This window comes from Bacillus sp. MMSF_3328 (genome assembly GCF_030733525.1).
Classification (GTDB): domain Bacteria; phylum Bacillota; class Bacilli; order Bacillales; family Cytobacillaceae; genus Bacillus_AB; species Bacillus_AB infantis.
Window position 1 is genome coordinate 171,876 of sequence record NZ_JASHIV010000003.1, and the last position, 228,135, is coordinate 400,010.

At 45.8% G+C, this 228,135-nt stretch carries 237 protein-coding genes, 2 pseudogenes, 3 riboswitches and 1 other annotated feature (2 of these 243 running past the window's edge); of the genes and pseudogenes, 68 read left to right on the plus strand and 171 right to left on the minus strand.

All coding sequences use genetic code 11. From position 1 onward, the window contains the following. Positions 1-8 carry the end of a YhjD family protein gene (locus RBB45_RS07040; RefSeq protein WP_009793991.1) on the plus strand. The gene continues 400 nt to the left of window position 1, outside the view, so only the last 8 of its 408 coding nucleotides appear in the window; its start codon lies beyond the left edge, outside the window; it ends in the stop codon at positions 6-8. Positions 9-34: 26 nt separating this feature from the next. Here the strand turns inward: RBB45_RS07040 and RBB45_RS07045 are convergent, their stop codons facing one another. Next, complete coding sequence (locus RBB45_RS07045) at positions 35-616, minus strand: competence protein ComK (protein ID WP_306009432.1); 582 nt, start codon at positions 614-616, stop codon at positions 35-37. A 178-nt stretch (positions 617-794) separates the two neighbouring features. Here RBB45_RS07045 and RBB45_RS07050 point away from each other — a divergent pair, with 178 nt between their 5' ends. Continuing rightward, positions 795-1,031: an IDEAL domain-containing protein gene (locus RBB45_RS07050; RefSeq protein WP_306009318.1), complete on the plus strand. Its 237-nt coding sequence runs from the start codon at positions 795-797 to the stop codon at positions 1,029-1,031. A gap of 56 nt (positions 1,032-1,087) precedes the next feature. On the opposite strand, the gene RBB45_RS07055 is transcribed toward RBB45_RS07050, so the two are convergent. The 4 genes from RBB45_RS07055 to RBB45_RS07070 all read right to left on the minus strand — a co-directional run bounded on the left by RBB45_RS07055 (position 1,088) and on the right by RBB45_RS07070 (position 4,656). After that, on the minus strand, positions 1,088-2,017 hold the full coding sequence (locus RBB45_RS07055; protein WP_306009319.1) for a coiled-coil domain-containing protein: 930 nt from the start codon (positions 2,015-2,017) through the stop codon (positions 1,088-1,090). Positions 2,018-2,129: 112 nt separating this feature from the next. Continuing rightward, a complete protein-coding gene (locus RBB45_RS07060; RefSeq protein WP_009793987.1) occupies positions 2,130-3,413 on the minus strand; it encodes a M48 family metallopeptidase in 1,284 nt (427 codons plus the stop codon). Between the two features lie 216 nt (positions 3,414-3,629). Further along, positions 3,630-3,935 carry an AzlD domain-containing protein gene (locus RBB45_RS07065; protein ID WP_009793986.1) on the minus strand — a complete coding sequence of 102 codons (306 nt, stop codon included), beginning with the start codon at positions 3,933-3,935 and terminating at the stop codon, positions 3,630-3,632. After that, entirely contained in the window at positions 3,928-4,656 is a 729-nt protein-coding gene (locus RBB45_RS07070) for an AzlC family ABC transporter permease (RefSeq protein WP_148950119.1), read from the minus strand. Before RBB45_RS07070 ends, RBB45_RS07065 begins: the two co-directional genes overlap by 8 nt. A gap of 120 nt (positions 4,657-4,776) precedes the next feature. Here RBB45_RS07070 and RBB45_RS07075 point away from each other — a divergent pair, with 120 nt between their 5' ends. Continuing rightward, positions 4,777-5,328, plus strand: a complete 552-nt coding sequence (locus RBB45_RS07075; protein WP_094768293.1) for a helix-turn-helix domain-containing protein — start codon at positions 4,777-4,779, stop codon at positions 5,326-5,328. Between the two features lie 43 nt (positions 5,329-5,371). Here RBB45_RS07075 and RBB45_RS07080 read toward each other — a convergent pair whose 3' ends face one another. From RBB45_RS07080 to RBB45_RS07095, 4 genes are all read right to left on the minus strand, one after another. After that, positions 5,372-6,166, minus strand: a complete 795-nt coding sequence (locus tag RBB45_RS07080; protein ID WP_094768294.1) for an ABC transporter ATP-binding protein — start codon at positions 6,164-6,166, stop codon at positions 5,372-5,374. After that, the gene (locus RBB45_RS07085) at positions 6,141-7,169 is read right to left on the minus strand and encodes an ABC transporter permease (RefSeq protein ID WP_306009320.1); all 1,029 of its coding nucleotides are present in this window, start codon (positions 7,167-7,169) and stop codon (positions 6,141-6,143) included. The genes RBB45_RS07080 and RBB45_RS07085 overlap by 26 nt, the downstream gene beginning before the upstream one ends. Before the next feature lie 36 nt (positions 7,170-7,205). After that, positions 7,206-8,198: an ABC transporter substrate-binding protein gene (locus tag RBB45_RS07090; protein ID WP_009793981.1), complete on the minus strand. Its 993-nt coding sequence runs from the start codon at positions 8,196-8,198 to the stop codon at positions 7,206-7,208. 190 nt (positions 8,199-8,388) lie between these two features. Further along, on the minus strand, positions 8,389-9,165 hold the full coding sequence (locus RBB45_RS07095) for an enoyl-CoA hydratase-related protein (RefSeq protein WP_306009321.1): 777 nt from the start codon (positions 9,163-9,165) through the stop codon (positions 8,389-8,391). A 120-nt stretch (positions 9,166-9,285) separates the two neighbouring features. Between RBB45_RS07095 and RBB45_RS07100 the strand changes: the two genes are divergently transcribed. Next, positions 9,286-9,417: a hypothetical protein gene (locus RBB45_RS07100; RefSeq protein ID WP_263625378.1), complete on the plus strand. Its 132-nt coding sequence runs from the start codon at positions 9,286-9,288 to the stop codon at positions 9,415-9,417. Between the two features lie 2 nt (positions 9,418-9,419). Here RBB45_RS07100 and RBB45_RS07105 read toward each other — a convergent pair whose 3' ends face one another. From RBB45_RS07105 to RBB45_RS07115, 3 genes are all read right to left on the minus strand, one after another. Continuing rightward, positions 9,420-10,976, minus strand: coding sequence for a fatty acid--CoA ligase family protein (locus RBB45_RS07105; protein ID WP_041825242.1), 1,557 nt, complete (start codon positions 10,974-10,976; stop codon positions 9,420-9,422). 176 nt (positions 10,977-11,152) lie between these two features. Further along, positions 11,153-12,145 carry a lipoate--protein ligase gene (gene lplA, locus RBB45_RS07110; protein WP_009793939.1) on the minus strand — a complete coding sequence of 331 codons (993 nt, stop codon included), beginning with the start codon at positions 12,143-12,145 and terminating at the stop codon, positions 11,153-11,155. 17 nt (positions 12,146-12,162) lie between these two features. Beyond that, positions 12,163-12,897 (minus strand): MBL fold metallo-hydrolase, encoded by a 735-nt coding sequence (locus tag RBB45_RS07115; RefSeq protein ID WP_306009322.1) that lies wholly within the window; start codon positions 12,895-12,897, stop codon positions 12,163-12,165. A 163-nt stretch (positions 12,898-13,060) separates the two neighbouring features. Between RBB45_RS07115 and yhfH the strand changes: the two genes are divergently transcribed. Next, on the plus strand, positions 13,061-13,189 hold the full coding sequence (yhfH, locus tag RBB45_RS07120) for a protein YhfH (protein WP_009793941.1): 129 nt from the start codon (positions 13,061-13,063) through the stop codon (positions 13,187-13,189). Between the two features lie 280 nt (positions 13,190-13,469). Here the strand turns inward: yhfH and RBB45_RS07125 are convergent, their stop codons facing one another. From RBB45_RS07125 to RBB45_RS07145, 5 genes are all read right to left on the minus strand, one after another. Next, the gene (locus tag RBB45_RS07125; RefSeq protein WP_306009323.1) at positions 13,470-15,629 is read right to left on the minus strand and encodes a YhgE/Pip domain-containing protein; all 2,160 of its coding nucleotides are present in this window, start codon (positions 15,627-15,629) and stop codon (positions 13,470-13,472) included. Between the two features lie 77 nt (positions 15,630-15,706). Beyond that, entirely contained in the window at positions 15,707-16,279 is a 573-nt protein-coding gene (locus RBB45_RS07130) for a TetR/AcrR family transcriptional regulator (RefSeq protein WP_009793943.1), read from the minus strand. A gap of 196 nt (positions 16,280-16,475) precedes the next feature. Next, positions 16,476-17,408: a ferrochelatase gene (hemH, locus tag RBB45_RS07135; protein WP_094768301.1), complete on the minus strand. Its 933-nt coding sequence runs from the start codon at positions 17,406-17,408 to the stop codon at positions 16,476-16,478. Between the two features lie 84 nt (positions 17,409-17,492). Continuing rightward, complete coding sequence (hemE, locus tag RBB45_RS07140; protein ID WP_009793945.1) at positions 17,493-18,539, minus strand: uroporphyrinogen decarboxylase; 1,047 nt, start codon at positions 18,537-18,539, stop codon at positions 17,493-17,495. A 633-nt stretch (positions 18,540-19,172) separates the two neighbouring features. Next, on the minus strand, positions 19,173-20,429 hold the full coding sequence (locus RBB45_RS07145) for a DUF5068 domain-containing protein (protein ID WP_022543581.1): 1,257 nt from the start codon (positions 20,427-20,429) through the stop codon (positions 19,173-19,175). 313 nt (positions 20,430-20,742) lie between these two features. On the opposite strand from RBB45_RS07145, the gene RBB45_RS07150 reads away from it, so the two are divergent. Further along, positions 20,743-21,255, plus strand: coding sequence for an antibiotic biosynthesis monooxygenase family protein (locus RBB45_RS07150; RefSeq protein WP_009793948.1), 513 nt, complete (start codon positions 20,743-20,745; stop codon positions 21,253-21,255). Between the two features lie 132 nt (positions 21,256-21,387). Here RBB45_RS07150 and RBB45_RS07155 read toward each other — a convergent pair whose 3' ends face one another. Genes RBB45_RS07155 through liaF form a run of 3 tightly spaced genes read right to left on the minus strand, consistent with a single transcriptional unit; the run spans position 21,388 to position 23,917 of the window. Next, on the minus strand, positions 21,388-22,032 hold the full coding sequence (locus tag RBB45_RS07155; protein ID WP_009793950.1) for a response regulator transcription factor: 645 nt from the start codon (positions 22,030-22,032) through the stop codon (positions 21,388-21,390). A gap of 1 nt (position 22,033) precedes the next feature. Continuing rightward, positions 22,034-23,071, minus strand: coding sequence for a sensor histidine kinase (locus RBB45_RS07160; protein WP_306009324.1), 1,038 nt, complete (start codon positions 23,069-23,071; stop codon positions 22,034-22,036). Positions 23,072-23,083: 12 nt separating this feature from the next. After that, a complete protein-coding gene (gene liaF, locus RBB45_RS07165) occupies positions 23,084-23,917 on the minus strand; it encodes a cell wall-active antibiotics response protein LiaF (protein WP_035402726.1) in 834 nt (277 codons plus the stop codon). 218 nt (positions 23,918-24,135) lie between these two features. Between liaF and RBB45_RS07170 the strand changes: the two genes are divergently transcribed. Then, positions 24,136-25,422 carry a hypothetical protein gene (locus RBB45_RS07170; RefSeq protein WP_306009325.1) on the plus strand — a complete coding sequence of 429 codons (1,287 nt, stop codon included), beginning with the start codon at positions 24,136-24,138 and terminating at the stop codon, positions 25,420-25,422. Between the two features lie 194 nt (positions 25,423-25,616). Beyond that, positions 25,617-26,432, plus strand: coding sequence for a helix-turn-helix domain-containing protein (locus RBB45_RS07175; protein ID WP_306009326.1), 816 nt, complete (start codon positions 25,617-25,619; stop codon positions 26,430-26,432). Positions 26,433-26,569: 137 nt separating this feature from the next. Here RBB45_RS07175 and RBB45_RS07180 read toward each other — a convergent pair whose 3' ends face one another. Then, on the minus strand, positions 26,570-27,628 hold the full coding sequence (locus RBB45_RS07180) for an S-layer homology domain-containing protein (protein WP_306009327.1): 1,059 nt from the start codon (positions 27,626-27,628) through the stop codon (positions 26,570-26,572). Positions 27,629-27,868: 240 nt separating this feature from the next. Here RBB45_RS07180 and RBB45_RS07185 point away from each other — a divergent pair, with 240 nt between their 5' ends. From RBB45_RS07185 to RBB45_RS07195, 3 genes are all read left to right on the plus strand, one after another. Continuing rightward, a complete protein-coding gene (locus RBB45_RS07185; protein ID WP_371931559.1) occupies positions 27,869-28,582 on the plus strand; it encodes an Ltp family lipoprotein in 714 nt (237 codons plus the stop codon). 55 nt (positions 28,583-28,637) lie between these two features. After that, on the plus strand, positions 28,638-28,838 hold the full coding sequence (locus tag RBB45_RS07190; protein ID WP_306009328.1) for a DUF6199 family natural product biosynthesis protein: 201 nt from the start codon (positions 28,638-28,640) through the stop codon (positions 28,836-28,838). 418 nt (positions 28,839-29,256) lie between these two features. Next, the gene (locus tag RBB45_RS07195; protein ID WP_306009329.1) at positions 29,257-30,099 is read left to right on the plus strand and encodes a hypothetical protein; all 843 of its coding nucleotides are present in this window, start codon (positions 29,257-29,259) and stop codon (positions 30,097-30,099) included. Between the two features lie 122 nt (positions 30,100-30,221). Here RBB45_RS07195 and RBB45_RS07200 read toward each other — a convergent pair whose 3' ends face one another. From RBB45_RS07200 to RBB45_RS07315, 24 genes are all read right to left on the minus strand, one after another. Continuing rightward, a complete protein-coding gene (locus RBB45_RS07200; RefSeq protein ID WP_306009330.1) occupies positions 30,222-30,911 on the minus strand; it encodes an N-acetylmuramoyl-L-alanine amidase in 690 nt (229 codons plus the stop codon). A 123-nt stretch (positions 30,912-31,034) separates the two neighbouring features. Continuing rightward, positions 31,035-31,286: a hypothetical protein gene (locus tag RBB45_RS07205; RefSeq protein WP_306009331.1), complete on the minus strand. Its 252-nt coding sequence runs from the start codon at positions 31,284-31,286 to the stop codon at positions 31,035-31,037. 13 nt (positions 31,287-31,299) lie between these two features. Further along, positions 31,300-31,563, minus strand: a complete 264-nt coding sequence (locus tag RBB45_RS07210; protein WP_306009332.1) for a hemolysin XhlA family protein — start codon at positions 31,561-31,563, stop codon at positions 31,300-31,302. 34 nt (positions 31,564-31,597) lie between these two features. Continuing rightward, on the minus strand, positions 31,598-31,738 hold the full coding sequence (locus tag RBB45_RS07215) for an XkdX family protein (protein WP_306009333.1): 141 nt from the start codon (positions 31,736-31,738) through the stop codon (positions 31,598-31,600). Continuing rightward, on the minus strand, positions 31,738-32,118 hold the full coding sequence (locus RBB45_RS07220; RefSeq protein ID WP_306009334.1) for a hypothetical protein: 381 nt from the start codon (positions 32,116-32,118) through the stop codon (positions 31,738-31,740). Before RBB45_RS07220 ends, RBB45_RS07215 begins: the two co-directional genes overlap by 1 nt. 13 nt (positions 32,119-32,131) lie before the next feature. Beyond that, positions 32,132-33,235: a hypothetical protein gene (locus tag RBB45_RS07225; protein ID WP_306009335.1), complete on the minus strand. Its 1,104-nt coding sequence runs from the start codon at positions 33,233-33,235 to the stop codon at positions 32,132-32,134. Between the two features lie 3 nt (positions 33,236-33,238). Continuing rightward, positions 33,239-33,619: a cupin domain-containing protein gene (locus RBB45_RS07230; RefSeq protein WP_306009336.1), complete on the minus strand. Its 381-nt coding sequence runs from the start codon at positions 33,617-33,619 to the stop codon at positions 33,239-33,241. Between the two features lie 12 nt (positions 33,620-33,631). Continuing rightward, positions 33,632-36,667 carry a Gp37-like protein gene (locus RBB45_RS07235; protein WP_306009337.1) on the minus strand — a complete coding sequence of 1,012 codons (3,036 nt, stop codon included), beginning with the start codon at positions 36,665-36,667 and terminating at the stop codon, positions 33,632-33,634. Continuing rightward, positions 36,664-37,362, minus strand: coding sequence for a hypothetical protein (locus RBB45_RS07240; protein WP_306009338.1), 699 nt, complete (start codon positions 37,360-37,362; stop codon positions 36,664-36,666). The genes RBB45_RS07235 and RBB45_RS07240 overlap by 4 nt, the downstream gene beginning before the upstream one ends. Before the next feature lie 12 nt (positions 37,363-37,374). Further along, on the minus strand, positions 37,375-38,244 hold the full coding sequence (locus RBB45_RS07245; RefSeq protein WP_306009339.1) for a phage tail family protein: 870 nt from the start codon (positions 38,242-38,244) through the stop codon (positions 37,375-37,377). Positions 38,245-38,246: 2 nt separating this feature from the next. Then, positions 38,247-41,921 carry a phage tail tape measure protein gene (locus RBB45_RS07250; protein WP_306009340.1) on the minus strand — a complete coding sequence of 1,225 codons (3,675 nt, stop codon included), beginning with the start codon at positions 41,919-41,921 and terminating at the stop codon, positions 38,247-38,249. Positions 41,922-42,091: 170 nt separating this feature from the next. Then, complete coding sequence (gene gpG / locus RBB45_RS07255; protein ID WP_306009341.1) at positions 42,092-42,391, minus strand: phage tail assembly chaperone G; 300 nt, start codon at positions 42,389-42,391, stop codon at positions 42,092-42,094. A 55-nt stretch (positions 42,392-42,446) separates the two neighbouring features. Beyond that, positions 42,447-43,028 (minus strand): major tail protein, encoded by a 582-nt coding sequence (locus tag RBB45_RS07260; protein WP_306009342.1) that lies wholly within the window; start codon positions 43,026-43,028, stop codon positions 42,447-42,449. 14 nt (positions 43,029-43,042) lie between these two features. Then, a complete protein-coding gene (locus tag RBB45_RS07265; protein WP_306009343.1) occupies positions 43,043-43,366 on the minus strand; it encodes a hypothetical protein in 324 nt (107 codons plus the stop codon). Further along, positions 43,363-43,728, minus strand: coding sequence for an HK97-gp10 family putative phage morphogenesis protein (locus RBB45_RS07270; RefSeq protein WP_306009344.1), 366 nt, complete (start codon positions 43,726-43,728; stop codon positions 43,363-43,365). Before RBB45_RS07270 ends, RBB45_RS07265 begins: the two co-directional genes overlap by 4 nt. Beyond that, positions 43,729-44,088, minus strand: coding sequence for a phage head closure protein (locus tag RBB45_RS07275; RefSeq protein ID WP_306009345.1), 360 nt, complete (start codon positions 44,086-44,088; stop codon positions 43,729-43,731). Continuing rightward, positions 44,075-44,377, minus strand: coding sequence for a hypothetical protein (locus tag RBB45_RS07280; RefSeq protein ID WP_306009346.1), 303 nt, complete (start codon positions 44,375-44,377; stop codon positions 44,075-44,077). The genes RBB45_RS07275 and RBB45_RS07280 overlap by 14 nt, the downstream gene beginning before the upstream one ends. 5 nt (positions 44,378-44,382) lie before the next feature. Next, positions 44,383-44,571: a hypothetical protein gene (locus RBB45_RS07285; protein ID WP_306009347.1), complete on the minus strand. Its 189-nt coding sequence runs from the start codon at positions 44,569-44,571 to the stop codon at positions 44,383-44,385. Positions 44,572-44,598: 27 nt separating this feature from the next. After that, positions 44,599-45,771, minus strand: coding sequence for a phage major capsid protein (locus tag RBB45_RS07290; RefSeq protein WP_306009348.1), 1,173 nt, complete (start codon positions 45,769-45,771; stop codon positions 44,599-44,601). A 16-nt stretch (positions 45,772-45,787) separates the two neighbouring features. Next, complete coding sequence (locus tag RBB45_RS07295; protein ID WP_306009349.1) at positions 45,788-46,582, minus strand: head maturation protease, ClpP-related; 795 nt, start codon at positions 46,580-46,582, stop codon at positions 45,788-45,790. Next, positions 46,579-47,727 (minus strand): phage portal protein, encoded by a 1,149-nt coding sequence (locus tag RBB45_RS07300; protein WP_306009350.1) that lies wholly within the window; start codon positions 47,725-47,727, stop codon positions 46,579-46,581. The genes RBB45_RS07295 and RBB45_RS07300 overlap by 4 nt, the downstream gene beginning before the upstream one ends. 6 nt (positions 47,728-47,733) lie before the next feature. Further along, on the minus strand, positions 47,734-49,368 hold the full coding sequence (locus tag RBB45_RS07305; protein WP_306009351.1) for a terminase TerL endonuclease subunit: 1,635 nt from the start codon (positions 49,366-49,368) through the stop codon (positions 47,734-47,736). Beyond that, positions 49,365-49,736 (minus strand): hypothetical protein, encoded by a 372-nt coding sequence (locus RBB45_RS07310; RefSeq protein WP_306009352.1) that lies wholly within the window; start codon positions 49,734-49,736, stop codon positions 49,365-49,367. Before RBB45_RS07310 ends, RBB45_RS07305 begins: the two co-directional genes overlap by 4 nt. Before the next feature lie 116 nt (positions 49,737-49,852). After that, the gene (locus RBB45_RS07315; protein ID WP_306009353.1) at positions 49,853-50,185 is read right to left on the minus strand and encodes an HNH endonuclease; all 333 of its coding nucleotides are present in this window, start codon (positions 50,183-50,185) and stop codon (positions 49,853-49,855) included. Positions 50,186-50,303: 118 nt separating this feature from the next. Between RBB45_RS07315 and RBB45_RS07320 the strand changes: the two genes are divergently transcribed. Then, the gene (locus RBB45_RS07320; RefSeq protein ID WP_306009354.1) at positions 50,304-50,489 is read left to right on the plus strand and encodes an aspartyl-phosphate phosphatase Spo0E family protein; all 186 of its coding nucleotides are present in this window, start codon (positions 50,304-50,306) and stop codon (positions 50,487-50,489) included. Between the two features lie 373 nt (positions 50,490-50,862). Here the strand turns inward: RBB45_RS07320 and RBB45_RS07325 are convergent, their stop codons facing one another. From RBB45_RS07325 to RBB45_RS07335, 3 genes are all read right to left on the minus strand, one after another. Continuing rightward, a complete protein-coding gene (locus RBB45_RS07325; protein ID WP_306009355.1) occupies positions 50,863-51,168 on the minus strand; it encodes a hypothetical protein in 306 nt (101 codons plus the stop codon). A gap of 137 nt (positions 51,169-51,305) precedes the next feature. Then, positions 51,306-51,605: a hypothetical protein gene (locus RBB45_RS07330; RefSeq protein WP_306009356.1), complete on the minus strand. Its 300-nt coding sequence runs from the start codon at positions 51,603-51,605 to the stop codon at positions 51,306-51,308. Between the two features lie 80 nt (positions 51,606-51,685). Beyond that, a complete protein-coding gene (locus RBB45_RS07335) occupies positions 51,686-52,225 on the minus strand; it encodes a BA5345 family protein (RefSeq protein WP_306009357.1) in 540 nt (179 codons plus the stop codon). Positions 52,226-52,652: 427 nt separating this feature from the next. On the opposite strand from RBB45_RS07335, the gene RBB45_RS07340 reads away from it, so the two are divergent. Continuing rightward, the gene (locus RBB45_RS07340) at positions 52,653-53,042 is read left to right on the plus strand and encodes a GIY-YIG nuclease family protein (protein WP_306009358.1); all 390 of its coding nucleotides are present in this window, start codon (positions 52,653-52,655) and stop codon (positions 53,040-53,042) included. A 30-nt stretch (positions 53,043-53,072) separates the two neighbouring features. Here RBB45_RS07340 and RBB45_RS07345 read toward each other — a convergent pair whose 3' ends face one another. After that, positions 53,073-53,525 carry an ArpU family phage packaging/lysis transcriptional regulator gene (locus RBB45_RS07345; protein ID WP_306009359.1) on the minus strand — a complete coding sequence of 151 codons (453 nt, stop codon included), beginning with the start codon at positions 53,523-53,525 and terminating at the stop codon, positions 53,073-53,075. A gap of 535 nt (positions 53,526-54,060) precedes the next feature. Here RBB45_RS07345 and RBB45_RS07350 point away from each other — a divergent pair. Further along, a complete protein-coding gene (locus RBB45_RS07350) occupies positions 54,061-54,540 on the plus strand; it encodes a CBO0543 family protein (protein WP_306009360.1) in 480 nt (159 codons plus the stop codon). Between the two features lie 590 nt (positions 54,541-55,130). On the opposite strand, the gene RBB45_RS07355 is transcribed toward RBB45_RS07350, so the two are convergent. The 16 genes from RBB45_RS07355 to RBB45_RS07425 form a co-directional block, all read right to left on the minus strand. Next, complete coding sequence (locus RBB45_RS07355; protein WP_306009361.1) at positions 55,131-55,613, minus strand: hypothetical protein; 483 nt, start codon at positions 55,611-55,613, stop codon at positions 55,131-55,133. 125 nt (positions 55,614-55,738) lie between these two features. Beyond that, complete coding sequence (locus RBB45_RS07360; protein ID WP_306009362.1) at positions 55,739-55,906, minus strand: hypothetical protein; 168 nt, start codon at positions 55,904-55,906, stop codon at positions 55,739-55,741. Continuing rightward, complete coding sequence (locus tag RBB45_RS07365; RefSeq protein ID WP_306009363.1) at positions 55,903-56,448, minus strand: crossover junction endodeoxyribonuclease RuvC; 546 nt, start codon at positions 56,446-56,448, stop codon at positions 55,903-55,905. The genes RBB45_RS07360 and RBB45_RS07365 overlap by 4 nt, the downstream gene beginning before the upstream one ends. A gap of 424 nt (positions 56,449-56,872) precedes the next feature. Beyond that, positions 56,873-58,159, minus strand: a complete 1,287-nt coding sequence (locus RBB45_RS07370; protein WP_306009364.1) for a replicative DNA helicase — start codon at positions 58,157-58,159, stop codon at positions 56,873-56,875. Next, positions 58,137-58,934: a replication protein gene (locus RBB45_RS07375; protein ID WP_306009365.1), complete on the minus strand. Its 798-nt coding sequence runs from the start codon at positions 58,932-58,934 to the stop codon at positions 58,137-58,139. Before RBB45_RS07375 ends, RBB45_RS07370 begins: the two co-directional genes overlap by 23 nt. Positions 58,935-58,948: 14 nt before the next feature. Further along, a complete protein-coding gene (locus RBB45_RS07380) occupies positions 58,949-59,347 on the minus strand; it encodes a hypothetical protein (protein WP_306009366.1) in 399 nt (132 codons plus the stop codon). Beyond that, positions 59,347-60,090, minus strand: coding sequence for an MBL fold metallo-hydrolase (locus RBB45_RS07385; protein WP_306009367.1), 744 nt, complete (start codon positions 60,088-60,090; stop codon positions 59,347-59,349). Before RBB45_RS07385 ends, RBB45_RS07380 begins: the two co-directional genes overlap by 1 nt. 3 nt (positions 60,091-60,093) lie before the next feature. Continuing rightward, on the minus strand, positions 60,094-61,023 hold the full coding sequence (locus tag RBB45_RS07390; protein WP_306009368.1) for a RecT family recombinase: 930 nt from the start codon (positions 61,021-61,023) through the stop codon (positions 60,094-60,096). 14 nt (positions 61,024-61,037) lie between these two features. Beyond that, positions 61,038-61,259 carry a YqaI family protein gene (locus tag RBB45_RS07395; protein ID WP_306009369.1) on the minus strand — a complete coding sequence of 74 codons (222 nt, stop codon included), beginning with the start codon at positions 61,257-61,259 and terminating at the stop codon, positions 61,038-61,040. Between the two features lie 15 nt (positions 61,260-61,274). After that, positions 61,275-61,427, minus strand: coding sequence for a DUF6906 family protein (locus tag RBB45_RS26270; protein ID WP_371931560.1), 153 nt, complete (start codon positions 61,425-61,427; stop codon positions 61,275-61,277). Continuing rightward, complete coding sequence (locus tag RBB45_RS07400) at positions 61,424-62,938, minus strand: AAA family ATPase (RefSeq protein WP_306009370.1); 1,515 nt, start codon at positions 62,936-62,938, stop codon at positions 61,424-61,426. The genes RBB45_RS26270 and RBB45_RS07400 overlap by 4 nt, the downstream gene beginning before the upstream one ends. A 66-nt stretch (positions 62,939-63,004) precedes the next feature. Beyond that, positions 63,005-63,133, minus strand: coding sequence for a hypothetical protein (locus RBB45_RS07405; protein WP_306009371.1), 129 nt, complete (start codon positions 63,131-63,133; stop codon positions 63,005-63,007). Between the two features lie 49 nt (positions 63,134-63,182). Then, positions 63,183-64,190 carry a DNA cytosine methyltransferase gene (locus tag RBB45_RS07410; RefSeq protein WP_306009372.1) on the minus strand — a complete coding sequence of 336 codons (1,008 nt, stop codon included), beginning with the start codon at positions 64,188-64,190 and terminating at the stop codon, positions 63,183-63,185. Further along, entirely contained in the window at positions 64,187-64,363 is a 177-nt protein-coding gene (locus RBB45_RS07415) for a hypothetical protein (protein WP_306009373.1), read from the minus strand. Before RBB45_RS07415 ends, RBB45_RS07410 begins: the two co-directional genes overlap by 4 nt. Position 64,364: 1 nt before the next feature. Beyond that, a complete protein-coding gene (locus RBB45_RS07420; protein WP_306009374.1) occupies positions 64,365-64,520 on the minus strand; it encodes a hypothetical protein in 156 nt (51 codons plus the stop codon). A 55-nt stretch (positions 64,521-64,575) separates the two neighbouring features. Beyond that, positions 64,576-64,818 carry a helix-turn-helix transcriptional regulator gene (locus RBB45_RS07425; RefSeq protein WP_306009375.1) on the minus strand — a complete coding sequence of 81 codons (243 nt, stop codon included), beginning with the start codon at positions 64,816-64,818 and terminating at the stop codon, positions 64,576-64,578. Between the two features lie 176 nt (positions 64,819-64,994). Here RBB45_RS07425 and RBB45_RS07430 point away from each other — a divergent pair, with 176 nt between their 5' ends. The 4 genes and pseudogenes from RBB45_RS07430 to RBB45_RS07445 all read left to right on the plus strand — a co-directional run. After that, positions 64,995-65,351 (plus strand): helix-turn-helix domain-containing protein, encoded by a 357-nt coding sequence (locus tag RBB45_RS07430; RefSeq protein WP_306009376.1) that lies wholly within the window; start codon positions 64,995-64,997, stop codon positions 65,349-65,351. 18 nt (positions 65,352-65,369) lie between these two features. Further along, positions 65,370-65,837 (plus strand): ImmA/IrrE family metallo-endopeptidase, encoded by a 468-nt coding sequence (locus RBB45_RS07435; protein ID WP_306009377.1) that lies wholly within the window; start codon positions 65,370-65,372, stop codon positions 65,835-65,837. A gap of 12 nt (positions 65,838-65,849) precedes the next feature. After that, positions 65,850-67,274: a recombinase family protein gene (locus tag RBB45_RS07440; protein WP_306009378.1), complete on the plus strand. Its 1,425-nt coding sequence runs from the start codon at positions 65,850-65,852 to the stop codon at positions 67,272-67,274. A gap of 25 nt (positions 67,275-67,299) precedes the next feature. Next, positions 67,300-67,434 (plus strand): annotated as a pseudogene (locus tag RBB45_RS07445) (MFS transporter); the annotation flags it as partial. Between the two features lie 49 nt (positions 67,435-67,483). Here RBB45_RS07445 and RBB45_RS07450 read toward each other — a convergent pair. Further along, the gene (locus RBB45_RS07450) at positions 67,484-67,687 is read right to left on the minus strand and encodes a YwbE family protein (protein ID WP_009793955.1); all 204 of its coding nucleotides are present in this window, start codon (positions 67,685-67,687) and stop codon (positions 67,484-67,486) included. Between the two features lie 108 nt (positions 67,688-67,795). Here RBB45_RS07450 and RBB45_RS07455 point away from each other — a divergent pair, with 108 nt between their 5' ends. Next, positions 67,796-68,263: a hypothetical protein gene (locus tag RBB45_RS07455; protein ID WP_101550961.1), complete on the plus strand. Its 468-nt coding sequence runs from the start codon at positions 67,796-67,798 to the stop codon at positions 68,261-68,263. Positions 68,264-68,302: 39 nt separating this feature from the next. On the opposite strand, the gene RBB45_RS07460 is transcribed toward RBB45_RS07455, so the two are convergent. The 4 genes from RBB45_RS07460 to RBB45_RS07475 all read right to left on the minus strand — a co-directional run bounded on the left by RBB45_RS07460 (position 68,303) and on the right by RBB45_RS07475 (position 70,813). Beyond that, a complete protein-coding gene (locus RBB45_RS07460) occupies positions 68,303-68,491 on the minus strand; it encodes a hypothetical protein (RefSeq protein WP_022543577.1) in 189 nt (62 codons plus the stop codon). 42 nt (positions 68,492-68,533) lie between these two features. After that, positions 68,534-69,313, minus strand: coding sequence for a divergent polysaccharide deacetylase family protein (locus tag RBB45_RS07465; protein WP_009793958.1), 780 nt, complete (start codon positions 69,311-69,313; stop codon positions 68,534-68,536). Between the two features lie 164 nt (positions 69,314-69,477). Continuing rightward, positions 69,478-70,143: a vWA domain-containing protein gene (locus tag RBB45_RS07470; RefSeq protein WP_306009379.1), complete on the minus strand. Its 666-nt coding sequence runs from the start codon at positions 70,141-70,143 to the stop codon at positions 69,478-69,480. A gap of 52 nt (positions 70,144-70,195) precedes the next feature. Beyond that, positions 70,196-70,813 carry a PH domain-containing protein gene (locus RBB45_RS07475; protein ID WP_009793960.1) on the minus strand — a complete coding sequence of 206 codons (618 nt, stop codon included), beginning with the start codon at positions 70,811-70,813 and terminating at the stop codon, positions 70,196-70,198. Positions 70,814-70,963: 150 nt separating this feature from the next. Between RBB45_RS07475 and RBB45_RS07480 the strand changes: the two genes are divergently transcribed. After that, positions 70,964-71,875, plus strand: a complete 912-nt coding sequence (locus RBB45_RS07480) for a VanW family protein (RefSeq protein ID WP_009793961.1) — start codon at positions 70,964-70,966, stop codon at positions 71,873-71,875. Between the two features lie 28 nt (positions 71,876-71,903). Here RBB45_RS07480 and cls read toward each other — a convergent pair whose 3' ends face one another. From cls to RBB45_RS07510, 6 genes are all read right to left on the minus strand, one after another. Next, complete coding sequence (gene cls / locus RBB45_RS07485) at positions 71,904-73,415, minus strand: cardiolipin synthase (RefSeq protein WP_022543574.1); 1,512 nt, start codon at positions 73,413-73,415, stop codon at positions 71,904-71,906. A 141-nt stretch (positions 73,416-73,556) separates the two neighbouring features. Next, positions 73,557-73,712: a hypothetical protein gene (locus tag RBB45_RS07490; RefSeq protein ID WP_306009380.1), complete on the minus strand. Its 156-nt coding sequence runs from the start codon at positions 73,710-73,712 to the stop codon at positions 73,557-73,559. A 73-nt stretch (positions 73,713-73,785) separates the two neighbouring features. Continuing rightward, entirely contained in the window at positions 73,786-75,024 is a 1,239-nt protein-coding gene (locus RBB45_RS07495; RefSeq protein WP_009793964.1) for an ATP-binding protein, read from the minus strand. 143 nt (positions 75,025-75,167) lie between these two features. Continuing rightward, positions 75,168-76,598, minus strand: coding sequence for a proline--tRNA ligase (gene proS, locus RBB45_RS07500; protein ID WP_306009381.1), 1,431 nt, complete (start codon positions 76,596-76,598; stop codon positions 75,168-75,170). A 143-nt stretch (positions 76,599-76,741) separates the two neighbouring features. Beyond that, positions 76,742-76,951: a binding site (T-box leader), on the minus strand. 345 nt (positions 76,952-77,296) lie between these two features. Further along, on the minus strand, positions 77,297-78,337 hold the full coding sequence (locus RBB45_RS07505; protein WP_306009382.1) for a threonine aldolase family protein: 1,041 nt from the start codon (positions 78,335-78,337) through the stop codon (positions 77,297-77,299). A 16-nt stretch (positions 78,338-78,353) separates the two neighbouring features. Further along, complete coding sequence (locus tag RBB45_RS07510) at positions 78,354-79,007, minus strand: phosphatase PAP2 family protein (protein WP_094769669.1); 654 nt, start codon at positions 79,005-79,007, stop codon at positions 78,354-78,356. 144 nt (positions 79,008-79,151) lie between these two features. Between RBB45_RS07510 and RBB45_RS07515 the strand changes: the two genes are divergently transcribed. Continuing rightward, positions 79,152-80,351: a M20 family metallopeptidase gene (locus tag RBB45_RS07515; protein ID WP_101550973.1), complete on the plus strand. Its 1,200-nt coding sequence runs from the start codon at positions 79,152-79,154 to the stop codon at positions 80,349-80,351. A gap of 43 nt (positions 80,352-80,394) precedes the next feature. Here the strand turns inward: RBB45_RS07515 and RBB45_RS07520 are convergent, their stop codons facing one another. The 4 genes from RBB45_RS07520 to RBB45_RS07535 form a co-directional block, all read right to left on the minus strand. Next, entirely contained in the window at positions 80,395-81,105 is a 711-nt protein-coding gene (locus RBB45_RS07520) for an EcsC family protein (RefSeq protein ID WP_306009383.1), read from the minus strand. A 116-nt stretch (positions 81,106-81,221) separates the two neighbouring features. After that, entirely contained in the window at positions 81,222-82,433 is a 1,212-nt protein-coding gene (locus RBB45_RS07525) for an ABC transporter permease (RefSeq protein ID WP_253616513.1), read from the minus strand. After that, positions 82,426-83,166, minus strand: coding sequence for an ABC transporter ATP-binding protein (locus RBB45_RS07530; protein ID WP_094769683.1), 741 nt, complete (start codon positions 83,164-83,166; stop codon positions 82,426-82,428). Before RBB45_RS07530 ends, RBB45_RS07525 begins: the two co-directional genes overlap by 8 nt. Before the next feature lie 558 nt (positions 83,167-83,724). Next, positions 83,725-84,336, minus strand: a complete 612-nt coding sequence (locus tag RBB45_RS07535) for a zinc dependent phospholipase C family protein (RefSeq protein WP_224949933.1) — start codon at positions 84,334-84,336, stop codon at positions 83,725-83,727. Positions 84,337-84,491: 155 nt separating this feature from the next. On the opposite strand from RBB45_RS07535, the gene RBB45_RS07540 reads away from it, so the two are divergent. The 3 genes from RBB45_RS07540 to RBB45_RS07550 all read left to right on the plus strand — a co-directional run bounded on the left by RBB45_RS07540 (position 84,492) and on the right by RBB45_RS07550 (position 86,929). Continuing rightward, a complete protein-coding gene (locus tag RBB45_RS07540) occupies positions 84,492-84,911 on the plus strand; it encodes an HIT family protein (protein WP_009793974.1) in 420 nt (139 codons plus the stop codon). Positions 84,912-85,201: 290 nt separating this feature from the next. After that, positions 85,202-86,281: a 3-phosphoserine/phosphohydroxythreonine transaminase gene (serC, locus tag RBB45_RS07545; RefSeq protein WP_224949985.1), complete on the plus strand. Its 1,080-nt coding sequence runs from the start codon at positions 85,202-85,204 to the stop codon at positions 86,279-86,281. 126 nt (positions 86,282-86,407) lie between these two features. Beyond that, on the plus strand, positions 86,408-86,929 hold the full coding sequence (locus tag RBB45_RS07550) for a tryptophan transporter (protein ID WP_009793976.1): 522 nt from the start codon (positions 86,408-86,410) through the stop codon (positions 86,927-86,929). A gap of 347 nt (positions 86,930-87,276) precedes the next feature. Here the strand turns inward: RBB45_RS07550 and yhzF are convergent, their stop codons facing one another. Next, positions 87,277-87,468 (minus strand): membrane protein YhzF, encoded by a 192-nt coding sequence (yhzF, locus tag RBB45_RS07555; protein WP_009793977.1) that lies wholly within the window; start codon positions 87,466-87,468, stop codon positions 87,277-87,279. Positions 87,469-87,663: 195 nt separating this feature from the next. Between yhzF and RBB45_RS07560 the strand changes: the two genes are divergently transcribed. After that, positions 87,664-88,035 carry a YtxH domain-containing protein gene (locus RBB45_RS07560; RefSeq protein ID WP_101550979.1) on the plus strand — a complete coding sequence of 124 codons (372 nt, stop codon included), beginning with the start codon at positions 87,664-87,666 and terminating at the stop codon, positions 88,033-88,035. A 261-nt stretch (positions 88,036-88,296) separates the two neighbouring features. Further along, positions 88,297-88,872 (plus strand): HTH-type transcriptional regulator Hpr, encoded by a 576-nt coding sequence (locus tag RBB45_RS07565; protein WP_009793979.1) that lies wholly within the window; start codon positions 88,297-88,299, stop codon positions 88,870-88,872. A 1-nt stretch (position 88,873) separates the two neighbouring features. Here RBB45_RS07565 and RBB45_RS07570 read toward each other — a convergent pair whose 3' ends face one another. Beyond that, positions 88,874-89,209 (minus strand): YhaI family protein, encoded by a 336-nt coding sequence (locus tag RBB45_RS07570; protein ID WP_022543568.1) that lies wholly within the window; start codon positions 89,207-89,209, stop codon positions 88,874-88,876. Between the two features lie 183 nt (positions 89,210-89,392). Here RBB45_RS07570 and RBB45_RS07575 point away from each other — a divergent pair, with 183 nt between their 5' ends. Continuing rightward, complete coding sequence (locus RBB45_RS07575) at positions 89,393-89,935, plus strand: DUF3267 domain-containing protein (protein WP_224949931.1); 543 nt, start codon at positions 89,393-89,395, stop codon at positions 89,933-89,935. A gap of 260 nt (positions 89,936-90,195) precedes the next feature. Continuing rightward, on the plus strand, positions 90,196-90,375 hold the full coding sequence (locus RBB45_RS07580; protein ID WP_009793914.1) for a hypothetical protein: 180 nt from the start codon (positions 90,196-90,198) through the stop codon (positions 90,373-90,375). Between the two features lie 153 nt (positions 90,376-90,528). On the opposite strand, the gene RBB45_RS07585 is transcribed toward RBB45_RS07580, so the two are convergent. Beyond that, the gene (locus tag RBB45_RS07585; RefSeq protein ID WP_022543565.1) at positions 90,529-90,618 is read right to left on the minus strand and encodes a YjcZ family sporulation protein; all 90 of its coding nucleotides are present in this window, start codon (positions 90,616-90,618) and stop codon (positions 90,529-90,531) included. A 69-nt stretch (positions 90,619-90,687) separates the two neighbouring features. Continuing rightward, positions 90,688-90,771 carry a YjcZ family sporulation protein gene (locus RBB45_RS07590; protein ID WP_022543564.1) on the minus strand — a complete coding sequence of 28 codons (84 nt, stop codon included), beginning with the start codon at positions 90,769-90,771 and terminating at the stop codon, positions 90,688-90,690. Between the two features lie 303 nt (positions 90,772-91,074). On the opposite strand from RBB45_RS07590, the gene RBB45_RS07595 reads away from it, so the two are divergent. After that, on the plus strand, positions 91,075-91,944 hold the full coding sequence (locus tag RBB45_RS07595) for a peptidylprolyl isomerase (RefSeq protein ID WP_224949928.1): 870 nt from the start codon (positions 91,075-91,077) through the stop codon (positions 91,942-91,944). Positions 91,945-91,986: 42 nt separating this feature from the next. Here RBB45_RS07595 and RBB45_RS07600 read toward each other — a convergent pair whose 3' ends face one another. The 5 genes from RBB45_RS07600 to RBB45_RS07620 form a co-directional block, all read right to left on the minus strand. After that, entirely contained in the window at positions 91,987-92,172 is a 186-nt protein-coding gene (locus RBB45_RS07600; protein WP_009793916.1) for a sporulation YhaL family protein, read from the minus strand. Between the two features lie 240 nt (positions 92,173-92,412). Further along, positions 92,413-92,625 (minus strand): hypothetical protein, encoded by a 213-nt coding sequence (locus RBB45_RS07605; RefSeq protein ID WP_009793917.1) that lies wholly within the window; start codon positions 92,623-92,625, stop codon positions 92,413-92,415. Between the two features lie 211 nt (positions 92,626-92,836). After that, positions 92,837-93,781: a 3'-5' exoribonuclease YhaM gene (yhaM, locus tag RBB45_RS07610; RefSeq protein WP_009793918.1), complete on the minus strand. Its 945-nt coding sequence runs from the start codon at positions 93,779-93,781 to the stop codon at positions 92,837-92,839. A gap of 215 nt (positions 93,782-93,996) precedes the next feature. Then, the gene (locus RBB45_RS07615) at positions 93,997-97,002 is read right to left on the minus strand and encodes an AAA family ATPase (protein WP_129613582.1); all 3,006 of its coding nucleotides are present in this window, start codon (positions 97,000-97,002) and stop codon (positions 93,997-93,999) included. A 29-nt stretch (positions 97,003-97,031) separates the two neighbouring features. Then, positions 97,032-98,252, minus strand: coding sequence for a metallophosphoesterase family protein (locus tag RBB45_RS07620; protein WP_009793922.1), 1,221 nt, complete (start codon positions 98,250-98,252; stop codon positions 97,032-97,034). A 141-nt stretch (positions 98,253-98,393) separates the two neighbouring features. Here RBB45_RS07620 and RBB45_RS07625 point away from each other — a divergent pair, with 141 nt between their 5' ends. Then, positions 98,394-98,588 carry a hypothetical protein gene (locus tag RBB45_RS07625; protein WP_009793923.1) on the plus strand — a complete coding sequence of 65 codons (195 nt, stop codon included), beginning with the start codon at positions 98,394-98,396 and terminating at the stop codon, positions 98,586-98,588. Positions 98,589-98,810: 222 nt separating this feature from the next. Here RBB45_RS07625 and thiC read toward each other — a convergent pair whose 3' ends face one another. Then, complete coding sequence (gene thiC / locus RBB45_RS07630; RefSeq protein ID WP_306009384.1) at positions 98,811-100,574, minus strand: phosphomethylpyrimidine synthase ThiC; 1,764 nt, start codon at positions 100,572-100,574, stop codon at positions 98,811-98,813. A gap of 52 nt (positions 100,575-100,626) precedes the next feature. Further along, positions 100,627-100,727, minus strand: a riboswitch (TPP riboswitch). A 218-nt stretch (positions 100,728-100,945) separates the two neighbouring features. Then, positions 100,946-101,061, minus strand: a riboswitch (TPP riboswitch). Positions 101,062-101,240: 179 nt separating this feature from the next. Here thiC and RBB45_RS07635 point away from each other — a divergent pair. After that, the gene (locus tag RBB45_RS07635) at positions 101,241-101,873 is read left to right on the plus strand and encodes a LysE family transporter (protein WP_009793928.1); all 633 of its coding nucleotides are present in this window, start codon (positions 101,241-101,243) and stop codon (positions 101,871-101,873) included. Between the two features lie 272 nt (positions 101,874-102,145). Here the strand turns inward: RBB45_RS07635 and RBB45_RS07640 are convergent, their stop codons facing one another. Beyond that, positions 102,146-103,399 (minus strand): ABC transporter permease, encoded by a 1,254-nt coding sequence (locus tag RBB45_RS07640; RefSeq protein ID WP_148950100.1) that lies wholly within the window; start codon positions 103,397-103,399, stop codon positions 102,146-102,148. Beyond that, positions 103,392-104,291, minus strand: coding sequence for an ABC transporter ATP-binding protein (locus RBB45_RS07645; RefSeq protein ID WP_009793930.1), 900 nt, complete (start codon positions 104,289-104,291; stop codon positions 103,392-103,394). The genes RBB45_RS07640 and RBB45_RS07645 overlap by 8 nt, the downstream gene beginning before the upstream one ends. Positions 104,292-104,431: 140 nt before the next feature. Between RBB45_RS07645 and RBB45_RS07650 the strand changes: the two genes are divergently transcribed. Beyond that, positions 104,432-104,617: a YhzD family protein gene (locus RBB45_RS07650; protein ID WP_306009385.1), complete on the plus strand. Its 186-nt coding sequence runs from the start codon at positions 104,432-104,434 to the stop codon at positions 104,615-104,617. 157 nt (positions 104,618-104,774) lie between these two features. Here the strand turns inward: RBB45_RS07650 and RBB45_RS07655 are convergent, their stop codons facing one another. The 6 genes from RBB45_RS07655 to RBB45_RS07680 form a co-directional block, all read right to left on the minus strand. Next, the gene (locus RBB45_RS07655; protein WP_022543562.1) at positions 104,775-105,566 is read right to left on the minus strand and encodes an enoyl-CoA hydratase; all 792 of its coding nucleotides are present in this window, start codon (positions 105,564-105,566) and stop codon (positions 104,775-104,777) included. 139 nt (positions 105,567-105,705) lie between these two features. Next, positions 105,706-107,319: a long-chain fatty acid--CoA ligase gene (locus RBB45_RS07660; RefSeq protein ID WP_306009434.1), complete on the minus strand. Its 1,614-nt coding sequence runs from the start codon at positions 107,317-107,319 to the stop codon at positions 105,706-105,708. Between the two features lie 172 nt (positions 107,320-107,491). Then, positions 107,492-108,877, minus strand: coding sequence for a protoporphyrinogen oxidase (locus RBB45_RS07665; RefSeq protein WP_306009386.1), 1,386 nt, complete (start codon positions 108,875-108,877; stop codon positions 107,492-107,494). A gap of 283 nt (positions 108,878-109,160) precedes the next feature. Continuing rightward, on the minus strand, positions 109,161-110,666 hold the full coding sequence (locus RBB45_RS07670) for a coproporphyrinogen III oxidase (protein ID WP_022543559.1): 1,506 nt from the start codon (positions 110,664-110,666) through the stop codon (positions 109,161-109,163). Between the two features lie 158 nt (positions 110,667-110,824). Beyond that, positions 110,825-111,691, minus strand: coding sequence for a Cof-type HAD-IIB family hydrolase (locus tag RBB45_RS07675; protein ID WP_101550994.1), 867 nt, complete (start codon positions 111,689-111,691; stop codon positions 110,825-110,827). 118 nt (positions 111,692-111,809) lie between these two features. After that, the gene (locus RBB45_RS07680; protein ID WP_224949921.1) at positions 111,810-112,724 is read right to left on the minus strand and encodes a TIGR01777 family oxidoreductase; all 915 of its coding nucleotides are present in this window, start codon (positions 112,722-112,724) and stop codon (positions 111,810-111,812) included. A 170-nt stretch (positions 112,725-112,894) separates the two neighbouring features. Between RBB45_RS07680 and RBB45_RS07685 the strand changes: the two genes are divergently transcribed. Then, positions 112,895-113,098: an alpha/beta-type small acid-soluble spore protein gene (locus RBB45_RS07685; protein ID WP_009795163.1), complete on the plus strand. Its 204-nt coding sequence runs from the start codon at positions 112,895-112,897 to the stop codon at positions 113,096-113,098. Positions 113,099-113,132: 34 nt separating this feature from the next. On the opposite strand, the gene RBB45_RS07690 is transcribed toward RBB45_RS07685, so the two are convergent. The 3 genes from RBB45_RS07690 to RBB45_RS07700 all read right to left on the minus strand — a co-directional run bounded on the left by RBB45_RS07690 (position 113,133) and on the right by RBB45_RS07700 (position 116,024). Continuing rightward, positions 113,133-113,654, minus strand: a complete 522-nt coding sequence (locus RBB45_RS07690) for a D-glycero-alpha-D-manno-heptose-1,7-bisphosphate 7-phosphatase (RefSeq protein WP_009795162.1) — start codon at positions 113,652-113,654, stop codon at positions 113,133-113,135. A 788-nt stretch (positions 113,655-114,442) separates the two neighbouring features. After that, on the minus strand, positions 114,443-114,799 hold the full coding sequence (locus RBB45_RS07695; protein WP_009795160.1) for a YlbF/YmcA family competence regulator: 357 nt from the start codon (positions 114,797-114,799) through the stop codon (positions 114,443-114,445). An 88-nt stretch (positions 114,800-114,887) separates the two neighbouring features. Further along, the gene (locus RBB45_RS07700) at positions 114,888-116,024 is read right to left on the minus strand and encodes a DUF445 domain-containing protein (protein ID WP_035403132.1); all 1,137 of its coding nucleotides are present in this window, start codon (positions 116,022-116,024) and stop codon (positions 114,888-114,890) included. Positions 116,025-116,308: 284 nt separating this feature from the next. On the opposite strand from RBB45_RS07700, the gene RBB45_RS07705 reads away from it, so the two are divergent. The 6 genes from RBB45_RS07705 (at position 116,309) to RBB45_RS07730 (ending at position 121,826) form a co-directional block, all read left to right on the plus strand. Next, a complete protein-coding gene (locus tag RBB45_RS07705) occupies positions 116,309-117,676 on the plus strand; it encodes a YheC/YheD family endospore coat-associated protein (protein WP_306009387.1) in 1,368 nt (455 codons plus the stop codon). A 12-nt stretch (positions 117,677-117,688) separates the two neighbouring features. Then, on the plus strand, positions 117,689-118,792 hold the full coding sequence (locus tag RBB45_RS07710; protein WP_101551000.1) for a YheC/YheD family endospore coat-associated protein: 1,104 nt from the start codon (positions 117,689-117,691) through the stop codon (positions 118,790-118,792). Beyond that, a complete protein-coding gene (locus tag RBB45_RS07715; protein ID WP_253616507.1) occupies positions 118,770-120,137 on the plus strand; it encodes a YheC/YheD family endospore coat-associated protein in 1,368 nt (455 codons plus the stop codon). The genes RBB45_RS07710 and RBB45_RS07715 overlap by 23 nt, the downstream gene beginning before the upstream one ends. Beyond that, positions 120,134-121,252, plus strand: coding sequence for a YheC/YheD family protein (locus RBB45_RS07720; protein WP_306009388.1), 1,119 nt, complete (start codon positions 120,134-120,136; stop codon positions 121,250-121,252). Before RBB45_RS07715 ends, RBB45_RS07720 begins: the two co-directional genes overlap by 4 nt. A gap of 84 nt (positions 121,253-121,336) precedes the next feature. Then, on the plus strand, positions 121,337-121,552 hold the full coding sequence (locus RBB45_RS07725) for a YheE family protein (protein WP_009795154.1): 216 nt from the start codon (positions 121,337-121,339) through the stop codon (positions 121,550-121,552). A 70-nt stretch (positions 121,553-121,622) separates the two neighbouring features. Next, entirely contained in the window at positions 121,623-121,826 is a 204-nt protein-coding gene (locus RBB45_RS07730) for a hypothetical protein (RefSeq protein ID WP_094768314.1), read from the plus strand. A 40-nt stretch (positions 121,827-121,866) separates the two neighbouring features. Here the strand turns inward: RBB45_RS07730 and RBB45_RS07735 are convergent, their stop codons facing one another. Continuing rightward, positions 121,867-122,127, minus strand: coding sequence for a metal-sensitive transcriptional regulator (locus tag RBB45_RS07735; RefSeq protein WP_009795152.1), 261 nt, complete (start codon positions 122,125-122,127; stop codon positions 121,867-121,869). Positions 122,128-122,332: 205 nt separating this feature from the next. Between RBB45_RS07735 and RBB45_RS07740 the strand changes: the two genes are divergently transcribed. Next, on the plus strand, positions 122,333-123,229 hold the full coding sequence (locus tag RBB45_RS07740; protein ID WP_253616506.1) for a PucR family transcriptional regulator: 897 nt from the start codon (positions 122,333-122,335) through the stop codon (positions 123,227-123,229). 121 nt (positions 123,230-123,350) lie between these two features. Continuing rightward, a complete protein-coding gene (locus RBB45_RS07745; protein ID WP_009795150.1) occupies positions 123,351-124,460 on the plus strand; it encodes an ABC transporter ATP-binding protein in 1,110 nt (369 codons plus the stop codon). 20 nt (positions 124,461-124,480) lie between these two features. On the opposite strand, the gene RBB45_RS07750 is transcribed toward RBB45_RS07745, so the two are convergent. After that, a complete protein-coding gene (locus RBB45_RS07750; RefSeq protein ID WP_009795149.1) occupies positions 124,481-124,738 on the minus strand; it encodes a hypothetical protein in 258 nt (85 codons plus the stop codon). A 288-nt stretch (positions 124,739-125,026) separates the two neighbouring features. Between RBB45_RS07750 and RBB45_RS07755 the strand changes: the two genes are divergently transcribed. Beyond that, positions 125,027-125,230 carry an alpha/beta-type small acid-soluble spore protein gene (locus RBB45_RS07755; protein ID WP_009795148.1) on the plus strand — a complete coding sequence of 68 codons (204 nt, stop codon included), beginning with the start codon at positions 125,027-125,029 and terminating at the stop codon, positions 125,228-125,230. 75 nt (positions 125,231-125,305) lie between these two features. Here the strand turns inward: RBB45_RS07755 and fumC are convergent, their stop codons facing one another. The 18 genes and pseudogenes from fumC to iadA all read right to left on the minus strand — a co-directional run bounded on the left by fumC (position 125,306) and on the right by iadA (position 145,699). Beyond that, on the minus strand, positions 125,306-126,685 hold the full coding sequence (gene fumC / locus RBB45_RS07760) for a class II fumarate hydratase (protein ID WP_101551004.1): 1,380 nt from the start codon (positions 126,683-126,685) through the stop codon (positions 125,306-125,308). A gap of 424 nt (positions 126,686-127,109) precedes the next feature. Beyond that, the gene (locus RBB45_RS07765; protein WP_306009389.1) at positions 127,110-129,119 is read right to left on the minus strand and encodes an ABC transporter ATP-binding protein; all 2,010 of its coding nucleotides are present in this window, start codon (positions 129,117-129,119) and stop codon (positions 127,110-127,112) included. Then, positions 129,116-130,873, minus strand: a complete 1,758-nt coding sequence (locus tag RBB45_RS07770) for an ABC transporter ATP-binding protein (protein WP_306009390.1) — start codon at positions 130,871-130,873, stop codon at positions 129,116-129,118. Before RBB45_RS07770 ends, RBB45_RS07765 begins: the two co-directional genes overlap by 4 nt. Positions 130,874-131,313: 440 nt before the next feature. Then, on the minus strand, positions 131,314-131,628 hold the full coding sequence (locus RBB45_RS07775; RefSeq protein WP_009795141.1) for a YbjQ family protein: 315 nt from the start codon (positions 131,626-131,628) through the stop codon (positions 131,314-131,316). Next, positions 131,609-131,812, minus strand: coding sequence for a hypothetical protein (locus RBB45_RS07780; protein ID WP_009795140.1), 204 nt, complete (start codon positions 131,810-131,812; stop codon positions 131,609-131,611). The genes RBB45_RS07775 and RBB45_RS07780 overlap by 20 nt, the downstream gene beginning before the upstream one ends. Continuing rightward, positions 131,800-132,018 carry a hypothetical protein gene (locus tag RBB45_RS07785; RefSeq protein ID WP_009795139.1) on the minus strand — a complete coding sequence of 73 codons (219 nt, stop codon included), beginning with the start codon at positions 132,016-132,018 and terminating at the stop codon, positions 131,800-131,802. The genes RBB45_RS07780 and RBB45_RS07785 overlap by 13 nt, the downstream gene beginning before the upstream one ends. Continuing rightward, complete coding sequence (locus tag RBB45_RS07790) at positions 132,015-132,371, minus strand: YxlC family protein (protein WP_306009391.1); 357 nt, start codon at positions 132,369-132,371, stop codon at positions 132,015-132,017. Before RBB45_RS07790 ends, RBB45_RS07785 begins: the two co-directional genes overlap by 4 nt. Beyond that, positions 132,334-132,888 carry an RNA polymerase sigma factor SigY gene (sigY, locus tag RBB45_RS07795; protein ID WP_180827383.1) on the minus strand — a complete coding sequence of 185 codons (555 nt, stop codon included), beginning with the start codon at positions 132,886-132,888 and terminating at the stop codon, positions 132,334-132,336. Before sigY ends, RBB45_RS07790 begins: the two co-directional genes overlap by 38 nt. A gap of 214 nt (positions 132,889-133,102) precedes the next feature. Further along, complete coding sequence (locus RBB45_RS07800; RefSeq protein WP_306009392.1) at positions 133,103-134,296, minus strand: MFS transporter; 1,194 nt, start codon at positions 134,294-134,296, stop codon at positions 133,103-133,105. Positions 134,297-134,457: 161 nt separating this feature from the next. Next, a complete protein-coding gene (locus RBB45_RS07805) occupies positions 134,458-135,009 on the minus strand; it encodes a GNAT family N-acetyltransferase (protein ID WP_306009393.1) in 552 nt (183 codons plus the stop codon). 28 nt (positions 135,010-135,037) lie between these two features. Beyond that, the gene (locus tag RBB45_RS07810; protein ID WP_306009394.1) at positions 135,038-135,658 is read right to left on the minus strand and encodes an HAD family hydrolase; all 621 of its coding nucleotides are present in this window, start codon (positions 135,656-135,658) and stop codon (positions 135,038-135,040) included. Positions 135,659-135,696: 38 nt separating this feature from the next. Continuing rightward, complete coding sequence (locus tag RBB45_RS07815; protein ID WP_306009395.1) at positions 135,697-136,584, minus strand: S16 family serine protease; 888 nt, start codon at positions 136,582-136,584, stop codon at positions 135,697-135,699. Between the two features lie 88 nt (positions 136,585-136,672). Further along, positions 136,673-137,039: pseudogene (locus tag RBB45_RS07820) on the minus strand (cupin domain-containing protein). A 584-nt stretch (positions 137,040-137,623) separates the two neighbouring features. Then, positions 137,624-138,901 (minus strand): MFS transporter, encoded by a 1,278-nt coding sequence (locus RBB45_RS07825; protein WP_306009396.1) that lies wholly within the window; start codon positions 138,899-138,901, stop codon positions 137,624-137,626. A gap of 163 nt (positions 138,902-139,064) precedes the next feature. Then, a complete protein-coding gene (locus RBB45_RS07830) occupies positions 139,065-140,207 on the minus strand; it encodes a mannitol-1-phosphate 5-dehydrogenase (RefSeq protein ID WP_306009397.1) in 1,143 nt (380 codons plus the stop codon). 5 nt (positions 140,208-140,212) lie between these two features. Further along, positions 140,213-142,291: a BglG family transcription antiterminator gene (locus tag RBB45_RS07835; RefSeq protein ID WP_253616504.1), complete on the minus strand. Its 2,079-nt coding sequence runs from the start codon at positions 142,289-142,291 to the stop codon at positions 140,213-140,215. Positions 142,292-142,386: 95 nt separating this feature from the next. Then, positions 142,387-144,327, minus strand: coding sequence for a PTS mannitol transporter subunit IICBA (locus RBB45_RS07840; protein ID WP_306009398.1), 1,941 nt, complete (start codon positions 144,325-144,327; stop codon positions 142,387-142,389). A 199-nt stretch (positions 144,328-144,526) separates the two neighbouring features. Continuing rightward, positions 144,527-145,699 carry a beta-aspartyl-peptidase gene (gene iadA, locus RBB45_RS07845; RefSeq protein WP_306009399.1) on the minus strand — a complete coding sequence of 391 codons (1,173 nt, stop codon included), beginning with the start codon at positions 145,697-145,699 and terminating at the stop codon, positions 144,527-144,529. 245 nt (positions 145,700-145,944) lie between these two features. Here iadA and RBB45_RS07850 point away from each other — a divergent pair, with 245 nt between their 5' ends. Continuing rightward, complete coding sequence (locus RBB45_RS07850; RefSeq protein ID WP_009795126.1) at positions 145,945-146,256, plus strand: HPr family phosphocarrier protein; 312 nt, start codon at positions 145,945-145,947, stop codon at positions 146,254-146,256. Between the two features lie 135 nt (positions 146,257-146,391). Here the strand turns inward: RBB45_RS07850 and RBB45_RS07855 are convergent, their stop codons facing one another. Continuing rightward, entirely contained in the window at positions 146,392-148,494 is a 2,103-nt protein-coding gene (locus RBB45_RS07855; RefSeq protein WP_306009400.1) for a transglycosylase domain-containing protein, read from the minus strand. 265 nt (positions 148,495-148,759) lie between these two features. Here RBB45_RS07855 and RBB45_RS07860 point away from each other — a divergent pair, with 265 nt between their 5' ends. After that, positions 148,760-149,275 (plus strand): universal stress protein, encoded by a 516-nt coding sequence (locus RBB45_RS07860; protein ID WP_306009401.1) that lies wholly within the window; start codon positions 148,760-148,762, stop codon positions 149,273-149,275. 83 nt (positions 149,276-149,358) lie between these two features. Here RBB45_RS07860 and RBB45_RS07865 read toward each other — a convergent pair whose 3' ends face one another. Beyond that, positions 149,359-149,826 carry a helix-turn-helix transcriptional regulator gene (locus RBB45_RS07865; RefSeq protein ID WP_035403123.1) on the minus strand — a complete coding sequence of 156 codons (468 nt, stop codon included), beginning with the start codon at positions 149,824-149,826 and terminating at the stop codon, positions 149,359-149,361. A gap of 326 nt (positions 149,827-150,152) precedes the next feature. Here RBB45_RS07865 and RBB45_RS07870 point away from each other — a divergent pair, with 326 nt between their 5' ends. Both RBB45_RS07870 and RBB45_RS07875 read left to right on the plus strand, forming a co-directional pair. Next, complete coding sequence (locus RBB45_RS07870) at positions 150,153-151,304, plus strand: histidine kinase N-terminal domain-containing protein (protein WP_009795121.1); 1,152 nt, start codon at positions 150,153-150,155, stop codon at positions 151,302-151,304. Positions 151,305-151,404: 100 nt separating this feature from the next. Beyond that, positions 151,405-151,947 (plus strand): GNAT family N-acetyltransferase, encoded by a 543-nt coding sequence (locus RBB45_RS07875; RefSeq protein ID WP_224949899.1) that lies wholly within the window; start codon positions 151,405-151,407, stop codon positions 151,945-151,947. Between the two features lie 41 nt (positions 151,948-151,988). On the opposite strand, the gene RBB45_RS07880 is transcribed toward RBB45_RS07875, so the two are convergent. Then, complete coding sequence (locus RBB45_RS07880; RefSeq protein WP_224949896.1) at positions 151,989-153,026, minus strand: STAS domain-containing protein; 1,038 nt, start codon at positions 153,024-153,026, stop codon at positions 151,989-151,991. A 197-nt stretch (positions 153,027-153,223) separates the two neighbouring features. On the opposite strand from RBB45_RS07880, the gene RBB45_RS07885 reads away from it, so the two are divergent. From RBB45_RS07885 to RBB45_RS07895, 3 genes are all read left to right on the plus strand, one after another. Next, a complete protein-coding gene (locus RBB45_RS07885) occupies positions 153,224-153,391 on the plus strand; it encodes a YwzD family small protein (RefSeq protein WP_022543547.1) in 168 nt (55 codons plus the stop codon). A gap of 490 nt (positions 153,392-153,881) precedes the next feature. After that, positions 153,882-154,283 carry a MerR family transcriptional regulator gene (locus RBB45_RS07890; RefSeq protein WP_083783130.1) on the plus strand — a complete coding sequence of 134 codons (402 nt, stop codon included), beginning with the start codon at positions 153,882-153,884 and terminating at the stop codon, positions 154,281-154,283. A 60-nt stretch (positions 154,284-154,343) separates the two neighbouring features. After that, positions 154,344-155,705, plus strand: a complete 1,362-nt coding sequence (locus RBB45_RS07895; protein ID WP_022543546.1) for a hemolysin family protein — start codon at positions 154,344-154,346, stop codon at positions 155,703-155,705. A gap of 819 nt (positions 155,706-156,524) precedes the next feature. Here RBB45_RS07895 and RBB45_RS07900 read toward each other — a convergent pair. Both RBB45_RS07900 and RBB45_RS07905 read right to left on the minus strand, forming a co-directional pair. Then, positions 156,525-157,925 (minus strand): HAMP domain-containing sensor histidine kinase, encoded by a 1,401-nt coding sequence (locus RBB45_RS07900; protein WP_306009402.1) that lies wholly within the window; start codon positions 157,923-157,925, stop codon positions 156,525-156,527. Then, entirely contained in the window at positions 157,915-158,616 is a 702-nt protein-coding gene (locus RBB45_RS07905; RefSeq protein WP_009795111.1) for a response regulator transcription factor, read from the minus strand. The genes RBB45_RS07900 and RBB45_RS07905 overlap by 11 nt, the downstream gene beginning before the upstream one ends. Positions 158,617-159,152: 536 nt before the next feature. Here RBB45_RS07905 and RBB45_RS07910 point away from each other — a divergent pair. From RBB45_RS07910 to RBB45_RS07920, 3 genes are all read left to right on the plus strand, one after another. Then, a complete protein-coding gene (locus RBB45_RS07910) occupies positions 159,153-159,812 on the plus strand; it encodes a cobalamin B12-binding domain-containing protein (RefSeq protein WP_306009403.1) in 660 nt (219 codons plus the stop codon). Then, on the plus strand, positions 159,802-160,545 hold the full coding sequence (locus tag RBB45_RS07915; RefSeq protein ID WP_101551032.1) for an STAS domain-containing protein: 744 nt from the start codon (positions 159,802-159,804) through the stop codon (positions 160,543-160,545). Before RBB45_RS07910 ends, RBB45_RS07915 begins: the two co-directional genes overlap by 11 nt. Positions 160,546-160,621: 76 nt before the next feature. Continuing rightward, on the plus strand, positions 160,622-161,182 hold the full coding sequence (locus RBB45_RS07920) for a helix-turn-helix domain-containing protein (RefSeq protein ID WP_129613563.1): 561 nt from the start codon (positions 160,622-160,624) through the stop codon (positions 161,180-161,182). Between the two features lie 43 nt (positions 161,183-161,225). On the opposite strand, the gene RBB45_RS07925 is transcribed toward RBB45_RS07920, so the two are convergent. Together RBB45_RS07925 and RBB45_RS07930 are read right to left on the minus strand one after the other, a co-directional pair. Continuing rightward, a complete protein-coding gene (locus RBB45_RS07925) occupies positions 161,226-161,846 on the minus strand; it encodes a nitroreductase family protein (RefSeq protein ID WP_148950886.1) in 621 nt (206 codons plus the stop codon). Positions 161,847-162,011: 165 nt separating this feature from the next. After that, positions 162,012-163,307, minus strand: a complete 1,296-nt coding sequence (locus RBB45_RS07930; RefSeq protein WP_094768335.1) for an NCS2 family permease — start codon at positions 163,305-163,307, stop codon at positions 162,012-162,014. 135 nt (positions 163,308-163,442) lie between these two features. Continuing rightward, a riboswitch (purine riboswitch) is annotated at positions 163,443-163,544 on the minus strand. A 199-nt stretch (positions 163,545-163,743) separates the two neighbouring features. Between RBB45_RS07930 and RBB45_RS07935 the strand changes: the two genes are divergently transcribed. Further along, positions 163,744-164,058, plus strand: coding sequence for a DUF948 domain-containing protein (locus tag RBB45_RS07935; protein WP_022543543.1), 315 nt, complete (start codon positions 163,744-163,746; stop codon positions 164,056-164,058). Between the two features lie 42 nt (positions 164,059-164,100). On the opposite strand, the gene RBB45_RS07940 is transcribed toward RBB45_RS07935, so the two are convergent. The 5 genes from RBB45_RS07940 to RBB45_RS07960 all read right to left on the minus strand — a co-directional run bounded on the left by RBB45_RS07940 (position 164,101) and on the right by RBB45_RS07960 (position 171,140). Next, positions 164,101-164,961: a YihY/virulence factor BrkB family protein gene (locus RBB45_RS07940; protein ID WP_094768457.1), complete on the minus strand. Its 861-nt coding sequence runs from the start codon at positions 164,959-164,961 to the stop codon at positions 164,101-164,103. A gap of 283 nt (positions 164,962-165,244) precedes the next feature. Continuing rightward, positions 165,245-167,575, minus strand: coding sequence for an immune inhibitor A domain-containing protein (locus RBB45_RS07945; RefSeq protein ID WP_371931561.1), 2,331 nt, complete (start codon positions 167,573-167,575; stop codon positions 165,245-165,247). Between the two features lie 291 nt (positions 167,576-167,866). Further along, entirely contained in the window at positions 167,867-169,078 is a 1,212-nt protein-coding gene (locus tag RBB45_RS07950) for an MFS transporter (RefSeq protein WP_306009404.1), read from the minus strand. 156 nt (positions 169,079-169,234) lie between these two features. Beyond that, the gene (locus RBB45_RS07955; protein WP_009795099.1) at positions 169,235-170,401 is read right to left on the minus strand and encodes an ABC transporter permease; all 1,167 of its coding nucleotides are present in this window, start codon (positions 170,399-170,401) and stop codon (positions 169,235-169,237) included. After that, positions 170,391-171,140: an ATP-binding cassette domain-containing protein gene (locus RBB45_RS07960; RefSeq protein ID WP_022543542.1), complete on the minus strand. Its 750-nt coding sequence runs from the start codon at positions 171,138-171,140 to the stop codon at positions 170,391-170,393. Before RBB45_RS07960 ends, RBB45_RS07955 begins: the two co-directional genes overlap by 11 nt. Before the next feature lie 165 nt (positions 171,141-171,305). On the opposite strand from RBB45_RS07960, the gene RBB45_RS07965 reads away from it, so the two are divergent. Further along, positions 171,306-172,007: a LytR/AlgR family response regulator transcription factor gene (locus RBB45_RS07965; protein WP_009795097.1), complete on the plus strand. Its 702-nt coding sequence runs from the start codon at positions 171,306-171,308 to the stop codon at positions 172,005-172,007. Positions 172,008-172,049: 42 nt separating this feature from the next. Next, on the plus strand, positions 172,050-173,042 hold the full coding sequence (locus RBB45_RS07970) for a sensor histidine kinase (RefSeq protein ID WP_022543541.1): 993 nt from the start codon (positions 172,050-172,052) through the stop codon (positions 173,040-173,042). A 176-nt stretch (positions 173,043-173,218) separates the two neighbouring features. On the opposite strand, the gene RBB45_RS07975 is transcribed toward RBB45_RS07970, so the two are convergent. The 5 genes from RBB45_RS07975 to RBB45_RS07995 all read right to left on the minus strand — a co-directional run bounded on the left by RBB45_RS07975 (position 173,219) and on the right by RBB45_RS07995 (position 175,986). Then, positions 173,219-173,587: a rhodanese-like domain-containing protein gene (locus tag RBB45_RS07975; protein ID WP_009795094.1), complete on the minus strand. Its 369-nt coding sequence runs from the start codon at positions 173,585-173,587 to the stop codon at positions 173,219-173,221. Positions 173,588-173,850: 263 nt separating this feature from the next. Continuing rightward, positions 173,851-174,180 carry a four-helix bundle copper-binding protein gene (locus RBB45_RS07980; protein ID WP_009795092.1) on the minus strand — a complete coding sequence of 110 codons (330 nt, stop codon included), beginning with the start codon at positions 174,178-174,180 and terminating at the stop codon, positions 173,851-173,853. Between the two features lie 90 nt (positions 174,181-174,270). Further along, positions 174,271-174,609, minus strand: coding sequence for a hypothetical protein (locus tag RBB45_RS07985; RefSeq protein ID WP_009795091.1), 339 nt, complete (start codon positions 174,607-174,609; stop codon positions 174,271-174,273). A 71-nt stretch (positions 174,610-174,680) separates the two neighbouring features. Beyond that, complete coding sequence (locus tag RBB45_RS07990) at positions 174,681-175,295, minus strand: serine/threonine protein kinase (RefSeq protein ID WP_009795090.1); 615 nt, start codon at positions 175,293-175,295, stop codon at positions 174,681-174,683. Positions 175,296-175,668: 373 nt separating this feature from the next. Beyond that, positions 175,669-175,986: a YckD family protein gene (locus RBB45_RS07995; protein WP_306009405.1), complete on the minus strand. Its 318-nt coding sequence runs from the start codon at positions 175,984-175,986 to the stop codon at positions 175,669-175,671. A gap of 202 nt (positions 175,987-176,188) precedes the next feature. Between RBB45_RS07995 and RBB45_RS08000 the strand changes: the two genes are divergently transcribed. Then, the gene (locus RBB45_RS08000) at positions 176,189-176,497 is read left to right on the plus strand and encodes a PadR family transcriptional regulator (RefSeq protein ID WP_009795088.1); all 309 of its coding nucleotides are present in this window, start codon (positions 176,189-176,191) and stop codon (positions 176,495-176,497) included. Between the two features lie 23 nt (positions 176,498-176,520). Further along, positions 176,521-177,711, plus strand: coding sequence for a chromate transporter (locus tag RBB45_RS08005; protein ID WP_094768341.1), 1,191 nt, complete (start codon positions 176,521-176,523; stop codon positions 177,709-177,711). Between the two features lie 65 nt (positions 177,712-177,776). Here RBB45_RS08005 and RBB45_RS08010 read toward each other — a convergent pair whose 3' ends face one another. Then, entirely contained in the window at positions 177,777-180,959 is a 3,183-nt protein-coding gene (locus RBB45_RS08010; protein ID WP_101551045.1) for an efflux RND transporter permease subunit, read from the minus strand. Positions 180,960-181,167: 208 nt separating this feature from the next. On the opposite strand from RBB45_RS08010, the gene RBB45_RS08015 reads away from it, so the two are divergent. After that, positions 181,168-182,034 (plus strand): TetR/AcrR family transcriptional regulator, encoded by an 867-nt coding sequence (locus RBB45_RS08015; protein WP_101551047.1) that lies wholly within the window; start codon positions 181,168-181,170, stop codon positions 182,032-182,034. A 98-nt stretch (positions 182,035-182,132) separates the two neighbouring features. On the opposite strand, the gene RBB45_RS08020 is transcribed toward RBB45_RS08015, so the two are convergent. The 5 genes from RBB45_RS08020 to RBB45_RS08040 form a co-directional block, all read right to left on the minus strand. Continuing rightward, positions 182,133-182,537 (minus strand): hypothetical protein, encoded by a 405-nt coding sequence (locus RBB45_RS08020; RefSeq protein ID WP_306009406.1) that lies wholly within the window; start codon positions 182,535-182,537, stop codon positions 182,133-182,135. A gap of 385 nt (positions 182,538-182,922) precedes the next feature. Beyond that, positions 182,923-183,117, minus strand: a complete 195-nt coding sequence (locus tag RBB45_RS08025) for a hypothetical protein (RefSeq protein ID WP_009795082.1) — start codon at positions 183,115-183,117, stop codon at positions 182,923-182,925. Positions 183,118-183,246: 129 nt separating this feature from the next. Then, the gene (gene trxB, locus RBB45_RS08030; protein ID WP_306009407.1) at positions 183,247-184,206 is read right to left on the minus strand and encodes a thioredoxin-disulfide reductase; all 960 of its coding nucleotides are present in this window, start codon (positions 184,204-184,206) and stop codon (positions 183,247-183,249) included. A 140-nt stretch (positions 184,207-184,346) separates the two neighbouring features. Continuing rightward, positions 184,347-186,482, minus strand: a complete 2,136-nt coding sequence (locus RBB45_RS08035; RefSeq protein WP_148950893.1) for a heavy metal translocating P-type ATPase — start codon at positions 186,480-186,482, stop codon at positions 184,347-184,349. Continuing rightward, positions 186,479-186,844, minus strand: a complete 366-nt coding sequence (locus RBB45_RS08040; protein WP_009795078.1) for an ArsR/SmtB family transcription factor — start codon at positions 186,842-186,844, stop codon at positions 186,479-186,481. Before RBB45_RS08040 ends, RBB45_RS08035 begins: the two co-directional genes overlap by 4 nt. Before the next feature lie 228 nt (positions 186,845-187,072). Here RBB45_RS08040 and RBB45_RS08045 point away from each other — a divergent pair, with 228 nt between their 5' ends. Beyond that, positions 187,073-187,564 carry a PCYCGC motif-containing (lipo)protein gene (locus RBB45_RS08045; RefSeq protein ID WP_269147780.1) on the plus strand — a complete coding sequence of 164 codons (492 nt, stop codon included), beginning with the start codon at positions 187,073-187,075 and terminating at the stop codon, positions 187,562-187,564. A gap of 206 nt (positions 187,565-187,770) precedes the next feature. Here RBB45_RS08045 and RBB45_RS08050 read toward each other — a convergent pair whose 3' ends face one another. The 7 genes from RBB45_RS08050 to RBB45_RS08080 all read right to left on the minus strand — a co-directional run bounded on the left by RBB45_RS08050 (position 187,771) and on the right by RBB45_RS08080 (position 194,587). Then, a complete protein-coding gene (locus RBB45_RS08050) occupies positions 187,771-188,988 on the minus strand; it encodes an MFS transporter (RefSeq protein ID WP_306009408.1) in 1,218 nt (405 codons plus the stop codon). A 55-nt stretch (positions 188,989-189,043) separates the two neighbouring features. Further along, positions 189,044-190,408, minus strand: a complete 1,365-nt coding sequence (locus RBB45_RS08055; RefSeq protein WP_224949887.1) for an NAD(P)-binding domain-containing protein — start codon at positions 190,406-190,408, stop codon at positions 189,044-189,046. A gap of 27 nt (positions 190,409-190,435) precedes the next feature. Then, positions 190,436-190,888, minus strand: a complete 453-nt coding sequence (locus RBB45_RS08060; protein WP_009795074.1) for a MarR family winged helix-turn-helix transcriptional regulator — start codon at positions 190,886-190,888, stop codon at positions 190,436-190,438. A 12-nt stretch (positions 190,889-190,900) separates the two neighbouring features. Further along, entirely contained in the window at positions 190,901-192,031 is a 1,131-nt protein-coding gene (locus RBB45_RS08065; protein ID WP_306009409.1) for an NAD(P)-binding domain-containing protein, read from the minus strand. 301 nt (positions 192,032-192,332) lie between these two features. Then, complete coding sequence (locus tag RBB45_RS08070; RefSeq protein ID WP_224949885.1) at positions 192,333-192,629, minus strand: hypothetical protein; 297 nt, start codon at positions 192,627-192,629, stop codon at positions 192,333-192,335. A 124-nt stretch (positions 192,630-192,753) separates the two neighbouring features. Then, positions 192,754-194,169 (minus strand): SpoVR family protein, encoded by a 1,416-nt coding sequence (locus RBB45_RS08075; RefSeq protein ID WP_009795070.1) that lies wholly within the window; start codon positions 194,167-194,169, stop codon positions 192,754-192,756. A 97-nt stretch (positions 194,170-194,266) separates the two neighbouring features. After that, entirely contained in the window at positions 194,267-194,587 is a 321-nt protein-coding gene (locus tag RBB45_RS08080) for a DUF3889 domain-containing protein (RefSeq protein WP_009795069.1), read from the minus strand. 211 nt (positions 194,588-194,798) lie between these two features. On the opposite strand from RBB45_RS08080, the gene RBB45_RS08085 reads away from it, so the two are divergent. Continuing rightward, positions 194,799-195,047, plus strand: a complete 249-nt coding sequence (locus RBB45_RS08085; RefSeq protein WP_022543534.1) for a YhdB family protein — start codon at positions 194,799-194,801, stop codon at positions 195,045-195,047. A gap of 32 nt (positions 195,048-195,079) precedes the next feature. On the opposite strand, the gene RBB45_RS08090 is transcribed toward RBB45_RS08085, so the two are convergent. The 7 genes from RBB45_RS08090 to RBB45_RS08120 form a co-directional block, all read right to left on the minus strand. Beyond that, entirely contained in the window at positions 195,080-196,318 is a 1,239-nt protein-coding gene (locus RBB45_RS08090; RefSeq protein ID WP_101551058.1) for an MFS transporter, read from the minus strand. A gap of 9 nt (positions 196,319-196,327) precedes the next feature. Further along, positions 196,328-196,858 (minus strand): NADPH-dependent FMN reductase, encoded by a 531-nt coding sequence (locus tag RBB45_RS08095; protein WP_306009410.1) that lies wholly within the window; start codon positions 196,856-196,858, stop codon positions 196,328-196,330. Positions 196,859-197,005: 147 nt separating this feature from the next. Continuing rightward, positions 197,006-197,641 carry a response regulator gene (locus tag RBB45_RS08100; protein ID WP_148950897.1) on the minus strand — a complete coding sequence of 212 codons (636 nt, stop codon included), beginning with the start codon at positions 197,639-197,641 and terminating at the stop codon, positions 197,006-197,008. Positions 197,642-197,652: 11 nt separating this feature from the next. Next, the gene (locus RBB45_RS08105) at positions 197,653-198,771 is read right to left on the minus strand and encodes a GAF domain-containing sensor histidine kinase (RefSeq protein ID WP_022543533.1); all 1,119 of its coding nucleotides are present in this window, start codon (positions 198,769-198,771) and stop codon (positions 197,653-197,655) included. Between the two features lie 165 nt (positions 198,772-198,936). Then, positions 198,937-200,691: a phospho-sugar mutase gene (locus RBB45_RS08110; protein WP_035403176.1), complete on the minus strand. Its 1,755-nt coding sequence runs from the start codon at positions 200,689-200,691 to the stop codon at positions 198,937-198,939. Positions 200,692-200,918: 227 nt separating this feature from the next. Beyond that, the gene (locus RBB45_RS08115; protein ID WP_009795062.1) at positions 200,919-202,457 is read right to left on the minus strand and encodes a carbon-nitrogen hydrolase family protein; all 1,539 of its coding nucleotides are present in this window, start codon (positions 202,455-202,457) and stop codon (positions 200,919-200,921) included. 48 nt (positions 202,458-202,505) lie between these two features. Then, a complete protein-coding gene (locus tag RBB45_RS08120; protein WP_306009411.1) occupies positions 202,506-203,054 on the minus strand; it encodes a Rossmann-fold NAD(P)-binding domain-containing protein in 549 nt (182 codons plus the stop codon). Between the two features lie 236 nt (positions 203,055-203,290). Between RBB45_RS08120 and RBB45_RS08125 the strand changes: the two genes are divergently transcribed. Then, positions 203,291-203,728, plus strand: coding sequence for a disulfide oxidoreductase (locus RBB45_RS08125; RefSeq protein ID WP_009795060.1), 438 nt, complete (start codon positions 203,291-203,293; stop codon positions 203,726-203,728). 1 nt (position 203,729) lies between these two features. Continuing rightward, positions 203,730-204,200, plus strand: coding sequence for a thioredoxin family protein (locus RBB45_RS08130; protein ID WP_009795059.1), 471 nt, complete (start codon positions 203,730-203,732; stop codon positions 204,198-204,200). A gap of 1,092 nt (positions 204,201-205,292) precedes the next feature. On the opposite strand, the gene RBB45_RS08135 is transcribed toward RBB45_RS08130, so the two are convergent. Then, complete coding sequence (locus RBB45_RS08135) at positions 205,293-205,691, minus strand: YhcU family protein (protein ID WP_022543532.1); 399 nt, start codon at positions 205,689-205,691, stop codon at positions 205,293-205,295. A gap of 336 nt (positions 205,692-206,027) precedes the next feature. On the opposite strand from RBB45_RS08135, the gene RBB45_RS08140 reads away from it, so the two are divergent. Next, entirely contained in the window at positions 206,028-206,939 is a 912-nt protein-coding gene (locus RBB45_RS08140) for an RluA family pseudouridine synthase (protein ID WP_101551064.1), read from the plus strand. Between the two features lie 311 nt (positions 206,940-207,250). Here the strand turns inward: RBB45_RS08140 and RBB45_RS08145 are convergent, their stop codons facing one another. The 3 genes from RBB45_RS08145 to helD form a co-directional block, all read right to left on the minus strand. Further along, positions 207,251-207,508, minus strand: coding sequence for a GlsB/YeaQ/YmgE family stress response membrane protein (locus RBB45_RS08145; protein WP_009795056.1), 258 nt, complete (start codon positions 207,506-207,508; stop codon positions 207,251-207,253). A gap of 54 nt (positions 207,509-207,562) precedes the next feature. Then, entirely contained in the window at positions 207,563-208,084 is a 522-nt protein-coding gene (locus RBB45_RS08150; protein WP_009795055.1) for a YtxH domain-containing protein, read from the minus strand. A gap of 368 nt (positions 208,085-208,452) precedes the next feature. Further along, a complete protein-coding gene (gene helD, locus RBB45_RS08155; protein WP_306009412.1) occupies positions 208,453-210,711 on the minus strand; it encodes an RNA polymerase recycling motor HelD in 2,259 nt (752 codons plus the stop codon). A gap of 412 nt (positions 210,712-211,123) precedes the next feature. On the opposite strand from helD, the gene RBB45_RS08160 reads away from it, so the two are divergent. Both RBB45_RS08160 and RBB45_RS08165 read left to right on the plus strand, forming a co-directional pair. Beyond that, positions 211,124-211,741: a DUF47 domain-containing protein gene (locus tag RBB45_RS08160; protein ID WP_009795051.1), complete on the plus strand. Its 618-nt coding sequence runs from the start codon at positions 211,124-211,126 to the stop codon at positions 211,739-211,741. Positions 211,742-211,754: 13 nt separating this feature from the next. Beyond that, positions 211,755-212,753, plus strand: a complete 999-nt coding sequence (locus tag RBB45_RS08165) for an inorganic phosphate transporter (RefSeq protein WP_009795050.1) — start codon at positions 211,755-211,757, stop codon at positions 212,751-212,753. A gap of 47 nt (positions 212,754-212,800) precedes the next feature. On the opposite strand, the gene gntK is transcribed toward RBB45_RS08165, so the two are convergent. Together gntK and RBB45_RS08175 are read right to left on the minus strand one after the other, a co-directional pair. Beyond that, positions 212,801-214,345, minus strand: coding sequence for a gluconokinase (gene gntK, locus RBB45_RS08170; protein WP_101551066.1), 1,545 nt, complete (start codon positions 214,343-214,345; stop codon positions 212,801-212,803). 157 nt (positions 214,346-214,502) lie between these two features. Beyond that, the gene (locus RBB45_RS08175) at positions 214,503-215,846 is read right to left on the minus strand and encodes a GntP family permease (RefSeq protein ID WP_022543531.1); all 1,344 of its coding nucleotides are present in this window, start codon (positions 215,844-215,846) and stop codon (positions 214,503-214,505) included. Between the two features lie 213 nt (positions 215,847-216,059). On the opposite strand from RBB45_RS08175, the gene RBB45_RS08180 reads away from it, so the two are divergent. After that, entirely contained in the window at positions 216,060-216,908 is an 849-nt protein-coding gene (locus tag RBB45_RS08180; protein ID WP_009795046.1) for a MurR/RpiR family transcriptional regulator, read from the plus strand. Between the two features lie 159 nt (positions 216,909-217,067). Here the strand turns inward: RBB45_RS08180 and gnd are convergent, their stop codons facing one another. The 6 genes from gnd to RBB45_RS08210 all read right to left on the minus strand — a co-directional run bounded on the left by gnd (position 217,068) and on the right by RBB45_RS08210 (position 223,787). Then, the gene (gnd, locus tag RBB45_RS08185) at positions 217,068-217,994 is read right to left on the minus strand and encodes a phosphogluconate dehydrogenase (NAD(+)-dependent, decarboxylating) (protein WP_263625375.1); all 927 of its coding nucleotides are present in this window, start codon (positions 217,992-217,994) and stop codon (positions 217,068-217,070) included. Positions 217,995-218,113: 119 nt separating this feature from the next. Further along, positions 218,114-218,680, minus strand: a complete 567-nt coding sequence (locus tag RBB45_RS08190; RefSeq protein ID WP_306009413.1) for a nucleotidyltransferase family protein — start codon at positions 218,678-218,680, stop codon at positions 218,114-218,116. Between the two features lie 27 nt (positions 218,681-218,707). Then, a complete protein-coding gene (locus RBB45_RS08195; protein ID WP_022543530.1) occupies positions 218,708-219,679 on the minus strand; it encodes a LacI family DNA-binding transcriptional regulator in 972 nt (323 codons plus the stop codon). Between the two features lie 278 nt (positions 219,680-219,957). Next, positions 219,958-221,658: an IseA DL-endopeptidase inhibitor family protein gene (locus tag RBB45_RS08200; RefSeq protein WP_306009414.1), complete on the minus strand. Its 1,701-nt coding sequence runs from the start codon at positions 221,656-221,658 to the stop codon at positions 219,958-219,960. 51 nt (positions 221,659-221,709) lie between these two features. Continuing rightward, entirely contained in the window at positions 221,710-223,083 is a 1,374-nt protein-coding gene (locus tag RBB45_RS08205; protein ID WP_148950904.1) for a sensor histidine kinase, read from the minus strand. Next, complete coding sequence (locus tag RBB45_RS08210) at positions 223,080-223,787, minus strand: response regulator transcription factor (protein ID WP_009795038.1); 708 nt, start codon at positions 223,785-223,787, stop codon at positions 223,080-223,082. Before RBB45_RS08210 ends, RBB45_RS08205 begins: the two co-directional genes overlap by 4 nt. Before the next feature lie 183 nt (positions 223,788-223,970). On the opposite strand from RBB45_RS08210, the gene RBB45_RS08215 reads away from it, so the two are divergent. Next, positions 223,971-225,851, plus strand: a complete 1,881-nt coding sequence (locus tag RBB45_RS08215; RefSeq protein ID WP_129613547.1) for a beta/alpha barrel domain-containing protein — start codon at positions 223,971-223,973, stop codon at positions 225,849-225,851. 29 nt (positions 225,852-225,880) lie between these two features. On the opposite strand, the gene RBB45_RS08220 is transcribed toward RBB45_RS08215, so the two are convergent. Beyond that, the gene (locus RBB45_RS08220) at positions 225,881-227,524 is read right to left on the minus strand and encodes a M20/M25/M40 family metallo-hydrolase (protein WP_022543527.1); all 1,644 of its coding nucleotides are present in this window, start codon (positions 227,522-227,524) and stop codon (positions 225,881-225,883) included. Positions 227,525-227,761: 237 nt separating this feature from the next. Between RBB45_RS08220 and RBB45_RS08225 the strand changes: the two genes are divergently transcribed. Then, positions 227,762-228,135, plus strand: the beginning of a protein-coding gene (locus RBB45_RS08225; RefSeq protein WP_009795035.1) for an NCS2 family permease. The gene runs 928 nt beyond the window's last position; the window shows 374 of its 1,302 coding nt (coding positions 1-374); the start codon lies at positions 227,762-227,764; its stop codon lies off the right edge, out of view.

Here is a 228,135-nt window from a genome sequence, read left to right on the forward strand (position 1 = left end):
ATCTCTAATTTACCGCATAGGTGCATGCCGGAGGTCACTCGAGCTTCCTGTTCCGGTAGCTCCCGACGGGTTCTGAAGCCCTGTTGAGCCTCTGATTATCTGTGAAATAGAACATCTTCCTGCCATGCCCTTCGATCCGCTGATGAAGCTTTGTCCTTAGATGAGCTGTCCGGAGGAGCTGATTTTCAAATGAGCTGGATGATACAGGGAGGATCAGTGTATGCTTGTTTCCGAATACGACCTTGGTATGTGAGGGATCTGTACGATGGTGGGCTGCAATATGCTCATAAGAGATCCAGATGCAGTCGGGGTTGTTCGGGGAAGTTGTCGGAAAAAAATACAGCAGGTTTGTCGGGTCGATGACAATTGGGACTTTATGCGTCACGCCAATGATATCCTTGGTCGCATCCTTCCGTCCCTCATAAGAGGAGCCAAAGTAGCCGCAGCTTTTTTTGACGATATCAAACGGTTTGAACGGGGACAGGAATTCATCTTCCACCTCAAAGATCCGCGAATAAATTTTTTTGCCGTATATCTGCGGCAGGATGATCATCGTAGAAGGATTTATTTCGTACTCCTCCACCAATCTTTTTTTATGTATATCCAAGTGATTCATCTCCTTTGCTCTTCGTTTCATTTCATTATACCATCTTTATTCCAGATAATTGCAAATTTTTAGTCAATTATTGTCAAATGCCACTGTCACGGAATTAATTTTCTAAAAATTTAAATAATTTAGTTGAATTTTCCCCTGCTCCTCCATATAATATTAAAAAGCAGCAGGGGTGATTTTCATGAAAGAGAAGTCATATGCAGAGTCGATGAAAAAGAACACGATGAACCGCAACCAGCTTAAGGACACGTACGTCTTACACCTCTACATTGAAATGCTCTTGTCGGAAGTCCAGCTGATATCCGAAAAAGAAAAATTGGCCCAAAAAATCGATCAAGCCCTCGATGATCGCAACAAGGCCCTATTCACCCAGCTATCAAAAGAGTACCAAGAATTGAACGAACGATTTGGAAACTAGAAAACTGGAAACCCTCCGGTCCGGCCGGAGGGTCTTCTTTATTATCCACGGACCGTTCAGTGGCCCAAATACTCTACCCTTTTCTCTTTTAAGACCTCAATCTCCCGTTCTGCAGCATCTTTCTCCGTTCTGAGTTCGATTTCGAGGTCCTCAAGCACATTCAGGCATTCCTTCACTTTATCAGCAGAGGCATTGATTTTCTCCTGGACCATCCAATCGGAAAAAATATTATCAAAGAAAAGATCGGCAATGCCCAAAAAGCTTCCCACCTCAAGCTCGGCGGAAATGGAGCGGCCAAGGTCATCAAGCTCCTTCTGCAGCTTTTTCAAGTTGTGCTGTGCGTCATGCAAGGACTCTTTTGCCTTGTCCATATATGACCTTTTCGCCATGGTCGAGAGGAAGTCGCCTCCCGCAAGGTCGAGGAAACCCCAATTTTTCGCGCTCGAAAGCTCGCCATCAGCTTTGCGCAAGGCTTCCCTTGCCTCCACCAAAGCACTCTCAGCTTCCCGTATTTCCTGAATTATCGCTTTCCTTTCCTCCAGCCGGTCTGATAAATGAAAAAGCATATCGCTGACAGCTCCGCCTTCCTGCAGGATCAGACGTTCTTTTTCCAATAGCAGCTCTTTGTACACCGCCCCAGCCGTTTCCAATCCGGCAGCTTTTTCACTGAGCGCGCTGATGTCAGCTTCGTAATCCTTTATTTTCTTCAGGGACTCATCATACAGAATCCTTGCTTTATACGCTTCCTCTTTTTCTTTTTGCAGCCTTTCTTCCTTCTTGCCGCTGAGCATCAGAAAGAATCCTGACAATGATGGGCCTTCTAGCTTATCCGCTTCCTTCAGTTCCTTCTCCCAAGTTTTCTTCAGCCTTTCTGATGAAGCCTTTTCCTGATCATTTTCAGCCATCAGCGCCTCAAGGCGCCTTTTATATTTTTCATACTGCTGTTCCCGCTGTCTTGCTTCAGCAATTCTTTGATCCAGATTCATTACCAGGTCCCCTTTTTTGGTTCGTATAATAATCATACGGATTCGACTGTGAAAAAGATTCAACAAACAAAGAGGCCCCGGCTCGGCCGGGTGCCCCTCTGCTTAACAGCTGTTATTCGCTGCCGGATCCAGTTCTATTTTTCATTTCATACTCTTCCAGCATGGAAATACGCTCCAGCATGGTGGGATGGCCGTACCGGAAAATCTTCACAAGCAGCGGCGGCTTTACCTGGCTCAAGCCTGCCTTCGTCAATTCCTGGAATGTCCCTATTGCCGCTTCCGGATCATCCGTCATTTCAATGGCATACCGGTCAGCTCTCATTTCCTGATATCTTGAGACAAGGTTGGTAACCGGACTGGCAGCAAAAAGCAGTATCGAAAGGAGCGCAAGGAACAGAGGGAGTGAGCGGATGTCGGAAACCTCCTGCAGCTTAAAGGCTCTCCCCCATCTTGCAATCACCAGCTTCATCAGCTTCGATATCAGATACAGGCCGATCAAGGAAAGCACTAAATAACCCGCAATCCCTATGTATATATGCTTCTCTACATAGTGGGCCATTTCATGCGCCATGATGAACAGGATCTGGTCATCACTCAGCCGGTTGAGTGTTGTATCCCACAAAACGATCCGTGAGTTTGAACCGATGCCTGTTACATACGCATTAAGCGAGTTGGTCTTCTCCGCCATGTTTACTTCAAACACATGCTCAGCAGGAATATGTGCCTCACCCGCTAATTGAAGGATTTTTCCTTCCAGCTCTTTATTTTTAAGCGGATAAAAATCGTTGTAAAGCGGATCGATCACAACAGGCTGCAGGAACATCATGAAAAGTGTGAACGGCACCGATAACAGCCATGCATACAGCCACCATCTTTTTGTGCTTTTTTTCATCAGCCAATACAGCACTGAAACCAAAATGAACATCGTTCCGTAATTGATCCAGAAGTCGATCAGTTCATCCTTCATCCAGGAGCTGAAGGTCTGTGTTGAGATATTATAGCTCTTGGACAGCGAATAGCTGATAAAGCTTAAGGGGAATGTGGCGGCGAAAGCAAAGACTGAGAGCCACAGCAGATAGATGGCCGTCTGCAGAGCCTTTGCCCGCGCCGACTTCCCCGCCCACTTCTTCATGGCTGAAGACAGGCCGGTCACAAGGACGAGAACATAAAACACCCATTCAAGGGGTGTGGACAAAAAGAACAGCAGGTTCCTTATCTTGGAATACTCTTCGCTCAGCATAAGCTCCCGCCCGTTCAGAAAAGCTTCCGGGTCTGCCTGTGTTCCCTGATACTCAAAAGGCAGGCTTGTATTCGCAAAATAAAACAGATACCAGTAAAAAAACAGCCCGTAGACTACATATCCTATGACTGTGTAAAAGCCGATTTTCCGAGCCATTTCAATTCCCCCTTTCTTCTTGGCTGCTTTTTCGCAAAAAGCGGGCAGCCTGGACGGGCTTTCTTTGTACAACCTCTCTCCCTACAGTGTAGTACCGATTGTTTATTTTAGAACAGCAAAATGGATGAGCCTCAATTATATATTCTCCCAAACCGCTTTCAAACCGCTGCCCTCAATAGAAAAACCAGGCTCAGCAGCTTGAGCCTGGCAGTCATGCTAGAAAAAATAGGAGTATACCGACAATACAGCGATCGACCCGAGGACAACCACGATGACATTTGCTCCAAGGTAAGCTGCCAGGAAAGCTGCAGCTGCCCCGAGCAGGCCGTACCAGATGTCTTCCTGGATAAATAGGATTCCTGGGAAAATAAGCGCTCCCAGTGTCGCATAAGGGACATTTCTCAAGACCCCCTGCCAGAATGCAGGCAGCTCCTTACCTCTGAACAGGACGAAGGGAAGCATCCTCGGAATATAGGTAACGGCCGCCATCCCGATGATCATCATAATGATTTGGCTATTCATGCCGATTAACTCCCCTTCTCTTTTTGATAGTTTCAACAGCTTCAGTAACCAGTGCTGACAAAAGTGTAGCTGTGACAATGGCCCATCCTGTCGAAAGCAGATCTGCCATTGTGAATATCGTATTGAACCCTGCTGCAAGCACAGCAAGGAACACAACCTTTGCACTGCCCTTCATGGAAGGCACGAGCAGTCCCACAAACATGGCATATAATGCGACTGACATGCTTTCCTGGAGAGTCTGCGGAAGACTGGCGCCGATCAGATGGCCGATGCCGGAGCTGACCACCCAGCTTGAGTAGGATACAAAGATGAGGCCGAACATATAGCCTGAAGAAACTTTCTCTCTTTTCATGGAAGCAACTGAAAAGGTCTCATCTGTAATGCCAAAAGCAAATATGATTTTATTTGCCGTATGCTCGTCTTCACACTTTTCATTAAGAGATGCTGACATCAGGAAATGCCTGATGTTAACAATAAAGGTAGTAAGGATGATTTCAAATATCCCTGTCCCCAGCGTCAAGAGGCTCAGGGAGATATACTGGGCCGCACCCGCAAAGACGAGCAGGCTCATCAGCACTGTTTCTCCTACTGAAAGCCCTGTAGTCTTTGCCAAGAGCCCGAATGTTATGGCAATCGGAAAATATCCGATCGCAATGCTTATCCCTGCCTGTATCCCTTTGCGGAACTCCCCCGCTGGCCTTTCTGCTGCTAATTCTGCCATATCCTCACCTGCCGTTATGTATCTTGGAAAATATTATTGTAATGTACTGTGTTTCTTCTATACTTTTGAGTTATATTATACATATGTGCGTTATATTACACAATTCCTTTGGAGGAAAAAATGGAGAATATTCACAAAAATATAGGGGAAAATTTACGGAATATACGAAGGAGCAGAGGTCTCAGCCTGGACATGGCCGCAGAGGCAACCGGTGTAAGCAAGGCAATGCTTGGGCAGATAGAACGGGGAGAATCCAACCCCACCGTCACAACATTATGGAAAATTGCCAGCGGCCTCCAGATTTCTTTTTCTTCTTTGATGGCAGAAAAATCATCTGAAGTTTCTTTTGCCAGCATCAGTCGGATTAACCCGATCATTGAGAATGAAGGGAAGTATAAAGTGTTCCCGCTGTTCCCCTTTGATCCCCGAAAGAAATTCGAGATATTTATTGTGGAAATCGCCCCTGACTGGAAGCAGACATCAGATCAGCATAACGAAGGGGTAGAAGAATATATCACAGTCATAAGCGGGGAAATTGAGGTAATCATCGGTGGCCGGCCATACAGGATCCAGGAAGGCTCTGCCCTCCGGTTTGCCGCTGACCAGACCCACAGCTACAGGAATACGGGGGAAGCACCAGCAAAATGCCAGGTAGTCATGTATTACGAATAACAAAATAAAAAGTGCCGCATGGCAGACCATCGGCACCTTTTATTCAGGCAAGAACAGCGCGGTCGCTGTTCAATTTCTCACCGCGGATGCGCTGGAATTCCCCAAGCAGCTTTTCAACTGTCAGTTCCCGCTTCTCCTTTTCTCCTGCTTCGAAAATGATCTGCCCACCGTCCATCATGATCAGCTTGTTTCCGAGATCGATCGCCTGCTGCATATTATGGGTGACCATCAGGGCTGTCAGTCCGAAAGACTCAACGATCTTTCTGGTCAGTTCAGTGATAAGGGCAGCCCGGGCCGGGTCAAGCGCAGCTGTATGCTCATCAAGCAGCAGGATTTTCGGCTCTGTGAAGGTTGCCATCAATAATGACAATGCCTGCCTTTCCCCTCCGGATAAAAGGCCAGCCTTTGCTTCAAGGCGGTCCTCAAGCCCGAGGTGGAGCATTTCGAGCTGCTCCCTGAAAAATGCCTTCCGTTTCTTCGTCATTCCCATCCTCAGGCCCCGCCCCCCAGTCCGCGAAGAGGCGATCGCCAGATTCTCCTCAATGGTTAGATTAGGAGAAGTCCCTGCCATGGGGTCCTGGAAGACCCTGCCGATCAGGCGCGACCTTTTGTGCTCTTTCATTTGCGTAATATTTTTGCCGTCAATCAGCACTTCCCCTTCATCCGGATAGAGGCGGCCTGATATGATGTTCATCAAGGTGGACTTTCCTGCCCCATTGCTGCCGATGACAGTGACAAAATCTCCTGGCTGCATGGATAGGTTAAGATGCTGAAGAGCTTTTTTCTCATCTGGGGTAGCTTCATTGAATACTTTATAAATCTGTTTTAGCTGCAGCAACCTGCCCACCGCCTTCCTCTGCCATTTTTTTCAGCCCATCTTTATCAAAGCGCCTTTTTTTTCTGCGCCTGTTATCCCGCTGCCGCTCAATCATCCTTGGGATGATGAGCGCACAGACAACGATTGCAGCCGTAATTAGCTTCATGTCTCCCGTTTCAAGAAAATCGGCCCTCAAGGCAAGGGTCACGATGATTCTATAAAGGATGGCTCCCCCAATAACGGCTAAAGTCGCCCTGAAGATCGTTTTTGCCCCAAAGACCGCCTCGCCGATGATGACGGAGGCAAGGCCGATAATGATCATGCCGATCCCCATGCCGACATCGCTGAAGCCATTGTACTGGGCAATAAGGGCTCCTGAAAAAGCAACAAGTCCGTTGGACAACCCCAGTCCCAGGATTTTGAGTGTATCGGTATCTGCTGAAAAGCTCCGCACCATTGTCTCATTATCGCCCACTGCCCTGATGGCAAGCCCGATATCCGTTTTCAGGAAAGCATCGAGCAGCAGCTTAATGACCATTGATACAGCAAGCATTACCAGCAGGATCCCCCATGTTTTGGGAACCATCCCCTCGAGCCCCATGCCCGTCAAAAGGGATGCCATCCCGCTGTCGAACGGCAGTGACTCCCAAAAGCCGGACAGCTTTGTGATGACAGTCTCCTCTGAAAGGAGGGGGACATTCGATTTTCCCATTATCCTCAGGTTAATAGAATAAAGGGCAATCATCATTAATATGCCGGACAAAAGGGGGTTTATTTTTCCTTTTGTGTGGAGCAGGCCTGTCAGGCACCCGGCAGCAAAGCCGCATATCATGGCCATTATGGTAGCAAGTAACGGATTCACGCCTGCCACGATCATTGAAGCAGCGACAGCCGCACCTGTAACAAAGCTCCCATCCACCGTCAGGTCCGGGAAATCAAGTACCCGGAATGACAGGTACACACCAAGGGCCATCAAAGCATAAATCGCACCAGCCTCCACTGAGCCAAATATCGCTGTGAACATATAATCTTCCTTTCTCCGGGAGGTAATTCTATCATTCTATTCAGTAAATTCAGCCAGGCTGTTCCATTCCTCTTTAAGCCCGATATTCATTTCCTCTGCAGCCTTCTTGTTGATCAGGAGCTTTAAGTTTTGCGGATATTGCACAGGGAGCTCTGATGGCTTCTTCTCTCCTTCAAGGATTTCGGCCGCCATTTCCCCTGCCTCATAACCGATATCTTCATAGTCAAAACCGTAAGCAGCAAACCCTCCGCGCTCGACTGAGTCCAATTCACCGACAAACAGCGGGATATCATTGTCATTGGCTGTCTGAATGACCGACTCCAGCGCGGAAACAACTGTATTATCCGTAATGATATAAATCATGTCTGCTTTGCCTACAAGGGATTCAGCTGCCTGCTTCACCTCTGAGGAAGCTGATACTGTGGCCTCTTCCAGCTTTAAGTCTGTTCCTTCCATCGCCTTTTTCACAAGATCAATCTGGGCATTGGAATTCTGCTCCCCCGAATTGTAGATGACTCCTACCGTTTTTCCTTCCATCTGCTCAGCCATGAATTTCACCGTATTCGGGATGGCATCCGGATGGGTATCTGTTGTGCCAGTGATATTTTCTCCAGGCTCCTCCATCGAGGCGACAAGCTCAGCACCAACAGGATCTGTTACAGAGGTGAAAACGATTGGGATATCCTTCGTCGCATTCAGTGCCCCGTACGCGCTCGGCGTCGAATTGGCGAAGATAAGATCCACACCGTCTCCGGCAAAGTTGTTGGCGATTGCCTGGTTGTTGTTCTGGTCGCCCTGGGCGATCTGGACATCATAGTCAACCTCGAGCCCTTTATCTTCAAGGGCCTTTTTGAACCCCTCAAGCGCAGCATCAAGAGAAGGATGCTCCACAATCTGCGTTACGCCGATTTGATACGTTTTTTCCCCCTCTGCCGCCGTTTTCCCTCCAGCTTCATCTGAACCGCACCCTGACAGCAATCCTGCTGCCAGCAGTCCTGCCGCAGCCAATCCAAACTTTTTCTGTTTCATGAAATATCCCCCATTCTTGTCCTATCAATCGCTATTCCGCTTTTGTACTTTTATGCTTTTATGCTTTTATTCACTAAATTATATAGGCGAACCGTGCTGGATTCAAGATGTATTTTAACAATTTTAAAAATTAATAATATGAAAACTCAAAAACACCCTGTGAACGGCATTCCATTCACAGGGTGTTTTATTATCTTCCTTTGAACTCAGGCTTCCTTTTTTCTGAGAACGCCTGAAGGGCTTCCATCCTGTCTTCTGTAGGAATGGTCACCTCATAGGCTTTTCTCTCAATCTGCAAACCTGTCTGCAGATCCGCATTCATCCCTTGTTTTACAGCAAATTTAGCCTGCTGAAGGGCGACAGGCCCGTTAGCCAGCATTTCTTCTGCCAGCTTCAGGCATTCTTCAAGAAGCTGATCCAGAGGGACTGCTTTTGTCAATAATCCGTAATGCAAAGCTTCTTCTGATGTGAGTCTCCTTGCAGTGAGGATGAGCTCAAGTGCCTTTGCCTGCCCGATCAGCCTGGGAAGCCGCTGCGTCCCGCCTGCTCCGGGGATGATGGCAAGACTGGTTTCAGTCAACCCCATCTTCGTTCCCTGGGCAGCCAGCCTGAAGTCACAGGACAGGGCCAGTTCCATCCCCCCGCCAAAAGCAAATCCATTGATGGCTGCAATCGTAGGCTGCGGGAGACTCTCAATCAATGAGAATACCTCGCCGATTTTATATACATTCCTTTTAACGTCCGTCTGAGAAAGTGTCTTTCTTTCCTTCAGGTCAGCCCCGACACTGAATGCTTTATCGCCTGCTCCCGTAAAAATGACAACCCGGACATCCGGATTGATCCTGATATCCTCCACTGTCCGCTGCAGCTCTTCAAGAGTCTCATAATTAAAAGCATTCAGGGCTTCTGGCCTGTTCAGGGTAATAATGGCCGCGTGGTTCTCCACTTTTAAATCAATGCTGCTCATATTTCGTTTTCAACTCCTTTTAATATCTATCTGCATAATTCGCTTTCCAGGTATGAAAACCCTTTCTTTTCGCTCATTGTGTGAAGCGTTTCTATATTATCCCCGGCGGAAGATGACAGGATGGAAGCAGGCAGCTTCCTGCTCAAATCAAAAAACCAGGCTGGAGGCGAAGTCCGGCCTGGTTTTGAAAAACAAGGTGTAAATGATATTTCACATATCGGCAGAATGGCCATGGACAAACTGCCATCTTAGCTTTATTTGGTCTGGAGAACCTGTTTCTTCAATGCTCTTCTCAATATTTTTCCTGTCGTATTCTTAGGCAACTCGTCCAGGAATTCAATTGAGGAAGGCAGCTTGTATTTAGCAAGATGCTGTTTGCAATAGCCTATAAGCTCTTCCTCGGTGAGAGAAGGGTCGGACAGCACAACATAGCTTCTGACCGCTTCTCCCTGATTCGGATCCGGCACGCCGATGACAGCCGCCTCAACCACGCCCGGATGGCTGTACAGCACTTCCTCCACTTCCCTTGGATAGACATTGTAGCCGCCGACAATGATGATTTCCTTTTTCCTGTCTACAATATAGAAATAGCCTTCTTCGTCCATCCGCGCAAGATCTCCTGTAAAAAGCCAGCCATCCCTGATGGAAGCAGCAGTTTCCTCAGGCATCTTATAATAGCCTTTCATAACATTCGGGCCCCTTACAGCAAGTTCGCCGACTTCACCAGGCGGCACCTCATCACCCAGTTCATTGACAACTCTGTTTTCAACGTTCAGGATGGATGTCCCGATTGAACCAGGCTTGCGCGGCCGGTCAAGCGGATTGAAGCATGTTACCGGCGATGCCTCGGACAGGCCATAGCCTTCAGAAATAAGGACATTGAATTTTTTTTCAAAGTTTTCAAGCAATGCTACCGGCAGTGATGCACCGCCGGAAATGCAGAGGCGGAGGGACTTTAAATCTTCCGCCTTTCCATCGCTGTATTGCAGCAGGAAATTGTACATGGTCGGCACACCGGCAAAAACAGTTGCCTCATACTCTTTTACCAGCCTGAATACTTCTTTCGGGCTGAATTTCGGATCGATCAGGATGGTCGCTCCATTCATCAGAGGTGCGTTAAGTACAACAGTCAGGCAGAAGACATGGAACATCGGAAGCGACGTAATGACCCTGTCCGATTCATTCATTTTTAAGTAATCGCTTACATCCTTTGCATTGCTGTAAAGGTTTTTATGCGTGAGCATTGCGCCTTTTGGCTTTCCTGTGGTGCCTGATGTATAAAGGATGATAGCTGTATCCTCCTCCTCAAGCTCCGGTCCCTGGTACCCTGCATCGCCTGATGCCAGAACTGATGTAAACGATTTCAGTTTAGGATAGACACTCAGGGCCGAGACATCAGCATCCGCCTGCTTGCCTTGCGGAGTTTCACAAATAATATAGTTTTCAACCGATGGAAGCGCCCCATGCATTTTCTCTGCCATTGGAACCAGCAAGTCCAGGCTGATGATGGCTTTCACATCACCGTTTTTGACAATATAGCCAATTTCATCCGGCGTATAGATCGGATTAATCGGAATCACGGTCGCCCCCAGGCGCATCGCCCCATACAAGCTGATAATGAAGAATGGAGAATTGCCGAGAAGCAGTGCAACATGGTCTCCCTTTTGGATACCCAGCTTTTCAAGGCCTGAAGCAAACTTTGTAACTGCCGCATCAAGCTCAGCATAAGTGCTTTCCTTGTCCATGAAATAATAGGCGGGTTTTTCACCCAGCTTCTGTGCGGTTTCATGCAGCTGTGAAGATAAGTTCATCATTTTCCCTCCTCCTAAATGAATGAATAATCATTCATTAAATAATAAAAAATTTTCTAAATATATTATATTGAAAGAAATTTATGTATTCAAGTGCACAGTGCCAAAATTTTGTAGATATTTGGGCGCCGCTTATTGCTTCCCCATGAAAAAACCCCGCCTGGGCGGGGGAAAACTCAGTAGACAAGATTAATAAAATCCTCTTTGGTAACATTGCCGAAATAATGTTTGATGTTGATATCTGCAAGGGCTTCTTCGATTGCCGCTTTTTCATAGCGCAGACCTGACAGCTTTTCTTCAATTACTGCTACATCTCCGACACCGAAAAAGTCGCCGAATATCTTGCAATTCCCGATAATCCCTTTATTAACATCCAGCCGTACATCGATTTGGCCAACCGGGAATCGGTGTGAATGCTGGAGATTGAATTTCGGCGATTTCCCGTAATTCCAGTCCCAATTCTGGTAGCGCTCTTTTGATAGCTGGTGTATCTTTTCCCAATCCTCTTCTGTCAGTACATACTCTGGAATTTCGTCAAGATCCCCAAAAATGTTCTTCAGGAGTGTGCTTCTGAACTGCTCAGTCGAAACCTTTTCTTCCAGAAATTCAGAAATATTCGCTACACGGCTGCGGATGGACTTGATGCCCTTTGACTCAATTTTATCCTTCCTCACCTTAAGGGCCGATACAACACTGTCGATCTCAGAATCAAACAGCAATGTCCCGTGGCTGAACATCCTGCCCCTTGTGGCGAACTGGGCATTACCGGAAATTTTTCTTCCTTCCGCAGTAAGGTCGTTCCGTCCGCTCAGCTCAGCTGCCACCCCCATTTTCTTCAAGGCCTCGACAACAGGCTCTGTGAACTTCCTGAAGTTATGGAAGCTGTCCCCATCGTCCTTTGTAATGAATGAAAAATTAAGATTGCCCAAATCGTGGTAGACAGCTCCCCCTCCGGATAGACGGCGGACCACATGAATGCCGTTTTTCTCAACATATTCTGTATTGATCTCCTCGATGGTGTTCTGGTTTTTGCCGATGATGATGGAAGGCTCATTTATGTAAAAAAGCAGATAGCTTTCCTGGTCAATGTCCAGGTTCTTCAATGCATACTCTTCAATGGCAAGATTTATGCGGGGGTCTGTAATCCCTTTGTTGTCGATAAATAGCATGATGATTCTCCTTTGTTTTAGATAGTGTAGGTATCATTGAATGCAGCCAGGCGGACTGGGCCGCTGTATTCCCTTGCCGACTCCTCAGCAAGCTTTGAAAGCTCCCCATAATGCGGAAGATGGGTCAGGACAAGCTGTTCCGCGCCAGCTTTTTCAGCAAGCCTCCCGGCATCATAGCTGTTCATATGCCCTGCGTTCTTTCCATTCTGATTTCCGTAGAAATTGCACTCGCTGACAAGCAGGGAAGCTCCGGATGCAAAAGCAGCCAGCTCTTCTTTATAGGATGTATCGGCTGTATAGACAATCGCATTTCCTTCTGCTTCAAACCGCATCGCATAGCATGGTGCCGGATGATCTGTTTTTAAGAATGTGATTGTAAAGGGCCCGAGGTTTAATTCCTCGTCCGGCTTATACTCTTTTCCTTCTGAAATATCCTTATAGCTGAGCTTCGAGAACTCCTGAGGGTTTTCCCTGTGAGCATAAATAGGCAGGGTATCCATCTTTTTTCCGAGGAAGCCCTGGATGAGGCGGGCATGCTGCAATACGCCGATATCTGCGATATGGTCAGGATGATAATGAGAAATAATGACCGCATTTAGCTCCTCCGGCTGGATGATCTGCTGCATTTTCGACAGTACTCCGCTGCCGCAGTCCACAAGCAGGCGGAAGCCATTGTGCTCGAGAAGATAGCCGGCACTGGCCTCATTCCCCTTCGGATAACCTCCCCAGGGCCCTATAACAGTTAATTTCATCTAACAGTCCTCCTTTTTTCCGAATCCCTAATAACACTATAATCGATTATGCCTATTTTTTCATTTTTTTAAAATTGTATTGATACAGTTGTTGACTTAAAAATACTGTTATAATACAATGTAAATACAGAAACACAAACACATAACCCGGGAGGCTGACAGAATGCTAGAAAATATCGTGGAATTTTTCAGGAATTTGCCAGCAAAACAATGTTCGGAGTGCGGCAGCTCCATTGATGAGCAGCACGAATGCTATGGGACTAAATGTGATAAGTGTCTTGACTTGAACTGACTGGAATTCTATAAAATTATAAGAAAAGCGCAAGCGCCTTGCTCACCCTTAAGGAACGCAGACTAAGAACGCCACGTCCTGTGGCAACGTCTGCATAACCCCCATCCTGGGGGCCTCAAGACGATCATCCCGGAAAGGCGTTCTTTGCCTTTTTGGGATGATTGGCTTGTGACCTCGAGGGGGTAGGCGCTGGAGCTAGACAGTAATCGAAGTTAAAAAAATATACTTTCTTATTTTACCAAAAAGACCCGGCCGGCGGCCGGGTCTTTCTCTGTCTCTATTATTCTGCGATTGCTGCGTACTTTCTTTTATGCATGATAGTGAAATAAGTCATCGTGCCAGCAATGAATGCGAGCATAAAGCCAAGGAGGATGGCTGCATTATGCCACATGAAGGCAAAGTCTCCGCTCGATGCCACGGCCTTCAGGCCTGCCACTGAATAGGTCATCGGCAGCAGGGCATTGAAATGCTGCAGGAAGCCCGGAATCAGTTCAAGCGGGAAGGTGCCTGCACTTGTTGTCAGCTGCAGGATGAGTATAAGAATAGCAACAAATCTTCCCGGATCTCCAAGCGCTGTAACAAAGAATTGGATCAGCGCCATGAAGGTCAGGCTTGTAATAATATTGAACAGAAGGAATAATGGGATGCTCTGCACTTCAAGCCCCAGTCCCGAAATCAGGATCCATGAAGCAATAAGCGCCTGGATGATGCCTGCCGCTGCAAGAACACCAAACTTGGCTGCAAACCAGCTCAGGCCGTTTCCAGGGACCGATGCCGGCTCCCTGAGCGGGAACACGATGGACAGAAGCAGAGCTCCGACAAACAAGCCCAATGAAAGGAAGTACGGCGTAAAGCCGGTTCCGTAGTTAGGCACTTCATTGATTTTTTCATTTTTCACCTGGACAGGTTCGGCAATCATATTGTAGGTTTTGTCATCCGCACTTACAGATGAAGCTTCCTCAGCTCCGTCCTTCAGTTTGCCTGCAAGCTCTGCTGAGCCTTCGGACAATGCTGAATTCCCTTCTGCCACTTTGCCGGCACCTTCAGACAGCTTTCCTGCGCCTTCCTTCAGGGCGCCAGAGCCATCAGCCAGCTTGCCGAGACCGCCGGAAAGCTCTGTGCTCCCTGCTGCCAGCTGTGCTGATCCGGCTTTTGCTGAAGCAAATTGCTGTCCATATTCATTCATGCCTGCGATAAACTGCTGCTGGCCATCCTGTATCTTGGCTGTACCTTGTGCGAGTGAAGAGCTTCCTGCTGCAAGAGAATCAATTCCCTGCTGCAATTGCTTTTGCCCTTCTGAAAGGCTGCCTATTTTGTCTGACAGCTGCTGTGCTCCGCCGGATATTTGGCCGGCAGATTCGGCAAGCTGTGATGTACCGGCTGCCAGCTGGCCTAAGGCTGCTTCCAGCTCTTTTCTTTCAGGGGAGTCCTCCGGCATCTGCTGCAGGACTGCCCCCAGCTTTTGCTGAAGCTGGGACATTCCGCCGCTGACCTTGGCAGCTTCTGACTGCCATTGATCAAGTGAGCCTGAAATTGAGGCAGCACCGCCCTGAAGCTGTTCTCCTCCCTGGACAAGGGCAGGAACCTTTCCCTGGACCTGCTGGATTCCTTCATTCAGCTTTGCAGCTCCAGCAGCTGCTTCCTGATTACCCGCCTGAAGCTCACTGGCCGCAGCTTCCAATTTCTGATGGCCGGCTTGAAGCTTTCCAAGACCAGAGTCCAGGTCCTTCGCTCCTGCAGCCAGCTCTGCAGATCCTTTGTTCACCTGGCTGACGCCATTATCAAATTCAACAGACTTCCCGGCCAATTCTCCAAGCTTATTCTTCAGTTCCTGTGAACCTGATTTAAGCTCCAGGGCTCCTTCGTCAAGCTTACCGGCCCCGTCGCTCGCCTGTACCAAACCGTCTGTCATGTCGCCGATTTTATCAAACATCGTCTCAGCATAGGTTTCGGTAATTTTCTCGGAAAGAGAAGCTTTGATTTTTTCAATTGCTGTACCGCCAATCTGTGAAGAAAGGAAGTTATAGCTTTCGTTTGGAACATAAATTAAATTCAGCTTTTTCGGATCTTCATCCAAAAGAGTTGTCGCATTCTCTGAAAAGTCCTCAGGAACCTCTACAAGAATATAATACTTCTCCTTCTCCAGATCTTTATAGCCTTCCTCTTTAGTAACAAACTTAAAACTAAAATCAGCACTATCTTTTAAATTGGATATCAGTTCGTCCCCGAGCTGCAGCTCTTTTCCTTCAAATTCTGCCCCTTTGTCTTCATTGACTACTGCGACAGGCAGATCGGCAAGATGATCATAAGGATCCCAGAATGCCCAAAGGAACATTCCGCTGTAAAGCACAGGAATGAACAGGACAGCAATAATCGGGATCAGCAGTTTTCTGTTTTTAAAAATAGCTGAAAACTCATTCCTGAATAATCTATTTCTCATTTATTTTTCCTCCTGTACGATTGACTATTTTGTTCAAATGGTCAATTTTATTCATAAAACAAGGACTATCCCTTAAGTCAGTTAGATAATCCTTTAAACAGGTATTGCTCAAACAGCTTTGCAATTTCCTCTTTTTCAAGAGGTTTATGCTGCTTTTCCCAATCAAAAATCAGGGCGATATAGAGCTTGAACATGATGAAGGCAGTCAGCTCAGGATCGCAGTCTGCTATCTCGCCTTTTTTCACAGCTTCGGCAACTTTTTCTTTAATATAAGAAAGAATTGATTTTTCCAGCCTCTCCATTACCTCCATTACTGCAGGAGTGCCCATTTCCTTTTCTTCCTGGAAAAGCTTGATGGTCAGCTGGTGCTTCAGCCTGAACTCAAGGATCCCATATAAGGCGCGATGGACATTTTCGTGGAAAGATAATGAAGAATCCAGAGATTCGTCAGCTGCAATTTTCATTTCCTTGATGAGCGTTGTGATGATTTCATCGAATAATTCCTCTTTATTCTTAAAAAACGTGTAGATCGTCCCTTTGCCGACATTCGCAATTTTGGCCACCTGATCCATTGTGGTTGCTTTATAGCCAAACAGAGAAAATGATTTATTGGCAGCTTCAATAATTAATTGCTTGCGGTCTACAGCCATCTATACACCTCGATTCACAAAAATGACTGAATGAACATTTTGGTCAATTTGAACAAAAATAATAATAGCATATGTCAGCAGCTCTTGCAATGCTTCCCGGTTAATATTTTATTATTAATTACTATCCCTAACTGAGGGACATAATCAGAAACCAAAGAAGGAGCCCTGCCCCAAAAGGCAGGTCTCCTTCTCTCTGCTATTCTGAAAGCTTCCTGAGTACGGCAGATGCCATAGCATCAATGAATTCGGGCTGTGAATTCGGCATTTCCGGACGATAATAGCTTGCCCCGATTTCCTCTGTTACAACTTTGCATTCATAGTCATTGTCATATAAAACTTCAAGGTGGTCTGCTACAAACCCGACTGGTGTATAGACGAATGCTTTATAGCCTTTTTCATTATACAAGTCGCGCGTCAGGTCCTGGACATCCGGCCCAAGCCATGGCTCAGGAGTATTCCCGGCACTCTGCCAGCCAACCTCATAATTTTCTACCCCCGCCTGTTCAGCGATCAGATCCGCAGTCTCCTGCAGCTGGTTAGGGTAAGGATCTCCCGACTGGAGAATTTTCTCTGGCAGGCTGTGGGCTGATACGATCAGCACTGCATTGTCTTTTTCATCTGCAGGCATGGATGCGAAGGCTTCCTTCACTTTTTCTGCCCAATAGCCGATGAATTTCGGTTCTTGATACCAGCTTTCTACAGAAGTGATGGTCAGGCCGCCAAGCCTTTCTGCTTCTTCTTTTGCACGGCCATTATATGACTTCACGCTGAAGGTTGAAAAATGGGGAGCCAGCACGATGCTTGCAGCTTCCGTGATTCCATCTTCTTTCATGCTCTTCACTGCATCTTCGACAAAAGGTTCAATATGCTTCAAGCCCAGATACATCTTGAATTCAATTTCATCCTGGATGCTGTTCAGATGCTGCTCAAGCTTTTCACCCTGCTCCTGTGTAATCCTGGCAAGCGGGGAAATCCCGCCGATTGCTTCATAGCGGCTCCGCAGATCTTCAAGCATCTCATCTGAGGGCTTTCTTCCATGGCGTATATGAGTATAATAGCGCTCAATATCTTCTTCTTTATATGGCGTTCCGTAGGCCATGACAAGCAGGCCCATTTTCTTTTTCGGCATTATATTTACACCTCTTTTTAATCATGTATCTAGTCACTTATTGTGCCAAAAACCCGGCTGAATACAAAATCTAATGCTCAGGAATTACTCAGCAAGCTTGAAAGCCGAGTAATCGTGGATAAAGCCAGTCAGTTTTTTCAATGTATCCGGGTTGACAGACGGGAAGACGCCGTGGCCAAGATTGAAAATATAGCCTGGCTGCTGCATTCCCTGGTCAAGGATTTCCCTGGCTCTCTCTTCAATTACTTCCCATGGAGCAAGCAATATGGCAGGATCAAGATTGCCCATGACTGTTTTCCTGATGCCCATCTCCCTTGCCTCGCTGATTGGAAGCCTCCAATCCAGTCCGACTACGTCCAATGGAAGGTCATGCCATTCCATGGCCAGGTGGCTTGCGCCCACTCCAAACATGATCAAAGGCACATTTTCTTCTTTAAGAGCTGTGAAGATCCGTTCCATAACCGGCTTGATGAAGCAGCGGTAGTCGGCCACATTCAGTGCGCCTACCCATGAATCGAAAAGCTGGATAGCCTTTGCACCAGCCTTGATTTGTGCTTTTACATAAACGATGATGGTGTCAGCAAGCTTGTCCATCAGCGCGAACCATGCCTGCGGCTCAGAATACATGAAAGCTTTTGTTTTATTGTAATTCTTTGACGGCCCGCCTTCGATCATATAGCTGGCGATTGTGAATGGCGCGCCGGAGAAGCCAATCAAAGGAACTGTCAGCTGTTCTTCTGTTAAGAGCTTGATTGTGTCAAGGACATAGGGAATATCCTGTTCAGGATGAAGTTCCCCCAGTTTCTCAACATCTGAAAGCGAGCGGACCGGATTGGAAATGACCGGACCGATGCCTGTTTTAATATCTACGTCCACTCCGATGGCGGGAAGCGGCGTCATGATGTCTTTATAGAGAATCGCAGCATCCACTCCGTAGTTTTCAACCGGCAGCCTTGTAACATAGGCACATAATTCAGGCTGATGCGTTATTTCGAATAAGGAGTATTTCTCTTTGATGGCACGGTATTCGGGCTGGGATCTCCCAGCCTGCCGCATATACCATACAGGGACGCGGTCTGTTTTTTCCCCGCGCGCCGCTTTTAAAAATGTATCGTCTATCTGTTTTGCCATAAAACTGTATCCACCTTTCAGTACTCTTCTGTTTGTTTATTGTAATATATCTTTCTGGAAATTAGAAATTTCGGTATGTATAGGGCATATTGCCCCTTCCACTATAGCGGTTTCAGGATAGGTTGTATAGATTGCCTGGGGAAATGTCGAAAATTTGCCTTAAAAGAGAAAAGGCAAAAACAAATTGCATTACAAAAATCATTTCTATTTTTAAATGGGGTGTTGATCTCCGTTCCAGGCACTTCGCTTTCCGCGGGGCGGAGTTGAGCCTCCTCGCCGCAAGCGGCTGTGGGGTCTCAACTCTTCCGCTGCAATCCCGCAGGAGTCTTCGTGCCTTGCACTCCAATCAACAGGTTTTTAAATTCGAATGGCAGTACAACCCTGAAAACTTTAACATTCAATTACCATTTTAGAACTCCATCGGAGCAGGTCAATTAATACCTTATAGTTTTATATTTCGTAAAAAACGTTAACGTAAAGTTGGCTTTTCATGACATTGCTTTATTCAATTCTATTATTAGGGTTATTTCCTTTAATTCATTGATTTTGCAAAGGAAAAAACAAACCAAAAAAGGCACGGAACCCTAACATTCCGTACCCCCTCTGGTCTGAAAAATACTGCCTTCATGTAATTTATCTCGGCAGTGTAAATTCAGCTGTTCTTCCTTTGAATGCTTTTGTGCCGTCTTCGTTATAGAAAGGGCCGAATTCCAGATCAAACTTTTTGTATATTTCGAATTCATCTTTCCTGAATAGAAAGACATGAAGCTTTTCTCCCTGTGCACCTGCCTCGATGGCCTTTGGTTCACGGGGTTCAACCATGCCCTGTGACAGAATTCTGGCGCGGTTGTCATCCACTGAAAGGATGGAACCTATATTCCAGATGCTGACCGGCTCTGAAGACTGATTGTCAATATTAAATTTGACTGTCAGAGCCACAATGCCGCTGTCGCCAAAATTTGTAAAGCGCGGCTTATTGGCCTCTGTCGGGGTGATTTCTGTATACTGAACCCCTTCAAGTGTTACATTCACATCACCGATTTTTTGTGCTTCGCCAATTCCTTCTTTTTCGAAAATCATTTTCTTATCTGCCATATTATCGGTTGTCAGCTGATCCTGGTAGAAGGATGGCTCGCTTGCCATGGCCTCCTTCTGTTCAACACTGTAAGCAAAATCAAAGACTGCATTCCCCTGGATGGAACCTTTGAACTGGTCGTTGTCTGCAGCTCCGCCTTCAATGATGTACTTCGGCTTTACAGTCGAAAGCTTATCAAATTCGGCATTTGTCAGGGTGAATGATATCAGCCCTGTTATCTTTTCCCCGGCTGCGAATTTCCCTGTTTCTGACTCTTTTTTCGATTTGACCTTGTCTGCATCAAGGATAAAGGTTGGGTCTGATGGGTACCAGTCCAGCTCATGTGATGTCTGGATACGGTGCATATTGTTGTAATACATTGCTTTATCAGTGCCATTATCCACTGTAACCTTTGCCGTAATCACATACCCGTCGATCTCATCATTAAACGGGATGGTGACATCCTCGTGCATATCTGTCACTTTGACGATCTGATATTCATCCACAGAAACTTTGAAGCCTTTCATATCATGGACAAAGCCAGGATCTGTGTTCGTATAGATGACTTCAACCTCGCCCTCTGATTCATCTGCAATATTTGGGTTGAGCAGCTCTCCTTCTGCACTTGTTCCATCAGCCGTTTCTTCAGCTTCTTCCGACTCATCAGTTTCTTCCTCTGCGGCAGCATGATCTGTTTCTTCAGCTTCAACCTTCTTTTCCGGCTCTTTACCGTTTGAAGCTTTTTCATCATTCCCGCATGCCGATAGTAAAAGCATTAGAGCCAAGAGTGCTGTCCATAAAACATTTTTCTTCACGTTTTTACACAACCTTTTTTTGGATTATTTTCCCTTCGCCATTATAAATCACGAAATGATAGATTTCCCTGTTTAATAGATAAAAAGGAAAAAATAAGGAAATACTACCATCAATAAGCAGGCAGAGGCAGGAGGATGCACACAGATACAGCAGCCTCCGAATAGGAAAATACCACCAATAGTTCCTGGATAAACCAAAATTTTGAAATAAACTTCTATCCGGCAGCTAAGAGCTCTGATTGGGAATCGGCATGCGGAGAAGCTATAATGAGGGAGAGCGCTAACATACAAAGAGAATCTTGAGGTGATATGGATGAGGATTTATATGACGAACGGCACTTTTGATTTTTTAAAAATAGTACAAAATAAGAACAGCGCAGAGAAAATGGTGCTGATGCAGGATGCGGACAATGCACTGCTCCTCCACGAAACCGAGGGAAAAACTTTATTTAACGAACCGCGGAGCTATGAAGTGCTGGATTCAACAGGTTCACTCGAAAGCCGCGGTTTTATTGTCATGAATAATATCCCCGTAACAGAAGAAGGAAGGCCCTTATTCGAATACCGATTTAAAAACAGGGCTGGGGCGGTTGAAAACGAGCCTGGCTTTATCAGCATCCGGGTACTTCGCCCGCTTTCCAGTGATACGTATGTCATTCTCACCCAATGGGAGAGCGAAAAGGATTTCAAAAATTGGCAGGATTCCAAAGCCTATGAAAAGGCACACGAAAAACGGGGAACAGATCAAGGCATCGATGTCCAGCGTCCAAATATCTTTGCACGCCCATCCTTTGTAACAACTTATTATATCCCTGAAGCAGATTGATCATTACTATCATAAGTGGCCGGAAGATGCGGAAGCCCGCATTTTCCGGCCTTTTCTTCGGGTTGCAGCTGAAAAAAAAGAACCTGAAGAAATTAACGCCAGATTCTTTCATTCGCCCTATGCAAAATCCCTTCAGGCTTTAGGTCCTTGTTTAATGAGGCCGTTTTGATGGGCATACACAGCTGCCTGGGTGCGGTCGGAAACGGACAGCTTGCTGAGTATGTTGCTGACATGTGTTTTCACCGTTTTTATCCCTATAAAGAGCTGATTGCTGATTTCCTGGTTGGTCATCCCTTCGCCGATGCACAGAAGGACCTCCAGCTCCCTTTCCGTCAGTTCCTCGTGGGGCTTTTTCTCCCTGCCGCGAAGGCGGCCCATCATTTTGGTGGCGACCTTCGGCTCGATTACCGGCTCCCCTCTTGCAGCCTTCAGGATGCAGTCAAGCACTTCATCCGCCGTTGCTGTTTTCAGCATATAGCTGAATGCACCGGCCTCTATTGCAGGAAAGACCTGCTCATCATCATAAAAACTTGTAATAATGATGATCTTGCACTGGGGATAGCTTTTCAATATTTCTTTTGTTGCTTCAATGCCGCTTCCGTTTTCCATTAAAAGATCCATAAGGACGACATCTGGCCTTTCCTTCAGCACGAGGGCAGCTCCCTCATGCCCGCTGGAAGCTTCCCCTACTATTTCTATTTCCGGTTCAGTCAAAAGATACGAGATGATTCCCTTCCTGACCATTTCATGGTCATCCACAACTGCGATCCTGATCACTTTATTCCCTCCCTTTCAGCGGTATCCGTATTTCAATATAAGTCCCTTCTCCCTGTTTGGACCGGATATTGAAAATCCCGCCGATTTCCTCGCATCTTTCCCGCATGGTTTTCAATCCATACGAGGCAACCCTTTCAATATGAGGGTCAAATCCCTTTCCGTCATCTCCAATAAATAAATATGTATAATCTTCCTTTTCTGTAAGGGTCAGCTTTATCTTTGATGCATCGGCATGCCTGAGAATATTAGAAAGTGCCTCCTGGACAACTCTGAACAAATGCTCTTCTGCTGCTTTGGAGAGCTCGATTTCATCTATGCTGGCCTGAAAATCGATGGTAGTCTTCCCGCGCAATTCGCGTATCAGCTTGATAATCCCGTCACACAAGGTATCATCGCTCAGCTGGATCGGCCTTAAATGGAGAAGGAGAGCCCTCATTTCCCCCTGTGCTTTGGCGGCTATACCGGAAATTTCCTTGAGCTGCTTCTTTGCTTTTTCAGAATCTCTGTCAAAGACCTTCAGCGCGGCAGATGACATCATGCTAAGAGCAAACAGCTGCTGGCTCACAACATCATGGAGATCCCTTGCCAGGCGCTGCCTTTCCTCCATAACTGCTGCAGCATGGGCCGACTGGGCCAGGGATGAACGTTCTTCAGCAAGCCGTTGGACCGAGTGGACCTGCTCCTGGATATAGTCAGCCAAACCATCAAGCTCCTCTGCAATAAGCCCGATTTCATCGTTTTCATAAGAAGATATCCTTCCTGCCAGCTTGCCGGACCGCAGATTGGACACTGCAACCAGGATATCTCCAAGCCTTCCCTTGATTAAGTAACTGCCTTTAATGCCAAAATAGCCTCCGGCAGCCAGCAGGATCAGCAGGCAATAGATAAAGAGCCAGAAAGAGATTGAAATGGTGAGGACCGGTTCATCGGCAAAGAATAAATAAATCTGGATCCCGACAAAGAAGGTGAGCGAGCTGATCAGCGCCATCATAATAAAGCTCTGGATAAACCAATACCTGATTCCGAACATTTTTTTCATCAGCAGTATCTCCTATACATGATCAATTCGAATGGAGCCGACTTTGAGCTGGATCGTTATATTCAACTTTCTTGCCGCATCATCGTATCCCGGGGATTTATAATAAAGTTTGCGGTTAAGGTCTTCTGATTTCAGATCGAAAATGCGGATATCCCCGATATTGATATCGGAGTGAACCATAATCGGGACATCCTCAGGGATAATCATCTTAACATCGCCGACCCATCCCTTGACTGAAATAGGCGTTTCCTTCTCCGGGATATACGCCTTGCTGAAGTCTATAAAATAATCACCGACCGTATTATACAGATCCAAAGGTTCTACAGACCAATTTGCGTTTTTAAAGCTGACGTCGCCTATAGAGAATCCTCTGATATTTGCTAATGGGGCATGCCGCGATCCCTTTTTGATCCTGATGATTTTTTCCTCGCCCAGATCCTTTTCGCTTTCTTCTATCCCATCATATTTCTTAGCTGGAAACTCTGTTTCAACATGCACTTTAATATGCTCTTTCCTTACGAGAAGCGAGAATCCAAGGTATACGATGGCGAGCGGCCAAAGCTTCCACACATCCCAAAAAGAAAACTGGATCAGTCCGAATCTGTCAGAGGCCAGCAGCCCGGAGAAAACAAGCAAAAATCCGGCAAAAACTTTGCCCCCTTTTTTTCTGGCCAATGTAGAGATCAGCAGAATTAGGCTATAGCCGAACATCACAAAAGGATATACTGTGACAAAAAACTTCTTTATTTCCAAGGAAATGACACCTATATTTACAAGAAGCAGCAGGACACCTGCAGCCAGAAGGCATAATGCAAACATCATTTGATTGACTGATCGATAACGCAATTGGCTCCCCTTCTTTCTTTCTCTATAAATATTCGCTGCAGAAAATGCTTTTCCCTGCAATCCCATTTTATCAGTCTTCCATCAATCTTTAACTGCCTCTGGAATGCTTTTCCCTCCGCCTTGAGGCGGATGTGTGCCATGCACATCGCCCAGAACTGAACATAATCTATAGTACGCTTGAAGGCCATGGCCCAAGCATACTATAGGAGGGATATAAAATGGCGATTGATTTAACTGTCCTTCATGCTATCTATGTTTTCTTCATTGTACTCATCATCGGTTTTATGATAGCGAAACGGGATACTGCCCTTGTGTGCATAGCCGGGATCTTCCTGATTGCCATCACAAGCACCGGCTCCCTGAGCACCTCAGTCAGCAGTGTGTTCAATAGCTTTATATACGCGATAACCGAGCTTCTTTCTACCATTCTCGTCATCTCCATCATCGTCGCCATGAGCAGGGTCCTTGCTGCTGCGGGGGTAAGCGATGCGATGATAGCGCCCTTCTCCAGGATGATCAAAGGTCCGGCAGGCGCTTATTGGACGATCGGCATTGTTATGATGGTGATATCCTGGTTCTTTTGGCCATCACCAGCAGTTGCCCTTCTTGGAGCAGTCCTTCTGCCGGCAGCTCTGAAGGCAGGACTTCCTGCCCTGGGAGCAGCTATGGCCATGAACCTCTTCGGGCACGGAATTGCCCTGTCAGGCGACTTCATCATCCAGGCAGCCCCTAAATTGACGGCAGACGCTGCCGGGCTTCCAGCAGGGGAAGTAATAGCTGCCAGCATTCCCCTTGTAGCCGTAATGGGGATTGTCACAGTTGCTGCTGCCTTTTTCTTTTTGAAAAGGGATATGAAAAAGGGCCTCCTGCTGCCGGCCTCTCCCCCTGATCAAAGGAATGAGGCTGAATCAGGAGAGCCCGGGCTTCTTTCAAGGAGCCAAAGGGGATTTTTTGCAGTCCTTATCCCTGTTTTATTCGCTTTAGATGTAGCAGCTATGTTCTTGCTTGACCTGCAGGGCGGCGATGCGACAGCACTTGTAGGCGGGACATCGATTTTTATTCTGCTGGTGATCACCTTGGCAAGCCACAAAAATAAAGGACTGGAGAAAACAACCTCCTATATGATTGAGGGATTTCAATTTGGCTTCAAGGTCTTCGGGCCTGTCATCCCTATCGCAGCTTTCTTTTACCTTGGAGATTCCGGCTTTACAAGCATAATCGGCGACTATTTGCCGGGGGGGTCACAGGGCATCGTCAATGATCTCGGGGTTGCTCTGGCAGGAGCAGTCCCGCTGAGCAAGGAAGTGGCAGCTGTTACGCTCACTGTTACCGGTGCAATCACCGGTCTGGATGGTTCCGGCTTTTCCGGCATCTCCCTGGCAGGCTCTGTCGCCAGCCTTTTTGCTTCAGCCATCGGTGCCGGTGCAGCAACTTTGACAGCCCTGGGACAGGTTGCTGCCATCTGGGTTGGCGGCGGGACACTTCTATCTATACAATCCAGATAATTCTCCTAAAATCAAAACAAAAGAGCACAGCGTGTATAGAGAGTGCTACCAACACTCCTATACCGTCCGCCTACTCTCGATAGGCAAACACTTGCTGTACCCTTATATGTAGTTTATTGCATCCAGGGTTTCTTAGCAACGGTTTGCTGTCCAGGTGAACCATTGCTTTTTTGTTTCCCCAAGGAGACAAAATAATGAAGAAACACATTTCCGTAATCGCAAGTGAAGAATCCTTCCACAACCTTTCTACATTCAAAGTTATCGAGGAATTGAACCGTACTGTCCGCAGATACAAAGAAGATATCCAGGCGGCTGTGAAGCGTTCAGATGTTCAGGCAAGGCTAACTGCTTTGCTCGAGCTCCTGAAGCGTCACAGCTGCAAGCAGATCGGCGTAAGCTATATGTGCAAAAGAACAATTGCTCAGAAGATGGAGCTTGCTTATAAGACGGTCCAGCGCCTGGTGAAAAAACTCGAAGACCTTGGCATGATCCGTCAGGTGGCCATGAAGCGCAAAAAGGATATGCTGCAGACGGCCAATGCCATTGTCATTACCCCAGCTAAACAGGAAGTGTCCGGCAAGACACCAACGAAAAGGTCCGGGAAGTGTCCTACCAATAAAACAAATTCTCTTTCTCTAAAACAAAAGATTATAAATACTAAACGTAAGGACATTGATCATATCCATCATGTGAATAAATCTGTTCATAAAGCAAACTTTATCGCTCATTGGGTTCCTGATCCATTTGCACAGCTGGCAGGCTTCTTCTACTCGAAGGCAACTTCTATTCAGGAATTCTGGAAGGTAGTTAAGCAGAATAATAGAGTCATCAACCATGCCACAGGAGATAGAGCCTTCACTAAGGAGCAAGAACTAGGGATCGGCCTGAAAGCTTTCAAGGAGTTTGTTATAAAGGTAAAGAAAGGCGTCCGAATGATTAAAGGGGAATTTGCTTATTTTAATGGCATCGTGAATAACCTTATGGACAAGCTTTATTTTGAACTGGATTAATTACTGATAGTTTTCCATTTTCACAATGACGCCCAAGGGCACAAGCAACCTCTGAGGAGTACATAGTCACTGTTTCTTTTTGAATTAGATGACAGTTGGGAGAAAAAAGGGCACAGAATAAACTGTGCCCTGCGTACTTATTCAATTGTAATTCTTAAACCGCCCCAAGTAGAATAGTCTAACGCTACATTTACAATCAAGTATGTTCCAAAACCTTGTCTAGGCCAAGAAGCTGCCCAAGAATAACTATCTATGTCATCTCCCCAGTCGGCATCAATGTAAGCAGCCTCTCCGTACACGCTAGAAATATTATCGTACATTAAGTAAAAGTATTCCTCTAATAATTCTAAATCAGCTGCATTATTCACAACATCATGGTAGATGTTAATCGAAGTCAGGCTATTATCCGAGAACTCGTAAATTATGTCAGCAGTAAGTCCTAATACATTTGCGCCGCTGTATAGTAATCTTGTTGCATCCTCTTTCGCAAGGTAACCACCAGTTGTATTTTTAACTTCCTGTTTAGTCATGCCTAGAGCAATATTACCTATCACTGGCGTCTTTGTTGGTGTAGGTGCAGGTGCTGGGTTAACACTGTCTAGCTTAATCGTGTTATAGAGGAACTTAGCAAATTGTCCTCGGGTCACGCCTCCCTCAGGCTGGAAAGTTCCATCCCCAATACCTGTTGTAATCCCGTTAGACGCAATTGTAGAAATGTAATTGTACGCCCAGTAGCTCTTTCCAACATCCCTGAATGAGTAGTTGTATTTGTTGCTAAGGTTATAACCTTTAACTAAGGCTTGTGCCATTTGTGCCCTGGTAAGTATGTTATTAGGATAAAAGTTGCCGCCACGATTAAACATACCTAAATTCGTTGTGGCCGCGATAGAACCGTAAGCCCAATAAGTACTCTTAATATCTTTGAACCCTGGGTTTGCCACACTCTTTGTGTTTAAGTTTAATGCCCTGGATAACATGACAGCAGCCTGTGTTTTAGTGATCTTGTCGTTTACTCCGAACTTACCATTAGAGTAACCGTTAATAATACCCTGATTTACGAGACTGCTAATAGCTTCAGCTGCCCAGTGGTTAACTGGTACATCACTAAACTTCTTTGTGGCTGCTTGTGTTTGCATTCCCCCCAACCCACTCAGCAGTAGGATAATAGCTGCAAAACATAGGAAAAATTTCTTCATCTGTTTCCTCCTGGAAAATTATTATATAACAGTAGAATTCTACCATAAGCATTTCTTATTATCTATAATTTTCCAAACTAAAAGAGGCACAGACCAAACTGTTAACTGTTCCGAGGTGTTTTTCATAATACAAGCAAATGTAACAGTGACAATACCGGGACAAAAATTTAATAAGTAGTGTTCTAATAACACTTCTCATATGGTAAAATTTTACCATGTTAACTTAGGGGGAGATTGTTGATGTTTTTGTTCGTAATTAGCGCTTTAGGTATACCCGTTTTTTTGATACTAGCTTTAATCGCAGCCTTTAGAAAAACAGGAAAGGCCAAGTATATGTTTATGGGATGTGTTGCAAGTTTTATTTTACTAATCATATCTGCTTTTACGATGGATCCCGCAGAGGTAGATACAGCATCAACCGACAAAATTGATTCAGAAAAAGCTGTTGAAGCAACGGCTACTAAAGAAAGTGAAACAGATACTGAGGAAACAGAGGAAGAGAAGAAAGCAGCTGAAGAGGCGAAAGCAAAAGAGGAAGCTGAGAAGAAAGCTGCCGCTGAAGCAGAAGCTAAAAAGAAAGCTGAGGAAAAAGCTGCTGCAGAGGCTAAAGCTAAAGCAGAGGCGGAAGCCAAGGCAAGAGAAGAAAGTATACCTAGGGAACATAAAGCAGCATTGGCAAAAGCTGAGGCCTACGCAGAATCTATGTATATGTCCAAGGCAGGTATTTACGATCAGTTGACTTCTGAGTACGGAGAAAATTTTCCTCCGGAATCTGCTCAATATGCTATTGATAATATTGTGTGGGATTGGAAAGAAAATGCATTATTGAAGGCACAATCTTATGCAGAAACTATGAATATGTCTAATTCGGCTATTTACGATCAATTAATCTCGGACTTCGGGGAAAAATTCACTGCGGAAGAAGCCCAATATGCTGTTGATAACTTGAAATAAGATTAAAGCCCCTCTCGAATGAGAAATGTTGGTCTTAGAACCATGGAGGAATGAAATGGGAAATGAAATAGTATTACTTCTAGTGGGTTTCTTCTTCGCATTGTTCCCTGGTATGATATGGTTTTTTTCAATTGGTTGGTTATTTAAAGATGCTGAACCAAGTGGTACTGTAATTAAGGTTATAAGATACTTCGGAATCTTTAATGTTGCAATAGCGATTTTTTTAATTCTCGACAGATTCGTTCTACTAGGTTAGCAGTTGCTCCTATGTAAAAGTTTAAAGCCCATCTCGATTGAGAAGGGCTTTTTAGTTGGAAGAACTTTTGGGTTAAGAATCATCATTTTATACTTTTCTTAGCAATTAAACTACCAAAAAAAGCAACCAATACTGAAATTATCGGAATGAGTATTGGCATATCCAAGTAAAAAACAACCAAATAACTTATTATCGGAACGATAACTAAAATTAGACCTAATACGAATATAGATTGTTTTTTATTTAATCTTAAAATGTTCAATATTTTTCCCCCTGACAATATTCATTTTACTATATTTTAAAAAGAATTGGAATTTTATATACAAATAATTAAAAAGTATAGTATGATTAGGAGGTAATTGTATATTTTTGTAATATATGGAGATATACAAAATAAATTTAGGGTTAGGAGAGTTTCATGAAACGTTTTACTTTTGTTTTACTGGTAGCAGCATTAATCTTTTCTGTAGTTGTTAAGCCCACTGAATCTTTCGCTCAGGAATCTGCAATCGAGAACATCGAAAATGGTCATGTTGAATCGTTTTTTGATAGTGAGGGTAATAAGACCGAATTAGAATATTTATATGATGAAAATGAACTTCGAGTTAATACCTATGTTAATGGGGAATTAGCTGATTTTACTACTAGAGAAAGCATTGGAGAAAATGAATATTCAGAAGAAATGGTATACACTCAAGTTTTAGATGTCAAAAACGTTAAGAAACCAAAGAAAGTTAAGAAGGTAAAAGAATATAAAGTTAAAGACTTTGTTACAGAAGCTAATGAGCCTACTTTTACAACAAGTAGTGTAACACTAATGCGTCCGTATCCATATATTAAAAGTAAGTATAATTCCACTCTTAAATTAACAGGTTATTTATATGGTACCAGCCAGACTAGTACAATAAAGAAATTTATGTTTGATTTTAAAAGAGATGTTGCCCTTTCAGTAGTTGCAGCTGCAATTACTACTGTATTTGCTTCAGTTATTGTTGCTGTAACTGTTCTACTAACATCGTTAGGAGTATCATTTGGGCTCACTTCTTTAACTGACTCTTTAAATGGATATTATGATGCTACACGAAAAAGATATTCTTATTATGTGACGGTTAAAGGGAAAGAAACCTACAGTCACAATCAAGAACAAATAGATGTTTATTATTATAATAGTAAAAATGGTAAGAAGAATACTCGAGTTAAAAGAAGTGGCTCTTGGATGTCAGAAGATGCAATTTTAAATGTAGGTATTATTAGCTACTAATTTTTAAAAACCTATACTCAACTAGATGTGACCTCGGTATTATACCGAGGTCCTTTTTCCTTTAAATATTTACACTGCATTTTCACTTGCTCTAAGAGGGTCATTTATTTATAAGTGAAAATTCATCTTACTCGTAATACTTGTCCTACATATATCGTGTAGTTAGCATCAAGGTTATTCCAATCCCTGATTTGCTGAACAGTACTTCCGTATGTCCTGCTTAGAGAATACACAGTATCACCAGATAGAACGGTGTGATAAACAGCTGTGGACTTCTTAGGCAAATTGAAGCTCTTCACAATTCCATTCACATGGCCACGGGCCAGCGCTTCAATGAAAGAAGCAGATTTCAATTTAGCTGCATCATTGGCATTGTCAATAAATCCATTCTCGGTCAAGATTGCCGGCATATTCGATTCCCTAAGCATATGGAAGTTAGCCGACTTTTTACCTCGATCGTTGAAGTCCACGAGTTTCATAACCTCAGCATGGGTGTTGCTCTGATAGGTAGTTGTTGGTGCCCCTACTCCCGGATAAACATAGTCCTCATAGCCTGTCCCGCCGCCTGCATTAATGTGGACGGACAACAGGAAATCAGCTCCCCAAGAATTAGCAGCATTAGTTCGCTGTGTCAGGGTCAATGATTGATCCCCTGTCCGGCTCATAAGGATAGAAACGTTATCGTATTCTGCTGTCAGGATATTTTTAATTCTTGTTCCAATTTGTAGCGTAAGATTCTTCTCTTGAAGACCATTTCCAACCGCTCCTGGATCTGTACCACCGTGTCCTGGATCAATAAAAACCTTTACCATTTAAAATCACCTCGTAATATTTTTATGTTGTTTCCGAAAAACTGCTTGTACTAACAACACGAGTACAAAACTACATGAGGACCACCCCTTTCATGTCATAATAAAAAGCCGCACGGAGGCCGCTTATTTTTTCATCAATCCTTGGGACTGTAATGCATTTTTCTGCAGCTGAGCCTTCTTGCTGGCAAAGGTGTTTTTCCAGACTGCCCATGCATTCACCGCGATAAAAATACTCAAAAGAATGAAATTGGCAATGTCCCCAGCAAACGGGACGATATCCACATTAAAAAATCCCTTGATGCCTAATCCTAATAAAGAAAGCCACCCCGTAAGCAGGATGGCCCAGTCTTTCCACGTTTTCGGTTGTTCGTACATCTTTATTTCCTCCCTATCCTTTTAACACAGCGAATATAACCCCAATCACTCCGCCGATGATGGCTGTACAAGTGGCTGTAAGTATAGCGTTGGTGATGGTCCTCTTCAGCCACTTGGTGTCTTCTTTTATTTCCTTCAGGTCGCTCTGCATGTTCTGGATGGTCTGATCCTGCAGCAATGATTTATCCTGCAGCCGGCGGATATCCGCCTTCATATCGTCGATGTCTTTTTGTACAGCCGTCTTCCAGATGTCCACTGTTTCCGCCTCCTGTGTCAATCACAATCCCCCCTTGAAGGCAAAATAAAAAAGCCTACTCAGTGTACGCTTTATCTGTAATCTCTGTATATTGGTTACCTGTGAGCATTCCCGCTTTGACAAACGTTTTTAGGCTCTCATCATTGTAAGATGGATGGCTGTTATCATAGTAACGCTTGATAGTTGTGTACCACATTATCGATCACCTCCCATCTTCATCGTGGCAATTTCCATAAGCAGATCCCCTTGTGAGGCTTCTAATTCGGCAATTCGTGCCTTGTCCGTTGCGCTTTCAAATAGCATGGTTCCCAGCTGCTCTTCGATCTGCAGAATCTTATCATCCGGAGACAAGGGACGGTCCATATACTCATAGTAGAGCCCTTGCTCCGGACTGTATTTCATGATGGCCACTTTATCAGCCGGCGTCTGGGAATTCGGAACAGCATCCAGGAAAACGCCACCCTCTTCTTCAAGCTCCTCTCTTGACTTGCCAAGGCCCTGGTCCTTATCAAATGGCAAGTAATGAATAAATGCATATCCATTTGGGGCATCCCCATCGACTTTTACATATATCATTCTGATTCCTCCTTTATTTTATGGTTAGATAGTTGATAAGCTTGTAGACGTTTCGCTCGTTAAAATCAGGAGCAATAAATACATCCGCATTGCCAACCACCTTCGCGGGCGAGATAGGCGCAACATCAAGCCGTTTGACTGTATTACCACTATCAAAAGTTTGTTTTCCGAATTTAAAAAAGCCGTTATCCAATTCTTGTGAATAAAGTCCGTTCGTATCTCGGGTTCCCAGCGAGAAATACGCATACTTTCCATCCTTTTGAATGTGGAAGAACTGGACACCCGTTGATTGGGAATAAGCGTCCCACTGTCCTCCATCGGGCGACAACTGTTCGCTCTTGATCAGGCTCATGTCACTTTTGTTGAAGTAATAGACATAGGTGTGTTTGTAGTCGCTACCATACGTGTAGAATCCGTATACATATTTTCCAATATCACTTTTAACCGGGTAAGTCAGTTCATATGCTTGCGAAACCGGAGTACTTGCTGCCGTCCCATCAAACCGGATAGCTCCAGTGGTGTAGGGAGAGTACTTGTCCTTCCAAATCAGGATCTTGGCCTGATAAATCACCTTAAAATCAATATTAGTGCGGCTAAGGACGTCTGTTACTGCATAATCTGATCGGCGGAATCTTTGGAATTGCATATACGTATTGTACCGATTCTTAGTCAGCCCATAAATATAGGTGGCATCATAATGAAGGACCTGAACCATTGAAACACCAAGCTGAATAAGAAGCACCCATGTGCTGGTGCTGTAGACGAATGTATATTGCCAATTCTCATTAAGGTTGCTGCTGAATGCGGTGATAAATAGTTTGTCACCCATCCAATATATATTGTTAACGTAGCTGTAGGGTGCATTAATGGACAACTCTTTTACAAGTTCCATGGTCGATACTCTGAAGACTTTCAGGCTGCACATATTATTGGAATAATCGCTTACCACATACATAAAATCTCCACCAGCGTCATCCATCAGCACCTTGAAATAAGACGCGCTGCTGGGGACGGATGCAACCCTGGGCAAAGCAATCGCTTCGTTAAATTGGGTAATGGGCATTCCTCTTGGTTTGCCGCCACCGAAGATGCCTCCGTGATCCCTTAAATCTATCATGTCTTACACCTCACTAAACCAGTCACCGTCGGAATCATAGTTGATGGTGAAGGAATCTGTTTTTAGGACTGTTGACCCGTTGGTGGAATAATAGGTTATTGTTCGGGTCGTGTATTGAGGCGCGGTACCCCCGCTGAGCGTGCTGCGGGCAAATAGTGTATTATCTGTCTTTCGCCGGTATTCCACCACTGTGTAAATCCCGTTGGCATCCTTGGATGACTTGGCTGTCCTTAACTGCCGCATCGCTCCTGCACCTATTTCCGCCAAGGCCCCCTCTACAGTCGAGCCGGCATAGAAATTAGCGCTGTCGGTAACATCTACCTTGCCGGCATCTGAACCGATCACTTCCCATGAGGATCCGTTCCAATATTTTTGTTTTGCCATTATTTCACCGCCTTAGTTGGTATCTATCCAAAAGAGATTTTTATTGGTTGGTGCTGAAGTTCCTGCTTGATAAGGGCTAAAGGCATTTAGCGTCTTATCTGTGATTAAAGTTTCCCAGTCAGTCCAGGTGGTAGCATTGTAGTTCCATCTTCTAATTTTAATGAAGTCTCCACCATATGAACTTGAATAGGGCGTATATATTTGCAAAGTACCTCCGCCAGAACTATATCCCTTGATAGTGGTTATCGTTCCATAACTGAACCAACCCTCGTTGCTTCTAACAAACATTGAGGACACTCCGACGGGGTAGCTGGAATGGGTGTCATCCGCATTTTTCACATATGAACCCAGATAAGTGATGTCCGATGTTGAATGCGCGTGGCTGCTGGGAGGGAAGTTGCTTGGTCTGTTCAATACGTTGGCCCATTCAACAGAATCGGCAACTGCTGCCCCTGGTGGTCCTTCTGGTCCCTGGGGTCCTGTGTCCCCCTTGTCGCCTTTCTCCCCTTTCAGGTCGACTGACAAGCCATATGTGCCATCCGGATTTTCGAACCGAAGGCTTGTCCCAGTCCACTGATGCGCCGGTTTGTCCCCCTTTAAACCTTGCGGACCGGTATCGCCTTTTATCCCTTGCGGCCCAGTGGCCCCGATATCTCCCTTTTCCCCTTTATCGCCCTTTGGACCGGTTAACCCGATTGGACCTTGAGGACCCGTCTCCCCCTGCAGACCTTGCGCACCCTGAATCCCTTGAGGACCTTGGGAGCCCGTAGCCCCTTTGATAGACAGTGGGTCCCAGTACGCTGTATTGGTCGGAATCGTACCGGCAGAGGCCAGCGCCTTGAGGATATAGGATGAGCCGTTATAAGCCACTGCATCCCGGACAGAGTAAGTGGCGGAGCTGCTATAAGTGCCCCGCCATACAATGCTGTCTCCCTTATCACCTTTTGGCCCGATAGGACCAGTAGGACCCTGAGCACCTGTATCCCCTTTCGGGCCAATCGAACCAGTTAAGCCATGAGGTCCTGCAGGGCCTGTGTCCCCTTTTATTCCTTGGGGACCCTGTAGGCCTTGCTCCCCTTTTGGACCCGTCAACCCAATCGGCCCCCGGGGCCCGGTATCTCCTTTTTCACCCTGTGGCCCCTGAAGATCGACCACGGCCATCTTGGCGGACACCAAGAGATATTGATCGTCAGGCAAGTCAGCCAATAATTCGATCCCATTCCCTCCAGGAAGCTCCTTGAATGACTGGCTCGGCTGCCGGTCCCCATTGATATACAACTCAACAGCATGAATGCCCACGGGAAACACGTAGCCATCATTCCAGGAATAGACGGTCTGGTTGGCTGAGCTGTTGAACTCCCTTTCAAACAGGACATAGGACTGAGAGCTTCCAGGCGGCCCCATGGGACCCACCGGACCGGCATCGCCCTTCTCTCCCTTCAACTCGGCATATTGGTAGGCTGACTCGTCCTCCCTCTTTACACCAAGCTTGGTCGAATCCCAGGTATACTCTAATCCGAATCCTTGTGGTCCTTGTGTCCCGGGCACTCCTTGTGGCCCTTGAAGCCCTGTATCCCCTTTTGGACCCTGTGAGCCAGTTGCTCCCTTCGGGCCTTGGGGGCCGATAGGACCGGTGTCACCCTTTGCACCTTGTATGCCTTGAGGACCCGTGTCCCCTTTGGGCCCGGCTGGCCCTTCTGGACCTGTTGCGCCTTGCGCTCCCTGAGAACCCTGTGCGCCAGTGTCTCCCTTTTGACCTTGTACACCCCTGTCACCCTTGGGCCCTTGTGGTCCCTGAATGCCTTGCGGGCCTTGAAGATTGGTGTAGGCAAAGCTTGCCTCATCTTCCCGGCGTACCCCCAACGAAGTCCCATTCCATTGATATTCAAGCCCGATTCCATCAGACCCGTTTAACCCATCTAATCCGTCCGCGCCACCTTCCCCTGCAGCACCCGAAACAGGATCCAGGGAAGGTGTGTCCATCTCCTGCTTGATAACGTCCACCAAAGAAGGGAACGGCTTACCAAAGGTCGCCTCGAGATTTAAACCCCCAGGTTCGTAGATTTCCTTGATCTCCGTGATGCGCAGATTTTCTGTGATGCCAGCCTTTCTGTTTTGGATCGTGATGATATCCCCTAGATTCCAGTCCCTTCCGTAGACAAAACTCGAATAGGGGAGAATGGTATTTTCAAAGCTTCTGACCCTGGCAAACTCGGAAAGCTTCTGTTCCCCTCTGGATGGAAGGTCCGCTTCATTTTCGATATCCCTTGCATCAATGAAGGTTTCATAGCGCTCAACACCAGTCTGTTCAGCATTGCCCACCTCGACCAGGCTTCTTTCGGCTCCTTCCCCCTGGCCGGCCACATAGCCATAATTCTTGTAGCCTAGCCCGCTGTCTGTGTATTTTTGAGTTTTTATGTTATCAAATTCTATGGAGAAGGTGACCGGCGAGAGCTCGGATTGTGAAACAGACAGATCCTTTCCTTCGAAGACATCAAAGACAAAGCGCTTATTCTCGATATCCAGGTAGATTCCCCACCCCAAGCCGGAGGCGATGGAAAGCTTCTCAAGCTCTTCATCCAGCTGCTTGAACCTTGTTTGATAGACGGTCCGGCTGCCTCTTTCCAAGTCCGGCGAGATAACTAGATTAGTAATCTTTCGTTTGGGATCGACAGGATTGACAGCTTGAAGGTTCACGTATTCCTTCATGATCGTTTCCACTGAAGCATCGAGGCGGTGATAAGCCTGCCCCTCTGGCGGGACAGTGATCCTCTGGCTTAGCCAAGAGCCAAGGCTGCTGCCCTGGACCACAAAGACCTCCTGCCCGTCTTCCCTGACCTCATATTCAGCATAACTGATTATGGCACTTTTAAAGTGGTCATTATTAAAAAGCAGAAGGTGGTCCTTGCTGAACGCCGAAACATTCACCCGTCCCTCGATCATTAACTGGAAGCTTCCGCTTTTATGCCATCTCGGTTGATATTGAAGGCTTGTGTACTGATCTACTTCATCCACAAGATTAAAGTTTAAATCAATGATCCGTATCAATTCGTATCAAGCCACCTGTCATTCAGCGCGGGGATGGATGGCGCTGATTTTCCTGTATAAAACGTGATGCCGCCCATGGCCGGGTTCTGGACCTGTATCCCTTGAAACCAGGACTCCCACTCCCTCTGATAGTTTTCCTTCTTCAGGTTCATGTCGACCATCCATCTGTTCCATTCTTCCACGAATTGTTCAGTGGGGACGGTGATGAGGGAGGAAACCAATCCGGCCACCTCAGGATTTAATCGTTCATCGATCACGCTTGTCACCTGGCTTTTCCCGGCATCGATCTTCACCTGGGCCAGGCTGATTTCATAAACCGTTTCATCCCTCTGCAGGGTTGGGGGAATGGGAATAGTCCCCGGTGTCCCCTTTTTGATGAACGCCTTGATATGACGAGCATTCAGATTCTTATCCAGCCGCAGGACGATTCGATCTATCCTTGGGTTGGTTACGTCGGCTGGATCATGTGTAAAGCGAATTTCCTCGGTGTTTCTATACATAAAGCCCTCGATATAGGCACTTCCCGATTCCAGCAATGTGGCCATGCCAGAATCAGGTCTCACCAGGAGGGCAGGTAAGGAGTTTGTATGATACAGCCCATTGCTCAGGAACTGTTTAAAATATAGAGCAAATTGCTCCATATCATACTGTCGGTCCCCGTTGACCGAATTGAAAAAACTCGATTCTTCTGCCATCTTTGCGCCCCCTTATACCGTTGTGAATCGATTATGCCAGGCTATTGAGACGGCCGCTCTCTCATAGTCCGCGCCGGTTGAATAATCCAGGAGGTTGTTGCCTGGTATCAGCCGGAAAAAAGTGCTGCCTAGATGGATAAAGTGAAACGCATTCCACGATTCTCCGCTCCCCTGGATTTTCCGGACACTTTTCTGTCCGGGAGTCGTATTGATCTCCAGTCTTTCATTTTCGGTCAAGCTTTGATTGACCTCGATAAAATCACCGGTCGTGACGTTGATGATCCGGATTGGGGCTGTGGCAGGCCCGTTAAAAATAATTCTCACGGAGGTTGGCACTTCCCCATCATTCTGTAAAATCTTCGCCTTGTTTTCAGACTGCTGGGCAAAGAAGGTAGGTAAGGATAGGGGGAACTCCAGCCCTCCCTCCCAGACGACCATCTGCTCTTTCCTCACTCTCTCCAGCCAATACGGATCTGGGGCTTTCAAGTTTATCAGGGCCTTTTGAAAGGTTGCCCCTTTGTTGCCTCTTCCCTGCGGATATTTCGGCACATGTTCAGAGACTGCCTCGATCTCCCTTGTACCCATCTCATTTTCAACAATCAGCCTGCCTGGCCCTAAGGTCGGGTTAAACACCCTGCCCAGCTTGGTCCGTTTCTGGACTGTGTCGGCCCTGTTCAGGCCAATGATGTTGATATCAAATGATAGATACCGCGGTTCCAGGTTGGAGCCGGTATAGGTATCTCCGTCTTGATCCGGGGCCTTTTGTGATTGAATATTAGAGTCCACATCCCCAAGCCCAGAAACATCTTCAACGACATATGAGCCACTGTTCTTTAACACAACCGATTCATTATTCGCGTTGATAAACGTAAATTTCTGCATCCTCATCGCCTCCATTCAATAGCCAGCTGCCGTTGAGCCTGCAGGGCCTTCCTGGCTAGTTCCGACGGCGATGAGTTTGCCGGCGCCTGGATAATGACACTCGATTGGAACGTATCCTGATAGATTTGAGAATCGGCCTGCTGGCCAGAAAAGCCAGGAGTCGCTCTCACGATCATTTCCCCGATTTTTCCAAGCACTGCATCGTTAAGTGGAAGCGCCGCTTCCGGCCCGGCTTCTCCGAAGCCTTGAAATCCCAGAGGTGTGTGGAAAATGGTTGGCCGGGTAAATAAGGCCCCTTTGGCGTTCCAAGTGACATCTAATTTGGGTACAGAAGGAGGCATCAGGCTGAATTCGCCAGTAAGATGGAACTCTGGCAATTTAGGCAGTTTAATGTTGGGAAGCTTCAGCTCCATGTTGTCGAAGATTCCTTTGATGGCATCGACTTTTTCGCTGATTTTGTTCTTGGCTTCCTCAATAGGCGAGACAATTTCCCTCCCCAGATCAACTATTTTTTCAGTGCCCTTCTTCTTGAGCTCCTCAAATTTATCAAGGGCTCCTGCCTTCAGAGATTCATATTTTTCAACGGCGGAATTTTTCAAGGTCTCTGCTGACTCAATCACGTTGTCCTTCATATTGTTGTATAGCTTTTTGGCAGCCACTCCCTGCAGTTCCCAGATAGTAATGGCTTTATTCTTCATGACTTCCCACTTGGAAAGCACTTCCCCGGTTTCCCAATTTACATTTGCTATATGCTCCTTAGCTTGATTCTGAGCTTCACTCACAACGCTTTGGTGCATACCCTCTGCATGGGCAACGGTATCGTCTCTCTGCTTTTTAGCATCAGCAATCATACGAGTGGCCATATCAGCAGTGATTTCTCCCGTTTCATCGCGCATGCGAATAATAGCAGCATGTGTTTCTTTATATTGATTTTCTGCTTCAGCTACTGCTTTGTCTTTTTGCTCTTTTGAATTCTTTACCACTTCTGCAGCTTGTTCGGCAGTAATAATGCTGGCATCAGCCTTCATACGCTCCAAAATAATTTTTGATTCAATTTCACTTTCAGAAAGAATCCTAACTCCATCATTGACCATTCCTTCGCGTATTAGATTGATCTGGGTATATTCTGCCTCAGTCAATCCTCGATTCTCCGCTAATGCCCTTGCCGTAATTTCGTTAATTATCCTTTCGCCATTCTCTACCTTTTCTTGTCTTTGTTGATAAGTAGAATCAATTTTTTCAAGAACGGTCGCTTGCTCCTGATCCGTCAGCATCATACTATTCTCAAAAAATCGATTCATTGTTTCTAACCTGGCCGCATGATCCTCTTCCAGTCCCGCCAATATCTGATCGGCCATCTTAGCAAACGTGCCAGTAATAGAGTCAGACATTTCCTTCGTCACTTTTTCGCCGCCCCACCTCATGAGGTTTAGCTGCTCTGTCACTCCATCGTTCATCTCAAGGAAACTGCCGACCGCTTCTTGTGTAGCCTCCGAAATATCCTCGGTGAAGATTTCGGCTTGGATGGATGGCTTTTTCATTTCCTCTGAAAGTTTGTAGGCACCAAAACCAAGGGCCGCAAGGCCGGCAATCGCCAACCCGATGGGACCGGTTATAAAGGCAATGGCGCCGCCCAGGGCACCTATGGCTGGCGTGGCTGCTGCAGCACCTGTAGTGACTACACCTATCGCACCGACAACGGTGCTGAAGGCTGTTACCAATGCTCCCACACCGGTAATAGCACCGCCAAGAATAGCAATGAATGCACCTATTGCTGTAATCACTCCAAGGATGGCAGCCGTTACCATGGCTCCCATCGCAATCGTCTCTTGCATCTCAGGAGACAGGCCGTTAAATTTATCCGTCAACTCCTGAATGACTTCCACAACCTTATCGATCGTGGGAAGTAGGGCATTCCCAAACGAGATGGCCGCTGTTTCCACAGAACCTTTCAGGATTTCAATTCTTCCTTTGACGTTATTCAGCTTTTCTGCCGCCACATCTGCGGACTTGATTTTGTTCATCGCCTCCACCATGCTGTCAATGCCCTGGGCTCCTTCCTTGTAAAGGATGTTGGCCGCCCGGATGGCATCGGTTCCGAACATGGTTTTAAGGGCCATCTGCCGCTGTTCATCTGTCAATCTCGCAAGCTTGGTTTTTAACAGCTCGGCGATTTCCGATAAGGACTTGATGGAACCTTCTGCATCGTAGAATGCGCTGGTTCCCTCTTCAGTCAGGAGGCCCAGATTGGCCATCTCTGTCGAAGCTGCCTCTGTGGAAGGAGACAAGTTTAAGAGCATCGTCTTCAGGGATGTACCCGCATCGGATCCTTTTAGCCCGTTTTGGGCGAAGGATGCAAGTGCAGCCGTCGTCCCCTCAAACGATAATCCCACGCCTGAAGCGACCGCGGACACCATGGAGAGCCCGAATTTCATTTCACTGACAGATGTGGCAGAGGCATTGGCCGCGCCCGCTAACAAGTCAGCTGCCCTCATTACGGAAAGATTATCGTCCTTAAAGGCATTTAGGGCTGTTGATGCTATTTCAGCTGCGTCAGCAAGCTCCAGCTCTCCCGCAACGGCTAACGACAAGGCGCCTTCCAGTCCGCCGTTAATAATGTCAGTGACAGTGACCCCTGCCTTGATGAGCTCCTCAATCCCCTCTGCTGCTTCCATGGCAGAATACTTCGTCTTGGCTCCCATCTGAAGCGCCAGTTCCTCGAGGGATCCGCTGAATTTCAATACCTCATCGGGAGACATAACGGATTTGACGGAAGACATCTGGGATTCAAAATCCATTGCTTTCTTTGCGCTTAGCCCAAGACCAGCTCCTATGGCTAGAAACGCAGCTCCAAATGATTGGGCAATGTCTCCGCCTACTGACTGCATTTGCCCACCCATCCGATTCATTCTTTCTCCGGTATCGGCCATTCGCTGACTTAATTGCCGCAGAGCATTTGATTGCTGTTGGATCTGGTTTGTTGTTGCCATCAGTTGAGCTTCCGTTTCTCGCATAGCCTGAGTGGCACCATTAAGACGAATGGCCAGCTCCTGAGTCGCCTGAGCATCAGCTCCGTTGGCTCTGACTGATTCTTGATGCAGTCGATTTAATTCCTCCACGCGTCTTTCCTGCAGTCTCAGAGTTTGGGTAAGATGGTCCTCCCTTTGCTCCAGGTCTTGGACGGAAGAACCAAAGTCATCGATTCCTGCAGTAGCAGCCGCAAAAGCTGAGTCCAACAGCCTGATTTCACGTGTAATATCAGAGACAGCTGCGTTAACCACACTTTCCAGCTGGTTAAACCCATTGGATTGCTGCTGGATTTGCCTGTTTACGTTCCGCAGCTGCTGCTCGGTTGTATTCATGGCCGTCACAGCTCGGTTATACGCTGTGGCCAACTTTAATGTTTCTGCTGCTGTCTCGCCTTGAGTGGTCTTAGCTTGCTCGTATTGACGTCTTAATTCCTCCACTTTTGTCCGGTGTGTCTGCATAGTTCTGGTTAAGATATCAGACCGGGATCTCAGTGTTTCTAAGCTATTATCAAATTTCCCAGCACCTGAAGTGATGGCCCGAAACTCTGATTTAAGCGCAGTAAGTCTGCGGTTGACATCATGCATCCCTTGGGTGAAATCGATGCTATTAAGTCCTAATGTTATTCGCAGGGCTCCTACTTCTGCCAAATTCTCATCCCCTTACAATAGCTGATCAATGAAGGTCTCTTCCTCTTCCTCTTCCTCCATCAACAGCTCAAAATAAAAAGAGATGTCCATGCCATCAATTTCAGGCAAGGTCCATCCCTCTTTCAGTAGTTTCCTATACATTTTTTTGATGGCGATATAGGGGTCCTGAACTATTCCTTCATTTCGTTTCCCGCTTTACCGGATCCGCCTGATACTGATTCAATAATCTTGTAAATGGTCGGGATAAGCTGATCGGCCGGCAGCCCATCATATAAATCATCCAGAGTAAACTTATCCTGGAAGATACCGGTCACGATAATGCCCATCACTTCGTCCAGCTCTTCAGGTGTGAGGTTATCGAAATTCGTCAGCTCCTTTTTTAGTCCAAGCAGCTTCCGGAAGGCCCGGGAAGGGATAAATGGGGCAGTAAATATTTTCTTTTCTCCGTCTTTCATTAGTTCAATACGCAAAGTGAACTCCTCCTTCTAATCAAAAAAGAGCCGGTATTCGACCGACTCTCTAAACTCAAACTTCAGGTGTATAGGATCCAGTCGAAATCACCCCGTCAGTAAACCAGTTAGTAACCAGGGCGGGGTCTACTCCTTCATCATTACTTTTTACTTTATAGCGCCAGTCTCCATCATAATCACGTTTTAGGAATTGGCCTGTAATAGTAGGTGTCTGATATTCAATGTTTTCACCTTTTGTCTGATAGTTGTGCTGTGGAATTGAGAATTTTCCTTTCAGCAGCCAGACAAACATCTCCGCTCCATCACTAGTCTTAGAACGGAACCCGATGGCCACATAAGGCGCAGTATCTTCCGCGTTTTCAACCATGACCCCTGATTCATTGATGGTGTGGCCAAGTAAATCTGCCTCCACATCGGTTGGAAGATCTGATGTATTAATTGTCAGTTCAGTGGTTCCTAAGCTTGAATCCGTTGCCGCCGGCCCATCATCCGCATACAGAGTCGATGTATTTGAAGAAGTTGTCATTCCTACTGAAATAGCCGGAGCGATCCTTTTAGGCTCTTCGTATGTCGCCCCTGTTTCATCATCATTAATTAACTTTGAGTAGTGCAGATCTTTCAATCCAATTGTAGCCACTATTATTCCTCCTCTTATTGGACAAAATTAAAACGGAGCACCTTGTGGAAGTACCCCGTGTTGTTCTCGTAGTATTCTGTTTCCATTGATCGGATAAAGCCCTCTTTTTTCAATGATTCTTTTACTGATTTTGTTAGATCGGTATAATCCGTTTTGCTCCAAATATCCACCTGAATGGAATGAGCCGTCCTCTTTTCCTCATTGTCCGCACTCACTGCAGAGCGCTGATTGAATTCAAAGAAAGTGATATAGGTTAGCTCATTACCGGGATAGGTCTGGAAAGATACCGGGACCCCAATAGGTTTTAGGGTGTTTATGATTAAAGCATTCAGACTCATAACCCTAGTTCCCTTTTGACGACATCCGCCATCTTATCCTGGATATCGCCTTTACTGTTCTCGAAGGCTGGGCCCATGAAAGGCCTTGGTGCTGCCTTCTTTGTTCCAAATTCAAGGAAATGCCCATAAAAGCCTTTCCCCTGCTGATCCGGGCCAACATCGATTTTATCGTCCTTCACATCAGATTTAATAATATTTTCCCGGAGCTTCCCGGTCCTTACTGGAGTAGACTCTTTGATACGATCCTTTAAAAGATCCGCACCCTTGTTCAAGGCTTTTTCCGTCACCCGGCTGCCCACAGCTCTATTCATAGCAGCCAACTGGCTCATCAATTGATTCATGCCTTCAAGCTCTGCTGGCATTTAGCTCACTTCCCTTCCGATAATGGTCAGAGTTTCATCTAATCCATTATCATTAATAGGGGGCGCTGTAATTTCATAGAACCTGCCTTTATACTTAATTCTCATATCAGAGTCAATGCCTTCGGTGTATCTGATTACAAAGGTCATGGTGTTTTTAGCATAAGTGCTGGCAGCAGAATAAAATTCCACATTAGATGATTTGTCATTAGGCGTTTTGAGCATGGCCCAGGCACCTTTAAAATCTGTCCATTTTTCTTCTGGAAATCCATTTTCATTCGTGCCGGAACTCATCTGCTGGATAGTGATGTAATGTCGGAACAACCCAGAATTAATGCGACTGCGATATTTAAACGGTTGCATCGGGATCTTCCTCCACAACATATTGTTCCAATGCTTTGTCCACTCCCAGACTGTTAATCTTGCTTAAAAAATTCTTGTGGAAGTATTCCAGGGCATCATTATAGACATACCGAGAACGCTCAAAGACCAACTCCTTGAACGTCTCATCGGTGTTTATGTCATAATTGCCACACTCCCTCCGGAGAGCCTTATCAGACGCAGAAAGGATGCGTCCCAGGTTATCATCTTCATGATCGCCCAGGTGCATCCTCTCTTTGAATTCATTAATTATTTCAGGAGAAATGCTCATTTACATCACTCCTTTTTGTTTTCTTTTACTTCCTCGATGAATACCCGCTTATATTCAGGGTGGACCTTGGATAATTCTTCAATTCGTTTCTTTGTCGGCTTTAGATCTCCTTTAGGATATTCCTCTCCGGCTTTATAACGGGTATTGTTGTCCTCAGCATCCTTAAAGGCATTAACCACCTTATATGTTGCCATAATGCATCATCTCCCTTTTAATTTTATTTAAACTGTTGGAGTTTCTGGAACGAAACTGATGTCCAGGTCGTAAACCAGGGCGGCTTTGTTGTCCTTTGGTTTTCCATTTGCAAATTGCTTAATTGTGTAAAGAGTCGCATCTTCAATAGCAAGAGTCTGATCAAATTTCTTCAACTTGTATCCTCCGGCCAGGGCTGCTGTGTATTGTCCTTTTACAAAGAAGAGTGCTTTACCTACTGGAACCTCTTCTGATTCCACCACTTGAATGTTATATGGCATTGCCATCACCCATTGACCATTGGCTGTCTGGATTGTATTACGTGCTTGTACAGCAATGGCATCCACGGGGTTGACTACCATTACAATCTTATTTAGCACTTTACGAGATTTACCTACTGTTTCATCCTCTTTTGGTTCAGCAACAGAGAGCTCCTTGACAACCCCATAAAGTTCTCCGGCTACAATCACACCTTTATCCGACGGCTCAAAAGTAAGTGTTCCAGAAGAAGCTTTATCAGATACCGCTCCATTTGCAGCAACATTTTTCATCAACCCTACAGGTTGGTTAGCAGCAGGTCCCCCACCATTTACAAATCCAAACTCCAAACCAACTGAGTAGGATTCAACTAACAGAGTACGAACATAACGCTCAACCCATACAGGACCTAGCTCAAGCATATCGTTAGGAATTGCAGCAAATGCAGTAAGTTTCAATTGACCAATTTGCTCTTCTCCGAAGGCCGCATTAACTTTTCCTTTAATATCACCAAAGAGTGGTCCCCAAGCATAAGCTTTTGTAGGATCTGAAGTAATAATTCGAGTAACCGCACCTAGATCCTGAAGACCAATCGCTTCAAGCAGTGGGTGTTCCGTCACCAAATCCTCGAATACTCGTTCTTGTGTAGTCACAGGCAGGATAGATTCGTCAGTAAATCCTCCTGTTTCCACGACTGCATTGAAAAATCTAGTTTCCTCGGATGTAAGAACATTCTGGCCGCGCTGCTGAAGGATGGAGCGATCCAACATACCGTCATTAACTTGAGAGCGTACAGTATTTGTTACCTCAGCCTGCAAAGCATCGAAAAAGGATTGGAACGCTTTTGACTGTTCCTGATCTGTTGATTCTGCATTCGCTAAAACAGCAGTAAGGTTTTCTTTGGCGTTCTGAAACTCCTCAGATTTTTTAAATTTTATTGTCATTAGGGGATTCCTCCAATTAATTTAAATTTAAAAAGAGCTTGCTCAAGTTCCGCTTTGCAGCTGGCGCTTGTTCAGGCTCTTTTGGTTTAGGGTGTATTTCATTTTTCAATTCATTTTTAAAATCTTTTAACATCTGCTGCATATCTTCCTTGGTGACGAAATCACCCTTGTTCCCGGGTTCCTTGTTCTTTTCATTCATAACCTTGTTTCTAATGCCATCAATAACCGCCTGAGGGATTAGAGCTGGCCCGCTGGCAGCCGATGCCGCAAATTTAATAGAATCATCCGCGAACATTATTTCATCCACAAATCCAAACTCAAGGGCTTGCTGGGGACCCATCCAAGTTTCTTCTGCCATCATGTTAAGTAATTCTTCTTCTGACTTACCGGTTTTCAACATATAGGCATTCACAATTGTTCGGTCTGTCACCTTCAACCTCTCGGCAGTTTTGGTCATATCACGATGATCTCCAAAACCTATTGAAGATGCATTGTGAACCATTATCTGAGCAGTAGGTGCAATGCGGGTTTTTTTAGTGCCTGTTGCAATGAAAGAGGCTGCGCTAGCTGCTAATCCTACAATCTGTGACTCAGTATACCCAGGGTAATTTTTAAGTGCAGTATAAATCTCTGAACCATCCCACACATATCCCCCCGGACTATTGATTGTCAAAATAACATCTTCACCATTGGCCTTATCCAGTTCTTGAATAACCTTGCGTGGCCAAGTAGCCTCCATTTCAAACCATTCATAAATCCATGCATCATCATTAGAAACGATTGGTCCATTGATTTCGATTTTCACTGTCATCCATTCTCACCTCCTTCAGTGGTCTGCATTTCCGTATAGTTCTTCGTGATGTAGTGTTTCTCCAGATTCGGATCGGTTGACGGCTCATACCCAGCCTCCTGCCTGATTTCATTACCTGTAAAGGCCCCGGAAGAAACGAGCTTATCAATGCTGTTTGCCAGGTCAAATAAGCTGTTATAAGAAATACTCTTGATATCTAACTTATTACCGGACAAATACTCTTTCTTCGTAAAAAACTTACTGTTCCCTTCATCCCCAATCTTTTTGAGTAAAGGACTGACTGTGAACATCATGTAATTCTTCGTTTGCTTTTCCACATCGGCCATATCCCCATGGAGTAAACTTACCGGGATGCCTATAGCCATGGCTACCTGGTCCAAAAAGCCATTGGTCACTTTGTTGATTTCATCCACTCCAGGACCATTTGTATTGCCGCTAAAGTGCTCTTTGTAAGTGAAGCCTTTTTGCTGTGGAATGATAGCTATGTCTTTTCCCGAAACGGCCTTGTACATATTATTGATAAACTCTTGCAATTTTCCTTGCTGCTCAGGAGTCTTAGCTGCAACCATGTCCATATCGACTGTCCCGCGGATTTGGCTCTTCCTTTTTTGGGAATTGAGGATCCTGCCAAAAAGCTCACCATAATCTGAGAAAAGCCCATCAATTAATGGCGTTAGCTTCTCGTTTGTATACCTCAAATGTAGAACCTCACTCTGTCGGAAACTTCTCTTGTACTCGTATTCTTTTACTTTCACTTTGGAAAACGTGTCCTCCATGACAGCATAAGAATTGTGGAGGAAGTCATCGGCTATTAGCAAATCCTGATCATCTGCCTGGATGATTAAGCACTCGTTGTCATAAATCAATTTCAGAATCACAGTTTGCCAGAAAGTACTGGCCGTCATGTTTTTATTTGGCCTGACGTTGAGCCGATAATACAGCTCATCTTTCTCAAACTCGGCGCCTTTTTTAATCCGGAATTCGGATTGACTGATAGTCCGACCAAGGAAGGCAGCGCAAGTCTCAACAGCAAGTTTTTTCATGTGAATTCGCAGAGGGATATTGGCAATTAATTCCCCATCAAACATAAAGCCTAACTCACTGTTTCTTTTCAGTATTGCGTCCAAAAATCCAATTGTTCTCACCCCCTTCTAAAACTGGATATCTGCCAAGAAAAAATCAACCTCATCCACCAGGATTTCATCTGCCTTGAATAGGGCATGTATGAATGCTTGGAAGCCATCTGTCTTGCGCCGGAACTCATCCTTCTTTAAATACTCTTTGTTGCCGTCTGGCTTTGTCTTTACATATACATTATTGGTGTACCAGCGCATCAAAGGATTGTCTCCGAAAATGAGGTTCTTCTTAGCAAAGATCGTTTCCACCCGGGGTGCCAGCAACGAATGAATAGCCTTCGGATTCCGGATATATTCAATCTCAAACCCTTCAGCTTCCAATGCTGCTTTTACCAGGTCAAGGCGGAAAGTATCGGCTACTATTTTCATGAGTCCGTACTGCTCCCGCATCTGGACGAACCAATTCACGATATGATGAATCTCGATGACGGGGCCTTCCACAATTGTCAGGAGACCCTGCTGTTCCCAGTCCTTTATTGGAGCCTCCAGCTTCACGGTATCCAGAAAACCTTTCCGCACAAACGAATGAGTTTTCCAAATGTAATCATCTCCCACTTTGAATAATAGGCCGACCGCGGCAAAGTCTTTTATCCTGGCATAGTCAAGGCCGCCTACACAAGGCAGGTGCTGCAGATTAGGGATTTCTCGATTTGTTGCCAGTATCTCTTCCCATGGAGCAACCGACTTTTCAAGGTCCGTCTCCGGGTAGTTCATCCTCTTGGTCATAAACTCCATGCGGTTGGATGGATTCGTCTTCAACTGCCGGTACTGCGTTTTCACTTTCTTCAGGAGGCCCTTGGCATAGGGAGTAAGCGCTCCCTCGAACATTGGGTTAGCTTTGCCCCATTTCGTCGGATCGTCAGCCTCTGCCGGGTCATCGATTCTGCAGATGAAGGGGAACAGGGGATCATCCAGCTCCCGGCCTTCTAAGATGGCATCAGCCCGCTCTTTTGTCTTATCCAGGAATCCATCCCGGACATATCCGTCCGTTCCGATGAAGAACTCTCGGGAATTCGGCACCTTACCGAGACCTGAGGAGAAAACATTGACGGTATCAAAGGTGGCATAGGAATGGATTTCATCATAAATAACGCAGCCATCGCGCAAACCATCCTTTGTTCCAGCATTCGAGGTATGAAACTGGACGATGCTCTTGGTATCGTAGCTCATGATTTCTACTTTTGTCCGGTAGAACATATCCTCCAGGACTTCCCGGTTGCCAATCGTGTCATATATCTCCTTGAATGATGTCTTTGCCTGCTTCTCGTTGTTGGCCACAATTGAGACGTTGTAGCGAGGAATGCCATGTAAAGGACTAATGAAGAAGTGAGCGTATGCAGATATTAGACCGTTCTTCCCGGCACCCCTGGCCATAAGGTACAAAAATTGCTCATAAAAAATAGCGTCATCTTCTTTGTAGAAAAGGAAGACAAACGCTGCCAGGAATTTTTGAAACGGGTTTAACGGGAAGTACCACCGCTCAGCAAACTTTATGAAGTTTTCAAGCATTTCCTCATCAAAGTACAGGTCATCTCTGGGAAGGATATATTTCTCCAGGTAGGCAATGAGCTTTATGCGCTCTTTATTCAGCTCTATTTGGCCTGTTTTCCAGAGTTTTATATACTCCGAGACATATTGGTTATGAATCATATCAAATCGCCTGCAGAGCGCTGTTTCTTGGCCTGTATCTTATCGACATCCGGGGCCTCATTCGGAACCATAGCGAGCAGCTTATCGCATGCTGCCGTGTATCGGTTGATCATGGTGTTATAAGACTTCTGGGAGGGGTTCTCCACATGCATCTTTTGCGAGCCATTTTCAAACCGATAAGTCGGCCCCTTGGCCTTGATGTCCTCTTCCAGGATCCGCAGAGTCACTGTCATAAAGGCAACGCGCTCCACCAGGACAGCAGCTGCCTCCTTCTTGTTTGCCGGCATCTTACTCAGCGTCGAATTCCACTTTTCAATCTCGGCAGCAATCAATTCATCCTGGGTTTTTATGCTGTATTTCTTAGACATTCATGGGTACCCCCCTCCCCTCACGCCTGCACGCGCGATAAATTTGGAAAATCGAGCCCCACCTCCGGTGCCCTGTTCTGAAAAAAATTTCAAAACTTTTGACCGGGGGGCTTGCTCTACCATTTCTCATCATTCCATTTTGGTTTTCTTTTCTCGAACACCCTGCCATGCTTAAGGTTATGGCATCTAACGCAAAGTGTCTCCAGGTTCTCTTTGTAGAGTGCCAGCTCCGGATGATCTTCGAGCTCCTTGATATGATCCACAAGCAGCATGATCTTCTTACGCTTGGCACTCTTGCTGTACTGGTTAGTATCAACTGCCGCTCGCCCTTGCCGTTTACATTCCTGGCATTCGTAATTGTCACGCTGCTTTATTTGTTTGCGCAGCTGCTTCCATGGTCCACTATCATAGAAATTTCGTTTCTGCTGCTGTGTTTTATACTCAGCCATTTGTCCCCTTCCCCTTACATTTTTGTCTAATTCTGTCGAAACTCTTTTCTTTGAATTTATTTTCCAGCATAATGGTTTAGCGCTTGATGATTTAATGAATAAATGCGTTAAAGAAGGAATGAGTAAGCTGCATTACAACAAACACAACCAATCAGAGAGAAAAGAAGAACTTTACTTATCAATCGTGATAAAGAGAAATAAGATGATTGAACTAGCTAATACAAAGGGACTATTGAACAAAGAGACCATTAAATGCAGCCAGGAGCTGGATGCACTATTGAATAAATTTCAGGCGAAGAAGTAAGTACAGCTCCCTTCTTTTTGAAATTAAAAAGACACCCGGATGGATGCCTTAATTAAAAATCATATTAATAACCGGGCTAAAAACCTCACTATACTTCCCGTAGATTAGGCATAAAATTAACGCAATACCTCCACCAATTTTCACTAGGTAATTAGGTACTTTTATAACTATGAATAGCAATAAAACTAAAATTAAAATAGGCAATAAAGGTTCAATTAATACACCTAATAACTGTCCTATAGTTTCTCTAAACTCAATTAAATCAAAATTCAGTGTTATCTCCCCTCTTCCTTATACTTTTTAAATATATCAATTGATCAAACATTTTTTCCCCACAATCCTCGAAATGAACAATCACTCCAAAGAGCAGCTGTTAAAATTCAACTTCAAAACTATATTCTGTGTCTGTATTTTCATATACATATTCGTTAGCTAACTCTTCAGATAATCCTAATTCAACTAGCAATTTGTGTAAACCGTTTGGACCTTCTCCACCATACCCAGATCCTAATCCACCTTTAATAATCATGATGTCATCGGTACCGTTAATAGTTGTTTCGTAGAAGATTTGTGATTTATTTCTTTTATGAGCAATAGAGTTAATTTCACCTAGTCTGTGTAAATTGTCAAATACAAAACTTAAAGATTTCTTTGTAATACCATTCTGATAAGTAATCATAAAAAGCATTCCCCTCTCATCAATATTAATATTATTAATTCGACAAAAGAAGATGTTTTCCTGCTTCTTTCTTACCAGGAATTATGAATCATTTGTCCAGATACCTAATATAAAAAGCACTCCTGAAGGAATGATTTCTAATAATTTATATTCTTAACCCATTGACCCTTGTTATCATAAGCCAACGATAATTGGTTTCTTGCAATAATGAGGGCCTCCTCCGCAGAATCAAAATTAGCTGCAGATGTAATGTATACCCCTGCTCGACCAGGCCCTTGGTAATAATGACTAGTATCCATCTGATAATATCCGTTTGAATCCACATAAATTTTAATTCCTATATCTTGTCCATCAATCGAGACCACATATTGACTCTCCAACTTTTTAGCATATTCAATTAGAGTTTGACTTGATAATAATTCTAGATCTTTATTCACTTTAAACCAACTCCTTTTTCTACCTATTTCGACATTAAGGCTCCCTCCACCTTTTTTTCTAAAAATCAAAGATTAGTTGGTTAGAAATCAGACTTTATTTTCCTCAAAAAATAATCCAAATTGTTTTGGAAATAAATCCAATTATTCAACACTATAATATTGATTACAAAGACAACTGTAATTAATATTCCGATTTTGAGGGTGAAATTAACAAGAAACGAAAGAGTAATTATTGATAACAGAGATAGAAGCAAACTAAACCATAATGCTCTAAGGGCATGCACATTGCCTAACCTATAGCTGTATATTCGTTGGATTTCTGAACCATAGCTGCCTGTAATTATTTTATAGTCCATTTCATATTCTTTTTTAAAATAAATCGCTCTCTTAGTCCACACAACAAATCCTAAGCTCATACTAACCTGATGAATAATATGCCCTAAAATTATTCCAGCACCAATAAACACGGAAATTAAAGCTACAATTACAGGAGCATTCTTATTAAAAATTATTGATTTAACTGTATCAAAGTCAACCAGAGAAAAAAACGTGATTATAATAAAGAGAAACATCCAACCAGGAATCCCCCATCTTATGAGGTACTTAGTTTCAAAATTCATGTCCACATTCCCTTCAACATCAAATTAGCACTCAAGCAATGGTTCTATCCAAACAATATTGTTTGTGAAGGTTTTGAGACCCTTGCAAATCTCATTTGCAACTATATTTTCTTTAATATTATCTTTAAAGATTATCTTTAGAGCTCGGACATATATGAAGGAAAAATTTTTACTGTACTCTAATTAAGCACTCTACTGTACTCTAATTAAGCACTCTACTGTACTCTAATTAAGCACCCTTTGCAATAGTGCTTAATTAAGCACCCCCCTTCTGACACCCCATGTAGGCGCCTTTGCTATAGTTCCGATAATATAAATTTATCACGTCTTTGACCAAACATCTTACAATTAATTTATATTTTTTTGCTAAAAAATGTATAATTTTTTGTTATTATTTTTATATACTCACAACGAAATGAGGTAACGTATGTACGGCTGGCTTATGACAGATGCGGAAATTATGGCTGAAAATGTAGGAGTTAAGGGATGGAGAATTGATATACCTCATAGTGGAATTTATAGGCTTTATAATGAGAAAGGTGAGTTATTATATATAGGATGGGCTACATATTTAGCGGAAGGAATTCTTGAACATTGCAAAGGTAGAAGCAAAAATACTGGCCATTTTCATACTGAAATTTATAGGATATTAGTTACTTCTGCAGGTAATTTCGATAACGTCTTTGCTAACAATAAAAAAGGAATAGACGTTGAAAGCCTTACGATTAAAAAACTTAAGCCTAAATACAATAAATTATATAGCCTAGATTACAAGCCTAATTCTAGATGGAAAGACAAAAGACGATCTAAACGCTAAAAAGTTGGGCACATAATACCCAACTTTCTTTTATTGCTTTAAAACGGCTATATTTAAGTTCAATGCTAATCTGTAAAATGCTTTCCACCGTATTTTTGAATAAGTCATGGCACTAATTGGTGGTTGGAACTTAAAGCAATACACTTGGTAGTCCGTGAGGTACTCACTTTCCTCGCTCATGTATCGTTCTTCGATTAGAAAACGTTCCTTGCTGGGCAAGAACCGAACTGCTCTTTCTACCCTCTCACAATAGTCTTTTCGATATCGCTGCTGGTCTGCGTTATATATCGCAATGTTCCCGGTCTGATCGCCTGTTTCATTAGTCGGTCCGTGATATCGGACTTCTGAACTGACCGTAATCGATGCCTCCCTTTCTTCAAACATAAGATACTTATAAATCCTGTATGTCTCAAGATACTCCTCAACTTTGGCTTGAGTTGCCCTTCTGTCTAGTTCAGGGAGTGTGAACGGTTGGTTTTGCATTTAGACCCCTCCCAAATGTAGAATATTATTTAAGGTTGCCGAGAGAAATCCTGGTCTTTTTTTATTATTAATTTTCCCAACCAATAGTTTAATGGAAATCATTTACAAGTGATTGATATATCCAATACACTTTACCTACACTGTTCTTTATTAAATCCAACCGGTACCTTTAGCTGGACATCACCGATGAATGACTAGTGCTTAGTTAAACGGATCTTTGGCTCAGCACTTGAAAAGGGTTTAGACAGCCCTTCGTGTTTTCACGAAAAGTAATCTAAAGGGAAAGTCGCTATTTTAATTAAGATTTAAAGTGTGGATATGTCCCTAGACATAGTTCAATTGTGTGGTATCGCATATCTGCCATGAGAAACGGATAGATAATCACACGAGCAAGGCCTACCTCCATTCAAGCTATACTTCATTAGGGCCTTGCTTTCTGGTCTTTTTTTACTTTTACGAACTTCCCATTCACCTTAAAAATCTTCGCATAATTAACGCCGACTTTTGCCACCCTACTCTACAGGGGTGAGTGTCATTGAAAAAGAAGCTTGAAAAAAATATTGAAATCGGCGCTTTAATTGTTACATCGCTTTTATTAGTAAAGTTCATACCTAGAAACAAAATTCGTGAAGCGCATGTATCTTTTCTATTCAAACAAGTACTTACATGGCTATTTGGATTATTAGTAGTTGAAAAAAAATTAATCAAATATCCACATCGTCTACTTTTTAGAAAATCAACGAAATCAAGTTTTACCTTTGAATATTTTGTATATCCCGCGTTGTGTTCATTGTTTAATGTTCATTATCCAGAAAAGAGAAACAGCATAATTAAGCTGCTATATTATTTGTTTTACTCATCAATTATTACCGGCTTTGAACTTTTTGCTGCAAAGTACACTAAATTAATTAAGTACGAAAAGTGGACTTGGTACTGGAGTTTGATAACAATGTGGATTACCTACTACTTGTCACGCGTATACTACAGGTGGTTTTTTGGAAACCAGGATCAATAGCGCTTAAACTACAATTACCTTATTGAATCCAACCTGTACCTCACCGAAGAATGATTGACGCAGAGTCATAAAACGTGCAAGGTTCATCCATCACCATAAAAGCCAATAACAACATATCATTGCTCGTTGCCAGCTGGAAACACTCCACATTGCATCTCTGAATATCCTGCCGGCACCTTATTTAAATAAACGCATATATTATATTAGTTGGAACAGCGATCCAACTATCACACTCTCTTGAAAACAGGTACTTGATCCGTACCTGTTTTCTATTTACCAATCGCTAGGGTTGTATATCTATATTCAAGGAGTCCTTTCAAGGTGCCTTCCCAGTACCTCTTTTTCTTTGGTATGCACCTTTCTATATCTACAGGGCACCCTTTAATACACGTTTACATAAAATCACCTGTGCACACACTTCTTCTAAATCACCTAGGAATCGGGCACAAGCTTTGCGCCTTTTTTGTTTTATATAATCACTAACTGCATGAGGTTTGAGTAAGCTATTATTGTTGAGTAGACTGTAGGGTTCACCCCTATGAAAACAGGTGCCTGGAAAGCACCTGTTTTATTTTACTCAGCCTGCTACTTTACTCCAGCGAATCCTCATCATCTTCAAACTGGTCCTCATTCTCCGGTCCATCTTCCTCGACAACTTCATCCAAAGACATCTGATCCGGACTCACCTGCGCTTTCCCATCTTTATCAACTGTGTAAGAAACGCCATCATGCTGCTCTTCATTGAACTCCTCAATGCTCATCTGGCTTGGAGTCAAAAGAAGCATTACACCACGGCCGGCATAAGTGTAAAGCTGAATCATCTTGTCCTCGCTATCGCCTTTCACATTGAATTTTAGCGTCGTCTTCTTGGAATCCCTCTGGATGGACTTGAATTCTGCGTTCAACTTCCCTGCCTTGCTTGTTTCTACTTCCAGGACAACGATTGATCCGGCCATTTGCACAAGTTCCTGAGAGTGTGGCAGCTCGTCCCCCTGCACATGAAATTCCAGGACCTCTTTTTTGTCATCCTTCTGGATTTTCCTGAACAGAACATTCAGCTTAGTATTCGGCATGTTAATTTCCCCTTTATAATTGGCTTATTTTCAATTTCAAGCAATTGCTAGACTATAAACTCATAAAGAGAAACAAAGGCGTTCAGGTGGCTCCCAGAAGCTCTGGATATTCATCTTGATTTCCCTCATTGCGTCCTCATCTCCGGATCAAATGTCACCAGGTACCCGATCCCGTTATGAAACTTCCTCAATTCACTGGCCACCTTCCAGCCGCAATTTTCATGGCTCAGTACCAATTTATTGAGCTTTTCCTCTGTAAGAGCGTGGACAACCTTCCGCAGCCGCCGCATCATTTGGCCTTCTTCTTCCGTTTTTTCTTCGGTTTAGCATTAGGATTAAGGACCGTATCAATTACTTCAAGTTGATGCTGCGGCGCCAATATAGCCCCAAGTTCCTTTGTTAGAGATAAAGAGAATGATATTTGGGCCATCACATATGCATCGAGGACGTTATCACTGGAATGCTGGAATCCCCATTGTTCAGCTATAGGTTGGACCATGTCCTCTTTTGGGGCGTTCCCTTTGCCGGTAGCAAACTTTTTAACACCTCCAGGAGCAACTTCAGTGTAAGGATAGCCCCGGCGCATTAATGCCATTCTGATTCCCCAGCCAATCCCGCCAAGTTGGATGGCCTGCTGTGAGGCATATCCAAACCCTTCAATCACAATCTGATCACCTTTTTGGATATGATCCATAATGTCATCAATCATAGTGATCATTCTTTTTGGATCTTCAGAGCCGACACCCGTCAGCTCCTTTGCCCTTAGCACTTCCCCCTGTTCGTCCAGTGCAACAAATCCGGTCTTAGTACTTGGGTCAATTCCGACAAAGCGCATTTTTCTTCTTCCTTTCCTGCAGCTCTTTGGCAGCTGCATACCGATCTTTCATCCGTGCTTTTTCAACTTTTGCTACTTCATAGAGGTGCTGATTACTCGTTGGGGGAAATCTTCATTCCTTCACTCCCTTTCGTTAAAAGACCAACAATTTGTCGAATTCACACTAATTATAAATAGTTCTGACGAATCGCTTGATATGAGAAAAAGGTCACGCATAATAGTAAGTAGTCAAATGGAAAGGAGCTTTGAATTGGATGACCTCTCACTTTCCTTTTTAACTGAATTGGAATATTTAATTAATGACTATTATAAGTGCACTGATTACATCATTAAGAAACAAATTCACGCTGATATTGATCTCTTGATTAAAGCGCTTGAACTTTGTCAAGAAGGTGAAATCTAGTAATAGGCTATCTTACAACCATTATTTTTTGGAAAGCTCTACAAAGTGCTGCTTCCATCCCTGGAACAAGAGGCGAAATTCATTCAGCCCGGTGTCCCTGCCTTTTGCAATGGTCTGCTGAATGACCTTGCCGCCCATTTCCTTATCTTGCGGATCGTGCCATAGAAATTCCACTACATCAGCATCCTGCTCAATTGATCCAGACTCCTTCAGGTGGGAAAGTTGTGGCTTGAGTGCTCCTTCAAACGCCCGGGACATCTGCGATAGCATCATGAAACAGCAATTCATTTCCCTTGCAATCTGTTTTGCTGCACCTGTCACATTCCCGATTGCCTGAGATCTTGTTTCACCCTTCTTCTGAGGAATGTTCATAATCTGCAAGTAATCCACCGCAATGCAGGCTATCTTTCCATACTTCCGCTTAAATTGCCGTGCCGTCGCCCTTACTTCTTCTATAGAGACTGCTGCACTATCCTGAATATAGATAGGTAGATATTCAAGTCCGTCATATGCCATTTGTACTTGCGATTGCTCTTTCTCATTGAGGTCCTTGTTCTTGATCTTGCCGTACCCGATGCCGGTGATAGAGGAAATCATACGGTCCTTGAGCTCGTTCTCGCCCATCTCCTGTGAGAAGATTAGGACCACTCCCTGATGCTGTTTGGCCACTCCGTAGAGGCGCTGCAGCATCTTGGCTGTTTTCCCTACCGAAGGCCGGCCAGCTGATACAAAGAGCCAGCCGCGCCATAACCCCCGGGCCCAGTTATCGAACTGAGCAAAGCCTGTTTTGATGTACTCAGCCTTTTTCGCCAAATGCTCAAAATAGTCCGGCCTGCCTTCAGAGAAGCTTTTCATCTTAGCCGTGTCCTGCGGCCGCATTTCCTGGACAAGAGCTTCGATGGTGCCAAAATACTCTTCATCCGTTTCGTAGTCATCCCGGGACATTCCCGTGATGATTTCCCCCATGTTCCGGGCCCGCCGGCCAATGGCCTTCGAGCGAACGATCCTGGCGTAATGCTCTACATTGGAAGTGGTAGGGCAGGACTCGGCCAGCTCAGAGAGGTAAGATACACCGCCGATGTTTTCCACGCCTCCAAACCTCTGAAAGGCATCTGTGACAGTGATGATGTCGATTGGCTTTCCCTTCTTCTCCAGATACCGCATAACCTTGTAAACGTTTTGGTGTCTCGGAACTGAGAAGTCCCTTTCCTCGAGGAAGATGATTTCATCCAAGACATTGGAATCCAGAAACACGGCTCCGAGGACGGACTGCTCAGCAGGGATATCACTTGCTCCAATCAAATGCATCTGGCTCATTCCCTTCGTCTATCCATCGCTGGAATGCTATTTCCTTATCTCGCGGATCAGGTTGCTGCAGGGGCGCTTGTTGCCGTTGCTTCGGCTTCTGAGAAGCAGTCATTTTGATGGCCAGTTCACTAAATTTCTCACGCAGCTTCCGGGCCGATAAAACATTTGTTTTCCAGAAGTCATCCTTTGTCACCCAATCCATGACTTCCTTGGCCTTCTTTTTTGTGACCCTATCTATTTCAATCAGTTTCCTAAAGTCATCCGCCCAGGTCTGCAGGTTAGCTCTTTTGATTAGGTGCTCCACCCCTGACTCTTTGGCAGTGGCTGCCACTCTCTTATGAAAGTAGACAGCCATTTTGTAGTACGAGTTTTCCTCATCGTATTTTAGTGGCTTTGCCGGCTTTTTCGGCTGTTTTGGCGCTGGGGCTTTTTTAGTTGCTGCCGGCGCTCCAGACGTCTCACTGTCCCACTTCTCATAATCCTTGTTGAAGCCCAATATTCTCCCTCCACTAGGGCCAATCCCATTGGAACTAATAATCTTCCGTTCTATCAGATCAGAAAGCTCTCGGTTTACTTGGCTCCTGCTGGCATTTATGAGACTGGCAATTAAGGAGATTGGCATTTCGTATTCCTTCCTGCCCTTGTACCCATATGTATAGCGCCAGATGGCCATTACAATCCTGAACTGCGTCCCGTTGAGATTGACCCGCATGATTTGTAATAAAATCTCGTTGGCAATCCTCGTGAATCCGTTTTTAAGTTGTGGACTTGCCATAACGAATCATCCGTTCATGTTTGTTTTGCAATGTGTCCCATCATGTAAAGAGTGACTTTGTTGGCGAATTCTTGTTGGGCTTCTGGATCATCGGAGTCGCCGTAGTCTTCAAGCCATTGTGACAAGAACTTTTTGACATCTGCAGCTAGGAGAACATCTTCCTGAGGCCTCCAACCGTGTGCCAGCGCTGCAGCATACTGTGTTGGATTATCCCGAGAAAACCTTTTAAGTGTTAAGGCGTCTCCGAAGTCTCCGAGAAGCTGTATATTCAAGAAAAGAAAGTTCAAATCGTCCTTTGGCATTAATGTTGACCAAGATCGTTTCAGCCTTTCGAATGCCTGGTATACTTCAATAGGCACCCCAACCTTTTGTTGTTCTTCTTTAGAGGGATTAATATTTATAGTCACATTCATCAGACAACCTCAATTCTGTAATGTTGATTAGGCTTAAAGCCTTTCTTCGCCAGCGCTCTTTTCACTGTCATTTCAGCCAGCGCAGGCATGTTATTCTTGCTTGATAAGTGCGTCAGGTATATTTGCTCTCCCACACCGTTCACAAGCTTAGAAAGGGCCTCTGCTGTTTGCTCATTACTCAAGTGGCCAACGTGGCTGAGGATCCTGGCCTTTACGCTGTTCGGATAATCAGATACCTCAACCATGTTTGGCTCATGATTGGCTTCAATGATGTAGATGTTTGAATATTCCATGGCAGAAAGCATTTCCGGATCAACTTTGCCGGTATCCAGGCAGATGGAGCACTTCTCACCTTCAAAGTCGCTGACGATATATCCAAGTGGATCGTGAGCATCGTGATGGGTCTTGAAGGACTCAATGAAGTAATCCTCAAACCTGACATCCATGCCGGCTTTTATTGACCTCTGCAGGTCCCTGTCCACCCCCTGGATGGATTTCCATTCACCCTCAGCAGCGATGACCGGTATCTTATATTTGCTGGCCAATGGTAGCCCCTTGATATGGTCAGCATGAGCATGAGTTACAAATATGGCTCTGATGCTGTCCGGCCGGATTCCGACTTCCAGCAGCCTTTTCTCAATCTTTGTCTTGGCTATTCCTGCATCAATCAGAATAGTAGTTTCAGAGGACCGCAGGGCAATGCAATTCCCCGCGGATCCCGATGCTAAGATATCGACTTTCATGCCTTACTCCAGAGAGTCCCCGTCAGCAGCCTGCACTTCCTCCATTTCGATATGCATATCAAGCAGCTGGGACAGGCCGACATAGTCTGCAAGTGTAGCTTTGAAATTTGGTGCATGCTTTTCCTTGTATTCATTCTTCTGTTCCTTTGTGGTCAGACCAAGTTTCCGGAATTTCCTATTGATGTCTGCTCCAACCTTTTGTATCTGCTTTTCCTCTTCGGAGAGCTCCGGTTCCTTTGGTTGCTCTATAGCATCGTGAACTGGGGTAATATCCTTGCGTTCCGGCGGCGTATATTCTGGAATATCGGAATTGCCAGCATTAGCAGCTTCCATTCCTTCCACAATGACATCAGCAATATCGAACTGTCCTTTAATGGCTCGAGTGCCAACATGTTTTTTGAACATGTCCGGATCAACATCGCCGTTATCCTGCTTCCAGAACTTCCCGTTAATTTTCATCCACTTTTGAACCTCTGAGACATCCATGAAGACCACATAATTGCTGCGGTTTTCTCTTTTGGCCACCGCGTATGCTCCCATGACTTTTCCACGCGGGAATCGTGGCTTGTGTTTAACGCCGATCATTTCTCCTTCCTCATTGAGGACTACATCAAAGTCATCGACTTCGTTCTCACAAACAACTTGTGTAAAAACACCCTGATAGCCTTCTGACTTCTGAGCAAGTGATTTCAAGCCCTCGTAGGACACTCGGATATCCATCTTGCCGCCGTAAACGATCGGGAAGGCATGGCGCAGAGAAGGATCTAACCCCATTCTGTTGCACTGGTACATGAATAAGTTAAACTGAGGAATACTTAGGTCTTTCCCAACAGTTTCTTTCATGGTCATTAGCTCATTGACACCAAAGCCGCCAATATCATGGAGCTCATTTAAAGAAGTATTTTGAGTTGCAAGATCTGTGTTTTTAGCCAAAATAATTCCTCCTATTAATCTGCTATTTTGAACTGAAAGCCTTTTGCTTCCAGAAGGTAATCTTCTAATGAACTTTCCAAAATGATTTCTCCGTTGGATGGATCCACGATGATGCTGTCTCCGACCAGAATCTCATTACCGAAATAATCCGACCCGAAGTGCTCCGGCTGAGCTACCTGATTGGGGTATCCAGTCTTTTCTGTTTTTGTTATATCCGGATGCTGAATGTCTGACATAAAGAATCCTCCTTATTAGGCTAGAATAATTTTAGTGCTGCCAGTTTCACGGTGGACAACATGTAGTTCGCCATTGGTAGCCTTAAAAACAAGCCATTTGGTAGGACTAAGACCGGCTGAGAGTAGAGCTTTCTTTTGGTTTTTTGTTGGCCGTTTACCATGTTTCATTCGCTCACCGCCTTAATTGCTAAATCCTCGCCGGCAACTACCCGGGACAGTATCAGCTGGCCAGATGGCTGCTTGAACTTCGTGATCGATTCAGCATTATCCACGAATGCAGGAACAATCACTTTGCTCTGCCGGGAAAGTACTTCCCGCAGCTCCAGTCCGACGCGGATGCCTTCAGACAGGGAAAGCATGTGGTGCGGCTTGCCATCCATTTCAATGATGAATGTGTTTTTGACCTCGCCATTCTTCTGCGTTTCAAATAGTCGGATGGAGAGTGTTTCAAACAGGGCTTGTACCTTTTCAGTCTGCAGCTCTGCCTCTTTGGCTTTAAATGCTTTGATGGTATCCAGGACAAAGATCGAGTCGTTCAAAGACTCAAGGGTTTCTTTTTCATCCGACTGAGCCTGGCTGACTTGTTCTTGCAATCTCTCAAACTCTCGATGCTTTTGAATTTCTTGTTCCAATAGAGTAATCTGCCTCTGCAGCTCCCTTGCCTTATCCAGATGTTCTGTTACGTCAACATACTCAAGTCTTTCAAGCTGATTCTGCAGCTCTGTGCGCTTGTTTACGACCTGCTGAAACGTTTCCTTAAACCGATTTAAGCGCTCCTGCTTTTCACTCTCTGTCGCCTTCAAGGATTCATCCTGTAATGGTTGACGGCAAACCCGGCAGGTATCCTGAATCTGTTCATTCTTCATGACCTGAAATTCTTCTTTCATTCGGTCCCTTTCATTTACAAGAGCATTAATTTTTGACTGCAGGACATTGATTCTGCCATTGTTATCTCCAGCAGAGTCCGTCACTTTTTCGATTTCGTCTCTTGCCTTCACCAATTGGGCAAGCTCCGCTTTAAGTGAATCAAGGGCAACATGCGGTGCATTATGTTCCAGTTGCTCCTTCAGTGTTTTAGTTCTACTCTGAGCAGCGATATACGCTTTATCCATTCGCTTTTTGTTTTCCTTATGGATACCCTCAAGATCTTCTAGGTGGTGCTTTTTTATTAAAGGCGCTAGGCATTTTTTCTGCTCGTCCAGCATATGCTTCAATACTTCCTTATTAGCAGGCGCCGTGACATACTGCAGGACCATGGCACGCTGTTTCTCCCAGTGGAGAGTAAAGAAGTACTGAGGGTTGAATAGGGAGAAGAATAATTCCTTATCAAACAGCTGTTCAAGGATTTCAGTAAAGTCACCGGCTTTCTTTGGTGCCTCATTGATGTAATATTGGGTCTTGCCCTTCTTGAGCCCGCGGCCCAGGAGAACCTCTTTCTCATCGACTTGCAACAAAAGTGAAACCAATGTTTCCTCCGCCTCGTATGTAATAGGCGTCGGATCAAGCTTGCTATTGAACACGGTTGTGCCGTACAATAGCCATGAAATAGCTTCGGGGATTGAACTTTTCCCTTTGGCATTGTCTCCCGTGATCTTCGTCAGGTCGCCAAACTTAACAGTGAGATCACGGTGAGATTTAAAGTTTTTTAGATTGAGAGATACGAATTTAATAGTCCTCATAAGGAACCTCCTTCTTATTGATTGCAGCTAACAAACCTTCGATAGATGGCCATGTACCGGTCAACTTCACTCATTGCAAGCCAGCTCTTTGCGCTGATTTTCAAACTCCACACCTCCCTTCAATTCATCTGTAATAAATCCGACAACCATAATTCCGAGAAACACGATCAGCAGCGTTAGTAAGTACCAGGTCATGGGAAACCTCCGTATTCAGTTTTGAATTATTTATTTCAGAAACCGTTCATCAAATTTCACCATGTTGGTAAAAGAGAAAGGCTTCTCTTTCGATCAGCACTTTAAATATTGCTTCAAGTACCGGGACGACGATGCTGTTCCCTGCTAATGCGTATAGAGTCGCATTGCGTTTCCCGTCCTTTGTTGGAAATTGCTCGAGCATTAGATCAAAATCAGAATCTTTAAATCCCATCAGCCGCCAAACTTCCCTCTCGGTTAAGTATCTGTACTCTGGCTTATTTGCTGCTCTAATGATGCCGGCATTTGGACAGCGATCCTGCCGTTCTGTTATCGTCCAGCAGTATTCTTCAATCACTCCGAGTCTACGTTTATATGAATCTCCCGGCTTTACTGGGTTGATTTCTTCAATTTTGTTCAGCATGCTTGGGATCTGAATTAAATACTGAGGCGCCTGCACATCTGCTTCTAAGAACTCAGTTATATGGCGCATCGGCTTGTGTTCTAGCTGCTTAAAATTAAATGGTTCTCCTAGTGTTGAAATGCAGAAGACTCTCTCTCTGGCCTGTAGGATGCCAAAGTTCCGGGCATCGAGTACATCAAAGCTATTTGAGTATCCAAGGTCGTTCATTTGCCGCAGATATTGATTGAACGCACCAATCGTCTTTTTCTCCAGGACTCCAACCACGTTCTCCCATATAACAACCCTTGGCTTCCACTCGCCCATGTTCCTGATAATTTTTATGGTTTCATGCATTAGTGAGCTTCTGGTTCCACTGCCTTCTTCGGCACCGCGTTTCTTATTGCTTTTTTCAATTGGACTGCTGTATTGAGCACGGGAGTTATCCTGGCAAGGGCTTCCGTGAACAAGAATGTCTGGCTTGAGGTTCCAGCCAACAACTGACTGTGGCTCGTGTGTATGATTGTACAGCGCGTTGTATGCGCGGACCCTGTTTTCCTGAATCTCAACATAGTCAATTGACTTGTGATCAACACCTAAATTGATAAGAGCCTTTCTGGGAGCGCCGATGCCTCCAAATAATTCGAGAATCTTAATCAAGGCTGAACCTCCGATCCTTCCACAATCAGCTGATGCATGAGCCTCTTATATGCCATCAGTCGCTGACTTCTGAATGTGTATGCCCGTGGCAGCTTCTCGGATGGATGATGGGACCTTCTTTCAGCAACCTTCCTGGTGTAGTAGGCAATTCGAGGATCTAAGATTTTTAGCATTTCAAGCTTCCTCCTTTATTCTCCCTGCTGATATGCCGCCAATAGTTAATTCATTAAATTTCACTTCTTTTCCATACTTCCTAGATAGGATCCCTTCGATGATCGGTTTGAGCTTCAAAACCTTATCCTGAGTCATTTCCACTTCAATTAATGTCATGTTTATCACCTCGAAACAGCATATGCGACAGGGACACTTGGACTATCATTTGTTCCTATTTAGGAACATCAAGGTCAAAAAAATAAGCACGAGGAATTCCATAATGCTCTGCTAATAATCTTGCTTCTTGAAGAGAAAAATCCCCTCCTGTTCCATTCAACTTTTGATTTACCGCGCTCTGGCTCTTATTTATCAACTCTCCAAGATCCCTCTGGGAGATGCTATTCTCAACCAGAAACGCTTTGATTTTCCGGTAAGGCTGATGCCTCCTAGAGGTTGTCTCATTAAAATGTGCCATATTCATCACCTCCGTTCGTTCCTATATAGGAACAACCTTAGTATAGATTAACAAAATTTACGTGTCAATAAATTTTATTCCTTTTTAGGAACATTTCATTTAGAAAATGTTGCATTATAGGAATTGGTAAGCTAATATATTAGATAAGAATAATATCGAAGAGGAGAAATAGGAGTATGCATTCATTTGGAACCATTCTTAAAAATTTGCGAACCTCAAGGAAATTAAGTATTGATCAGTTAGTAAAGCAGATCAATGACCGGTATGAGACAAAAGTGAGTAAGAGTATGATTTCTCGTTATGAAAACAATTTAGCAGATCCAAAAATGGAAATTGTAAGAGTCCTAGCAGATTTTTTTGATGCATCTCCAGATTACATAATGGGCATTTCCGATTCGACTCCTGAGGATACAAAACGTGCCAAAGCTTTAGAAACCATTGCAGCACATTTGGACGGAAAAGAAATTACAGAAGAAAAAATGAATGATGTTCTAAAATATATCGATTTTATTTTCCGTGACGAAAACAACTAAATATAGGGAGGCTTTTACATGCACTATGAGAATTTGCTAAAAAAGTATGAATACATCCCTGTATTTGAAAAGGATCTCCAGTTTGGGTTCAAAGGTCTCTACAGGTCTGGAAAAATCGCAATCGATAAAAAATTATCCACTATTGAAAAAGGCTGTATTTTAGTTGAGGAGCTTGGCCATCACTTTAAAACGGTCGGAAATATTATAGATCAGACTAAAATTAGCAATCGCAAACAAGAGAAAGTGGCAAGGCTTTGGGGATATAGGGAATTACTGCCCTTCAAAAGTTTTATTGAAGCATACAAACACGGATGTTCCAATCGATTTGAGGTGGCTGACTTTCTTAATGTGACTGAAGAGTTTCTACAAGAAACCTTAGATCGGTATATAGAAATTCATGGAGACTATCTACTTTACAACGAAACAGTCATTCAATTGAATCCTCTCAATATCTATAGCAAAGATGAAATAAAATCGGCAATCTAGGAGGATTATATCTTGAGGTGCGCTGTATATGTTAGGGTTTCAACAGAAGAGCAAGCAAAGCATGGTTATTCTATCCCTGCCCAAATTGAAAAATTAGAGGCCTACTGCTTATCGCAAGGCTGGGACCTTAAAGAAAAGTACATTGACGAAGGTTACTCAGCAAAAGATTTAAATCGCCCTAAATTCGAAAAAATGATGGAACAAGTGAAAAGTGGCAATATCGATGTAATTCTAGTTTACCGACTAGATCGCCTCACTCGTTCTGTAGTTGATTTGTACGAGATTCTTAAAGTACTCGATGAAAACAACTGTATGTTTAAAAGTGCCACCGAGGTATATGACACCACTAATGCCATGGGTCGGTTATTTATTACTCTTGTTGCTGCAATTGCTCAATGGGAACGTGAGAACTTAGCTGAAAGGGTTCGTTTTGGATTAGAAAAAAAGATTAAATCAGGCAAGTGGAAAGGCGGCATGGCTCCATACGGATATAAAATGGTCGATAAGAATCTTATCGTAAATGAAGAAGAGGTTAGTGTCGTAAAAACTATTTTTGAGTCCTCAAGAAATTTTGGCTTTTACACTGTCGCTAAACAGTTAACTGAAAAAGGCTATCCTACAAGAAAAGGCGGAAATTGGCACGTTGACTCCGTTAGAGATATCGCCAACAACCCTATATATGCAGGCTATTTAACCTTTAATTCAAGTCCGAAAGAAACTAAAAAGCCACCCGGAGATCAAAAATTATATGATGGAAATCATGAGAGGATTGTTTCAAGAGAAGAGTTTTGGCAACTTCAAGATATTCTAAGTAAGCGCAGAACAATCGGAGGCAAGCGAGAAACAAGCAGTTATTATTTTTCTTCAATTTTGAAATGTAATCGTTGTGGATACTCAATGTCAGGACATAAGACCGCAGGCAAAAAAAGCTACCGTTGTTCAGGTAAAAAAGCTGGAATCAAATGCAATAGTCATATGATTTTAGAAGACAACTTAGTTAAGCAGTTGTTTAGTGTATTCAATAAAGTTGTGGGAGAAATTTATGGTTCCACTCAGGCTAAAGATATCTCCTCAGAAAAAGTGGCTGAATTAGATCGAGAAATTAAATACTTAGAAAAGCAGTTAAAAAAGAAAAAGGTTATGTACGAAAATGATATTATCGATATTGATGAACTCATAACGGAATCATCTGCACTAAGGCAAAGAGAGAAAGAACTTAGGGTAGAATTGAAAAATATAGCAGCTAGTCGAAAACAACCAAACGATAGTATAGGTTATGTTGTTGAGAATATAGAGTCTTTATGGCCCCTAGCAACTGAGCATGAACGAAAACAAATGATCACTTCAATATTTACCCAAATTGTCATTGATACCAAGGATGAATATAAAAGGGGCTCGAATGAGTCCAGGGAGATTATTATTGTATCGGTGAAGTGACTAAATGTCTTTTATAGGAACCACTACGCTCGTGCCCTGGGCGCTCATCCCTGCAGCAGCCATCTGCAATGTGGATCCTTTTGAGCTTGCAAGGAGGAATCTCCTGCCTGTCATCATTGGGCTTGCAGCCACTACAATTGTCGCCATGTTCCTAATATAAGTGTGAACGGGAGAGCAAAAAAAAGAGGCAGCTGCCATCAGCTGCCCCTCTATTTTTTTATGATTTCTGCCACTCTGCCCACTTGGCCGTCTGTCAGCCTCACCTTGATTCCATGCGGGTGGAAAGAAGAATTGGTCAGAAGATCCTTAATGATCCCCCTTGTCCTTGCCCCTGACCGCTGGTCCTTCTTTAAGATGATATCCGCTTCCATTCCAGGCTTAACATGCTCACGATATTTGCCGGTGTCAGACATGCAATCAGCTCCTTTTCCTTTGGCGCCATCAGGCGCGCTTTTTGTTCTTCTATTCTAATGGTATAATAGGCAGAACACAAAATTAACACCTTATCCATTGGAGGAAACATGCTTACTTTTGAAGAAAAATTAGCGATCATCGAGTCATTTCCCGAGCTTGAGAGAAAAGACGTCTCTCTTGGAAGAGTCAACTTCCATTATGAAGAAAGCGCAATAGACAAGAAAAATGTGGTTTACCATCTGCATCCTAACGGCAATGGCTTTGTTTTTGCAGAATATGTACAGAGTTATTCGCCTGACAGCAAAGGCATGGTGAACATCAGGGATTTCTCTGAATCTGAGCTTCGGGATATCATTGCAAAATCGATCCAGTCCCTCTCCGGCCATGATGCCGAAGAAGCCCAGCCTGCTGCAAGGCTGGAAGAAACATGGAGCAGCCGGAGCGGCGAGACCCTTGTCCTCATAGAGGAAGATGAAATGTGGAATGTATATGCCGGCCTGAACCTGGACGCCGCTTTTCTATCTTATCGGGAAGCAAAAGAATATCTTGAAGAAGAAGGATTTAAACGGAGCTAAAACTGAGAGGCAGCCTTATTGGGCTGCCTCTTTGTTTTCTTAAAAATTGCCATTCTGATTTTCCGGGCGGCTGTTATGGAGATGGGATTCAATATAGACCCTTTCTGAAGAAGAAACATGCTGTTCATTATGTTCGGGGTCTGTATGCTGGATTCCCTTCCTCCGATAGATAACATCAACCAGCACCCCGAATCCAAGGAGCCCGCCTAAAATGATGAGCCATAACATGATTATCACCCTTTCCACCTGCCTCATTTTGTCCAGTGGCTTTTAATAGAATGGATAATACTCTTTTCGGATCTCACTTGAAATGATCTCTGATACAGGGGCGATTCTGATGCCTTTCTCTTCAAAATACCCCTTTTCCTGAAGGATCCCTGCCGAACAGACCTTGCCAGTCACACCGACATGCCCGATTGCGATCCCTCTGCCCTGCTGCTCCGTGATCAGCGCCAGCTTCTTCATCTGCCGCCTGACATGGGAAACAGAAGAAATGTCATCAAGAAATACATCCCTTTTAATGAGCGGCACACCAAGCTCTTTTGCAATGATGGGAAATTTTGATTCAGGGCTTGTGCCGCTGTCCACAATATAAAGCTTCCGTTCTTTCGCAATTTTTACGATTTCCCTTACTATCCCTTCATCTTCCACTGCCCGCGATCCCATATGATTATTGAGGCCCTTTGCATAGGGAACGCTGTCAATGGCTTCATTGACCCTTTTCCTGACTTCTTCAGAAGACAGATTGGTTGTGATCGGTTTGGGCCCGAGCCATGATTTCTTTCCCCTTTTAGGCTCCATTGGCAGATGGACCATGACTTCGAATCCATTTTCATGCGCCCATTCAGCATGCTGTGCTGTCTGATCTGTAAATGGCATCACTGCTGCTGTAATCGGGATATCGCCTTCAAGGAAATCTTTTACGCCTCCGATGCCTCCTCCAAAATCATCTATGATGATAGCAGCTTTCCTTTCTTCCTGCTGGGTTTCGGCACTGGCAGATGAGGCAAAGAAAGAACATAAGATAAGCAATACGGCAATCTTTTTCATATTTCCTCCTGCTGATCGTTGTTCCTCTTACATTCCCCTGCGTGATGAGTGTTCATTCATAGCTCATGACAAGGAGTTGTTACTAATTGTATATACGATCTAAATTTATAAACGTTTCAATGTTCAGAAAAAATAAGAAAAGCCTGACAGATGCCAGGCTTTTCTTATTTTAAAACGCCTTTTTCCCGCGCTTCTTTAATCCATGATGGAAATTCATCAAGAAGATGGTCATACAATTCTTCATCGCTTACCTGCCCGATATCTTTAAAATGATAAAAATTCGCGTTATCAATATAGCGGCCTTCCATTGTATCCAATTTTTCCAGCACGTCGAAATTTGCATCGCCAATACCGACAAACTGCCAGAAAATAGGCTTGCCTGCCGATTTTACAATCGGTTTCCTGATCGTCTTTTTGCAGCCGCCATCATTGATAAAGACAATGAACGCAGGATCGCTGCTCGGATCTTCCAGTGTGTATTTGCTGATGACATCCTCCATGACAGGAGGTTCGTCATTGCGCCCGAATTTATGGATTAGATCGTTATTCAGGATATACTGATTAACATAGCCTTCAAAGTCCCTTTCTGTCACCGGCTTCAGCCTTGAGAACTCATTGTCATATACCCAGATATCGAGCATGCCGTCATCATCAAATTGGCTCGCAACGGCTAAGATCCGCTCCACTACTTTTTGTACCGTGCCGTTCCGGTACAAGGTGCGCATCGATCCTGAAATGTCTAAAACCAGGCCGACCCTCGCCTTGACGTGTGACAGCTTTTTCTTTTCCAGCACGACCCCGGCTGTTTTCTTCATCAAAGATATACTCATGCTACGCATCTCCCCGCTATGAATAAATTCTTATACTGCAGCGAACCGGTCCTCAATTATTAATGAATTTTTCAAAAACATATCCAAAATCTTTTACGTGGTATTTTTTCCTGCTGTTCATCAGCCAGTTAAAAGCGGTTTCGTTCAGCACCCTGAAATCATCCGTCAGGCTTCCTTCCCTTGCCCCTGCAGCCCTGCCCAATGTTGCAGAAGCTACTTCAATGCTCTTTTTGGCAAACTCCATCGAATGCTCATTTTCCGCACAAATTTCGGAGATTTTTATCAAGGCTTTATACAGGTCTTTCAGTTCTTCAATGAAGCGTTTATGTACATCTATGGAGAAAGCGGCAGAGCCTATCACAAATTTGATCTCTACATCCATGTCGACTGTCCCTGCTGTTTCCAGGAACACATTTGAAATTTGATGCTCCCTGAAGCTGTATCTCTTCAGGACTCTCTTCTTGCTCATCGCGCTTGTCCCATCTAAATGGATGACTGCTTTGTTTGTAAAGCAATATTCATCAGATTTGGATTTAATCAAAAAATAGATTTTTTCATTATCTTCATGCATCACATAATCATCAGCATCGACCTTATCATAGTCAGCCGGCGAGATGACACTGCCAATATCACTGATCCCCAGCACGTCTGAAGCCACCCTTTTGAACATATTTCTGCCTCCCTGAATAGTAAGATTCTTTTTTATAATCAGATTTATATTAGCATATACCGGAATTTTCTTCACTCTTTGAGGTGTACAGCCATTCTTCTGTATTACATGAAATTCAGGAGGCTTGCCCATACTATTTCAGGGAGGTGCATGATGAAGCTGTTATTATTTTTCGGCCTTATGGCAGCAGCTGGAGGAATTGGAACGGAACAGTTATCTGTGCTGCAGGAAGGCAAGGATGCAATAAAAGTCCAGAAAGAAGAATTCTCTGCCAATATACCCGGCCTGCCGCTGGCAGATGAAGATAAATTTAAAGCATTCCAGGCTAAAATGAACAGCCTGGCTTATAAAGAGCCGCAGGATGCCAGGATAGGCCCGGGAGAAAGAATCATCCCTGAAAAACCCGGAAGCAAATTGAATCAGGATTTATTTTCAGCGCGTTTTTATACTACTTACTACCAGTCAGGTTCAGGGAGCATTGAACTGCCTCTTCTCCCGATTTATCCAAGGGTCGACAGTGAGCTCATTCTATCTGTTAAAGCACGCCAGATCGGCCAATATGTGACCTATTTCAACTCCCATAATAAGGCCAGAACACAGAATATCAGGCTCGCGGCCGGATCAATAGACAGCATTGTTGTATTTCCCGGAGAAGTATTTTCATTTAATGAAACAGTCGGCAAGAGGACGGCAGCCAAGGGATATCTCCCAGCTCCGGTAATTGTCAGGGGAGAACTGTCCGAGGGGATCGGTGGCGGGATATGCCAGGTATCTTCAACCCTTTATAATGCTGTCGATAATGCCGGAACAAGCATCATCCAAAGATATTCCCACAGCAAGCGCGTGCCGTATGTCCCTTCAGGCAGAGATGCAACCGTAAGCTGGTACGGACCGGATTTTACCTTTAAAAACACTTATAACCAGCCCATCCTGATCCGCGCGCAGGTATATGGAGGAACGCTTGCCATCAGGGTCTTTTCTTCGGATGCCATCAAATATGAACCGCGGAACGTCCCAGGCGCAGCAAAGTTCAGCGAAGAAGATGAGAAAGCTGCTGACTGAACAAATGCCAGTCAGCAGCGCAAATGGATTAGAGCACTCCGGAAAACAGTCTGGAGAAGGACTCTTTCGTCCTCTCCCAGAGTCCGCGTTTATAATATTGTACAGGTGTTATCCGTACACTATCCCTCATATCTTCTTCGAAATGCGCTGACAGATCCCTGATTGAGCTGCAGCCAAGCAGGAAGACATTGACCTCGAAATTCAGGTGAAAGCTTCTCATATCCATATTCGCTGTTCCCACAGAAGCCATATTTCCATCTGCGATGATGATTTTCTGATGGAGAAAGCCTTTTTGGTAAGAGTAGACTTCAACTCCATATTTAAGCAGCTCGGAAAAATAGGACCTGCTTGCATACTGGGTGAGAAAGCTGTCATTCTTTTCCGGAACCATGATCCTTACCTCCACCCCTTTTGCTGCAGCCACCCGCAGCGCAGTCCTGATTGCTTCGTTCGGGACGAAATAAGGCGTGGCAATCCAAATCGACCTTTCTGCACTGGTGATCATCGAATAAAAGAAATCTCCCATGATTCCCTGCTGTGTATCAGGCCCGCTGGCAACCACCTGTATCGCCCCATTGATTTCATCCTCATCGGCTGGCCTTTCACTGACCGAATATTTGTCAAGGACCTGTTCCCGGCTGACATACTCCCAGTCCAGAAGGAAGACTGTATGCAGTGTGTATACGGCCTCACCTTCCAGCACCATATGGGTGTCGCGCCAGAACCCCATCGCTTCATCCTCGCCGAGATATTCAATCCCGACATTGAGCCCGCCGACAAAGCCGGTCTCCCCGTCGATCACGACGATTTTTCGATGGTTCCTGAAATTGATTTTCTGATTGAAGAAGCCGAATTTCAAAGGCAGGAAGCAATGAACCTTGATGCCCGCTTCCTCCATCCTTTTAATTTCATTCACAGCCATCTTCATGCTGCCGGCAGCGTCATACATGAAAAGGACCTCGACTCCTGCTTCAGCCTTCTCAATGAGGATATCAATGATCTCTTTGCCGAGCCTATCCGAGCGGAAGATATAGTATTGTATATGGATGAATTTTTTTGCTTTCTTCAGCCTTGCCTTCAGCTCTTCAAACGTTTCTTCGCCATTTTTCAGCATCTCAGCCCTGGATGAGGTGCTGATGGGGGTCATGCTGGCATTCGCAGCAAACCTGGCAAAGTTCTGCTGGTTATCCTGCAGAAATGTAAGGTCCGGTGAATCTTTCCGCTTCATCATCCTTTTCCACTGCTCTCTGTCATTGCTCCTTTTTGTGCGGAAAAGATATCCTTTCAGATAAAGCTGCCCTGAATATAAGTAGAACATATAGCCTGCCACCGGAATGAAGATCAGGACATAAATCCAGAGGAGCGTATGGTGGGAAGTGCGGTTTTCAAGAATCAGCGAGTAGATGCTCACCAGTATAATAAAAGCATACAGCCCTGCGCAGGCGAGCTTCCAGAAGTAGCCTGCACCGGTAAAGAACAGGACATACAGGGAAGCAGCCAATATAAGCAAAAAGACAAATTCTATTCTCTGTTTTTTCATACGATCATTCTCCATGTCTATAGAAAGTTTCCTTTTGTATACCCTTTGTGCCTTGAGAGGGAAACCTGGCTTGGTCTGCACCAGGTACGAAAAAAAACGGGCTGTGCCCAGTGGCATGCCCGCTTGCTTTATTCTCCCGAACTATTTTCTCATATTCTCCTGGTCTTTCAGCCTGTTCTGCTGGTCAGGCTTCCTTCCCTCTTTAAGCTTGTCAGGCGCTTCCCCGCCGGAATGCTGCTTTCGTTCATATTCAAGCAGGTTTTCCTGGTTCTGGCCATCCTTGTTATTTTCAGGCATGAGCTGTCCCTCCTAACGGTGTTTTTATCCTTATTCCCGAAAAGAGGCTTGGGAAACGCCTATTTGATCAGCATCAGTTAAATGAATGTCCCTTTGCTTCCGTCTGGGTTTTCGGGAGTATAATTTCAAAAACCGTCCCTTTATTGACCTCGCTGCTGACTTTGACGAGCCCGCTGTGATTTTCGATGATTTTAAAGCTGGTCATCAGGCCAAGGCCCGTCCCCTTTTCTTTTGTTGTATAAAAAGGCTCGCCAAGTGTGTTGATCCGCTCTGGAGGGATGCCTGTCCCTTCGTCTTTGATCATGACAGCCACATGCCCATCCTTCCTGTCCGCTGCCTTGATCGTGATGGTCCCGCCATCCGGCATGGCTTCAGCAGAATTTTTTATCATATTGATAAATACCTGCTTCAGCTGATTCTCCTCACACCATATCTCCGATTCATCCAGATCAAGCCCGGTGATTATCTGGACATTATGGATCAGGCATTGCGGCTGAATCAGTACAACCACTTCCTGAATCAGCTTCTTAAGATCGCATACCCTGTATACCGCAGCCGCAGGTTTGGCGAGGACAAGGAACTCTCCAACAATCAGATTGATCCGGTCCAGCTCTGAGATGGCAATATCGGCATACTCCCGATTTCCCTCCGCCTTCAGCAGCTGGATGAATCCTTTAATGCTTGTCAGAGGATTGCGGATTTCATGGGCAATCCCAGCGGCCATCTGCCCGACAAGCGCCAGCTTCTCTGACTTTTGCAGAAGCAGGTCTGCCTGCTCTTTTTTAACCGTAACATCCTGGCCGATTGAAAGCACTGCCTTCCTGCCCTGAAAGCTTGTAAATAAGGTGGACACTTCAAAATAAATCTTTTTGCCGTCAAGCCTGGTAATTTTCTGTTCCCTCCGGCCTGCCGGAAGTTTTTCTTTATATGTTACATCAAGTATCTTCTTGTATTTGGCGGCATCCGGCGCTTCCATAAAATCAAATACTGACCTGCCGACCAATTCCTCTTTGCTTTCAGCAGCCACCATCTTCTCAGCCGCTTTGTTTGCATAGACAATTTTGTCATAATCCTGGATGATGACAGGCTCCGGCATCGTTTCGATCAGCTGCCTGTAAAATGCTTCGTTCTCTTTCGCTTTCCCTGTAAGATATTTCAATTTGTCATATTGCCAGCCTACAAACCAGGCAATAATAGTGGCAATGGTGAAATCAACAATTTCCTTATGCCAGGGGTCATCGAAAATGAAGGCTTGCGTTAAAGTGAATAAAATAGAAATGCTGACTAAAGCGAATTGGCCCGTTCTCTTCATTTATAACAATCCTCTTTGGTGGATTTAATGTTGTCGGCGAAGCTTTCACTGCCTTAGTCAATACATTCTTTTTCCGGGCCAAAATTCCTTCCCGGCAGAAAAAATATTAAATGGTTTTCAAATAACTTTCCTGCAAAGCCCCGTTAATAAGCTTTTGCCCAATAAACGAGCTCTTCTGCCTTATTGCCGCAGCAGACACAAACATCGGATATATGCTCCTGTTCAAAAGGAATGCAGCGGGAGGTTGCACCGGTCTCCTCCTTAATTCTGTCTTCACATTCCCTCCTGCCGCACCACATTGCTTTAATAAACCCCTGATTATCCTTCAATGCCTGCTTGAACTCACCCATGCCTGCAGCATTCTCTGTTTTTTGTTCGCGTAGGTCCCGCGCTTTTTCCAGCAAATCTGACTGGATATCTTCCAGCAGCCCGGCGATTGCCTGCTCTGCCCCTTCAGCCTGGACAAACAGCTTTTCGCCTGTATCCCTGCGGACAAGCACGACCTGATTATTCTCGATATCCTTCGGGCCGGCCTCAAGCCTGAGCGGGATTCCTTTCATTTCGTACTCATTGAACTTCCAGCCAGGCTTTTTGTCGCTGCTGTCAATTCCGACCCTGAAACTCTTGCCGAGTTTCTCTTTCAGCTCATAGCAGAAATCGAGAACCCCTTCTTTATGCTGTGCCACAGGGACGATCATAAGCTGGGTTGGCGCAATCCGCGGCGGGATGATCAGGCCCCTGTTATCGCCGTGGACCATAATCATGGCGCCGATTACTCTAGTCGTAAGCCCCCACGACGTCTGATGCACATGCTGAAGTTCCCCTTCTCTGTCCGAATACTGGATGCCGAATGCCTTGGCAAAACCGTCCCCCAAATGGTGTGAGGTTCCTGTCTGGAGTGCTTTTCCGTCATGCATCAGGCTCTCAATTGTGTAGGTGAATTTTGCGCCGGCGAATTTTTCTTTCTCTGTTTTCCTGCCCTTAAGGACCGGTATGGCCAGGACGTTTTCACACAGATCTGCATAGACATCGAGCATCTTTGTCGTTTCTTCGTGCGCATCCTCGTCTGTTGCATGGCATGTATGCCCTTCCTGCCACAGGAACTCAAGCGTCCTTAGGAAAGGCCGGGTCGTTTTTTCCCATCTGACCACATTGGCCCATTGATTGTACAGCTTAGGCAGGTCCCTGTAAGAATGGATGATATTTTTATAATGTTCGCAAAAAAGGACCTCTGATGTCGGCCTGACGACTAGCCGTTCTGCCAGCTCTTCTGATCCGCCATGGGTCACCCATGCCACCTCTGGCGCAAATCCCTCGATATGGTCCTTTTCTTTCTGGAGGAGGCTTTCAGGAATAAACATTGGCATATAAACATTTTCATGCCCTGTTTCCTTGATCCTTCTGTCCAGCTCGTTTTTTATATTGTCCCACAAAGAATATCCGTAAGGTCGGATGATCATTGATCCCCTGACACTTGAATAATCGATCAGATCCGCCTTGGTCACCACATCTGTATACCATTGGGCAAAATCCTCTTCCATTGCCGTAATTTCTTTTACAAATTCCTTTGCCATGATTGCACCCCATATTCTGATTAAGTGTGAAACGATAAACGCATCAGCTCTCATCCCGGCCAGGGAAAGAGCTGCTGAAGCTTCTTGAAGAGTGCAGAAGGGCCGGCATTCTGCTGGAAAAATAAAAAAGCCCCGATTTATAAAATAGGGACCAGATCATGGCGGTACCACCCTAATTTATAAAGCAAGGCTTTATACTCTCTTCATGATAACGGCATGTGCCGCTGCTGCCTTCAAGTATCCGGCAGCGAACTCCGGGGCAGGTTCGGCAGCTGTCTATAGAAGCCTCCCACCGCCGGCTCCCTCTCTTGGATAGACATAGACTGTTTACTGATCCCCTTCATTGTTTCAGTTATTTTTCAGTATTATATACAGTGAAATGTACGATGTCAAACCTGTATTTTTTTAGATTTCAGCTGTTTTGGTTTTGCTGGGATAGATTAGGAGGAATTCAGCATGAATTTTTGTGAAGAAGAGGCGATTCTATATGAATTACTGTTTTATCAAACGGCGAATATGGTCATTCTGCCTGAATTCTGCTTTATTCTACATAAAATTCGAAAGATTTTACCTAAAATCTCAATGATTCTCCCTAAAAACTTTATAATTTTTCTTCCTTACAATAAATCCCAAAATCAACACTGAAAACCGGTGCCCTCCCTAATCAGAGAACACCGGTCCTGATGCTAATTCAAATTTTACAGCGCAGACACATGCCCCGCTGCCGTCCTGCTGACAGCATCCAGCGCCTTTTCTATATCACTGGCAGACACATCGAAATGAGTGGTGAGCCTCACCGAAGACGGCCCGAAAGTAACTGCGCGAACTCCTTCCTTCTCCAGCCTTTCTACAAACTGCTCTGAGCTCAGGCCCAGTTCCTTTACGTCTGCAACTATGATATTTGTATCTACCTGGTTGACGACAGTAATGCCTTTTATATTTTGAATCCCCTCAGCAAGCTTCCGGGCGTTCTCATGGTCTTCGTGAAGCCTGTGCCTCATCTGCGTCAGTGCAATCAGCCCTGGTGCCGCGATGATGCCTGCCTGCCTCATGCCTCCCCCAAGTCTTTTCCTCCAGATGCGGGCAGACTGGATAAATTCCCTGCTTCCGGCAAGGATTGACCCGACTGGTGCTCCAAGCCCCTTGGACAAGCATACCTGGACTGTATCAGCATGCCGGGTGAAATCAGTGACCGGCCTCTCAAGTGCGGCTGCGGCATTGAACAGCCTTGCTCCATCCATATGGACAGGAATTTTATGCCTGCGGGCAATTGCATGGATAGCCTCCATATTTTCCACAGACACAGCAGCCCCTCCAGCACGATTATGTGTATTTTCCAGACAAATCAGGCCGGTTTCGGGAAAATGCTGATCTTTCCCCCGTATGGCAGCTTCTATTGCGCCGGGATCCATTTCCCCCCGTTTTCCTGCAATCGTTCTTGTCTGGACACCGGCAAAAGCAGAAGCGGCTCCTGATTCGTAATAGAAAATATGGGACTCTGCCTCTAGGAGAATTTCATTCCCTGGTCTTGTATGCGTCAGGATGGCCGCCTGGTTTCCCTGGGTACCGCTTGTCACAAGCAGGGCTGCTTCCTTCCCGAGTATGTCTGCTGCGGACTCTTCAAGCTTGATGATGGAGGGATCTTCCGCGTAGACATCATCCCCGACTTCTGCTTCGTAAGCAGCCTTCCTCATTTCTTCTGTCGGCTTTGTCACTGTATCGCTTCTTAAATCTATCATCCTTATTCCTCCTGTCTTAATTCACTTTCCTGCCAAAGCTGCTGTTCATAAATACATAGAATATAACCCATATGTAAACCCAAATAAAAGCAAAAGCATACCCTCCCGCAACATCGGTCGGATAGTGGACCTGAAGGACAATGCGGCTGATCCCGATCAAAAGGATCCATAGGGCAAACGCAGCTGCCGCCATCATCCTGGCTCCCGCAGACTTTAATTCCTTTATGACAAAATAGGCTGTCAGCATATATAAAATGCCCCCTACCATCGCATGTCCGCTCGGGAAACTGAGACTATTCACCTCAGTGATATGCTCCAGCTCCGGCCTCTCTCTGCCGAACAGCTCCTTCAGCCGCTTGCTGGCCTCGTTCCCGAGTGCAACGGCAAACACAAGGACTGCCATGCCCAGATAGTCTCTCTTCTTGAACCACAGCCAAGCAAGAACTATAAGCGCTGCCAAACCGATGCCCTGCTTGTCGCCAAACCAGGTGAAAAATTCAAACAGCGGATAGGAAGAGGCCGAAAAAATCCCTGTGACAGCAGATGAGACAGCTCTGTCAAACCATAAAGATTCTCCCCCTGATACTGAATAGCCTATCAGCACTGCTGCAGCCACTGCCATTATAACAGCTGCCAGCGCTGCTTTTGATTGTTTTAACTGCAAACCCATACCATCTCCCCAGCTTCTTTTTCATTCACTCTTAGAATATTATTCTAAAGTTTTTCAAATTTGAAGGCTTATTATCCTGCAATTTATAAAAATAATGTTATAATTTTCGAAACAGTAAAAATTAAAACACAAAGGAGAGTTATTATGATCAGTTCATTATTCAGCAGACTTGAAGACTATTATGAAGAAATGGCAGCGATCCGCCGCTATCTCCATCAGCATCCTGAACTTTCCTTTCAGGAAGAAAATACAGCAAAATACATAAAAGAATATTATGAAAAGCTGGGAATCGAAGTAAAAGGAAATGTCGGCGGGAATGGAGTCGTAGCCAAGGTTTACGGAGAGAAGCCAGGGAAGACGATTGCCCTCCGTGCCGATTTTGACGCGCTTCCAATCCAGGATGAAAAAGATGTTCCTTATAAATCGCTCGTCCCGGGCGTCATGCATGCCTGCGGCCATGATGGCCATACTGCAACACTGCTTGTGCTTGCAAAGGTCCTTCACGAGCTGCGCTCCGAATTGGAAGGGACGTATGTCCTGATCCACCAGCATGCGGAAGAATATGCACCGGGCGGCGCTGTTTCCATGATCAAGGATGGCTGCCTTGAAGGAGTGGACGCCATTTTCGGCACCCACTTATGGGCTTCCGAACCGACAGGAAAGATCCAGTACCGGACCGGTCCTTTCATGGCTGCAGCCGACCGCTTTGAAATCACTGTACAAGGAAAGGGCGGACACGGAGCGCAGCCTCATAAAACGAAGGATGCCATTGTGACAGCCTCCCAGCTTGTCGTCAACCTCCAGCAGATCGTCAGCCGGAAGGTCGATCCAATTGACTCAGCCGTTGTTACTGTCGGATCATTCACGGCCCAAAATGCCTTCAATGTCATTGCCGATAAAGCTAAATTGGAAGGCACAGTGCGCACCTTCAGCGAGCAGGTGCGGAACGATATTGAAGAAGAATTGGAAAGAGTCGTGAAAGGAACCTGCTATACTGCTGACAGCACATACAGCTATACTTATCACCGCGGCTATCCGGCTGTCATCAACCATGAAGAAGAAACCAACTTCCTAGCCGAGTGCGCGAGATCGATTCCTGAGGTCAAGGAAGTCGTTGAAACAGCACCGGAAATGGGCGGCGAGGATTTTGCCTACTATCTTCAGCATGTAAAAGGCACATTCTTCTTCACAGGAGCGAAGCCTCTCAGCGATGATGCTGCATACCCGCACCATCATCCAAGATTCGATATTGATGAAAAGGCAATGCTGATTGCTGCAAAGACACTAGGTTCTGCGGCACTGCAATACCACAAAGTCGAGTCTCAGGAAAACGTTACCGTATAAGCAAAAAGCATCCGCCGATGATTCGGAGGATGCTTTTTTTCCTTTATTTTTTTAGAAACCGGAGCCTGTAGGCATTCCTTGCTGTCTCTCCCAGCTGGTCAAGCAGATTATAATTCGCATAAGCCCCCGCAACCGCCCCTATGCCCGGGAGCAGCTGCAGCATTTTGGCAAAGTCTATATAATCACGGTACTCCTGCTGGAACCCGCGCCATTCCATATCCTTCAGCTCTTTCACTTTCTCATCCCAATTCTCAATGACAGCCAATGTTTCCCGCCTTTTCTCATCACTTGAAAACGCAAGCTGAAACACATGCAGGATAAAAAGGCGCTCCTCATATTTTCCGGGATCATAGCCATAAATGGCTGAAGCTTCAAAAAGGAATTTCATTTTGATTGAAAGCAGCAGCGGGAAGTCGGCAAGCCCTAATAGGATGCCGCCTGCGCCTGTGCCGGCTCCTTCAATGGTTGCAGTCTTACGGTATGCAGCCAGCTTTTCAGCCAATTTTCCGTCCATTTCCTCAAGGCGCAGCCCGGCATCCAGCCTTTTCCTGGTAGTCAGATTAGAGCCTGCCAAGGTTGCTTTTACCATATTCTTGATTCCCTCGGTAATGACGGCATGTGCTTTCTCCGGGATATAGCTGTTGATTTTTGTCTGCGCCTTCTTTGAAAGACGGTTAAGCATTCCGGAACGCTTCAGCAGCTTCCTCTTCCACTCCTCCAGCTCCCGTGAAACCATCTGTTCATACTCATTCATTCGGCTGCACCCTTTCCTCTCGTTCAGCTTTTAGTTTGTGCTTAATACTACGTTTTTCTTCCGGAAAGGTTTCAGGCGCTGCAAAAAGCCTCCATTTAAATAACGGAGGCTTCTAATCAGTTCTTCAATTTCCTTCTGCTGTAAATATTCGCAAATACCCACGAAAACACGGCACCAGCTGCCGCACTGGCAAGCGCGGCCAGCCCGTCCCCCTTCAGCAGCACAACCAGGGAAAGAATGATGGTCTGCAGATAAAGGACAGCTGAGAGAAGTGAAGTAAAGGCTTTTTCCCGCCACTCTTCCTTCAGAGGGTAAAGCTGGATCCAGAGCTTGTTCTCATGATGGTTCCTGAGCGGCAGCAGCTGAAACCCCGTCAGATAAAGGAATAACAGCACAAGGAGGATCTGCCCCATCCCGAATGATATCAAATAAAGAGCCGCTCCCCCTATTACTGTCAGCCTGATGAACAGGCCGAAATAATCACCTGAGCGGATGAAGGTCCTCATATATAAATGCGCATGCAGCTTATCCTGCCCATATGGGATCCTGTTTGCCAGCCAGTCCAGCCATTTGCGCCGCTTCACTCTATCTTTAAGCTTCGGCACATCTGTAAACAGATTGGCCAGGCGGTAAAAGGATGTCATCCTTCTTTCTTCCTGTTCAATAAGATATTCCCATTTCAGGCCCTTTGGTTCAGTCTGTTTCCTGAAATACAGCCATAGTACCAGCAGGACTGCCGGTACTGGGAGCAGGAACAGGATGCTGGCATTTGAAAATAAAAGATAAAGAAAAGCTGCATTGAGGCAATACCTGATAACAGAATCGATCATCTTTGTATTTTTTTCCACGTAATATTGGACATGCCAGCGGATCAGAAGATTCAGCAGCTTAACAGCGAGTGAGCCTATCAGAAAGAAGAGAAACGGCTCAAAGCTTCCCCCGTTTACGACTGCGTACATTGGCATGAATATGCCGAGGCCCATCAGCAGAAGATAGGCCTGCACGGCCCAGCTGACACCCAGCGACCTGCGAAAATAGCCTGACAGCCTGTTTTCTACAGGCAACAGAAAGATTTTATCTGCTTCAGTCAAGAAAGTATAAACAGGGCTGTATGTCAGCAATACCCCCAGCAGGACAGCCATGATCGCAGCCGCAGGAAAATCTTCCGGGACGCCTTTAAGCCATTCCTGATAATAAAAGGCGGCCATCCCGAATAGAAATACGAGCACAATGACAATATGCCCGTTCAATATATAGCGGAGATAGCGGCTCAGTTCTTTGAGCCCATCCCCGAATCTGTTCTTCCAAAGTTTTCCCTCTTCAAACATAATCTTCTTCCTTTGTCAGCTGTATATATAGATCATCAAGTGTCGCGCCTGGCATGGAGAATTGCTGCTGCAGCTCAGAAAGTGTGCCTGCAGCCCTCACCTTGCCCTCGTGGAGAATGACAAAACGGTCGCAATACCGCTCCGCTGTAGCCAGGATATGGGTCGACATCAATATGCCCGCCCCTTCCTCTTTCATCTTCTTCATAAGATCAAGAAGCGATTGGATGCCGAGCGGGTCCAGCCCGACAAATGGTTCATCAACTATGTAAAGTGATGGCTGCACCAGGAAAGCACACATGATCATGACCTTTTGCTTCATCCCCTTTGAAAAATGGGCCGGGAACCATTTCAGCCGCTTCTCCATCCGGAATTCCTTCAGAAGGCCCTTCATTCTTTCCTGATATTCTTTCTCTTCGAGGCCATAAGCCATCGCTGTCATTCTCAGATGCTCCTCAAGCGTCAGTTCATCATAAAGGATCGGGGTCTCGGGGACAAACGCGAATTTTCTTCTGTATGCCTCCTTATCCTTGTGAAAAGGAGATCCATTGATTGTGATTTCCCCGGAATGCGGCTCCATCAGCCCGATAACATGCTTGATTGTCGTACTTTTGCCTGCTCCATTCAATCCAATCAGGCCGACGATTTCATTTGCATTCACAGTGAAGGAAACATCCTTCAGAACAGGATTCCTCGTATAGCCTCCTGTTATATTGCTAATATTCAACAAAGACATTCCAAAACGCCCTTCCATCTATTGTGATGCTTCTAGTTTAACAAAATGGCTGCGCCAGCAAAAGATTGAAGCAGGGACAAATTTAAATCCGGATGCATATCCCCTCTTTCAATGGGCATTCTAATCTATGAAGGGGAAAGATGATTTTCATCAATTGAAATGAGGTGTCTGTCAAAGACCAATTTCATTCAATATAAGCTTCCAGCGTTGCTATAAGGGGATGGTTGCATTGCACAGGAGTGCCAATTAACCAGATACTTGGAACACATGACATTCTTCTGGAATGAGGTGTTTATCAAAGACCCATCAGCCGGCTTTATAAGTTGTGAAACCTATAAAGAAACAAGGGGATGGTACGCTTGAACAAGGATCAGATCTCTCACTAAGCACTGACCATTTTAAAAAATGAGGTGTTTGTCGCAGAGAATAACCTGTAATAGAACGTTTCAGCGAAGTGATTTCCCCTTCAGAAGGAGCAGGATCCGCACCGGGTCCTGCTTTCTTTGTGATGTTTGGCCCGCAAACCTGCATCTGGTCTGCAAAAAAATCAGCAGCTTCTCAAAGCCGGGCGGCAGCCTGTTCGATTTTCAGGCAGGCAAGCTCAGCAGCTGTTCCCACATAACCTGCAATCTGGTCAAAAGTGAACACCTTTAGCGGCGCATTCAGTGCATCCTCACCGTACTCCATATCAGCAAGGCAATGCGGGACAAAATCACTAACGGCATGGGACGGCACTTCCTCCAAATCAGGCATTCCCCTATTCTCATTCAGTAACGCAGCAAGGCTGCGGCTCCCGTAAGCAGCAAGCAGCTTCCCATTAAGGAGCCCGAAATCCGCATGGTATAGCTTCAAGATCCGTTCGTCCTGATCCATTCTATTTCTCAGCCATGGCAGATAAAAGCCTTTAAGCCACAAATCATCGGCAATCAGATGCGCATAATATCCAAGGATATAGGCATGATTGCTTGTATGCCGGTACTTTTCAAGGAAAGCTTCATAATCAATCGACCTAGTAAAATCCTCAGTCTCCCCTGTGTAAAAATGCGAAAGCTCCTTTGGCGAAACAGCATCAGGTGCAATCCCTCCGAGCAAAAAGGAAGCCTTATCCCTGATCTTTAATTTTTCAGCAGCCATATCAGCTGCCAGCAGATGCATGATTCTTGAACCCACCCTGATTCTCCTTCCATATATACAGTACTTTGTAAGTTCGCCATCCTCCCTCATTCTCCTTTAATCTTTCCTTTGCCGGCAAAATTGGCGGATGATTTCTCCTCACATCCCCTGGTATGGTAAAATATTGAGAAAAAGAAAGGGCAGGTGCCATTATGCAGGATTGTATTTTTTGCAAAATCATCAATGGGGAAATTCCCTCAGCGAAAGTTTATGAAAATGAACATGTATATGCTTTCCTTGACATCAGTCAGGTAACAAAAGGCCATACACTTGTCGTCCCGAAAGTACATAAAGAAAATCTTTACGAGCTGACTCCCGAAATCGCGGCACGGCTATATGAGTCGGTTCCTGCCATCGCCAGCGCCATCAAAGAAGAATTTGACCCGATTGGGCTCAATACATTGAATAACAATGGCGAAGCAGCAGGACAGTCGGTATTCCATTTTCATCTGCATCTCATCCCGCGCTATGGAAAAGGCGACGGTTTCGGCGCTGTCTGGAAAACCCACCAGGATGAATACTCTCCTGAGGATTTGAAGCAGATTGCCGGAGGCATCAGCAGCCATCTGTAATAGCAGGAAAAAAATCCGTACTAAAGCTGAAACTGGCTGAGTGCGGATTTTTTTGTGGACCGGGCCGGTTTTAGGAGGCACTGGCGAGGCTGCTCATTTTTAAGGGGGCCCCCTTACCTGATACCCTTTTGATTCAAAATGTGCCTCAAAATTCAGACCGATAAAACAACTGTAAAGTATTCCTTTTTATCATTTTTAAAACATTCCCACTTTTTTGTTTACTTTCGTTCTGTTTCTGATAGGATGGAATAAAGTTTTTATTCTTTAAAGCACTATAGGGAGGTAAGATGATGAAGCGTGCATTGAATTTCAATGCCGGTCCGGCCGCCCTCCCTCTTTCTGTACTGGAGGAGGCACAGCGGAACTGGCTTAATTTTAATGGAACAGGAATGGGTGTGATGGAGCTCAGCCACAGGAGCCGGGAATATGAGGAGGTGCATGAAGGGGCGAAAACTCTGCTTCGGCGGCTTCTTGGTGTGCCGGATGATTATGAGGTCCTCTTTCTCCAGGGAGGGGCCAGCCTTCAATTTACCATGCTGCCGATGAATCTTTTGGCAGAGGGCAAAACAGGCTATTACGCACTGACAGGTTCATGGGCTGAAAAAGCCATGAAGGAAGCTGCCAAAATCGGCAAAACAGCATCAGCTGCATCCAGCAAAGAAGATACATACCGTTATATACCAGAGCTTTCAGGCCTGGCTGACCTGAAAGACGCTGCATATCTCCACCTTACGAGCAACAACACAATTTACGGTACACAGTGGCAGGATTTTCCTGAAACAAATGTCCCTCTTGCTGCCGATATGTCAAGCGACATCATGAGCAGAGAAATAGATGTAAGCAAATTCGATATCATCTATGCCGGGGCCCAAAAGAATTTAGGCCCATCAGGCGTAACTGTAGTGATTTTGAAAAAAAGCCTGCTTTCAGGACCGCGCGGGGACCTTCCCGTCATGCTCGACTATTTCACCCACAGCAAGAGTCAATCTCTTTATAATACACCTCCGACGCTTGCCATTTATATGCTGATGCTGGTGCTCGAGTGGGTGGAAAAAGAAGGCGGGCTTGCCGCTATCGCTGAAAGGAACAAGCAGAAAGCAGAGCTGATATACAGCAGCATCGATGACAGCGAAGGATTTTATCAGGGGCACAGCAGAAAGGACAGCCGCTCTCAAATGAATATCACATTTAACCTTCATACTAAAGAAGCTGCAGGCCAATTTCTCCATGCAGCCAAAGAAGCGGGATTCGTGGGACTGAATGGCCACAGATCAATCGGCGGCTGCCGGGCATCCATCTATAACGCCGTCCCGCTTGAACATGCTGAGAAATTAGCTGAATTTATGAGAAAATTCAAAAATAATAACTGAACAGAAACATATTCCGTTTCATCTTAATTGATAGTGTGGTATAATACGAGTAACTTTTCGCTGCAGGCAAGAGTGCACTGCAGGAAGAGAAAGAGCGAGAATAGCTGAGAAGAGGAGAGGTTAGAATTGAATACAAAGAATTTAGTTGCTTTATCATTGCTTATCGGAATGGGTGCCGTCCTTCATGCCGTTGTTCCGGGATTTTTCCTGGGAATGAAACCTGACATGATGCTCACCATGATGTTCCTCGGGATTATCCTTTTTCCTGAAAAGAAAAGTGTGCTTTTGCTGGGCCTTGCGACAGGACTGATTTCCGCCCTGACGACTACTTTTCCTGCAGGACAGATCCCAAACATCATCGATAAGCCTATCACTGCTTTTGTATTTTTCGGTTTGTTTTTAGCAGTCAAGAAGTTTAATGGTTCAGTAGTTTCAGCAGCGGTCCTGACTGCTGCCGGCACCATTATTTCAGGAGCAGTGTTCCTGACTTCCGCTCTTTTGATTGCAGGATTGCCGGGAACCTTTGCCGCATTGTTCGTGGCTGTGGTCCTTCCTGCAGCGGCTGTCAATACAGTTGCGATGATCATCCTTTACCCGGTTGCCATGAGCATCATCAAAAGAACAAAACTGACAGCAAGCCACACATAAAACCTCTCTTGAAATAGAGAAAAGAAAAAGGGTTATGGACGATGTTTTATCTTCCGTTTCCCTTTTTCTTTTTGATGTGTTTACACACGCGCAGTCAATTTAATTACCTACCATGAATATTACAGATACAATAAAATTTTAAAACCCCTGTTAATTGGAGTGCAGGGCACGTAGACTCCTGCGGGAAATAGCGGAAGAGTTGAGACCCCGCAGCCGCTTGCGGTGAGGGGGCTCAACTCCGCCCCGCGGAAAGCGAAGTGCCTGGAACGGAAATTAACAGCCACGTTCCAACCAGTAGCCTTAGAATTTAATCTTAAGATTGGATGCAGTTAAGTGTGGATTTTTCATTAGGAAAATCCAGTCAAAATAAAAGCCAGCAGAAAGAAAACAGCTCCCGCCCCCGCAAGCGCCCCTGCCCTTTTCTTTTGAATCGATTTAGGAGGATATACGCCAGGCTTTTTGGAAGCCAGCATATAATACACCGCCCCAAGGAACAAAACCCCGCACAAGGCAAATAACAGTGATGCCGCTCCGTTCATACAACCGCCCCTTCCGGTGAAATACCCGCTATTTTATCTTTATTCAGGATAAGAGATCCCTATGAACAAATGCCCCGGCCATGTTTAAACAATGAGAAGTTGTGATAAAGGAAAAGTAACATAATAGCCTGACCATAGAGGAATATGTTGTAAAATGCAGAATTGATATAAAAAGAAACTCAGAGGTGATAATTGATGAAAGCCAAATCCTTATTGCTGGGATTCCTGATCGGAGGAACGGCGGCCGGCATCAGCACATTGCTGTCTGCTCCAGCCTCAGGCAAGGACACCCGGAAGATGATCAAAGACAATAAAGAAGCAGTCGGCAGCCAGCTGGCGGAGCTCAAGACAGATTTCATGGAACTGAAAAGATCCGCTTCCTATGCTTCGATCCAGGGGAAATCACACCTGGGTGAATTTGTATCTGATATAAAGCACTCAGTTTCTGACTGGCAGAACGCAATCCGCCCGCAAAAGCTGGAACTGCAAAGAGATCTTCAATCAATCGAGCAGTCATTGACAGAGCTGGAAAATTCAATCGGAAGCTCAAAATCCGGGTCTCAGTAAAGATAATAAAAAATCCTTCTTTTTTGAAGAAAAATCCTTCAATTTAAGAAGGATTTTTTCATTTTAGGCAGAAAAGTAATATATTATAAAAATTGTTATTTTAGCCGTTCTTATAATAAACCCTTGCTGTAATGCCCCTTAACACCTAATATAATATTTATTAGGCTGATTTTCTAAAAATTTTGTATATTTATACCTTTATTAATTTTTGTTTTATTGGCATAATGATAATAGAGAATAAAAAAGTAGGTGGATTTATAGATGACGGAAAAACATTATTCAATGAAGGAAGCGATGCTTTTTAGCCAACGGATAGCTCAAATCAGCAAGGCTTTATGGAAATCGATTGAGAAAGACTGGCAGCAATGGATCAAGCCGTTTGACCTGAATATCAACGAGCACCATATCATCTGGATTGCGTACCATTTGAACGGCGCCTCCATCTCTGATGTGGCCAAGTTCGGTGTTATGCATGTGTCAACAGCCTTTAATTTCTCTAAAAAACTCGAAGAAAGGGGCCTTCTGAAATTCTCAAAAAAAGAAACGGACAAAAGAAATACGTATATTCAGCTGACTGAAAAGGGTGAAAGCGTTTTACTTGAACTGATGGAGAGTTATGAGCCTGAAACCAACGCCGTCTTTTCAGGTGCAATGCCTTTGAGGGATCTGTACGGGAAGTTTCCGGATTTTGTTGAAGTCATGGCGATCGTCCGCAATATTTATGGAGATGACTTTATGGAGATATTTGAAAAGTCCTTTGCCAATATAGAAGGCGAATTTGTGGATGAAGAAGGCAAGCTGAAGAAAAAAGAGACCGCAGAGAAAGAAATCGTTTAGACTACAGATACTTTTTGAGTTCGGACATAAGATCCATGAACAGGTTCTGCCTGAGGCAGGCCGGGATCACCATCTCAGGTTTAAGAGATGGATGGAGCTTATGCTTAAATTCTGTATAAAGCGGATGAAAGTAAACAAACCCTTCCGCTTTTTGCTCTTCCAGTTCTTTGCTCAGTTTATCACAAAGGTAGAAGAATTGTGTTACCTCTTTTTGATCCAGCGATTTTTCGACAACCATTCTGTAGAATGGCAATGTCTGCCCGGAAGCCATCATCAATAAAAGCTTCTGATGATATTCCAGTTTTTCAATTCGTTCTAATAGTTCCCCGATATTCATGAAAGAGTCCCCGCTTTGAATAGCCCGTTCTATTTTATGCATTTTCTTCGCATAGCTAATTATACAATCAAATTGGTGAAAAATGTCGTTTTTTTATTATTGATTTTTTATTCTAATCATCGTAAAGTATCCCTTGTGAGTTTTTTAGAAAAACCGCATGAATACTCTTCGGAGGCTGATACGATGAACTGCTGGAAGACGATCAATTACACAAAAGACTATGGATCCCAGAGAATATTTATCCTGTCTTCCATTACCATGATCATAACGTTTATATTCCTATACGTGCCTGCATCTTATTATTTTGAGCAATCTTCTTTTTACGATAATTATTTCTTTGTTTTTATTGCCTGCTTTTGGCTGATATATCCCATTCATAAGCTGCTGCACTTCCTCCCTGTTGCCCATCTTGGAAAAAGGGTGCAAAAGAAGGTTTCATTCAGGCTCGGCATTCCGCTGATTCATGTCAGGGTGACTGAACCAATTTCAAAGACGGTATTCATCGTCGCTTTATTGGCCCCTTTTGTCATCATCAACGGAATTCTGCTTGCGGCCTGCTGGCACTTTCCTCATTATGTACATTATATTACCATGCTGCTCGCATATCATGCAGGACTTTGCTTCTCAGATATGCTCTGCATGAAAAATATATGCACTGCTCCGCAGCAGGCCTATATAGAAGAAAATGAAGAGGGAATCGAGATCCTGATCTACAGGGCGCATTAGACAGGCAGCTGCAGAGGCTGCCTCTTTAATTTCACGGAAGCATCCCCTCATTGCTGTTGATTTTGGGCTCATGCTTCGCGAAATAAAGCTTCACACGCATGAGCCCAAAATCAGCAAGGTACACTAACACAGCCTTCATATAAGCTGGCCCGGCTGAATATAATGAGCAGATCAGGCCGTCCTTATTACTATCTTTTTTGCCTTTTTTTTGTTATTGTATGTATCATATAAAAGTCTGTCATCAAGGAGGGAATAGTCAGATGATCTCCGTTTTTATCCTGTTTGCTATTTTCATATTGTTCTATATCAACAAGATGACGAATTCCCTTTGTCTGCAGAAGGAAATCCCTGAAGAGAAACAGCCAAAGGTGTTCAGGACCATCAATATCCTGATCACGATCCTTTTGGTATCCTCTTTCGTGGAGCTGCTGTTTGCATAATTCTACATATAGCTTTCATATGCTGCGAAGATTGCCAGGCGGGGGCATGCCCTGCAGATCAAGGATTTCAGCAAAATAAACAATGGTTAAAAGCGGTGAGGGATTCCCCCACCGCTTTTAATTTTATATTCTTGCTTAAACGAAGGCCTGCTATTACAGCCAGGAAGCCCCGATAATAATCAGGAGAATAAATAGGACTACAATCAACGCGAAACCTCCGCCGTAACCTGCTCCACCGGACATAATTAATCCCCCTTTCAATAATTGGACAGTGCATTGCTCACCGTAAATGCCTTAAGGACTAAGGCAGTCTTACAGCCAGGCTGCACCTACAATAATTAACAAGATGAACAGAACAACAATCAACGCGAAACCACCGCCATATGCGTATCCCACGGTAACACCTCCTTTAAGGCTGTTACTTCATGCTATTCAACGAACATTGGGGCCCATCAGGCTTATACCGGGAGTCCCCAAGATCTTGTTAATAGAAAGAAAGGGCTGATGTATTTTGATTTTTACTTTCCCTTTCTACTCCATATCTTATGTCCGGAGAGAAATATCCGGCATAGGCAAAACACCCATTTTTTGAAAGAATTTCTAAAAGGATTCAGATATTGTTTTTGCTCTAATTGGAATATGTGTTATAGTAATGGTTGTGTATTACAGCAAATTCAAAAAACTTTAGGAGTGTTCAACATGAAAAAATGGATGCTATCCCTTTCCATAGCTGCAGGGGTTATCGGTCTGAGTGCATGCAGCTCCAATGCAGAAGACAGCTCAGAAGTTGTAGTTGAAACAAAAGCAGGCGATATTACAAAGGACGAGCTATATAATGCAATGAAGGACAAGGTGGGCGAACAGGCCATCCAGGAGCTTGTTTATAAAAAGGTATTGTCTGAAAAGTATAAAGTTTCAGATGAAGAGCTTAATGAAAAAATCGATGAGCTTAAACAGCAGCTTGGCGCAAACTTTGAAATGGCATTGGCCCAGTATGGCTATGAAGATGAAGAAGATCTGAAGGAAACATTCAAGACCGGCCTTCTTCAGGAAAAGGCTGCCATCAAGGATGTAGAGGCAACTGAAAAAGAAGTGAAAGAATACTATGATAACTATAAGCCTGAAATCAAGGCCCGCCACATTCTTGTGGAAGATGAAAAAACGGCCAAGGAAGTAAAGAAAAAGCTTGATGAAGGTGCAAAATTTGAAGACCTGGCTACTGAATATTCACAAGATCCAGGCTCTGCAGCAAACGGAGGAGATCTTGGCTGGTTCGGTGCCGGCAAGATGGTGCCTGAGTTCGAAGAAGCAGCCTACGCACTGGATGTAAATGAAATAAGCGAGCCGGTTAAAACTGAGCATGGCTACCATATCATCCAGACTACCGAGAAAAAAGAAAAGAAATCCTTCGAGGAAATGAAGGAAAAAATGGAATACGAAGTAAAAGTGTCCAAGCTTGATGGTGAAAAAATCCAAGCGGCAATGGACCGTGAACTGAAAGATGCAAACGTGAAATTCAAGGATGAAGACCTTGAAGGCAGCCTGGATAATGAGGCAGCTGCACAATAATAATCCAGATGAAAAGGCAGATCCCATTGATCTGCCTTTTTTTCACGAAAGAGAACGTGAAGCTGATTTCCGCTCTTCCTTCTCCCTCTCGAGCCTTTTCATGTATATTTCACCTTCACTTTCTATTCCCTCCCTTTCTTCCCTGCGCTCTTCTTTCCCGGTCTTTACAGCCATTATGGCGCTTATGATAATCCCTGCTGCAACCAGGTATACCCAAATTGGAATCATTGCTTTATTGTCTCCTTTCCATGAAGGGCTGTCCCATCTTTTCTTTGTAGCTTATGTATATGGCTGTCAGAATTAAAATATGCTTAAATAAAATCCTATTTGCAGGTTTAACCTTTCCCCTTAAGGGTATATAAATACGAAGCTGCTTTTTATACAAAAAAACAGCTGACCGTCATATTTGAGGTTCAGCTGCTTAACTGTATACTAATAAAGTGTCCATAATTCAATCCGCCTGCAGTTTTATAGTTGGGATTCAATGTCCCCGATCATTTCATCAATGGTTTCAGAAACTTCTGTTGTTTTCCTCGCAATGGAAATGCTGAATTCCAATAATTCCTTGTAATTTTTCACTGGAATGTTTGAGTTCGTTTTTTCATATTCATTAAGCTGCAGTCCAATATTCTGCAAAATATACAAAGCCTCTTCCATTGATCCTCTTTCAGCTTTAAACATTCACATTTCCCCCTTTATCTATAATGGTTATATTATGGATTATTTGGTTCAATAATGACATGGTAATAATTTCTAAAAAAATGATTTATTTTTTCCGGACTTTCCAATTGCCGGCATGACAGGATTTCCGGACTCCGCCTATTTTTTTGGTAAATTGCACCACAATCAAAATACCCCGGCCATTTTGGCACGGGGTATTTTACTGCAGATATCATTTATGGAATACCGGCTTATAGAAGGCACGGTTATCAAGTGCAAATACACGTTCTGTATATTCTCCCGGCTTCACTCTCTCCAAGGCCCTGTCCATCATATTCATCTTTGCATCCAGATTATCTATATAATGGAGGATTTCCGCCTCTTTGATCAGCGGCGGCTTCGGGCTGCCCCATTCTGCTTTGCCATGATGGGAAAGGACCAGATGCTGGAGCACAAGCACCTCTTCACCTGAGATACCCAGTTCATCTGCAGCCTTGCCGATTTCAGTCACCATGATCGTAATATGGCCTAGCAGATTTCCTTCCACCGTATAAGAAGTCGAAATCGGCCCGGAAAGCTCAATTACCTTTCCAAGATCATGGAGAATAACCCCGGCATACAAAAGATCCTTATCAAGGCTTGGATAAAGGCCTGAAATCGCCTTGGCCAGATCCAGCATGCTCACGACATGGTAAGCCAGTCCGGAAACAAATTCATGATGGTTCTTTGTTGCTGCCGGATAATGAAGGAATGCCTCATTATGCTTTTTGATCAGATGCCTTGTGATACGCTGGATATTCGGATTCTTCATCTCGAATATATACTGTGTAATTTTGCTGGTCATTTCATCTGTGCCGATCGGTGCTGTCTCCAGGAAGTCTGCCAGTTTGACAGAATCAGATGGTGAGGCCGTCCGGATCTGGCGGATCCGCAATTGGCTCCGGCCCCGGTAATTCTGGATATCGCCTGCAACTTTAACAATCGTTTCAGGAGAGTAGCTTTTAACATCTTCTTCAGAAGCATCCCAGAGCTTTGCTTCTATATCGCCGCTCTGATCCTGGAAGACGAGCGATAAGAATGGTTTGCCATTGCTGGCAATTCCTTTCGTCGAGCTTTTAATCAGCATGAACAGCTCTGCCTGCTCTCCAACCTCGTAATTCATAATCCCCTTATTCATAGGTCTACCGACGCTCCCTTCTATGAAAATATTATAACATACCAGGCATTCAGTATAGCAGGCTGAACGATTCGTCTCCCCTGGCAATTTATGAGCAGGGGCAATCCCTCTCCGGATTTTATGCAGCATCCGCTGTCCAGAATTGGAACACAGCAAAAAGCCCCTTGCGTGCAAGGGACTGATGCCGATGTGACTGATAAGAAGAGAGCCTGATTTCAATTATCAGCGAGCTGTACTTTCCTGCCCTGAAGGTCTGCCGCCTCATCTGGATGAAAGTGTTCAAGCAGATGCCTTTGGCAGGTAAAAAACAATATCTGATGGCCCCTCAGACCCCTCAGGAGCTCAATCATCCTCCTGGTTCTTACATGATCGAAATTGACGAAGCTGTCATCGATGATGATAGGGAATGAGTATCTTTTATAGATGGCTGCCGCCAAGGCCAGCCTGATGGAAACATACACCTGCTCAGCCGTTGCCTGGCTGAGTTCATTGGCTTCGAAAAGGGTGCCATCGCCTTTCTCCACGAGAAGTCCTGCCCCCTCTTCTTTTGGAGTGATGCGGACATAGTGCCCGCCTGTCAGTACGGAAAGAAATTCTTCCGCCTTTCCCAGCATCTCCGGCATATATTCTTGCTTGTACGCTTCAGCGGTATTCTCAAGGAGCTTTCTGGCCAATGCATATTTGGCCCACTTTCTCGCCCCTTCATTGAACTCGCTCTTTGCAAGGGAAAATCTATGCAGCAGGTCGCTGTATAAGCCGCCTTCCTCGATCATGGCAATTTCATGGTTCAGCGATGCCACTTTATCCTGAAGCTGAGGGAGTTCTTTTTTGATATCGTCCAGGGTTTCTCTGCAGCGTGCAATTTCCGCTTCAGGAGCAGGAATGGCAGAGAACTCAACCCTTTCCTTTTCCGTTAAGGAAGAAAGCTTCAGCTGCCTGTCCAGATGCCTGATTTCTTCCTGCAGCTCTTCCTGCTTTACTGCATGAATCCCTTTTTCAATGAAATCCCCCTCTGTGCCTGCCTCAGCAGTCAAGAACAGCTTTTCTTTTTCTTCACTGATGTAAGCCAGCTCTCGAACACATTGCTCTTTCTCTTCTTTCAGCTCCTGTATGGCTGCTTCCTTTGATTTAAGCTCATTCCATTTGCCCTGAGCCTCCAGCAGCCGTTTTTTCAAAGTAAAGGCTGTCTCCTGCACACTGCCTCCTGCTTCTTCTAGGATGAGCTCTGCAAGCCTATTGGCGAGTCCAGCAATTTCAGCAGCAGCTTTCTCAGCAGCAGCTGCCTCCGCTTTTTCATGGCGGAGCTCACGCCTGACCGATTTCAGCTTTTCCAGCAGCATGAAAGCATCATGGACATGGGACTGTGCCAAGGAAGCAGGAATGAACAGCTGCCTGCCGAGTTCTGCAAGAAGGCTGTCTGCAAGGGCGGATTCTTCCTCCCATATTTCAAAAGCAGCAATGACTTTATCATATTGCTCATTCTGCTGCTGCAGCCTGACATTCAGCTGCAGCTGGCGTTCCCTAAGCTGCCTGTCCTTTTCAATCCGCTCTTTCAGGTAAAACGCCCCTTCCGCCTGCGGACTTTTTATGCGTTCATCCAGTTCTTCCATGCTTTTCTCAATGGAAATAAGCTCTTCCTTTAGAAATCTCGATGGGCTGTTGTCTTCTTTTTTCAATAAAAGCCAGGCAATAAAAGCAAATCCTGGTATAGCTGCAAGCATAAACTCCCATTGGCTATCTGCCAGGCCCCAGGCAATCAGCCCGGCACAGATGAGCGCAACCATCAGCGCCTGAATCTTTACTGCTGCACGCTGTTTTTGCTGCGATGCTTTGTCATGCCGGATTGCATTCTTCAGGAAGGCTGACCTTCCCTCAAGGTCTTCCCTTTTTCTCAGAAGACTCTCGGGATCAGATTCCCCCGCGAGCCGGCGGCGGATTTCTCCCAGCTCTTCATCGGGCAGGAGAGCGGCATTCACCTGATTTAATTCCTCTTCCAAGCTGACCAGCCTGTCCTTTTCTTCCGAGAAGCGTTCATCAAGCTCCGCACGCTTTTCTGCAAGCCTCTGCTTTTTGCGCTGTGCCTCAGCAGTTTTTTCCTGCATGAAGATGCTTGTATCTGCCTGTTCCAGCTCTTCATCTGACAAGCGCAGATGAAGCCTGTCCTTCAATTGATCCGACTCTTCCTCCAGCTTCCTGATTTTATAGGAAGCCTGCTTAGCCTGCTGGACAAGCTGTCCGTATGCAGGCATCTTTTCGTGAAGTGACAGGATCTCTTTTTCATGATCAAGGACCAGCTGATCCGGGCTGATCTTCCCTGCCTCTTCCCTAAGGGCAGCAAGCCTGGCTGAAAGGCTCGCATCCCTTCCCTTCAGCGGGATTTCATTTTGGTTCAGCTGCTCCAGTTTCTCCAGCCCTCCCGGAGGAAAACGCCCCCCTGTACCGGCTTCTGCTTCCTGCCTTAAAAGCTGCACCTTTTTATGGACCGGGCCCATACGCATCCACTCTTCCAGCTGATAGAGCCGGACCCCTAATGCATCTGCTTCATTGCGCAGGCTTTCAATCCTCGCGGCAGCAGCCTTCCGCTCAGCCGCCATGGCCCAATATTGTCCGTTTTTCTGTTCTGCTTTTTTAAGATCAGCATGCAGCTGCTTCAGTTTTTTCAGCTGGTCATTCAAAACAGGGATTTTCCCGCCCGGCCTAAAAAGCCCTTCCATTTCTTTCTGTATTTTGTTTTCTGCAGCTGCCAGACGATCAGACCCTATAGCACCGGCGGAAAAAAGGAATTTGCTCAGCTCTTCATTTTTCATGGAGTGGACATTCTGCAGCCCATGGAGATTGAATGAAAAAATGGCCTGGAAAAGCGTTTTATCTACATGTGAAAGGAGTTCGCCAAGGAGCTCTTCCCCTCCTCGTTCCCCAGTCTCCATCACCACACTTACATCTCCTGCTGATTTTCCTTTTACCCGCTCGATGACTGCTTTTCCCCTTCCAGGGAAGGAAGCTGTGATCCTGCCTCCGTATTTCGCCCCAAATTTCGGTTCATATCTGAGCTCAGCCTGCTGCCTGGAGGGAAAGCCAAACAGGATGCTGTGTATAAAAGACATGATGGTAGATTTGCCTGCTTCATTTTCGCCAAAGAAGACCTGGAAATCTCCAATGCCGGAATAGACAGCATCTTCAAGTTTGCCGTAGCCGTATATATGGATTTCAAGTATTTTCATAGAGCTGTTCCCCTTCCCTGCGCTGCCTTTCAGTCATTTTTGTAAAGGAGCCCCAGCAGCATCTCTTCCGCTTCTTTTAAAAGCACTGCCTTTTCCCCCTCCTCCATACTTTCTGCATACCTTCTTGCCAGCGGGTGGCTGTAAAGGCTTCCCAAGCTTTCTTCAAAATCTTCAAACCCGTCCGCAGCAGCAAACAGCCCGCTGAAAAAATCTGCTTTTTCCCTCAGCTGATTTCTGTCCCAGCTCTGCTGCTCTTCGGCTATAACTGCGCTCACCCATACAAATGGCATATTCCCTACCTCTTCCTCTTGAAGGAGTGAGAGCAGTTCACCCCCGGCCACAGCATTCATATCCTGCGGACTGAGTGATGCCCCCTCCAGGAAAAGTTCAAGAATGACACCGCCATTCTTCCGCTCTTCTTCAACAGCTTGAAGGCACCTGCTGTAGACCTCATCAAATGCTGATAGTCCGCTGATATCGACTGTTCTCTGCTCCCAGCGGAAGCTGTGGCATTGAAGAAATTCAAAATCTGCCCCTGCTTCATTCAGTGTGACATGGTAGCAGCCTTTCGCCCCGCTTTCCTTCCGGCTGCGCCCCTGAGTATTTCCCGGATAGATGACCGGCGGCTCAGCATTCAGAACCATTCTTTTATGGATATGGCCCAGAGCCCAGTAGTCGTATTCCTTATCCAGCAGCTCTTTTAAAATAAACGGGGCATAGCGGCCATGGCCGGTCTCCCCTTCAAGGCTGCCATGCAGGATGCCGATATGGAAGTCCGACATTCCCCGAACCGGATACTGGCTGATCATCCTCTCGGAAACATGCCTCCTCGGGTAGCTGAAGCCATGCAGGCTGACCGTTGTCCCATTTGGTGCTGTATAGCTTTCCTCACTTGGCTGGTGAGGGAAAATATGTACATTGTCCGGCAGACTGATGTGGGACCAGGTGCCCTCAAAATGGTCATGATTTCCATGGACTGCGTAAACAGGTATATTCTTTTCCGCAAGGCGGTTCATTTCCTTTCGCAGCCTTGCCTGTGCCTTTATGCTCCTGTCTTCACCGTCAAACAGATCTCCTGCCAGAATGACAAAGTCCACCTTCCTTGCAAGGGCAGCATCCACTATATTTTTCAGAGCGGCAAATGTGCTTTCTTTAATTTTATCGAATAAATCATCCTGCAGGCTGGAAAGCCCGAGCATAGGGCTGTCCAGATGCAGGTCTGCTGCATGAATAAATGTAATTTCCTTCATAATGTTCCCTTTCAGCGCTTTTCTCCTATTTTATCACCTGGAAAAAGCGAATGCACGTTCCTCTACAAAAAGTTATCAGGCTTTGAACCTTTTGCATCTTCGGAGAGTATAAGAAGCAAATAACATTAGGAGTGATTACCCTTGTATAAAAATCCTCAATCGGCACTTATTAGACTCAAATATATTTCTGCTGGCCTGTTTCTTTTGTTCATCATCATTTCGGCTCTGACAGGAAGCTGGAAGTTCACGGCTGCTGCTGCATGGAGCATCGGCATTGTTTATCTGCCTACTTACGGCAGCATACAAAGGCAAATGGAAAAACAGTCCAGCGAATAGACAAAGGCCTGCCGGGATATCCTGGCAAGCCTTTGTCTTATTCAATAGTGGACCGATTCGCTCTTGCGGCATTTTGTGCAGGTCCTGTATCCATCTGCCTCATAATAGATATGGGAGCAGCTTCTCTGTATCTCTGAAATTTGCTTTTCCAGCCCCCGGATCTTTTGCTGCATATTGAGGATCTGCTCTTCCATTTTCCAAACTTCAGTATTTCTTCTATGTTCAATAGATGGATGAGCCACGGCTGGCAAACTCCCCGGCTTTTTGCTCCATTGTATCCTCAATTGCCTCTGAAACGGTTTTCCCCTGACCTTTGGCCATCTGGCGGATATCCTTGGAAATGCGCATAGAACAAAATTTAGGGCCGCACATAGAACAGAAATGGGCGGTTTTTGCCCCCTCGGCCGGCAGGGTTTCATCATGGTATGCCCGCGCCCGTTCAGGATCCAGGGATAAATTGAACTGGTCGTTCCACCTGAAATCGAACCTGGCCTTTGACAATGCATCGTCCCGAACCTGGGCACCGGGATGGTCTTTGGCTAGATCTGCGGCATGAGCTGCAATTTTATAAGCAATCACCCCTTCCCTGACATCGTTTTTATCCGGAAGCCCAAGATGCTCCTTTGGCGTTACATAGCAAAGCATACTAGTGCCAAACCATCCGATCATCGCTGCTCCTATTGCGGATGTAATATGATCATATCCCGGGGCTATATCTGTCGTCAGTGGGCCAAGCGTATAAAATGGCGCCTCCTTGCAAATTTCCATCTGCTTATCTACATTTTCTTTGATCTTATGCATCGGAACATGCCCCGGCCCCTCGATCATCACCTGGACATCATGCTTCCAGGCTATTTCAGTTAACTCTCCGAGCGTTTCTAGCTCCGCAAATTGAGCCTCATCATTCGCATCTGCTATAGAACCCGGACGCAGCCCATCTCCGAGAGAGATGGAAATATCGTAAGCTTTTAAAATTTCACAGATTTCCTCAAAATGCGTATACAGGAAATTCTCTTTATGATGCTGGAGGCACCATTGGGCCATGATCGACCCTCCCCTGGATACAATACCTGTCGTCCTTTCGGCAGTCAACTGAATATAGCGGAGCAGCACCCCTGCATGGATTGTAAAATAATCCACTCCCTGTTCAGCCTGCTCTATCAAGGTATCCCTGTATATGTCCCAGGTCAGATCCCCGGCAATCCCCTTCACCTTTTCAAGTGCCTGATAAATCGGTACAGTCCCAACAGGAACTGGAGAATTGCGGATGACCCATTCACGGGTTTCATGGATGTTCTTCCCGGTCGAAAGATCCATAATCGTATCTGCCCCCCAGTGCACTGCCCAGGTCATTTTTTCCACTTCTTCCGCGATGGAGGAAGAAACAGCCGAATTGCCGATATTCGCATTGACCTTCACATGAAAATGGCGACCGATGATCATCGGTTCCGCCTCCGGGTGATTGATATTGGCAGGAATGATCGCCCTTCCGCTTGCCACCTCGCTCCTGACGAATTCAGGATCCAGATTTTCCCTGATGGCGATGAACTCCATTTCAGGTGTAATGACCCCTTTCCGGGCATAATGCAGCTGAGTCACATTCCTGCCCTCTTTTGCCTTGAGAGGGAAGGGGGCTTTATTCGGGAAAATGTCTGCATAAGAAACTTCGGTCCCGGCCCGAAGCCCGTTATCCTCCGGCTTCTGCACTCTGCCTTGATAAGCTTCCGCATCCTTCCGCTCCTCAATCCAGCCTTCCCTTACCCGGGGCAAACCTTTCGTTATATCTATCTCAAAATCAGGATCAGAATAAGGGCCGCTCGTGTCATATACACAAACAGGCGGATTGTCCTCTGTTCCAATAGCAGTCCTCGAGCTTTCCTGGATTATTTCCCTGACCGGGACCTTTATATCGTCCCTGATGCCGTTTACATATACTTTCCGGCTTCCTGAAAAAAACAGTCTATTCATTTGATATAAATCTTTCATACTTCTTCCTCCTCCATCTTTGTGCCTCAGGGCAGTTTTTTACGGAGGAAGCAGGCCATGCCGGCTGCTTCCCTACGCTGACATTAATCAGATCAGGTTCCAAGGGTTTAGGATTTTCCTTTCTCAGCCTGTAAAGCTCCCCCAGCAGTGAATAAAATCTAATAGAAACTTTCTTGCATTTTTCAAAATAAAAACATCAAGTTATCTGCACACTATTTTTTCATGCGTTTATTTTTTCACAGCAAAAACCCCCCTTGCATATTGCACCGGGGGCATGCCAGGCCAAAAAATGGCATACAGCTGCCGCATCTTTCTTCTGCAGAAGCTAAAAAGCGGACTCCTGCAAAAGGAGTCCGCGTATGTATGACAAATAAAAGCCATCTACACTTCCCTCCGCTGGTACGAACCAGATCAGGTATAAAAGGGTCAAAGACTAAAAACGGGTCTTACTCTCAGCCGGCCTCTACCGGCACCCCCAGTGCCAAAATATGCTATTTTCATAAGCTACTATACCATATGCCGACCAGGAAGAGAACAGACTAATTTCATATTATTCCAAAAACACAAAGCTGGAGATTTTAAGATTTGCGGTCCTACCCTCTGTGTTTGCTGCATAAAATTGTACAAGTCCTTCCGGGCTAATCCTTGAATAGGCGAGTGATATCATTGAGCATTGGAATATACATCAGCTATATCGTTTTAGGACTTTCACTGGCGGCGCCGATCGGCCCTGTCAATGCTGTCAGGCTGGAAAAGGGGCTGAAAAACGGATTTTGGCACGCATGGATTGTCGGCGCGGGATCGATGATCGCTGACGGGGTTTATATGCTGATCGTCTATCTCGGACTCGTGCAATTCCTTGACTCCCCTATGATTCAAACCTTCCTGTGGCTGTTCGGCGGTTTTATTCTTCTTTATTCCGGAATCGAAGGCATGATGAATGCCAATAAAATATCTGTCACTTACATACGGAGCAAAGAATCGCTGTTCAAATGCTTTTTCACCGGATTCATCATGTCGGTTTCAAGCCCGCTGTCGATTTTGTTTTGGCTGGGGATTTACGGATCGGTTTTGGCCAAAACGGCGTCCTCCTTTGGGACAGGCCAGCTTCTTGTCTACAGCCTCATGATTTTTATCGGACTGGGCCTTTGGGACATTTTTGTGGCAGGCCTGACGAGCGGATTCAGGCGGTTCCTGACCTCAAAAGCGATCATCATCATCAGCATGCTTTCCGGACTGTCGCTTATTCTTTTCGGAATCTATTTTGGATATCAGGGGATTGCTTCTTTGTTTGGATAAAAAAACAGACAAACCTGATATAAATCGGGTTTGTCTGCAGTCATTATTTTTTAGAACATTGGAACAGCGGCATTAAGTATTTAAGCCTGTTGATTGGAGTGCAAGGCACGCAGACTCCTGCGGGAGATAGCGGCAAGGCTGAGACCCCGCAAGAGCTTGCTCTGAGGAGGCTCAGCGTCGCCCCGCGGAAAGCGGAGTGCCTGGAACGCAAATCAACAGCCCCATTTATAGGCGGAAATTATTCATTAAGCTTGCCAGGGCTGATTGACCGCCTATTTATTTTTAGACAGCTGCAAAGCTTTTTTTATATCCTTGAAGGAATTGGACTTTCCGTACATGAGCACTCCGCCCTTGTATACCCTTGCTCCGAATATTGAGAGCAGCAGGATGGACACAACCAGGATCCCAATCCCCGCTATCGGCTCCCAGACCGGCAGGGTGAGCATTCCTACTCTCATGAACATCAGCATCGGGGTAAAGAACGGGATATAGGAGCTGATGGTCACAAATGCTTTTTCCGGCTGTGACAGCCCGATGATCGCGATCATAAAGCCGGCTACAACGAGCATGGTCATCGGCATGATCATCTGCTGGACATCCTCGATCCTGCTGACAAGCGAGCCCAGGAAAGCTGCAAGTGTGGCATACAGGAGATAGCCGAGAATAAAGAACACTACAGCATACATGATAGTGGCTGCCGGAATATCGCCGAATCCGAAGAATTCAAAGAAGCCTCCCTGCATCGACTCAAGGTTCCGCTTGACGAAAAAGTAGCCTACCAGCAGCAGCACCGACAGCTGCGTCAGGCTAAGCAAGGCGATCCCGAGAATTTTGGCGAACATCTGCTTGATGGGTGAAACGCTTGAAATCAGGATTTCCATCACACGCGAAGATTTTTCCGTAGCTACTTCCATCGCAATCATGCTTGAATACATGATGACAGCAAAATAGATGATGAACAGCAGCACATAAACAAGGCCCCTTGCCTGTGTCAGCTCTTCCTCTGTTTTGGCATTCTCCTCCAGCGCGTCCCTTTGGAACTGGACAGGCTCATAGAGACTGGCAAGCTCTGCCTCAGAAAGATTGATTTTTGAGGCTGCGATCCCGGTCTTTACCTGCTGAAGGACTCCCTCCAACTCACCTGATACCGATGTATCCGCCAGGCTGAGGGATTTGTATTCGGCAGCAGGAAGCTCTTCGGAATCGGCTGAGAGAGTAAGCAGCCCTGCATAATCGCCATCCTTCACTTTTGCCTCGCCATCGTCTGCCGAACCGCTGAACTCTTCAAGCTTCAGGGTGCTGCCTGCTGTATTCAGCTGCTGCTGGAGAGGATTCAGGAGATTGCCTGTTTCATCGATTACAGCCACCTTTACCTCATCATCTCCACTGTCGAACGTTTCAATGATCTGCTGCATATTTGTAAGGCCGATGATCAGCAGCAGCGTGACAATCGTTGTAATAATGAATGATTTCGTCTTCAGTTTGCTCCAGTATGTGTGGAATAGGATAATCCAGAAATTATTCATAAGAAGCACCCACCTTTTCTATGAAAATATCGTTCAGCGAAGGCTCCTCAAGAACAAACTTCCTGACAAATCCCCTGCCGGCAATTTCTTTTAAAATTGCCTCCGCAGCCTTTTCCCCTTCAATCTGCAGATGCACGCCCTCCGCAGTCTGCTTTACCTTTTCCACTCCAGGGAATCCGCTTAAGAAATCCAGTTTGAAGTCCGCATGGATCACAAGGTTCTTCCGCCCGAACGCCCTTTTAATTTCCTTAAGTGCTCCGTGGACAACAGGGCGTCCCTTATGCATGATGCATAAATGCTCGCACATTTCCTCCACATGCTCCATCCGGTGGCTGGAAAACACAATGGTCGTGCCTTTCTCCTTTAGTTCAAGCACAGCGCTTTTCAATAGCTCGACATTTACCGGATCCAATCCGCTGAAAGGCTCATCAAGGATTAATAGCTTGGGTTTATGTATAACGCTGGCAATAAACTGGATCTTCTGCTGATTCCCCTTGGAAAGTTCCTCCACCTTTTTGTTTGCGTATTCCGGCACCTTGAACCTATTAAGCCAATAGTCCAGCTCTTTCAGAATATCCGGCTTCTTCATCCCTCTCAGCCTTGCCAGGTATACAACCTGATCCCTGACCTTCAGCTTCGGATAAAGGCCGCGCTCTTCCGGGAGATAGCCTATGATTGGGCTTGTCGAGTAATCAATTGTGTTCCCGTCCCAGGAAATGCGCCCGCTTGTCGGCTCCAGCAGGCCGAGCACCATCCGGAATGTTGTTGTTTTACCTGCACCATTTGCCCCCAGAAATCCGAACATTTCCTTTTCCGGGATGGTCAGGGACAGATCATCCACCGCCGTGAACTTTCCAAATCTTTTTGTCACATGTTCAAGCTCAAGTACCATCGTAACTCCTCCTTCTCTATACCTTATACGATTCAGCCTTAAAAAAGGTTCAAAATACAGGAAAAATCTCTTTGCAGAAAAACAGAAATTATGCAAGAATAATAGTAACTATCAGAATTTTTAATAAAAGGAGAAGACATATGAAAACCTATAAACTCACAGCCTTCGAAAATGATGGAGAAAAAATCCTTGATGAAAGCTTCCAGGCCGGCAGCGACGACGAAGCGAAAGAAATCGGCGGAAACCTCCTAAACGAAAAAGGACTCAGCAGCAAAACCCACCGCTGCACCTCCCCGCTTGGGAAACTGTTATTATTTCATCCATAGGAAGCGGAAGGTACTTGACCAGGTTAAGGAACCCAGGCTAAAGGCGCCTGCGGCACATCAAAACAATAAGAGCCGGACGAAAGGAGCATCCCCTTTTGTCCGGCTCTTATTTTTAGGAACCTGAACAGTTTTATTAATTCCAGAATCAGACTGCAGCTTATTTTCCTTTAAATACCGGCTTTCTTTTTTCTATGAAAGCTTTAATGCCTTCCTGATGATCTTCTGTGCTGCGCATTTTGTATTGTCCATGTTTTTCAAGCTCAAGCATTTTAAGAAGCTGCGGCCGATTTTTTTCTGCGAGGATCTTTTTGGTCTTGATCATGGCAGACACGGGCTTTGAAAGCCAATTTTCAATTTTTGCGTTAAGGGCTTCTTCAATATTGCCAACAGCAATTTCATGGATGAGGCCATTCTGAAAGGCCTCTTCGGCCGGCATTGCTTTTCCTTCCCAGATCAGATGCTTTGCTTTATCCTCACCAAGCTTGCGCTCAAGGAAGAAATGCGAGCCTCCATCAGGAATCAGCCCGATGCCGATAAAGTTCATGGCAAGCTTGCTTGATTTGTCGGCCAATATATAGTCTGTAGCCAGCGCCAGGCTGAATCCAAGCCCGGCGGCTGCCCCAGTCACAGAGCTGATTGTCAGCTTCGGCATGGTATAGAGTGTGATGACAAGATCGCTGATGCAGTCCATCACTGTGTAGAAATCGCTTTCATTTGTGGACGAAAGCATCGTTTTAATATCGCCGCCGGAGGAAAAGGCTCTTCCGCTTCCTTTAAGCACGACGATGTCGACATTTTCATCTGTACTGATCTGCTTCAGGTTTGCAGCCAGTCCTCTGATCATTTCCTCATCCAGTGCGTTCAGGGATTCCGGCCTGTTCATCTCAACCACTGCCACCCTGTTTTTGATGGATACCTTCACAGTTTCTGTATTGCATTCTATTGCCATATCCGCAGCCTCCTTGGTCATAGTTATCTCTATTATAAAGATAGGCGGAACCATTATAAAGTTTTTATCGAATAATTTGAAATATTGTCATATTTAGCCGTAAGAAAAGGCAGAGGTGGTTCACTCTGCCTTGCTTCCTCTAATTTGCGGCCAGCTGCTGCTGGACTTGATCCCGCAGGGCCATTTTAAGGAATTTTCCTACAGACGTTTTCGGGATTTCCTCCATGAATAAGATTTCATCAGGCAGCCACCATTTTGCAAACTGAGGCTGAAGGAAATCATAGAGCTCCTGTTTATCCAAACCTTTATGGCTGTCTTTCAGCACCACACAGGCCACAGGCCGTTCCTGCCATTGTTCATGCGGGACTGCTACAACAGCCGCTTCAAAAACGGCTTCGTGTGCCATCAAAGCATTTTCAAGATCAACCGAGCTGATCCATTCACCGCCGCTTTTGATCAGGTCCTTTGTCCTGTCGACGATCTTCATAAAGCCTTCTTCATCAAGGGTGACCACGTCCCCTGTATAAAGCCAGCCATCCTTGAAGGCTTCGTCAGTCCGGTCATCTTTATAATATTCCGAGGCAATCCACGGTCCGCGGATCGCAAGCTCCCCCATTTCCTTGCCGTCCCATTTGACCTCACCGTCTTTTCCGACTGCCTTCATTTCCAGGCCTGGCACAAGGATTCCCTGCTTCGCTTTGATATCGAGCTTTTCTTCAACAGACAATTCCTCCTGATAGCTTTTTAAGGTCGAAATGACTACTAGCGGGCTTGTTTCTGTCATCCCATATGCATGCATGAACGGAATCTTATGCTTTTGCTCAAATGCTTTAATCATCCCTTTCGGCGCTGCAGACCCTCCGCAAAGGATAGATCTGAGGCTTGACATGTCATATTCATTCTCATCAAGCTCCTTCAGCAGTCCAAGCCAGATGGTCGGCACACCGGCTGTGATGGTTACTTTTTCACTTTGTACCAGTTCTGCCAAAAGCTTTGGCGTAAAATATGGTCCAGGCATAACAAGCGAGGTTCCGAACCACACGGCCGCGAACGGAAGTCCCCATGCATTGACATGGAACATCGGCACAACAGGCATGGCAATATCCTTCTCGCTTACTGCTGCACTGTCTGCCATCCCTAATGCCATGCTGTGCAGGACAATGCCCCTGTGGGAATAGATGACCCCTTTCGGATTACCGGTCGTTGCAGAGGTATAGCACATTCCGGCCGGGCTGTTCTCATCAAGGTCATCAGGATACTCATAATCGCTTCTGCCTGTTTCAAGAAACTCTTCGTAATGATAAACCGGGGAAAGCGTGGTTTCCGGCAGCTGCCCTTCATCCCCCATGATGATATAGGCCTTCACCGTAGACAGCTCCTGCTGGCATTTCTCGATGAGGGGGACAATATCAGGATCTATCAATAATACTTTGTCTTCTGCATGATTGATAATATAGGAAATATGCTGTGGGGAGAGTCTGATATTGATGGTATGCAGCACAGCGCCGCTGCAGGGAATAGCAAAATAGGCCTCTAGATGCCGGTGGTGGTTCCAGGCAAGGGTACCGACCTTATCGCCCCTTTCCACCCCGATTGATTCAAGGGCTGCTGCCAGCTTCTTTGTCCTTTCGGCGATTTGCCTGTAAGTGAAACGGTGAAAGCCTGAGCCTGTTCTAGATACTACTTCTTTCTTCGAAAAATACTTTTCTGCTCTTTTAATCATTTGCGTCATCGTTAAAGGCGTCTGCATCATCAATATAATCTACCTCCCCATAGTAAACGCTTACATAATTATTTAAAGCTTATGATTCCTTCTGCCTATAACATTCTCTATACTTCCTGAATCTCCTTTATTTTATCAGAAATTTCTGTCATCTAACACTAAAATTCAGGCGGCCTCCTTATGGAAAGCCGCCTCTCTCTTACTATATTTTTTCCGCAATCATTTCAGCGGTTTTCTGGCCGTTGGCGATGCAGGCAGCAATGCCTACACCATAATAAGAACAGCCGGCGATTAGGACATTAGGATAATGTTCTGTCAGGCTGTCAGTGAGCGATTCCACAGCTTCCCCATGCTTGAGCGAATAGTTCGGCATTAGATTATTCCAGCGTGTCACTTCCACCATGGCAGGCTGTGCAGAAATACCGAGGCTCTTTTTCACATCATTCAATGCTTCTTTTACAAACCCGTCCCTGTCCAGCCCGTTCAGGTATGCATAATTTGGATTGGAGCTTTTGTAGAAAAGCCGGAGCAGAAGCTGGTGCCTCTCTGAAGTGTGACTCCACTTTCGGCTCGTCCATGTGCAGGCATTGCACTTAAGATCGCTTCCTTCAGAAACAATGAAGCCTGTGCCATCTGCGGGCAGCTCGCTGTCAGGGATATCGAAACCAAGATAGATGCTTGTGAGAGAAGAGTTCTTCAGCTCGGCAAATGCAGGATCCAAGCGGTCATCCCGAAGCAGCTTTTCGGCTGCATCATGGGGAGTGCTCAGGATCACATAGTCTGCGGTAATGCTTTCCCTGTTGGAAAAAGCAATCGTGTATTGCCCGCCATGTTTCTCTATTTTTTCGACCGCCGCCCCTTTAAGAATTTCAGCTTCTGTCAATGCTTCCTCCAGCCTGTCGATGAGGGCAGATAGTCCGCCTTTAAAGGAAATGAACTTCTTGCTGCCGGAGGATTGAAACTTCTTTTTATTTTCGGACAGCCCGCGGATAATGCTGCCGTATTTATTTTTATATTCAAGCAGGTAAGGAAGCGTCGTGGCCATCGTCAGCTCGTTCAGCTTCCCTGAATAGACGCCTGACAGAACAGGAGAAACCTGGTATTCGACCAGCTCCCTGCCCAGAAAGCTTTCAAGGAAAAGGCCGATTGAGCTGTCCTTTGTGAATTCCTTATTTTTGCTGACAAGGTCCTTCAGGGCACGCACTTTTCCTTTAAAGGAAATCAGCGGGCTGCTGAATAATGACTGCACACTTGTCGGGATGCCGAAAACAGTGTCTTCGGGGATTTTCACCAGCCGGTTTTTCGAATATAGATAGGATGTGCCGGTTGCATTGTAGACCACTTCTTCATGCAGCTTCAGCTCGTCCAGCAACCGGAGGATGCTTTCATTTCGGGCAACAACCGAATCCGCCCCTGTTTCCATGATATATTCGCCTCTTTTTACAGTCGCAATCTTGCCTCCCAGTTCCCCGCCTTTTTCTGCGAGTATCAGGTTAAGCGGCAGGTTCTTTTCCCGCTTCAGCTTTTGCAGATAATACATGGCAGAAAGCCCGGTGATGCCTCCGCCGATTACCACTGCTGTCTTCATTATATTCACTCCTCAAACGGATCGATGATCTGGCGCCATATGCTTATTTTACTATAATTCAAATCAAGAATAAGCCTTGCCCAGGCTTGCTTTGTGTATAGATTGTGTCAATTGGAACGGCGCTTGGCGCAGCCAATAAAAAACGACTCTCAGAAGAGAATCGCCTTTTTCCATTATATGCTTTCCCTCTCTTTTTCACAAATATGCCGCAAGTTCAAAGGCATATAATCCAGGAGAACAAACAAATGACAGGAGCCGGGGCACCTGCCATTCAGTGTCCAGCTCAGGCTTGCTCCCTGCTGAACAAATCTTCAAGAATCTTGATTTTCTCTTCGGTATAATGCTTAAAGCTGTCATTATAGGATTTTGGATCCTTTGGATTAGCGAGCTGGGAGATCGTGCCTGTCACAGGGTGCACAAATTTGCTTGATGCCCCGCAGCCAAGACCGATGATCGTCTGCTGCTCTTCCATGATCATGATATTATAAAGGCTTTCCTGATTTTTCAGGGCATAGCCGACATTTTCAAGATTGCCAAGGATGTTTTTCTGACGGTACAGATAATACGGCGCATAGTCATGCTTTTCTGTCCATTCTTCTGCAAGATCCATCATCCGCACGATTTCATCTCTGTCTGCTACTTTATACCGCTGTTTATTCCGGGTCATTTCAGACGCCCTTTTAAATGAAAGCGTATGGACCGTCAAGGACTCCGGCATCAGCTTTTCTGTTTCATCCAGTGTGTGCTGGAACTCAGGGACTTCTTCGCCTGGAAGGCCGATGATCAGGTCCATATTGATATTGTTCATGCCCATGCCGCGGGCCAGGTGGAACTTATCAATCGTCTCTTCTACGGTATGATGGCGGCCGATCGCTTTAAGCGTTTCCTGGATGTAAGACTGAGGATTGATGCTGATACGGTCGATGTTCCACTTTTTCAGAACCTCAAGCTTTTCAGGGGTAATCGTATCCGGTCGGCCTGCTTCCACCGTGATTTCCCTGATATCTTTTACATCCGGGAAGGATTCGTACATTTCCTCATAAAGCATATCCATTTCCTCGGCAGTAATGCTTGTTGGTGTTCCTCCGCCGTAGTATACGGTCGTAATCTTGATCCCGTTTTCCTTCAGCCATTTGCCGACCTCGCGCATTTCATAATGGAGCCCGCCCAGGAAAGAATCGACAGAGCCCTGGCGGCCATTGATCGCATATGCCGGGAACGTGCAATATGCACATTTCGTTGGGCAGAAAGGAATGCCGATATAGATGCTTACTTCCTTCTTCAGCTCATATAAGTCAGGGATGACGGCCAGCTGGCGGTCCACGATCTTCTGCATCAGCTCGATCTTTTCATCGGTGATCAGATACTCCTCTTTCAGCTGGCGATGGGCTTCCGCCAGAGGTGTCCCCTTCTGGACATGGCGGTGCAGGAGCTTGGTGGGCCGTACACCTGTGAGAATTCCCCACTTCTGTGTGATGCCGGTATAATCCTGGAGCACCATCAAATACACGCGGGAAACAGCCTTGATCAGCTGTCTGAAATACTCTTTTTCCGTACTCCATCCCTCAAGCTCTTTCTCATAGGAAGCTTCTTCGCTATTTCCGCTTCGGTCACTCAGGACGGCCCGTACTTTCACCATTTCATCAACTTCCACTTTAAACGCAATATGGAGGTCCTCATCCCCAACCGGCTTCCTGCTCACTTCACATTCTTCGAAAAAGAGGTTTGCTATATTGCCCATTGGGCGGTCAAATCTCTCATGATCCAGCCCTTCTATATAAATACGCACATTCATCACCTTTTTTTTTGTGTACTAAAAGAATCTCAACATAAAAACAAAAACCTCCCATAAGTGTACAAAAAGGGGGAGGGGAGGTCAACAGGTTCAAATAGTGACAGGCACCTATACCAGCAGCCTTCACTGGTATAGGTGCCTGTCACCCTCTTTCATTTCAGCAGATTCATTTTTTTGAGGAATTCGATAGGGTGCTGTTTGCGGAAGTGTTCTTTTACCATATAGGCGACCCCGTTTTCATTATTGGATCTGGTCAGCCAGTCGGCCGCAAGCTTCAATTCTGCCGGGGCATTGCCCATGGCAACGCCGAGGCCTGCTGCCTTTACCATGTCCACATCGTCGATTCCGTCGCCGATGACGACCATTTCGCTTAAGTCCACCCCAAGCTGGTTGCCGATATGGAGCAGGCCGCTCAGCTTGGAAATCCCTGCAGGGACGATATCGAGCCTCTGGTCGCTCAGCCTGACGGTGTCAGCCTCAGAATACATATTTGAGATTGCCTTTTGAGCGTCTTCAAGATCCTTCTTGGATTCAAAGAACACCTCGATTTTCGGAACCGAAGCCGGATCATCAAGAAGGATATCACTGACCGATTCAACAAACTGCTGTGAATAAAAGATGGGATCCCCGGCCGTGAATACGGTTTTCGCAAGTATATTATGGTTGAGCTTTGTTTTATTCGCGAGTGAGAACTGCTCATGCAGCAGCCTGATCTGGCAAGGGAATCCTTCAAGCAGCCTGACAATCTCATACGTAATCGTTTCCGGCAGTTTTTTTGAAAAGATCGGCATTTTGACAGTATTGCCGATGAATGCACCCCTGTGCGTTACCAGATAAGAATTGATCTTCAGTGCTTTTGCCACTTTTTTTGCAGAAGGAAAACTTCTTGACGTAACGAGCGTGACATAAATTCCTTTCTGCTGTACATAATCAATCGCTTCCCTTGTTGATCTGTGCAGTTTCCCATTGGACTGAAGCAGCGTGCCCTCTATGTTTAAAGCAAGAAGCTTATATATCATCCCATTGCCCCCTATTCTCGATGTAATTCTGTCCTTATTCACTTTTATGAAAAGGAGAGCAGGAATAGAACAGGGCCAGGGAAAGAAATGTCCAGCCCCTCAAAGCGGGATTCCTTGGTTAAACCAGGTCTCGGAGTGCTTTTTCCAGATCGGTATATTGAAAGGCAAATCCCTTGTCCAGCAGCCGTTTCGGCACACAATTCCTTCCGGTCAGGGCGAGTTCAGGCTCTGCCCGCATAAAGAGATAGGCGCCGGCCTTTACGAAAGGAGACGGAGCAGGGGGCGACCAGCCTTTGTTCAGAACCTTGCGGAGAGTTTGCATGAACTCTTTATTTCTCACTGGATGCGGCCCTGTGGCATTATACACTCCGCTGTACTCCGGGTCTTCGATCGCATTTAGAAACATAGAGTTCAAATCGTCTATATGAAGCCAGCTGATATACTGCCTCCCGGAGCCGATCGTGCCTCCAAGTCCCATCCGGGCAAGCTTTACCAATGGTTCCAGTGCGCCTCCATCCCTGCCAAGCGCAAACCCGATCCTCAAGAGAACCTGCCTTGTATGGGGAAGCCTGTCCCCCGAGAAAAACTCACCTTCCCAAAGCTTGCACACTTCCGGCGAAAAACCATCAGCAAGAGGCGACTCTTCATCACATACTTCCTCGGTATCCCCAAAAATGGCCAGTGAACCCGCCTGCACGAACACCGGCGGAGGCTGTTCTGCTTTCAATACAGCTTCCTTCAGCACTCTCACAGAATCAAGCCTGGACTCAATGATCTCCCGTTTATTTTTTTCAGTATAAATGCAGTTGACGCTCTTTCCGGTAAAATTAACAACTGCACAGCTTCCGTCAATCCGGTCCACCCAGCGTGCATCCATATTTTTCCCATCCCAGCGGATAAATTCCGCCCCGTCCTTAAAGCCTTCTTTTCCCCTGGAAAGAACGGTGACTTCATAGCCGCGCCCAAGCAGAAAATTAGTCAGGCTTTCCCCAAGAAAACCGCTTCCCCCGGCCAGGATTACTCTTTTAGACATAATGGCAGCTCCTCCCTAAATCCACAAATATCAGTTAAGAAAAGTATAGCAGGAAACACCCCGCCCTTTAAAGCCATTAATTACCAGTCACCTCTATGAATAATTGCTTTGCAAGAACTTAAACTATAAATGTTCCAAACAATAAAATTACACCAAGGAGATGACTCAACATGGCAAGAAGCAATAATTCCAATCAATTACTTGTACCAGGTTTTGAAGCAGCTGTTCAGCAAATGAAACAGGAAATCGCGTCTGAGTTCGGAGTAAACCTTGGAGCAGAAACAACTTCAAGAGCAAACGGCTCTGTCGGCGGAGAAATCACCAAGCGTCTTGTGCAGATGGCTGAACAGCAGCTTGGCGGCACAAGAAGATAAAATGTAAAAAGCCGCTTGCCCCTAAGCGGCTTTTCTACTGCATTTCAAGAATCGGCTTTGCTGCCTCCCATAAAGTATCTGCCTGGATATCTGCTTTGGTCGGGCCAGGACCGATGAAAGCCGTTTTGCACCCGGCCTTGATCCCTGCTTCGATATCACGCTCATGGTCTCCCACCATATAGCTTTCTGACAGATTGATATCATATCTTTCCGCCAGCTCCAGTATCATCCCCGCATTCGGCTTCCGGCACTCACAGCCTGCCTTTGGTTTATGCGGGCAATAAGCGACTTCTGTAATATGGCCGCCCTTTTCCCTGACAAGCTTCTGGAGCCGTTCATGGACTCTATGGAGATCTTTTTCCTTCATGAATCCCAGCCCGACGCCGCCCTGGTTGGTCACACCGAATACTTCATAGCCTGCTTCATTGAATAAAGCCACCGCCTCGGCAGCCCCCTCGAGCAAATACAGCTGCTCCGGTTTGTTGACAAACTTAACCCGGTGGGAAAGAACCTCATTCAATACACCATCCCTGTCCAGGAAAATAGCCTTCTTCATCTTGTCATCCCTCCTATCGTTTTCCTCTATTTATAATGTATCCGATGCTGAGGGAGATATAAACGCCGCTCGCCGGTAAAATTTAATTGTTGAAAAACAGATTCCAAAGTGCTGATATTGATATGATGAGCATGAGCAAAATCCCTTTGCGCTGATCGGACTGGTATTTATTATATCCTTCATGGAAAAAATCAGCAGACAAAGAAGAAATGCCATCAGAAGTGAACATTTCTATGTGATACTGAACAGGACCCCCGGCTGGAGGTCCTGTTTTTGTGTTTGCAGAAGGAATTCGGGCGTTTATTTGCGGGTTTTTTGGTTGATGTGCAGCCTTACGTGTTCATTCGCAGCTTCATTTTGGGTTTATTAGCAAGTTTTTCATTTTATTAGCAACTTCCAGCTTTTATTAGCAAGTTTTTCATTTTATTAGCAACTTTTCCAGTATATTAGCAACTTTCAGCTTTTATTAGCAACTCTTCAAAAACCGGTCCGCTGCTCTTATTTGCGGCTTTTCCGGTTTATTTGCGACTTTCCGATTTTATTTGCGAGTTTCTCAACATATTTGCGACTCAGCCAAACGCCACGTCCTGTCGCCACGTCCGCATGACCCCCAACCTGGGGGGCCTCAAGACGATCCTGCCGAAAAGGCGTTTTTTGCCTTCTTAGCGGGATTGGCTTGTGACCTCGAGGGGGTAGGCGCAGCTGCTAGACAGTTATCAGAAATTGAAAAGATAGACTTTCTTATCTATTGAAAAAGGAGCGCCATGGGCGCCCCTTTGAATATCAGCCTAGTTGTTTTCCATTGAGCCGTAAAGCTCTTCCAAAGGCTTCATGATGATTTGGTTAAGTTCAGTGATGGCCATGCTCATGCGCTGTTCTGCTTCCATCAGTTTAGAAATGGTTTCATGCTGCTGCACGAGTGCTACCGTTTTTTGGGCCTGCTCCACTTCTTCCTGAGAGATTTCCTGGCCGGACATCTGTTTCTGCTGAAGCTCCATTTGGATGTTGCGGAAGTTTTCGAACATGGTTCTTGCAGATTCATCAGAATTGACTTCATCATAAATTTTTTTCAAATTCGTATATTCATCGCTCTGACGAATTGCTTTCTCAAGTTCATACGCTGAATCGTGTAAGTTTACTGCCATTTTGCCTAACAACTCCTTTTCGGTTTGAACAATCCACTCCACTATAACAAACTATAAATCAGAATGCGAGGAAGCCACTTTATAGTCCTCAGATGAATAAAACCAGGAAGCCCTGCAGGAGACCGATTATTCCGCCAAGGAGCGCCCCAAGGTAAGTGATCATCTTCAGCTCTCTCCGGCTGATGGACAGCACCATCTCCTCCAGCCTTTCCACAGAGAAGCTTTCGACCTGCTGCTTGATGATGTCTGCAAGGTGCAGCCTTTCCATAATGATGTCCATCCTGTTTGAAAGCCACTCTCCGGCCATGCCTACCAATCCCGGCACAGCTTTCTCGACAAGCGTCTCTGTGAAAGGCTCTGCCAGCTTGCTGAGCGGGGTATCCATCAGATCATCTGCTTTGATGATTTTGCGCACATACAGCTTGATCGATTTTATGATATTTTTCCGTTCGAACTGTTCTTCGATTCTTGCCGCTTCCCAGTCAAGCACCTTCATCCATTCTTTTTGAAGAAGGGCTGCAATCATATCCTTTGTGCCTTCACTTCTTAGGAACTTAATGATTTCAGGCTGGATTTTGTCAGCAAGATTGACATTGCCCATAACCATTTGAAGCATATTTCCAAGCACCCCGCTCCGTCCCTTGACAAAATCATCAACAAGACGCTGGATTCTCATTTTTCCTTCAATGCTTGAAAAATAATCTTCACCCTTCTGTGCTATATAGTCACTGATAACAGGGATGCGGGATTCCGCCTTGGCTAGGAGCTCAGGGGCCAATACCTCTTTTATGGGCTTATGGCGGTATTTATCCATCAGCGTTTCGTATTTCTTTTCAATGAAAGCATCAAGCTGCTCTTCTGCCTTCGCTTTGCCATCTTCAAAACCGAGCTTGCCAAGGAGCTCAGCAGGCGTTTTCTCTGTATTCAAAAGACGGGCAATTTCCTTCTTCGCCAGATTTTCAGCTTCTTTCTGGAAATCGCCATTAACGAATTTCCTCTTGATGCTCTCTGGCGTCAGCAAGTGGTTTACAACTATTTTGCCCATCTGCTCTGCGAGTTCGCTTCTGCGTTTGGGAATCAATCCAGGGGTAAAGGGGATTTGGCGTTTACCAAGATACAGCGGCTTGTAGGGCCTAAAAAGCATCATGATGGCAAGTGAATTGGTAAGTCCTCCTATCACAGCCCCTATGACGACCATCAATAATATCGTTAATCCAGTTTGCATAAGTTTGTATTCAACTGCCTTCCTTCACGTTTTAAGATGTATTGAAAATGGCCGCAATAATCACATCTCTGCCCATTTTACATATGATAGCCTATCAGCAGCCGCCTAAAACAACATTCATCATACCATAAACCAGCCCGCCATTCCCGAATCAGAAATCCAAAAACAGGCCTACTCCTTATAATAGGCTAATTCCCCGGTTTTTTACAAATCCGAAGCGGGCGGGATGCCTGCGGGAATGTTGGATGCCGGCGCTTTTAAAATTTTATAAATGGGGAATTTCCATGTCTTTGTCTTTTCTTACTATTACGTTTGTTCCTGGGAAAATGTTTCAGGATAAAGACGTGATTAAAGTCAGCCATTCCCTTTATCATTACTGGAGCCTTGATGCGGACCGGGATCTAACTTTAAAAATAGGCAAAAAGGAACGCCTGGTTGCAATAGAGCCTGCTTCCATTCCAAAAGATGAGATTCATATGGATTCAGGGCTGTTCAGTTATTTTCAGCTTGCGGAAGAAGACATCCGCCTGATTGTCCAGTATGCCGGAGGGGACAGACGGCTTGCCGCCGGCCCCATCATCGGCCTGATGACAGAGCCCAGTGAAGACCATGAAGAAGTCAGCTTCCGGTCTGTCCATTCCTTTTGCGGAGAACTGCAGGCTGGAATAGAGGAATTTGGCGGCATATTTTATGTGTTTCATATAAAAGACTTTCGAGAAAGCGGCCTTTCCGGCTATTGCTGGCGGGATGGCCGCTGGGTGAAGGAGCAGGTCCCCTTCCCCACAGTGATTTATAATCGAATCCATTCCCGGAAGCTTGAGTCCGGCAAGTATTTCGGGAATTTTAAATATAAATTGCAGGAGCTGGGCATCCCGATGTTCAATGACTGCTTTCTTTCAAAAGATCTGGTCTATGATATCCTCGCCGGGGAGGAGCATATGAAGCCATATCTCCCCGAGACCCGCCTGCTTGGCGCCCGGACACTGGAAAATATGCTCAGCCGCTATCATGAAGTTTTTATCAAGCCGGTGAACGGGAGCCAGGGCAGAAACATTGTCCGGCTCTCCCTGGCTGAGAATAAGCTATCTGCATCGTTCTCTTCTGCCGGCGCGAAAGATGCAGGAAAATCCTTTCCAGACTGTGCTGCTTTCTTCAAATGGTTTGAACCCCAGCTCAGGACGAGGGTGTATCTGGTCCAGGAACCGATCCAGCTGGCGAGCCTGAATGGGAGGCAGCTGGATTTTCGTGTTTTATGCCATAAAGGCCCGCAGAACAGCTGGCGTGCCACTTCTGCGGTTGCAAGGATTTCCGCTGAGCAGCAATTCGTCAGCAATATTGCCCGGGGCGGAGAAACAATGAAACCGGTCAAAGCCCTTACCCTTATAGCAGACAAGGCCACTGCCGTTCAGCAGGCAGCATTAATGAAGGAATTAGCTGTTGAAGCGGCAGGGATCATCAGTAATGCTTCAGAAGGGATTGTAGGGGAGCTTGGCATGGATCTTGGCATTGACCGGCAAGGAAAGCTTTGGATCATTGAAGCCAATTCCAAGCCCTCCAAGAATTTCGAGGAAGCCGACCAAAGAATCAGGCCTTCAGCCAAGGCACTTATAGAATATTTTATTTGGCTGTCCTTTCAGGCAGCCAAAAGCTGAGGAGGAAAAAAGATGCGCTCATTGGGATTCATGTCCCTTCGCTCAACAAGCGAAAAAGCTTATGCAACCGAAATTGCCAAAAGGGCCCGGAGCTGCGGGATCGAATGCTTCCGTTTTATCCCCTCAGCGATCGATCCGAGAACAGAGCTCATTTCTGGCGAAAAATACGACCCTGATAAAGAAGACTGGGAAACAGCATCTTTTCCCCTGCCGGATGTGCTGTATGACCGGTGCTTTTACGGAAATGATCCGCATTCCCGGCAATGCCGTTCAATCGTCCATTACTTAAAAAACCGCAGTGATATCCTGTTTCTTGGCCACGGGCTGCCCAATAAATTGGAACTGTACAAAATCCTTGCCCAGTCGACGCTGGCCCCATATATCCCCAAAAGCATACATGCCCAGTCCGCCGGCCAGGTCCTTCAGCCATCATCCCTGGTCAGCCCAATGATCTTAAAGCCTGCCAATGGTTCGCAGGGAGCGGGCATTTATTATCTTGAGATGCAGAAGGATGGCCTTCTCGTCAAAACCGATACACCAGAAAAGCAGATTTCCCGCCTATTCGCTGATCAGAAGAAGGCTGCCGTGTGGCTTGGACAGCTTCTGTCCGGAAACAGCTATCTGCTTCAGCCCTATCTGCCGCTCTCAAACGAGGACAATCAGCCGTTTGATATCAGGATCCTTCTGCAGAAAAATGAAGCTGGAAAGTGGCGTGAAATGGGCAGGGGTGTAAGGGTCGGGAGGGAAAATGGAATCATCTCCAATTTGAGTGCAGGATCAGCAGTCTCCTCTTTTGAGACATGGCTGGAAAACAGCAGCGTCAGTTCAAGCCGCTTTCTGCGCGCAGAATTGAGCGAGATATCCAAAGCGCTGCCTGAAATCCTTGAGCATGCTCTCCCTCCCCTTTTTGAAATTGGTTTGGATATTGGAATCGCCAGGGATGGGGCCATCTGGATCCTCGATGTCAATTCCAAGCCGGGCCGGAAGGTCATCCTCGAAACAGATCCAGATAAAAAAGAAGCCCTGTACAGAGCCCCGCTTTTATATGGAAAGCTTTTAACATCTGCCGGGCAGGCTGAGAGGAGGAAAAACAGTGAGAAAACAGTATCCCATTGAAATCAAGGAAGGAAGAGAGAATACAGTCTGGTGCCCGCGTGAGGTGATTGAACAACAGTCCCTTGAAAAAATTGCCTTCGGCGCCTGCACAGAGGAGGCAGCATTTCTCCCGACTCCCGGCGATAAATATATTGTAAGCATCAGCAGCGATCTCGCAGCCAAATTGAAGCTGCCCGATCTCGGCATCCCGCTGCATTTATTTTCAGAAGGAGAGACACTTTTCATTGGACCGCTGGTCGGCATATTCACATCAGGGTTCACCCCCTTTCCGCTCAGGCCGATCGGAGAAAGGACAATATTTTTTTCCAAGCTCCTTTCCGTCAATAAAGCCGTCGGCGCATTGCCGTTCTTATTTGGCGAGCAGCATATCGACTGGGATGCAGGCACAATCAAAGGCCATATCTATCATAAAGAAGGATGGGCAACTGTTGAGCTTCCTTTCCCAAATGTCGTGTATGACCGGCTGCCCAACAGGAAATCCGAAAGGCTGGCAGAACTGAAGCGAATCAAAGACCGGCTGCAAAAGGACTACCTGATCCCCTGGTATAACCCCGGCTTTTTCAATAAGCTTGACGTATTCGAGCGGCTTCAGCAGGAGGAAGCGGCAGTTCCCTATCTGCCGGAAACCCATGCCTTCTCTTCCTTTTCTGTGATTGAACGGATGCTGGGCGACTATGGCCATGTCTATATCAAACCGGCAAACGGAAGCCTTGGCCTCGGGATCCGCCAGGTGATCTATGACCGGGAGGAAGGCTTTTATTATTGCCGTTACCGGGACAATGAAGACGTAAACAGGCTGAGAAAATTCCATACCCTGGAATCGCTCATGCACCATGTTTTCCGGCGCAGCAATCTGAACAGCATGATTGTCCAGCAGGGCATCCATCTGCTTCGGCATGAGCAGCGCTCGATCGATTTCCGTGTCCATACAAATAAAGATGAAAGCGGAGAGTGGAAGGTAACAGCCATTGCCGCAAAAGTGGCGGGTCTTGGCAGTGTAACGACACATGTCAAAAACGGCGGGGAAATTAAAACCCTTTCTGAGGTCTGCACAAGCCGCATGATGGAGCAGGAGTTTACAGAAAAGCTGTCAAAGGCTGCTCTGGGACTCAGCAGGGTGCTTGAGACGCAGCTTGAAGGAATTATTGCCGAAATCGGCTTTGATCTCGGAATTGACCGAAAAGGGAATGTGTGGCTGTTTGAAGCCAACTCCAAGCCGGGCAGGAGTATCTTCAAGCATCCGGAGCTGAAGGAATTTGATTATTTAACAAGAAAAATGTCCCTTGATTTTGCCGTGTTTTTAACAGAACAGGCGATATCCCGCCCTGAGGAAATCTTTAAATGACAGCCCCGTTAAGCCAGGAACTTAAACGGTGGCTAAGCTCCCCTGAAGGAGGAGAAAGAACCGCCTTCCAGCTGAAGAGGCCGGAATCAGGCGGGCCCATTGCCGGGATCCTTGCCAGCAGAAAATCGGAAAGCACACTGGCAGGCAACAGCCGGCTATTCAAGGACATACAAAGAGAGATGCTGTCACGCGGCGGCATCTCAGTTGTATTTGCACCGGAAGATATATCAGGTGATGGAGCCGAAGGAATCGTCTACCTGCCTGGCCAGGATGCATGGTCCCTTGTGTCTGCCCCCCTTCCTGATATCATCTACAACCGCATCCCTTTCAGAAAAAGTGAACAGACCAAGAGCTTCCGCAAAGCTGCTGCCTTTTTCCAGGCTAAGAAGATCCCTTTCTTTAATCCATGTTTTCTAGAAAAATTCCAATGCTATTCAAAATTAAAACAAGAACCTGGATTAACAGGCTTTTTGCCGGATACCATCCTTATTGGCAGCGGCCGGGAGCTGGAGTCATTCCTTATGAAGCATAATGATATTTATATTAAGCCAAACAGCAGCTTTAAGGGAAAGGGGATTATAAGAGCCGGAATGGATCATGACGGAATGGTCCTGGCGAAGGACTTGAACGGACAGACCCGGCATTCTGACTTCGGACATTTTTGGGAAGATTGGAGATCTGTCTTTGAGGAACAGGCATTTATTGCACAAGAGGCCGTTTATGCTGCCACAGCGGACGGGCAGCGGAATGATTTCCGGATACTCGCACATGGCCAGGCAGGCAAGTATGAGGTGACAGGCATAGGCATCCGGCAGGCTGCAGTGGAAGATATAACGACTCATATCCCCAATGGTGGCAGGCTGATCCCTTATAATGATTACCGCACACCAGCACATGATGAATTCATTAAGAAGGCAGTCCAATTGGCTGGTAACTCCCTGTCCCGCGAAATGGGATGGTTCGGGGAATTCTCCATGGACGCAGGCTATGACGGCAATGGACGCTATGTTATTTATGAGATCAATTCCAAGCCGATGAAGTTTGATGAAGAGAATATTGAAGCTGAAAGGATCAGAAGGCTTGCTGACATACTATTTGATAAGGCGGTCTATTGAAACGGGCATCCTGGCAGGTGCCCTTTACTTTTTCGTTGGGGTATGGACAGAAAACGATTACAATGGAGAAAGAGGAGGAATGATATGCTAACACATTTTCAATATCAGCCGCTTTATGAAAACAACCAGATGCCCGGCTGGCGTATTTCCTTTTATTTTAAAAATAAAAAGTACAACGGCATTTACAACCCCGACGGCAGCATTGAATGGACGGGCGCCGCTCCCCCTTCAGACGAGGAGGACCGCCTTAAATCGGGCATCCATGAATTGATGCTCTTTCATGTGTATGACAGCCGCTGAGGAAGAATCCTGTGCATAATCAGCTCTCTTGATGGAAAAGTAATAATACTTAGCCATGGAGGTCTGTACCATGAAAAAAAATGATCCAGAATCAAAGAAATCTGCGCCTGATGCTCTTTTTGAAGGCAGGGAGGATACATACCAGGATGTTGAGCGCATGATAGGCGAAGGGCTCTCAGGGGGATCTGTACATGAAGGCAGAAGCTCCGCCAATATTGAAGAGGCACGTCCCCTGGTACGCGAGGAGCCGCCGGCAAGGACCACATCCAAATAAGGCAAAAAAACCGCAGACCTTTTGTCTGCGGTTTTTTTGATTATCTGCTTTTTACAATCATATTGACTGCTTCCTGGATGGCTTCTTCTGCATTTCTGCCCTCTTCATTGGCTTCTCTTATGCAGCTTTCTAGATTTTTGGCGACAATATACCCCATCGCCCGGTCAACGGCGGATCTTACGGCAGAAAGCTGGGTCACCACATCTTTGCAGTGCTTCTCTTCCTCCATCATCCGGATGACTCCGCGGACCTGACCCTCCAGGCGCTTCAGGCGATTCTTCATTTCCTGTGAATATTCCATCTATTTTTCACCCCTTAATTGCGGACAAACTGATTAATGCTATATTACCATATGCAGCGGCAGACTGATGGCTGCTGATGCCTTATTCCTGCTATAATTAAGAGAGCTGGATATCAGCAGAAATCTTTAACACAGCCACCAAAATAAAGGTTTGAGTAAAATATTATCTCTTTTGACGAATAAAAGAAAGTATGGAGAATGATCTATGTTTACTAAATTGCATGCTTTATACCGGAATTCCAGGCTTCAGCAGGAAGAACCAGACTTTTTCTTTTTTCATGATTTTTATTGGTTCACAGACAATGATGAAACTCAATGGTTCGGAGTGCCTGCAAAAGATATCTCCGAAGAAGAATTAAGGCTCCTCCGCACTCTTTTTCATTCTGCACGCCTTCCCGGCAGGCTGGATCAGCACTCAAAAGGATGGCATGACTGGCTGTTCCGCAGCGGCCCCCTGCCCGAGGCTGAACCGGCGCGCTGCAGAATCGCCCAAATCGAATTGAGCGGCAGCGAGTTTGAGCAGGAAGATGCCGAAACGGCGCTGCGGGCCTTTTTGTCAGAGGATATTATTCTCCTGTGGGAAAAGAAAACCCGCTGCTATCTTGTTATTCCGGAAGGCAACGATGTTGGCGAAGACGAATTCCGATCCATCATCCAGGCGTTCGAGACCGATTTTTACGTAAAAATGTATGTATACCTGGGCAAGTTTTTTCCCGCAGGCGATCAACTGCGGGGCGGCTTTGAAGAGGAGAAGGATTTCTTCGGCAGAGCCCTCAGGCTGATGCCCCATGAAAGAGTCCTAACCTTTGAAAAGGCATTCCCGTCCTGCCTGGTTGCTGAAATGAAGCCAAGCCTCCGCGGGAGCCTTGACACCCAGCTTCTTGGACCGGCTGCAGAGGATTCGGAACTGCTGGCCACAATCAAAGCTTTTCTTGAGAACGGATCCAACGCAACCCTGTCGGCAAAAAAACTGTACATCCACAGAAATACCCTGCAATACAGATTGGATAAATTCTCGGAAAAAACAGGAGTAAACCTGAAGGATTTCAATAATGCTGTAACCGTTTACCTTGCCTGTCTGCTCAAGGATCAGCAGCATTAAGACCGGACTGTACAATGTGACTAAAAAGCCTGCCCATCTTTTGTGCACACCTCCCAATGCTGATTTCTGAAATTTCCTTTATTATTAGAAGCAGAAGGAAAACAACCGGGGAGGAATTAGGATGGCAGAATTAAAACTGGATAATATATATAAAATTTATGATAACAAAGTGACAGCAGTGGATAACTTCAATCTTCATATCCAGGACAAGGAATTCATCGTTTTTGTCGGCCCTTCAGGCTGCGGTAAATCGACAACACTGCGAATGATTGCAGGACTTGAAGAAATTTCACAGGGGGATTTCTCAATTGACGGCAAACGCGTCAATGATGTGCCTCCAAAAGACCGCGATATCGCGATGGTTTTCCAGAACTATGCCCTTTACCCGCATATGACGGTTTATGATAATATGGCTTTTGGACTGAAGCTCCGCAAATTTCCAAAAGATGAAATTGCCCGCCGTGTAAACGAAGCTGCCAAGATCCTTGGACTTGAGCCTTATCTGGACCGTAAGCCAAAAGCTTTGTCCGGCGGTCAGCGCCAGCGTGTTGCACTTGGCCGCGCCATCGTCCGCGATGCCAAAGTCTTCCTGATGGATGAGCCGCTTTCCAACCTGGATGCCAAGCTCCGCGTACAGATGCGTGCGGAAATTGCCAAGCTTCACCAGCGCCTGCAGACAACAACGATTTATGTAACACATGACCAGACCGAAGCCATGACAATGGCTACACGCCTTGTGGTCATGAAAGACGGAGTCATCCAGCAGGTTGGAGCTCCAAAAGAAGTTTACGAAAAACCTGAAAATGTATTTGTCGGCGGATTTATCGGATCTCCTGCCATGAACTTCTTCAACGGCAAGCTCCAGGATGGAAAGCTGGTCCTCGGTGATACATCTGTAGCCGTTCCGGAAGGAAAAATGAAAGTTCTCCGCGACCAGGGATATGTCGGCAAAGACATCATTTTCGGAATCCGTCCTGAGGATATCCACGATGAGCCTGTATTCATCGATGCTTCCCAGGGATCCAAAATCTCTGCCAAAATCGATGTATCCGAGCTTACTGGTGCAGAAACCATGATTTACTCCAGCATCAATGGCCAGGACTTTGTCGCCCGTGTTGATTCACGGACAGACATCATGCCTGGACAGCAGGTGGACCTGGCGTTCGACATGAACAAAGCCCACTTCTTCGATGCTGAAACAGAAGACCGCATCCGCTCAAAGAATGAATAATAGAAAAAAACTCCGTCTAATCAGACGGAGTTTTCTTTTTCTTTCACAAATGCCACCTCATCGTCTCCGCAGTGCGGACATGAAAGCAGATGGGGGCATTCTTTATTTTTATAATCATCAGGATACCCATCCTCGAGTTTCAACTGGTCAGCTGGCATATAGGCGCTGTAATCATCATAAAAATCCATGATTTTCCCGCTGTCTTCCATTCCGTTACCGCATTTCGGGCAGCTTTTGCTGATATTTTCAAGCCCGTTGCATGCCGGGCATACTGACATGGCTGCTCCTCCTTCCTATTCCATCAGTCTAATATCATTAGTCTGCATCCTTTTCCGCTATGTATGTAGAATAGCCTTTTCAGAGTCATAAGAAACCATTCAAAAAAGGAAATAATTGCATCATTTCCTGCCGAATAAACAGGCAGGAATCAACCATAATAGAGAGTACAAACAGCAAACAGCCGGCAGGCACAGCTTCCCTTCCCACTGCGGACTATGCATGGTGCTCCGTTTGGTTCAAGTCCAAAATAGTCCAACCAAAAAATTATTCGAAGGAGAGTGCTCATCATGGCAAACAACAATTCTTCAAACCAGCTTTTAGTACCAGGCGTATCACAAGCTCTAGACCAAATGAAATACGAAATCGCTAACGAATTCGGAGTAAACCTTGGTGCAGAAACAACTGCCCGCGCTAACGGATCTGTTGGTGGAGAAATCACTAAGCGTCTTGTTCAAATGGCTGAACAGCAGCTTGGCGGATCTCAATTTTAATCTAAGCTAAAACAATTGAATAGATAATGGCTGAAAGGACACCAAACTTATGGTGTCCTTTCTCTTGTGCTGCTATTAAATCATTTTATCCGGGTCAACCCACTGATCATATTCTTCCTCTGTTACATGGCCGGTTTTCAGCGCCGCCTCTTTCAGCGTGGAATTTTCATTAAAGGCAAGCTTCGCAATCTCTGCGGCCTTTTCATAGCCGATATGAGGATTCAAGGCAGTGACAAGCATAAGTGATCTATCTACATGCTCTTTGATGACTTCCTCATTCGCTTCAAGGCCAACAAGGCATTTTTCATTGAAAGACTGCATGCTGTCTGCAAGAAGCCTGATGCTTTGCAGGAAGTTGTAAATAATGACCGGCTTGAAGACATTCAACTCGAAATTCCCCTGGCTTGCAGCAAACCCTATTGCTGCATCATTGCCGAATACCTGTGTCACGACCATGGTCAAGGCTTCACTTTGCGTCGGGTTCACTTTGCCTGGCATGATGGAGCTTCCCGGTTCATTAGCAGGAATGGAAAGCTCGCCGATCCCGCTGCGCGGCCCGCTGGAAAGCCAGCGTACATCATTGGCGATCTTCATCAGATCGGCAGCGAGCGCTTTGAGACTGCCATGCACATGGACGATCTCGTCATGGCTTGTCAGGGCGTGGAATTTATTATCCGCCGAACGGAAAGGATGGCCAGTCTGTTCGGATATCCACTCTGCCGTAATCGGCCCAAAGTCCGGATGGGCATTGATGCCTGTGCCAACCGCTGTTCCGCCGATCGCCAGATCATCCAGATATTTGATAGCATCTATCAGCATTTTTTCATTTTTCTCAAGCATGGCCCTCCAGCCGCTGATTTCCTGGCCCAGTGTCAATGGCGTGGCGTCCTGGAGATGTGTTCTGCCGATTTTGACGATCCCCTTGAAGGATTCTTCCTTGATTTTAATGGTCTTCTTCAGCTCGTTCAGTGAAGGAAGCAGCCTTTCTGTCAGCTCGATGACAGCTGCGATATGCATGGCCGTCGGAAATGTATCATTTGAGCTTTGGGACATATTTACATCATCATTCGGATGCACCTTTTCCTCTGAGCCTTTTTCCGAGAGCATCTCATTCGCTCTTCTTGCAACGACTTCATTCACATTCATATTGGACTGGGTGCCGCTCCCCGTCTGCCAGACAGCCAGTGGGAAGTGCCCATCCAGCTTCCCATCCAATATTTCCGTGCACGCAGCCGCAATTGCTTCCTTCTTATCATCTGAAAGTTTTCCAAGCTTATGATTCGCTTTGGCTGCCGCCTGCTTTAAATGGGCAAAGGCATAGATCATCTCAAGAGGCATTTTTTCGGTGCCGATTTTGAAATTGTCCTTGCTCCTCTGCGTCTGTGCGCCCCAATACTTATCACTCGGCACTCTTACCTCGCCAAGGGTATCTTTTTCAATCCTGAAATCTGACATACTTATCCCTCCTGTATTCATCCTTATAGCCTTTTCCCTTATTTCTTCATTTTAATGTTAAAATTTTGGCAGTTCCAGTAATTTGAATTCCGGAAAGCATAAAGCCGGCCTGTTTGTGGACCGGCTTTAACCGTATCTCAATTGTGGACGAGCGCACAGCCGATAAAATAGCCGATGACCATGATGCTTGCTATGCTGAGAGTAACCGCGAAAACCTCCATGATTTCCCCTCCATTCCTGCCGGATGGCCAGATATATCCCCTACTTAAAAATTATCATATTTCTGCCATGCTGCTTAAAAGCTGCCTGCACGATTTTGTGGCATAAAGGTGAATAATCGGTGAACGCGGGCTGGAATGGCTTCAGGGTACCTCTGCCCAGGCCTGGCCAACCAGAAAAGCACCCAATTAAGGGTGCTTTTCTGTCAGCCGGCCATGGATCCCTGCTGAAGCTGGTACATCTGATAATATTTCCCCTTCAGCTTCATAAGCTCCTCATGGTTGCCTTTTTCGGCGATTCGTCCCCGGTCGAGGACAAGAATTTGGTCAGCATTGCGGATGGTGGAAAGGCGGTGGGCAATAATAAAGGTCGTCCTGCCCTCTTTCAGCACCTCCATCGCATTCTGGATCACTGTCTCTGTTTCGGTATCGATGCTTGATGTTGCTTCGTCAAGAATCAGGATGGCCGGATCAAAAGCCAGCGCCCTTGCGAATGAAATGAGCTGCCTCTGCCCGCTTGAGAGAGTGCTTCCTTTTTCAATGACCGGTTCATCAAATCCTTTTTCGAGATTTTCCAGTACTTTGTCAGCACCTACATCCCTTAAGGCTTTTTCGACATTCTCCCTTGTGACAGCCGGGTCATTGAGGCTCACATTCTCTGCTATCGTCCCGGTGAACAGGAAAGGATCCTGGAGGACAATCCCCATATGCTTCCTGAGATTCTGCCGCGACATGCCGGTGATGTCCTTTCCATCAATAGTGATGCTCCCTTTCTGGCAATCGTAGAAACGGAACAGCAGATTCATGATGGAGCTTTTGCCTGAGCCGGTATGCCCGACAAGAGCAACGGTTTCACCGTGGGAAGCTTTGAAGGTAATGTCCTTGAGGACATATTCGTTTTCCTTATAGCCAAAATGGACCCCATTAAATTCTACATTTCCTTTATAGCGCGGAACCTTGCTGTCATCCACTTCGATTCCTTCCTCATCGAGGAGTTCAAATACCCGCTCACCTGCCACCAGTGCCTGCTCCAGATTGGCAAGCTGGTTGACAATTCCCTGCACAGGCTGGAACAGACGGTTGATATAGTCAACAAAGGCATAGAGCATTCCAAGTGAAATGACTGCAGATGCATTTAGGGACTCACCCCCGAAATACCAGATAAACGCAACGAAGACGATATTTCGGAGTACACCGACTAGATTATGGGAGGTTAATGAGTTTAAGTTGAGCAGTTTGTTCTGATAGGTAAAATGCTCTGTGTTCAGCTTTTCGAAATCTTTCCTTGTGTCTCCCTCGCGCCCGAAGGCCTGGATGATGTTCATCCCCTGTATTGACTCGTTAACCATTCCATTGATATCGCTCACTCTGGTCCTGATGACCTTATTATATTTGGATGCGTACTTTCTATAGACAATCATCCAAATGTACAGGATCGGCAGAAGAATCAGGCAGATTGCTGCCAGCTTGGCATTTAATATAAAGAGCGCGGTGTAGATGCCGGCAATATAGATGAAGCTTGTAAAGAAGGTTGAAAGCACGGTCACGTAAAGCTCGCGGATCGCTTCCGTATCATTCGTAATCCTGGCAACTACCTTTCCTGCCGGGAGATTGTCAAAATATTGGACAGGCAGTTTCTGAATCTGCCCGAAAACATCCTTCCGCATTTTCTGGATGATCCGGTTAGCAGACTTTTGCAGATAGTATCTTTGTCCATACTGGAAAATGGCCGCAATGACAATCAATCCGAAGTAAAAGGAGAGAAGCCTGATGATGCGCGGGATTTCAGGTTTATAAAAACCCATCAGCTCTTCCCCCTGGAGCCTCGAACCTTCATACACCTCTTTTTCTTCTCCTTTTGAGATGGTCAGCAGACCATCCTGAAAGCTTCGTTCTCCATCAAATTGTATGTCGCCCTCCACAAAGATAAAATCTTTTCCAGCCTGGAGGATGCGGGCCTGACCGATCATGGGAGAGCCTTCATCCATATACTGCTCTCTTGTATAATAATGGCCTTTATATGAAACAGAATCATCGTTTTCTCCTGTCTGATACCAGACGGATTCAATCCCGAGTATATGCTGGTCAATCAGCCTCTTGGCAATGAACGGACCCGCAAGGTCTGCGGCAACGGCGACAGTAAGCATGGCAAGCGCGGCCAGAATGATCTTTTTATAAATAAGCGCATATGAAAAAAGGCGTTTTCCTGTTTTCATGACAGCACCTCCTCTTCTGCAGCTGCCCGGGCCTGCTGTCTGATATACTGCTCTTTATACCAGCCTGACCCTTTCATCAGCTCTCGATGTGTCCCTTCCTCGGCTATCACGCCATTGTCCAGGACTATAATATGGTCCGCATGCTGGACCGCCGTCATGCGGTGTGTGGTAATGATGGTGGTTTTTCCTTCCCTTTCTGAGCGGATATTGCCGATAATCTTTTTCTCTGTTTTCGCGTCAACAGCCGAAAGTGAGTCATCCAGTATCAGTATTTCAGGATCCTTGATCAGCGCCCTGGCAATCGAGATCCTCTGCTTCTGTCCTCCTGATAGGGCAACCCCCTTTTCACCAACAAGGGTCTCCAGACCTTCAGGAAGCATTTCAAGATCCTTGCGGAAGGCTGACAGGTCAATGGCCTTCTGCAGATCACTTTCATCTGCCTTTTCGTTTCCGAACAGGATATTCTCCCTAACCGAACGGGAAAAAAGAACATGATCCTGAGGCACATAGCCAATCCAGCTCCTTGTATTTTGCAGTGACTGTTCCCTGATCGGGATTCCAGCAACAGCCAGGGTTCCTGTTCCGGCGGGATATTCCCTGAGCAGCTGCTTGATGAAGGTCGTCTTTCCGCTGCCCGTTTTGCCGACTATCCCTAAAGTCTGGCCCCTATCCAGCCTAACCTTGATGCTCTTCAGATTATCAGTGCTGCTCGACGGATACCTGAAAGTAACATCATCGAAAACAATATTCTCCGGTCTCTCGGCATCAGCAGGCTTGCCGGGATCCTTTACATCCTCCTCGTAGGAGAGCGTTTCCTGGACCCGGTCAAGGGAGGCATTGCCCCTTTGCATGATATTGATCAGCTCGCCGATTGCAAACATTGGCCAGATCAGCATTCCAAGATACACATTGAAAGCGACAAGATCTCCTAGTGTGATCGCCTGATTGAAGACCAGGTTGGCTCCATAGCCAAGCCCGATCAGATAACTGAGGCCGACGATGATTTTAATCGTTGGATCAAAAAGGGAATCAATCCTGGCGACCTTGATATTTTTTTCATAGACATCCTCTGTCATATCGTGGAACCGGTCTTCATCTGCACGCTCCTGCACATATGCGCGGATGACCCGGACACCGGATACTGATTCAAGGACTTTGTCATTCAGGTTCCCGAAAGCATCCTGGGCCTCCATGAAACGGACATGGATTCTTTTTCCGTATATTTTCATTAATAAAGCCATAAGCGGCAGCGGCAGGACTGCTGCGATTGTCAGCTTCCAGCTGACCAGGAAGCCCATAGTCAAGAGGATCGTCAGCATGAAGATGCTGCTGTCAACAAGCGTGAGAATCCCGAATCCGGCCGTTACAGATATAGCCTTTAAATCATTTGTCGCCCGCGCCATCAGGTCCCCGGTCCTGTTCTTCTCAAAAAATGACGGGGTCATCTTCAGCAGATGGTTCATAAATCTGCTCCTCAGCTTTCTCTCAACAAGAAAAGCCCCTCCGAAAAGCTGATACATCCACACATACGTGATCCCATAAGACACTACTGTAATCACCCCGAGCAGCAGCAAATACTGAAGGATCTTGCCGCTGTCGAGCGATCCCAGATGGATGTCATCGATTGCCTGCCCGACGAGCCTTGGCGGCATCACATCCAGAACCCCCACAATCGCAAGCAGGATAATGGCAACCGTATATCTTTTCCATTGTTCCTTAAAAAACCAGCTCAATTTCTTCAAAATCGAAAACATTTATTCCTCCCCTTTCTATTAACAGCCGCTCTGCTAGCCTCCCTCGAGATCTCCAGGCGAAATAGCAATCCTTTCTTGTTGATAAAACAGCATAACCAACTTCCTCCTTTTTAAAAGTTATAGAAAACAGGCTGATGCCTGGTATTCCCATCATATAAAGACAAAAACAAAAAAAGACATACCGCGTCATGGCGATATGTCCCGAAAAAAGACAAAAGCACAGGCTGCGCAAAAAGCTGCCTGTGCTGAATCAATATTAAAATGAATGATTACTGGGAAAAGTCAGGGAAAGGACAGGCCGGCATATATTCAGTTATTAAAATAGCATCATTTCGTACAATCATGATCATGCGCCCCCTTTTCAAATTTTTCCACTTTGTAAGATTATCATCTGTCTTATTAAAAGTCAATTGGCATTTTTGTTATTTTTCTGAACTTTATTATTCTGCCACAACAGCTGTTCCATAGGCAATGATTTCTGAAGCATTCTGCATAACAGCAGAAGACTCCAGGCGCATGCAGATCACAGCATTCGCCCCTTTTTTCCTGGCATCTTCCACCATCCTCCCGATTGCCAGCTGCCTTGCTTCATCCATCATTTCTGTATACTCTTTGATTTCTCCTCCGACAATGGTTTTGAACCCTGCCAGAATATCCTTTCCGATATGCTTGGACTGGACTGTGCTTCCCCTGACGAATCCTTTCAATTCTTTCACTTCCATACCTGGAACAAATTCAGTAGTGACGATAATCATGCTCATTTTCCTCCTTTTTTTCTTTATTCCTTTCCCAGCCCACCATGATAAGCAAAGCAATGATTAATATGGCATAGGAGGCATAAAATATGACAGCCGCCTTTAAATTGATGAAAATCATCGCGAGCCCAAGGAGCTGCCCGCCGAGAGCCGTAAATAAGAGAAGCTGCTTTAATTTCTCCATTCTTTATCTCCCTTGTTTTTCCTCCAGCTCTTCTCGACAAAAATAAAATAAACCAAGAGGGGCATCGGTGCCTGGATAAGGCCGATCAGACCCCACAGCCAATAATGATGCCCCCTTTTTCTCGCATGAAGAAAGAGAAAAACACTTTGGCTGATTAGTATAACGGCAACAAGCAGCAGGAGCGGCAGGGAAATTTCCTCATTCATGCTTCATTCACCCTTTGCCTGACAAAATAGTAGGTGCCTGCCCCTGTAATGAATATCCCGGCTGCTGCCTGGATGGCTATGAAGACAGCTGGAAGCTGGTGCAGGGTAGTAAGCAGGACCGTTAATATCACCGTTGCCATCACAAAGAACAGGCCAATATCCCTTATCCAGCTTTTCCGCAGCTGCTCCTGCTTTTCTGCAACCATCTCCTCGAACCATTCAAGCTCCGGAGTATGAATAGAAAATGACTGGTCAAGGATCTCAAGCCCTTTTTCGATTTCATCAGCTGCCAATCTATCCTGTTTATTTTCGTATTTACTTTCCAGCGGTATGATTTTCTGTTCCTTTTTCATGCAGGCCCAGCTCCTTTCTGACAGCTGCAAGTCCATTATGGATCCTTGATTTGGCTGTTCCGGGGGATATTTTCATCATGTTTCCTATTTCGTCGTAGGAATAGCCGTAATAATGCTTTAAAACGATTGCTACACGTATATCATCTTTCAATTTGCCAAGAGCGGCAAGAGCATCATTCCACTCTTCATTCCGGCTCTCCATCTGCCATTTCAGCTTCCTCCATGACTGCTCCTGCCCTTGCCAGTGTTTCTCCCTTTTCTTCCTGCGCAGATGGTCTATATATAAATTGGTCGCAATGGAAATGAGCCAGGAAGAGAACTTCGATTGGCCATTATACAAATGGATTTTTTCGAGGGATTTTGCCATGGTTTCCTGGGCAAGCTCCTCTGCCAGATCCTTATCCATGGCTGCCTTGACCAAATACTTGACCAGAAAAGGGTAATTTTGCTTAAAAAGCATGGCCAGTGCCCTTTTGTCACCTTTTTTGGCTGCCTTGACGAGCTCTTTGTCTTCCATTTTTGACATCTTTCCTTCCAATGCCCTTATATGATAGGTTACCTCTTATCCTGCTCTATTCCGCTGCTGTTCATTTTCTTTTCATTCATATGACGGCGGGGCCACGAAAATCGTTCATTTTTTTTCGAAAAAAATATTGGATAGTGCCGGCTGCACAAACTGAAGGCTGCATTTGCAAAAATGCAGCCTTCAGTTATTCATCTTTTAAATAATCTCAGGAGAATCTCTTTCTGACCGCCAGCAGGTAGATTCCGTTAAACAGCAGCAGTATTCCCGCAATTACGAAAGTAATCTCCGCACTGTTGTTCTCCGCCATCGCCCCAAACAATACTGTTGAAAGGGCAAACGCCATGGAGACCAGCGTATGCTGGGCACTGAACACCTTTGGCAGCTCTTCTGCCGCGACCTCTTTTTGTATATAGGTGTACAGAATGATGCCTTTGATCTGATGGATAAGCCCGCTGAGAAATACTAATAGTAATGCAGCCCAGGCCAGTGAATTGGCGCCAAACAGCAATGTCACTATGGCCACTCCGAAAGAGGCGGATATCAAGGTGAGTTTCATATTTTTTTCAAAAATAGAAGAGAACTTCTTGCATATGACCCCGCCCAATATTAAGCCCATGAAAAAAGAAGTGTTGATATAACCCCACCAGGCTTCCCCTGCCTTTAAAACTTCCGCAACAAATACATAAAGAGTGGCAGCTATCCAGACTACGTTAGCAATGGCTTCTATTAGAATCACCACATGAAAGCTGCGCAAAACAGGCTGCGTCCAAATAGAGATCCAGCCTTCCAGCAGAACGTTCACCGTACTTTGCTTTTCAGTATTGGACTGGAATGGAGTCTTATCATTGATTAACTGCATCATCAGGGAAGACACGGCATAGAAAGCCAGCGTAAGCCAGATGACATTCTGCCCTCCTGCCGCTGCAGTCAAAATGCCGCCAAGTGCCCAGCCGCCTAATTGGATAGATTCATTTAATAAAGCTAAAAAGCTGTTGGCTTTCATCAGTTCTTCTTTCTCCACCAGCCTTGGCAGCATGGCGTCTGAAGCCGGGAGTGCCCAGCCGTCGAAAAAAGCAATAACAAATATCAACACTAATACGAACAGTATCTCCGGAGAGCTTTGCAGCCAAAGCCAGCCAGAAAGAATAAAAAGCGCCAGCGTCTTGCTCACCTGGGAGCTGACAAGCATGGATTTAAGTTTGTATTTATTGAGCATTAATGGCGAAATTGCTCCGCTAACAGCCCGGCCTGCCATATTCAAAAACGGCAGCAGTGCCAGGTACACCGGAGACCCGGTAACAGAATATAAAATGGATATCAAACCCACTATATAAAACACATCTCCTAAATTGGCGAGTGACTGCCCAATCCAAAGAGACCGGAAAGATTTGCTTTTCATATAACCTGCCCCTCTTTATCTTAGAATTTAATGATAAAAAGGGAAATTTACAATGGACGATGCCTCCTTATGATCGTTTAAAACTTAGGTTATAAAAATTTTTTCGGCAAAAAACAGGTTCTGTCTCAGCAATCAATCTGAGGGAGAGGCTTGAAAAGCAATCAATCCTTCTGAAAATTCATTTTTAGAAAATCTTCCTGCAGGATGCCGTAAAGAACGCAATCCTTATACTGTCCTTTGGCATTACGTATCATATGCCTGACAATTCCTTCTTGCTTCATTCCCGCTTTCTTCATCACTTTCCCGGAAGCAGGATTATCCGTATTATGAGCGGCAGAAATTTTATGTAGATTCATTTCAGAGAACCCAAACTCCATGACCGCCTTTAATGCTTCTGTAGCATATCCTTTATTCCACCAGGCATAGCCCAGGGAATAGCTGACGCTGCTGTTTCCGGTGGTCAGATCCCAATCATACAAGTCAATTTCTCCGGCTAATTCCCCCGTGGCTTTCAATTCGATTCCCCACCAGCAAAAGTCTTTCCTTTCATATCTGGCTGCTATATCCGCCACTCTCGCATTGGTTTCAGAAACCGTCCTGTGTGCCGCACTCATCCTGTTTTCTGCTACGCGCTCATCTGAAAGCCATCGGTCGAAGATGGCTTGGCTGTCCGAACGTTTCAGCCTCCTGAGATTCAGTCTTTCGGTCTCCATTAGCGGTGTTCCCAAATAGGTGATCATTTCAGCCGAAAACCTTTAAGAGATCTTCAAATTTTTTAATCTCCTTATCATATTCACTCACTTCCCCGAAGCCGTATTGAGCATAAACGAAAGGGATTCCTGCGAATCTGGCGGCTTTTCTGTCGCCTTCTGTGTCACCTACATATACCGGGCTGGAAAGATGATTTCTTTCTATGATCAATTTGATATTCTCACCCTTTGAAAGGCCGGTCCGGCCGGGATTTTCGAAATCAAGAAAATAGTTTTCAAGCTTATGATATTTATAGAAAACCTCTATGTAGCCTTCCTGGCAGTTGCTGACAATGAAGAGCTTATATTTTTGCGAAAGTTCCTCCAGGACTTTTTCAGCATTTTCATAAAGTTCTCCACCATGGATTCCCAGGAAGTGTGCTTCAGCCTTCCTGCATTCCTCCACCAGCTGCTGCCGCTGTTCTTCTGTTAGATCAGGAAAAAGCCTGCGGCTTATTTCATCCATCTGCAGACCCATTGTTCCTTCAAAATCTTTCCGTGTCAATTTACCTTCCTTGCGGTCCTCTTCTTTAATGACACTGTTCCAGGCAACCAGAACTGTATCAATTGAATCCCAGATGGTCCCATCTAAATCAAAAATAATGCTGTCCATGTATCTCGTCCTCTCTTTCTTTATGAAAATTCCTGATGCTATCCTCCATCATTCAATCTCCCAATAGCTTCAACAGCTTCATCCACATGTGAAACATCAATAATTTCTATTTTTCTGCTGCTTTCTTTTTGTATAGCTGCAGCTTCTTCCGCATTTTCACTCGGAATGATCAGGTATAAGAATCCAGATCTTTCAGCAATCCGGATTTTTTCCTTTATCAATCCTACATAAGATACTTCTCCATGCTCATTAATCGCGCCCGTAACTGCAACAGGCAGCCTGTTTTCAAGGAGTCCTTCTTTAATGAGCCCTGAAAGCGCCAGGCTGAGTCCGGCACTATTACCGGCAATGTCTGGCTGCTGTATAAATCTCCTGAGCCAATCATCTTCTTTTCCCAGGTATTCTGCTGCGTTCTCTTCCATTTGCAGCAAAGGTTCTTTCTGCAGATGAAGCCATTTTAACAGCTGCCGGTTTTTGCTGTCATATCTAACTTTATGATCCACTTCAGCAACGGACAGTACGTCAACTCCCTGCGCTGCCAAAATCTTTTTGGCATCTTGTTCACTGTTCTGGTTTTTCAGCGTAAATTCAGCTACGCCTACCGAAAAAATACCCGATCCCTTTAAGGCCTCATTCGGTTCCTGGTAGGCATAAGCGACATGCGAAGGGGGAGAGCTCAGCGCTACCAGCAGCAGCGGCAGTTCATAGCAGAACAGGAGGAAGAGGAGAAAGGCTGAAACTGTGATTTGTATTCTGTTTTTACGTTTTTGGCGGAAAACAAACCATAAATTCAGCAGAATCACCAGCAGGAGAAACAGCATAAAGACAAAGGCATATTCATTGATGATTTCTAAAAGGTATAGAAGCAAAAATACTATATAGAAAAGGAATGTCATGATACCGGCAATGACACCAGTTTTATACATTATCCATCCAAGCCCCCATTGGTCTGGTTTTTATTATCTATCTTCATAGCCGGGAAACTTCTATATTAGCAGGCGGGTTTTTGTTAACTTATATCCAAACATCATTCTCCGCTGTCTGCTCTGTTCTTTCCTGCCCGGTATTTAATAACGCCCTTCGGCTCTACAAGCATGATTTTGCATTCGTTCCCGGCAAAAGGCTTATGTTCAGTATTTTTAGGGATGACAAACAGCTCCCCTTCTCCCAGCTCCACTTTTCCATCACGGAACTCAATGGTCAGCCTGCCTTCCAGAACGATAAAAACTTCGTCCGTGTCATTATGCTTATGCCATACAAAGTCCCCTTGGACTTTAACAAGCTTAAATTGATAATCATTCATTTCAGCAATAACTTTAGGGGACCAATGATCCGCAAATTTTGAAAACTTCTCTTGAAAATTGATTGGTGAATAATTCATTATACTCTCCCTTTTTTTAAATAGTGTTTTGCAGCGATCATATGCAAAAGAATCCCATTTCTTATGCTTCTAGATGAAGAGCTGATAATCCTTCAAAACTCCTTGTTAATTGGCGGCAGAATACTAAAAGAAGCGGACATTGTCCGCTTCTTAATTAAAGGCTCTTTTCCCGTTGACTGTTGCTACTTTGCTATCGTTATTTAAGAGCAATTTCCCGCCCAGCCATAAAAAGCGGAACCTTCCCGGATCTGAATGACGGAAGCCGTGACAGGCTGAAAAATAAGCGCAGGAATTCCCCCTAATTTCGAAAAAACACTAAAATCAGCTCAAATAGACGGAGAAATTCCGTCTATCAACTCAAAAAACAGGAAAATGGGCAACTTCGCTACTCTTAACCGGAAATTCTCCGCTTATTTGTACCCACCCCTGCTATTTTCAGGAGCCTAACCGCAGAATCTCCGCTTATTTTAAGGCTTGCTGGTCACCCGAATAAGGATTAAGCTCCTCTTTATCCAACACCATAAAATGGAAATTATTCTTGTTATAATTAAAAGCAGCAATCTTTACGAAAAGAGCCTAATTAATTATATAGCCGTTTCAGCTGCCGCCTTTTCCAATTCTTCTTCGGTCCGGCTGTATTTAGGCAGGACAGCTGTGTAAAACAGGCCGACCAGTATCAGGCATCCTCCTACAAGCCAATAAAGCATTTCTACTTTCAGGATCGCCGGGAAGCTGTAGGCGATGAAACCGAGGGTGACTGACTGTGAAAGCATCATCAGCGGGCTGATCCATCCCTGGACCCTTCCCATCATTTTTGGGTCGATGATGCTGGGCATCCATCCGCCGATTGCGATATTTACAAGAGGCAGGCCGAGGGATGTCAGGAAAATCAATACCATAAACAGGATAATAGATTCTGCAAAGGAAGCGGCAATCACAAAGGCCCCTGTGATGGTGATTCCGGCAATGATCATCTGATAAAGCTTTATTTTCTGGGAAAGCAAGGTGGCGATGAAGCTGCCGAGCAGAATGCCTGCTCCGAAAACCATCCCGATGACAACCGATAATTCCTCATATGTTTCTGGCGCAAGCCTGTATTTCAGCATAAAAACCGGCATAACGCTGAAGCCGCCGTTCACAACACCGAAAACGATGAAACCGGCTAGCAGGGCCGACAGCAGCTTATTGTTCAAAATATACTGCATCCCCACTTTGAAATCCCTGAATACAAGCTTTAGGTTGAGGTCCTTCAATGTGTGCTTTCCATTAGGAAGGCGGACCTCTTCTGCAATGCGGCATGATCTGATCAAAAGGGCACTGAGCCCGAATGTGACAGCATCTACCAGGATGGCGCCGTAAACGCCCACTGTCCAGTAGGCCAAAATGCCAAGGCCGTTCCCGAACAGCATGAAAAGACTCATGATCAGCTGGTTCAAGCCGGCTGCAGCCGTATAGTCATCTTCTTTCAATATCCCCTGGACCATCGCATGCTCGGCAGGGAAAAAGAACTTCTGCACAGCGCTCCTGAGGAACAGTACAAAGAAAATCAAAGGCATCCAGCCTATCAGGATTGTCCCGATCAATGCCACTGACAGTGCAGCAGTGATCCAGTCACAATAATAGGCAATCTTCTGACGGTCCATCCTGTCTGCAAAAACCCCGACAAGGAAAAATACCGCGAGCGTCGGGAGGCTGTACATGAGCTCTGTAATCGAGGCATATACCGGCTGGTCTGAAAAACGATCCAGCAAGTAGAACATGAAAGCAGTCAAGCCTATTGTGCTTCCCATTTGTGAGGTAAAGTTGGCAAAAAATAATCTGGCATAATTCTTATTCTGGAAGATTTCTTTGAATTTTTTCATTTAAGCTCCCTCGATTCCGGTTAATTGCTTTAATCATAATGCGTTTTCAGGAAAGGGATAAGCGCCTTCTGATGGTTTCTTGCTCCTCCTCGAGGCGGAGGAGCCCTAAGCCAAATAAAAACGCCGTTCCTTCAAGGAACGGCGCATGAGTGTTCTAGCACTATTATTTTTTCATCTGCTCATACTGGCGGGCAGCTTCTTTGGCAATAAGATTGTCTTCCTCCAGGCCGCTGACTTCATTGAGCACATATAATGGCCCGTGCTCTTTCAGCATCTCCTGGATTTTAACGGCTTCCTCATCTCCCTGGAAGTCGAAATGCAGTGCCGCAGCAATGGCCTTGGCAAGATTTTCGAACGGCAAACCTGCCTTCATTGCCTGTTCTGCAGGACGTACAAGCCTGTCATTCGGCCCGAGCTTCCTTATCGGTGAACGTCCTACCCTTGTTACACCGTCGTTCAGGAAACCGTTCTGGAAACGGCCGATAATTTTCTTGATATACTGTGCATGCTCTTCAGCATCAAGCCCATATTCCTTTACAAGATATGCGCCAGTTTCCTTCAGCGTCGCTTCAGCCTGTTTGTAGACAGCTTCATCCTTCAGGGCTTCATCAATGGTTTCCTTGCCTGCAAGGTACCCTAGATAGGCGATGACAGCATGCCCCGTATTGACGGTAAATAATTTTCTTTCAATAAAAGGAGCAAGATCAGGAACGATTTTCATTCCTTCTACAGCAGGTATATCTGTTGGTGCTTCGACAACCCACTCATAGTAAGGCTCAACCAGCACATCAAGGGACCCTTGGTTATTCTGGATCGGAACAATCCGGTCTACAGCTGAATTAAAGAAGAATATCCGGCCTTCCAGCTTTCCTGCCGTTTCCTCATCAAGGTTTTCAAGAATATAGCCTTTCAAGAGGTCGGTAGCTGAAATCTGGTTTTCACAGGCAATGATATACAGCTTGTCATCAGTTTTTTTAACTCTTTCAGCAATGCCCTTGGCAATGAGCGGGGCAATGCGCGGCAGGATATTCGGACCGATCGCTGTTGTAAGATACTCAGCCTCACCGATGGCTTCAATGACCTGGCTTTCCTGTGTCATATTATTAAGTCCTGAAACAGAGCTGATCTTCTCTGATGAACCGTTCTCGGCAGCCAGATTGACTTTATATTCGCCTTGTTCATTCAATAGATTGATGATTTCTTCTGCAATATCAACAAAAGTTACATGATACCCTGATTTAGAGAACAGCGCGCCAATAAAGCCGCGGCCGATATTCCCTGCACCAAAATGTACTGCTTTTTTCATAGTTATCATCCCTTTATCAATTGGTTTTGGATATAGTCGAGAAAAATTTCTTCCAGTCTCTTCTTTATAGCTTCCTCACTGCCTGAAGAAAATATCAGCATCGCTTCATCATTTTCAATCAGGCTGGTGCTGATCAGGCTGACGATTTCCTGCTGTCTTGGGCTTAAGCTTTCAGGCGCAAGCATAAGGAGCAGATTATCCGCCTCCATCATCCTGCCATCCATCCCTTTCAGCTGGACTGCGCGGCCGAGCCGTGACACTTGGAAAATCAGCTCTTTTACTGCTTCATGGCGGCAATGGAAAAGAGCCAGCCCTGTTTTCGGTATGCCCAGTCCGCCCAATTTCTCCCGTTCCCTTAAACGGGTGATGACCTTACTGCTTTCGGAAAGGCTTCCCTGTTCTTTTGCACTATGTACCATTTGGGAAACCACTTCCTCATGGTCAGCTGCTTCAGGAAAAAAGTAAAACCTGAAATTGCGGAGGATTTCTTTGATACTGTTTTGAACATCACCAAGGTCAGACAGCATTTGCCCTAGACCGATGCTCCGTTCTTTTTGCTTGGGATAACTGCTTTCGGGCGAAAAGGTGCGGCTGGCTGCCAGCTCACCTATGTGTTTTTGCAGAAAGCCCTTTGCTGCCAGTATATCCTCCTCTTCCAGAAGCGGATTGACGAGGATGTACTCCAAATCTGTGTAAGGCAATCTGACTGTTGAAAAAATGATATCGTAGCTGTTCAGATCTGTTTGCTGTATTTCCTTGATAGAGGAAATTTCGACGGACCGGATTTCCGGCAATTCTTTTTTGATCCTGCTGGCCAGCATTTTGGAGGTTCCAATCCCTGTCGGGCAGATGATGAGTGCATGGACTGAAAGCTGTTCTTCCCTGAGCAGCAGGACAGATCCGAAGTGGAGGGCAATGAATGCTGCCTCATCATCGGGAAAAGATATATCACGGAACTCCTGTTCAAGGCTGTTTTTAACGGCGAGAAAAAGGGCTGGATATTTCTTCTTGATGTCTTCTGTCAGTGGATTATGCATCCCCATATTCTGCCTGATCCTGAATATTGATGTTTCCATATGGGCGAGCAGGCCCTGAAATAGGGAGAAGTCTCCTGTTAAATCTGCATTCAGCTGGGCAGATACATGCTGGATGATATTTTTGACAGACTGCCCGATCATCACACTGTCATAGTGGACGGAATCAGGTGCCTGCAATTTGGATCCTTTCAGTACGATAGCAAGAAAACGGATATCCTGTTCAGCAAGGCTGACGGAAAATTCATCCGCGAGCTCATTGCCCAGGCTGGCAATCAGATTTGCCTCTTCCTTGATGTCCGGAGGTTCGATGAGGTCGTCCTCAATGCAAAAGCCGCCTTCTGTTCTTTGTAGCGAGATGCATAAATGGACCAGGATGCCGATATAGTCGCTGTCAGCCAATCTTGACTGCCCCTTATTGATTCTTCTGCCGGCAAGGCGGTCGGCTGCGTAAAGGAACTTTGACCGGAAATAGTAGAGCACCCTGGGCTTGTTCCAGTTTCCTGCATCAAGGAGGAACAGGCTTTCTATGAGCTCTTCATTAAAATAGATTAAATAATAGTCGGCCAGCGCCTTCCTTATATCAGATTCTTTGCCGGACAGCTCTACCCCTACCCCTCTTTTCCTTCTGACAGAGAGCCGGTAGCTTTCAAGCCAGCCAGCCAATTCATCGAGGTATGCAGTATAGGTCGTCACACTGATGCCGACTTCCTTTGCTGCCGGCTGAAGTTTAAAGGGTTCCCCCTTAAGGAGCTCCAACAGAATCAGCAGCTTCCTTTCCTGTGGAGTCTGGTCTGTCGGAATGGTTTCCGCCATTGTCTGAACAAGCCGGAAAACATCCTCATTCCGCCCGGAAATCACGAGGCCTTCATCAGGCGTCCGCCCAAGCTCAAGCCCGAATTGCCGAAGAACCTTTACAACAGATGCAAGGTCCCGGTGGACAGTCCTGGCACTCACGTTTAAGTAAGAAGCAAGGGTCAGGGCCGTATGCTTGCCGGCCGTCTTTATGATCAGTTCTATGATGCTTTTCTCCCTTGAGGTAATAAACATCTTTATCAGCCCTATCTGCAGACAGATTCTTTTCCGCCAAAAAACAAAAGCGCAAAAAGGCACAAGCTGTGCCTTTCTGCATGTCTTACCGGTCCTTACCCGTTAAGGATATCCATTAACTCTTGGGCTGTTTTCGCCTGGACCATTTTTTCGATGTTTTCCATCTCCGAGCAAGTGACGGCAATGGAAGACAATATTTCAAGATGGGTGCCATCTTTACCGGCAATACCGAAGATCAATCGTACTTTTTCACCGTTAAAGTCTACTCCCTCCGGAACCTGGATGACAGTGAACCCGGATTTGATGACTTCCTGCTTAGCCGCTTCTGTGCCGTGAGGGATGGCAACATCATTGCCCATATAAGTTGAAGTCATTTCATCCCGCTCAATCATGGCTTCAATATAATTTTCACGGACATATCCGCCATCGACAAGCGCTCTTCCGGCAAAACGGATGGCTTCATCTTTATGATTGAATTTCTGGTTCAGGAATACGTATTTTTCAAGCAGCAGATCATTGTTTTCCTGTACTTCCGCTGCAGGCGATTCCTTGCGTTCTTCTGCAGGCGATTCCCCCATCGCTTCAGCTTCCGCATCTTCAGCGATGTCAATCAGTTCTTCTTCTGCAGTTCCTTTCAGCTTGCTGATCAGATTATCGTATTCAGGGCTTGAAAGGAAATTATCCACTGACACATGATAGGCTTCAGGGATTTTATTTTTTGCCCTTGGCGTCAGTTCTTCCTGTGTAATGACTACCTGTGCGTCAGCAGGAATATTGCTGATTGCCGTATTGGTTACATTCACATCATTAAGGCCGGCAGCCTTCATTTTTTTGCGGAGAAGTGAAGCCCCCATGGCGCTTGAGCCCATTCCGGCATCACAGGCAAAGACAATTTTGCTCACATTTTCAGGAAGCTTGCCTTCTGTTGCTGTGAATGCAGAAGCAACTGAGCTTTTCTTCCCTTTCATTTCCTGCATCTTTTGTGCTGCGGCTTCAATATTTTCATCTGACTGCTTGCCTGTTTTTAAAATAAAGGCAGAAGCAATGAACGAAACAGCACCGGCTACAAGGACAGCAGCAAAGTTGGCAATATAGGCACTCGCATGGTGAGGCGTCACTGCCGTGATGGCGAGAATGCTTCCCGGTGATGCCGGTGCGAATAGACCGCCGCCAAGCAGGACAAGTGTGAACACACCGCTCATTCCGCCAAGGATGACCGCGATGAATAATAGCGGACGCATCAGGATGTAAGGGAAGTAAATTTCATGGATTCCCCCAAAGAAATGGATAAGTGCAGCTCCGGGTGCAGATTGCTTTGCGTTTCCTTTTCCGAAGAAGATGTACGCAAGAAGCACACCGATACCAGGTCCAGGGTTTGCTTCCAGCAGCAGCAGGATGGACTGGCCTGTCTGTTTGATCTGTTCCGTCCCAATCGGAGTCAGGACCCCGTGGTTGATTGCATTGTTAAGGAATAGAATTTTTGCAGGTTCAATCAGGATGCTTGTTAATGGCAGCAGGTTTGTTTCTACAAGCCATTCCACCCCGCTGACCAGCCAGCCTGTGAATACATCGACTGCAGGTCCGATACCCGCAAATGCCAATATCGCGAGTACACCGCCAATGATTCCAGCAGAGAAGTTATTGACAAGCATTTCAAAGCCTGCCTTGACCTTACCTTCAATGGCGCGGTCAAAAAGCTTGATTGCATAACCGGCGATCGGGCCGACAATCATGGCTCCGAGGAACATCGGAATATCAGAGCCGACGATGACACCCATAGTAGCTATGGCACCGACTACAGCTCCGCGCTGGTCATGGATCAATTTTCCGCCTGTATAACCAATCAGCAGCGGAAGAAGATAAGTAATCATTGGGTCAACCATTTTGGCAAGGCTTTCATTTGGCCAGAACCCGGATGGTATGAATAGTGCAGTTATCAGGCCCCAGGCGATAAACGCACCGATATTCGGCATGACCATAGAGCTCAGGAAGTTACCGAATTTTTGTACAGCTATTTTTATATTAGGCTGAGCCATTTGCACTCTTCCCTTCTATTTATAGTATTTACTTATCTATGGTAAATGACAGGGAGGCAGGGTTCAACGAAGAAGAAAACTAACTTTGTCGCACACCATTGTGACAAACCTATTGTTTCTCAAAAAAGGCCAGTTATTCTTATAGCTTGCAGCAGAAAAAGCAGACTGAATGAAAATCTTCAGTCTGCTCTTTACAGGTTTATTCAAAAGTTCCTTTGACAATAGCCTGTCCGCCTTCTACCATGGTCCTGCCAAGGGCTATGACGGTATCAATCTGATAATCGTCCGGATCCAGCATGACCAGGTCTGCATCCCTGCCTGCTTCAATCGCCCCTTTATGAGGCAGCTTCAAAATGTCTGCCGGATTTTTGGTTATGACCCTGATTGCCTGGTCAAGCGGGATATCTTCAAGAAGGATGCTGTCACGGACTTCACTATATAAAGAGGATATCTTTCCGACCTTCATGCCGATCAGTTCTCCTGCCTCGTTAAAATCCGGCAGGCTGCCCTGGGCGTCAGAGGTAAAAGTAATCTGTGATATTCCGACCCCTGCGGCAAGCATCCTTTTCAATCCCCTGCTGCATTTAACCTCCCCTTCCTCCTGGAACTTAGGAATGGAGCTGGTTGTAAAATCAACATAGCCCCCCCTTTTGGCATATCGGATGCCCTCTTCAAAGAGGTGGGGATTGCGGTTGATATGTGTCGGGTAAAATTGGCGGAGCGGAATATCAGTCTGTTCCACCACATCTTCAATCAGCTTCAAATGATCATAGCTGTCGCCAACATGGATGTTGACGATCCCGGCTTTGCCTGAAAGCATTCCCCCGATCCGGGCTGCAGATGCTATTTTGGCGAGCTCCTCTACGGTAGGCTGGGAAGAACGGTGATCGCTGATGGCAATTTCTCCTGCCCCGATTATTTTATCAATCAGGATGATATCATCTTCAATTTTCCCAGTGAGTGTCTTTACCGGCACCTGATAGGATCCTGTCTGGGCATAGCAGGTGATTCCTTCTTCATCCAGCGCCCTTGCTTTGGCAATCAGGCTGGGCATCGTCCTGGTGGTACCATCTGTTCCGATTACGCCCACAATGGTGGTAATGCCTGCCAGAGTAGCATCGGTCAGCTGCAGCTCAGGAGTCCTTGTCCGGTAGCCGCCCTCGCCGCCACCACCTATGATATGGACGTGTGCATCAATGAAGCCGGGTACTACCAGCTTTCCCTCTGCCTCTATTATCCTGATATCTGCAAAGCCTTCAGGCAGATCGATATGATCCTTTATATAGCCAATCTTATTCCCTGTAAGCAGTATATCTTTCTTTCCTATATGATCAGGTGCATATACATTCCCGTTTCTGATGAGAGTCAGCAACCTCTTGTCCCCCTCCATGATAAATGCCTCATTATTCAGAATGATTATGCATTTATCTTAAACCTGACTTCACCAGCCGGCAAATCTTATGCCTTATCCAGCAGCTTCTACTGGAAAAATAGAGAAGCCCTGTCATCATTTTGACATGTTTAGACTTCGGGAGCCGGGGTAAATCTCAAGTAACAATAAACAATAAAAAAACAAACAAAAACTATAAATATACTATAAAGGAGAACTGAACCATTATGAAAGAAATCATCTCTACAAACATTAACCTGGATAGACATTTTACAATGAAAGATATGCTTGAAATCTATCAGGCCGCTAAGCAATATAAAGGCAACACAATCATCTATTGCAATCAGAAGTCAGTTGATGCTTCCAATATGCCAAAGCTGGTTTCCTTCCTGCTGACCCAAAAGGCGAATACATCCATTAAAGTGATTGTCGAAGGGGTGCAGGCAAGGAAGCATCTCGCTAAAATCAAAGAAACTTGCGCAAACCGTGTATCTGCATTCAAAAAGGCTGACCAGCCATTAATGACGGAAACCGTTTAATTCCCAGAAAGGCAGTGAACCTATAATGATCCGGACGATTCTTATGATAATCGGCGCCATCGTTGTGATTGGCGCACTTGTAAGCTGGCTGTTCTAACGACAGCAAAAAAAAGAGCCGACCGGCTCTTTTTTATTTTAATCTTCATGCTTTTTCTCTTTCTCTTTCTCTTTCTCTTTCTCTTTCTCTTTCTCTTTTTCCTTATCCCTGCCCTTTAAGCGGTCTTCCCATTTCCCTTTTTCTTCACGCAGCTTTTCCTGCCACTTCTCGGCTTCCTTCCTTAAATTCTCCTCCCATTCTCTGGCCCTCTTCCATCTTTCTTCTTTCTCTTTTTGTTCAATATAATAAGAGATATGCGGAACATTGAAGGATTCAGCATCCTGCCCTTCAAGAGCAGCCGCCATCAGCTCCCGGAAGATCGGGGCCGCGCCTTCACTGCTTGTCGTTGTTAAATAGTGGTTTTCATCTGTATGGTCATAACCGACCCATACAGCACCGGCAAGCTGAGGTGTATAGCCGGTGAACCATTGGTCCTTTACGCCATCTATCCCCTCTATCGGCACCTGGGTCGAGCCTGTCTTCCCGGCCGTCTCCCTTCCAGGAATGCCTGCTGCCTTCCCGGTTCCCTGCTCCACTACCCCCAGAAGCATGGTTGTCATTTGTTCTGCTGCTTCTTTAGAAACTGCCTGCACAGACTTTTCTTCCCGTTCGGCTATTACATTTCCTTGGGCATCTTCGATCTTTATGATTGCATGGGCCTCTTCCCTTACACCGTCATTGGCAAATGCCGCATAAGCACCGGCCATCTCCAGCGGAGACACACCTGATGACAATCCCCCAAGAGCAATCCCAAGATCTCTGTCGCTCTCCTCCAGAGGGATTCCAAACCGCTTGGATGCTTCAATCCCCGCTTCAATGCCGATTTCATTAAGTATCCATACCGCCGGAAGATTAAGCGAATCTTTGACGGCCTCGTACATTGGCACCTGCCCGCGGTACTGTCCATTATAATTGCCTGGTTCATAGCCGCCGAAGCTCATTTTCTCATCTTTTACCTGGTCTGTTGCCTTCCATCCCTCTTCCAGAGCCGGCGCATAAGCAGCCAAAGGCTTCATAGCTGAGCCGGGCTGGCGCTTCAGCTGGGTGGCCCGGTTGAAGCCCCTGAAGACATGCTCGCCTCGTCCGCCGACCAAAGCACGGACACCGCCTGATTCAGGATCCACCAGCACAGCTCCGCTCTGGACGATCTGATCTTCTTTTCCTTGCGGGAAAAGATCATCTCTTTGGTAGATTTCTTCTGCGGCTGCCTGCATTTCCGGGTCAAGTTCAGTATAGATCCTGTATCCCTCTGTCAATAATTCATCCTGTGTCAGTCCATATAATTCGATTGCTTCATCCAGAACATGATCAACATAATAAGGGAACTTTCCTTTCAGTGGATCGCCGCCCCTGTCATTGAGAGCAAGCGGCTCTGCTTTGGCTTGTTCAAATTCACTGGCAGAAATATAGTTCTGCTCCTTCATTTGAAGCAGGACCGTATCCCGCCGTTCTACCGCCTCTTCAGGATGGCCGATTGGATTCAGGGCAGAGGGGGCCTTGATGATTCCCGCCAGAATGGCCGACTCGCTTATGGTCAGATCTTCGGCATCTTTGCCAAAGTATTTAAGGGCAGCATTTTTGACCCCCCATGCCCCTTCCCCGAAATAAATCTGATTCAAATACATCTGAAGGATTTCTTCCTTTGAATATTTCTTATCTATTTCCCTTGCCAGGAAAAACTCTTCCATCTTCCGCTTGTATGTTTTTTCATGGGTGAGCAGCGCATTCTTCGTCAGCTGCTGTGTAATGGTGCTCCCGCCTTCGACCACACCGCCAGCTTTGATATTAGTGAACAGCGCTCTCATAATGCCTTTGTAGTCAATGCCGCTATGTTCATAAAATCTTTTATCTTCTATTGCGACCACGGCATTTTTCAGGCTGTCAGGGATCTGGTCGGCACGGAGGCCTTCATTTTTGCTTGCTGAAATTTTGCTTGCCTGTTCCCCGCTGTAATCGTAAATGACCGTGGGCTGTGACATCCCGTCCTCCAGATTGCTGATATCCGCGTCCTTGCCTTGAAAGTAAAAGAAACTAAGGAAGCCGAGGATCGATGTAGAAGAAAATAAAAGGACGATTTGTAAAATCCGTTTTAGTCTATAGATTCGATTTTGTTTATTTCTGCCTTCTCTTGTATTGCTCATTTAATCACAACCTTTATTGAAACTTCTTGGTGACTTCTTATCATACTGTAAACAATTTTCTTAAAGACTTTTACTCAAAAATGATGGGATATAAACCATAATTATCCTTATTAGCAGTTTGGGCACTTTTATATAATCCGAAAGTGTTCCCCCTTTTATAGGGGTACAAAATTTTGATGCCGCTCAAACAGGCAGGATTCTTTTATCGGAAATATGGGTAAATAGAAAATAATCACAACTCTCCTATTAAGAAAGGATGATGACAATGAACCAATTCAATCGGATTGTAGTCGGCTATGATGATACCGAAGGCAGCAATAAGGCACTGCAGCTTGCCGTTCAGATGGCAAAAGGAAACCCGGAGGCACATGTACTGGTTGCAAATGTCTATGACGAAAAGGTAGAAAACGTAATGACTGATAATGAAAAGAGAGTGGAGCCGATAAGAACAAACGGATATATGCTGGAAGGGATCCAGATTCCGCCTATGTCGATCAGGCATGATGATCCCAACCCGCCAACACACGCCATTATCTCAAACAGCGTGGATGACGCATTCTATAAAGCCAAACAGGAGCTTGAACCCCATAATATCCAGGCAAAATATGATTCTCTTGACGGCAGCCCTGCAGAAAGCATCTGTGATTACGCTTCGGCAGAAGGAGCCGATCTGATCATTGTCGGAAACTCCGGCAAAGGCGGGCTGAAGCGGATGTTCCTGGGAAGCGTCAGCAGCAACATCGCCAAACAGGCTCCGTGCCCTGTGCTGATTGCGAAATAATCATTTCCGGCTCATACAAAAAACGCTAAGATACCCAGTATCTTAGCGTTTCTTTCTCTCTCCATTCACAGGCACAGTCAGGGTTACTTGTCCGCATCTGCCCCTCTTGCAATCTCGAAAAAACGCTCTTTTGATTCTTCTTCATCAAAACTGCTGTAGACTCTGTACAGGTCTTCATCTATAATCCGGAAATGCTGGCTGATGATATTCTGCTGAAGCATAAATCTGCCTCTTTTTTCGACCTCTCTCCACCATATTTTGCCTCCAAGGGTTTTTTCTTTACGATAATCAATACCTTCCCTTGCAATGGTTTCAAGCACTTCAAGCGGTTCGTTTCCAAATAGAAATTGCACGGTTTCGGTTTCACGGAACAGGGCACAGACAGCCACTACTGTGGACCAGCCCGCATAAGCTCTGCCCTTTTCAATCTGAACAAGTGTTTTTTTGGAGATCCCGATAATTTCCGCCATCTTATCCTGGGTATAGCCTGCCTCTGTACGAATAAGGCGGAGCTTTTCTGAAACCTTCATGATAATCTCTTCTCGTGTCAATATTCGCGCCACCCTTTTCAAGTGTAATATTACACCAATTCTAACACATTATAAAAGCAGGTATAACTTTTATATTTATGAATTTGATAAATGCCTGTACTTTTTTATGCCCTTCACCATTCAGATTAAACTGAGGCTTTTTTAATAGGACACACCAGCCATCCAGTATTTTACATAAACTATCATAATTTTACACTTTGTCATCCAATCCCCGATCTTTCGATAAATTTCTGTAAATTCCCAAGAAAATTCCGGAGGATTTATCCCATTATAGGCGAATGTTATTACAGCAAGGTTAATAGTCAAAAAGATAGGCGGAGGGTAAAATGTTATCACTATCAAATCAAAAGCTGCTTGACTTTCTTGAAAGAGAGAAGCATATTCTTCTGGAGCAATGGAATAAAGAGATTGTCTTAACAGAGACAGATCCTTTCAAAGATTATATAAGAGAAAACGGTGAAGCCATGTTCAGCCTGATCTTGACCAGTTTGTCCAAGTCAGAACAGGATCTGGATGTCTATCTTCAGCAGCTCGCCATCAAAATTGCCTCTCAGCGTGTAAAGGCCAATATCAACATCGGCGAATTTGTCTACAATGTAAATATGGGCCGTTCCATCATCTATAAAAATCTCAACCGGGTTGACGTCCACTGGGATGATCTGCAGAAATGGATTGACAGGATCAATGTATGTTTTGACAAATTTCTTTATTATGCTGTCAGCCATTATACAGATGCCAAGAATAAGATCATTGATGAAAAAACGGAATTCATCAATTCAACCCATAAAGACCGCCTTACTCTTCTGGGACAAATGACATCCAGCTTTATACATGAATTCAGGAATCCGCTGACTTCCATCCAGGGTTTTGTTCAATTGCTTAAAGCTGAAAACCCTCCCATGAATTATTTAGATATCATTTCAAATGAGCTTGAACAGCTCAATTTCCGTATCTCACAATTCCTGCTATTATCCAAGAAGGAGCTTATCGGAAAGGAAAAAACCACCTTCAACCTGAACAGTTTGGTTGAAGAGGTACTGATTTTCCTGTATCCAAGCATATTGGATGCCAAAGTCCGTATTATAAAGGAAGTCGATGAGAGCACCCATCTTTGCGGCTATGAAGATGAAATCCGCCAGGTGCTTATCAATATCATCTTTAATGCCATCGATGTCTTGAACCCCTATAGGGAAGATCCGCTCATTGAAATTATCTCATTCATGACTTCAGACTCTTATGTACGGCTCGAAATCAGAAATAATGGCCCTCAAATACCTGAGCATCTGCTAAGTTCCATTTTTGAACCTTTTGTTACGACCAAAAAACTGGGAACCGGGCTGGGACTTTTTGTCTGCCGGGAAATCATTGAAAAGCATAAAGGCTTCCTTTCCTGTGAATCAGACTATGATAAAACCATTTTCAGCATGACTCTGCCTCTGCATACCGGCGAAAGAGCAGCAGATTCCGGCTGCGAATAAATGAAAGAAAATTTACGCAGCTCCGCTTTCCTGTGTATGATTGGATTGTCAGGCAATGCTTCCGGATAATTCAAACTTTAGAAAAAGAGGGGGCGAAGATTTGTTTACACTAGAAGTTGATAATGACATCCGGCTTCAGCTGTTTCAGCTGCATCATGCCGACGAGCTTTATGGTTTGGTGGACGGCAGCAGGAACCATCTAAGGGAATGGCTTCCCTGGGTAGACAGCATGACCTCTCCCGCGCAATATCACAGCATCATCCCTTTGTGGCTGAAGCAATTTGCCGAAAACAATGGCTTCAACACTGGTATAAGGTATAAGGGGATACTGGCAGGAGCCGCCGGCATCCACCAAATTGACTGGGCAAGCAGGCAAATGAGCATAGGCTATTATCTGGCCGAAGGATTTCAGGGAAAAGGAATCATGACAAGGACAGTCCAGGCAATGATCAATTATGCTTTTAATGACCTGCGTTTGAACCGGATTGAGATCAGATGCGGGATCAGGAACCATAAGAGCAGGGCTGTCCCTGAGCGGCTGGGGTTCACACAGGAGGGAATCATCAGGCAGGGAGAGTTCCTTAATGGGCATTACCACGATCTGGTGGTTTACGGGCTTCTAGCGGAAGAATGGAAATATTAATCGGCAAAACAAAAAGCCAGCAATGCTGGCTTTTTCCGTTATCAAATAATCCTCCGGCCTATCTGGGACAGCGCAAAATAGATGCCGTGCTGAAGGGTCTGGAAACAATCATATTTCGAAAGCTTGATGCCGGACTGAGTGATGGCCACTCCCAGTTCAGCTGATATGCCGACAAGGATGGTATCTGTGCCGATGAGTGATGCGGCAGATCCAAGCTTATGAATGAAATCACCTGTAAAATTGCTGATATCATTATCAAGTCCGGTCAGATCGAGGACAAGATATTTAGCCTGGTATTTAGGCAAGTTGTTCAAGGTCTTTGTCAGCAGATCTTCTGAACGGCTCTCATCATATTTTCCGATCAGCGGTACAACCACAATGCCTTCCAAAACCGGAATGATTGGGGAAGACAGCTGCCTGACCAGGTCATGCAGCTCCATCGTCTGTTCTGCGACAAGTTCCTCAAGACCCCGTATTTGCTCGGACTCTTTCCTTCTGGAAAGCTCATGGATGTTGTGGGACACCGTTACATCAGAAGGAAAATACTTGACTTCGGTATAGTCATGGCCTTCTATCTGGCTGGCTGCTACTTCATACCAGATATTCTCCCCAAACAGCCCGGTAAAAATCCCGGCATAATGGGCAGGCAGGAAGGTTCCGCCCGTTTTTTTATTTTGGGCAAGATTGATTTTATGTTCCCACGTATCCTGCAATTGCACCGTAACTGTTTTTGCCTCTTCATCAAGCTCTGTTACAACGGTTTTTCCCCAGCCAGCAGACGCGTAGGTGTTGGGAATCAGCTTTGTTGCATCTTCAACAGATACAGTTTTAAGTTTTTCGAAATACTCTCCGACCACCTGTCCCATCCGGTAGCCTGTTGTCTCCAGCACCACGCTGGCTGCTTCTTCACCGGAAATTTCCTCAATGGTGTCAAAGAAAGTCTTCATCGCTGAATTGATCCAAAATAATACGGCGTCTTCCCCTTCAAAGATGAACTGGCCATTATTGAAATCCCACTGGAAATCGAGGCCATGTACATTAATAGAAGGTTTGCTGTCCGGCAGTTCATTTAACTTCATTGCTCTACCCCTTATCTTTAATACATATCAAGAATAGTCAGAGATTATTTCTTACTATCCTGGTTTCTGCCATTTCCTATACTATAAATTTATACTTTAAATGGGACGATGTCTAATTTTCTGCAGGGAATAGCAGTTTAACCTTTGCTGCAGGCGGGAAATAAAAGAGAAATCCATAGAAAAGGTGCATGAAAATAATGAATGATAAAAATCTCCGGATGATACAGGAAGAATTACCCGGCTTTGCCGATGTGCTTAAGCATGCCTTTGATAAAGGCCAAAGCGAGGCTGAGCTGACAGTGAACGACCTGCTGGCAGACTTGAGGATCCAGCTGCAGCCGGTCATTCAGCGCCAGCAAAAATAGATCATGGAGGACAGGCTGCCGGAAACATCCGCAGCCTGTTTTTTCATTGGAAATTTCAAGCTCTTCCACATGGTTTATCCCTCTGCAAAAGGCTTTGCCATAAAGCCGGGATTTTATTAGGAATATACTCACTTTGATACAAGACAAGCGGCTTCCCAGGATGTCCTTCTTTTTAAGAACTGCCGCTGAATGGGCCCGAATCAGCACAGAAGACCAACGAGCCTTTGGAACAAAAAAACCGGAGAATTTACGGTGTAATTTTTTGTATTTTCCGATAAATTGATTCATAATTGTTCATAAGCTGTATATATTCTCATAAAATAAGAGTAATCACTCCATTTCAACCGCAACGTTTGACTGTACGGTTTAAGTTACCGTATAATTATGGTTAATTTTATGAAAATATACATCTTGTTTTTTGAACAGCCAAACCATCATAATGAAGAATTTAAATCTGATACCGAGGTGATAAGATGGGGCATTCTATCGCATTGGTGAACTAGCAGCGATTGCAAATGTATCAAAAAGAACGATTGACTATTATACTGCATTGGGCCTGATAAAGGCTGAAAGATCGAAATCGAATTACAGGCTTTATTCTGAAGATGTGCTCCTTGACCTTACATTCATTGAAGAATGCAAAAAACTGCACATCCCGCTTGAAGAGATTAAGAGAAAGCTGGAATTGAAGAAAGATGGGAAAGCGGCATCAGGGACCGTCGAGAAGCAGATTCTTGATGTTACACAGCAGATAAGGCACCTTCATACAGAGATTTCCTCCCTCCTTCCGCTCATTCAAAAGCTGGACGGGGAAGAAAAAAACAACATCTCCAAAAAGCTGAGTACGGAAGGGTTGGCTTTGATCCAGTCTCTTAAAACCTTAACAAGCTAAAATATTTTTGTATTATCAGGAGGTGACTCCTTACTCGTTCACGCGGGATAAGGAAACTTATTGGACATATTAAACTTGGTTATTATAGCCATTTTAATTGCTTTTACGGCATTTTTTGTCGCTTCGGAATTTGCGATCATCAGGGTGAGAAGCTCAAGGATTGACCAGCTTATAGAAGAAGGCAGCAGTTCTGCACTTGCTGCAAAGAAAGTGATTACAAACCTGGATGGCTATCTGTCCGCCTGCCAGCTTGGCATTACCGTGACCGCGCTGGGAATTGGGTGGCTCGGGGAACCAACAGTCGAGCATATTTTAAGGCCGGTGCTGACGAACCTCAGCATCCCGGAATCTGTATCACATATACTTTCTTTTTCTATTGCTTTTGGCTTCATCACGTTCCTCCACGTAGTGATCGGGGAACTTGCGCCAAAGACTCTCGCTATTCAAAAAGCTGAATGGATTACGCTTGCATTTTCCCGTCCGCTGATCGGTTTCTACAGAATCATGTACCCTTTCATCTGGGCGCTGAATGGCTCTGCACGCTTAATCACTGGCTTCTTTGGATTAAAGCCGGCTTCCGAGCATGACCTGGCACATTCTGAAGAGGAGCTGCGCATCATTTTATCCGAAAGCTATAAAAGTGGTGAAATCAACCAGTCTGAGTTTAAGTATGTAAACAAGATATTCGAGTTTGATAACAGGATTGCCAAGGAAATCATGGTCCCGCGGACGGAAATCGTTTCGCTTGCCAAGGATGATACGCTCGAAACCTTCCTGCAGCTCGTCCATGACGAAAAGTTCACAAGGTATCCGATTATCGATGGAGATAAAGACCATATTATCGGGATGGTCAACATAAAGGAAATCATCACTGACTTCATCAAAGACCGGGAAATAACCTCCAAGACGCTTGAAGCATATACACGGCCGATTATCCGGGTCATCGATACGATTCCGATTCATGACCTTCTGGTGAAAATGCAGAAAGACCGGATCCATATGGCCATACTGATGGATGAATACGGCGGGACTTCAGGCCTCGTGACCGTCGAAGATATAATAGAAGAAATCGTCGGCGACATCCGCGATGAATTTGACAATGATGAGGTCCCCATGGTCCGGAAAATGGATGAAGGGCATTTCATCTTTGATTCCAAAGTTCTTGTGAGTGAAGTGAACGATCTCCTTGGACTAGAAATTAATGATGAAGATGTGGACACAATGGGCGGATGGATCCTGACAGAGAACTATGAAGCGAAGCAGGGCGATACGATCCATTTTGACTCCTATGACTTCACCATCCTTGAAATGGAAGAACATCATATCAAGTATATCGAAGTAAAGAAACTCCAGGAACAGGCTGAGCCGGTCGAACAGCAGACTGAGCAGATTATGCTGGCTAAGTCGGAGGTCCTTTCCTAGAAAAAAAACCTTTCCCAATGCGGGAAAGGTTTTTTGTTTGGTTTATTGGGAAATTGTGAAAAAGGCTGGTCACGTGAGCACAGCTGGCTTTTCTTTTGCCTGGGTATGTATCCCACCGGTCTCTCGATCATGACCCAGGCTTTTTTTCGGCTGTTCATGTATCCCAGCTGTGCTCTCGCATACATGACTGGGCTTTTTTTCAACTTGTCATGTACCCCAGACGGACTCTCGCATACATGACTGGGCTTTTTTTCGACCACTCATGTATCCCAGACGGGCTACCGCATACATAACTGGGCTTTTTTCCGGCTAATCATGTATCCCAGCTGGACTCTCGCATACACGACTGGGCTTTTTTTCGACCACTCATGTATCCCAGACGGGCTCCCGCATACATAACTGGGCTTTTTTCCGGCTGATCATGTATCCCAGCTGGTCTCTCGCATACATGACTGGGCTTTTTTCCGGCTGGTCATGTATCCCAGCTGGACTCTCGCATACATGACTGGGCTTTTTTTCAACTTGTCATGTACCCCAGACGGGCTCCCGCATACATAACTGGGCTTTTTTCCGGCTGGTCATGTATCCCAGCTGGACTTTCGCATACATGACTGGGCTTTTTTTCGACCACTCATGTATCCCAGACGGGCTCTCGCACATGACTGGGCTTTTTTCAACTTGTCATGTATCCCAGCTGGTCTCTCGGATGCATGACTTAGCTTCCCTTCGACTGTTCCTGTTCCCCAGCCGGACTCCCGGATGCAAGCCGCAGCAAAATATGCCCACTATCACCCTTCGCGGAGTCAACGTCACACCACTTCATTTCGGAAAACTGATCCTAAAGAGTGTCCCTTGATTTCTTTCGCTTTCTACCTCAATCTCCCCATTATGAAGCTGGACGAGCTGTTTGACGATGGAAAGGCCGATCCCGAATTCTCCGAAGGTGCTGCTTGTCCTTGACAGATCGGCTTTATAGAAGCGGTGCCAGATCGATTCAATTTCCCCTGGATCGATGCCGATCCCAGTGTCTTCTATCTCAATGACAGTTTCTTCATTCCCTTTCCGCCCTCTCAGCCATACAGTTCCCCCATCGGTGAATTGGATGCTGTTCTTGACAATGTTGATGATGATTTGGATGATGCGATCATAATCTGCTTTTACATATAGCTCCTCATCTGCATCAAGCACGATTTCAATCCCTTTTTCTTCAGCCTGGATATCAAGCTGCTCCTTGACTACTTCAAACAGATCCAGTACCTGGATATTGCCGATGTCCAGCTTGATCTGGTTGGAGCGGATCTTCTCATAATCAAGATTCTCATTCACAAGCCTGATCAGCCTTCTCGCTTCACGGTCAATCAAATCCATGCCCTTTTGCTTTTCCTGCTCAGGTATGAGATTGTTCTTCAGGCCTTCTGCCATGCCGCTGATGGTCGTGAGAGGCGTCCGCATTTCATGTGATACATCTGCAATGAACGTTCTCCGCCTGTTTTCAAGCCGTTCGATTTCTTCATTGGATGATCTGAGCTTTGCGGCCATATGGTTGAAATCTTCTGCAAGCTCCCCTATTTCATCAAACTGGGTGTTTTTGATATTAACATTATAGTCCCCCTTGGAAATCATCGAGGTCGCGTTCCTCAATTCTTTAATGCGTTTGAGGAGATTTTTGGACAGCACCCAGCTGAGGAGGATTGTCGCGGTCAGACTGATGACAATGGTATACAGCAGGAATTTATTCAGCTGGCTGGCCATCTGGAGTGCACCGCTAATCGGCGACATGAGGAGAATCCCCCCTGTCATTCTGCCGTCATGCATATATGGTATAGCTACAAGGGTCACTTCCTGCTCAAACCGTTTGATGTCATGCTTGATTGAGATTGAATGACCGCCGGCAAGCCTTTGCCGCTCCTCTTCTGTGAATAATAAACTGAGCCCCCTCGTCTGGGGATAGATGACACCGTAATTTGCTTCAAATAGATAATAATTGATATTGCGCGCCCTCAGCAGCTGACTGTACTCTTCCAGAAACCGCTCATTGCCCACCGGCCTGACAGAAAGCTCCTTCAGCACCTGTTCGCCATATGCATTCAGCTCCTCCGTCTTGTTTTGAAAAACATAATTTTGGACGAACTGGGTAAAAAGCAGGCTCAATAACAGGAAAGCCATGATCAGTATGCTGATATGGCTGATCAGAAGCTGATAGAAATATTTAATTTTCACCTGCGGCCTCCGATTCATCAAATTTATAGCCTATTCCCCATACCGTATGGATGAACGGCTGGGATGTGGTGCCGATTTTTTTGCGCAGGCGCTTGATATGCACATCGACTGTCCTTTCATCCCCATAAAATTGATATCCCCATACCCGGTCGAGGAGCTGCTCCCTGGAAAAAACCTGCCGCGGGTTTTTGACAAAATAATAAAGCAGGTCAAATTCCTTTGGCGTAAGATTATTCAAAGGCTGGCCTTTGTAGAGCACTTCTCTCGTATCCTTGCTGATTTTGAAAAACTGGCTTGAGATATAGTTTGCTTCTTCCTGCTTGGAGGAATCAGCCTGATATCTTCTTGTAACAGCCTTGATCCTGGCCATAAGGGCAAGCGGACTGAATGGCTTTGTCACATAGTCATCCGCTCCCATCTCAAGGCCGAGCACCTGGTCTGATTCACTGTCTTTCGCTGTCAGCATGATAATGGGGACTGTGCTCAATTCCCTGATTTTCCGGCAGAGTGTAACACCATCCATGACAGGCAGCATCCAATCGACGATGACAAGATCCCATGATTCTTTATTGAATGCATCAAAGCCCTCCTGGCCGCTGTGGACAAACCTGCCTGTATAGCCTTCTTTCATAAAAAACATTTCAAGCATCGAGCAGACACTTTCATTATCTTCAACTACCAATATTTTCATCTTCAAACACCATCCCCGGACAACCGCCCGTTAATATAATGAGACTCTGCAGCACATCAGTACAGACTGCAGCCGAATCTCTGATAAAACGATAGAAATCAGGATGCTTTCAATGCTGGACATCCTCCCTGTACTTCCGGGCTTTTATACTCATATTAAACCAAAAAATTCTCCATATCCAATTCCTCAGCCCGTGTGGAATCTTTCGCCTTCCATTATGGTGCAGGAGAGCCACACCTGGAGAATGTATCAGAGTTGTTTCCAGCTTCGCCAATTAGATAAAATAAATGTATTGCTGTAAAATCCTGCATCCCGCATTAAGAACAGAAATATGTTACACTGATTAACATTAAGAACCCAGACTTTCAATACCTTTATTTGTTTCCTTTATAAAGCCCTTAAAATATAATTATATTAACACATTTTCAACGCTGAACTCCCACCTTCCACAGATTTGGCACAGGAGCACCAGCGAAGGAACAGCCGACAGAACTTCCTTGCCACGCGACCAATATTTATCGAAGAAGGTGGTCATAATGGAACAATACGCAAAACAGCTTACTGATGCCCTGCTGTCAGGAGACCAGGATGAAGCATGGGAGATTATATATGGCCAGCACAAACATTCAGCCAATACACTTGAAATTTTTGAAAGGCTGATTACCAAATCCATGCAGCGTGTCGGCGAGCTTTGGCAGAATGACGAAATCTCCGTTGCCGATGAACATTTAGCCACCACAACATGTGATTTTGTGCTTTCGCGGTACAGGCATCAGGTTTCCAGGGAAGTCCATCCGAAAAAAGGAAGGAAAGCGATGTTTTTCTGCCTTGAAAATGAACAGCACTTTCTCGGCTTGAAGATGGCAGCCATCATCTTTGAGGAAAAAGGATGGGAAACAAAGCTGCTGGGCCCGAACGTTCCTTTAGAGAAAGGAAAAGAGTCGGCAGAAGAGTGGCAGCCTGATGTAATAGGACTGTCCTTCACCATGATCAACCATGCCGAGAAGCTTTCCTTTTATGTAAAAGAACTTGAAAGCCTTACGCACTCGCCTGCGGTATTTGTCGGGGGCCGGCTGCTCAAATATTACGATTTTACCAGCCATTGCTCCAGCAAAACAACGCTGTTGAAAGAGCTCATAGACATTGAGCAGTGGATTCCAACTTTACCTTTTGGAGAGGAATTGAATGCAAGATAATAAGCTATTGCCCCTGCCCTATTTTAAAATAAATGAAAAACTTGATATACTCGAAAGCTCTGCTGAGACAGCCAGCTTGTTTCTGCCTGCCGGAAATCTGCTGGAGCTGATTGATGACGAAAGTGCAGAAAAAGCGAAGAATGTCCTCCTGAATAAAAAGAAGAAGCGGACAGAGCTGAATATGAAAACCCACTCTTCCCCTTTTGCTTTAGTTACAGTGCATATCAGCTGGAACGGGGATACTGCCCACCTTCTGCTGATTGAGGAAGATGATAAGATAAATATTCTTGCCGGCCAAGTGGAGAAGCACAGGCAGCGGCTTGCTGAAACTAACCTGGACCTGCTTGAGAGCAAGGAAAGCGCTGAAAGATCATACAGAAAGGTGCTTGAGCTTTCCAGCCCTTTCATCCATATATCAGACGAACTTGTGCTCATCCCGCTCTTTGGAGAGCTCTCGGAACAGCTGATCAACCAGAATAAAGATCGGCTGCTTGACATGCTGCATGATTCAAATGTGAATCGTATTTTAATTGACTTCAACGGTGTCGGCAGCATCTCGCGTGACGGACTGATCCTTTTCCAGCAGCTCCTTTCCCAATTCAGTCTGCTGGGTGCAGAATCCGTCCTGATAGGCATCAGCCCTGAGCAGGCAAAAATCATCCACAATAATTTCCCTGGGCTTGAAGCCAAATATATCAATAGTCTTCATAAAGCTATAAGAAAAGGACTATAAGGAAAAATTAGAGGAGGACCTCAGTGAGGCCCTCCTCTCAACATTACTGCTAACCTAGGAAATGGTGTGTTAACTTATGAAAAAGCAGAAATCAAAGGCCCGGACATGGCTGACTACACTGAGAAAAAGAAAAAAAATGACACAGGAGGAGATTGCTTCTAAATCCTTCATTGACAGGGCGTACTATGCACAGATTGAGAATGGCGACAGAAATCCCAGTGAAGAAATCAGACAGAAAATAGCCGGCATCCTTGACTTTCACCCTTCCACTTTCATTCTTGCAGACGAGAGTCCCTTCCGTTTTGCTATGGAGCAGGCCCCCATGGTCATTGCCCACTGCGATCTTGATTTAAGATATACCTGGCTATTCAATCCTCATGCTGACTTTTCTTCAGAAGAGTCGATTGGGATGCGCGATGATGAGCTGGCCGACAACAGCGGGACCCGGGCGCTTATGCAGCTTAAGCAGAAAGTGATTGAGACCGGAAAGAGTTTTCGTGAGGAGATTACATTTCCCCTCTCAGATGGAGAATTGACCTATGTCGTTTTTGCCCGCCCTTTACTGAACGGTGAAGGCAAAATTATCGGTGCAGCCACCGCCTCCACAGGAATCTCCTCGACAGACGCCGATACATAAAAAGGACGATGCTCAAAAAGCGTCGTCCTTCTGCATGCGGCCCTTAAATCCACTCTGATATTTGTTCTACGGCAAGACGGTTGGTTGGCCGTCCCGGCTTTGCTGCTTTTCCGACAGTGATCAGCATGATCGGGACATAACGGTCTGACACACTGAACTCCTCAATAAATGCCGGCACATTAAAGCCGCCGATCGGGCACGTATCCAGGCCCTTTGCTTTTGCTGCCAGCATCAGCTGCATGGCCGCCAGTGAAGCATTGCTGAATGCTGCATCTCTGGCTTTACTTTTATCTTTATAAGCTCCCTCAACCTGCTTGATGAGAATCTGCTTGATTTCTTCCGTCATAAGGCCGTCAGAAACATCCTGGCTGAAGACCGGTTCAGCGTTTTTATTGGCCTCCAAATCCCCCAGCACGGCAAAAACAGCTGAGGCCTCCACGATTTGCTGCTGATTGTAAGCGATCGGCAGCAGGCGCTGCTGTGCCTCCCCACCATGAAAAACAAGGAATTTCCAATGCTGCAGATTCCATGCTGACGGCGCTTTTGCCGCCAATTCAATAAGCTCTTCCACTTCACCCTTCGTAAGCTTGCTTTCTGGGTCATAATTTTTAACGGACCTGCGCCCGGCTGCTATTTCAAAAAAATCTGCTGTCTGCTGTGCCATTAAGTTCCACTCCTAAAAAAGAATCGAGTTCATACAACCTCGATATTATAATGAGAAAATATTCACCGTCAAGCAACTCCACTTCAGACAGCGGCAAAATATAGCAATAGAGACCGCTCACAGCGGCCCCCTTACTATATCCAGGCAGCATGCTCCCTATTCCCATCAGGCAAGATAGACGAAATATGCCAGAAAGGCCACGAACAGCCCGTACATGATTGGGTGGATTTCTTTTCCTTTTTTCAGGGCAAGCATGGCGGCCGGATATAATATGAAGCCTAATGCAATCCCTGTTGCAACACTGAAGGTGAGCGGCATCATAAGGATCGTTACAAACGCAGGTATGGCGATTTCAAGCCTGGTCCAGTCAATCAGCCGCACTTCGGATGCCATAAGGGCCCCCACAATGATAAGGGCCGGAGAGGTTACTTCAGCCGTAATGACACCGAGCAGCGGCGAAAAGAACAAAGCAATGGCAAAACACCCGGAAATGATGACAGAAGTGAATCCGGTCCTGCCCCCTGCCGCAATACCTGAGCTGGATTCAATCATGGATGCTGTCGTGGAAGTTCCGAGGACGGAACCAACAACCGTAGAAGCAGAATCAGCCAGAAGCGCCCGGCCGGCATTTGGGATTTCGTTATTTTTCATCAGTCCCGCCTGGCTCGCGATGGCAATCAGGGCTCCTGCGGTATCAAAGAAAGCAACGAACAGGAATGTGAAGATGACGGCAAGCATTTCCGGCGTAAACACCTGATCCAAATGCAAGAACACTTCCCCGAAGGTCGGTCCGAGGCTTGGGATAGGCCCAACCACTTGCGTTGGGGACTCAATCACCCCAAAAATCATACCCGCAGCAGCAGAAACGACCATTCCATAAAAGATTGCGCCTTTTATGCCCTTTACAAGCAGGATAACAGTAAGGATGAAACAGAAAACTGCCAGAAGGACAGCAGGTGATTTCAGATTGCCGATCGATACGAATGTTGCTTCATTTCCCACAATCAGTCCGGCGTTTTTCAGCCCGATAAAAGCGATGAAGAAGCCGATTCCCGCAGCAATGGCATGCTTCAGGTCCCCTGGAATGACATTAATGATTTTTTCGCGGATTTTCAGGAGACTTAAGATAACAAACAGCACACCAGATACAAATACGCCTGTCAAGGCTGTCTGCCAAGGAATTCCCATCCCGATGCATACAGAAAAAGTAAAGAACGAATTCAGTCCCATGCTTGGCGCTATCCCGATAGGATAATTGGCAAGCAGGCCGATCAAAAGCGAACCAATGATGGCAGAAAGAGCTGTAGCTGTGAAAACAGCTCCTTTATCCATCCCGGATTGGCTCAGGATAATAGGATTGACAATCAGGATATAAGCCATGGATAAGAACGTAGTGATGCCGGCAACCGTCTCCTGTCTATATGTGGTGCCTCTTGAAGTGAATTGAAAGAAATTGGACATTTGGCTCCTCCTGCAGGAATTATTTTTGAAGTTGTTTCTCTTTAGGCTTATTGTTGTCCAGAACTGAAACAAAAAAAGCCCCGCTTTTACAAGCGAAGCCGCGGCGCAAATATACAGGAAGCCCCAAAAAAGAATACGGGGAAAAGCTTAACCTGTAGACAAGCCATTTACGGCAGCTTGGTAGAAACGTCCAGACCTTATTTCCGGACATATACAGTAATAAATATTTTATGAATATAATGTTGCCATTCTAACAAGCAGAATCCGCAAGCGTCAATTTAAAAATAAATTCAGACTACTGATATCGTTTTCGGGGCCTGCACCGTCCCGTGGTTGAATTTTACAGAACGGCAGTGCATATTCACTGTTAAACCCTGAGCAGAATGGGTATTAAAGTGATAAGGACTAAATTTATAAAGAAAGGAAGGTGCAGAATTTGATCATCGTCTACATCAGTTTAGCCATTTTTGCCGGGGCCCTTATTTATCTCGGCATCAGCGCCTTTAAAATTTATAAGGATTCCAAGCCCGCTATCCAAAACCTGACAGAGACTGCTGCAAGGCTGCAGAAACAGACTGAGAACATTAAAACTCAGACAACTGAGCTCACGGCTCACCAAAAGGAAATTCAGCAGGATATCCAGGCGAAAAAGGAAAAAGTCAACCATGTTGTTGTACAGGCAAAACAAACTCCAAAGCTGTTTAAAAAGCTTTGGACGAAACGCATCCCTTATGTGAACAAGTTTAATTAATCCATAAAAAAAGGAACCTCCAAGGTTCCTTTTTTTTATGCTTCAGTTGAAGGAAGCGGCAGCCTTCTTCTTTGCCCGTACTGTAGGGCTTACGCGCTCCCGGTGATAGATAGCATTGATTTCTCCGCCTACCACAAGGGTAAGACCCGTCAGATAGAACCAGAGCATAAGCACGATAACTCCCCCAAGGCTTCCATAAGTACCTGAGTAATTGGCAAAATTGCCAATATAGATGGAAAGTCCAAGGGAGATCAGCTGCCAGATGACGGTTGCTGCAATCGCCCCCGGTATAACATGCTTGAAAGGATAATGCTTATTCGGCGCCAGCTTGTAGAGGACAGAGAGTACAGCCGCTATGACGATTATGGCGACAACCCATCTCAGAACCGAAAACAGGATTTGCATTTCATCCGGGATATTGATGAAAGATTGGACAAGATCCAAAATTACATTTCCGAATACCGGGAGAACCAAGGCAACGATCAGTGAAAAAATAAGGCCGAGTGTAAGGCCGATCGAAATGAGTCTTGCCTTGATGAAGGAACGGGTCTCCTCGACGTCAAATGCCTGATTCATCGCCCGTATGAAAGCCTGCATCCCGTTGGATGCCGACCATAATGTACCAATGATACCGAAAGTCAGCAGGCCGCCGCTTGGCTGTGTCACTATGTTCACCACATTTTCTTCAAACACAGCTGCGGTTTCGGAAGGCATGACGGTCTGCAGAAAGGAAATGGCCTTTTGCGGATCAATATTCAGATAAGGAACGATGGACAGCAGCAGAATGAGGATCGGGAATATGGAGAGCATATAATAATATGCCTGTTCAGCTGCGAGTCCTGTTGCCCTGTCATCTTTTATTTCCTTTCCAAGTTTTTTTAAATACGCTATCATTTTTTTCATTTGTGATTCATCAACTCCTGCCAGCCCGCTTAAATGGGGATTATGATTTATTGTCCTTTTCCCTCTAATGCCGGCCGCTAACCGCCTTATTTTATATTCCAATGTATTACCAGAAATACTCTGGAGGGAACCCGCTTTGCCTCCCTCTGCAAAAAACTGCAGGCCATGCGCAGCTGCAGTATACTCAGGAATTCACTATTCCGCGTGTTAGCTGTACAAATTTCATAAGTTCCTTAATAACAAAAAAAAATCCAGCCTGGCTTCAGGCTGGATTCAAAAATGATTATTTAAAGATCAGGACCTTTCCGACTGTTCCGTCAGCACTTTCTCCTGTAACACGGAATTTCAGCCCTTCCTGAGGCACCTTCCGCCCCACATCTACGAGCCCTGGATTGCTGTAGTCAGCGCTGTCGTCGAATAACGGCGTTTGTTTTGTCTGGTTGTCCTTCAGGCTTAGCCCCTGGTTTAAATACTCTATCAGCATTTTACTTGATTTGTTCAGGCTGAAGGCTGCATCATGCATCTGAATGCGGTTGTTGGCAACTGAACCGTCGTTCCACTTCAATGCATGCTGATCTGCATCCACAACGCCGAGATACCCCTCGCCTGGATGAATGCCAGTCCAGTTATCTGTGAATGAATCATCGACATACCATACGACAAGGCCTTTATCATAGCTGATCAGGCTGTCGCCGCGGCGCACATGGGCAAGTCCTGCATCCACTCCATTATGAGATCTCCATTCGAGAAGATAGTAATGGTCTGAATAAAATTTCCCTTGGTCTTTAGTGAATCCTTCCAGCGAAAATGCAGATTCTCCTTCTGCATCATCCTTCAGGACTTCCTTTCCATCGGCTGTTATAAGGATATCGTCTGCATAGAAACCTGGCATTGTGGCAGCAACATCTGTGTAGTAATGGAATTTAACCTCAATTTTCTTTCCTGCAAATGCAGACAGGTCAAAGCTGCCATCCTTCCAGCCATTTGAATTCCCTGTAATCCCAAAGCCCGGATTTTGGTTATTCGGGTCTGTATCTGTTGTAAGATTGCCCTGAATGGATACCCATTCCTCAGTCCCCTGCTCACGGACCTGGACAGAAGCGTAGTCCCAATCTTCTTCAATGTCATACCAGGCCTTGAAGGAAAGCTCAGCCTCCGAAGCGCCGGCAAGATCGATTGAAGCTGTCATTGAGTTATTCAGCTCGTCGCCGCTGCCGCTGAAATACTCATATGAACCGCTCGCTGGTGTATTGACGATATTTTCTTTCTGCGGAAGATCGATTCTGACCGCATCATTATTATTTCCTTTCGTTACAGCCTCATCAAGAAGAACTTCCACACCTTTAGAATTTACATCCTCCGAGGAAATGGTCGCACCAGACAGCCAGTTGCCCCCATGCCAATTCTGAAGCATCAGTTTTGCGTAGGCACTGAATCCTGTAGGCTCTGTTCCAGGAACATCTCCTGCCCAGCTTCCGCTCGACATGATTGACCAGTAGGCTACTGGCTCTCCCTGCCCTGTATATTGTGTGTCATACTCATCAGGCAAGCCGAGGTCATGTCCATATTCGTGAGCAAACACACCCGCTGCCCCGTCCTCAGGTTCAATCGTGTAGTCCCAGGCTCCCAATACGCCGCCCCAGCGGTCGCTGTCGGATTTAGCTCCTTTAACCGCTACCGGGCCTGATCCAAGTTTTGAACGGTGAGACCAGATGGCATCCCCGCCAAGCGATCCTCCGCCTGCTTCTTCTCCAACACCTGCATGGATGACCATAAGATGGTCGATAAGGCCGTCCGGTTCGTTATAAACGCCGTCCCCATCATAATCGTCACGGTCCCACTGATCATACTCAGTCAGGTTCACATTCGGATCCTGAGCCGCTTTATTCAATGCCTCCATTACAAGGCTTCTGGCGGCTTTATCATTACCGTCCGGTGCCGGCACATTCTCGCCGTAATATTTAGCAGGGTGATCGGCTGTATACCAGCCGGCAACCTTCCCATCCACGGTATAGCTTCCGCCGGACTGCTGTTCATAGTACTGCTTCATGGATACGAGGTTCTGGCCTGAAGGCCCTTCATAGCCTTCCTCTCCGAAGATCATATCCTGGAAATGTTCTAAAGGATAATCTTCATAGAACATGTCTGATTCTTCTTTGGTAATCGAGCTGTGCTTATAATCCGAGAACTCGATGGCAAGGACAAGAACTTTATCTTCTCTTGTATCCCCTTCATAATTTTCCTTTTGTACAGGATCAACATGCGCTTTTTTAGCTTGTCCAAGCTTGTTGCCCTTGCCGTTTTTCAAACCGTTTCCTGATTTGCCTTTTTCCTGCTGTTCAGAAACATCCAGCTCTTTTCCTACTTTGCCGGCAGGGACCTTAGCTGCATTCTCTGCTTTGGCCTTCAGGAATTTTTTTAGTGCCTTATCAGCTTCTGAATGGGTAGCGTTGTTCGAAATCTTTCCCTGCTTTTTCAAAAGCTCTATTAATCTTTCATCATTGGCGATGCCTAAATCTGCCTGCGCTCCTGCATATGGGCTGGATACAGCATTATAAGCCTGAGCTTTTTGGACTGGTGCAAAGGCACCGGCTGAAAATACGCTCAGCCCCATGGCTGCAGCCAATACAGCAGAAGCAGCTTTCTTTCTTCTTTTCAATGTGATAGCCCCCTCTAATTATTCTGACAAATCTAGAAGTCGAAATTGTCTAATAACGAGTATACTTTTATTTCGAGGCTCGAACAATGAATCATTCGCACTATTATTTATATATTCATATAATTTAAAATACCTAGTTTCCCCTAAAAATATAAGAAATAATTGGATGATTAATAAGTTTCGTTGATTGGTAAATTATTCTAATATTATTCTAAAACCAAAATAAAACTCCCCTGAAAGGAGAGTCTAATGGTTGTTCGCTAATTCAGGGTTCCGGTTCATCGCTGCTATGAGAAGCACGCCGCTTATCAGCAACAAAAAGCTTGTGACATAAAAGACAGACGAAAACCCGAAATATCCGGAAAGGAAGCCGCCAAGAACCGGCCCGATAATATTCCCGAGAAAGCGGAGGCTTGTATTATATCCCAGCACCTCTCCCTGCATGCTGACAGGTGCTTCCTGGCGGATATAGGCAATCCTGACAGGGATGATTCCGCCAATGGCAATGCCCAGGAGGAACCGGATGACCACGAGCTGCCAGATATTCGTTACAAAAGCTCCTGGCAGATAAACGATAGCCGCCATGAACAGCAGAAATACCAGCACTTTCAGATACCCGGACTGATCACCGATCTTCCCCCATTTTCTTGCCATGAGCAGGTTTCCAAGACCAGCGGCTGAGAAGGCAATCCCCGAGAAGAAAGCAATGTTCTCATGGCCGTGAAGCTCATTCACATACAATGATAGTATAGGCTGGATGCTGAAGTGCGCAATCTGAATGAGCATGCTGATAAAGAGTACAGTCAAAAGGACCGGATTTGCCGCTATATGCTTGATGACCTCTTTGCTGGAATAGCTCGTTTTCGAACCCTTTTTGAGGTCAACCTTGAATTCCTTCGTAAAAATAACGAGAACTGCTGAGATAAAAATGGAAATCGAGGTCCACTGAAAGGTTGTCGCGTATCCGAGCGAGTCAGCAAGGACCCCACCGAGCATCGGGCCTAGCAGCGATCCGGTAATGCTTCCTGTCTGCAGGGTGCCGAGGACCCTTCCTGCAATCTGCTGCGGCGTCTGGGTAGAAATGAACGCCTGGGAAAGGGAAATAAAGCCTGTAAACATCCCCATAAACAATCGAAGCATGAAAAGCTGCCATACACTGGTGACATATCCCATCATAAAGATAGAGACAGCCATGCCAAAACCGGAGATAAGCAGGATTTTTTTTCGCCCGTATTTATCCCCGATCCTTCCCCAAATCGGCGAAAAGAGAAAAGCAGTCACAAAAGTGATTGCAAATGTCCATCCTGACCATTGCTGGACATATTCCTCTGAAAAGTCCCCGAAGGTTTCTATATATAAAGAGATAAATGGCAAAACCATTGTCATGCTGGCTGCCACAAAAAAGTTGGCAAACCACATAATCATTAAATTTCTCTTTGCTGCCTGTTCCTGATTCATCCACTCCACTTCTTTCGTCTTTTGAATATTTCGCTATACTAAATATTATCATACCGAAATAATCTGATATTGGAAACAGATTTTCATATTATTTTCCACAATGCCTGAAAAACAAACAAAAGGCGCTGCAGCTGCAGCGCCCTTTCTGTAACTATATCAGTTCAGCACCCATTTATCTTTAAGGAATAATGAGCGGGAGATGATGAATACAAGGACAATGGAGATAGCCGTACTTGCAAGCGTCAGAAGGATATTCTCCATATTGACACTCCCGTGGAGCAGTTCATTGATCAGCGCATGGATGTTCACAAACGGGATCAGAAAATGTTTCATAGTCAATTCATTGATGCCTACGCCGCTCAGGAATAGAGTCGGCACAATTGCAAGCATCATGATCGGTGAAATATAATTCTGCGCTTCCTTTACCGTCTTCGCAATGATGCTGACGACCATTTGCAGGGCACCCATGAACAAGGCGAACAGCAGGGTGATCACAATTGTCACAGCGATAATCGTGAACGTATTGTCCCCAAACTCCAGGGCAGCCTTGAGTTTTTCGGTCAGGAAAATGGTTTCCAGTACAATTGCGGCTACTGATACAATGCCTGCAATCATGCCGATTGTGGAGATTGCGAGCCATTTGGCAAACAGAAGCTTGATCCTGCTGACCGGTGTCATCAGCAATGCCTCCATTGTCTTTCTGTCTTTCTCTCCTGCAAATAAATCTGAAGCAGCAGGATATGCACCGGATGCGATTGCAATCGTAATGACCATTGGCAGGAAGCCCGCAAGTATTCCGACAGAAGCAGCATTTTCATCTTCATTATTGATTTCAGTTACCTGAACAACGATCGGTTGAGTAACTTGTGGATCCAACCCTGCAGCTGTCAGCCTTTCCGAAACCAGTGTATCGCTGTACGCATTCAAAGCCCCTTCCAGCTGTGACATCACATAAGCAGAGTTCTGGCTGAGAGAGTCACCTTTAATGACTGCGGTACCCGGCTCCCCGCCTTCCGGATTTTCAAAGAATTGGCCGCTGAATTCAATGGCTGCATGAGCCTTCCCATCTTTTACAGCCTTCCCGGGGTTGGCATACTCACTCACCTCAAGGTTAGGAATGCCTGACACAAGCTCCTTAACTTCTTCGCCTGCAGTATCGCTGATGGCTAGGGTATAGGTTTCTGAACCATCATCAGACATCATTTTCTCATAAAATAAGGTAAGGCCCGTCAGCAGAAGGATCGGGAGCAGGACGCTCAAAAGTAATGTCCTCCGGTCCCTCAAGATATCCTTCATTTCTTTTATATAAATATTACGAAGCATAATCGTTCCCCCTCACCAATTTTGATTCAAAAATATAATTCAGATCTGAGCTTCCCTCTTCACGGTATAGATCCTCGAGTCCGCCCTTATAGACCATTTCACCTTTATGAATCATGACTACTGAGTCGCAGAGCATCTTCACTTCCTCCATAATGTGGCTGGAAAAGATGATTGTTTTCCCCTGCCTTTTAAGTGAGCTGACAAGCTGCCTGAATACATTTGAAGAAGTGATATCAAGGCCGGTTGTCGGTTCATCAAACAAAATGATTTCCGGGTCATGGATAAGGGTCCTCGCAATGGCAACCTTTTGCCTCATCCCTTTGGAGAATCCCCCTACCTTCCTGTTCAGATAGTCTTTCATGCCGAACATCACTGCAAGCTCATCGATTCTGACCTTTGTTTCATGGCGTCCAAGGCCGTAAAGAGATGCAAAATACTCAAGATTTTCCCTGGCCGTAAGGCGGTCATATAATCCGGTTTCCCCGCCAAACAGAACGCCCATACGCTTCTTTACCTCATCTGGCTGTTTAACGGTATCAAAGCCGCCGACTGAAACGGCACCCTCTGTCGGCGTGTACAGTGTGGCAATCGTCCTCAGTAGTGTTGTTTTCCCTGCCCCATTTTCTCCGAGGAGGCCAACCACCTGGCCTTCCCTGACTGAAAATGATATATGCTTCAATGCAGTTACATGCACCTTTTTATCTTTGAATCTTTTCGTTACTTCCTTTATCTCGATCATCTTTTTTGCTCCTTTCCTGCTCTCTTTGTAGCTTAATCTTACCTGTCTGATCGCATCACCGCTTCGATTCTGTCGCGAAAATGCCATTTCATGTCGTGAAAAGGATGTTTTCTGTCCAATAGATGGTAAAATAGATACGTAATTTAATTGACGAGAGGCGAAACTATGATAAGAGTGGGATTGGTGGATGACCGGCCGATTGATTTAGACAAGCTGTACGGAGTTATATCCAAGATGGAAGGGACAGAAATTGTGTTTTCAACCACCTCTGCAGAAGAGGCTTATGAAAGGGTCAAAAGGGAAGAAATTGACCTCCTGATTGCCGATATTGAAATGCCTGGCCTTTCAGGATACGAACTGGCCGATATTATCCATACGTATGCCCTCAATATTGCCGTCATTTTCGTGACTGGCACGAGCGGCTACGCGGTCCATGCCTTTGAACTGAATGTCCATGATTATATTATGAAGCCATTCACAAAAGACAGGCTTGAAAAAGCCGTCCTCCGATATATTGAAAAAAACCGGACACCGGAAATTTCCGGCCGGCTGTTTCTCAGGCAAAAAAGCGATATTCATATCATCCAGAAAAAAGATATTATCTTTATTGAGCGTTCCGGCCGATCAACCACCATACATACAAAGCAGGAACAAATTAAAACATACCAAACGCTGAATGAGCTTGAAGGCGAGCTCCGTGAAAGAGATTTTATCCGCTCGCACCGTTCATTCATTATCAATATCCATTATGTAAAGAACTTTTCTTTGTACGCCAAAAACTCCTATGTTGTTTTTTTTGATGGGACAACAGAGAAGGCAATGATTACAAAAGAGAAGATAGATTTTTTGCAGGATCACTATTTTTAACAGGCTATGCCTTTATTTTAGTTGAAAAGGGGAAGATGGATTTTGCGCTCTCAGATAAACAGCTCAGCGCCTGCCCTCCTGTATTCGGTGCTATTATCCGCTGCCGGAGCCGGCTGCTTTATACTCCTGGCACCGCAGTGGAAGCCGTTGATGACAGGTGCATTGGCATTCATGATTTTTTCTGCCATCCTTTTCTTTTCGGTAAAACTGAACTCCTCCAGCTTCCACCCAGCCCTTGGAGCGTTATTTTTGGTTTTTCAGCTGCTAGTCCTTCTGGCTGCAGTCCTGTCCGGCTCAAAGGCTGCTATTGCAGCTGCAGCAGGAGCAGCAGTGCTGGCAGAAACAGCCAGATGGTACAGCGGGAAGATCATTTTATCATCAGGTGCACGCCTCAAAGAAAAGGAGATGGAGGTGCGGCAGCTCAATGATACCTATCTCGCTGTTCGCAAGCAGCGGCATGATTTCCTGAAGCATGTCTCGGCTGTCCAATATATGCTGGATAAAGGGCAATTCAGCGAAGCAAAAGCGTATTTCGGGGGGCTCTTGTCCGGATATGAAGAAGTGAATCTGGCCATCAAAGGGGAAAACGGCCCTGTTGCCGGTGTGCTGCATCATATGCAGAAAAAGGCCTCGGCAGAAGGCATAAGCATCCATTACGACCTGGAGCTTCCCCTGTCTTCTCTCCCCATGAAAGATGAGGATATTGCGGCATTAGCGGGCAATATCCTGTCCAACAGCATTGAGGCTGCAGCTGACTATAAAGCTTCCGGCTTTGATGATGCATACGCAAGGCTCCAGTTTTACAAAAGAAGCGGACTTATGATTTTGACCTGCTCCAATAGTACGCTGCCTGTCCCACAGTCCATCATAGACTCCTTGTTTGAAAGATTCGGCATGTCTACTAAGGAGGGGGACCATGAAGGGCTTGGCACAAAAATCATTAAAGATATTGTCCTTTCCTACAATGGCTTCCTGGATTATACCCATAAAGGACAATCTTTTGAAGTTAAAATAAAGATTCCGCACATCTCCTAGCCTGAACTAAAACGCAAGCTTCTTGATCACCCTTTAGGCATGCAGACTAAGTACGCGGTGTCCTGTGCCAGCGTCTGCATACACCACATCCTTTTTGGGCCTCAAGACGAAGACTTATATTTTAAAAATACCCTAAACATAAAGATATCCCCCCATTCTCACAGTGGGGGGATTCTTTAATATTTATGGCAGCAGGCCAGCGCCTTCCCGCCACATTTTTTATTGGACAAAGTGAATCCGGCCACTTGAAAGCCATTTTTTTGAAGCAGACGGACTCCCATATTCCGCTCCAGCGGGGAGGCGCAGATAAGATGGATCTTTCTTGCAGGGATATCGTCAAGATTTCGGACAATATAAGGGACAGGAAGATTTACAGCACCCGGAATCCGTTCTTCATAGCCCTCATTGTAATCCCTGATATCAAGGATCACATGGTCCCCGGGGATTTCATCCACCCTGCGGCACGGCACCTTGAGGACTGGAATATAACGATTATAGAAAGGAACCGCTAGCAAAAACAAGAAAACGATCAGCATATATATCATCTTTTTTGTACCTCACTGAAGTTGGTGATATTTCCCTTAGTTTCACATTAGATTGGTGTATCGGCACTTCGATCATATACGCCTTCAGGTATAAAATCAACTCAAATGTCTGCAGCTGCCTGTACTTTTTTCTTCATGAAAAAAGCCGGTTCAGCCCGGCTTTTTCAGATGATCTTAAGATCTGTTTTTTTACACTTCAAATGCCTGTTCCAGGCTCAGCCGGCATTTTGCCCGGAGGCCGGAAAACAGTTTGCACATTCCTTTTACGCTGCCATGCTGCGGCAGATTTCAGCACATTTTAAGCAGGCATCTGCGCATCTCTGGCAATGCTCATGATCGTGCTTTTTGCACTCTTCTCCGCATGCCTCGCAAATATCAGCGCAGACAGCGCAGATCTGTTTTGCAAATGGGCTGTCAGATTGCATTGCCTTAGCCGCAAACGCGCAAAAATCGGCACACTCCCTGTCAAGCCTGATGCAGCGGGCCATCATCTTTACATCCTCTTCCTTCAGACAGGCATCAAAGCACATATTGCATGCATCCATACATTCAAGACAGGCCTGTATACATTCTTCATAAACTGAGTTTTCCAATTGAATCCCTCCATTCTCTTTTCTACTCTGTTACCACTTTAAAAAGAAATAAAACAAACAGGCAGCCAAATTCCGGCTGCCTGGATGTTATCAGCGTCTGTTCAGTTCTTCCTCGGATAAGATGCCCATGCTCTTTACATGCGCCCTTGCTTCTTCATCTCCAAGCTGGTAGATCAGTGCATATGCCTGTTCAATCGTGGCATCATATTCATCATTCTGAGGATCTTTATGATATTCAAGGAAAGGAATATGTGAGCGTACGAATGTTTTTAAATCCGCATCATAGTTGATATTTAAATATTTTGCCAGCTGGTGGATTTCCTCGTCATCTGCAAAGACCCTGAATTGCCAGTCCTCTCCTTCTGCTTTTCCCGGATGGATTTGGCCATTCTCGATATCAATATAATAATCTTTCTTCTCTTCCATCATCTCAACTCCTGGCTTTTTTTATGCCTTTACCACACAGTAAGCTATGGCTAAACCAGAGTTGCCCATTCCCGTCAGCAGCTGCGCCGCTTCAATAACCTTTTATACACATAAGCTGCCCCATTTAATACAGGTTCGGGGAACCTTTTTGGAAACAATGGCTTGAAATAGAACTTGCAGAAAAAATATTTCAGGTCTTCCCATTGCCTGCAGAAGCTGGCCTGCCTGAATCTTGCCACATCAATCAGCATGATTTCCCCAGCTGACGTTTTAAATAAATTCCTGAGGTGGATGTCAGAAGGATTCAGCCCTTTAGCACGGGCAAGCTCCAGCGCTGCATCCACTCTTGCAATATCGTCCGGTGTGATCTTGGTTCCGTTTGTAAGGCATTCAAAAAAGGTTTGACCTTCAATATAGTCAATGACAATATAGTTATCCCCTTTTTCATGCAGGCGCGGATAAAATACGCCTCCTTCGAGCTGCCCATAAATCTCAGCCTCTTCCAGGGCAATGTGGCTGAAAGCAGGGGCAAATACCTTGAGTGCCTTTTCTGTCCCGGCAATCTTGAAAACAGCTGCACTTCTGCCCGTTCCAGCATGAAGGAGGGCTTCGTCTTTTTGTATATATCTGATTGGATTTTCGGCAATAAGGACGCTTTCAGCGAGCCTTTTATACTTTTTCTGCGGCATAGAAGTTCCTCCTCCTGTTTTACAGACTCTGCAAAATGGCAGAGCCTGCCCCCTCCTAGTAAAGATGTATTCCCGAACTTCTCTCAATAGTCTAGCTGATGCTAATAACCAGACAGCATCCTTCAAACGACAAAAAAGGCATCATGACCTTTTGCCTGGTCATAATGCCTCAATAATCAAAAGAGACCCATACCAAACAAACGTGGTAAAGGTCTCGCAAACAATTCGAAGATTGCCAGCATAGCCGGGGCTATTGCCCGTATTGACGACTGTGCTTATCTGCTACTCCCCTTTTAAAAAAGGAAATCAATTTATATAGATTTATTTTACAAAAGAAGGCTGTTTAAGTCAAACAGCCTCCACAAGCCATCTATTAATGGCAATGCGGGCAGTGCTTACGATTCAGCCAGTGGGGCATGAAGCCTTCTTCTTTCATTTTTTCGTGCCTTTTTTCCAGATGCTTCACCATTTCCTGTGCCTGGTCAGCAGTGATTGCCCCAAAGTCTGCATATTTCATGATGACCTTTTTCCTCGCCTCCAGGACATCTGCCTGAAGAGCCTCAATTTCCTTTACCTGCTCCTCTGTCAGCTGTTTGCGCTGTCCGCTGTCCGTACCTTCTGCCTGTACCATTCCAGCAGCCTGTCCAAGAAAAAGTGCGCAGAGTAGCATGATGCTAAGCTTTTTTAACATGATCTTCACTCCTTTTTATGTTTGGATATATTTTTACCTCTAATAAACAAATCCATGAATGGAAAAAATTAGAGTGAATCTTTCATTCCCTTATCTTTTTGTAAAGATTATGTAAAGGTACTTAAATTCCATTCAGATATTGTTATACTACCGTTATCGAAATCCGATATTGAACTTCGATATAACGATAGGGGGCTGGGAAGTGGAAGATAAAATTCTGCGCAAATTATTCTTGGGCTTTATCCAGATCCACATCCTCCACCATGCATTGGAAGAACCAATCTATGGAGCATGGATGCTGGAAGAGCTGAAAGAGCATGGCTACTCGATAAGCTCTGGCACATTGTATCCCATTCTTCACGGGATGGAATCAGATGGCCTGCTTATGAAGGAAAACCGGAATGTGGATGGTAAAATCCGGAAGTACTATACAGCTACTCCAAAAGGGCAGACGGTTTTGGAAGAAGCCAGGAAAAAGGCTTATGAGCTTTTTAAAGAAATCAAAGATTGATTAACGGAAGGAGAGACGAAAAGATGAATACAGAAAGTAAATATACCATTCATACTTTTATTGAGATACTGCTAGTTTCGGCCAAGCTTGGCCTGACATCATTTGGCGGTCCTATTGCCCACTTGGGCTATTTTCATGAAGAGTATGTAAGACGGCGGAAGTGGATGGATGAGCAAAGCTATGCTGATCTTGTAGCTCTTTGCCAGTTCCTGCCCGGCCCTGCAAGCAGCCAGGTAGGCATGGGAATCGGCTTTGCCAGAGGTGGCCTGATTGGCGGTTTTCTTGCCTTCTTAGGCTTTACCCTCCCTTCCGTTGTAGCGCTGATTCTTTTTGCACTTCTCATGGATGGCCTGGACGCAGCCAATTCCGGGTGGATCCATGGTTTGAAAATTGTAGCCACTGCTGTGGTGGCGCATGCCATCATGGGAATGGCGTCAAAGCTTGCACCTGATCTGAAAAGGAAGGCCATCGTCCTTCTTGCCCTGACAGCAGCCCTTTTGTGGCAAACTGCCATTTCGCAGATTTCGATTATCTTAGCCGCGGGAATTGCCGGTTTTGTCCTTTATAGAAACCACTCACAGGAAAAAAAGGCACCAATGCCATTTCCGATTTCAAAAAAGACAGGCGCAGCGGCACTGGCATTATTTTTCGGCCTGCTCATCATCCTTCCGGTTCTTCGGGAAGCCACTTCCTTAAACTGGATTGCGATGTTTGACAGCTTTTACCGCTCCGGTTCACTCGTATTTGGCGGCGGTCATGTTGTACTTCCCCTCCTTGAACGGGAGTTTGTGCCGGGCGGCTGGCTGACTGAAGAAGCCTTTCTTGCCGGATATGGCGCTGCCCAGGCGGTGCCGGGCCCGCTCTTCACCTTTGCTTCCTATATCGGAGCCGTAATCAGCGGCTGGCAGGGGGGTCTCCTGGCGACTGCCGCTATATTCCTCCCCGCCTTTTTATTGATTGCCGGCGCGCTGCCATTCTGGGCCAGGCTGCGCAGCAACCCAAAGGCTGCCAGTGTCTTGATGGGGGTCAATGCAGCAGTGGTAGGCATTCTGATTGCTGCCTTTTACAATCCAATCTGGACAAGCTCCATCCTGGCGCCGGCAGACTTCGCATTCGCAAGCATCCTTTTTGCCATGCTTGCCTACTGGAAGCTGCCTCCATGGATCGTCGTACTAACCGGGGCAGCCGGCGGTGCTTTATTAGGGCTTCTCTAGATGGAATACTTCAGTTGAACAGAAAAAAGAGGCAGCGGGGGATTCCCGCTGCCTCTTCAGTCTGCTTATTCAGCAGCTGCTGTTTTCTTTTTTCCTCTTCTCTTCAGCTTCATTAAGCTCTCATACACAATAGGCACAATCAGCAATGTGAGAAGCGTGGAGCTTGTGAGTCCGCCTATTACGGTTACTCCCAGTCCTTTGGAAATCAGGCCGCTTCCTTCAAGTCCTACAGCCAGCGGCGCCAATGCACCGATGGTTGCGATGGCTGTCATCAGGATTGGACGAAGCCTTGTACCGGCTGCTTCCAGAAGCGCTTCCCGTGTCGGCAGGCCTTCCTGTTCCTTATGGATGACGCGGTCAATCAGGACGATTGCATTGGTCACGACAATCCCGATCAGCATCAATGCCCCGATCATGGCAGATACGCTCAAGGTCTCCCCTGCAATCAATAGCCCGACAAGAGCACCGATGATCGTGAACGGCAGTGAGAACAGGATGGCAAATGGAGCAAGCCCTCCGCCAAAAGTAATGACCAGAACGAGATATACAATCGCGATGGCAGCAAGCATCGCAAGCCCAAGCTGTGTAAAGGATTCATTGATATCCTCCGTTACACCGCCCATTGAAATTTCAACATTTGAAGGCAGCTCAAGCTTATCAGCTTCCGCATTCACATCTGCAGAAACTTTTGCAACATCCTTCGATGTAATCTCTCCGCTGACATTCGCGTAAATCCGGCCGTCCTGCCTTGTAATCGTATCGGAAGTCGTACCTTCCTGAATTTCGACCACATCTTTAATCGGAACCTCAATTCCCAGTGGAGACTGAACCGTCTGGTCTGTAAGGTCATCGATATCCTGGTAAGATTCTGCTTCCATTTCAACATATACGTTGACTTCTTCGTTATCATAATCAACCGTCGTCAGCACCTGGCGCTGGCCTGTGTTGGAAAGGCCCATTCCGATCTGTGCTGCAGACAGCCCCAGGCTGCTCAATTTCTCCTGGTCAGCTACGAGCGTGTATTCGTCATACGTATCTGAGATGCTTGTTTTAACATTTGTCAAAGAATCATTGTCTTTAAAGATGCCTTCAAGTTCGGAGATGACCGGCTCAATATCATCCATGCTCTCTCCGTATACCTGCATGGAAAGCGAACTGCTTGAACCCATTCCGGAGAAGTCCTGGCTTCCCCATTCCCCTTTATCAGCCAAACCTTTCAGCTCTTCAATCACATCTTCTTTTTCTTTATCAAAATTCTCTTTGCTATCCTCATATTCTACAAAGAACATAGCGGAATTGGACTGGCCGGGGTTCATCGGATTTTCTCCGCCCACAGAGAACTGCAGGTTTTTCACTCCGTCTCTGTCGAGAAGCATCTCTTCTGCGCGGCCGGCAATTTCCTCTACCTCTTCAAGTGTCTGGCCCGGCTCTGGTTTGTATGTGGCAATCACCATTTTCTGCTCATCGGCAGGCAGGAAAGAGACGCCGATTACTGGTACAAGGAACAAGCTTCCGACCAGCATCAGTACGGCAATCCCCGAGGTGATGATTTTGTGGTTCAATGCCCAGTTAAGGACCTTCCTGTAGCCTGAAGCAAGCTTGCCGGGCTTTTCTTCATCCTGATGCTGATGCTTGGCCGGCAATCCGTTCTTAAAGAACGTATGGGCCATCATCGGCACAATCGTAATCGCTACAAGGAGCGATGCAAGCAGGGCAAATACCACGGTAAGAGCAAACGGAAGGAACAGTTCCCCAACCGTGCCTTTAACCAGTCCAAGCGGGAGGAATACCGCAATGGTGACAATGGTCGAAGACAGGATCGGCATAAACATTTCCTTTGTTGCCGAAACAATCAGTTCCCGTCCTGACAGTTCTTCACCTTTAAGGCTCATGCGGCGGAAAATATTTTCGATGACGACAATTGAATCATCGATTACACGGCCGATGGCCACAGTCATGGCACCCAATGTCATAATGTTCAGCGTGATATCCATCTGCTTCAGCAGAAGTATCGCAATAAGCAGCGATAATGGGATTGAAATGACCGATATGATCGTCGTCCTGAAATTGCGCAGGAACAGAAGAATGATGATCATCGCAAAAATTGCCCCAAATACAGCTTTGCTCAGCATCGTCTCTACAGATTCTTCGATCGGCTCTCCCTGGTCAAAGATTGGCGTTACCTTCAAGCCATCAATGTCTTTTTCAAGCTCTGAAAGCTGTGCCTTTACATCATTGACAACTTCAACCGTATTGGCATCGGCGGCTTTAACAATCTGTACGCCGATTGATGTTTCTCCATTAGTCCTTGAAATCGATTCGGCTTTGCCGACCACTTCAATAGTGGCGATATCCTGAAGCTCAACAGTCGGAATTCCCGCAGCTGCACCAGCCTGGCCAGCGCCCTGCTGTGCACCTGCACCAGGGGCAGCACCCTGCTGCTGTCCTGCAGCCTGCTGGCCGCTTTCAGCCGGAGCACCCTGGGCCTGCTGGCCGGCTCCCTGCGGAACAGCTGGAATCTTCAGCTGTTTTAAGTCATCTATTGTAGCGATATTTCCATCAATAACAACCGATTTTTCAGTGTTTTCAAATGTATACAATCCGAGCGGGAAAGAAACATCAGAACCTTTGATGATGTTCTTGACTGTTTCTTCATCAAGCCCAAATTCAGCCATCTTTTCCTGGTCAAAGGTGAGCTGTGCTTCCTGAAGCTGCTGGCCGGATATCTGGACAGAAGAAACTCCTTCTATCCCCTCAATCGCAGGCACAATCTGGTCTTCAGCCGTTTTAGTCAGCTCAGGCAGAGATTTTTTCTCATCAGAGATGCTCAGGGACATGATTGGGAATGCATCAAGGCTGAGGCGGGAAACACCGGGCTCCTGGGCACCGTCTGGAAATTCAATGCTGTCCAGCGCTTCCTTCACTTCATCCTGTGCTTTATCCATATCTTTGTCAAAATTGTATTGTATCTGAACCGATGAAGCGTTCTGGAAGGAAGAAGAGCTTACCACTGATACTCCTTCAAGGTTTTGGACCCTCTTTTCAATCGGTTCTGAAATTTCATCTGCCACCTGTTCCGGAGTGGCACCCGGGTAGACCGTCATCACCGAAACAAGCGGGGTCGAAATGCTCGGGATGGTTTCCATTTTCATGTTCAGCCCGGAATACAAGCCTGCTGCCGTAATAATAATTGTCAGAAGCCAGACAGCAAATTTGTTCTTCAGGGAAAACTGGATAATGCTTTTCATACTTCCTCTCCTTGCTATAATTGATTTAATTGACTTTTTGTATTATGATGTGACTGACTGGTCACTACAGTGCCTAGCATAACTGACTGACCGGTCATGCGTCAAGTTTTACCACAGGTTTAAAATGTGGCGATATTGTGACTGGCAGCAGAACGCTGCAGTATCTATAAATGGCTTTAAGAGACCCAGACAGGGAGGTTCTGATCAATTGAAGGAAAAAGAAAAACTGATACTTGATTCCGCTAAGAAACTATTTGCAAAAAAGGGCTTCAGCTCAACCTCCATCCAGGAAATCGTCAATGACACAGGCATGTCAAAGGGAGCCTTCTATCTTTATTTCAAATCAAAGGAAGAGCTCCTTCATGCTATTTTCGACAATAGCTTCGATGAATTGCATGCAGAAATTTTTGTATATGAAAACAGGGAACTGGAGCCCCGCGAAAAATTCATCAGCCAGCTGGGTTCCCTTTTCAATACATTTGCCACTCATAAAGACTTTATGATCATGCTTACCCGGGAGCAGGCGCTGCCAAGGGATGAAGCACTAAAGGAACTTATATTTGCACGGATCATAGAGGTGCATCAATTTTACAGAAATGGCCTGTCTTCCATCTATGGTGAAAAAATCACTCCATATCTTTGGGACCTCTCCATGATGATCGAAGGTATGTTCCACCCATTCTTTAAAATTCTTATGCACGATCCTGAAAACTTTAAAGCAGATGGGGTTGCTGAATATATCATGCGAAGGATGGACAGCATTGTCGGCGGCATCCTCGAGGAAGAGCCGATCATCTCTGAGGAAAAAAATGCAGCTCTGCTGGAAGCAGCAAAAAAAATGCTTGCCGGGCACAAGGGTAATTTAACTTCGGCGGTGAAAAGCATGAAAAAGGAAGCGTTGTCAGGAAGGCATAAAGAAGATCTGGCAGTGTCCATGGAAGTGCTGGAAGCGGAAATATTGAGCAGCAGCCCAAGGGTTCCAGTCATTCAGGGCATGCTGTCCAACTTCAAGGGAATCCAGGAATTTGATTCCTATATTTCTGTGATTGCAGCGCATTTCCATATAAACTTGTGATGGATTGGGAGGGATGTGTAAGAGCATTGACTCCCCCCCCGAAAAGGCTTCATATAAAAAAAGGCAGGAGAATGCATCAATGACGCATTTTCCTGCCTTTATACCCTTTCTTTATCTTTCTCGTAAACGGACTCCTGGAATTCCTTCCATTGCCTCAGCTGTTCAGAATACATACCAAACTCTTTTTTATTCCTGCAGTCCAGGGACTGATTGACTTTATAGCTCAAATGGTTCATCTTTAATGCCAGGTCAAAGAAAGAGCATATCTTTCCGGTTAAATAATAATCTTCTAAGTCAGATATAGACATATATACTTGCCGCTCTCCGTTAATATTGATTAAAAAGAACCATCCCAGAAGGTCAACATACTTTTTCTCACACGTTATGGCCAGAACATCGCCCTTTTTCAAATCGAGCGGTCCAGGCGCCTTAGCCGCACAGCATGCACTGCAGACAGGATATTCATGCCTGAAAGCTTCCAATACCGCAAACTGATGATTCATATCAGTCCCTCCTATCAAAAATTTTAAGATATGTATTAAAGCGGGACTGCAGAGGGGGTTTGGCAGGTCAGTCCCGCTTTAAGTGATATTGATTCTCAATATCATTAAGTTTATTATAATTGATATTGATTCTCAATGTCAATTTGAAAATAGCATTTTTAAATTTTCATTTGATTAGCTTCCGGCAGAAAAGCCGCACCCCCAAAGGGATGCGGCTTCAATGGACCTGGCGGGATTTCAACCCGCAAAATGCACAATTTTTCACAGTAGTAAAAACCGGCTGCTCTTTGCATTGAGCTACAGGCACCATGCTATTATATTCACCAGTTTACAAAACTTTATACAAAAAAAGAATGCCGCGGCAATCGCGGCACCCCCTGGATGATTATTTTATAAAAAACAGAAGCCCGGAAAAAGGACGTTTTTTCTTGTCAGTCACTTTTATTCTGTCTGCCAGAATCTTTTCCTGGTTTTCCTCGATCCATCTTTTGACTTCCATCTTATTTTCGCATGTTGTATGATACATTTCACCGCTTTTTCCTGAAGCATTAATGACATATCTGCAGCTTGTATTTCCCATGCAAAACCACCCTAATAATGATTTTTCACTCATTATAGCAGGTTCATAAAATAACGCATCCATCTTTTATCCTGCCTTTTCCCTGTTGATTTATAGCTGATTTCCCAGCATTTTTAAAGGCAAAATCTTCTACTGGCCCTGGTTGAGGGTTTCGCTCCAATCAAGGATGGCGTCACCTTCCAGATATCTTTCGGCGTCAAGGGCCGCCATGCAGCCGGTTCCTGCAGCTGTGATGGCCTGCCTGTACCTTTTATCCTGGACATCGCCGCAGGCAAACACACCTTTGATATTGGTCTCTGTCGTGCCAGGCTTTACAGTGATATAGCCAGACTCATCCAGGTCGATCTGGCTGCCGAGGAATCCTGTGTTGGGCCTGTGGCCGATGGCAACAAAAATGCCGTCTGTTTCCAGGACTTCTTCCTCTCCGGTTTCATTATTCAGCACTTTAAGGCCGGTCACCTTATCAGATTCTGATAGGACCTCTACAGGAGTCCTGTTCAGTTTCCAGCTGATTTTCTGATTTTCCCTGGCCCTGTCCTGCATAATCTTTGAAGCCCGCAGCTCATCTCTGCGGTGGACAATGGTTACATTGTCAGCAAATTTAGTAAGGAAGTTGGCTTCTTCCATGGCAGAGTCCCCGCCGCCGATGATCAGGACCTTTTTCCCGCGGAAAAAGAACCCATCACAAGTGGCACAGGTGCTGACTCCCTTGCCTATATTGTCTTTCTCGCCGGGAATGTTTAAAAGCTTGGCAGAGGCGCCGGTTGAAAGAATGACTGATTCTGCTTCTATTTCTCCAATATCGTCTGCCTTCATCCTGAACGGCTTTTTTGAAAAATCTGCTTCTGTCACCCATCCTCTCTTAAAGACTGCACCAAAGCGTTCAGCCTGCTTTCTCATATTATCCATCAGCTCAGGACCCATGATTCCATCGGTGAAGCCCGGGAAGTTCTCGACCTCTGTCGTCAGTGTCAGCTGTCCTCCAGGCTGATCGCCCTCAATGATTACCGGATTCATATTGGCACGGGCCAAATAGATTGCTGCAGTCAGGCCGGCAGGTCCAGTTCCAAGAATTACTACCTTTTCCATTAAGATCAACCTCCAATAACAGTTTCTATTGTTCCGTACCCTTTTCATCCTTATTTATAACAGGCACCTGCAACTGGCCACTTGACACTTCCCTGTAAAAAAGGAAGCTTCCCTCATGACTTGGGAAGCTTCCTGCAGATCTATTTGTCCCTTATTCTTAAAAGCCGCAGCCCATTCAGCGTGACAATCAATGTTGCGCCCATATCAGCAAAGATGGCAATCCATAAAGTAAGCCAGCCGGGAATGACGAGCAGCAGGGCCACAAGCTTAATGCCCAGCGAGAATGTAATGTTCTGCTTGATGATCGTCATTGCTTTTCTGCTCAGCTTAACCGTAAAAGGCAGCTTCCCGAGGTCATCAGCCATCAGAGCAATATCAGCCGTTTCAAGAGCTGTATCCGTACCAGCGCCTCCCATGGCAATCCCAACTGTTGAAGCAGCCAGTGCAGGTGCATCATTCACACCGTCTCCCACCATGCCGGCACGTTTATATTTCTCCCGCAAGTCTTTGATATAGGAAAGTTTGTCTGCAGGCAGCAATTCGGCTTTGATGTCGGTTACCCCCGCTTGAACTCCAATGGCTTTTGCCGTTCCAAGATTATCACCTGTCAGCATAATAGTTTTCTCAATTCCTAATGCATGAAGCTTTTGAATGACATCCCTGCTATTTTCCCTCAGCACATCTGCAACAGCAATCACTCCCATTATTCCAGCTGGAGTTCCTGCTGCCATCACTGTCTTGCCCTGGTTTTGCAGGTCCAGTATCACCGTTCTTAATTCTTCAGGAATTCCATTCTGCAGTACTTCATCAAAAAGATTTGGACTGCCGACATAGCAGGTTTCACCACCTATCTTGCCTTTAATTCCTTTTCCCGTGATGGAGGCAAAGTCCTCCACTTCAATGTTTTGATAGTCCAGCCCTTCCTGCTCCGCTTTTTTCATGATGGCTGATGCCAATGGATGCCGGGAGCCGTTCTCAAGGGCAGCCACAGCAGAAAGCAGCTGTTTGGAGTCAGTCCCTGGAGAAGGGATAAAATCTGTAACAGCGGGACTCCCTTTTGTGAGGGTCCCTGTTTTATCGAATGCCAGGGCTTTTATGCCCCCCATCTCCTCCAGATGGATTCCGCCTTTGATCAGTACTCCATTTTTAGCAGCATTGCCAATCGCCGTCACAATGGCAACCGGAGTTGAAATGACCAGGGCACACGGACAGCCAACCACCAGCACTGCCAACCCCTGGTAGATCCATTCGCTCCAATCAGCACCAAAAAATAGAGGCGGAACAACTGCCGCACCGAATGCCACCATTATAATAATTGGTGTGTAGTACTTGGCAAATCTGTCGACAAATGCCTGTGAAGGGGCTCTTTCGGCCTGGGCTTCTTCAACAAGATGAATGATTTTGGCTATTGTTGTATCTTCTACGCGCTTGGTCACCTTAATTTCAAGGACACCTTCTTCATTTATCGTCCCAGCGAAGACTTCATCTCCCTTTGTTTTTGACACAGGGACAGATTCACCCGTAATGGCAGCTTGATTAACAGAAGATAAGCCTTTATCCACTGTTCCATCCATCGCAATTTTCTGGCCTGGCTTTACTATCATGATATCGCCAAGCTGGATATCCTCCACCTCAACCATCAGTTCCTGGTTTCCCCTGCGGATCAGCGCTTCCCTAGGGGCTATATCCATCAGCGTCCGGATCGACTGGCGTGCTTTATCCATTGAATAGGTTTCCAGGGCCTCGCTGATGGCAAATAATATGACAACAGTGGCCCCTTCCCCCCATTCACCTATAAATGCTGCACCAATGACCGCTATGGTCATCAGCGTCCTCATATCAAACTGGAGGCGGAAAAGGTTTTTTAAGCCTGTAATAAAAAGACGGCAGCCGCCGATTGCTATTGAAGCTGCGTACGCCAGGGCAGAGAACAAACTTTCCTCGCCGTTCATGTGTCCAGCTGCCCAGCCGATAATCAGCAGGACGAAGGAAGCTATAACATAAGAATGCTTTTGCCAAAAAGGCTCTTTCTTTTCTTCAAACCGCTGATTCTCAGGGATGATCCGCAGGTTTTCAAAGGCACCGGCCTTTTCCAGTTCCTTAATCGTGGCGTCTCCGTATACAGTCAGTTTTGAAGCGCCAAAGTTTACATTTGCATTAGAAACACCATCCAGGTGTTTTACGTTCTTTTCGAACTTAGCTGCACAGCCTGCTCAGGAAAAGCCCTGCACTCTATAGACCGTTTTATCAATAGATTTCCCCAAAGACTCACTCATTGGCCGGCCACCTCCTTTTGATGTTCGAAGGCAATCCGTATCAGCTGCTTCACATGCTCATCATCCAGGGAATAATAAACGAGCTTGCCTTCTTTCCGGTATTTTGCCAAACCAAGATTGCGCAGCAGGCGCAAGTGGTGGGAGGCTGTAGCAGTCGTACTGCCGACAATATTGGCTACATCACATACGCACAGCTCCTGTTCATGGCAAAGGGAAAGAGCAATCTTGACCCTGGTATCATCGGACAGCGCTTTGAATATTTGCGCAACTGCCTGTGTATTTTCTTTTTCAATGCTTTTCTTTATACGTTTAACTTTTACTTCATCCACACATTTTACTTCACAAATGTCATTCTGCTTCATAGCTTCACCCCAACATTCAAACATATATTTGATTATTAGTTTATGCAATTATTGGCAAACGGTCAAATAATTGTTTGAATGTTCCGGGAAAATTTCTGTGAAGTATGTGTCTATTTTTTGAAAAAGCAAAAATCCTTTCTGACATTTGTTCAATAAGGATTGTTTCATTGAGAGGTTTTTTTGTATGCTAGCATAGTAAAAGAAGATTTAAAGAGAGAGGGAGGTTCGATGAAGAGATCTATTTTTCCGATTCTTGCTGCTATTACGCTTGCGGCAGGATGTTCTTCTGCAGAGGAGGATTCCTCACATGCAGGCCATTCAGATGAACATAAGGATCAGGGTGCTCCAGAATTAACTTATACCCTGGGAAGCAATGATTGGGCGGCCGTGACCACTTACACAGACAGCCCGGAAATACTGGAAGCTTATCAGTTTGCAGTCGAGCATCCCGAGGTACTTAATTATATGCCATGCTATTGCGGCTGCTACGAGGAAGATGGCCACGAAAGCAATACCAATTGCTTTGTTGACAGTGTCAGCGGCAGCACCGTTTCCCTTGATACAATGGGCTTTGGCTGAGGGGTCTGTGTAGACATAGCCCGTGAGGCTAAATCAGAGTTTAATAAAGGGACACCTCTTAAGGATATCCGTACAATGATCGATGAGAAATATAAAGGGACAGGGATTGAATCAACTCCTACCCCAATGCCTGAAGTGTAAAAGCTTTGGCGGCAAAGGAAAAGCACACATCTGAAACTGCAGATGTGTGCTTTCTATTTTTGAATTTTAACAGGAGCTGCCTTCATTTTCACATTTCTTACTTAAACCAAGACCTGCGCTTGACTCAAACGCCAGTTTCGCTGAACCGCTTGATGCGATTTCCTATCTCATCACGCACATGCTTACCTACCTTTCGTTAACCTGCCTCAATTGGCATAGGATAATTCTGTGGGTTTAAAAAATTTCCACATAAAGATGATTAGCAGCATGATGCCTGAAGCCAGCCAAAAAACATTTGCCATTCCTATTGCTTTTTCTAACGAATATCCAGAGATTGGCCCTACAGCTGCTCCCAGATCAATTACGATTGTATAAGATGTCATAAAAAAGACTTTCCCTGAAGACTTAGAACAATATTGAGACATAAGTGTATCCATCACGGTAATAAGACTTGAAGAGGTCAGCAGATGCAAAAGTAAAAAAGGCAGCCATACCGCAATCGGCAGATGCAGGGGAATCACCGCCAGAAGAATAGCAGCCACACCTAAAAATAACAGCAGTATCTTGTGTTTTTCATCTGTTCTGTCCAATGCAGATCCTACTTTTGACACGACGAAAGGAGCAATTCCCCATCTGATTGCCTGCATAATGCCAGCTAAAGCAGCTGCCCCTATGGCCAGCCCATGGATATTGACTTGATCTGAGTATTGAATTTCAATCAAATGGCTTAAGCTTGCTGTCAGCATCCCATCAAGAAGCATCATCACCAGGAAGGCTGTCAGAAAAATCCTGATTAATTCTGGTTCCTTAAGCAGCTTCACATTTTCATATATGGTTGGTCCTGTTTGTTTTGGCGTATTTGTATGCAGAGCCTCAGGAAGAAATAGATGCAGGAAAGGAAGAATGATGAAAACAGAAAACCCTAATATCATACTGATGGCTGACATCCCGAACAAATCAGCAAACAGACCCCCTAGAAGCATGCCGAACAGGCTTCCGAGCCTGTACAGCCCGTTATACAACCCCATGAGCTGGCCCCGATTGCTGTCCGCTGCAAGCTGTAATATCAATAAATAAGCTCCAATCTTAAATATGGACCAGCAGAACCCCCAGATTGACCGAAGAAGAATCCACAATTCAAAATCTTTCACCACACCATATCCTAAGGTCGTGATGCCGCTAAAAATAACAGCTATGTACATCGCATTTCGAAATGTGACCTTTTTAAAGAAAAAACCAATGAGCGGATTCAGCGGCAGTCTCACAAAGCGGTTAACAGAAAGTAATACGCCGACCTGGATCAAAGATGAAAGCCCCGCTTCTTTCCAATGGACCGGCAAAACAATATAAAGCATAGAATCACCAGCCATACAGATTGCGGTCAAAAGGGCCATGCCTATTATAGTCTGCCTGTCAGTCTGCATTCTGCCCTCCCCTTTCAAAAGGACCAGTCATGTTTGGCTGGTCCTTTGTGCTGACTTATAAATTTTTTAATTCCAGCGAAGCGACAACGGCAGGTCCGCAGCAAGATTCCTGGCCGGCGCTCGCAGCCATGGTGTCAGACACACAGCAGCTTGATTGGATATTCGTGCTGCACACCCCTGTCTCGGGCAGCTCAAGCTGCACTTCTTTTGCGCCTTCTTTATCGCCGGTTAGATACGCTACTATGGAACGGACCTGTTCATAGCCTGTCGCAAGCAGGAAAGTCGGGGCCCTGCCATAGCTCTTCATGCCTGCAATATAGAAGTCCTTCTCAGGCTGGCGCAGTTCCTTTTCCCCATGCGGCCGGACGGTCCCGCAGCTATGGATATTCGGATCTATCAGCGGTGCAAGTTCCCCGGCACTTTCTACCGCAGCATCCAGCTGCAGCCTCACCTCATGCAGGAATGCTGTATCCGGCCGGAACCCCGTGCCTGCCACAATTTCATCAATATCCCCAATGGACATCTCTTCTCCATTCAGTTCTCCGATTAAGGCTAGTTTACCGTTGACTGATTGCACCTTGCTGATATGAAACGGAGTTAAAACCTCCACAGCCCCGGACTCCACAAGCTGCTGAATTCTGATACCGAGTTCTCCGCGGGCAGGCAGCCCATCGTTTTCCTGCCCGCCATACACTTGAGCTATATGCTTTTTTCGAAGTATCCAGTGAATAGCTGTATCAGGATATTCTTCTTTAAGCCTCGCCAGTTCAAGGAGGCCGTTAATGGCAGAATGGCCGCTGCCCACCACTGCAATGGTTTTATTTTTATATTTGCTTCCCTGCTTTTGAATATCAGGGATACCATAATGAATGCGGTCTCTCAGCGTTCTTTCTGACTTCGTCCAGATTCCATTCGATAATATAGGATTGGGATTAGTCCATGTACCTGAGCAGTCAATTACGGCTCTCGCTTCGAATAATTCTGTGGAATCTTCAACATCCACATAGATTTGAAATGGAGCGCTGTCCCTCTTTCCCGTTTTGAGTTTATCGTGTGCTTTTCTTGCGATACCGGTGACTTTTGCTTGTAATAAAATGTTTTTCTTTATGGCCGGAAGGCTGCTTAAAGGAAGCAGATACCGCTCGATAAGCTCCTTGCCTGCAGGCAGCTCTTGATCATCCGGAGCTTCCCATCCTGATGCCTCCAGCAATTCCTTCGCTGCTGCATCCACATTGTACTGCCAGGGGGAGAACATTCTGACATGGCTCCATTCCTTTATGCTGGAACCCGCACCATCACCGGATTCAAATAATATAAATGGCTCTTCTTTTTTCACTAAATGGGCTGCTGCTGCAAGACCGACCGGACCTCCTCCAATAATCGCAACAGGCAATTGCCCCTCATTAACCCTCTTCATCATATGTCCTCCTCTATTTAAGCAAAATTTTTAACAGCCTTTATTGTCTTTCCTGTCTCCGCAGCATACCGGGGATTCTGTCATGACATTCGCCAGAAGGCGGACGGATCGCTGGACAATATCCCGCTCAAAATCATTCATACGGGCAAAGACATCTTCCAGATAGGTATTCACCTGCTCATCAATGCCATCTGCAACCTTCTTTCCTGAGTCTGTCAATGAAAGGATGCTCGCCCTTTTATCTTCTTTGGATGGAAGCTTTTCAACCAGCCCCATTTTGCTTAATGTCTGAATCTGCCTCGAAAAAGTGGCAATTTCCACACCCAGAAGATCAGCGACATACTGCATGGACGGATTATGATTGACGCTTATTTCATAAAGGATATGGCTTTGAATCGCGGATACATCTATTCCATCTACAGAACAGCACACTTTGTTCAGCAGTCCAAAGCTTCTGGTAATGGATTGAAATGATTCTCTCATGCTAGTCCCTCCCTATATCAATGCAATCTTTTTTTCCTTCGTTTCCGTGATGCCGGAAATGATGGAGCAAGCTGTTTTTCTAAGGCCTAATATAAATCTGAATGTCGGACCATGACTATGGGATGAAAGGGGACCTGCAAAATAAAGTCCAGGTATATTCGATTCAAATGACTCACTCAATCTTGGGAACTGGGAAAAACCTTGTTCCCTGTCAATTTGCTCACGCAATTCGGCATTGATAAAATAGGCTTTGTCTAAATCGATATGAAACCCTGAAGCTGACAGGAGATGGTCCGCCAGCTTTTCTGTCCCATCAGACAACTTTAACAGCAACTGGCCATCCTGTTCTTTTATCTGTTGAATTTGTACATTTGCCCTTTGGGTAACGATTCCGTCGACATATGGTTTTAAGAAATGGGCAATACTCCCTGGCGACTGGCCCCATTCTTCTTTCTTTTCATCATCAGTGAGATGGAAGAATACATTACCCAGATCCCTCAGTTCTATCTCAGCTTCTCTGCTTCCGGCATAATTAGGTGATGCGGCTCTGTACACCAGCTCCACCTCTGCTCCTTCACGCTTTAATAGACCGGCTGCTTCCCATGCACTCTGTCCGCTTCCGAGCACGATAACCTTTTTATCCTTAAAAGCGGAGAAGTCTGTGTATCCGGAAGTATGGGAAACCAGCTTCGGGGAAAAATTTTTAACCATTTCCGGCAAGTATTTATAATGTTCAACTCCCGTTGCAACAACTACATTTCTGGCAAAATGCTTTTCGCCTGAATCTGAAACAACTTCATAGATGCCTTCCTTAAAGGAAACATGAGTGATTAATTGAGGAGTAAATATGATTCCTGCTTTCTCCGCAAACCAGCTGGCATATTGTGTAAAAATCGTACGCGGAAGAGGAGTCACAAGCTGTATCCCTGTTTCCGCTGCAAATTGATGTACTGTCCACTTATCCTCAGGATCAGAAAAACTCACAAAATCATGCGGGGTTCGGATAAACATATCCTGCGGCATTTGATTTTTCCAAAAATCCATAGGATATCCAAAAATTTTATAAGAAAGACCATTTCCCAATGCATGGGCAGCAAGTGAAATTCCATAAGGCCCAGAACCAATAATGATGACATCCAACATAATAACCTCTCCTTAGTTTACAAAATTGAGTAAATTTATGTATAAATAAAGTTCTTATAATTAATTTATAATACTTTTAGTTGAAATTTACAAGTAATTTTAAAAAAAAAAAAAAAAGAAGCCAGCAGGCCCTGATGTATTTAGCAGCCAATTGCTCTCATATCTTTTTAATAAACCGGCAGCATGAGAGGAAATGAGTGATGGACTTATAGAAGCTTTTTTCGTTTTGTTGGATTTTTGGTCAATATGCTTTCCTCTTCCTTATGGAGGCCCAGAAAAAAGAAATGACATGCAGAAGGATTCACTTGAAAAAATCAAGCAACTTCATCCACCATGAATCATCAAATTGACCATCAGATACCTGATGAAAACCGCTGAAGATCCCCAAATGTGTGATACCCTGTTCATGGTGGACATTTTGCGTATAAAAAGAGAAAAAAAGAAAATTCGTTCTCTCTGCTTTAACGATTGCCGGAGGCGGTTCTCCAGTTTGCTTCTCACTAAATTCCAGATAGTCCTGTTTTGAAGGATTGGTCAGGATGAATAAAATGGCCAGTAGAACTGCAGCTCCAAAAATAGATAAGCTCCTATTCCTCATGGATCTGTACCTCCATTTTTCTTCTTAGAAGCACATTTCGTTTAATTTCCCTGTAAATCCTTTTTTTTAAACGGATTTTGCCCAAAAGAAAAGGAAGCCGAACGGCTCCCCGTTTTTTTTATCCCTACAAATACTTCCTGTGTATCCCTTTCCCGTCATAGGTAAACAGCATCTGCTTGCCCTCAACGATCGTTTCGAGATTGACGCTGCGCCCCCAGAGCTGATGAACATAAGGAAGGACTTTCTCAAGGTACTTCAGATCCAGTTCAATTCCTTCAAATCCGTGCTTTAAGTACAGCTCCCCGTTTTTCAGATAGTCTCCGTCTGCGACTGTTAAGTATGGGAACCCTCCATTGACCCTCATGCTGACAAGCTGATCCCTTACCTCTTCCCAGCCTTTGTCCACGATCTTATAATCCTTCCCCTGCTTCTGAAACAGATACATATCCTCCCGCATGACAAGATCCTTTGTCAGGTAATTGCGCAGGAAGGAGATATCTGATTCGACCTCGCGCACTTCAAACATCTTCTCTCTGCCGGATCCGCTTTGGACGCCGCGCTTTTTCATTTCCTCTGAAGGATTGTCATAGCGGTCTTCAATATCCTCGAAAATTTTCAGGCCAAGATAATACGGATTGATATTAGTCCTCGAAGGCTGTACCACCCCTGCGTTAAGCTTCGCAAATTCAATGGATTCATCGCTGGTCAGATCCATCTCGCGGAGGATCCTCTGGTGCCAGAAGGATGCCCAGCCTTCGTTCATAATCTTCGTTTCCAGCTGCGGCCAGAAATACAGCATTTCCTCGCGCATCATCGTCAGTATATCCCGCTGCCAGTCTGTAAGCTCCCGGCTGTATGATTCAATAAACAGCAGGAGGTCCTTTTCAGGCTGCGGGGGAATTTTCTTCAGCTTCTTTTTCTTCTCAGGCTTCTTTTTGCTTCTGCTGTCCAGATTCCAGAGATCATCGTAAGGAGTCGCAGCCGGTGCTTCCTCTTCTTCATATTCAAAGTCTTCCGCGCTCCAGGCAAGCTTCGGCCGCATCAGGCTTGGATCAATATGCTCCTCGATGGCTAGCACAGCATCCAGGAAGGTTTCCACCTCATGCTTCCCATGCTCGATTTCATACTGGCGGATCCTTTCTGCTGTTGCAGACATGCTCTCCACCATGTCCCTTTTTGTATTCTGGAAACGGATATTGTTCTTGAAAAAGTCGCAGTGGGCCAGGACGTGGGCCACAATCAGTTTATTCTGGATAAGCGAATTCGAGTCAAGCAGAAACGCGTAGCAGGGATCTGAATTGATGACAAGCTCATATATTTTTGATAGGCCAAGGTCATAATGAAGCTTCATCTTATAAAACTGCTTGCCAAAGCTCCAGTGGGAAAATCGTGTGGGCATCCCGTAGGCGCCAAATGTATAAATGATATCGGCAGGGCATATTTCATACCGCATCGGATAAAAATCCAAGCCGAAACCCGTGGCAATCTCGGTTATTTCCTGTATGGCATGCTCAAGGCCTTTGCGGTCGGTGTCTCTCATCATCTCTCCTCCTTCATCTTCTTATCTCAATTTATGAGAGAAGGACGGGATTGATGAATCAATAAAAAGGGACTCTGCATCCTGAGTCCCTTAGTGCCTACTTTTTCTCTTCCACCGACAAGCTGATCAATTTATCATTGACAGTGTCATGCGACACCCTTACGACAACTGTCTTTGTTTTCTGTCCTTCTTTTACCTGAAACTCGAACAGATCTGCTGCCGTATTCTCTGATAATGCCTGGCGCCCCTGGTACTGGTAGTCGACGACTTCTTCCCCGGGATAATCCTCTTTGATCACGGAAGTCGCTATGCGGCCGAATTTTTCATAATCAGGCTTCTGCACAGCCAGGGCTGCCGGAGAAGCAAGTGCTGATAATAAGAATCCAAAAAGCAGCATAGAAAGAAAATGTTTTTTCATTTTTCAATCCTCCATCTTTTTCATTAGCTTTCTTCAGAACTGCAGACTTTATGCATGGTCATTTACTGCAGAGAAGTATCCTGCACTGCTTGTTCTATACAGGTAAAAGATGAAAGACGCGCTGTATCAGGAAGACCAAGATTTGCTGAGAGAAATCTGTACTGAAGGGCGCAAACTAATATCATCTCCTCAACATAGGAGGGTGAGCCAGATGAATAAAGTCGATTATGACCGGGCGTTATACTACACACACCGTTCAGAATGGGATAATCTCCTGATATTAATGGTCCGAACCCAGGACCAGTTCCTTTCCAAGAAAATTGAGCATTTCCTGCATGCGTATAACTTTGAAAAAGACTATTCCATGATCGAAAAGCATTTGTATTCTTTGCTGAGATATATCGATCATGCAAATGAAATTTCAGAGGACAGCCTGTTCAAGGAGCCTTTGTCAATATAACAAAAAGAATTCCACCAAAAAAACACGGTCAATCAGGCCGTGTTTTCCTTTGCTTCCCCTATTGTTTTCTCCTGCTGTCCTTCCTGGAGCAGCTTTCCTGCAATAACAGCTGCTGCGAAGGAAAAAATAAGCAGGAAGGATAGAATATAAAAACTGAAAGCTATGCTGGGGGCTCCTGACAGCCCGGTAAAAACAAGCAGCAGCAGCGTCCGGATTAAAAGCCCCATGGACCGGAAAAGGCTGTCTGTCCTGCCGATCAGATGATTCGGCACCCTTTCCATCATCAGTGCATTCCTGGCCACTCTTGTTCCAGCATTGCCAAAGGCAAGGAAGATCGCTAAGGACAAGAAGACAGGAACATCTTTTATAAAAACAATGACCGAAATGGCTGCTGTATAGGCACCGATCGTCAGAATCATCGACCTTTCATTGCCCCACCGGGAAGCGATGGCCGGAACAGCGAGTCCGGCCAATGCGGCTCCTATCCCATAAATCATGCTTTGGGTTCCATATACCGAAGCATCAGCCTGCAGAATATCCGCGATATAAACAGGGAACAGATAATTGGTCACCATGACGCCAATAAAAGGCATCATTGAAGCAAAAAGGAAGACAAACAGCACCGGACTTGCTTTAAGAAACAGCAGACCGCCTCCAGCTTTCACTTTCCCCTGCTGTTTAACAGAATTTTCTCCTGAGGTATAAGGAATCAGCCAAAACAGCCCAAATGCTCCCAGATAGGTCAAAGCATCAATCAGCAGCAGCCGCTCCAGAGGGACAGTGGATATGATGGCCGCTGCAAGCGCCCCCGCTGCCACGCTTGAAAGCTGGCCCTGAATCTCCATGGCGCCATTGAGCCTTCTATAGTGGGAAGGGTCGAAAATTTCCTGGTTGAATGCAAAGATGGCGGGATAAAACAATGTATAATAAAGGCTTCCAGCCCCGTACAGAATGATTAGATGGACTGTTTCATAATCGAGTCCAAAATAGCCGGCTGCGGAAAAAGCAGCGATTATGATAAAGCCTGCTCCTTCCCCGAACAAAAGTATCCTTTTGCGGGAAAAGCGGTCAATCAGCTGGCCAAAAAACGGTGTAACAGCAAAATTGATGATGGTCATGGCTATGGCCGCATAACCGAAAACCTTCCCGCCGTTTTCACCGGATGCAAGCAGCCAGGGAATCGCAATCATGGTAATCCCAGACCCGATGGAAGACAGAATATTGGCAGCAACAATAAAGCAGAAGCGACGATCGCGGTACAATCCATTCATGCTTTTTCCTTACTTGCCTTTCATCTGGACATAGCCATTTACATAAAGTTTCAGTTCATCCATCAGCTGATCGACGAGAGCTGCCGGCTCCTCGTTCAGCCCGTCATTATCATAATCAAAGCAGTGAGGATCAAGCACAAGCTGTTTTGGGATCACATTTGCATAGACCCCTCTTCCAACAGTCCTCATATTATTCAGGGCATTAATGCCCCCTTTTCCTCCGCCGGATACAGCGAGCAGTGCAACCGGCTTATGTGCGAACTGATCACTGCTCAGAAAATCAAGGGCGTTTTTCAGCACGCCGCTCATGGCGCTGTGGTATTCAGGCGAAGCAAGAACGATCCCGTCTGCCTCTGCAGCCCTCTGGCGCAGCTCCTTTACAGCCGTCAGCTCGTACTGGTGCTGCTCCCCGCTGTAAAGGGGAATCTCACCCAGGCTTAAATCAACCAGGTCTGCTCCGTACTTTTTCGCAATATACCGGGCAGCGATTCCTGTTCTGCCCTTTTTTCGTGGACTTCCGCTAAATACTGCAATTTTCATGCTAGTTCTCTCTCCTTTTCTGTAGCTTCTCTATGTTCTTATTATAGGGAGAGACTGCACCGCGGAAATCGTCGCTTTGTTTTAATGTTACATACACATTTAGTCTAACTGAAAATTCAGGCACCTACAACTTTGGATGGAGCCGTATTAAACAAGCTTCTCCCTCACAGCCAGCAGTGCTGCCTGCGTCCGGTCCGAGATCTCGAGCTTTGACAGCAGATTGGATACATGTGTCTTGACCGTTTTCTCTGTGATAAAAAGGGAGGCAGCGATTTCCTTATTGCTTTTCCCTTTCGCTATCTCCTTCAATACATCGAGTTCCCTTTTTGTCAGTTCATCTATTGGGCTTTTCTTCTTATCCTTATTGGACAGATGTGACAGCAGGTGGGAGGTTGCCTTTGGATGCAGCTGATTTTCCCCTTGCGTAACCTGGACGATCGCCTTCACAAGCTCATCCGGTTCTATATCCTTCAGCTGGTATCCGGAAGCCCCTGCCTCAAGTGCCGGAATGACATGGTCCTGATCGGAAAAGCTGGTTAGCATCAGAACCTTTGTTTCCGGGTATTTCTGTTTGATCATTCTTGTTGCCTCTATCCCATTCATATTCGGCATATCCAGGTCCATGAGGACTATATCCGGCTTTAGTCTCCCTGTCTGCTCGACTGCCTCCAGCCCGTCCTTTGCCTCCCCGGCAATTTCAATCTCCTTCTGCGTCTTAAGGAAAAAAATCAGACCCCTTCTGACAACATGGTGGTCATCAGCCACCAGCACGCGCACTTTCATCATAATCCCCCTTAAATTGGTATGCTTATCTGTATTTCTGTCCCTTTGCCTGGCGCAGTTTTGATAGAGAAACTGCCGCTAAGCATTTCTGTCCTTGCCTTCATACTGTTCAGTCCCATAGTAGGCAGGCCTTTTCCTTTATGATAGTAGAATCCGCAGCCTGCATCCTTTATGATCATTGTGACTCTGCTGCTGTCTTTCTCCACAAAAAGCCGCACCATATCCTTGCCTGAGTGCTTCTTGCAGTTTCCGAAGGCTTCCTGCCCCATTCTCCACAATGCTTCTTCAATTTTCCCCGGGAGGGCAATGATTCCTTTTACTTCTGCCTCTACCTGTAGGCCGAGCATCTGCCCATAATTCTTCAGGGCGCTGACAAGCCCGTTCTCAAGGCCGCGCGGGCGAAGCTGCCAGATCAGTGCCCTCATCTCGCTGAGCGCCTCCTGGGCAAGATCTTGTATGTAAGAAAATGTTTCCTTCACTTCAGCCCCTTCGGCCATTTCCATCCCGCCCCTTGCCGTTAAATTCACAGAAAACAGCAGCTGATTGACAGAGTCATGCAAGTCTCTTGCAAGCCTGTTCCTCTCAGCCGTAAGAGCCAATTCCTGCTCCCTCTGGGTCAGGGCAATCCGTTTAAGGGCCGTGCCTATTTGAAACGCAACTGATTCCAACAATGCCAGCTCCCCATCAGAGAATCTGGTTTTATGAGGGGAGCCGATATTAAGAATGCCGAACCTCTCTTCCCCTGCCCTCAAGGGGACACTGGCATGGTGGGTCAGCCCATTCGTATCTCCGCGCCCCTCTTCAATCGCTTCTTCAATCCGCTTGCAGCCGATAATATTGGTCGCCTTATTCAGCTTGCCATTATTGAATCTGTCAACGCACCAGCAGCCTCCCTGGCACATTGGCGCATAGTGATTTAAGGACAAGGCCTGCGGAAGCCGCTCTTTTGCGGCAAGATGATATCCTCCTTCCCCATCAATCAGAAAGATCCAGCCTGTTTCCAGATTTGTCACTTCAAGCAGCTTCTTCAGCACTTCCGGCAAAACTGACTTTATATCCGTCCCCTCATTGAGAAGCTCTGCGATTCCTTTTAATATTTTCACTTCAGAAAGCCGGTCTTCCATGGTCATACTCGTGCCTCCCATTTTTACTCTCTTTATTATAAAGCTTTGTGAACAGTTCGGCCTTCGCATTTTGGATGAGGAGCGTCTGCGGCTAAAGTTGCAGCTTCTTTATTAAAAATGCGCAGAAGAAAAGGCGGATTCTGCTCTGCAGAACGGCCGCCTTTTCTTTGGTCAGGCCTTCTTGGCCTCTTCAAGCTTTTTCATTTTTTCATCAATCAGATTCATGAACTCGTTTTCAAGCTTTGCCAGCTTTTCCCTGCTCTCTTCCAGTCCTGTGCTGTTGACTCCGAAATAGAATTTGATCTTCGGCTCTGTTCCGGAAGGACGCAGGCAGATCCATGAACCGTCCTCAAAAAGATACTTGATGACATTGGACTTCGGCAGGCCGATTGGTTCTTCCTCGCCTGTTGCCGGCTTAGCAAGGCCTGTCAGATAATCCTCCATCCTCAGGACCTTCCATTCACCCAGGCTTTCAATCGGATCTCTTCGGAAGGAAGCCAGCGTTTCCTGGATCAGCTCGGCCCCCTGCTTCCCTTTAAGGGTGAGAGATCTGAGCCCTTCCAGATAATAGCCATATTCCTTGTAGATAGCCATCAGTGCATCGTACAGCGACATACCCTTTTTCTTGTAGAAAGCGCATGCTTCTGTCGCCAGAAGGGCAGCCTGGACGGCATCTTTATCACGGGCAAAATCGCCGATCAGATAGCCATAGCTCTCTTCGTAGCCGAACAGGAATTTGTAGCTGTTTTCTTTATAGAAAGCATTGATTTTCTCAGCGATGAATTTAAAGCCCGTAAGCACATCCATGACCTCTACATCATGGGACTCGGCAATTTTTGCACCCAGTTCCGATGTAACAATCGTTTTCAGCATCGCTCCATTTGAAGGAAGCGTTCCCTTTGCTTTCTTCTCGTTCAGAATATAGTGAAGCAGAATGGCGCCGGTCTGATTCCCGGTCAGAACGGTATATTCCCCTCTGTCATCCTTGACTGCGATTCCAAGCCTGTCTGCATCAGGATCTGTTGCGATCAGAAGATCTGCCCCAACCTCATTGCCGAGCTTGATTGCGAGTTCAAATGCGGCATGCTCTTCCGGATTCGGGCTTTTGACAGTTGAGAAGCCCGGGTCTGGAACAGCCTGCTCCTCAACCGTATAAACATGCCTGTAATCCATTGCTGCCAGTATATCCTGCACTGGCTTACCGGCGGTGCCATGCAGCGGGGTAAATACTACTTTTATGTCTGTTTCACTGCCGAGGGCCGGATTTTCAGAAATGGTTTTGAGCTTTTCCTGATAAGCCTGGTCCACTTCCTCCCCGATCATCGTAATGAGCCCCTGCTCCAGCAGAGTTTCTTCTTCAGCCGCCTCTATCAGCAGCTCATTTTCAATTTCATTGACTTTTTCTATGACGATGTCTGCGCTTTCAGGAGGCAGCTGTGCGCCATCCTCGCCGTATACCTTATAGCCATTATATTCAGGCGGGTTATGGCTTGCGGTGATCACAACACCGGCAAATGCCTGCAGATAGCGGACCGCAAAGGATAACTCAGGCGTTGGCCTCAAACCATTGAATACATAAGCACGGATTCCGCGCGTTGCCAGCGTTTTAGCCGTCTCCATTGCAAATTCCTTTGACATATAGCGCGAATCGTACGCGATTGCCGCGCCTCTTTTTTTAGCTTCTGCCCCGTATGTTTCAATATAGGAAGCAAGTCCGGCTGCTGCCTTCCTGACCGTATAGATGTTCATTCTGTTCGTGCCGGGGCCGATTTCTCCCCTCATGCCGCCTGTGCCGAATTCCAGATCTTTATAGAAGGCATCCTCCATCCTGCTGTCATCCAAGCGAAGCTCTGCCAGCTCCTGCTGCAGGCTGCTGTCCATATTTGCATATCCAAGCCATTTTTCCGCTTTTTGTTTCCAGTCCATCTCTTTACCTCCCGGCTGCCTCTCAACAGGCTGATTGCAGTAAAGCATCTGGCGCTCGTTCTGCTTTTCTGTTATGTACTTGTTCATCCCTTCACAGGGACTGTTTATTTTATACATTCTGCTGCGGCCCGCGAATTTCCTCCTGAAACCTTTCGAGCTTTCACGACAATTTTCCGCAATTATATTATATAGAAAAAGGCCTGCCAGTGAAAGGCAGGCTGCTGATGTTATTTTTTGTAATGAATCTTATAGATATCATGGCGCCGGTCCTTCAGCTGGCGGACTGTCCCGTCCTGGCGCTGGCGCCTGAGGATTTCAAGGTCCACATCCCCGATCAGCACCATTTCGATATTGGGATTGGTCTCTCCGACGATGCCATCCCTTGCAAACTCAAAGTCTGACGGCGCAAAAATGCCTGACTGCGCATATTGGATATCCATATTCTCCGTTTGCGGCAAGTTCCCGACCGTTCCCGAAATGACCGTATAGATTTGATTTTCGACCGCTCTTGCCTGTGCACAGTACTTGACACGCAGATAGCCTTGGCGGTCTTCTGTACAAAACGGGGTAAAAATAATCTTTGCGCCTTTATCTGCTGCGATCCTGGCAAGCTCAGGGAATTCAATATCATAGCAGATCTGGATCGCAATCCTTCCGCAGTCTGTATCGAATACCTTCACTTCATCCCCGCGGCTGATCCCCCACCATTTACGCTCATTCGGGGTGATATGGAGCTTATATTGCTTTTCAATCGTGCCATCTCTCCGGAAAAGATAGGCAATATTGTAGATTTCATCATCATCCTCTTTGACGAAATGGGAGCCGCCGATGATATTGACATTATATCTGACAGCCAGATCGGTAAACAGCTCGATATATTCTTCTGTGTACTCTGTAACCCTCCGCACTGCAAGGCTGGGTGACTTTTCATCAAGGAATGACATCAGCTGCGTGGTGAATATCTCAGGGAAAACCGCAAAATCGGCCCCTGCATCTGAGGCGACGTCTGTAAAATATTCCACCTGGTTTGCAAAATCATCAAATGAACTGATTTGCCTCATCATGTACTGAACCACACAAATCCTTACTGGATAGCTTGTTTTATAGAATCTTTTCGTTGTTGGCAGGTAGTCGACATTATTCCATTCCATCAGGGTCGCATATTTGTTGGACTGGACATCATCCGGCAGATAATTAGGATTGATCCGCATGAGAGTGAACTCATTCAGGAGCTGGAATGAGAGGACCGGATCATAAATTTTATGGCGGGATACCTCGCTTACATACTCGCGCGGGCTCATTTCCCCGGCATATTTATGATAGTTCGGGATCCTGCCGCCAATGATGATGCTTTTCAGGTTCATCTGCCGCACCAGTTCTTTCCGTGCCTCATACAGGCGGTAGCCGATTTTCATGCGCCGGAAATCGGGGTGCACCATTACTTCAATGCCGTATAAATTATACCCATCCTGATTATGGTTCGTAATATAGCCATTATCCGTCACATCGCTCCACGAATGCCTGTCATCATATTCATCGAAATTGATGATCAGGCTGGAACAGGACCCGATGATATCGCCATCATATTCTGCGACAAACTGGCCCTCCGGGAAGACTTCCAGATGGCTCTCCAGATGCTCCCGCTTCCACGGATCCATCCCGGGAAAGCATAGCTCCTGCAGGGCTATGATTTTATCAATATCTTCAGCCCTTGTATTGCGTATGATCATTTTCTTCTCAAATTTACTCAAATCCAATTTTGACATACTGTCTGCATCTCCTCTTATTCGCGCTGCATGTTAATGGCATTTACACTATGAGGGCCTTTTCTCCCAAGGCTCCGTCACGCCCGCTGTGAATAAGGAGGCTTTCAGGCTGATTGCCTTCAGCACCCCCTCAGAAATTTCCTCATGGGTAAGCCATCTGGCCTTTTCCCCTTCAAAACGGAATCCAAGAATAATCCTCATCCACTTGAGAGAGGAAGTTTCCAGGCCTTTGAAAGGCTCCCTCGAAGCATGGCTGCCTTTAATCTCATACAGCTCTGTAAACTTGTCATCTTTCGCTATGTACTGCAAAAGCCACTGGAAGCTGTCCGAAGCATCGCTTCTCATCCAAACGGCGGCCAAATCGAACGTCCCCCGGTCCAGAACAGCTTGGATCAAGCATTCCTGGAACTGGACGGGACTGTAATAGTCTGCTTGTATAAAAGAAACGTCTCCAGGTACAGAAATTTCTTCCATCATTTTTAAAAAATGATCATGGCTTCTGCCCATTGCACTGACATGGAATCCTTCTTTGCAGAGCGATTCAATCACTCTTTTTAACATACCCGTTCCGCCAATGACTAACGCATGTTTTTTCATATTAATACTCCTTTTACAGATAGGATAATATTAGGACTGATGCTCGCCCCTGCATCAATGGTAGAATGAAAGAAGGAATTTCCGGCTGCCGTTAACAGCTTATGCCTGCACATCTTCACTCATGCTGTCCTGAACACTGCAAAAATGTGAAGATTAGGTGTCTTTAATTCAAGGGAATTTACAAGTCCGGAGAATCTCTTTATAATTTCACCATAAACCAATTAAAGGAGAAGCATATGGATAAGCCAAAACAAGATCCGAGGGAAAACCTTTTATTCCTTTCCTGGGCAGCCTCCATCCTGGCGATGTTCGGAAGCCTCTATTTTTCTGAAGTCCGCCATTATGAGCCCTGCGCACTCTGCTGGTACCAGCGCATCGCCATGTACCCCCTCGCCGTCATACTCGGGATCGCTGTGATTAAAAAAGACTTTAAAATCAGCTTTTATACAATGATCCTCTCCGCTGCCGGTGCATGCATATCTATTTATCATTATTCTATACAGAAGGTCTCATTCCTTGGCGAAAATGCCCTTTCCTGCGGCAGGGTCCCATGCACAGGGCAATATATCAACTGGCTGGGATTCATTACGATTCCCCTGCTTGCGCTTACAGCTTTTATCATTATCTTTATAACAAGCTTGATCATCTGGAAAAAAACAAAGGAGGCAGTGTGATTTGAAGAAAGTCATTATATTTTTAGTTATTATCATAGCACTATTTGCAGGTGTGGCAGTGCTCACCAGTATGCAGAATAAAGAAAAGGTATCCGGCAATAACCCATACGGAACAGAGAATCTGAAGTCTGAAACAATCGACCAGCTCGATGATCCGAACTACCAGAACATTATTCTCCCGGATGAACTGGAGAAAAAGCTTGAAGCAGGAGAAGACGCAACCGTCTACTTCTTCAGCCCTACATGCCCGCACTGCCAAAGGACAACCCCTGTTGTCGCCCCGCTGGCAGATGAGATGGGAGTCGACCTTGTACAATTCAACCTGTGGGAATTCGAAAACGGCTGGGACAACTACAACATAAACGAAACACCAACAATCGTCCAATACAAAGACGGCAAAGAAACAAACAGAATCACAGGCTCACAAGACAAAGAAGTATTCGAAGAATGGTTTAACGAGAATTCTAAATAAGAAAAAACGGGAAGGATCGCTCCTTCCCGTTTTTACGTTTATATATGATGATAAATCCAATGATAAGAATTAATGCTTCTATCATGATGTTGACCTCAATAAAACTAGCCCCTACTCGTAACATCGCAGGTTAACCCGTTCAGAATGCCTGCAGTTACAAACATTCCCGAATCAGAGCTGCATTACGGAAGGAGCTGGTTGTTATGCAGGATGTCCAACAATTAGCGGGTTTATACCTCTTAAGACTTTATTTATCTAGTGCTCCTGAAAAAGAGATTGAAACGAATCTTTAGTCCCGATTATTGGTTTTGCAGAAATGTACCAAAGTTTAAAAAGCCCTGTTGGTTGGAGTGGAGGGCACGCAGACTCCTCATAAAATGCATGCTCATTTTCTTCGTGCGATGCAGGCACGCGGAAGATAATTTAAAGTCCTGCGGGATTGCAGCGGAAATGTTGAGACCCCGCAGCGCGCAAGCGTGAGGAGGCTCAACTCCGCCCCGCGGAAAGCGAAGTGCCTGGAGTGCAGATCAACAGCCTCAGTTATAGCGCAATCTAATAAAATCTTTTGATTTTAAATAGGAATAATGAGGTGCCATTTGCCACAAAATTATCAAAAACCCTGTTGATCGGAACGGAAGGCACGCAGACTCCTGCGGGATTGCAGCGGAAATGTTGAGACCCCGCAGCGCGCAAGCGCGAGGAGGCTCAACTCCGCCCCGCGGAAAGCGAAGTGCCTGGAGTGCAGATCAACAGCCTTGGTTATAGCGCAAATCTAATAAAATCTTTTTGATTTTAAATAGGATTAGAACTAGAAACCATTGTCTGGACTACCCTATTAAAGTCAGCAGGAGCTGCAAAACTCTCAACGCCCCTGTTGGTTGGAGTGGAGGGCATGCAGACTCCTGCGGGGAATAGCGGCAAAGCTGAGACCCCGCAGGAGCTTGCTCTGAGGAGGCTGAGCGCCGCCCCACGGAAAGCGAAGTGCCCGGAACGGAAACCAACAGCTCCATATTAAATAAAACACTATAAAAAAAACAGGAAGAAGCACCCCCGCTCCTTCCCGTTCTTCAAACTCACTACTTCTGCCCCATTTTAAACCAAAAGCTCATTCGCCGCTTTCGTATACACACTAAACATATCACCCTTCAGCTCTTTTGCATCAATAAAAGAGCTGAAGCCGAAAGGAAAGAATAATCCGAAATCTTTCAGGATATGTACATTCTTCTGAAAGATGCCCTCATATCGGTTTTCCGGATCAGAAGATTCCAGGATAGAAATCAGCGTCTGCAGGCTGGCGATCACCTGAAATGCTTCCTTCAAAGTCCCGAAATATTCAAAATGCCTGGTAGAAGTATGCAGCACCTTCAGCTTTTCAAACTCTTTAATATCCTCATCTGAAAAATAAGCAGGAAAAATAGATGTATAAAAATAATCTACCAGTTCCCTGATCCTCTCTTCCTGGTTAGGAGTCGATGCAAAAACTACTTTCACTGAAAACCCACCTTTGTAATCCTTGTAATCATTTCGTAACATATAATCCTAGAATAACATATCAGCCGAATCTCTAAGGGTGGTAATTATACCCATAGAGACGGCATTTTTTTACATAGCCTAGGAAATCGCGAATAAAGAAACCGCTTTTTTTTACATAAAAATATGTCTTTTGGCTTACCCGCTTACAATTATACAATATTGGAGCATACTGGGGAGATATGAATCGGCTGCCGGCATCCATTGCATGGAAACATTTTTCATGTATGATTTATATGTGAATTAACGGCTTACTATTATAGGAAAATACTGGCTGAAGGAGGGCTTTGTATCATTATGAAGAAAAAAGGTGAATGGTTTGAAATTATAATCCCCAGCCACTGGGAGGGCATGACGCTTGAGGAGCTTCTCCGCAGCCGCTGGAAGGCCCCTAAAAAGCAAATCCATTTGATGAGAATGGAAAAAAGCATATTAGTGGACGGTTCAGCTCCTGCCTGGACATCACCGCTTATTGAAGGCAGCAGGCTGGGGCTAAAGCTTTTTGCTGAAGAAGATTTCGGCGTAAAGCCTGCATACCATGAAATTGACGTGCTGTATGAGGATGATCATATGCTGATTCTCAACAAGCCTGCCGGCATGGATACTCACCCCAATGAGCCGATGCAGGAAGACACGCTTGCCAACGCAGCTGCCTTTCATCTCCTGGCCAAAGGGGAGTACCGCCAGGTCAAGCACATCCACCGCCTTGATAAAGATACAACCGGTGCTGTATTGTTCGCCAAGCATGCACTTGCAGGAGGCATGCTTGATCAGCTTCTTAAGGAAAGAAAAATCAAGCGGACCTATATCGCCATGGCGGACGGGGTCATTAAACAAAAAAAAGGGGTGATCCGCAAGCCCATTGGGCGGGACAGGCATCACCCAACAAGAAGGCGGGTTTCCCCAGGCGGTCAGGATGCGGTCACTCATTATGAAGTTGCTGCAATATTTCCAAGAGAGCAGCAGACCCTTGTGTCCTGCCGGCTGGAAACAGGAAGGACCCATCAGATCAGGGTCCACTTCAGTGATATGGGCCACCCATTGACTGGGGACAGATTGTATGGCGGCAGCCCGGCCTTTCCGCGGCAGGCCCTTCATGCTGCCAAGCTGGAGGTTCCGCATCCCTTTACAGAGGAAGCAGTGGTCTGTTACGCACCTGTAACTGACTGCCCGGAAATGTTCAGAGGCTTTCAGCCGGAGGAGCTTTAAATCTTTCTGCAGAAGCAAATGAAGGATTCATGCTGAGCCACCTGAGACCCTCTTTACTGCAAAAAGCCTTACAGAGGGTTCTAGTCCAGCTGACTAAGACCCTCTGGACTTTTAAAAGCCACACAGAGGGCTCTAGTCCAGCTGACTAAGACCCTCTGGACTCTTAATATCCCTGCAGAGGGTTCTAGTCCAGCTGAATAAACTCAGACCCTCTATCCACCTAAAAAACCAAACAAAAGATTCCACTACACCCTAGTGAAACAAATAGATAATCAAACACAAAAAAGCCCCTAAAAAGGGGCTTTCTTGTATTAGTCTGCTTTACGCATACCTTTCATGATCAAGCTTAGTACAAATACCAGAACAACAGCACCGATAATGGCAGGGATAATAGCAAAGTCAGCTACGACAGGACCCCAGTCGCCAAGAATCAATGTACCTAACCAAGCTCCAACGAAACCTGCGATAATATTACCGATTACGCCGCCCGGAATGTCTCTTCCTACGATCATGCCGGCAATCCACCCGATGATTCCACCAATAATTAATGCCCAAAGAAAACTTAACATAATTTCTCACTCCTAATTAGTTTTTTGTTTTGCAGAATTAAGTTTATAAAAGCATCAGCTGTTGCCAGCTGGCTCTAACAGATTGACTGGCGCAAAGCCTTCTTCATCTCCGGCCTTTACCGCCACTTTTACACGGACCGGATCACGGTCCAGCACTTCAAGTTCGGTTCCTTTTTCTACAAGCAGCGCATCCTTTTCTTCTTCCAGCTGTTTGATTCCATCATAATCATTGATCTGGATGAAATCGTAGAGACTGTCATAGGCTTCTGGGGTCGCAGCGAGGTAAAAATCCTCCTCCGCTTTAACAGTATCCCCTTTTTCGACCATTTCTTGCTTAACAGTTTCTTTGCCTTCCTCTAATGCACCTTTAATCTTATCAATCGTATCAGGCGCATTTTCTTTAACATCATCAGCAGCCTCTTCGGTCTTCTCTTTGGCAGATTGAGCAACTTCCTCAGCTGACTGTTCCAGTTCATCAGCCGCCTGATTCAGTTCCTGCTCAGCTTCCTGCCCGTTGCTGCAGCCTATAAGAAATATTAAGATGGCAATAATCGGTACCGAATAGAGTTTTTTCAATCATCACCCTCCTTTTCGGTTTGTTGTTTGCTGCTTGTACAAATAAATTACCCCAGCTTCAAAATCTAAAACATGCGTCTTCTTTCCTTTATTTGCTAGGGTGAATTTTTACACAGCGGGAAAACAAGATAGTTGGTCTTGTCTCTGCGCCAAAATGTTCTAGAAAAACCGAAAGCGGCTGCTCCCGCTGCAGCCGCCCATTTTATATAAACGGCTTCCGCCGATATTGTAATTATCTTCTTCCCCTGGAAAACTTGTCCAAAACTGATTTTCTGCAAAGATTTTTTCTAAAACGAGCCCAATTTTCCATCAGCAGAATTTGTGCCTAACAAAAAAGAATCCTGTTCAACAGGATTCTTCTGCACGCTTTATTCTTCAAGCAGGAAATCGGCCTTCTCCCCTCCGTAAAAGTACAGCCGGTGGAGCGGCCTGGTCATTCCCACATATAGAAGCTTAATATCGATTTCTGAAGATGCATCATATTTTTCATGTATCGAAACAATGAATACTGCATCAAATTCCAGTCCTTTGGATAGATAGGAAGGGACAATTACGATTTCATCCTTCGGAATGCTTTCCCGTTCTGCAAGCAGACGGACTTTTTCATCAGTCTCTTCCTTGAAATAATCGAATAAAGTCTGGCAGTCCTTCATTGTTTTACCGATGACAGCAAAGTTCTTTAGCTGTTCTTCCCGCAGCTCCTTTACCTTTTCTGCAATTTGCCGCGCGAGCCCGGCTCCTTCTTCTCTTTCTATAAAAGACGGGCTCTCACCATGCCTGACAACAGGTTCCACCTGCGGAAAGGAGTAGGGCAGGAGCTTCAGCAGGCGGTTTGCTTTTTCCATGATTTCTATTGTCGTCCGATAGCTTTTCTGAAGCTCAGTATAGGTAGCACGCGGGAATATCTCGGTGACGACCGGTTCCCAAGCCTTTAGCCCCCGATAAGAGTGGATTCCCTGAGCGAGATCTCCCACCAGCGTAAACATATCTGTATCACAGGCCTTTTTTAGAGCATATATCTCCATATAGCTGTAATCCTGGGCTTCATCTATGACAATATTTTTTGCCTTTAAATCTTTATCAACCCCGTAAAGCTCTGTCTGCAGATACAGAAGGGCAGCCAGATCTTCCCGTTCAACCTTCTTCTTGGAGAGAATGGAAAGTGAGTAGCTGCATAATTCTTCTGCTTCGCCTTTTGTCAGTTCATTCCCTGAAAAACGGACGATCCTTGACGGATCCTCGAAAAGCTCACGATAGTAATCCAGCGCCTTCTTTTTCGGAAACTGCTTCATATAGTCGGGCACAGCCCTTCTGATGCTCTTTTGGACCTCCTCCAGCCGCCCGGCTTTTTGATCAAGGGCATGCGAGACATATTCCCTTCTTTTATCCTGATCCTTGCCGCGGTATATGGCCCTGTCAATCCGGTCATCATAGTAGGCTTCAATTTTGGCGAGGAGATTCTTTTTCTTCCTTTTCAAATCGCCTTGAAGGATGCTCTTAAGCTTTTCAAGCCTCCGGAAATAGGGAAGATAATGATAATCTTCATGAAAAAGCCTGATGAATTTCTTTCTGCTGAACAGGCGGAACTTATCCGCCATAAAGTCGTCAGAAGGATAAAAGGTATAAGAGATACTCTTTAAGTACTGATCTAAAACGGTCTTGAACACCCGGGATCCCTTGATTTCTGAAACTCTGAGCCCGAATCCTTCTTCTTTTTCTTCAAGAAGCTGGATGAGCTTCCTGTCCTCTGCAATGGAGAAATTTCCGGATAGGCACTGCAGGACATACTCGGGAAACGTTGTCTGCCTGACTCTTTCCACACCTAGCTCAGGCAATGCTTCTGATATGTAGTCTATGAACAGCTGGCTCGGAGCCAGGATCATCAGCTGCTCCGGCAGGAAATTCTCTTTGTACTGATAGATGAAATAACTGATTCGGTGGAGGGCGATGGTTGTCTTTCCGCTTCCCGCTGCTCCCTGGACGATGATGGGCTTGTTCAGATCAGCCCTGATGATGCGGTTTTGCTCTTCCTGGATCGTTGAAATAATTTCAGTCAGCCGGCTGCTGGAGCTTTTGGCGAGGGAATCCTGAAGCAGTTCGTCGGTAGTGGTTAGATCGATGTCCCGGATTTCCTCCAGAATGCCATCCTCAATCATTAGCTGTCTTTTTAATGTCAGCTGGCCATCATAATTTTCACCGTAGGCCTCATATTCGACCCTTCCAAGCCTGCCTTCATAATAGAGATTGGCAATCGGGGACCTCCAGTCCACGATAATCTGCTCCTGGTTTTCCCTGGAATAGAGCGAGGTTTTTCCAATATACAGACTCTCCTTCTCTTCCTGGCCTTTATGCTGGTAATCAAGCCGGGCAAAATAAGGCTTTGGATGGGCATTTCGAAGGCTTGACAGCTCATCTTTGGACATTTCAAAAAAACGGGCGTTTGTCAAAATGGAGGAATAGCTTAAGCTTGATTCGAGCCAGTCCGTGTCCTGAAAGGCTTCTTTCATATTTTCCTTGAACTGGTCTTTGCTGGATTCAGCTGTTTTAATGACAGCCTCCATATATTTTCTGGTAAAATCGAGCCGTTCACTTTCCTTCTGATAATCGGGATGCTGGTCTGATGTCATATGTTTCTCCTTTCATTCCAATTCAGCCGCTTGAGAAAGAAGTTTATATGGGCTTGTAAGGAGCAGAAAGTTATATTATCAGAAAAGTCAACCACTTACAACACCTTTCTGTTTCAGCTGGAAAAAATGTAAATTCTCAGGATATTACCATATAAATTCTCAGCCAGTATAGTATTTATATTAAGTTTTTGTAAATTTTGAGCGAAATGCTACCTTATTCGACAAATTTCATATAAAATATTTTCGTTTGGGGGGTTTTTGCTGGAGCTGAGGCAGGGAATCGCCACAAATTTTGGATGAAAGAGCTTCTTTAGCGGGATAGCGGGTATACTATGTAACTAACCGGAACAGCAATTTGCCATCCGCTTAAGCAGCTTTTGGTTCTAGGCATTTAACAAATGGGGGTTTAAATATGGTTTTCAAGAAGAAGGACAAGTTTGCAATTTTGTTGAGCAGCATCTCTTCCAACGTAAAAGAGGGAGCTCACTATTTTGCCGATTACAAATTGAAAAACGTCAGTGATCTGAAGATTTTTTCCGAAACGATGAAAGAGTATGAAACAAAAGGCGACACATTTGTCCACGAGGTCATCAAAGAACTTAATAATGCTTTTATCACTCCGATCGAGCGTGAAGATATCCTCCACCTTGCGATGAGCATGGATGATGTCCTTGATGGGATTGAACATTGTGCTGCCTTGTTTGAGATGTACTCGATTACACAGGCAGACGATTATATGCTTAAATTTGTTGATGCCATCCGCAGCTGTTCATTGGAAATCGAAAAGGCCGTAGAGCTGCTTTCAACCAAAAAGCTTCTTGATATCAGAGAGCATGCCATCAAAATCAAGGATTACGAATCAAAATGTGACGGGGTCCTGCGCCAGTCCATCAAGCACTTATTTTCAGTTGAAAAAGATCCGATCCGCATCATTCAATATAAAGAAATTTATGAAAACCTGGAAGACATCGCTGACAGCTGCCAGAATGTCGCCAACACTCTAGAAACCATCATCATGAAGAATGCGTAAGGAGCTTTCATAAATGGATTCCATATTCATCATAACCATACTGATTGTCATAGGGGCATTGGCCTTCGACTTTATTAACGGCTTCCATGATACAGCCAACGCCATTGCTACAGCCGTCTCAACGAAAGCACTGAAGCCAAGGCATGCCATTATTCTTGCCGCCACGATGAACTTTGTCGGGGCTATGACCTTTACAGGAGTAGCCAAGACCATTACAAAAGATATTGTTGATCCCTTCACTCTGCAGAACGGATCAATTGTCATCCTGGCAGCATTAATTGCTGCGATCTTTTGGAATTTGCTCACTTGGTATTACGGAATTCCGAGCAGTTCATCTCATGCGATTATCGGCTCCATTGCAGGCGCTGCGATAGCAGCAGCAGGATTCCAGGCCCTTAATTACGGGGGCTTCATGAAAATCATCCAGGCGCTGATTTTCTCTCCGCTCATCGCATTTGTTGTTGGATTCATCGTATATAGCATTTTTAAAATTGTTTTTAAACACAATAACCTGACAAAAACAAACAGGAATTTCCGCCTGTTCCAGATTTTCACTGCTGCCCTGCAGTCATACACACATGGTACGAACGATGCCCAGAAAGCAATGGGGATCATTACAATGGCGCTCATTGCCAATAACTATGTCACAACTGATGATATCCCGTTCTGGGTCCAGTTCTCCTGTGCCCTGGCAATGGGGCTTGGTACTTCTGTCGGCGGCTGGAAAATCATCAAGACTGTCGGCGGCAAGATCATGAAAATTCGCCCTATCAACGGTGTTGCAGCTGATTTGACCGGCGCAGCCATCATCTTCGGTGCAACGGCAATACACCTGCCGGTCAGTACAACCCATGTCATTTCTTCTTCCATTCTTGGAGTGGGATCAGCCCACCGCCTAAAAGGCGTTAAATGGGGCACGGCACAGCGGATGCTGATCACCTGGGTCATCACCCTGCCGATTTCCGCTACGATTGCAGGTCTTGTGTACTTATTGCTGAATGCAATTTTCTAAACAAACAGCAAAAAAGCTATTGGAGCCAATCTCCAATAGCTTTTTTTTCATCCCAGATGCTTTTTCTGGAAGCGGGCTATGTTCTCATATTCGCCTTCAAGTGCTCTGGATAGGCGGATGAAGACCGGCAGCAGCTCCTGGTAAACAGCTGCATTCTCTGGATTCGGCTTATGGCTGAAGGTATCCCCCACCATGCCTGACACAATGCTCAGATCCTCGATTTCACCGACGGCATACAAGCCCAGGATGGCAGCGCCCAGGCAGGAGCTTTCATAGCTCTCAGGCACGACGACCTCCTGATTGAAAATATCAGCCATCATCTGCCTCCACAGCTCAGATCTTGCAAATCCGCCTGTCGCCTGGATTTTCTTCGGCTCCCCGATCAGTTCCTCCAGGGCCAGCAGGACGGTGAACAGATTATAAATAACCCCCTCAAGAACAGAGCGGATCATATGCTCTTTTTTATGGTGAAGACTGAGTCCGAAAAACGAACCTCTTGCATTGCTGTTCCATAACGGTGCTCTTTCGCCTGTCATATATGGATGGAAGATAAGGCCGTCCGCGCCGGGGCGGACCGCAGCCGCAATCTTTGTCAGCACATCATAGGCATCCATTCCCAGCCTCTTGGCAGTCTCCACCTCGGAGGCAGCAAGTTCGTCCCGGACCCAGCGGAAAATCATACCGCCATTATTGACCGGTCCTCCTATCACCCAATGCTTTTCAGTGAGCGCATAGCAGAAAATCCTTCCTTTCGGATCTGTTACAGGCCTATCGGTCACAGCCCGGATGGCCCCGCTTGTTCCGATTGTAACAGCTACGACGCCTGGATCGATCGCGTTGACTCCAAGATTTGATAGTACCCCGTCGCTCGCTCCCGCTACAAAAGGCACCGAGGCATCAAGTCCTGTCAGCTTCTGATATTCCTCTTTCAGGCCTTTCAGAGTATAGGTTGTCGGGACCGGCTCTGAAAGCTTATCCCCCTGAATTCCGGCTACCTCCAGCGCTTCAGCATCCCACGACAGATCTTTCAGATTGAACATGCCTGTTGCAGACGCAATGGAATAATCGACAATATACTCGCCAAAGAATTTGAAGAATACATATTCCTTGATTGAGATAAATTTCGCCGCCTGATTATAGATTTCTTTCTCCTCATTTTTCATCCAGAGCAGTTTGGATAATGGTGACATAGGATGGATAGGTGTACCTGTCCTCAAGTAGATTTCATGGCCGTTCAGGTCGCGTTTGATTTTCTCGGCCCATCCGGCGCTCCTGTTATCCGCCCATGTGATGCTTTTGGTCAGGGGTATCCCATCCCCATCCACAGCAATGAGGCTGTGCATGGCAGAACTGAAGCTCACGCACAGCAGGTCTGCTGAACTGATGCCCCCTTCTTCCATGCAGGCTTTTAGGGTGCCGGCCACAGCTGCCAGGATGATATCCGGATCCTGCTCTGCAGCCGAGGGGCTTGGCGTATGTAAAGGATAGCCGATGGAATGCTTGGCAGCCACCTTGCCTTCTTTATTAAAAAGGACAGACTTTGTGCTCGTCGTCCCGATGTCCACTCCTAGCATATATTTTTCAGCTGTCATATGAACCTCTCCAATCTTTTAAAGCTCTCTTTTTAAGTTTACAACGAATCAAAAATAACATACACCGATATGGATTCCCTCCCGGGGCAGCAGGTCCGGAAAGCAGAAGAAGGAAGCGCTCCCGCTCCCTTTTTCCTTTATATTTATCTGCCTCTGTTTAAGAAATGAAGAATCCGATTATAAATACAACCAGGAATCCGACAATGGCAATCAAGCTTTCCATGACAGTCCAGGACTTCAGCGTGTCCTTAACATCAAGGCCGAAGTAGCGGTTAACAAGCCAGAACCCTGAGTCGTTGACATGCGAGAAAATGGTTGCGCCTGCCGCGATAGAGATTACAATCAATCCAAGGACCGGCCCTTCCAGTCCCATGATTTCAATAAGCGGGGCAATAAGGCCTGCCGCTGTTACCATCGCTACCGTTGCCGAACCCTGGGCCACACGCACAAATGTAGCAATCAGGAATGCGAGCAGGATCGGCGGCAGTGATGAAGAAGCCATCATATCCCCAAGAACCTGTCCAACGCCTGAATCAATCAGAACCTGTTTGAAGACACCGCCGGCACCGGTTACAAGGATGATGATCCCGGCTGGCTCAAGAGATTTTGTCGCAATATCCTGTACCTCCTGACGGGAGTAGCCGCGCTTCGTCCCAAGGAAATAGAATGCCAGCAGTGTAGCCAGCGTCAGAGCAACAAATGGATGTCCCATGAAAGTGAATACGGCACGCAAGCCGTTCCCTTCATCAAGTACAACACCGGACACTGTATTAATTAAAATCAGTACAAGCGGGATGAAGATGATGCTTGCAATCATTCCAAAGCTTGGAAGTTCCCTATCATATTCTTTTTCTTCAATATTCATATATTCCGGAATGGTGACATGAATCCTTTTGGCAATAAATTTACCGAACAGCGGACCAGCGATGATCATGGAAGGGATACCTGCTAAAATACCAAACAGGATCACCCAGCCCAAGTCTGCACCAATCAGGTCAGCTACCGCGATTGGGCCCGGAGTGGGCGGAATGAAGCTGTGTGTGACAGCCAATCCGGCCAGCAGCGGTATCCCGTAGTATAGAAGGGATTTACCAGTTTTCTTGGCAAGCCCGTAGACAATCGGCACAAGGATAATGAAGCCGACATCAAAGAATACTGGTATGGCTACAATGAAGCCCGTGATGCCCAGGGCCCACTGTGCTTTATCTTCCCCGAATTTCTTGATCATCGTCTGTGCCAGGCGCTCAGCACCGCCGGAAACCTCGAGCATCCGGCCGAACATAGCCCCGAGCCCGACTACGACAGCCACAAACCCGAGGGTTCCCCCCATGCCATTCTGGACAGATTCGATGACGCCTCCAAGCGGCATTCCTGCAGCAATCCCTACAAGCAGGCTGACAAGGAGCAATGCGACGAAAGCATGGAGCTTGGTTTTCATTACAAGAAACAGAAGCAGGAAGATTCCTGCCATTGCTACTAAAATAAGCATTGAACCAGACATTTTTGTTCCTCCCCTATTAAACGCTTACATTTTGATTTCAAATAATTTGGCAGAATACGAAATAATTTTCTTCTTTATCTATTAACCAACGAAAAAAAATTCTTTCGCCTTATGTTTTTATTATATAAAATATTTTTCTAATTGCAACCGTTTTCAAAGAAATTTTTTTCTTTTATAATAGTACTATAGAAAAATTTGATAGGGAGTGCATCAATGGAAACTCTTTATTGCTTTGCCCGCATTAAAACCCATTATTCCAAATTCAGTGATAAAGAAAAAAGAATTGCTGACTATATTTTGGACAACCCCGAAAAAATAGTCCACAGCTCCATCAATCAGCTGGCAGATGATTTAGGGATTGCAGATTCAACGGTTTTCCGCTTCTGCAAAAGGATTGGCTTCAAAGGCTATCAGGCGCTGAAAATAGCCCTTGCCTCTGAGATTGTCGCACCGATAAAGGATATCCATGAGACGATCCAGGAGGAGGATGACATTCTTACGGTCTCGGAAAAAGTGTTCCGCTCAAACATCAATACATTGGAGGATACCCTGAAGCTGATAAGAGGAGGCGCTTTTGAAATGGCTGTGGAAGCAATCCTGCAGGCGGAAAAGGTTGAGTTTTTCGGAAGCGGGGGCTCAGGAATCATTGCCCAGGATGCCTATCACAAATTCATCCGGACCGGACTTACCGTTCATGCCAACAGTGATTCCCATTTGCAGCTCATGTCAGCTTCCCAGCTTTCCGATAAAGATACGGCCGTGTTCATTTCCCATTCAGGGGCAACGAAGGATATGATCGGAGTGCTGAAGGTGGCCAAGGAAAACGGCGCCAGGACGATCAGCATCACCAACTTTGCCAAAACCCCGCTGACCCAGCAGGCCGACATCGCCCTTTACACGGTTGCTGAAGAAACAGACTACCGCTCAGAGGCCCTGTCATCCCGCATTGCCCAGCTGAGCATCATTGACGCCTTATATGTAAACGTCATGATCGCCCGCAAAGATGAAGGAAAGCAGGCACTTCGGAAAATGAGAAATGCCATCTCTTCAAAACGGATTTAACCCCGAAAATGAAAACGCTTTATATGCTGCGTATTTCAGGTACGGCTGTGAACATCAAAATTCACAGCATAACCAGCAAAAAAAAAAGACTGCAGACATTCAATTTTCATTGAATTTATCTGCAGTCTTCAGATCCTGCTTAGGCAGGATCATTTTTTATTATTCGCCGCTTTTTACGACCGCATGGCCGCCGAATTCATTCCTGAGTGCTGCCACTACCTTACCGTGGAATGTATCATCCTCAAGTGAGCGATAGCGCATGAACTGGGACATCGCAATAACCGGGGCAGACGCCTGGAAGTCAAGTGCTGCCTCTACTGTCCATTTGCCTTCGCCTGAAGAATTCATGACGCCTCTGATGCCTTCAAGCTTAGGATCTTTGCTGAACGCATTCTCCAGAAGCTCAGACAGCCATGAACGGATAACAGAACCATTATTCCATACACGCGATACTTCTTTGTAGTCATAGTCGAAATTGCTTTTTTCAAGAATTTCAAAGCCTTCGGCAAAAGCTTGCATCATTCCGTACTCAATGCCATTGTGGACCATTTTCAGGAAGTGGCCGCTGCCGCGCTTTCCAGAGTAAAGATAGCCGTTTGGAACAGAAATATCAGCAAACAGCTGCTCAACCTGGCTGAAAGCTTCTTTGTCGCCGCCAATCATCGTGCAGACGCCATGGCGTGCACCTTCCTGGCCGCCGCTTGTTCCGCAGTCGATATAATGGATGCCCTTCTCTGCCAGCTCATCTCCGCGGCGCAGAGTTTCCTTGTAGTTGGAGTTTCCGCCGTCAATGATGATATCTCCTTCTGTCAGCACGGCTGCTGCACTGCTCAGAACCTTTTCTGTGATGTCGCCAGCAGGCACCATCATCCAGATGACCTTAGGAGAAGGGAGCTTTGCTGCAAGCTCTTCTATCGAAGCTGCCGTCGCGACGCCTTCTGCCGAAATCTTTTCCATTGCTTCTGTATTTACATCATTAGCCACCACTTCATGGCCTTTGTCTCTCATATTAAGGGCAAGATTATATCCCATTTTGCCCAGTCCGATTATACCTAGCTTCACGTTTCTTCCTCCTATGTACAGCATAAGCCTTTGATTAAAATCCTTTTCAACTATAACATTTTATCTCCAAAAATCAATCACTACAACCTCTGCCCAATTACCTTATTCATGCCCTATTTCTGCTGGATTATTTTATAGCCCTTTTAAATCTGCTGAATGCACAGCCCGCTCCAGCTGAGATGCCATTTTTTCTTTATTATCCTCTGGCGGTATATTTCCCTTTTCTCTTCATTCTCCAGGAAAAAACTGGTCGGCCTGACCACTCCGCTGACGGCATCTTCCACTCCCCAGGGGGCACCCAATTTAAGGCGGCCCTGATCCAGGGTAACAGCAAGCGCAGTTGCTGTTTCAGGAAATTTGGAAACAGCATCAATAGAAGAAGCGTAAGGAGGCATCCCGTTCCGGACAGCCATCCTTGCCTGATTTTTCACGGACCATGGAACACCGGGCAGCAGCCTCCCCAGCAGCTGTTCAGCCTCCTTTTCAGAAGCTTCACCAGTATTTTCTTTATCGAAAAATATGACATCGATATCCGGGAGAGGCGTCCTCTCCCGGATATCATGCAAAACATCCCATATCTTAGAGCGGACAAACCCGGCACAAATCCACCAGTCCGGCAGCCCGGCAGCTTCAGCCGCTTTCAGGATGTCCATCATCCAGCCGTCCTCCTGAATGGCCTTTACTATATCTTCTTCATTGTTTAATTCCATACACTCACTCCCCGGCAGCATGTCCCTTCAGACAGTTTTCCTTTCAATCAGGGCTGCTTCTGCCTCCATCTGTTTTACCTGTCCGCTCGTGAGCCTTTCGAGGAACAGCCTGAAAGCTGTTTTGCCCATTTCGTTTACAGGCAGATCCATCGTTGTAATCTGCAAAGCCCTGGAAATCGGATGATTATCAAAGCTTAAAACAGCAAGATCACCTGGTATCCTGAGTCCCAGCTTGCTCCATTCCGCAATGATGCCGGCTGCCACCTGATCGCTGCTGACGAGCAGCGCGTCCGGCCTCTCTGCCATCCCATAAAGCTGCCTGGCCACCCTTTCGCCATCCTCAATGCCCAGGCATCTGTCAAAAATCCAATCTTCTGTAACGGCGATATTCTGTTCTGCCAGTCCTTCAGAGAATGCCTGATAACGGAGGTTGCTGTTTGTGCCGGTTCTCCTGGCAATGCAATAGCCGATTCTCCTATACCCTTTAGACAGCAGATGATCGAGCCCCTGGCGAAACGCTTTATAATGGTCGATAAAGACAGCACTGACAGAAGGATGGTCCAGCTTTTCACAAATGACTGCAGGCATGCTGAGGCAGTACTCCTCCATTTTGCTCCAGCTGCTTTTCCGGGAAAGAATGATCATCCCATCAACCATCCTCATTTTCATCTTTGCGAGTGCCTCTATTTCTTTATCAGGATCATAGGCAGTCTGAAAAAGATGAAGCCCATATTCATGCTTTAACGCTTCCTCTCCAATTCCTTCCAGAAGGGAAGAAAAATAAGGATGATTCACATATGGCAGCATAACCCCTACCGTCTTGGTCTTCCCTCTTGACAGATGGACTGCATTGATATTCTGGATATAATCAAGTTTTTCAATGGCCTGCATGACGGCCAGCCGCTTTTCTTCAGCCACATAAGGATGCTTATTAAGCACCCTGGAAACTGTTGACACAGACACGTTTGCCAGTTTGGCAATTTCTCTGATATTCGCCATCCCCTGACCTCCTTGCTTATCAGCATTATAGCATGCTGCATTTTCACTTGCGCTGGAACGCATTTCATACTTTATGCTCCTCTTAGGGTTTGAGAAATTCAGGAAGGAGGATGCCGGATGCTAGGGATTTTATGCCTGCTGTTCCTATGCGCTTCAATAATATCAGCTGCTGCCTATAGCTTAAGCCTGAGAAAAGGCAGCAGCAAGGATCATGAAAAATAACATGAGCAGCATTAACAGAAATGAACCATCCCTGGCCGCAGGGGATGGTTCAAGCACTAAAAGCTTCCCGGCATAGAAGAAATTTTCCAGCCGGCCTTTGTTTTTTCAAATTCAATATGAAAGGTTTCGTATAAAAGTGTATCACCGAGCGGGGCCTTTAAATCAAACTCTTTCACGTCACCGGCATCCTTCATCTGAAGGATTTCTGCATGCTGATAGCCCATGATGGACCCGCCGTCTGCATTAGGCTGCACGAGCCTTCCATTGTGGACCTTGATGCCTGAATGAATGATATAAGCTGAAATGGCTTCATTTGTAAAAGAAGATGAAAAATACTGGATCAGCTTTGATTCTGAATCAAGATCCCTGCCCATAAAGCGATAGTCCAATTCATTGATCGTTATGGATTCCATTTCTTCTATATTGCCTCCGCTTTGAACATGCCAGCGCTTTTGTGCCGCTTCATTGATGGCAGCAGCCAGCATTTCTTCCTCCAGGTTTTCGAGCTTCTGTACAGGAGAGCCCCTCTTCAGGCTGGAGATTATTTCATCCTTTTTGGATACTGCCAAGCTGTAAAGATCAAAAGCAGGACTGCCCGGGGGATAGGGGTTTTTCCAACCTTTCCTGACCATATATATAAAACGGTCATCCTCAAAAAGCTTCAGCATATCTTTTTCATCAATGGGTTCTCCCGCATCTTTAGGATAAATCACAATATCAAACAGCTGCCCTTTTTCCTCCCCCTCGGGCTTGATGCTAGCAGATAAACGGTATTCATTGCTTGGTCCGGGAGATCCCTCCACAGCCAAATAAGGAAACAAATCAAGCGGGATAGCGAGCGTCAGGTCAGGTTCGGGAATATATAAAGCAGTATCCTGTCCCTCCCTGTCTTCAAGCATTGCTATAATTTCGTCTTTCAGCTCTGAAAACTTGCTGTAACCCGGCATAATCATGTTTAGGTTCATGCCCTTTTCTATTGATTGGATTGCTTCTTCGGGCTTTCCTTCCTTCACCTGCGCTTCAGCCAGGAAATACCAGTATATTGCTGCATCAGGGACTTCAGCTGTCCTTGCTTTATAATATTGTGAAACTTTAGGGAAGTAAGCTGGATACAGCTCTTTATCAGAAGCAAAGCGGCTGCCGTCCCATGACAGCATATCAACCTGATACACGTCAGCAAGATCGCGTGCCCAGACGGCCAATGAATAGAAAGATTCTTCTTCAGGGCGGACCATTTCCAGCTCGTGATAGTTTTCCTGGCCAATCTTTTTCAGGGAGCCTTCAGCAAAGGAAAAAATATTGAGCGTGCTTCCTGCTGAAGCGCCGATGCTCCAGCCCAGCAATAGTTCATCCGCTCCATCCCCTGTCACGTCGGCGGCCGCACCCCAGCCAACATCAAATCCAATCCCTTTTATATCTTCCTGCAAAGTCCATTCTTTTTGCACTTTTTTGAGAACAAGAGTCCCTGGTTTGCCGGGGTCTCCTTTGAGCTTGTAGAAAACTGCCGCTTCCGGTGACCCATCTCCATCAAAATCCGCTTCCAGTATGCTGCTTCCTCCAACCGGCCTGTCAGGAACCGCTAAAATTGCATCTGCAGGGAGGAACCGCTTGGCGACAGGCTCAAGATTTTCTTTTTCCTGAATCTTTTCTGCCGGGGGCCTTGGCGCCTGTATAAGGCTGACCGGCTCAGGAAGAAACGTGCACCCTCCAAGCAGCAAAAAGCCCAGCAGTATGGCTATAAGTTTGAGTTTTCTCATTTTCCCCTCCACTCTCCCTCAAGGGCTAGAAGGAAATACATTCTTCCATCCTTACAAAGGCAGCCTGATATATGCGGCAGTTCCCTTTCCTCTCTCACTGGCCAGCTCAAACTGGCCTTGGTGTGCCGCTATGATCTCCTGGCAGATTGCAAGTCCAAGTCCGGTTCCTGCTCCATGGATTTTTCCTTTATAAAACTTTTCCTTTACTGCTTCCAGCTCATCGGAAGGTATCCCTGCCCCTGTATCACTGACGATAATGACTGCTTCCTTTTCCTTCCGCTTCAGAGCGACAGATATGGTGCCCTCTGCAGGTGTGAACTTCAAGCTGTTATCAAGAACATTCAGCAGCACCTGCTTCAGCCGATCTCTGTCTGCATTTAAAAAAAGGGGTTCTTCCGTTATTTCACTGGATAAAAGGATATTCTGGCGATTCGCCCGCGGTCTAAGCTGATTGACTGTCTGCTGGACCATTTTCTGCAGCAGGATACGCTCAAAAACAAAGCCCGCCTTCCCTGATGAAAGGCTTGATAGATCAAGCAGTTCACCGACCAGATGGCTAAGCCTTTCACTTTCGTCTGTAATGATATCCAATCCTTCGGTGAACACCTTATCATCCGTCATGCTCCGGAGTGTAAGGGCCCATCCTTTGACAGAGGTCAAAGGTGTCCTCAGCTCATGGGAAACAGAGGCAATAAATTCATTCTTCAGCTTCTCATGCTTTTCGGCTTCCTCGGCCATATAATTCAATGTATCGGCAAGCAGGCCAACTTCATCATCCCGCTCCTTCTTGATCCTCACTGAAAACTTTCCGGATGCCATCAGTTCTGCAGCCTCTGTTATACGGCTTACAGGCTTAATAATCGTATTCGCCAGAAAATAGCTTATAATCCCGGCAATCAGGATGACGGCGAGTCCGATCATAATTAATGCTGATGCATTTTGCAGGAAAACTTCATTAAGCTGTTCGAGTGAAGTTGTCAGCCTGATGGCACCTACCGGCTCTCCGGAAACGAGGATCGGCCTTGCTACAGAGAGAAGCTTTTCTCCAGCTTCGGTCCCCGTCCAATAGCCTGTAGTACCGGAAAGGGCAGATTCTATATCCTGAAAACCCTTCAGGCTTTCTCCTTCCGACAGGCTGCTCCCTGACAGCAGTGCTCCATCCTTGCCGACGATCTGCACCTTAGCATCAAGGAGGAAATTGTACTGCTGCAGGAGCTGATCTGCAGAATCCTTGAGCGGCCTAGTCTGGAAATATTGCTCATAATAAACGGAGAACATGCTCCCCTGATCCCTGAGCGCCTGCTTGACACCCCCCATATAATAAAGCCGCAGGGCTGACAGGATGACGGCCTCGAAAAGGGCCACTGTGATGATGATCATCACAAGGTAGCTTCCTGCAAGACGTTTTCCGATCCCATTTTTCATGACTTATGCCCGCTTTCCTGAAAGCAATAGCCATACCCCCAAACCGTTTTAAGAAACAAAGGGCTTGATGGTTCATCTTCTATTTTTTCCCGCAGCCTCCTGATATGGACATCCACTGTTTTCGGATCACCGAAATAATTCAATCCCCACACTTCGTCAAGAAGCTCATCCCTAGTGACTGGCTCATTCCGCTTTTGCAGGAAAAACTTCATCAGCTGGAATTCTCTTGCCGTCAATTTTACAAGCCTGCCCGACTTATACAGGCGCTGGGTTTTGACTTCAAGCAGGTAAGGGCCCAGCTCTAAGGCTGCAGGACGGACCGGGGAAGTATTCCTTGATGTCCGCCTCAGAACAGAGCGGATCCTTGCGGCAAGCTCAAGCGGGTTGAAGGGCTTGACAATATAGTCATCTGCCCCGATTTCAAGACCCATGATTTTGTCCATATCCTGCCCTCTTGCAGATAGGATAATGATGGGCAGATCCGGGTGCCGCTCCCTGAGCCTTGCACATATTTCAAAACCATCCATATCAGGAAGCATCACATCCAGCACCACGAGTGAAGGGTTTTTATCCTCCGCAAGCTGCAACGCCGTTTTCCCATCTCCCGCTTCAAGCACCTCGAAGTTGGATCTTTCAAGATTAAATAGAATAAGCTTCCGGATCGGCAATTCATCCTCGACAACCAAGATTTTTCCTTCTATCATTCTAGTGACCTCGCACATTCAAATTGATTTCATAATTTTATTTTACAACGGGTACTGATTTTGGAAAATATTTTCATTTGTATTTCCAGAAAAAAATGCCGTCCTGCCCCCTCGCTGCCTTCTGGTTAGAATGGAAGTTTTCCAGTACACTAGGATTAGAAAATCATCAGGGAGGTGCACACGATGCCTGACTGGTCATATCATCCGATATTCAAACCGATTCTGGAAAGGCTCCCGGGCGGAGCGGGACGGGAATTTATCCATAAAGGGATGAACACTCTTTCATCGCTGCCGGGCGGCAGGCACATCATTGAATTTCTTGGCCATATGTCTCCGGCACCTGAACTTCAAAAGACGATGCTTGGATACAGCTTTCAATCGCCTGTCGGCTTAAGCGGGAAAGTGGACCCCCTTCTTTCCGGTACAAAGGCTTTTACCGGGCTCGGCTTCGGTTTTCTGGAAGCCGGCCCTGTTTCTATGGAAGTGCAGCTTTCCAGCGGGACCGCTGTCAAGCATCAAGATGGATCGATTTCCTATCCTGTCCCGCTGGAGTCCATTGGAGTGGATAGGACGATCTCCCAGCTTGAAAAAATGAAAGCTGCCCATCAGCCGCTGTTCATCAGAATAGATTCACCTGCTTCCAGCATGGATTTGGCAGCAGCTGAAATTATCGAGCTGGCTGGACGCCTTTGCCCATATGCTTCGGCAATGATCATTGAAAACGGTTGGAGGTTTAAGCAGGATCACTATAGAAGGATTGCCGGTATTCTTAAAGGCAAACCTGTCCTCCTGGGCACTTCCCCCGCTGCCTTCCGGAAGCAGCAAACCGTTATTGCCGCTTTGGCAGATGAAGACCTGATTCAGGGGATTGTATTAGATGAAGAGGCGTCTTTTTCAGGCGGCAGGCAGACCTTCCCATTGAGCGCTCCAGAAGCTTTCACGGATTGTTTATCGACTATAAGAAACGCATATCCAGCTGGCTTTCCTGCAATTATCTCCGGGGGAGTCCTTGAGCCGGAGGATGCCATTTCATTATATACAGCAGGAGCAGACTTGATTATGCTGTCGGGAGGATATGTTTCCTCAGGGCCCGGGCTTCCAAAGAGGATCAATGAAGCGGCTGCAGACCCCGAGGTTCATGCAGGAAGGGGGGATTTTGGAGGCTGGATGCTGTATTGGCTGTTTGGTCTTTTCATCCTGATTGGCGGGCTGATCGCCCTTTTTTTCAGCCTGACATCTGTCATTCTTCCCTATGATGAACATTTCCTTGGCATCAGCCGGGAAGACCTTATACTGATGAACCCGCTGCTCATCAAATTTATGCTGCACGACCGGATGACACTCGCCGGGACCATGATCTCCGGCGGAATCCTCTATATGGAGCTTGCCCGCCACGGTGCCAGGAACGGTCTCCACTGGGCACGGAAGGCCATCAATGCTGGCGCGGTGACTGGTTTTCTCGGAATCCTGCTGTTTATCGGATACGGCTACTTTGATTGGCTTCACGGACTTTTTTGGCTTATTCTGCTTCCCTTCTTTTTATTGGGGCTCCGGAACTCAAAGGAACCCAATCAAAGGCCTCGTTCTATTAATAAAAAAAACACAGCAGCCTGGCGCAAAAGCCTCTGGGGGCAGCTGTGTTTTGTCATCCTTGGTTTTTCTTTTGTTATTGGGGGGATATCCATTTCCGCCATAGGTGCAACCGGTGTTTTCGTTCAGACTGATATCGGATATATCTGCATGACCCCTGAACAGATGAACAATCTCAATGAAAAGCTCATCCCGCTGATTGCCCATGACCGTGCCGGTTTTGGCAGCGCTTTGTTCAGTGTTGGCCTGCTGGTGCTGATGACCGCCCTATGGGGCTTCCGGCAAGGTGAGAAGTGGGTGTGGAGGATGCTCCTCATCGGCGGGATTCCTGCCTTTGCGGCAGGCATTCTTACCCATTTTTATATCGGCTATACCACCTTTTATCATCTCCTCCCTGCCTATTTTGCTTTTGGGCTTTATATAGCAGGGCTTGTGCTTACACGCAGATTTTTCCTGGATCAGGCTGCTGACTGAGGCAGCCTTTTAAAGAACGGGACTTATGATCAGCCGCTTTGAAGCAGCCTGACAGTCAGCTTTCTGATCAGGTCAGGCAGAATGCCAAAGGTATATGGCTTGTAGACTCTTTCTGTCCATTTATGTCCTCCCTTTCCATAGACTCCGATATTCAGGGAAGGAATATTCAGTGTTTTCATTTCTCCCAGCGGGACGGGAAAGAGCTTGTCCATTGCCGGGAAATTCTGCTTTAACAAGCCAATTTCATTATCTGACCCGCTGTATGAAAGAAAGCTGGCATCAGACAGGTAAGGGAAATACTTTCTCAGTTTAAATTCCTCGCCTGTCAGCATCTCCTCCTCTCTAAGCACTTCTTCTAGACAGCTCAGGATGATTCCACCCTCAATGTGATTCGCAGGAAGGAATGGAGGTGCAAAGAACAGGATTGCTCTCGGCTTTTTCTCGGGATCAAGCCGGTGAAGTGCCTCGACAGCTGCGAATGCAAGCATCCGCTCATCATTTTCATACTCTCCCGCTTCTTTAATGCTATCCCTCACAGCTTTCACAGGATCGAGCCCTAGTCCATCAAGATAATGGACCATTTCCGAAAAGGTGATGACCTCCATTCCCCAGTCATGACCTCCCCTGGGAAGGCTATTGGTGCGCCGATAAAGCTCATAGCTCTCCGACAGCCTCCTCTCAGCGTCAGTGCACGCTTCCATTGCAATCATCTTCAATTCCTTCATCAGCTCTACAGGCGATTTATTATAGATAAAATAATTAAAATACAGCTTGCAGCTTACGGCTGTCTGGACATCATAGCTTTTTTTGTCATCTTTCATATATAAGCAGCTCGGCGGCAGGATTAATTCATCTTCTACCTTTTCCGCAAGATTGAAGTTCTGGCTGATCCTTAGATTGAGCTCTGATGCTACAATCGTCGGGTCAAGCCCTGCAAGGCTTTCGCCTGCATGCGCTTCTCTCCCTGCAATATAAAAACACGGCAGCAGCTTGCCGGCAGTTCCTGCATAGATATACTTTCTGCTGTCTCCGTCGAACAGAGGGGAGATGAAGTCATTATTGATGCTGGCCCGGTATTGAAGCCCGTGCTCTGCTTTGAGCCGGAGCAGTTCCCCCAGTGCAGCCCGAATGCCTGTGTGCTGGCCTTCTTCATCCGCATTGAAGAGGACCAGCAAATTCCCGTCAAGCTCCTCTGGATGCTCTGAAAAATAAAGGAGATTTGCCAGGTGGACAGCAATTCCGCTTTGCATATCAAGCGCCCCTCGGCCAAAAAGCCATTCACCTGATCTTGCATCACTACAAAGCTCCATATCTGCTTCATATTGCGCAAAGAAAGCCTGCAGCCCGTCCGGATCATGGGCAATGGGCTTTAATGTGCCATAGTCTTCAATCCCTACCGTATCAAAATGGGCATGATAGAGGATTGTCTGCTTTCCCTTTCCTTTAATAAAAGCAAATACATTTTTCCTGGAAAAAGGGTCCGCTTCAATCTTCTGCTCCCAGCAAAAACTTGGGCGGGTTTTGAAATATGGAAAGGTGCCGATGATCTCCTTAATAAATTCTGCCTTCTTTCTTTCACCGTCTGTATTGGTATAGCTATCCCGCTTGATGAGCTCTGCTGTCAGCTTTTCCGCCTGTTCAAAGATTGTCAGTCCCTGCAATTCTGCATACATGCAAAATTCCCCCATTCAGTAATTGAAATAAGTGTAAAGTCTGCAGGATACAATAATCAACCCATTTTCAAATTATTTAAATTTTTTCCCGGTACCAGTTTTAAGCTGAAGTTTATGTGAAACCGAATGCATTCAGGCATTTTACAGAATAATAATGATTAGCACTTGAATTTCATTATAAAAACGAATATTATATTATTTGTGCTTTTTAAATGTTCGTATTTCCGGAGGTTTTTTATGTTTAAACTTAAAGATTATCAAACCAATGTGAAAACAGAGGTTCTAGCAGGCATCACAACGTTTTTGACGATGGTTTATATTGTAGTCGTCAATCCTGTCATCCTTTCAGATGCAGGTGTTCCTTTTGAGCAAGTATTCACAGCGACCATCATTGCTGCTGTTGCCGGGACATTGTGGATGGCCCTGTTCGCCAATTACCCGATAGCCATCGCCCCTGGAATGGGCTTGAATGCGTATTTCGCCTATTCAGTTGTGGGCACTCATGGAAATATTGATTATATGACGGCATTTGCAGCCGTTTTCGTTGCCGGGATCATCTTTATCATCCTGTCATTGACCCCTTTCCGGAAGAAGCTGATTGAAGCGATTCC

Coding starts and splice junctions, on each gene's coding strand:
- RBB45_RS07045 (WP_306009432.1), bottom strand. CDS start 616: ATGAATCACTTGGATATACATAAAAAAAGATTGGTGGAGGAGTACGAA.
- RBB45_RS07050 (WP_306009318.1), top strand. CDS start 795: ATGAAAGAGAAGTCATATGCAGAGTCGATGAAAAAGAACACGATGAAC.
- RBB45_RS07055 (WP_306009319.1), bottom strand. CDS start 2,017: ATGAATCTGGATCAAAGAATTGCTGAAGCAAGACAGCGGGAACAGCAG.
- RBB45_RS07060 (WP_009793987.1), bottom strand. CDS start 3,413: ATGGCTCGGAAAATCGGCTTTTACACAGTCATAGGATATGTAGTCTAC.
- RBB45_RS07065 (WP_009793986.1), bottom strand. CDS start 3,935: ATGAATAGCCAAATCATTATGATGATCATCGGGATGGCGGCCGTTACC.
- RBB45_RS07070 (WP_148950119.1), bottom strand. CDS start 4,656: ATGGCAGAATTAGCAGCAGAAAGGCCAGCGGGGGAGTTCCGCAAAGGG.
- RBB45_RS07075 (WP_094768293.1), top strand. CDS start 4,777: ATGGAGAATATTCACAAAAATATAGGGGAAAATTTACGGAATATACGA.
- RBB45_RS07085 (WP_306009320.1), bottom strand. CDS start 7,169: ATGTTCACAGCGATATTTGGCTCAGTGGAGGCTGGTGCGATTTATGCT.
- RBB45_RS07090 (WP_009793981.1), bottom strand. CDS start 8,198: ATGAAACAGAAAAAGTTTGGATTGGCTGCGGCAGGACTGCTGGCAGCA.
- RBB45_RS07095 (WP_306009321.1), bottom strand. CDS start 9,165: ATGAGCAGCATTGATTTAAAAGTGGAGAACCACGCGGCCATTATTACC.
- RBB45_RS07100 (WP_263625378.1), top strand. CDS start 9,286: ATGGAAGCAGGCAGCTTCCTGCTCAAATCAAAAAACCAGGCTGGAGGC.
- RBB45_RS07105 (WP_041825242.1), bottom strand. CDS start 10,976: ATGAACTTATCTTCACAGCTGCATGAAACCGCACAGAAGCTGGGTGAA.
- lplA (WP_009793939.1), bottom strand. CDS start 12,145: ATGCTATTTATCGACAACAAAGGGATTACAGACCCCCGCATAAATCTT.
- RBB45_RS07115 (WP_306009322.1), bottom strand. CDS start 12,897: ATGAAATTAACTGTTATAGGGCCCTGGGGAGGTTATCCGAAGGGGAAT.
- yhfH (WP_009793941.1), top strand. CDS start 13,061: ATGCTAGAAAATATCGTGGAATTTTTCAGGAATTTGCCAGCAAAACAA.
- RBB45_RS07125 (WP_306009323.1), bottom strand. CDS start 15,629: ATGAGAAATAGATTATTCAGGAATGAGTTTTCAGCTATTTTTAAAAAC.
- RBB45_RS07130 (WP_009793943.1), bottom strand. CDS start 16,279: ATGGCTGTAGACCGCAAGCAATTAATTATTGAAGCTGCCAATAAATCA.
- hemH (WP_094768301.1), bottom strand. CDS start 17,408: ATGCCGAAAAAGAAAATGGGCCTGCTTGTCATGGCCTACGGAACGCCA.
- hemE (WP_009793945.1), bottom strand. CDS start 18,539: ATGGCAAAACAGATAGACGATACATTTTTAAAAGCGGCGCGCGGGGAA.
- RBB45_RS07150 (WP_009793948.1), top strand. CDS start 20,743: ATGAGGATTTATATGACGAACGGCACTTTTGATTTTTTAAAAATAGTA.
- RBB45_RS07160 (WP_306009324.1), bottom strand. CDS start 23,071: ATGAAAAAAATGTTCGGAATCAGGTATTGGTTTATCCAGAGCTTTATT.
- RBB45_RS07170 (WP_306009325.1), top strand. CDS start 24,136: ATGGCGATTGATTTAACTGTCCTTCATGCTATCTATGTTTTCTTCATT.
- RBB45_RS07175 (WP_306009326.1), top strand. CDS start 25,617: ATGAAGAAACACATTTCCGTAATCGCAAGTGAAGAATCCTTCCACAAC.
- RBB45_RS07180 (WP_306009327.1), bottom strand. CDS start 27,628: ATGAAGAAATTTTTCCTATGTTTTGCAGCTATTATCCTACTGCTGAGT.
- RBB45_RS07185 (WP_371931559.1), top strand. CDS start 27,869: ATGTTTTTGTTCGTAATTAGCGCTTTAGGTATACCCGTTTTTTTGATA.
- RBB45_RS07190 (WP_306009328.1), top strand. CDS start 28,638: ATGGGAAATGAAATAGTATTACTTCTAGTGGGTTTCTTCTTCGCATTG.
- RBB45_RS07195 (WP_306009329.1), top strand. CDS start 29,257: ATGAAACGTTTTACTTTTGTTTTACTGGTAGCAGCATTAATCTTTTCT.
- RBB45_RS07200 (WP_306009330.1), bottom strand. CDS start 30,911: ATGGTAAAGGTTTTTATTGATCCAGGACACGGTGGTACAGATCCAGGA.
- RBB45_RS07205 (WP_306009331.1), bottom strand. CDS start 31,286: ATGTACGAACAACCGAAAACGTGGAAAGACTGGGCCATCCTGCTTACG.
- RBB45_RS07215 (WP_306009333.1), bottom strand. CDS start 31,738: ATGTGGTACACAACTATCAAGCGTTACTATGATAACAGCCATCCATCT.
- RBB45_RS07220 (WP_306009334.1), bottom strand. CDS start 32,118: ATGATATATGTAAAAGTCGATGGGGATGCCCCAAATGGATATGCATTT.
- RBB45_RS07225 (WP_306009335.1), bottom strand. CDS start 33,235: ATGATAGATTTAAGGGATCACGGAGGCATCTTCGGTGGCGGCAAACCA.
- RBB45_RS07230 (WP_306009336.1), bottom strand. CDS start 33,619: ATGGCAAAACAAAAATATTGGAACGGATCCTCATGGGAAGTGATCGGT.
- RBB45_RS07240 (WP_306009338.1), bottom strand. CDS start 37,362: ATGGCAGAAGAATCGAGTTTTTTCAATTCGGTCAACGGGGACCGACAG.
- RBB45_RS07245 (WP_306009339.1), bottom strand. CDS start 38,244: ATGCAGAAATTTACGTTTATCAACGCGAATAATGAATCGGTTGTGTTA.
- RBB45_RS07265 (WP_306009343.1), bottom strand. CDS start 43,366: ATGAGTCTGAATGCTTTAATCATAAACACCCTAAAACCTATTGGGGTC.
- RBB45_RS07270 (WP_306009344.1), bottom strand. CDS start 43,728: ATGCCAGCAGAGCTTGAAGGCATGAATCAATTGATGAGCCAGTTGGCT.
- RBB45_RS07275 (WP_306009345.1), bottom strand. CDS start 44,088: ATGCAACCGTTTAAATATCGCAGTCGCATTAATTCTGGGTTGTTCCGA.
- RBB45_RS07280 (WP_306009346.1), bottom strand. CDS start 44,377: ATGAGCATTTCTCCTGAAATAATTAATGAATTCAAAGAGAGGATGCAC.
- RBB45_RS07285 (WP_306009347.1), bottom strand. CDS start 44,571: ATGGCAACATATAAGGTGGTTAATGCCTTTAAGGATGCTGAGGACAAC.
- RBB45_RS07290 (WP_306009348.1), bottom strand. CDS start 45,771: ATGACAATAAAATTTAAAAAATCTGAGGAGTTTCAGAACGCCAAAGAA.
- RBB45_RS07295 (WP_306009349.1), bottom strand. CDS start 46,582: ATGACAGTGAAAATCGAAATCAATGGACCAATCGTTTCTAATGATGAT.
- RBB45_RS07305 (WP_306009351.1), bottom strand. CDS start 49,368: ATGATTCATAACCAATATGTCTCGGAGTATATAAAACTCTGGAAAACA.
- RBB45_RS07310 (WP_306009352.1), bottom strand. CDS start 49,736: ATGTCTAAGAAATACAGCATAAAAACCCAGGATGAATTGATTGCTGCC.
- RBB45_RS07315 (WP_306009353.1), bottom strand. CDS start 50,185: ATGGCTGAGTATAAAACACAGCAGCAGAAACGAAATTTCTATGATAGT.
- RBB45_RS07320 (WP_306009354.1), top strand. CDS start 50,304: ATGAGTAAGCTGCATTACAACAAACACAACCAATCAGAGAGAAAAGAA.
- RBB45_RS07325 (WP_306009355.1), bottom strand. CDS start 51,168: ATGATTACTTATCAGAATGGTATTACAAAGAAATCTTTAAGTTTTGTA.
- RBB45_RS07335 (WP_306009357.1), bottom strand. CDS start 52,225: ATGAATTTTGAAACTAAGTACCTCATAAGATGGGGGATTCCTGGTTGG.
- RBB45_RS07340 (WP_306009358.1), top strand. CDS start 52,653: ATGTACGGCTGGCTTATGACAGATGCGGAAATTATGGCTGAAAATGTA.
- RBB45_RS07345 (WP_306009359.1), bottom strand. CDS start 53,525: ATGCAAAACCAACCGTTCACACTCCCTGAACTAGACAGAAGGGCAACT.
- RBB45_RS07355 (WP_306009361.1), bottom strand. CDS start 55,613: ATGCCGAATACTAAGCTGAATGTTCTGTTCAGGAAAATCCAGAAGGAT.
- RBB45_RS07360 (WP_306009362.1), bottom strand. CDS start 55,906: ATGATGCGGCGGCTGCGGAAGGTTGTCCACGCTCTTACAGAGGAAAAG.
- RBB45_RS07365 (WP_306009363.1), bottom strand. CDS start 56,448: ATGCGCTTTGTCGGAATTGACCCAAGTACTAAGACCGGATTTGTTGCA.
- RBB45_RS07370 (WP_306009364.1), bottom strand. CDS start 58,159: ATGCATTTGATTGGAGCAAGTGATATCCCTGCTGAGCAGTCCGTCCTC.
- RBB45_RS07375 (WP_306009365.1), bottom strand. CDS start 58,934: ATGGCAAGTCCACAACTTAAAAACGGATTCACGAGGATTGCCAACGAG.
- RBB45_RS07380 (WP_306009366.1), bottom strand. CDS start 59,347: ATGAATGTGACTATAAATATTAATCCCTCTAAAGAAGAACAACAAAAG.
- RBB45_RS07385 (WP_306009367.1), bottom strand. CDS start 60,090: ATGAAAGTCGATATCTTAGCATCGGGATCCGCGGGGAATTGCATTGCC.
- RBB45_RS07395 (WP_306009369.1), bottom strand. CDS start 61,259: ATGTCAGACATTCAGCATCCGGATATAACAAAAACAGAAAAGACTGGA.
- RBB45_RS26270 (WP_371931560.1), bottom strand. CDS start 61,427: ATGAAACATGGTAAACGGCCAACAAAAAACCAAAAGAAAGCTCTACTC.
- RBB45_RS07400 (WP_306009370.1), bottom strand. CDS start 62,938: ATGAGGACTATTAAATTCGTATCTCTCAATCTAAAAAACTTTAAATCT.
- RBB45_RS07405 (WP_306009371.1), bottom strand. CDS start 63,133: ATGACCTGGTACTTACTAACGCTGCTGATCGTGTTTCTCGGAATTATG.
- RBB45_RS07415 (WP_306009373.1), bottom strand. CDS start 64,363: ATGCTAAAAATCTTAGATCCTCGAATTGCCTACTACACCAGGAAGGTT.
- RBB45_RS07420 (WP_306009374.1), bottom strand. CDS start 64,520: ATGACATTAATTGAAGTGGAAATGACTCAGGATAAGGTTTTGAAGCTC.
- RBB45_RS07425 (WP_306009375.1), bottom strand. CDS start 64,818: ATGGCACATTTTAATGAGACAACCTCTAGGAGGCATCAGCCTTACCGG.
- RBB45_RS07430 (WP_306009376.1), top strand. CDS start 64,995: ATGCATTCATTTGGAACCATTCTTAAAAATTTGCGAACCTCAAGGAAA.
- RBB45_RS07435 (WP_306009377.1), top strand. CDS start 65,370: ATGCACTATGAGAATTTGCTAAAAAAGTATGAATACATCCCTGTATTT.
- RBB45_RS07450 (WP_009793955.1), bottom strand. CDS start 67,687: ATGTCTGACACCGGCAAATATCGTGAGCATGTTAAGCCTGGAATGGAA.
- RBB45_RS07455 (WP_101550961.1), top strand. CDS start 67,796: ATGCTTACTTTTGAAGAAAAATTAGCGATCATCGAGTCATTTCCCGAG.
- RBB45_RS07460 (WP_022543577.1), bottom strand. CDS start 68,491: ATGTTATGGCTCATCATTTTAGGCGGGCTCCTTGGATTCGGGGTGCTG.
- RBB45_RS07465 (WP_009793958.1), bottom strand. CDS start 69,313: ATGAAAAAGATTGCCGTATTGCTTATCTTATGTTCTTTCTTTGCCTCA.
- RBB45_RS07470 (WP_306009379.1), bottom strand. CDS start 70,143: ATGAGTATATCTTTGATGAAGAAAACAGCCGGGGTCGTGCTGGAAAAG.
- RBB45_RS07475 (WP_009793960.1), bottom strand. CDS start 70,813: ATGTTCAAAAGGGTGGCTTCAGACGTGCTGGGGATCAGTGATATTGGC.
- RBB45_RS07480 (WP_009793961.1), top strand. CDS start 70,964: ATGATGAAGCTGTTATTATTTTTCGGCCTTATGGCAGCAGCTGGAGGA.
- cls (WP_022543574.1), bottom strand. CDS start 73,415: ATGAAAAAACAGAGAATAGAATTTGTCTTTTTGCTTATATTGGCTGCT.
- RBB45_RS07490 (WP_306009380.1), bottom strand. CDS start 73,712: ATGCCTGAAAATAACAAGGATGGCCAGAACCAGGAAAACCTGCTTGAA.
- RBB45_RS07495 (WP_009793964.1), bottom strand. CDS start 75,024: ATGAAGAGAACGGGCCAATTCGCTTTAGTCAGCATTTCTATTTTATTC.
- proS (WP_306009381.1), bottom strand. CDS start 76,598: ATGGCAAAGGAATTTGTAAAAGAAATTACGGCAATGGAAGAGGATTTT.
- RBB45_RS07505 (WP_306009382.1), bottom strand. CDS start 78,337: ATGATAGATTTAAGAAGCGATACAGTGACAAAGCCGACAGAAGAAATG.
- RBB45_RS07510 (WP_094769669.1), bottom strand. CDS start 79,007: ATGGGTTTGCAGTTAAAACAATCAAAAGCAGCGCTGGCAGCTGTTATA.
- RBB45_RS07515 (WP_101550973.1), top strand. CDS start 79,152: ATGATCAGTTCATTATTCAGCAGACTTGAAGACTATTATGAAGAAATG.
- RBB45_RS07520 (WP_306009383.1), bottom strand. CDS start 81,105: ATGAATGAGTATGAACAGATGGTTTCACGGGAGCTGGAGGAGTGGAAG.
- RBB45_RS07525 (WP_253616513.1), bottom strand. CDS start 82,433: ATGTTTGAAGAGGGAAAACTTTGGAAGAACAGATTCGGGGATGGGCTC.
- RBB45_RS07530 (WP_094769683.1), bottom strand. CDS start 83,166: ATGTCTTTGTTGAATATTAGCAATATAACAGGAGGCTATACGAGGAAT.
- RBB45_RS07540 (WP_009793974.1), top strand. CDS start 84,492: ATGCAGGATTGTATTTTTTGCAAAATCATCAATGGGGAAATTCCCTCA.
- serC (WP_224949985.1), top strand. CDS start 85,202: ATGAAGCGTGCATTGAATTTCAATGCCGGTCCGGCCGCCCTCCCTCTT.
- yhzF (WP_009793977.1), bottom strand. CDS start 87,468: ATGAACGGAGCGGCATCACTGTTATTTGCCTTGTGCGGGGTTTTGTTC.
- RBB45_RS07560 (WP_101550979.1), top strand. CDS start 87,664: ATGAAAGCCAAATCCTTATTGCTGGGATTCCTGATCGGAGGAACGGCG.
- RBB45_RS07565 (WP_009793979.1), top strand. CDS start 88,297: ATGACGGAAAAACATTATTCAATGAAGGAAGCGATGCTTTTTAGCCAA.
- RBB45_RS07570 (WP_022543568.1), bottom strand. CDS start 89,209: ATGAATATCGGGGAACTATTAGAACGAATTGAAAAACTGGAATATCAT.
- RBB45_RS07575 (WP_224949931.1), top strand. CDS start 89,393: ATGAACTGCTGGAAGACGATCAATTACACAAAAGACTATGGATCCCAG.
- RBB45_RS07580 (WP_009793914.1), top strand. CDS start 90,196: ATGATCTCCGTTTTTATCCTGTTTGCTATTTTCATATTGTTCTATATC.
- RBB45_RS07585 (WP_022543565.1), bottom strand. CDS start 90,618: ATGTCCGGTGGAGCAGGTTACGGCGGAGGTTTCGCGTTGATTGTAGTC.
- RBB45_RS07595 (WP_224949928.1), top strand. CDS start 91,075: ATGAAAAAATGGATGCTATCCCTTTCCATAGCTGCAGGGGTTATCGGT.
- RBB45_RS07600 (WP_009793916.1), bottom strand. CDS start 92,172: ATGATTCCAATTTGGGTATACCTGGTTGCAGCAGGGATTATCATAAGC.
- RBB45_RS07605 (WP_009793917.1), bottom strand. CDS start 92,625: ATGTTTAAAGCTGAAAGAGGATCAATGGAAGAGGCTTTGTATATTTTG.
- yhaM (WP_009793918.1), bottom strand. CDS start 93,781: ATGAATAAGGGGATTATGAATTACGAGGTTGGAGAGCAGGCAGAGCTG.
- RBB45_RS07615 (WP_129613582.1), bottom strand. CDS start 97,002: ATGAAAATACTTGAAATCCATATATACGGCTACGGCAAACTTGAAGAT.
- RBB45_RS07620 (WP_009793922.1), bottom strand. CDS start 98,252: ATGAAGGAAATTACATTTATTCATGCAGCAGACCTGCATCTGGACAGC.
- thiC (WP_306009384.1), bottom strand. CDS start 100,574: ATGAAAGATTTATATCAAATGAATAGACTGTTTTTTTCAGGAAGCCGG.
- RBB45_RS07640 (WP_148950100.1), bottom strand. CDS start 103,399: ATGAATAATTTCTGGATTATCCTATTCCACACATACTGGAGCAAACTG.
- RBB45_RS07645 (WP_009793930.1), bottom strand. CDS start 104,291: ATGGTACTTGAGCTTGAACATGTGACAAAAAGATTTGGAAAGTTCACG.
- RBB45_RS07650 (WP_306009385.1), top strand. CDS start 104,432: ATGAAAACCTATAAACTCACAGCCTTCGAAAATGATGGAGAAAAAATC.
- RBB45_RS07655 (WP_022543562.1), bottom strand. CDS start 105,566: ATGGCAATAGAATGCAATACAGAAACTGTGAAGGTATCCATCAAAAAC.
- RBB45_RS07660 (WP_306009434.1), bottom strand. CDS start 107,319: ATGATGCAGACGCCTTTAACGATGACGCAAATGATTAAAAGAGCAGAA.
- RBB45_RS07665 (WP_306009386.1), bottom strand. CDS start 108,877: ATGAAGACAGCAGTGGTAATCGGCGGAGGCATCACCGGGCTTTCTGCC.
- RBB45_RS07675 (WP_101550994.1), bottom strand. CDS start 111,691: ATGATATATAAGCTTCTTGCTTTAAACATAGAGGGCACGCTGCTTCAG.
- RBB45_RS07680 (WP_224949921.1), bottom strand. CDS start 112,724: ATGTCTAAAAGAGTAATCCTGGCCGGGGGAAGCGGTTTTCTTGGGGAA.
- RBB45_RS07685 (WP_009795163.1), top strand. CDS start 112,895: ATGGCAAGAAGCAATAATTCCAATCAATTACTTGTACCAGGTTTTGAA.
- RBB45_RS07690 (WP_009795162.1), bottom strand. CDS start 113,654: ATGAAGAAGGCTATTTTCCTGGACAGGGATGGTGTATTGAATGAGGTT.
- RBB45_RS07695 (WP_009795160.1), bottom strand. CDS start 114,799: ATGGCAGTAAACTTACACGATTCAGCGTATGAACTTGAGAAAGCAATT.
- RBB45_RS07700 (WP_035403132.1), bottom strand. CDS start 116,024: ATGCAAACTGGATTAACGATATTATTGATGGTCGTCATAGGGGCTGTG.
- RBB45_RS07705 (WP_306009387.1), top strand. CDS start 116,309: ATGTCTTTGTCTTTTCTTACTATTACGTTTGTTCCTGGGAAAATGTTT.
- RBB45_RS07710 (WP_101551000.1), top strand. CDS start 117,689: ATGCGCTCATTGGGATTCATGTCCCTTCGCTCAACAAGCGAAAAAGCT.
- RBB45_RS07720 (WP_306009388.1), top strand. CDS start 120,134: ATGACAGCCCCGTTAAGCCAGGAACTTAAACGGTGGCTAAGCTCCCCT.
- RBB45_RS07725 (WP_009795154.1), top strand. CDS start 121,337: ATGCTAACACATTTTCAATATCAGCCGCTTTATGAAAACAACCAGATG.
- RBB45_RS07730 (WP_094768314.1), top strand. CDS start 121,623: ATGAAAAAAAATGATCCAGAATCAAAGAAATCTGCGCCTGATGCTCTT.
- RBB45_RS07735 (WP_009795152.1), bottom strand. CDS start 122,127: ATGGAATATTCACAGGAAATGAAGAATCGCCTGAAGCGCCTGGAGGGT.
- RBB45_RS07740 (WP_253616506.1), top strand. CDS start 122,333: ATGTTTACTAAATTGCATGCTTTATACCGGAATTCCAGGCTTCAGCAG.
- RBB45_RS07745 (WP_009795150.1), top strand. CDS start 123,351: ATGGCAGAATTAAAACTGGATAATATATATAAAATTTATGATAACAAA.
- RBB45_RS07750 (WP_009795149.1), bottom strand. CDS start 124,738: ATGTCAGTATGCCCGGCATGCAACGGGCTTGAAAATATCAGCAAAAGC.
- RBB45_RS07755 (WP_009795148.1), top strand. CDS start 125,027: ATGGCAAACAACAATTCTTCAAACCAGCTTTTAGTACCAGGCGTATCA.
- fumC (WP_101551004.1), bottom strand. CDS start 126,685: ATGTCAGATTTCAGGATTGAAAAAGATACCCTTGGCGAGGTAAGAGTG.
- RBB45_RS07765 (WP_306009389.1), bottom strand. CDS start 129,119: ATGAAAACAGGAAAACGCCTTTTTTCATATGCGCTTATTTATAAAAAG.
- RBB45_RS07770 (WP_306009390.1), bottom strand. CDS start 130,873: ATGTTTTCGATTTTGAAGAAATTGAGCTGGTTTTTTAAGGAACAATGG.
- RBB45_RS07775 (WP_009795141.1), bottom strand. CDS start 131,628: ATGATTATCGTCACTACTGAATTTGTTCCAGGTATGGAAGTGAAAGAA.
- RBB45_RS07780 (WP_009795140.1), bottom strand. CDS start 131,812: ATGGAGAAATTAAAGCAGCTTCTCTTATTTACGGCTCTCGGCGGGCAG.
- RBB45_RS07785 (WP_009795139.1), bottom strand. CDS start 132,018: ATGAATGAGGAAATTTCCCTGCCGCTCCTGCTGCTTGTTGCCGTTATA.
- RBB45_RS07790 (WP_306009391.1), bottom strand. CDS start 132,371: ATGAAAAAGGAACAGAAAATCATACCGCTGGAAAGTAAATACGAAAAT.
- sigY (WP_180827383.1), bottom strand. CDS start 132,888: ATGGAAGACAAAGAGCTCGTCAAGGCAGCCAAAAAAGGTGACAAAAGG.
- RBB45_RS07800 (WP_306009392.1), bottom strand. CDS start 134,296: ATGAAAAGCAAATCTTTCCGGTCTCTTTGGATTGGGCAGTCACTCGCC.
- RBB45_RS07805 (WP_306009393.1), bottom strand. CDS start 135,009: ATGGAGACCGAAAGACTGAATCTCAGGAGGCTGAAACGTTCGGACAGC.
- RBB45_RS07810 (WP_306009394.1), bottom strand. CDS start 135,658: ATGGACAGCATTATTTTTGATTTAGATGGGACCATCTGGGATTCAATT.
- RBB45_RS07815 (WP_306009395.1), bottom strand. CDS start 136,584: ATGTATAAAACTGGTGTCATTGCCGGTATCATGACATTCCTTTTCTAT.
- RBB45_RS07825 (WP_306009396.1), bottom strand. CDS start 138,901: ATGAAAAAATTCAAAGAAATCTTCCAGAATAAGAATTATGCCAGATTA.
- RBB45_RS07830 (WP_306009397.1), bottom strand. CDS start 140,207: ATGAAAAAAGCAGTACATTTTGGTGCAGGGAATATCGGCCGCGGCTTT.
- RBB45_RS07835 (WP_253616504.1), bottom strand. CDS start 142,291: ATGTTTATTACCTCAAGGGAGAAAAGCATCATAGAACTGATCATAAAG.
- RBB45_RS07840 (WP_306009398.1), bottom strand. CDS start 144,327: ATGGCTCAGCCTAATATAAAAATAGCTGTACAAAAATTCGGTAACTTC.
- RBB45_RS07850 (WP_009795126.1), top strand. CDS start 145,945: ATGAAAGAAATCATCTCTACAAACATTAACCTGGATAGACATTTTACA.
- RBB45_RS07855 (WP_306009400.1), bottom strand. CDS start 148,494: ATGAGCAATACAAGAGAAGGCAGAAATAAACAAAATCGAATCTATAGA.
- RBB45_RS07860 (WP_306009401.1), top strand. CDS start 148,760: ATGAACCAATTCAATCGGATTGTAGTCGGCTATGATGATACCGAAGGC.
- RBB45_RS07870 (WP_009795121.1), top strand. CDS start 150,153: ATGTTATCACTATCAAATCAAAAGCTGCTTGACTTTCTTGAAAGAGAG.
- RBB45_RS07880 (WP_224949896.1), bottom strand. CDS start 153,026: ATGAAGTTAAATGAACTGCCGGACAGCAAACCTTCTATTAATGTACAT.
- RBB45_RS07885 (WP_022543547.1), top strand. CDS start 153,224: ATGAATGATAAAAATCTCCGGATGATACAGGAAGAATTACCCGGCTTT.
- RBB45_RS07905 (WP_009795111.1), bottom strand. CDS start 158,616: ATGAAAATATTGGTAGTTGAAGATAATGAAAGTGTCTGCTCGATGCTT.
- RBB45_RS07910 (WP_306009403.1), top strand. CDS start 159,153: ATGGAACAATACGCAAAACAGCTTACTGATGCCCTGCTGTCAGGAGAC.
- RBB45_RS07915 (WP_101551032.1), top strand. CDS start 159,802: ATGCAAGATAATAAGCTATTGCCCCTGCCCTATTTTAAAATAAATGAA.
- RBB45_RS07920 (WP_129613563.1), top strand. CDS start 160,622: ATGAAAAAGCAGAAATCAAAGGCCCGGACATGGCTGACTACACTGAGA.
- RBB45_RS07925 (WP_148950886.1), bottom strand. CDS start 161,846: ATGGCACAGCAGACAGCAGATTTTTTTGAAATAGCAGCCGGGCGCAGG.
- RBB45_RS07930 (WP_094768335.1), bottom strand. CDS start 163,307: ATGTCCAATTTCTTTCAATTCACTTCAAGAGGCACCACATATAGACAG.
- RBB45_RS07940 (WP_094768457.1), bottom strand. CDS start 164,961: ATGAAAAAAATGATAGCGTATTTAAAAAAACTTGGAAAGGAAATAAAA.
- RBB45_RS07945 (WP_371931561.1), bottom strand. CDS start 167,575: ATGGGGCTGAGCGTATTTTCAGCCGGTGCCTTTGCACCAGTCCAAAAA.
- RBB45_RS07950 (WP_306009404.1), bottom strand. CDS start 169,078: ATGAATCAGGAACAGGCAGCAAAGAGAAATTTAATGATTATGTGGTTT.
- RBB45_RS07955 (WP_009795099.1), bottom strand. CDS start 170,401: ATGCTTCGTAATATTTATATAAAAGAAATGAAGGATATCTTGAGGGAC.
- RBB45_RS07960 (WP_022543542.1), bottom strand. CDS start 171,140: ATGATCGAGATAAAGGAAGTAACGAAAAGATTCAAAGATAAAAAGGTG.
- RBB45_RS07965 (WP_009795097.1), top strand. CDS start 171,306: ATGATAAGAGTGGGATTGGTGGATGACCGGCCGATTGATTTAGACAAG.
- RBB45_RS07975 (WP_009795094.1), bottom strand. CDS start 173,587: ATGATATATATGCTGATCGTTTTCTTGTTTTTGCTAGCGGTTCCTTTC.
- RBB45_RS07985 (WP_009795091.1), bottom strand. CDS start 174,609: ATGATGGAAGAGAAGAAAGATTATTATATTGATATCGAGAATGGCCAA.
- RBB45_RS07990 (WP_009795090.1), bottom strand. CDS start 175,295: ATGCCGCAGAAAAAGTATAAAAGGCTCGCTGAAAGCGTCCTTATTGCC.
- RBB45_RS07995 (WP_306009405.1), bottom strand. CDS start 175,986: ATGTTAAAAAAGCTTAGCATCATGCTACTCTGCGCACTTTTTCTTGGA.
- RBB45_RS08005 (WP_094768341.1), top strand. CDS start 176,521: ATGAATACAGAAAGTAAATATACCATTCATACTTTTATTGAGATACTG.
- RBB45_RS08010 (WP_101551045.1), bottom strand. CDS start 180,959: ATGAAAAGCATTATCCAGTTTTCCCTGAAGAACAAATTTGCTGTCTGG.
- RBB45_RS08020 (WP_306009406.1), bottom strand. CDS start 182,537: ATGAATCATCAGTTTGCGGTATTGGAAGCTTTCAGGCATGAATATCCT.
- RBB45_RS08025 (WP_009795082.1), bottom strand. CDS start 183,117: ATGGGAAATACAAGCTGCAGATATGTCATTAATGCTTCAGGAAAAAGC.
- trxB (WP_306009407.1), bottom strand. CDS start 184,206: ATGGAAAAGGTAGTAATTCTTGGAACTGGACCTGCCGGCCTGACTGCA.
- RBB45_RS08040 (WP_009795078.1), bottom strand. CDS start 186,844: ATGAAGCAGAATGACATTTGTGAAGTAAAATGTGTGGATGAAGTAAAA.
- RBB45_RS08050 (WP_306009408.1), bottom strand. CDS start 188,988: ATGCAGACTGACAGGCAGACTATAATAGGCATGGCCCTTTTGACCGCA.
- RBB45_RS08055 (WP_224949887.1), bottom strand. CDS start 190,408: ATGATGAAGAGGGTTAATGAGGGGCAATTGCCTGTTGCGATTATTGGA.
- RBB45_RS08060 (WP_009795074.1), bottom strand. CDS start 190,888: ATGAGAGAATCATTTCAATCCATTACCAGAAGCTTTGGACTGCTGAAC.
- RBB45_RS08065 (WP_306009409.1), bottom strand. CDS start 192,031: ATGTTGGATGTCATCATTATTGGTTCTGGGCCTTATGGAATTTCACTT.
- RBB45_RS08070 (WP_224949885.1), bottom strand. CDS start 192,629: ATGAGGAATAGGAGCTTATCTATTTTTGGAGCTGCAGTTCTACTGGCC.
- RBB45_RS08075 (WP_009795070.1), bottom strand. CDS start 194,169: ATGAGAGACACCGACCGCAAAGGCCTTGAGCATGCCATACAGGAAATA.
- RBB45_RS08080 (WP_009795069.1), bottom strand. CDS start 194,587: ATGAAAAAACATTTTCTTTCTATGCTGCTTTTTGGATTCTTATTATCA.
- RBB45_RS08085 (WP_022543534.1), top strand. CDS start 194,799: ATGAATAAAGTCGATTATGACCGGGCGTTATACTACACACACCGTTCA.
- RBB45_RS08090 (WP_101551058.1), bottom strand. CDS start 196,318: ATGAATGGATTGTACCGCGATCGTCGCTTCTGCTTTATTGTTGCTGCC.
- RBB45_RS08095 (WP_306009410.1), bottom strand. CDS start 196,858: ATGAAAATTGCAGTATTTAGCGGAAGTCCACGAAAAAAGGGCAGAACA.
- RBB45_RS08100 (WP_148950897.1), bottom strand. CDS start 197,641: ATGAAAGTGCGCGTGCTGGTGGCTGATGACCACCATGTTGTCAGAAGG.
- RBB45_RS08105 (WP_022543533.1), bottom strand. CDS start 198,771: ATGACCATGGAAGACCGGCTTTCTGAAGTGAAAATATTAAAAGGAATC.
- RBB45_RS08110 (WP_035403176.1), bottom strand. CDS start 200,691: ATGGACTGGAAACAAAAAGCGGAAAAATGGCTTGGATATGCAAATATG.
- RBB45_RS08115 (WP_009795062.1), bottom strand. CDS start 202,457: ATGTCAAAATTGGATTTGAGTAAATTTGAGAAGAAAATGATCATACGC.
- RBB45_RS08120 (WP_306009411.1), bottom strand. CDS start 203,054: ATGAAAAAACATGCGTTAGTCATTGGCGGAACGGGTATGTTAAAAAGA.
- RBB45_RS08125 (WP_009795060.1), top strand. CDS start 203,291: ATGGATAAGCCAAAACAAGATCCGAGGGAAAACCTTTTATTCCTTTCC.
- RBB45_RS08140 (WP_101551064.1), top strand. CDS start 206,028: ATGAAGAAAAAAGGTGAATGGTTTGAAATTATAATCCCCAGCCACTGG.
- RBB45_RS08145 (WP_009795056.1), bottom strand. CDS start 207,508: ATGTTAAGTTTTCTTTGGGCATTAATTATTGGTGGAATCATCGGGTGG.
- helD (WP_306009412.1), bottom strand. CDS start 210,711: ATGACATCAGACCAGCATCCCGATTATCAGAAGGAAAGTGAACGGCTC.
- RBB45_RS08160 (WP_009795051.1), top strand. CDS start 211,124: ATGGTTTTCAAGAAGAAGGACAAGTTTGCAATTTTGTTGAGCAGCATC.
- RBB45_RS08165 (WP_009795050.1), top strand. CDS start 211,755: ATGGATTCCATATTCATCATAACCATACTGATTGTCATAGGGGCATTG.
- gntK (WP_101551066.1), bottom strand. CDS start 214,345: ATGACAGCTGAAAAATATATGCTAGGAGTGGACATCGGGACGACGAGC.
- RBB45_RS08175 (WP_022543531.1), bottom strand. CDS start 215,846: ATGTCTGGTTCAATGCTTATTTTAGTAGCAATGGCAGGAATCTTCCTG.
- RBB45_RS08180 (WP_009795046.1), top strand. CDS start 216,060: ATGGAAACTCTTTATTGCTTTGCCCGCATTAAAACCCATTATTCCAAA.
- gnd (WP_263625375.1), bottom strand. CDS start 217,994: ATGCTGTACATAGGAGGAAGAAACGTGAAGCTAGGTATAATCGGACTG.
- RBB45_RS08190 (WP_306009413.1), bottom strand. CDS start 218,680: ATGGAATTAAACAATGAAGAAGATATAGTAAAGGCCATTCAGGAGGAC.
- RBB45_RS08195 (WP_022543530.1), bottom strand. CDS start 219,679: ATGGCGAATATCAGAGAAATTGCCAAACTGGCAAACGTGTCTGTGTCA.
- RBB45_RS08200 (WP_306009414.1), bottom strand. CDS start 221,658: ATGAGAAAACTCAAACTTATAGCCATACTGCTGGGCTTTTTGCTGCTT.
- RBB45_RS08205 (WP_148950904.1), bottom strand. CDS start 223,083: ATGAAAAATGGGATCGGAAAACGTCTTGCAGGAAGCTACCTTGTGATG.
- RBB45_RS08210 (WP_009795038.1), bottom strand. CDS start 223,787: ATGATAGAAGGAAAAATCTTGGTTGTCGAGGATGAATTGCCGATCCGG.
- RBB45_RS08215 (WP_129613547.1), top strand. CDS start 223,971: ATGCCTGACTGGTCATATCATCCGATATTCAAACCGATTCTGGAAAGG.
- RBB45_RS08220 (WP_022543527.1), bottom strand. CDS start 227,524: ATGTATGCAGAATTGCAGGGACTGACAATCTTTGAACAGGCGGAAAAG.